General features: G+C 51.5%; 209 protein-coding genes and 2 tRNA genes (2 of these 211 cut by a window edge). 135 read left to right on the top strand and 76 right to left on the bottom strand.

Annotated features, from left to right (window positions below; all coding sequences use genetic code 11):
- The 3 genes from ACAW87_RS07760 to ACAW87_RS07750 all read left to right on the top strand — a co-directional run.
- Positions 1–4,639: the 3' portion of a cellulose binding domain-containing protein gene (locus ACAW87_RS07760; protein WP_370722786.1), read on the top strand. It extends 3,542 nt beyond the left edge of the window; 4,639 of the gene's 8,181 nt are visible here — the last part of the coding sequence; the start codon falls outside the window, past its left edge; its stop codon occupies positions 4,637–4,639.
- Between the two features lie 358 nt (positions 4,640–4,997).
- The gene (locus ACAW87_RS07755; RefSeq protein ID WP_370722785.1) at positions 4,998–6,131 is read left to right on the top strand and encodes a metallophosphoesterase family protein; all 1,134 of its coding nucleotides are present in this window, start codon (positions 4,998–5,000) and stop codon (positions 6,129–6,131) included.
- 244 nt (positions 6,132–6,375) lie between these two features.
- Positions 6,376–7,335, top strand: coding sequence for an NAD(P)-dependent oxidoreductase (locus tag ACAW87_RS07750; protein WP_370722784.1), 960 nt, complete (start codon positions 6,376–6,378; stop codon positions 7,333–7,335).
- A 382-nt stretch (positions 7,336–7,717) separates the two neighbouring features.
- On the opposite strand, the gene ACAW87_RS07745 is transcribed toward ACAW87_RS07750, so the two are convergent.
- Entirely contained in the window at positions 7,718–8,587 is an 870-nt protein-coding gene (locus ACAW87_RS07745; RefSeq protein WP_370722783.1) for a 3-keto-disaccharide hydrolase, read from the bottom strand.
- Between the two features lie 119 nt (positions 8,588–8,706).
- Here ACAW87_RS07745 and ACAW87_RS07740 point away from each other — a divergent pair, with 119 nt between their 5' ends.
- Together ACAW87_RS07740 and ACAW87_RS07735 are read left to right on the top strand one after the other, a co-directional pair.
- Entirely contained in the window at positions 8,707–9,543 is an 837-nt protein-coding gene (locus tag ACAW87_RS07740; RefSeq protein ID WP_370722782.1) for an AraC family transcriptional regulator, read from the top strand.
- Positions 9,544–9,656: 113 nt separating this feature from the next.
- Positions 9,657–10,802 carry a redoxin domain-containing protein gene (locus ACAW87_RS07735; protein WP_370722781.1) on the top strand — a complete coding sequence of 382 codons (1,146 nt, stop codon included), beginning with the start codon at positions 9,657–9,659 and terminating at the stop codon, positions 10,800–10,802.
- A gap of 84 nt (positions 10,803–10,886) precedes the next feature.
- On the opposite strand, the gene ACAW87_RS07730 is transcribed toward ACAW87_RS07735, so the two are convergent.
- The 6 genes from ACAW87_RS07730 to ACAW87_RS07705 form a co-directional block, all read right to left on the bottom strand.
- Complete coding sequence (locus tag ACAW87_RS07730; protein WP_370722780.1) at positions 10,887–13,442, bottom strand: carboxylesterase family protein; 2,556 nt, start codon at positions 13,440–13,442, stop codon at positions 10,887–10,889.
- 138 nt (positions 13,443–13,580) lie between these two features.
- Positions 13,581–14,939: a vanadium-dependent haloperoxidase gene (locus ACAW87_RS07725; RefSeq protein ID WP_370722779.1), complete on the bottom strand. Its 1,359-nt coding sequence runs from the start codon at positions 14,937–14,939 to the stop codon at positions 13,581–13,583.
- Complete coding sequence (locus ACAW87_RS07720; RefSeq protein WP_370722778.1) at positions 14,936–18,316, bottom strand: VCBS repeat-containing protein; 3,381 nt, start codon at positions 18,314–18,316, stop codon at positions 14,936–14,938. The genes ACAW87_RS07725 and ACAW87_RS07720 overlap by 4 nt, the downstream gene beginning before the upstream one ends.
- Positions 18,316–19,647 (bottom strand): c-type cytochrome, encoded by a 1,332-nt coding sequence (locus ACAW87_RS07715; protein ID WP_370722777.1) that lies wholly within the window; start codon positions 19,645–19,647, stop codon positions 18,316–18,318. The genes ACAW87_RS07720 and ACAW87_RS07715 overlap by 1 nt, the downstream gene beginning before the upstream one ends.
- A 94-nt stretch (positions 19,648–19,741) precedes the next feature.
- Entirely contained in the window at positions 19,742–21,445 is a 1,704-nt protein-coding gene (locus ACAW87_RS07710; RefSeq protein WP_370722776.1) for a SusD/RagB family nutrient-binding outer membrane lipoprotein, read from the bottom strand.
- Between the two features lie 144 nt (positions 21,446–21,589).
- The gene (locus ACAW87_RS07705; protein ID WP_370722775.1) at positions 21,590–24,883 is read right to left on the bottom strand and encodes a SusC/RagA family TonB-linked outer membrane protein; all 3,294 of its coding nucleotides are present in this window, start codon (positions 24,881–24,883) and stop codon (positions 21,590–21,592) included.
- A gap of 192 nt (positions 24,884–25,075) precedes the next feature.
- Between ACAW87_RS07705 and ACAW87_RS07700 the strand changes: the two genes are divergently transcribed.
- The 3 genes from ACAW87_RS07700 to ACAW87_RS07690 are packed head-to-tail and all read left to right on the top strand — an operon-like array spanning position 25,076 to position 27,817.
- On the top strand, positions 25,076–26,299 hold the full coding sequence (locus ACAW87_RS07700; RefSeq protein ID WP_370722774.1) for an ROK family transcriptional regulator: 1,224 nt from the start codon (positions 25,076–25,078) through the stop codon (positions 26,297–26,299).
- Positions 26,300–26,341: 42 nt separating this feature from the next.
- Positions 26,342–26,854: a thioredoxin domain-containing protein gene (locus ACAW87_RS07695; RefSeq protein ID WP_370722773.1), complete on the top strand. Its 513-nt coding sequence runs from the start codon at positions 26,342–26,344 to the stop codon at positions 26,852–26,854.
- Positions 26,855–26,887: 33 nt separating this feature from the next.
- A complete protein-coding gene (locus ACAW87_RS07690) occupies positions 26,888–27,817 on the top strand; it encodes a M20/M25/M40 family metallo-hydrolase (RefSeq protein WP_370722772.1) in 930 nt (309 codons plus the stop codon).
- A 218-nt stretch (positions 27,818–28,035) separates the two neighbouring features.
- On the opposite strand, the gene ACAW87_RS07685 is transcribed toward ACAW87_RS07690, so the two are convergent.
- A complete protein-coding gene (locus ACAW87_RS07685; RefSeq protein ID WP_370722771.1) occupies positions 28,036–28,722 on the bottom strand; it encodes a hypothetical protein in 687 nt (228 codons plus the stop codon).
- A gap of 225 nt (positions 28,723–28,947) precedes the next feature.
- Positions 28,948–29,145: a hypothetical protein gene (locus tag ACAW87_RS07680; protein ID WP_370722770.1), complete on the bottom strand. Its 198-nt coding sequence runs from the start codon at positions 29,143–29,145 to the stop codon at positions 28,948–28,950.
- A 671-nt stretch (positions 29,146–29,816) separates the two neighbouring features.
- On the opposite strand from ACAW87_RS07680, the gene ACAW87_RS07675 reads away from it, so the two are divergent.
- Complete coding sequence (locus ACAW87_RS07675) at positions 29,817–30,752, top strand: hypothetical protein (RefSeq protein WP_370722769.1); 936 nt, start codon at positions 29,817–29,819, stop codon at positions 30,750–30,752.
- A 21-nt stretch (positions 30,753–30,773) separates the two neighbouring features.
- Complete coding sequence (locus tag ACAW87_RS07670) at positions 30,774–31,115, top strand: helix-turn-helix domain-containing protein (protein ID WP_370722768.1); 342 nt, start codon at positions 30,774–30,776, stop codon at positions 31,113–31,115.
- 136 nt (positions 31,116–31,251) lie between these two features.
- On the opposite strand, the gene ACAW87_RS07665 is transcribed toward ACAW87_RS07670, so the two are convergent.
- Positions 31,252–31,770, bottom strand: a complete 519-nt coding sequence (locus tag ACAW87_RS07665; RefSeq protein ID WP_370722767.1) for a DinB family protein — start codon at positions 31,768–31,770, stop codon at positions 31,252–31,254.
- A 499-nt stretch (positions 31,771–32,269) separates the two neighbouring features.
- On the opposite strand from ACAW87_RS07665, the gene ACAW87_RS07660 reads away from it, so the two are divergent.
- Positions 32,270–33,079 (top strand): oxidoreductase, encoded by an 810-nt coding sequence (locus tag ACAW87_RS07660; RefSeq protein WP_370722766.1) that lies wholly within the window; start codon positions 32,270–32,272, stop codon positions 33,077–33,079.
- 40 nt (positions 33,080–33,119) lie between these two features.
- Complete coding sequence (locus ACAW87_RS07655) at positions 33,120–33,944, top strand: helix-turn-helix domain-containing protein (protein WP_370722765.1); 825 nt, start codon at positions 33,120–33,122, stop codon at positions 33,942–33,944.
- Between the two features lie 147 nt (positions 33,945–34,091).
- Here ACAW87_RS07655 and ACAW87_RS07650 read toward each other — a convergent pair whose 3' ends face one another.
- The 3 genes from ACAW87_RS07650 to ACAW87_RS07640 form a co-directional block, all read right to left on the bottom strand.
- On the bottom strand, positions 34,092–34,808 hold the full coding sequence (locus ACAW87_RS07650; protein ID WP_370722764.1) for a helix-turn-helix domain-containing protein: 717 nt from the start codon (positions 34,806–34,808) through the stop codon (positions 34,092–34,094).
- Positions 34,809–34,915: 107 nt separating this feature from the next.
- Positions 34,916–35,878 carry an SDR family oxidoreductase gene (locus ACAW87_RS07645; protein WP_370722763.1) on the bottom strand — a complete coding sequence of 321 codons (963 nt, stop codon included), beginning with the start codon at positions 35,876–35,878 and terminating at the stop codon, positions 34,916–34,918.
- Positions 35,879–36,397: 519 nt separating this feature from the next.
- Entirely contained in the window at positions 36,398–36,790 is a 393-nt protein-coding gene (locus tag ACAW87_RS07640) for a winged helix-turn-helix transcriptional regulator (protein ID WP_370722762.1), read from the bottom strand.
- 66 nt (positions 36,791–36,856) lie between these two features.
- Between ACAW87_RS07640 and ACAW87_RS07635 the strand changes: the two genes are divergently transcribed.
- Positions 36,857–37,510, top strand: a complete 654-nt coding sequence (locus tag ACAW87_RS07635) for a nitroreductase family protein (protein WP_370722761.1) — start codon at positions 36,857–36,859, stop codon at positions 37,508–37,510.
- A gap of 248 nt (positions 37,511–37,758) precedes the next feature.
- On the opposite strand, the gene ACAW87_RS07630 is transcribed toward ACAW87_RS07635, so the two are convergent.
- The 5 genes from ACAW87_RS07630 to ACAW87_RS07610 form a co-directional block, all read right to left on the bottom strand.
- The gene (locus ACAW87_RS07630; protein ID WP_370722760.1) at positions 37,759–38,748 is read right to left on the bottom strand and encodes a hypothetical protein; all 990 of its coding nucleotides are present in this window, start codon (positions 38,746–38,748) and stop codon (positions 37,759–37,761) included.
- A gap of 251 nt (positions 38,749–38,999) precedes the next feature.
- The gene (locus ACAW87_RS07625) at positions 39,000–39,917 is read right to left on the bottom strand and encodes a helix-turn-helix domain-containing protein (protein ID WP_370722759.1); all 918 of its coding nucleotides are present in this window, start codon (positions 39,915–39,917) and stop codon (positions 39,000–39,002) included.
- A gap of 10 nt (positions 39,918–39,927) precedes the next feature.
- On the bottom strand, positions 39,928–40,272 hold the full coding sequence (locus tag ACAW87_RS07620; RefSeq protein ID WP_370722758.1) for a hypothetical protein: 345 nt from the start codon (positions 40,270–40,272) through the stop codon (positions 39,928–39,930).
- An 88-nt stretch (positions 40,273–40,360) separates the two neighbouring features.
- Complete coding sequence (locus ACAW87_RS07615; RefSeq protein ID WP_370722757.1) at positions 40,361–41,134, bottom strand: SDR family oxidoreductase; 774 nt, start codon at positions 41,132–41,134, stop codon at positions 40,361–40,363.
- Between the two features lie 1,022 nt (positions 41,135–42,156).
- Entirely contained in the window at positions 42,157–42,405 is a 249-nt protein-coding gene (locus ACAW87_RS07610) for a helix-turn-helix transcriptional regulator (RefSeq protein ID WP_370722828.1), read from the bottom strand.
- Between the two features lie 439 nt (positions 42,406–42,844).
- On the opposite strand from ACAW87_RS07610, the gene ACAW87_RS07605 reads away from it, so the two are divergent.
- The 10 genes from ACAW87_RS07605 (at position 42,845) to ACAW87_RS07560 (ending at position 58,917) form a co-directional block, all read left to right on the top strand.
- Positions 42,845–43,615, top strand: coding sequence for a GntR family transcriptional regulator (locus ACAW87_RS07605; RefSeq protein ID WP_370722756.1), 771 nt, complete (start codon positions 42,845–42,847; stop codon positions 43,613–43,615).
- 173 nt (positions 43,616–43,788) lie between these two features.
- Positions 43,789–45,216: a sugar porter family MFS transporter gene (locus ACAW87_RS07600; protein WP_370722755.1), complete on the top strand. Its 1,428-nt coding sequence runs from the start codon at positions 43,789–43,791 to the stop codon at positions 45,214–45,216.
- Between the two features lie 72 nt (positions 45,217–45,288).
- On the top strand, positions 45,289–48,429 hold the full coding sequence (locus tag ACAW87_RS07595) for a SusC/RagA family TonB-linked outer membrane protein (RefSeq protein ID WP_370722753.1): 3,141 nt from the start codon (positions 45,289–45,291) through the stop codon (positions 48,427–48,429).
- Positions 48,430–48,449: 20 nt separating this feature from the next.
- On the top strand, positions 48,450–50,087 hold the full coding sequence (locus tag ACAW87_RS07590; RefSeq protein WP_370722751.1) for a RagB/SusD family nutrient uptake outer membrane protein: 1,638 nt from the start codon (positions 48,450–48,452) through the stop codon (positions 50,085–50,087).
- Positions 50,088–50,099: 12 nt separating this feature from the next.
- Positions 50,100–51,218, top strand: coding sequence for a SusE domain-containing protein (locus ACAW87_RS07585; RefSeq protein WP_370722749.1), 1,119 nt, complete (start codon positions 50,100–50,102; stop codon positions 51,216–51,218).
- Between the two features lie 91 nt (positions 51,219–51,309).
- Entirely contained in the window at positions 51,310–52,521 is a 1,212-nt protein-coding gene (locus tag ACAW87_RS07580) for a glycoside hydrolase family 76 protein (protein WP_370722747.1), read from the top strand.
- A gap of 34 nt (positions 52,522–52,555) precedes the next feature.
- Positions 52,556–54,916, top strand: coding sequence for a GH92 family glycosyl hydrolase (locus ACAW87_RS07575; protein WP_370722745.1), 2,361 nt, complete (start codon positions 52,556–52,558; stop codon positions 54,914–54,916).
- 45 nt (positions 54,917–54,961) lie between these two features.
- On the top strand, positions 54,962–56,176 hold the full coding sequence (locus ACAW87_RS07570) for a glycoside hydrolase family 76 protein (protein ID WP_370722743.1): 1,215 nt from the start codon (positions 54,962–54,964) through the stop codon (positions 56,174–56,176).
- A 6-nt stretch (positions 56,177–56,182) separates the two neighbouring features.
- Positions 56,183–57,133, top strand: coding sequence for an ROK family protein (locus tag ACAW87_RS07565; RefSeq protein WP_370722741.1), 951 nt, complete (start codon positions 56,183–56,185; stop codon positions 57,131–57,133).
- A complete protein-coding gene (locus ACAW87_RS07560) occupies positions 57,130–58,917 on the top strand; it encodes a class I mannose-6-phosphate isomerase (RefSeq protein ID WP_502918389.1) in 1,788 nt (595 codons plus the stop codon). Before ACAW87_RS07565 ends, ACAW87_RS07560 begins: the two co-directional genes overlap by 4 nt.
- A 197-nt stretch (positions 58,918–59,114) precedes the next feature.
- On the opposite strand, the gene ACAW87_RS07555 is transcribed toward ACAW87_RS07560, so the two are convergent.
- The 7 genes from ACAW87_RS07555 to ACAW87_RS07525 form a co-directional block, all read right to left on the bottom strand.
- Positions 59,115–59,822, bottom strand: coding sequence for a hypothetical protein (locus tag ACAW87_RS07555; protein WP_370722738.1), 708 nt, complete (start codon positions 59,820–59,822; stop codon positions 59,115–59,117).
- 306 nt (positions 59,823–60,128) lie between these two features.
- A complete protein-coding gene (locus ACAW87_RS07550) occupies positions 60,129–61,004 on the bottom strand; it encodes a PfkB family carbohydrate kinase (RefSeq protein WP_370722736.1) in 876 nt (291 codons plus the stop codon).
- 258 nt (positions 61,005–61,262) lie between these two features.
- Entirely contained in the window at positions 61,263–62,075 is an 813-nt protein-coding gene (locus ACAW87_RS07545; protein ID WP_370722735.1) for a hypothetical protein, read from the bottom strand.
- Between the two features lie 79 nt (positions 62,076–62,154).
- Positions 62,155–65,235, bottom strand: coding sequence for an efflux RND transporter permease subunit (locus ACAW87_RS07540; RefSeq protein ID WP_370722733.1), 3,081 nt, complete (start codon positions 65,233–65,235; stop codon positions 62,155–62,157).
- A gap of 3 nt (positions 65,236–65,238) precedes the next feature.
- Positions 65,239–66,285 (bottom strand): efflux RND transporter periplasmic adaptor subunit, encoded by a 1,047-nt coding sequence (locus ACAW87_RS07535; protein WP_370722731.1) that lies wholly within the window; start codon positions 66,283–66,285, stop codon positions 65,239–65,241.
- 4 nt (positions 66,286–66,289) lie between these two features.
- Entirely contained in the window at positions 66,290–67,630 is a 1,341-nt protein-coding gene (locus ACAW87_RS07530) for a TolC family protein (RefSeq protein WP_370722729.1), read from the bottom strand.
- A gap of 48 nt (positions 67,631–67,678) precedes the next feature.
- Positions 67,679–68,287, bottom strand: a complete 609-nt coding sequence (locus ACAW87_RS07525; RefSeq protein WP_370722727.1) for a TetR/AcrR family transcriptional regulator — start codon at positions 68,285–68,287, stop codon at positions 67,679–67,681.
- A 352-nt stretch (positions 68,288–68,639) separates the two neighbouring features.
- On the opposite strand from ACAW87_RS07525, the gene ACAW87_RS07520 reads away from it, so the two are divergent.
- From ACAW87_RS07520 to ACAW87_RS07500, 5 genes are all read left to right on the top strand, one after another.
- The gene (locus ACAW87_RS07520; RefSeq protein ID WP_370722725.1) at positions 68,640–68,876 is read left to right on the top strand and encodes a hypothetical protein; all 237 of its coding nucleotides are present in this window, start codon (positions 68,640–68,642) and stop codon (positions 68,874–68,876) included.
- Positions 68,795–69,064: an ROK family protein gene (locus ACAW87_RS07515; RefSeq protein ID WP_370722723.1), complete on the top strand. Its 270-nt coding sequence runs from the start codon at positions 68,795–68,797 to the stop codon at positions 69,062–69,064. The genes ACAW87_RS07520 and ACAW87_RS07515 overlap by 82 nt, the downstream gene beginning before the upstream one ends.
- 206 nt (positions 69,065–69,270) lie before the next feature.
- Entirely contained in the window at positions 69,271–70,467 is a 1,197-nt protein-coding gene (locus tag ACAW87_RS07510; RefSeq protein ID WP_370722721.1) for a Gfo/Idh/MocA family protein, read from the top strand.
- A 7-nt stretch (positions 70,468–70,474) separates the two neighbouring features.
- Positions 70,475–70,669, top strand: coding sequence for a hypothetical protein (locus ACAW87_RS07505; RefSeq protein ID WP_370722719.1), 195 nt, complete (start codon positions 70,475–70,477; stop codon positions 70,667–70,669).
- A 22-nt stretch (positions 70,670–70,691) separates the two neighbouring features.
- Complete coding sequence (locus ACAW87_RS07500; RefSeq protein ID WP_370722717.1) at positions 70,692–71,498, top strand: sugar phosphate isomerase/epimerase family protein; 807 nt, start codon at positions 70,692–70,694, stop codon at positions 71,496–71,498.
- A 5-nt stretch (positions 71,499–71,503) separates the two neighbouring features.
- Here the strand turns inward: ACAW87_RS07500 and ACAW87_RS07495 are convergent, their stop codons facing one another.
- The gene (locus ACAW87_RS07495; RefSeq protein ID WP_370722715.1) at positions 71,504–71,839 is read right to left on the bottom strand and encodes a helix-turn-helix transcriptional regulator; all 336 of its coding nucleotides are present in this window, start codon (positions 71,837–71,839) and stop codon (positions 71,504–71,506) included.
- Positions 71,840–72,031: 192 nt separating this feature from the next.
- Here ACAW87_RS07495 and ACAW87_RS07490 point away from each other — a divergent pair, with 192 nt between their 5' ends.
- From ACAW87_RS07490 to ACAW87_RS07460, 7 genes are all read left to right on the top strand, one after another.
- On the top strand, positions 72,032–72,214 hold the full coding sequence (locus ACAW87_RS07490) for a hypothetical protein (RefSeq protein ID WP_370722714.1): 183 nt from the start codon (positions 72,032–72,034) through the stop codon (positions 72,212–72,214).
- Between the two features lie 233 nt (positions 72,215–72,447).
- Positions 72,448–73,296 carry a phytanoyl-CoA dioxygenase family protein gene (locus ACAW87_RS07485; RefSeq protein WP_370722712.1) on the top strand — a complete coding sequence of 283 codons (849 nt, stop codon included), beginning with the start codon at positions 72,448–72,450 and terminating at the stop codon, positions 73,294–73,296.
- 135 nt (positions 73,297–73,431) lie between these two features.
- Positions 73,432–73,599, top strand: a complete 168-nt coding sequence (locus tag ACAW87_RS07480) for an RNA polymerase sigma factor (RefSeq protein WP_370722710.1) — start codon at positions 73,432–73,434, stop codon at positions 73,597–73,599.
- 209 nt (positions 73,600–73,808) lie between these two features.
- Positions 73,809–75,188 (top strand): 3-keto-disaccharide hydrolase, encoded by a 1,380-nt coding sequence (locus tag ACAW87_RS07475; protein ID WP_370722708.1) that lies wholly within the window; start codon positions 73,809–73,811, stop codon positions 75,186–75,188.
- Between the two features lie 25 nt (positions 75,189–75,213).
- The gene (locus tag ACAW87_RS07470) at positions 75,214–76,527 is read left to right on the top strand and encodes a Gfo/Idh/MocA family protein (protein WP_370722706.1); all 1,314 of its coding nucleotides are present in this window, start codon (positions 75,214–75,216) and stop codon (positions 76,525–76,527) included.
- A gap of 51 nt (positions 76,528–76,578) precedes the next feature.
- Positions 76,579–77,547, top strand: coding sequence for a sialate O-acetylesterase (locus tag ACAW87_RS07465; RefSeq protein ID WP_370722704.1), 969 nt, complete (start codon positions 76,579–76,581; stop codon positions 77,545–77,547).
- A 186-nt stretch (positions 77,548–77,733) separates the two neighbouring features.
- A complete protein-coding gene (locus ACAW87_RS07460; RefSeq protein ID WP_370722702.1) occupies positions 77,734–78,708 on the top strand; it encodes a formylglycine-generating enzyme family protein in 975 nt (324 codons plus the stop codon).
- Positions 78,709–78,722: 14 nt separating this feature from the next.
- Here the strand turns inward: ACAW87_RS07460 and ACAW87_RS07455 are convergent, their stop codons facing one another.
- The 5 genes from ACAW87_RS07455 to ACAW87_RS07435 form a co-directional block, all read right to left on the bottom strand.
- The gene (locus ACAW87_RS07455) at positions 78,723–80,306 is read right to left on the bottom strand and encodes a glycoside hydrolase (protein WP_370722701.1); all 1,584 of its coding nucleotides are present in this window, start codon (positions 80,304–80,306) and stop codon (positions 78,723–78,725) included.
- Between the two features lie 45 nt (positions 80,307–80,351).
- Positions 80,352–82,547 carry a PepSY domain-containing protein gene (locus tag ACAW87_RS07450; protein ID WP_370722699.1) on the bottom strand — a complete coding sequence of 732 codons (2,196 nt, stop codon included), beginning with the start codon at positions 82,545–82,547 and terminating at the stop codon, positions 80,352–80,354.
- Between the two features lie 14 nt (positions 82,548–82,561).
- Positions 82,562–83,056, bottom strand: coding sequence for a DUF2271 domain-containing protein (locus tag ACAW87_RS07445; RefSeq protein WP_370722697.1), 495 nt, complete (start codon positions 83,054–83,056; stop codon positions 82,562–82,564).
- Positions 83,057–83,061: 5 nt separating this feature from the next.
- Complete coding sequence (locus ACAW87_RS07440; RefSeq protein ID WP_370722695.1) at positions 83,062–84,603, bottom strand: ankyrin repeat domain-containing protein; 1,542 nt, start codon at positions 84,601–84,603, stop codon at positions 83,062–83,064.
- A gap of 190 nt (positions 84,604–84,793) precedes the next feature.
- Positions 84,794–85,315, bottom strand: a complete 522-nt coding sequence (locus tag ACAW87_RS07435; RefSeq protein ID WP_370722694.1) for a DinB family protein — start codon at positions 85,313–85,315, stop codon at positions 84,794–84,796.
- 73 nt (positions 85,316–85,388) lie between these two features.
- On the opposite strand from ACAW87_RS07435, the gene ACAW87_RS07430 reads away from it, so the two are divergent.
- Both ACAW87_RS07430 and ACAW87_RS07425 read left to right on the top strand, forming a co-directional pair.
- Positions 85,389–86,078 (top strand): TetR/AcrR family transcriptional regulator, encoded by a 690-nt coding sequence (locus ACAW87_RS07430; RefSeq protein WP_370722692.1) that lies wholly within the window; start codon positions 85,389–85,391, stop codon positions 86,076–86,078.
- 180 nt (positions 86,079–86,258) lie between these two features.
- On the top strand, positions 86,259–87,587 hold the full coding sequence (locus ACAW87_RS07425; RefSeq protein WP_370722690.1) for an ABC1 kinase family protein: 1,329 nt from the start codon (positions 86,259–86,261) through the stop codon (positions 87,585–87,587).
- Between the two features lie 65 nt (positions 87,588–87,652).
- Here ACAW87_RS07425 and ACAW87_RS07420 read toward each other — a convergent pair whose 3' ends face one another.
- Positions 87,653–89,182: a choice-of-anchor Q domain-containing protein gene (locus ACAW87_RS07420; protein WP_370722688.1), complete on the bottom strand. Its 1,530-nt coding sequence runs from the start codon at positions 89,180–89,182 to the stop codon at positions 87,653–87,655.
- A gap of 222 nt (positions 89,183–89,404) precedes the next feature.
- On the opposite strand from ACAW87_RS07420, the gene ACAW87_RS07415 reads away from it, so the two are divergent.
- The 6 genes from ACAW87_RS07415 to ACAW87_RS07390 all read left to right on the top strand — a co-directional run bounded on the left by ACAW87_RS07415 (position 89,405) and on the right by ACAW87_RS07390 (position 93,754).
- Positions 89,405–90,040, top strand: a complete 636-nt coding sequence (locus tag ACAW87_RS07415; RefSeq protein ID WP_370722686.1) for a 3-keto-disaccharide hydrolase — start codon at positions 89,405–89,407, stop codon at positions 90,038–90,040.
- Positions 90,041–90,043: 3 nt separating this feature from the next.
- Positions 90,044–90,490: a nucleotidyltransferase substrate binding protein gene (locus ACAW87_RS07410; protein ID WP_370722685.1), complete on the top strand. Its 447-nt coding sequence runs from the start codon at positions 90,044–90,046 to the stop codon at positions 90,488–90,490.
- Positions 90,487–90,795: a nucleotidyltransferase domain-containing protein gene (locus ACAW87_RS07405; RefSeq protein WP_370722683.1), complete on the top strand. Its 309-nt coding sequence runs from the start codon at positions 90,487–90,489 to the stop codon at positions 90,793–90,795. The genes ACAW87_RS07410 and ACAW87_RS07405 overlap by 4 nt, the downstream gene beginning before the upstream one ends.
- A 40-nt stretch (positions 90,796–90,835) precedes the next feature.
- Positions 90,836–91,348, top strand: coding sequence for a deoxycytidylate deaminase (locus ACAW87_RS07400; RefSeq protein ID WP_370722682.1), 513 nt, complete (start codon positions 90,836–90,838; stop codon positions 91,346–91,348).
- The gene (locus tag ACAW87_RS07395; protein ID WP_370722680.1) at positions 91,345–91,947 is read left to right on the top strand and encodes an acyl carrier protein phosphodiesterase; all 603 of its coding nucleotides are present in this window, start codon (positions 91,345–91,347) and stop codon (positions 91,945–91,947) included. The genes ACAW87_RS07400 and ACAW87_RS07395 overlap by 4 nt, the downstream gene beginning before the upstream one ends.
- Before the next feature lie 175 nt (positions 91,948–92,122).
- Positions 92,123–93,754: a glycoside hydrolase family 28 protein gene (locus ACAW87_RS07390; protein WP_370722679.1), complete on the top strand. Its 1,632-nt coding sequence runs from the start codon at positions 92,123–92,125 to the stop codon at positions 93,752–93,754.
- A gap of 29 nt (positions 93,755–93,783) precedes the next feature.
- On the opposite strand, the gene ACAW87_RS07385 is transcribed toward ACAW87_RS07390, so the two are convergent.
- Complete coding sequence (locus ACAW87_RS07385; RefSeq protein ID WP_370722677.1) at positions 93,784–94,809, bottom strand: LacI family DNA-binding transcriptional regulator; 1,026 nt, start codon at positions 94,807–94,809, stop codon at positions 93,784–93,786.
- A 337-nt stretch (positions 94,810–95,146) separates the two neighbouring features.
- On the opposite strand from ACAW87_RS07385, the gene ACAW87_RS07380 reads away from it, so the two are divergent.
- From ACAW87_RS07380 to ACAW87_RS07330, 11 genes are all read left to right on the top strand, one after another.
- Complete coding sequence (locus tag ACAW87_RS07380) at positions 95,147–96,676, top strand: tagaturonate reductase (RefSeq protein WP_370722675.1); 1,530 nt, start codon at positions 95,147–95,149, stop codon at positions 96,674–96,676.
- Positions 96,673–98,328, top strand: coding sequence for a UxaA family hydrolase (locus ACAW87_RS07375; RefSeq protein ID WP_370722673.1), 1,656 nt, complete (start codon positions 96,673–96,675; stop codon positions 98,326–98,328). Before ACAW87_RS07380 ends, ACAW87_RS07375 begins: the two co-directional genes overlap by 4 nt.
- A gap of 160 nt (positions 98,329–98,488) precedes the next feature.
- Positions 98,489–99,937: a glucuronate isomerase gene (gene uxaC / locus ACAW87_RS07370; protein WP_370722672.1), complete on the top strand. Its 1,449-nt coding sequence runs from the start codon at positions 98,489–98,491 to the stop codon at positions 99,935–99,937.
- 225 nt (positions 99,938–100,162) lie between these two features.
- A complete protein-coding gene (locus ACAW87_RS07365) occupies positions 100,163–101,479 on the top strand; it encodes an MFS transporter (RefSeq protein ID WP_370722670.1) in 1,317 nt (438 codons plus the stop codon).
- 409 nt (positions 101,480–101,888) lie between these two features.
- The gene (locus tag ACAW87_RS07360; protein ID WP_370722668.1) at positions 101,889–105,089 is read left to right on the top strand and encodes a SusC/RagA family TonB-linked outer membrane protein; all 3,201 of its coding nucleotides are present in this window, start codon (positions 101,889–101,891) and stop codon (positions 105,087–105,089) included.
- A gap of 25 nt (positions 105,090–105,114) precedes the next feature.
- Positions 105,115–106,881 (top strand): RagB/SusD family nutrient uptake outer membrane protein, encoded by a 1,767-nt coding sequence (locus ACAW87_RS07355; RefSeq protein WP_370722666.1) that lies wholly within the window; start codon positions 105,115–105,117, stop codon positions 106,879–106,881.
- 60 nt (positions 106,882–106,941) lie between these two features.
- The gene (gene pelA, locus ACAW87_RS07350; RefSeq protein ID WP_370722664.1) at positions 106,942–108,033 is read left to right on the top strand and encodes a pectate lyase; all 1,092 of its coding nucleotides are present in this window, start codon (positions 106,942–106,944) and stop codon (positions 108,031–108,033) included.
- Positions 108,034–108,043: 10 nt separating this feature from the next.
- Entirely contained in the window at positions 108,044–109,075 is a 1,032-nt protein-coding gene (locus tag ACAW87_RS07345) for a pectinesterase family protein (protein WP_370722662.1), read from the top strand.
- A 20-nt stretch (positions 109,076–109,095) separates the two neighbouring features.
- Positions 109,096–109,857 carry a rhamnogalacturonan acetylesterase gene (locus ACAW87_RS07340; protein WP_370722660.1) on the top strand — a complete coding sequence of 254 codons (762 nt, stop codon included), beginning with the start codon at positions 109,096–109,098 and terminating at the stop codon, positions 109,855–109,857.
- Positions 109,858–109,894: 37 nt separating this feature from the next.
- Positions 109,895–110,914, top strand: coding sequence for an alpha/beta hydrolase fold domain-containing protein (locus tag ACAW87_RS07335; RefSeq protein WP_370722658.1), 1,020 nt, complete (start codon positions 109,895–109,897; stop codon positions 110,912–110,914).
- A gap of 50 nt (positions 110,915–110,964) precedes the next feature.
- Positions 110,965–112,914 (top strand): glycoside hydrolase family 88 protein, encoded by a 1,950-nt coding sequence (locus ACAW87_RS07330; RefSeq protein ID WP_370722656.1) that lies wholly within the window; start codon positions 110,965–110,967, stop codon positions 112,912–112,914.
- An 85-nt stretch (positions 112,915–112,999) separates the two neighbouring features.
- On the opposite strand, the gene ACAW87_RS07325 is transcribed toward ACAW87_RS07330, so the two are convergent.
- The 3 genes from ACAW87_RS07325 to ACAW87_RS07315 are packed head-to-tail and all read right to left on the bottom strand — an operon-like array spanning position 113,000 to position 114,654.
- Positions 113,000–113,743 (bottom strand): DUF6503 family protein, encoded by a 744-nt coding sequence (locus tag ACAW87_RS07325; RefSeq protein WP_370722654.1) that lies wholly within the window; start codon positions 113,741–113,743, stop codon positions 113,000–113,002.
- 45 nt (positions 113,744–113,788) lie between these two features.
- On the bottom strand, positions 113,789–114,235 hold the full coding sequence (locus tag ACAW87_RS07320; protein WP_370722652.1) for an RES family NAD+ phosphorylase: 447 nt from the start codon (positions 114,233–114,235) through the stop codon (positions 113,789–113,791).
- A 5-nt stretch (positions 114,236–114,240) separates the two neighbouring features.
- Positions 114,241–114,654 (bottom strand): Xre family toxin-antitoxin system antitoxin, encoded by a 414-nt coding sequence (locus tag ACAW87_RS07315; protein ID WP_370722650.1) that lies wholly within the window; start codon positions 114,652–114,654, stop codon positions 114,241–114,243.
- Positions 114,655–114,792: 138 nt separating this feature from the next.
- Between ACAW87_RS07315 and holA the strand changes: the two genes are divergently transcribed.
- Complete coding sequence (gene holA / locus ACAW87_RS07310) at positions 114,793–115,812, top strand: DNA polymerase III subunit delta (protein ID WP_370722648.1); 1,020 nt, start codon at positions 114,793–114,795, stop codon at positions 115,810–115,812.
- A gap of 62 nt (positions 115,813–115,874) precedes the next feature.
- On the opposite strand, the gene ACAW87_RS07305 is transcribed toward holA, so the two are convergent.
- The 11 genes from ACAW87_RS07305 to ACAW87_RS07255 form a co-directional block, all read right to left on the bottom strand.
- On the bottom strand, positions 115,875–116,531 hold the full coding sequence (locus ACAW87_RS07305) for a carbonic anhydrase (protein WP_370722646.1): 657 nt from the start codon (positions 116,529–116,531) through the stop codon (positions 115,875–115,877).
- Positions 116,497–118,104 carry a SulP family inorganic anion transporter gene (locus ACAW87_RS07300; RefSeq protein WP_370722644.1) on the bottom strand — a complete coding sequence of 536 codons (1,608 nt, stop codon included), beginning with the start codon at positions 118,102–118,104 and terminating at the stop codon, positions 116,497–116,499. The genes ACAW87_RS07305 and ACAW87_RS07300 overlap by 35 nt, the downstream gene beginning before the upstream one ends.
- A gap of 151 nt (positions 118,105–118,255) precedes the next feature.
- Positions 118,256–119,389, bottom strand: a complete 1,134-nt coding sequence (locus ACAW87_RS07295; RefSeq protein WP_370722643.1) for a glycoside hydrolase family 76 protein — start codon at positions 119,387–119,389, stop codon at positions 118,256–118,258.
- Positions 119,390–119,526: 137 nt separating this feature from the next.
- A complete protein-coding gene (locus tag ACAW87_RS07290; protein ID WP_370722641.1) occupies positions 119,527–120,660 on the bottom strand; it encodes a SusE domain-containing protein in 1,134 nt (377 codons plus the stop codon).
- A 52-nt stretch (positions 120,661–120,712) separates the two neighbouring features.
- Complete coding sequence (locus ACAW87_RS07285) at positions 120,713–122,332, bottom strand: RagB/SusD family nutrient uptake outer membrane protein (RefSeq protein WP_370722639.1); 1,620 nt, start codon at positions 122,330–122,332, stop codon at positions 120,713–120,715.
- Positions 122,333–122,475: 143 nt separating this feature from the next.
- Complete coding sequence (locus ACAW87_RS07280; RefSeq protein ID WP_370722637.1) at positions 122,476–125,925, bottom strand: SusC/RagA family TonB-linked outer membrane protein; 3,450 nt, start codon at positions 125,923–125,925, stop codon at positions 122,476–122,478.
- Positions 125,922–126,920: a FecR domain-containing protein gene (locus tag ACAW87_RS07275; RefSeq protein ID WP_370722635.1), complete on the bottom strand. Its 999-nt coding sequence runs from the start codon at positions 126,918–126,920 to the stop codon at positions 125,922–125,924. The genes ACAW87_RS07280 and ACAW87_RS07275 overlap by 4 nt, the downstream gene beginning before the upstream one ends.
- A gap of 67 nt (positions 126,921–126,987) precedes the next feature.
- Positions 126,988–127,659: an RNA polymerase sigma-70 factor gene (locus tag ACAW87_RS07270; protein WP_370722634.1), complete on the bottom strand. Its 672-nt coding sequence runs from the start codon at positions 127,657–127,659 to the stop codon at positions 126,988–126,990.
- 620 nt (positions 127,660–128,279) lie between these two features.
- Positions 128,280–128,654 (bottom strand): DUF4160 domain-containing protein, encoded by a 375-nt coding sequence (locus ACAW87_RS07265; protein ID WP_370722632.1) that lies wholly within the window; start codon positions 128,652–128,654, stop codon positions 128,280–128,282.
- A gap of 346 nt (positions 128,655–129,000) precedes the next feature.
- Positions 129,001–129,471 carry a helix-turn-helix domain-containing protein gene (locus ACAW87_RS07260; protein WP_370722630.1) on the bottom strand — a complete coding sequence of 157 codons (471 nt, stop codon included), beginning with the start codon at positions 129,469–129,471 and terminating at the stop codon, positions 129,001–129,003.
- Entirely contained in the window at positions 129,468–130,283 is an 816-nt protein-coding gene (locus ACAW87_RS07255; RefSeq protein WP_370722629.1) for a hypothetical protein, read from the bottom strand. The genes ACAW87_RS07260 and ACAW87_RS07255 overlap by 4 nt, the downstream gene beginning before the upstream one ends.
- 211 nt (positions 130,284–130,494) lie before the next feature.
- Between ACAW87_RS07255 and ACAW87_RS07250 the strand changes: the two genes are divergently transcribed.
- From ACAW87_RS07250 to ACAW87_RS07205, 10 genes are all read left to right on the top strand, one after another.
- A complete protein-coding gene (locus tag ACAW87_RS07250; RefSeq protein ID WP_370722627.1) occupies positions 130,495–130,752 on the top strand; it encodes a hypothetical protein in 258 nt (85 codons plus the stop codon).
- 231 nt (positions 130,753–130,983) lie between these two features.
- Positions 130,984–131,304: a hypothetical protein gene (locus tag ACAW87_RS07245; RefSeq protein WP_370722625.1), complete on the top strand. Its 321-nt coding sequence runs from the start codon at positions 130,984–130,986 to the stop codon at positions 131,302–131,304.
- Positions 131,301–131,558, top strand: coding sequence for a hypothetical protein (locus tag ACAW87_RS07240; RefSeq protein ID WP_370722623.1), 258 nt, complete (start codon positions 131,301–131,303; stop codon positions 131,556–131,558). The genes ACAW87_RS07245 and ACAW87_RS07240 overlap by 4 nt, the downstream gene beginning before the upstream one ends.
- 50 nt (positions 131,559–131,608) lie before the next feature.
- Positions 131,609–131,694, top strand: a tRNA-Ala gene (locus ACAW87_RS07235).
- A gap of 414 nt (positions 131,695–132,108) precedes the next feature.
- A complete protein-coding gene (locus tag ACAW87_RS07230) occupies positions 132,109–132,906 on the top strand; it encodes a hypothetical protein (RefSeq protein ID WP_370722622.1) in 798 nt (265 codons plus the stop codon).
- A 30-nt stretch (positions 132,907–132,936) separates the two neighbouring features.
- Positions 132,937–133,383, top strand: coding sequence for a hypothetical protein (locus ACAW87_RS07225; RefSeq protein WP_370722620.1), 447 nt, complete (start codon positions 132,937–132,939; stop codon positions 133,381–133,383).
- 55 nt (positions 133,384–133,438) lie between these two features.
- Positions 133,439–133,609 carry a hypothetical protein gene (locus tag ACAW87_RS07220; protein WP_370722618.1) on the top strand — a complete coding sequence of 57 codons (171 nt, stop codon included), beginning with the start codon at positions 133,439–133,441 and terminating at the stop codon, positions 133,607–133,609.
- A complete protein-coding gene (locus ACAW87_RS07215) occupies positions 133,606–133,974 on the top strand; it encodes a hypothetical protein (protein WP_370722616.1) in 369 nt (122 codons plus the stop codon). The genes ACAW87_RS07220 and ACAW87_RS07215 overlap by 4 nt, the downstream gene beginning before the upstream one ends.
- A gap of 80 nt (positions 133,975–134,054) precedes the next feature.
- Positions 134,055–134,549, top strand: a complete 495-nt coding sequence (locus ACAW87_RS07210) for a hypothetical protein (RefSeq protein ID WP_370722615.1) — start codon at positions 134,055–134,057, stop codon at positions 134,547–134,549.
- Positions 134,550–134,581: 32 nt separating this feature from the next.
- On the top strand, positions 134,582–135,025 hold the full coding sequence (locus tag ACAW87_RS07205; protein WP_370722613.1) for a single-stranded DNA-binding protein: 444 nt from the start codon (positions 134,582–134,584) through the stop codon (positions 135,023–135,025).
- A gap of 492 nt (positions 135,026–135,517) precedes the next feature.
- Here the strand turns inward: ACAW87_RS07205 and ACAW87_RS07200 are convergent, their stop codons facing one another.
- Entirely contained in the window at positions 135,518–136,669 is a 1,152-nt protein-coding gene (locus ACAW87_RS07200) for a DUF3800 domain-containing protein (protein WP_370722612.1), read from the bottom strand.
- A gap of 111 nt (positions 136,670–136,780) precedes the next feature.
- Positions 136,781–137,560, bottom strand: coding sequence for an antA/AntB antirepressor family protein (locus ACAW87_RS07195; protein WP_370722610.1), 780 nt, complete (start codon positions 137,558–137,560; stop codon positions 136,781–136,783).
- A 199-nt stretch (positions 137,561–137,759) separates the two neighbouring features.
- Between ACAW87_RS07195 and ACAW87_RS07190 the strand changes: the two genes are divergently transcribed.
- Together ACAW87_RS07190 and ACAW87_RS07185 are read left to right on the top strand one after the other, a co-directional pair.
- A complete protein-coding gene (locus ACAW87_RS07190; RefSeq protein ID WP_370722608.1) occupies positions 137,760–138,695 on the top strand; it encodes an amidoligase family protein in 936 nt (311 codons plus the stop codon).
- A complete protein-coding gene (locus ACAW87_RS07185; protein ID WP_370722606.1) occupies positions 138,692–138,928 on the top strand; it encodes a hypothetical protein in 237 nt (78 codons plus the stop codon). Before ACAW87_RS07190 ends, ACAW87_RS07185 begins: the two co-directional genes overlap by 4 nt.
- Positions 138,929–138,935: 7 nt before the next feature.
- Here ACAW87_RS07185 and ACAW87_RS07180 read toward each other — a convergent pair whose 3' ends face one another.
- Positions 138,936–140,006: an AlbA family DNA-binding domain-containing protein gene (locus tag ACAW87_RS07180; RefSeq protein ID WP_370722604.1), complete on the bottom strand. Its 1,071-nt coding sequence runs from the start codon at positions 140,004–140,006 to the stop codon at positions 138,936–138,938.
- Positions 140,007–140,076: 70 nt separating this feature from the next.
- Here ACAW87_RS07180 and ACAW87_RS07175 point away from each other — a divergent pair, with 70 nt between their 5' ends.
- The 17 genes from ACAW87_RS07175 to ACAW87_RS07095 all read left to right on the top strand — a co-directional run bounded on the left by ACAW87_RS07175 (position 140,077) and on the right by ACAW87_RS07095 (position 152,522).
- Positions 140,077–141,213, top strand: coding sequence for a DUF2806 domain-containing protein (locus ACAW87_RS07175; RefSeq protein WP_370722602.1), 1,137 nt, complete (start codon positions 140,077–140,079; stop codon positions 141,211–141,213).
- Positions 141,214–141,574: 361 nt separating this feature from the next.
- On the top strand, positions 141,575–142,048 hold the full coding sequence (locus ACAW87_RS07170; RefSeq protein WP_370722600.1) for a hypothetical protein: 474 nt from the start codon (positions 141,575–141,577) through the stop codon (positions 142,046–142,048).
- Positions 142,049–142,133: 85 nt separating this feature from the next.
- Positions 142,134–142,400, top strand: a complete 267-nt coding sequence (locus ACAW87_RS07165) for a hypothetical protein (RefSeq protein ID WP_370722599.1) — start codon at positions 142,134–142,136, stop codon at positions 142,398–142,400.
- Positions 142,372–143,712: a hypothetical protein gene (locus ACAW87_RS07160; protein WP_370722597.1), complete on the top strand. Its 1,341-nt coding sequence runs from the start codon at positions 142,372–142,374 to the stop codon at positions 143,710–143,712. Before ACAW87_RS07165 ends, ACAW87_RS07160 begins: the two co-directional genes overlap by 29 nt.
- A gap of 4 nt (positions 143,713–143,716) precedes the next feature.
- Entirely contained in the window at positions 143,717–144,679 is a 963-nt protein-coding gene (locus ACAW87_RS07155; protein WP_370722595.1) for a DUF6712 family protein, read from the top strand.
- Positions 144,676–145,509 carry a hypothetical protein gene (locus ACAW87_RS07150; protein WP_370722593.1) on the top strand — a complete coding sequence of 278 codons (834 nt, stop codon included), beginning with the start codon at positions 144,676–144,678 and terminating at the stop codon, positions 145,507–145,509. Before ACAW87_RS07155 ends, ACAW87_RS07150 begins: the two co-directional genes overlap by 4 nt.
- Entirely contained in the window at positions 145,437–146,066 is a 630-nt protein-coding gene (locus tag ACAW87_RS07145) for a hypothetical protein (RefSeq protein WP_370722591.1), read from the top strand. The genes ACAW87_RS07150 and ACAW87_RS07145 overlap by 73 nt, the downstream gene beginning before the upstream one ends.
- Before the next feature lie 94 nt (positions 146,067–146,160).
- Complete coding sequence (locus ACAW87_RS07140) at positions 146,161–146,424, top strand: hypothetical protein (protein ID WP_370722590.1); 264 nt, start codon at positions 146,161–146,163, stop codon at positions 146,422–146,424.
- Positions 146,425–146,434: 10 nt separating this feature from the next.
- On the top strand, positions 146,435–146,605 hold the full coding sequence (locus ACAW87_RS07135) for a hypothetical protein (protein ID WP_370722588.1): 171 nt from the start codon (positions 146,435–146,437) through the stop codon (positions 146,603–146,605).
- Positions 146,605–147,462 (top strand): hypothetical protein, encoded by an 858-nt coding sequence (locus ACAW87_RS07130; protein WP_370722586.1) that lies wholly within the window; start codon positions 146,605–146,607, stop codon positions 147,460–147,462. Before ACAW87_RS07135 ends, ACAW87_RS07130 begins: the two co-directional genes overlap by 1 nt.
- A complete protein-coding gene (locus tag ACAW87_RS07125; protein ID WP_370722584.1) occupies positions 147,459–147,929 on the top strand; it encodes a hypothetical protein in 471 nt (156 codons plus the stop codon). The genes ACAW87_RS07130 and ACAW87_RS07125 overlap by 4 nt, the downstream gene beginning before the upstream one ends.
- Positions 147,926–148,102, top strand: a complete 177-nt coding sequence (locus ACAW87_RS07120) for a hypothetical protein (RefSeq protein ID WP_370722582.1) — start codon at positions 147,926–147,928, stop codon at positions 148,100–148,102. The genes ACAW87_RS07125 and ACAW87_RS07120 overlap by 4 nt, the downstream gene beginning before the upstream one ends.
- 5 nt (positions 148,103–148,107) lie before the next feature.
- Positions 148,108–148,380, top strand: a complete 273-nt coding sequence (locus ACAW87_RS07115) for a hypothetical protein (protein ID WP_370722580.1) — start codon at positions 148,108–148,110, stop codon at positions 148,378–148,380.
- Positions 148,367–148,573, top strand: coding sequence for a hypothetical protein (locus ACAW87_RS07110; protein ID WP_370722578.1), 207 nt, complete (start codon positions 148,367–148,369; stop codon positions 148,571–148,573). Before ACAW87_RS07115 ends, ACAW87_RS07110 begins: the two co-directional genes overlap by 14 nt.
- 12 nt (positions 148,574–148,585) lie before the next feature.
- Complete coding sequence (locus ACAW87_RS07105) at positions 148,586–149,044, top strand: hypothetical protein (protein ID WP_370722576.1); 459 nt, start codon at positions 148,586–148,588, stop codon at positions 149,042–149,044.
- A gap of 53 nt (positions 149,045–149,097) precedes the next feature.
- Complete coding sequence (locus tag ACAW87_RS07100; protein ID WP_370722574.1) at positions 149,098–151,125, top strand: DUF5977 domain-containing protein; 2,028 nt, start codon at positions 149,098–149,100, stop codon at positions 151,123–151,125.
- On the top strand, positions 151,122–152,522 hold the full coding sequence (locus ACAW87_RS07095; RefSeq protein WP_370722572.1) for a hypothetical protein: 1,401 nt from the start codon (positions 151,122–151,124) through the stop codon (positions 152,520–152,522). Before ACAW87_RS07100 ends, ACAW87_RS07095 begins: the two co-directional genes overlap by 4 nt.
- On the opposite strand, the gene ACAW87_RS07090 is transcribed toward ACAW87_RS07095, so the two are convergent.
- Entirely contained in the window at positions 152,485–152,826 is a 342-nt protein-coding gene (locus ACAW87_RS07090) for a hypothetical protein (protein ID WP_370722570.1), read from the bottom strand. The genes ACAW87_RS07095 and ACAW87_RS07090 overlap by 38 nt on opposite strands.
- Positions 152,786–153,058, bottom strand: coding sequence for a hypothetical protein (locus ACAW87_RS07085; protein WP_370722569.1), 273 nt, complete (start codon positions 153,056–153,058; stop codon positions 152,786–152,788). The genes ACAW87_RS07090 and ACAW87_RS07085 overlap by 41 nt, the downstream gene beginning before the upstream one ends.
- A 166-nt stretch (positions 153,059–153,224) precedes the next feature.
- Here ACAW87_RS07085 and ACAW87_RS07080 point away from each other — a divergent pair, with 166 nt between their 5' ends.
- Complete coding sequence (locus ACAW87_RS07080; protein WP_370722567.1) at positions 153,225–154,031, top strand: DNA adenine methylase; 807 nt, start codon at positions 153,225–153,227, stop codon at positions 154,029–154,031.
- A 362-nt stretch (positions 154,032–154,393) separates the two neighbouring features.
- Here the strand turns inward: ACAW87_RS07080 and ACAW87_RS07075 are convergent, their stop codons facing one another.
- Complete coding sequence (locus ACAW87_RS07075) at positions 154,394–154,807, bottom strand: hypothetical protein (protein ID WP_370722565.1); 414 nt, start codon at positions 154,805–154,807, stop codon at positions 154,394–154,396.
- A gap of 91 nt (positions 154,808–154,898) precedes the next feature.
- Entirely contained in the window at positions 154,899–155,084 is a 186-nt protein-coding gene (locus ACAW87_RS07070; RefSeq protein WP_370722563.1) for a type II toxin-antitoxin system HicA family toxin, read from the bottom strand.
- 170 nt (positions 155,085–155,254) lie between these two features.
- Here ACAW87_RS07070 and ACAW87_RS07065 point away from each other — a divergent pair, with 170 nt between their 5' ends.
- The 19 genes from ACAW87_RS07065 to ACAW87_RS06975 all read left to right on the top strand — a co-directional run bounded on the left by ACAW87_RS07065 (position 155,255) and on the right by ACAW87_RS06975 (position 172,857).
- Positions 155,255–155,800: a hypothetical protein gene (locus tag ACAW87_RS07065; RefSeq protein WP_370722561.1), complete on the top strand. Its 546-nt coding sequence runs from the start codon at positions 155,255–155,257 to the stop codon at positions 155,798–155,800.
- A 1-nt stretch (position 155,801) separates the two neighbouring features.
- On the top strand, positions 155,802–160,886 hold the full coding sequence (locus ACAW87_RS07060; RefSeq protein ID WP_370722560.1) for a phage tail tape measure protein: 5,085 nt from the start codon (positions 155,802–155,804) through the stop codon (positions 160,884–160,886).
- An 80-nt stretch (positions 160,887–160,966) separates the two neighbouring features.
- Positions 160,967–161,449, top strand: a complete 483-nt coding sequence (locus ACAW87_RS07055; RefSeq protein WP_370722559.1) for a hypothetical protein — start codon at positions 160,967–160,969, stop codon at positions 161,447–161,449.
- Positions 161,450–161,624: 175 nt separating this feature from the next.
- Entirely contained in the window at positions 161,625–162,182 is a 558-nt protein-coding gene (locus ACAW87_RS07050; RefSeq protein ID WP_370722558.1) for a hypothetical protein, read from the top strand.
- Entirely contained in the window at positions 162,182–163,177 is a 996-nt protein-coding gene (locus tag ACAW87_RS07045) for a hypothetical protein (RefSeq protein ID WP_370722557.1), read from the top strand. The genes ACAW87_RS07050 and ACAW87_RS07045 overlap by 1 nt, the downstream gene beginning before the upstream one ends.
- A 4-nt stretch (positions 163,178–163,181) precedes the next feature.
- Complete coding sequence (locus ACAW87_RS07040) at positions 163,182–163,511, top strand: hypothetical protein (protein ID WP_370722556.1); 330 nt, start codon at positions 163,182–163,184, stop codon at positions 163,509–163,511.
- 2 nt (positions 163,512–163,513) lie between these two features.
- Entirely contained in the window at positions 163,514–164,086 is a 573-nt protein-coding gene (locus ACAW87_RS07035; protein ID WP_370722554.1) for a hypothetical protein, read from the top strand.
- Positions 164,083–165,345 (top strand): phage head spike fiber domain-containing protein, encoded by a 1,263-nt coding sequence (locus tag ACAW87_RS07030; protein WP_370722552.1) that lies wholly within the window; start codon positions 164,083–164,085, stop codon positions 165,343–165,345. Before ACAW87_RS07035 ends, ACAW87_RS07030 begins: the two co-directional genes overlap by 4 nt.
- Before the next feature lie 5 nt (positions 165,346–165,350).
- Positions 165,351–165,794 carry a hypothetical protein gene (locus tag ACAW87_RS07025; RefSeq protein ID WP_370722550.1) on the top strand — a complete coding sequence of 148 codons (444 nt, stop codon included), beginning with the start codon at positions 165,351–165,353 and terminating at the stop codon, positions 165,792–165,794.
- A 5-nt stretch (positions 165,795–165,799) separates the two neighbouring features.
- Entirely contained in the window at positions 165,800–166,258 is a 459-nt protein-coding gene (locus ACAW87_RS07020; protein ID WP_370722548.1) for a DUF1353 domain-containing protein, read from the top strand.
- Between the two features lie 141 nt (positions 166,259–166,399).
- On the top strand, positions 166,400–167,263 hold the full coding sequence (locus ACAW87_RS07015) for a S49 family peptidase (RefSeq protein WP_370722547.1): 864 nt from the start codon (positions 166,400–166,402) through the stop codon (positions 167,261–167,263).
- 39 nt (positions 167,264–167,302) lie between these two features.
- Positions 167,303–167,794, top strand: a complete 492-nt coding sequence (locus ACAW87_RS07010) for a hypothetical protein (RefSeq protein WP_370722545.1) — start codon at positions 167,303–167,305, stop codon at positions 167,792–167,794.
- A gap of 45 nt (positions 167,795–167,839) precedes the next feature.
- Positions 167,840–168,820: a hypothetical protein gene (locus ACAW87_RS07005; protein ID WP_370722543.1), complete on the top strand. Its 981-nt coding sequence runs from the start codon at positions 167,840–167,842 to the stop codon at positions 168,818–168,820.
- 84 nt (positions 168,821–168,904) lie between these two features.
- Positions 168,905–169,624 carry a hypothetical protein gene (locus ACAW87_RS07000; protein WP_370722541.1) on the top strand — a complete coding sequence of 240 codons (720 nt, stop codon included), beginning with the start codon at positions 168,905–168,907 and terminating at the stop codon, positions 169,622–169,624.
- Between the two features lie 74 nt (positions 169,625–169,698).
- Positions 169,699–169,884, top strand: a complete 186-nt coding sequence (locus ACAW87_RS06995; protein ID WP_370722539.1) for a hypothetical protein — start codon at positions 169,699–169,701, stop codon at positions 169,882–169,884.
- Positions 169,884–170,324, top strand: coding sequence for a hypothetical protein (locus tag ACAW87_RS06990; RefSeq protein WP_370722537.1), 441 nt, complete (start codon positions 169,884–169,886; stop codon positions 170,322–170,324). Before ACAW87_RS06995 ends, ACAW87_RS06990 begins: the two co-directional genes overlap by 1 nt.
- Before the next feature lie 80 nt (positions 170,325–170,404).
- On the top strand, positions 170,405–170,782 hold the full coding sequence (locus tag ACAW87_RS06985) for a hypothetical protein (protein ID WP_370722536.1): 378 nt from the start codon (positions 170,405–170,407) through the stop codon (positions 170,780–170,782).
- A 61-nt stretch (positions 170,783–170,843) separates the two neighbouring features.
- Positions 170,844–171,377, top strand: coding sequence for a hypothetical protein (locus ACAW87_RS06980; RefSeq protein WP_370722534.1), 534 nt, complete (start codon positions 170,844–170,846; stop codon positions 171,375–171,377).
- Complete coding sequence (locus ACAW87_RS06975; RefSeq protein ID WP_370722532.1) at positions 171,361–172,857, top strand: hypothetical protein; 1,497 nt, start codon at positions 171,361–171,363, stop codon at positions 172,855–172,857. Before ACAW87_RS06980 ends, ACAW87_RS06975 begins: the two co-directional genes overlap by 17 nt.
- Positions 172,858–173,126: 269 nt before the next feature.
- On the opposite strand, the gene ACAW87_RS06970 is transcribed toward ACAW87_RS06975, so the two are convergent.
- The gene (locus ACAW87_RS06970; RefSeq protein ID WP_370722530.1) at positions 173,127–174,392 is read right to left on the bottom strand and encodes a site-specific integrase; all 1,266 of its coding nucleotides are present in this window, start codon (positions 174,390–174,392) and stop codon (positions 173,127–173,129) included.
- Between the two features lie 253 nt (positions 174,393–174,645).
- Positions 174,646–174,730, bottom strand: a tRNA-Ser gene (locus ACAW87_RS06965).
- 137 nt (positions 174,731–174,867) lie between these two features.
- Between ACAW87_RS06965 and purL the strand changes: the two genes are divergently transcribed.
- The 4 genes from purL (at position 174,868) to ACAW87_RS06945 (ending at position 179,565) form a co-directional block, all read left to right on the top strand.
- Positions 174,868–177,216: a phosphoribosylformylglycinamidine synthase subunit PurL gene (gene purL / locus ACAW87_RS06960; RefSeq protein ID WP_370722529.1), complete on the top strand. Its 2,349-nt coding sequence runs from the start codon at positions 174,868–174,870 to the stop codon at positions 177,214–177,216.
- A 99-nt stretch (positions 177,217–177,315) separates the two neighbouring features.
- Positions 177,316–178,083, top strand: a complete 768-nt coding sequence (truA, locus tag ACAW87_RS06955) for a tRNA pseudouridine(38-40) synthase TruA (protein WP_370722527.1) — start codon at positions 177,316–177,318, stop codon at positions 178,081–178,083.
- Positions 178,084–178,276: 193 nt separating this feature from the next.
- On the top strand, positions 178,277–179,164 hold the full coding sequence (locus ACAW87_RS06950; RefSeq protein WP_370722525.1) for a glycerophosphodiester phosphodiesterase family protein: 888 nt from the start codon (positions 178,277–178,279) through the stop codon (positions 179,162–179,164).
- Positions 179,165–179,175: 11 nt separating this feature from the next.
- The gene (locus tag ACAW87_RS06945; protein ID WP_370722523.1) at positions 179,176–179,565 is read left to right on the top strand and encodes a ribosomal maturation YjgA family protein; all 390 of its coding nucleotides are present in this window, start codon (positions 179,176–179,178) and stop codon (positions 179,563–179,565) included.
- Between the two features lie 122 nt (positions 179,566–179,687).
- On the opposite strand, the gene ACAW87_RS06940 is transcribed toward ACAW87_RS06945, so the two are convergent.
- Complete coding sequence (locus ACAW87_RS06940) at positions 179,688–181,277, bottom strand: GNAT family N-acetyltransferase (RefSeq protein WP_370722522.1); 1,590 nt, start codon at positions 181,275–181,277, stop codon at positions 179,688–179,690.
- A gap of 241 nt (positions 181,278–181,518) precedes the next feature.
- Here ACAW87_RS06940 and ACAW87_RS06935 point away from each other — a divergent pair, with 241 nt between their 5' ends.
- From ACAW87_RS06935 to ACAW87_RS06895, 9 genes are all read left to right on the top strand, one after another.
- Positions 181,519–181,959, top strand: coding sequence for an OsmC family peroxiredoxin (locus ACAW87_RS06935; protein ID WP_370722520.1), 441 nt, complete (start codon positions 181,519–181,521; stop codon positions 181,957–181,959).
- Between the two features lie 182 nt (positions 181,960–182,141).
- Positions 182,142–183,008: a sterol desaturase family protein gene (locus ACAW87_RS06930; protein WP_370722518.1), complete on the top strand. Its 867-nt coding sequence runs from the start codon at positions 182,142–182,144 to the stop codon at positions 183,006–183,008.
- A 131-nt stretch (positions 183,009–183,139) separates the two neighbouring features.
- Entirely contained in the window at positions 183,140–183,415 is a 276-nt protein-coding gene (gene rpsO / locus ACAW87_RS06925) for a 30S ribosomal protein S15 (RefSeq protein ID WP_370722516.1), read from the top strand.
- A gap of 315 nt (positions 183,416–183,730) precedes the next feature.
- On the top strand, positions 183,731–185,866 hold the full coding sequence (gene pnp / locus ACAW87_RS06920; RefSeq protein WP_370722514.1) for a polyribonucleotide nucleotidyltransferase: 2,136 nt from the start codon (positions 183,731–183,733) through the stop codon (positions 185,864–185,866).
- Between the two features lie 72 nt (positions 185,867–185,938).
- Positions 185,939–186,802 (top strand): sigma-70 family RNA polymerase sigma factor, encoded by an 864-nt coding sequence (locus ACAW87_RS06915; protein ID WP_009282104.1) that lies wholly within the window; start codon positions 185,939–185,941, stop codon positions 186,800–186,802.
- 131 nt (positions 186,803–186,933) lie between these two features.
- Positions 186,934–187,224, top strand: coding sequence for a nucleotidyltransferase family protein (locus ACAW87_RS06910; RefSeq protein ID WP_370722511.1), 291 nt, complete (start codon positions 186,934–186,936; stop codon positions 187,222–187,224).
- Positions 187,217–187,552, top strand: coding sequence for a HepT-like ribonuclease domain-containing protein (locus ACAW87_RS06905; protein WP_370722510.1), 336 nt, complete (start codon positions 187,217–187,219; stop codon positions 187,550–187,552). Before ACAW87_RS06910 ends, ACAW87_RS06905 begins: the two co-directional genes overlap by 8 nt.
- A gap of 138 nt (positions 187,553–187,690) precedes the next feature.
- Positions 187,691–188,050 (top strand): VOC family protein, encoded by a 360-nt coding sequence (locus ACAW87_RS06900; RefSeq protein ID WP_370722509.1) that lies wholly within the window; start codon positions 187,691–187,693, stop codon positions 188,048–188,050.
- Positions 188,051–188,055: 5 nt separating this feature from the next.
- Positions 188,056–188,496, top strand: coding sequence for a DUF4488 domain-containing protein (locus ACAW87_RS06895; RefSeq protein WP_370722507.1), 441 nt, complete (start codon positions 188,056–188,058; stop codon positions 188,494–188,496).
- Between the two features lie 97 nt (positions 188,497–188,593).
- Here ACAW87_RS06895 and ACAW87_RS06890 read toward each other — a convergent pair whose 3' ends face one another.
- The gene (locus ACAW87_RS06890; protein WP_370722506.1) at positions 188,594–188,989 is read right to left on the bottom strand and encodes a hypothetical protein; all 396 of its coding nucleotides are present in this window, start codon (positions 188,987–188,989) and stop codon (positions 188,594–188,596) included.
- A 135-nt stretch (positions 188,990–189,124) separates the two neighbouring features.
- Here ACAW87_RS06890 and ACAW87_RS06885 point away from each other — a divergent pair, with 135 nt between their 5' ends.
- Both ACAW87_RS06885 and ACAW87_RS06880 read left to right on the top strand, forming a co-directional pair.
- The gene (locus tag ACAW87_RS06885) at positions 189,125–189,496 is read left to right on the top strand and encodes a DUF1304 domain-containing protein (protein WP_370722504.1); all 372 of its coding nucleotides are present in this window, start codon (positions 189,125–189,127) and stop codon (positions 189,494–189,496) included.
- Positions 189,497–189,625: 129 nt separating this feature from the next.
- Positions 189,626–190,102, top strand: coding sequence for a helix-hairpin-helix domain-containing protein (locus ACAW87_RS06880; RefSeq protein WP_370722502.1), 477 nt, complete (start codon positions 189,626–189,628; stop codon positions 190,100–190,102).
- A 31-nt stretch (positions 190,103–190,133) separates the two neighbouring features.
- Here ACAW87_RS06880 and uvrA read toward each other — a convergent pair whose 3' ends face one another.
- The 3 genes from uvrA to ACAW87_RS06865 all read right to left on the bottom strand — a co-directional run bounded on the left by uvrA (position 190,134) and on the right by ACAW87_RS06865 (position 195,491).
- Positions 190,134–192,674, bottom strand: coding sequence for an excinuclease ABC subunit UvrA (gene uvrA, locus ACAW87_RS06875; protein WP_370722501.1), 2,541 nt, complete (start codon positions 192,672–192,674; stop codon positions 190,134–190,136).
- A 112-nt stretch (positions 192,675–192,786) separates the two neighbouring features.
- Positions 192,787–194,016 (bottom strand): DUF1501 domain-containing protein, encoded by a 1,230-nt coding sequence (locus ACAW87_RS06870; RefSeq protein ID WP_370722499.1) that lies wholly within the window; start codon positions 194,014–194,016, stop codon positions 192,787–192,789.
- 17 nt (positions 194,017–194,033) lie between these two features.
- Complete coding sequence (locus ACAW87_RS06865; protein ID WP_370722496.1) at positions 194,034–195,491, bottom strand: DUF1800 domain-containing protein; 1,458 nt, start codon at positions 195,489–195,491, stop codon at positions 194,034–194,036.
- 185 nt (positions 195,492–195,676) lie between these two features.
- Here ACAW87_RS06865 and ACAW87_RS06860 point away from each other — a divergent pair, with 185 nt between their 5' ends.
- The 5 genes from ACAW87_RS06860 to aac(6') all read left to right on the top strand — a co-directional run bounded on the left by ACAW87_RS06860 (position 195,677) and on the right by aac(6') (position 198,190).
- Positions 195,677–196,264 carry an RNA polymerase sigma factor gene (locus ACAW87_RS06860; protein WP_370722494.1) on the top strand — a complete coding sequence of 196 codons (588 nt, stop codon included), beginning with the start codon at positions 195,677–195,679 and terminating at the stop codon, positions 196,262–196,264.
- A gap of 69 nt (positions 196,265–196,333) precedes the next feature.
- Entirely contained in the window at positions 196,334–196,645 is a 312-nt protein-coding gene (locus ACAW87_RS06855) for a hypothetical protein (RefSeq protein WP_370722492.1), read from the top strand.
- Positions 196,629–197,132 (top strand): Spy/CpxP family protein refolding chaperone, encoded by a 504-nt coding sequence (locus tag ACAW87_RS06850; protein ID WP_370722491.1) that lies wholly within the window; start codon positions 196,629–196,631, stop codon positions 197,130–197,132. The genes ACAW87_RS06855 and ACAW87_RS06850 overlap by 17 nt, the downstream gene beginning before the upstream one ends.
- Positions 197,133–197,235: 103 nt before the next feature.
- Entirely contained in the window at positions 197,236–197,655 is a 420-nt protein-coding gene (locus ACAW87_RS06845) for a DUF4890 domain-containing protein (RefSeq protein WP_370722489.1), read from the top strand.
- Positions 197,656–197,755: 100 nt separating this feature from the next.
- Positions 197,756–198,190: an aminoglycoside 6'-N-acetyltransferase gene (gene aac(6') / locus ACAW87_RS06840; protein WP_370722487.1), complete on the top strand. Its 435-nt coding sequence runs from the start codon at positions 197,756–197,758 to the stop codon at positions 198,188–198,190.
- A 93-nt stretch (positions 198,191–198,283) separates the two neighbouring features.
- On the opposite strand, the gene ACAW87_RS06835 is transcribed toward aac(6'), so the two are convergent.
- The 5 genes from ACAW87_RS06835 to proS form a co-directional block, all read right to left on the bottom strand.
- The gene (locus ACAW87_RS06835) at positions 198,284–201,250 is read right to left on the bottom strand and encodes a S9 family peptidase (RefSeq protein WP_370722485.1); all 2,967 of its coding nucleotides are present in this window, start codon (positions 201,248–201,250) and stop codon (positions 198,284–198,286) included.
- 199 nt (positions 201,251–201,449) lie between these two features.
- Entirely contained in the window at positions 201,450–202,262 is an 813-nt protein-coding gene (locus ACAW87_RS06830; protein ID WP_370722483.1) for an SDR family oxidoreductase, read from the bottom strand.
- A gap of 25 nt (positions 202,263–202,287) precedes the next feature.
- Positions 202,288–204,159, bottom strand: a complete 1,872-nt coding sequence (locus ACAW87_RS06825; RefSeq protein WP_370722481.1) for a TlpA family protein disulfide reductase — start codon at positions 204,157–204,159, stop codon at positions 202,288–202,290.
- A gap of 33 nt (positions 204,160–204,192) precedes the next feature.
- Positions 204,193–204,816 (bottom strand): thioredoxin family protein, encoded by a 624-nt coding sequence (locus tag ACAW87_RS06820; protein ID WP_370722480.1) that lies wholly within the window; start codon positions 204,814–204,816, stop codon positions 204,193–204,195.
- A gap of 101 nt (positions 204,817–204,917) precedes the next feature.
- Positions 204,918–206,390: a proline--tRNA ligase gene (proS, locus tag ACAW87_RS06815; RefSeq protein ID WP_370722479.1), complete on the bottom strand. Its 1,473-nt coding sequence runs from the start codon at positions 206,388–206,390 to the stop codon at positions 204,918–204,920.
- 268 nt (positions 206,391–206,658) lie between these two features.
- Between proS and ACAW87_RS06810 the strand changes: the two genes are divergently transcribed.
- From ACAW87_RS06810 to ACAW87_RS06795, 4 genes are all read left to right on the top strand, one after another.
- Positions 206,659–207,963: a hypothetical protein gene (locus ACAW87_RS06810; RefSeq protein ID WP_370722478.1), complete on the top strand. Its 1,305-nt coding sequence runs from the start codon at positions 206,659–206,661 to the stop codon at positions 207,961–207,963.
- A 195-nt stretch (positions 207,964–208,158) separates the two neighbouring features.
- Entirely contained in the window at positions 208,159–209,745 is a 1,587-nt protein-coding gene (locus ACAW87_RS06805) for a hypothetical protein (RefSeq protein WP_370722476.1), read from the top strand.
- 118 nt (positions 209,746–209,863) lie between these two features.
- On the top strand, positions 209,864–210,682 hold the full coding sequence (locus ACAW87_RS06800) for an aldo/keto reductase (RefSeq protein ID WP_370722474.1): 819 nt from the start codon (positions 209,864–209,866) through the stop codon (positions 210,680–210,682).
- 67 nt (positions 210,683–210,749) lie between these two features.
- A complete protein-coding gene (locus ACAW87_RS06795) occupies positions 210,750–211,154 on the top strand; it encodes a glyoxalase (protein ID WP_370722472.1) in 405 nt (134 codons plus the stop codon).
- Positions 211,155–211,162: 8 nt separating this feature from the next.
- Here ACAW87_RS06795 and ACAW87_RS06790 read toward each other — a convergent pair whose 3' ends face one another.
- The 3 genes from ACAW87_RS06790 to argH form a co-directional block, all read right to left on the bottom strand.
- Positions 211,163–212,773, bottom strand: a complete 1,611-nt coding sequence (locus ACAW87_RS06790) for a hypothetical protein (protein ID WP_370722470.1) — start codon at positions 212,771–212,773, stop codon at positions 211,163–211,165.
- Between the two features lie 13 nt (positions 212,774–212,786).
- Entirely contained in the window at positions 212,787–213,659 is an 873-nt protein-coding gene (locus ACAW87_RS06785; RefSeq protein ID WP_370722468.1) for a carbon-nitrogen hydrolase, read from the bottom strand.
- A gap of 122 nt (positions 213,660–213,781) precedes the next feature.
- Positions 213,782–215,119 (bottom strand): argininosuccinate lyase, encoded by a 1,338-nt coding sequence (argH, locus tag ACAW87_RS06780; protein WP_370722466.1) that lies wholly within the window; start codon positions 215,117–215,119, stop codon positions 213,782–213,784.
- A gap of 176 nt (positions 215,120–215,295) precedes the next feature.
- Here argH and ACAW87_RS06775 point away from each other — a divergent pair, with 176 nt between their 5' ends.
- Positions 215,296–216,288 (top strand): type I phosphomannose isomerase catalytic subunit, encoded by a 993-nt coding sequence (locus ACAW87_RS06775; protein ID WP_370722465.1) that lies wholly within the window; start codon positions 215,296–215,298, stop codon positions 216,286–216,288.
- Positions 216,289–216,441: 153 nt separating this feature from the next.
- Positions 216,442–217,239 (top strand): energy transducer TonB, encoded by a 798-nt coding sequence (locus ACAW87_RS06770; protein WP_370722463.1) that lies wholly within the window; start codon positions 216,442–216,444, stop codon positions 217,237–217,239.
- A 147-nt stretch (positions 217,240–217,386) separates the two neighbouring features.
- Here the strand turns inward: ACAW87_RS06770 and ACAW87_RS06765 are convergent, their stop codons facing one another.
- A complete protein-coding gene (locus ACAW87_RS06765; protein WP_370722461.1) occupies positions 217,387–218,205 on the bottom strand; it encodes a TIGR02757 family protein in 819 nt (272 codons plus the stop codon).
- An 85-nt stretch (positions 218,206–218,290) separates the two neighbouring features.
- Between ACAW87_RS06765 and ACAW87_RS06760 the strand changes: the two genes are divergently transcribed.
- Positions 218,291–219,316, top strand: coding sequence for a patatin-like phospholipase family protein (locus ACAW87_RS06760; protein WP_370722459.1), 1,026 nt, complete (start codon positions 218,291–218,293; stop codon positions 219,314–219,316).
- Positions 219,317–219,329: 13 nt separating this feature from the next.
- Here the strand turns inward: ACAW87_RS06760 and ACAW87_RS06755 are convergent, their stop codons facing one another.
- Together ACAW87_RS06755 and ACAW87_RS06750 are read right to left on the bottom strand one after the other, a co-directional pair.
- The gene (locus ACAW87_RS06755; RefSeq protein ID WP_370722458.1) at positions 219,330–219,542 is read right to left on the bottom strand and encodes a hypothetical protein; all 213 of its coding nucleotides are present in this window, start codon (positions 219,540–219,542) and stop codon (positions 219,330–219,332) included.
- A gap of 50 nt (positions 219,543–219,592) precedes the next feature.
- Entirely contained in the window at positions 219,593–220,759 is a 1,167-nt protein-coding gene (locus ACAW87_RS06750; protein WP_370722456.1) for a LysM peptidoglycan-binding domain-containing protein, read from the bottom strand.
- 93 nt (positions 220,760–220,852) lie between these two features.
- On the opposite strand from ACAW87_RS06750, the gene kdsB reads away from it, so the two are divergent.
- The 3 genes from kdsB to porX all read left to right on the top strand — a co-directional run bounded on the left by kdsB (position 220,853) and on the right by porX (position 224,289).
- Entirely contained in the window at positions 220,853–221,614 is a 762-nt protein-coding gene (gene kdsB, locus ACAW87_RS06745) for a 3-deoxy-manno-octulosonate cytidylyltransferase (RefSeq protein ID WP_370722455.1), read from the top strand.
- 75 nt (positions 221,615–221,689) lie between these two features.
- On the top strand, positions 221,690–222,553 hold the full coding sequence (locus tag ACAW87_RS06740; protein WP_370722453.1) for a glutamate--tRNA ligase family protein: 864 nt from the start codon (positions 221,690–221,692) through the stop codon (positions 222,551–222,553).
- 158 nt (positions 222,554–222,711) lie between these two features.
- On the top strand, positions 222,712–224,289 hold the full coding sequence (porX, locus tag ACAW87_RS06735) for a T9SS response regulator signal transducer PorX (protein WP_370722451.1): 1,578 nt from the start codon (positions 222,712–222,714) through the stop codon (positions 224,287–224,289).
- 128 nt (positions 224,290–224,417) lie between these two features.
- On the opposite strand, the gene ACAW87_RS06730 is transcribed toward porX, so the two are convergent.
- The 4 genes from ACAW87_RS06730 to ACAW87_RS06715 all read right to left on the bottom strand — a co-directional run bounded on the left by ACAW87_RS06730 (position 224,418) and on the right by ACAW87_RS06715 (position 229,601).
- Positions 224,418–224,816, bottom strand: a complete 399-nt coding sequence (locus ACAW87_RS06730) for a DUF2267 domain-containing protein (RefSeq protein ID WP_370722449.1) — start codon at positions 224,814–224,816, stop codon at positions 224,418–224,420.
- A gap of 128 nt (positions 224,817–224,944) precedes the next feature.
- Positions 224,945–226,024, bottom strand: coding sequence for a class II fructose-bisphosphate aldolase (gene fbaA, locus ACAW87_RS06725; protein ID WP_370722447.1), 1,080 nt, complete (start codon positions 226,022–226,024; stop codon positions 224,945–224,947).
- A gap of 148 nt (positions 226,025–226,172) precedes the next feature.
- Entirely contained in the window at positions 226,173–226,868 is a 696-nt protein-coding gene (locus ACAW87_RS06720; protein ID WP_370722827.1) for a SanA/YdcF family protein, read from the bottom strand.
- 90 nt (positions 226,869–226,958) lie between these two features.
- On the bottom strand, positions 226,959–229,601 hold the full coding sequence (locus ACAW87_RS06715) for a DNA gyrase/topoisomerase IV subunit A (RefSeq protein ID WP_370722445.1): 2,643 nt from the start codon (positions 229,599–229,601) through the stop codon (positions 226,959–226,961).
- A gap of 304 nt (positions 229,602–229,905) precedes the next feature.
- On the opposite strand from ACAW87_RS06715, the gene ACAW87_RS06710 reads away from it, so the two are divergent.
- Positions 229,906–230,686: the start of an ABC transporter ATP-binding protein gene (locus tag ACAW87_RS06710; protein WP_370722443.1), read on the top strand. The gene runs 1,073 nt beyond the window's last position; only the first 781 of its 1,854 coding nucleotides appear in the window; its start codon is at positions 229,906–229,908; its stop codon lies off the right edge, out of view.

Below are 230,686 nucleotides of genomic sequence, written 5' to 3'. Positions count from 1 at the left end.
GAGTGGTGCGATTCCGGATGGCGTATTGCGTGACGGCTTTGCCATCGTTAATGCCAGTGGCGTCTACTCGGTCACAGTTAATAACAGCAATACAGGCTGTAGAAGCACAACAACGACCACCGTATACAGCAATACGGCTGTTATTACGGTCAGCAATCCGGCCACGGCCACTGGTATTCTGAATACCGCCTTCAACCAAACCTTTACCGCTTCGGGCGGCGTAGCGCCCCGCAGTTTCAGCCTGGCCAGCGGCAGCTTACCCAATGGGTTGACCTTGTCAGCTGCAGGAATCTTGTCAGGGACTCCTACTCAGAGCGGCAGTTTCCCTATCACCGTACAGGCCAATGATGCCAACGGCTGTTCAGGCGTCAGTGCTATCTATACTCTGGTGATCAACAGTGCCACGCCTACCCTGGCTGGGTTTGCTGCTAGCCCTAACTCGGTATGTGCGGGCAGTTCCGTCAGCTTTACTGCCACGGTGGGCAATCTCACGGGCAGCTACTCGTATACGCTTACCAACGGCAGCAACCCGCTGACTGGAACGGCCAGTTCCCCCATTTTTAGTCAACTCCTGACGGCCAGTGGAACGGGCCTACAAACCTTTACCCTGACTGTCAGCAGCAGTGGCCAGCTATCGAGGGCCACCACCTCGGTGACTGTCTCCCAACCGGCTGCCGCCAGCATCACCTACCCAGGTACGTTGTATTGCACCCTCAGCGGTGAGGCCACTTCGCCCACACTGACGGGTACCTCGGGCGGTACTTACAGCAGCAGCCCGGCCGGCCTGAACCTCAACAGCACCACCGGGCAATTCATTGCCAACACCAGCCAGCCGGGGAGCTATACCGTTACTTACGCTCTGCCCGCTCAGGGAAGCTGTCCGGCAGTGGTGGCCACGGCCATGCTGACTATTGCCAGTCCGCCTACGTTGGGCAGCATTGAGCTAACCCAGCCCACTTGCGCTGTGCCTACGGGCACCATTAGCGTGAGTGCCGTTGGGCAGGGCACCATCGACTATTCCAAAGATGGCATCACCTGGCAACTCAGCGGCGTGTTTAGTGGCTTACTGCCAGGAAGTTACACCATTCAGGCGCGGGCGCAAAGTGCCGCCGCCTGCATCAGAACGGTTAGCAACTTTACGATTGATCCGGTGCCTACCCGTACGGCCAGCATCAGCTACGCGGCTGGTCCTTACTGCCAGAACGCATCGACAACTTACGCCCCCACCCGGACTGGATTATCGGGCGGTAGTTTCAGCAGCAGCCCGGTGGGACTGAGCATCAATAGCGGAGGGACGGTATTCCCCGTTTTTAGCCAGCCAGGAAGCTACACTGTCAGTTACACGCTGCCCGCTCAGGAAAGCTGTCCGGCCGTGGTGGCCACCGCTTCCTTAACCATCATCGCGGCCCCCACTTTTGTCTTTGGTGGCGGCTTTCCCGGTACGATTCAGCCTACCTGCGTTAACCCAACGGGGACAATCAGCCTGAGTGCTACCGGCAGCGGTGCGGTCGAATACTCGCGGGATAATGGCGCCAACTGGCAGGCATCGGGCACCTTTGCCAACCTGCCGCCCAATCAACTATATACGATTCTGGCCCGGTCGGCGGTCAATCCGGCCTGTACCCGCAGCCTAAGCCTGTCGATCAATGCCATTCCCTCCCCGCCAGTGGCCAGCATCCTGACCCCGGGCGGCACCACGCTAAGCTGCACAACGCCAAGCCTGAGCCTGACGGCTACGGGTGGGGGCACCTATCGCTGGAATGACAACACCAGTTCGGCCACCAAGGTGGTGAACACCCCGGGTGTCTACTCAGTGACGGTTACCTCATCCGGTGGCTGTACAGCAACGGCCAATGTGACAATAGACGCTAACCAGACGGTTCCTCAAGTGAGCATCAGCGCCTCCAGCACCCTACTGACTTGTACCAATCCGTCGGCCACGTTGACGGCCGCAGGTACGGGTTCATTCCGTTGGAGTACGGGCTCGACCGAGAGCCAGATTAGTGTAAGTGCATCAGGTACGTACACCGTGGTTCTGACTTCGCCTAATGGGTGTACTGCTTCGGCCAGCATAACAATCGGCGCTGATCAGACCGTCCCTCAGGTCAGTATCAGCGCGTCGAGTACTGTCTTGACCTGTGCCAGTCCGTCGGCTATTCTAATTGCTTCTAGCACGGGTAGCGTTCGCTGGAGCACTGGCTTGACGAATAGCCAGATCAGCGTTTCTACGGCAGGATTGTACTCAGTAACACTGACTTCACCTAACGGCTGTACGGCGAGTACTAGTGTAACGATAAATGCCGATCAGACGGCCCCTCAGCTCAGCATCAGTGCGTCAAGTACAGTCATCACCTGCGTCAATCCGTCGGCCACCCTAACCGCTAATGGTACAGGCAGTTTCCGTTGGAATACGGGCTCGACGAATAACCAGATTAACGTTAGTGCGTCAGGTACGTACTCGGTGACCCTGACTTCACCGGTCGGTTGCACAGCATCAGCTAGTGTAACGGTAACCGCCGATCAAACGGTGCCCCAGCTGAGTATCAGCGCGTCGAGCACCGTCTTGACATGCGCTAATCCAACAGCCACGTTGACGGTTACTGGAACCGGTTCCGTTCGTTGGAGCACCGGCTCAACAGATACCCAAATCAGCGTCAGCGCATCAGGGAACTATTCGGTGGTTTTAACAGCGCCTAACGGCTGTACAGCATCGGCTAGCGTAATGATCAATGCAAATCAGATAACCCCTCAAGTGAGTATCATGGCCTCAACTACAATCTTAACTTGCGCCAGTCCGTCGGCTACGCTAACTGCTACTGGTACTGGTAGCGTTCGCTGGAGTACTGGCTCAACAGATAACCAGATTTTTGTAAATGCGCCGAGTACGTACTCGGTGACTTTGACATCACCTAATGGCTGCACGGCGAGTGCCAGTGTGACAATTAACGCGAATCAGACGGCCCCTCAGCTCAGCATTAATGTGTCAAGTACCGTGCTGACCTGTGCCAGTCCGTCGGCTACGTTGACGGCTACTGGAACAGGCAGCGTTCGCTGGAGTACAGGCTCGACCCAGACTCAGATCACGGTTTCTACAGCGGGTCTGTACTCGGTGGTACTAACGGCGGCCAATGGCTGTACCGCAATAGCTTCTGTCAATGTTGAGGGTAATACCAGCCTGAGCGCTCCGACTCTACTTAGCCAAAGTGGCCAATCCAACGTTACCGTAGAACTCAACAGCACGCCCGTTACTCTGCTGGCTAGTGGCTGTGCCGGTACGATCAACTGGACAGGCTCCAATAATACAGCGGGTACGGGTACGCCTATTCTGGTCCCTACCACCCAATCAGGTACGTTCATCTATCAGGCAGTTTGCCAGCAAGGTAGTTGCATCAGTTCGCCAGTCAGCGTAACAGTAAACGTGGCCGGTCGCCAGGTCAGTGGCCTGATGGTGCTACACCGTGATGTGGACAATTATGCCGATAATAACGCCGTGCAACCAGTGCTTCAACTGCTCAATACCAGCACGGGCTCACTTCCTATGTCTGGTATCACCCTGCGCTACTACCTGACCGTGGAGGGTGCCGCTGCCCTGAGCAACCTCTCGATCAATTACGCTCAGTTGGGCAACCAGAACGTGCGGCTGCGCTACGTGCCCCAGAACCCAGCCCAACAGGAAGCTTCAGGCTATGTGGAGTACAGCTTCACGCCCGAGGCGGGGAATCTGGCCGCCGGGGCCAACTCAGGCAATATCCAGAGCTACTTTGCCAAGAGTGATTATACCGGTCTCAATGAGCTGGATGACTACTCGTATGCCCTCGTGCGCGATCAGCTATTGGGTAACCCGCGCATCACAGCTTACTACAACGGGACGCTGATCTGGGGGGTAGAACCAGGCCGCTCCGCCCAGATACGGGTAGTGCGGGCCCTGACCGAGAGCAAGAACGGTCCCTCGGCTACCCAGATCAACACCTATCTGAACGTGCGTAACGAGGGGAATGTGGCCATCAATTACAGCGATCTGCGGGCCCGCTACTACTTTACCTCCGACGGTAATGAGCGCCTTCAGGTAGAAGTCGATGAGGGGAACGTCCGGGCTGAGCTGGTGAAGCTGCCCCAGGCCGTGGCGGGAGCAAACTATTACCTGGAGATCACCTACCTGCAAAGTGGGCAGCTGGCCCCGGGGGCCAGCACGGGCCGGGTTCGTTACCGCATCAGTAAGCCCGACGGGGGGCGCTTTGACCAGCGCAATGACTACTCCTACCAGGAGCAGCCCGCCGAGTCGAGCTCCAATGGCCGGGTAACTGTCTATGTGGCTGGCGAGCGGGTGTGGGGCAATGAGCCAAGTGGCTCGGCCCGTATGGCCTCAGTGGAGCCCACCCCTGAGCTGGAGGTCACCCTGCTGGGTAACCCCGTGCAGGGTGATCTGGTGCGGGTGCAGATCAGGGGAGCCAGCAAGGGGCCGTTACAGCTGCAACTGGTCAGTGCTCAGGGCCGGGTCATTACCAGCAAACAAGTGGCCCGGCCCCAGTCCATGGAGCAGCAGGAGTTGTCAGTCGTGGGTCAGGGACCAGGTGTGCTCCTCTTACAGATAAGCACCCCCACCCAGAGCCGGACCATCAAGGTGCTTAAAACTGAGTAGCACCCAGACCTACACCTGAGTCTACTAGGACCAAATGCCTTTTCGTGCCAGGACAGCAATTTGTCAGAAAAGCGGATGTCGAAGTTATGCGAGCCAGCATCGTGCTAGTACTATCATCGGGCTAACATTAGCCCGATGATAGTACTAGCACGATGCTGGCCAACGTCTCGACGGGTGAGGTCGCTCAGCTAATGAAAGGGAGTGAAAGGCCAGGTGCCTACGAAAGAGATTGTTCTGGTCTATTTAAAAGTCTTTGACCTGTTCTCAACCTCTGAGCGGTCCAGAAAATGGGGGTGGCTCAATAGGCTATCACTTCAAAAGTAACATCGGCTTAATAGTGCAGGTAGTACATTTGCGGATGAGCCCATTGACGATTCAAAAGCATACGACACCGGTAATCAAACTAGATCAGCCGGACGACAGCCATAAATTTCAGTCACTCCCCAAGCCTACAGGTAGCTATCCTTATCGGTTGTCCGCAGATGCTATTCTGCCGCTCAACGAGGACAAATTGGTCTTCCACATGGTTGGTGATACCGGCGGGAAAGCTAACCCTGATTTTCAGAAGCAGGTCGCCACCGAGATGGGTAGACAATTCACGGATGGCTTAGAGGAAAGAGACCGTCCGCAATTTCTTTACCACCTGGGTGACGTGGTATATCACTTCGGCGAGGCAACCCATTACTATCAGCAATTCTTTTCCCCCTACAGTGCTTATCCTGCTCCGGTATTTGCCATTGCCGGGAACCATGATAGTGATGTAAATCCAGGCAGCGAGGTGCCATATCGCAGCCTCGACGCTTTCAGTGCCGTTTTTTGTGATACTGTTTCCAGGAAGATCGGCTTTTGCGACGATACAGACAGGAAAAGTATGACACAGCCCAATATATATTGGACGCTGGAAACGCCCCTGGCAACCATCATTGGCTTGTATAGCAACGTACCCAAATATGGGGTTATTGGTAAAGATCAGCGTGATTGGTTTGTTAACGAACTGAAAGTAGCCGCCAGCCAGCAAGAAAAGGCGATTATTGTTTGTCTACATCATGCGCCTTATTCTGCTGATGTAAACCATGGTTCCAGTCTACCGATGATCAGCTTACTGGAAGACGCCTTCCGTGAGAGCGGCGTGCGGCCGGATATTGTCTTCAGCGGACACGTGCACAATTACCAGCGCTTTCATAAAAATTATTCTGACGGAGCAATTTTGCCATTCGTTGTTGCCGGGGCGGGTGGATTTGATGAACTGCATGCGATTGTACAAACACACCAAAAGGCTTATACAACCGAGCATGCGCTGGTTGAAAACGTCACACTGATGAATTACTGCGACACTCAGCATGGTTTTCTTAAGATTAGTCTGGAGCGCACCCCTGAAGGTATAAGCCTGTCTGGAGAGTACTACACGATTCAGCATCAACTAGAACTGAAAGAACATGCCTCACTTGCCGACCGATTTACCTACCATCTTAAAAGGAATTCATACTTATAGTCTCTTTCGCTCGTCTGCGCATTTTTTTCTAACAATTCAGGTGCAACGCTACAAAGTGTACCGGGTCAAACTGAGTTATTCGTTGATGCTGGATAAGAAGCTTATCGATGGTCAGATACGCCTAAATAAGAATTAATCAAGCTATAATAACCACAGATCAACCAGATTAACATCATTTACCCTGGTATCTGGTAAACATTTGTTCTTCCGGGGCAGTACCTATAGCGAATCATAAACTAGTTTCATGAAAGCCATTGCCTTTAGCGTACGCTCCTTCGAAGAACCTCTGCTTCGCAACACTGACCACCAACTGACCTTGGTCGAAGACCAGCTTAGCATTGATACCGTTGATAAAGCCAGGGGGTATGAGGCTGTATTGATTTTTGGCACGGATGATGCCTCCGCTGACGTACTTACGCGGCTACATCAACTCGGTGTTCGCTACCTGTTAACCCGTTCGGCCGGCACCGATCACATCGATCAATCAAAAGCTGATCAACTCGGTATTGATGTTAAAAGTATTCCAGCGTATTCGCCCGGTGCCATTGCTGAGTACGCCGTCACCTTAATGCTGGCGCTAGGTCGTCACCTGAAAGAGGCTACTGATAATGCACGCCAGTTCAACTTTAAACTCACCCGGCAACTAGTGGGCTTTGAACTGCGGGGAAAAACGGTGGGTATTGCCGGTTACGGTAATATTGGTCAGGCTCTGGCGGCCATTTTGGCGGGCTTTGGCTGCCAACTACTGGCCTACGACGCTAAGCCCGAGGCGGCCGAGGCTGAGTCAGCGTTGCCCGTTGAGTTTGTTTCCCTGGAAACCCTGCTTACCCGTTGCGATATCATTTCCTTACACCTGCCATTGACCGATGAGACCGAGGGGTTATTTGGTCAAAAAACGTTAAACCAAATGAAACGGGGCAGCATGCTGATCAACACGGGGCGCGGAGCTACCCTTAACACAAAGGATGTTCTGGAAGCGCTACGCAGTGGTCAGCTGGGATATTTGGGCATTGACGTTTATGAACATGAACATAATTTATTTTTTGAAGATCGGTCGGCCGAAGCTGACCCTGACCCATTGCTTGACGAATTATTGGAGTTGCCCAATGTTCTGGTAACCGGTCACCAGGCCTTTCTTACCCAGGAGGCTTTAGAAGCTATCGTCAGCCAATCGATGGAGATCTTAAGTGATTGGGAGCAATAGAAACGTCGGTTCCTGCTTGGTCTCGCCCAGGCACGCCGCCAAGTTTTTTTTGCAGAACAGGGTCACAACAAGCCTAAAAAACACGCAAATCCTGTTCATAGATTCGCTAGATCACCCATGGGTTCGATGGTAACGTAAAAGCGTTTTCAGACTGGCTCAGATCACCAAAGATGGCACTAGTCGTTCCTGAAACTGGGTTTCCAATTACCATTCTGGAAAACCTGAACGAGCTTGTTGCCCATCACACGGAGGAAGAAAAAAGGCAAGCCCTGAGTATAGGTAGTCAATACGCCACGGAGAATGCCCACCTTTCATCTACTCTTAACCCAGCCCAACGAGATTCATTCGTTCCAAATCAACGTGTAATTGAGCACATCACATTTCAGAATAAAGCAACGTACTCTTTGGGCAGGGCCGCCAGAGGCTTAATGCGGATGTCCCGGTAAAATACTTCGGCGGCTTCACTCTGTAGCTGAATCTGACCCCTAGTCATAGGTACGTCCGGCCCGTTGGGTTGTGTGTAGCGAGAATCTTTAAGCACCATCACCACATGGCCATTGACGATATGCAGGCTTTTCCCCTCGAAGCAAATCAGGTCCAGCCTCGTCCATTCCCCTGCCGGGCTTTCATAGTTGGCCGACCGCATGCAAAATCCATCACTACCGCTTTTGAAGGTACCATACGGTTGTTTTTCGTCGGCCACCCGGTTCATTACCCCCTCTGACTGGAAAGAACGGATGTCGATCGCCGAGTTTGCCTGACACCAGAAGTCGCCCATATGCCCTTCCATGATCTGAAACTCTTGCGAGAGCATCCATGAACGCCAGTATTCGGCACCCGCTTTCCCAATAGAATGATAGAGAATGCCCGAGTCGCGCAGTTTTGTTATTCGTGGTTCATATTTTCGAGTGCCCCACTTGACTTGTAGCGTCAGGTGATAATTGCTGTACGACTGACGGGTAAACAGACAACCGTATTTTTCTCCGCTGATCCGCAACACAGGCCCTCCCGGTTCGTTCAACACGGAAAAAACATGGGTATCGTCTTTGTTATAACCGATTGGTTCAATAGGCTTACCTGATGCATCGGTTGGTATTTTTCCATTATAATCAGGCTTGTGCTCATAGCTCAGGTAGTTTTCCCATTGGGTCAGGTTTTTGTCGAGCAATACAACCCACTCATCGGGTTTTTGCAGGGACATGAACAGAGGAGAGACGAATAAACTAACGATCAGAATGGCGGCGCGTTTCATTTTTATCTTTTTCTAGCAGGGAAACTAAGTAAGCAGACACAATAGTACGGCAGACCAATACTGAATAAATTGTACAAATTCATCCTTTATTGGTAGGTTTATACTTCCTGAACTGGCTTATGAAACGCTACACTTTACATACCCCTTTTAACATTTATCACTTCGAGGCTACCACCTGGATGCATGCCGTCCATAAGCATACTTATTTTGAGATTATTTTTATACTGAGGGGAAATGGACTTCATCATATCAATGGTAACACATTCGACTATAGCCAGGGGGATGTGTTTCTGTTGGGGCCGGAAGATTACCATAATTTTACTATTCAGGAAGTAACCGAGTTTTGCTTCATCCGCTTCAATGAATCGGTTCATAAGCAGCCCGAAAGAGATAGTCCGTCTCCCTGGGAGCCGATCATTAAAACGCTGTTGACGACCTCTTCCCAAAGTCGGGGGACTATTGTTGCTGATCAGCAGGAAAAGCAGAAACTACATTACCTACTGAAGGTGCTTGAAGAAGAATATGAACGGGAACAATCTCCCTATTTCGTCATTATTCGGGATAGTCTCTTACGCAGTATGCTCATGATTCTGGCCCGTAATCTGTTTGGCCAGACACCGGCTCATATGCTGACAACTGACTCAGTAGAGGGCATTCTTCTGTACGTCCGGCGGCATATCTACGAGCCTGATAAACTGGGCATCGACCACCTGGCCAACGTATTCCATTATGCACCAGCCTATATCAGTCTGTTTTTCAAAAAGCAGACCGGCGAATCCCTGAAGCAGTACATCATCAAGCACAAAATCAAACTCATTGAGGCTCGTTTGCTTTATAGTTCGATGACGCTGGCTCAGATTGCCGATGAATTTGGCTACACGGATGAGAGTCACTTGTGCAAGCAATTCCGCAAATACACAGGTTGTACGCCAGGCGCGTTCCGCCGACGGTCTTGATCAACAGGCCAGTGTGCCCTTATGATAAAGAACAATCAGACAACTGTGAAGCATCGCTGCTTTAGGCTACATTTAGCTGCTTGACTGTATTCCCAGAGCCTCTACCCGTTGACATGATGCGCTTTAACCCTTTCAACAATTCGAAGCGGCTCCGCAAGCTGCTTTATAGCACATTGGCTTTGCTGTGTTTATGGGCTTCCACCACCTTTGCTCAGATAAAACCTACGCAATCCTTTACGTTAACCGGCCAGGTAGCCCAGCCCGTTAAGGGAAAAATCCGTGTTCTTTCTCTGGACAGTACACTAGCCTATTCCGCCCCAATCGTAGACCGTCGATTTGTAGTAAAGGGCAGGCTGACTGAGCCCGGCTTATACCTGGTTCAGCTTGATACCAACGCCCGGCTGTATCCTGTTTTCCTGGAAGGTTCATCCATCCAACTAACCATTCAGAGCAACGGCATGTACAAGGTCATGGGATCTTCTATGCACGATAAATGGAAAGCCTACACGGACCTACTCGACTCGACTAGAAATCAGGTAATCGACCTCTCTCAGGCGCGTAGCCTGGCTATTCAAAAAGGCGACACCGTGCTTTCTAGCCAATTATGGGCACAGAACATCTCCGTGAGTCGCTCCTATTTTATGCGCAGGTCAGCAATGATCGCCCAGAAACCCTACACCTTTTTTAACCTGTTTTTATTAAAGGATGCTGGCCAGGAGGATGCCTACTCGGTCAATATGCTGAATGAATACAGGGCTAATCTGGGCCACTATCCAACCTTTCAACAGTTCGATCAGGTACTCAAGATACGAGCGGCTAACCGACAAAAGGTGGTTGTCGGTCAGGAAGCCTATAATTTCATCCTGCCCGACAGTACAGGTGTCAGCCATAGTTTAGCCGCCAGACGAGCAACTAAAAAACTAATACTGGTTGACTTTTGGGCGAGTTGGTGTGCTCCTTGTATTAAAGAATTTCCCGGCCTAAAGGCCCTTCATGAAAAATATGCCAACCAGGGGCTGGAAATTGTTGGTATTTCAACCGATAAAGAAGCCAAGCAATGGCTGGGTGCTTTGTCAAGACTACGGCCGGCCGGTCTTCAACTCACATTGACGGACAAAAACCCCGTCAGTGATAATTATGCTGTTTATTCCATACCTCAGACCTTTCTGATCGACCAGCAGGGAATCATCAGAGGCATCAATTTGACAGGCGATGACCTGGATAAGAAGGTAGCTGAATTATTGGCAGAAACTCGCTAAGTGCGGCGGGTCGGGGAGCACCCTGGATGTTAAGTATAGCCTGGTAAAGACAGGCTATACTTAATATTGGTGATCTAGCGAAAACTACCGTCCGCCATTAGCTTCCGTAGAGGCAGTTGTCGAGAGGGACCAGTTGTTGTCGTAGAAACCGGCGGCGCGCAGGCCTTTTGCTCCCTCCCTCAACATGTTAATGTCAAATATCATGTAATCAGGGAAACCGCTTCCACCAGCAAAGTACTGGTTTGCATTAGCCGCCTGCATGCCAGCAATACCCGTACCAGCTATTACCGCCACCGAGGCCGTGGGGCTATCCTGACGGGGCCATACAAAGTACGTACCCAGGTCCTGTCCGGAATAGCGCTCAGTACCGAGTACCAGCTCTCCCCGTTTTACCTGAATCGGGCAGTTGTTCAACAACAACGCCCAGGCCCGGTTGGTGGTTTGATTGCCGTACAGGACTACACTCCGGTTGGCATACTGCGCCGGATCAAACGCTTTATCAGCCACCATATCAACAGCCCCGTTGCCGCGGTAATACCACGTTTCGGCATCATAGCGGGCTTTGTTGTAAGCCCATTCGTTTTCCTGGGCCGTGCCGGTTGTGCCGTAAACAAAAACCATTCGGTTGTTAAAAGCCTCTTTGAAGGTACCGTTTCGGCGTGGATTTTTCTGGGCTGATGTCGGCGCTTCCGCCATGACCCAACGATCACCCTGACGGCGTAGCAGCATCGTATCACTAGCACTGCGAGTGGTATGAGAAATAGCCGATTGTCCGTCGAGAGTAATGGTTATGGACTTTCCGCCGCCGAACTCGTTGAGCGCCACCTTCAGCAGGGCCACGTTGGCGGTGGTACCGCTGATTGCTTTAGTGGTACGGGCCAGTTGTATACGGCTATACTCCAGGGGCTTTTGTTGCTGCTCTATCGACGCCCAGCGGTAACCCGCAGATACGCCAGGATTGGCCGTTGTGAAGTCGATGGTGTTGACGGTCGAATCCATCGGTATCTGGTGCCATTTGAAGAAGTCGAACAGGGGCTTCCAGTCAACGCTGTGATCGCCGAACCAATGGCTACCGCCGGGGTATTCGTAGTAGCTCATATCGGGTTGCGAGTTGCCCAGGAGTTTGCGCATCTGCCGGGCATAGGTGACAGGAACGGTTCGGTCAGCGTCGCCGTGAAAGACGTATACGCCCAGCGGCTTATAATTACTTACCAGTTGCAGCACATCGCTCTGATTGGCGGCACGGAGCAGGGTTTGTTCCAGGGGGTTACTGCTGCCGGCGGGAATGACGCCGTCGGCCGAGCCATATTCTTTCAAGGTGGGATAACCGGCACAGGGAGCAATAGCGGCCCACTTATCCGGATAGGTGGCGCCCAGAAACCAGGTGCCGTGTCCGCCCATCGAGTGGCCGGTCAGGTAGATGTGGCGCGGGTCGGGTTTGAACTGGTTTTTGGCAATGCTCAACACCTCAAGGGCGTCAATTCGGCCCCAGTCTTCCCAATTGAACCCACGTGGCCGACGGTTGGTGGCTGCCACCAACGTACCCCAGTCTTTGGGTTTATAGGCCCGTGCTTGTCCACTTGCTTCTACGCCCGCCCCATGCACCGACAGGAACAGGGCCGCCGGTTCCCCGCTATCGGTCACCGCTGTCTGCGACTGTGGCGTTACGGCGTAATACTGTAGACTACCGTCGATCTGGCTGGTGAATGTTTGGCTATACGATGCGCCCGGGGCAGTTACTTCTACCGGCATTGTTCCTTCATCGATCACCTTGCCTTTTTGGATGAGGCTTAACTGACATGTCTGGGGTTCTTTGGTCTTCACCCCGCTCCCGTTAAAGGCAAAGGCTACCTTCCGGCTCGATAGGGCAGGAATGGCGGGTAACGTCGTAGTTTGTTCCTGGCCCGCCACCCGGCTCTTCAGTTGTAGGTTTGTCAGCGGCTCGTTAGTAGTGTTGATAACGACAAGTGCCCCTTTCAATTCTGTGTTTGATTCGCCCAATCGAATACTTGGCATGGTAGGATCATCTGTTTTTAGCAGGGCCGTACTGGTCGGGAAATCCAGTGTGGCTACAACCGAAGTACCGCGGACATAAAACTCGTTGATTCCTTTTTTAAGGCGTACCGGGATATGCATATAGCCCATGCTGTAGGCGTCGCCCATGTGCGGTTCGGCATTGACGTAGACATGGCTGTTTCCCCGAATGTTGAGGATGGCCACCTGCTGACGCGGCGATGAGTAGGTCAGGTACGTGTATCCGCCTGCACCGCCCAATCCCCCGCGCAGGCTACCCGCCGTTACGCCCGGCCCGGCCGGAGCGCCACCGCTTCGGGGAGCATTGAAACGGGGCCTGAGCCGGTTCAAACTGTCAGCCGATACGCTCATCCACCTGATCTCCCGACCCTGCTCATCTTTACCAAAAAGGGCGTCGGCGGTAGGTTGGGTTACCGTTTTCGTGTACAGCTGATAGGCGAGCGGATCGGTATAAATGGCTTCTCGGCCGTAGCGGCTACCTGTCAGGGCTACCAATCCGTTGGTAAACCGGTGGGTCGTAGCTACGTTAGCGGGTGGCGTTGGCTGGGCCTTTAGTATTGGGCTGCCTAACAAGGTGAGTAATGCAATAATAAGGGTGTTTTTCATAACTGGTAGGTTTGATTGGCCGCAAATCGTTTGAGGCCATAAGATACATATGGTTTTTAAATTTTTTTAATAACTTAATTTTTCTCCTTCCAACGGTGTGGCATGACCTATTTGGCTTGCCCTGGCACCGGCTATTCGTTACCGTTTTGCTGGCAGCGCGATGAGTTGTAGCTTTTTCAATACCTGACGACCTACCTGTAGCCCTTGCTGTTGCCCGCTGATAATGGCCTGGCGATAATGGATACCCCCGTAGAGGCGACTGATACCCGCTTCATCAGCCGCCTGATGAAACGAGGTGAACCGCCTGGAAGGCAATCCGAATGCCACTTCCGTACTGTCGGTAAATGCCACTGATGAGCCAAATAACTCGGTAAGCACTACCGCCGAAGCCGTAGAGATAACACTATGGCCACTAGGGTATTCGGGGAAAGGAGGTGTTTGCAGCATTGGTTTCCAGCCTTCATCAATATGAGCGTTGATGTAGGTTTCGGGCCTAATGATGTTGTACCGGTATTTATCGTCCCAGCAGCTGATAAAGCCGTCGAACAGGGCAACCGCCGTCAACAGATAAGCCGCGCTGGTTTTGTGCAGATTAGCCCCTGCCTGTCGAGCCACCTGTCCGGTAATGGCCAGCCAGTGCCCACCCGGTGAGAGCTTCTTACTGGCAAAATTCATGTGCCCCTGGGTATTGAGGAAAAAGGGATTGCAGTCCCAGTAGTTGGCAATCAGTTGTTGTTCTGACGTGAGCTTCTGACTTATATCCCGTACGTCAATGGCCATCTCGTGGAAAGCGCTATTGGCCGTGGTGGCAAAAGTGGGCGGAGGTGTCACTTTGAACTGTGCCGCCGAATCGAGCGCAAGAGGTCTGATTCGGCGCCAGTAGGGCTCAACGGCAGCCATATACCCCGGAGGTGTGGGGAGCCAGGCACCCGCTTTATTTTGCGGTGTGTAGCGTCGAAGCGCCCGCGTTTGCCGGTATTGGTCGCCCATAGCCCATGCCATGATATGAGCGGCCATTTGCTGCCCAACTTGCTGTGAGGCAGCGATAGTCTGGACCGAATAACCCTGCTGGGCCGCCTGTTGCCACAGTTGCGCTGCCAAGGAGTCGAGTCGCTTTTCCGAGAATACCAGCCCCCGACCCACAGCCAGCAGGGCCGCCGTAGCCGACAAAGCGGGCTGAAAGCCACTCGCCGTGAGCGAAGGGGGCGCGGTCAGCCCCGGCAGTTGTCCCGCCGCCGATGGGTATTGGCCCGGTTGGGTGGCAACCAGCGTTTCGTAGGCGGCGGCATGGGCATACACGTAGATGCGCGAGGCCACCGGCGGCGAAAAGATATCCGCTACGATCACATCCGTCAGCAGGTCGTGGGCCCGGTGGAAAAGCTGCCGCTCAAAAGCGTCGTTGCTCATACCCGGCCGGTGCACCGAACTTACCTGAGCTGAACTGGCCAGGGTTAGAAGGCCGAAGCAAAACCAAAGAATCACGGTTCGTCTGCTCATCGTTCAAAGCCGACCAGCGGGCCGTTGTTGGTGGCAAAAAAGAACCGTTTGCGGTTTGTCCCGGAACGTACCTGTACACCCGTGCGAATGTCGCCGCCCGCCCACAGGCCAGTCTGACGGGGAGGTAACACCTGAAACGTACCACGTCCATCCCCCCGCAGCACCGCGCCGAAACTGGCGTCGCAGGGGCCATGCTGCACCCGGTATGCGTGAAAATTACCCGCTATGATCAGGTCTGTTTTTCCATCACCATCCCAGTCGTCGGCGAGTAGGCTACTGAGGCGGGATAACTGAGCTTCTATAGGAAACGACTGGAACGTGAACGTGCCTTTACCCGCGTTCAGAAACACACCGGAGGCCAGCTCACGTACCTCAACAGTCGTTGCTTTGGCCAGGGCCTGCTCCCCAAACAGGGTTTCGACCGTGGCATCGGCGTACTGATGGTAACGGGTAAACCGTTTCCGGAGCGGCACCACCTGATCGAGCATTTCGTCGCGGGAAGGGGCCGGATAGGCTTTTCCCTGCACATAATACACCCATACGGGATCGAGTACACCGTCGGCGTCAATGTCACCCGCCACCACGCTCATGGGTTGAGTCGAACTGGCCCGGAATGAGTTGTTCAACCCAGCATTACCGGCCACAATGTCCAGGTCGCCGTCTTTGTCAAGATCTGTCAGCAAGAGCGAAGCCCACAAGCCGGTAAGCGGAACTGTCCCTGCATATTGGGTACGTTCAGTCAGTTTCCCCTGCTGATTCCTGAAAATGCGAACCGGCATCCAGTCGCCTGCCAGCACCAGATCCGGTTGTTTATCGCCGTCCATATCGCCCCAGGCAGCCGCCTGCACCATACCCGCCTGCCGACAGGATGGGGCTAACTCGTCGGTTACGTCGGTGAAGCGAACAGGCCCGCCCGTAGGTGTATCGTTGCGAAGCAGGTAACTGTTGGAGGGCATGGGGAAGGCCCCCGCTTTGCCCCGCCCGCCAACGAACAGATCCAGATCGCCATCGCCGTCGAAATCAGTGGTGGCGAGGGCCATTTTGCTGTCACGCATCGTGGGCAGAGCACTGGTAACCGCAGAGCCGAAGGTGCCCTGCCCGTCGTTGAGGTAGAGCCGGTCCTGAAACTCGGGAGAACCTGCTTCGTATTCGTTGCCGCCACTGACGACATAGAGGTCAAGGTCGCCATCGCGGTCAGCATCGAAGAAAAGGGCATTTACATCTTCGCAGTTTCTATCGGACAGTCCCACAGGCTGCAGACTGCGGCTAAACGTACCATTAGCCTGTTGTAGCCATAGTTCACCGGGCTGTTCTACCGCTCCGCCTAGGTACAGGTCATCACGGCCATCGCCATTAACATCACCCGCCGCCAGTGCCGGCCCCAATCTTGAGAGCTGATACGGAATCAGTACTTCCACTTTAAAGTCGACAAACTCATTTTCGCGGTGACGATAGGGCAGAATGGCGGGCATAGGCAATGGTCTGAACCAGGGGGTAATGGCGGCTGCAACAGAGGTTGGTGTGCCCGGCGTATCTGGTTGACGAATGGTCAACGTTTGTCCGATGGTAGGATTGAGTTGCCGGGTCTGCCTTCCATCGGGCCAGTATACGGTGAGGCGCTTAACGGTCATTGCTTCACCCAGTCCAAAGTGCAGCGTGGTCTCCACCGAAGCCTGATAGCCCCGCACAGGAGACACGGTTTGTAACTGATGGCCTGTTGTTGTTTCCAGCACCACCCGCGCGCCAATTGCCTGAGTATTGCCCCCGGCACCCGCCAACCGCACCCGGATAAATGCGCCGGGATTTGGGCGTTGCGCTGCGTTGTTGCGATAGAGTGAAGCGGGCTCATTCTGGTGACAAACCACTAAATCAAGGTCTCCGTCGCCGTCAAAATCGGCGTAGGCCGATGCCCCCGAAACGGCGGGCTGATCTATTCCCCAAGCGGTTGACTGGTCGCTGAAGGTCAAGTCGTGGTTGTTGCGAAAAACGTAGCTCGACAGCCGGTTTGAGGGCATTTTTTTGACCAGATCGAGCGTCTGAAAGTTCAGATTTCCCTTCGCGGCTTCGGTCAGTTTGGCGTCGGCAACGGTGTACTTCATGAAATCCAGGTCTGTGAAATCGCGCAAATACCCGTTCGACACAAAAAGGTCTTTCCAGCCATCGTTATCAAAGTCGGCAAGCAGAGCCGACCAGCTCCAGTCGGTAGCTGCTACGCCCGCCAGTTGTCCCACTTCACTGAACCGAAGCTGTCCGCGGGGGTCAGTTCCCTGATTCAATTGCAGCATATTGCGCATCTGCTGACGAACGTACCCACTGTCAATCAGCAATTTGTAGGCGTCGTATTCGTCGGGTCCTTTAAGCATTTTCTGCCGGTGGTTATCCGCGGGCAGCATGTCGAGGGTCACGATGTCGGGCAGGGTATCGTTGTTATAATCAGCCAGGTCGCATCCCATCGAAAATTTCGAGGTGTGGCCCATGCTTGCCCGGATAGTCTCCTTAAAACCGGTGTGGTTCCCTGCCGCGTCGTGCTGATTCAGGTAGAGGCAATCCTGCTCGGTGTAATCGCTGGTAGTGTAGAGGTCGGGCCAGCCATCTCCGTTTAAATCCGCAACGCCCACGCCCAGTCCGAAATTGATTGGATTGTTCAGAATGCCTTCGGTTAGGGTGACATCGGTAAAGCGTCCCCCATCGTTGCGGAGCAGCCGGTTGCCATGACGCATATCGGGCGTGGCTCGGAGCTTGCGGGTATTGAGTAGTGGATTGAAGGTGTGATTGGAATGATTGAGCACAAACACGTCAAGGTCGCCGTCGCGGTCGAAATCGAAGAAAGCAGCCTGCGTGGTTTGCGTGCCCGGCAGATCAAGACCGTAGCGCTTTGCCTGTTCACTGAAACGGGGTACCCCACCGGTTACTCCCTCGTTGATAAACAGCTCATTGACCAGTTTGTGGGCCGGAAACTTACCGGAGTGGCACACATACACGTCGAGTAAACCGTCGGCGTTGATGTCGACTACACTGACACCCGTACCCCAGCTGCCATTGCCTGCAACACCCGCCGTCGCTGTCACATCCTGAAACTGCCAGTTACTCTCCGTACCTGTTCGGTTTAGGTAAAGCTTATGGGCGACGGTATTCCCTGAAAAAAACAGGTCGGCGCGGCCGTCGTTATCAAAATCTCCAACTCCAACCCCATTGCCGTTGTATAGATATTCGTACTTGAAGATGTGCAGCGAATCGGTCTCGTCGATCTGGTTGGTGAAGTGTACTCCCGTTTCCTGTGCCGACAACCGGGTAAACAGCGGACGTACGGGCGGGCGCATAGCCCACCAGCCGGTGGCTGTCAACAACAAGACCGTAATGAGCGCAAAACGTCGCATCAGTCGAAAGTTCGGTTTTCGTCGCCGGGTTCGTAGTTGGTGTAAATCAGAATGAGCGTCATCATTTCCTGGTCGCTCCGCATCTGCCCGTCGGACGTGATGAGCCGGGCCGGTTTATTGGGGTTCATGGGGTTGGCGTCAGTGTTGTCGTACGTACCTATCACGTTCACCACCGAACCCGTCGGCAACACTACCGGCTTCTGATAGCGATACAATTCCTGCCAGCGGAAATCCCAGTCGGGGATGTGGACCAGCCGCAGTGTATCGGCGTTGGGCAGGGTGGCATAGGCCGTAAACTCCTTGCCAATCTGGTGCATATGAGGCCAGGCGTAGAGCAGTGTGATTGGTTTATTCTGGTAGGCTACTTCTAAACTACAGGTCTTGGTTTCGCCGCCAAATAGAAACAAGGGCGGGTTTATGTTCTTCTCGGCGATTCCTCCCGATCCTAGACTAATCACGCTGACCTTCCGTTTGATAGGTGTCTTCTTGAAGAAAAAATTAACGCCGCTGATGACCTCCTGCTCAGTGGCTGATGGCCCAAAGTGGACGGTTAGCAGTACTACACCCCGTTTGGGCATCACCCAGCCCATATCGGCCGGATAGGTTTCGGGCGATGCTCCGGGAATCCAGCCGCCGTAGTAAGTCATCGTTTTTTTGTAGGGCAGCCACTCCTGGTAATGCCAGGCGTCGATAGCCCCCAGATCGACCTGCTCGATGGTGTTGGTGAGCGAAATAGTCGTATCCGGAACAGGGTGAATGGCGAAATTGGCGTGGTGAATTGCCTTTTTGTTGGTCGATGTAAATTCAAGGGCGGCCACGTTAGCTTCTTCAGCCAGTTCAAACGGAATCTTGAAAACCATAAACCGCTCTACGCCGTCGCCTCCCTGCCGAAAGGGGTTGGATGGTTTGAGCGTTAGGTCAGGTTTACGCTCGTAGGCAGTACCCGCCGCCGCACGGGCTTGCAGTTGTTCTTCGGCTTCTTTGCGCACTTTCCCCTTTGGTAATCCTGCGTCGATCCAGCCAGTAATTGCCTTTATCTGATCGGGTGTCAGGCTGCGTTTGTTAGCGAAGGAGACGTAATGGTCGTCGGCTCGCCAGGGGGGCATATACCCTGTACTGACTACTTTTTTGATGAATGTTGCCCGCTTAGCTATGTCCTCATAGGTGATTAGCGAGAACGGAGCCGCCTCGCCGGGGCGATGGCAAACCGCACATTTGGCGTGCATCAGGGGCTGAATGTCCTGGTAAAACGTGGGCGTTTGCGCCAGGGCATTACCTGAACACAGGCACCACAAACCAACCAGCGTACCCAGTAAACGTGTTTTCATCATACAGCTAAAAAAACCAACCCGCCGACGTCGGCGGGTTGGACATGCTTTACGAAAATACAAACTAATTTCGACTCAGCCGAGCCAATCCGTTGCGTTACTGGGCATCCCAATAAACGCGGCCGGTGGCATCCTGTGGGTCACGGCCAAAGCCGGTCTGCTGCGCCATTTCGGCGTAAGCCGCCTGCCGGTTGGCGTAGTTCGGCTCGGTTGGAGCGGGAATGCCGAGTGGTGCCCTCCGCGCTATGGTCATCACCGATCCGTTTGATACAATTGGAGGCAACATTAGCGTAGACGTGGCATTGGGGAATCCCGTTCGTTTCCAGGTAGCCCAGCCTTCGCTCGGTTGCTTAAGGAACAGAATATATTCCTGACTGGCAATCAGATCCAGAGCTTTGGCTGCGTTGAAAGCAACTTTGGGCTGGGCAAGATAGGCGGTTTTTTCCGCCGCTGTCATAGCCGTGTAATTGGTCAACTGTGATCCCGTTGCCACCATGTCGTACCAGTCAAGAGCGGCCGACACCCCGGCGTCATACCACGTTTTGGTTGTTTCGGTGGTAACGCCAGTTGCAGCCAGTTCAGCCCGCATGAAGCAGAAATCAGCATAAGTAATTACAGGCAGGTAATTACGTCCCGTTCCTACTGTGCCGTCGGCCGCAAAGGCGGGCTGAAACAGCCGTGGCTGAATCCGCGACAGGGTATCAACAGAGGTACGGGTATTATTCAGAGTCAGGAAGCGAAGGGTATAGAACCGCTGCACGTTCTGCGCCTGCTGCGCCTGATCGGGGCTGGTGAAGCTCCCCACATACCGGCGTGGAGATACTTTGCTACCGGCTGGTAACTGCCCGGCGGCCACGAGTAAATCGATGTTGGCCTGCGAATAGCTGTTCGGCGTAAAGAAAGCATCGAGACGCGGGTCCTGGGTTTCCCACATGAAATCGACCAGCGGTTTCGAGGCGCGTAGCCCGTCGGGGTTCCAGTTTCCGCCCGAGGTGAAGGCGGCTGCCGTGACAAACACCCATCCATCGGCATTGCTGCTCATCAGATCGGCCGCGGGGGAAGCCAGCACTTCAGTGGCAATGGCTCTTAGCTTGGCTGGTTCGCGTTTGGCCAGTCGCATAGCTATTTTAAGCCGTAGTGCGTTGGCTGCTTTTACCCACTGCTGTGCGTTACCGGCATAATACTGGTCGTTGGCTCCCAGCGCAACTTGCGCGGCAGGTTGCGCTGTCTTCAGCGTAGTAACGGCTTCTTTCAGCTCGGTATCGAGCTGAGCAAATAAAACCGACTGCGTATCGTATTTAGGCAACAGGGTGCCACCATAGCGAGCCTGAAATGCTTCTGAATAAGGCAGACTTCCGTAGATATCGCTGACGTAAAACGTGTAGTATGCCTTTAATATTCGGGCAAACCGAATCATATGCACATACCGGGCTTGCTCCTCGGCGGGCAAAGCTTCTACCAGTTTTTCCACATCAGTGAGCGCATTGCCTACACCCGTGTATAGGGAACTGTAACGCTGACCGAAGTTGCTGTAATCCTGGGTGAAGTTCTGGCTGTTTCCCGTTAAGCCAGTTGAATACTGCATCCAGGGCATAATGCGCTGATAGAAGTCGTAAAACGCTTCGAAGTCACGATTGTGTACGTTCAGTGTAGCGTTCAGGAACTGGTTGGCAGGTGGCACACTGGTCAATCCTTCCGGATTGATGTTGGTTTCTACAAAAGCCTGCTTCTCACAACCCGCGAACACGAGTGTTACCGCGACCAGCGCACCGGAAATGTATTTTTTATAGGGTGTTAACATGAGCGTTAAGAGGAATATTTGTTTGGTGCGGTCCGTCGCTGTTGGTTACTGATTGCTCTTGCACTGGCAGCGGGACCATAAACAGGAGCCGCGCCAGCCAATAGCAGTCTGTTCCAGTGGGCACGGACCGCGTTAAACGAACAATTAAAGGCCAACATTTACGGATACGCCGATATTGCGACTGAAGGGCAACCCGCCGTATTCTGCAAATTCGCCCGCCCGGTTGCTCAGCAGCCCCTGCGGGTTGATGCCGTCTTTCGCCGTGCGGTAGAGGTAACCCAGATTACGACCCACTACACTTACCCGTAGCGATTGCACCTTCACTTTGTTGAGTACCGTTGCAGGTACGTCGTAGCTGACCGATGCTTCACGCACGGCTACCCATGAGTTTTCAAACACTGAATATTCACGGATACCAGACCCCCATTTCGACAGGTTATCGTAGTAGGCAAAGGCCGGAATGGGTTTGAGGTATCCTTTGTCGACGGCTTCCTGATACGTCATGCCACTCAGATCGATCGTCTTTCCATCCACCGTAGCCGTAACACCCGTGTTCAGAACGCCTTCCGGAATGATTCCGTCATTGCGGACATTCCCCTGCGCATCAGTGAATCGAATACCTCCCGACTCGGCATCGCGACCGGCCAGGCTGTTGGTGAAGCTACCGTAGGCCGAACCGTAGGCGTGAGTCGAAGAGGCCATTACCCCCCCAATTTTTGAATCGACCTGGAAGGTTGCTGAGAAGTTGCCGTACCGCAGGCTGTTAATGTTGCTCAGCAGAAAGCTTTCCAGCATCGTGCCCAGGTCTTTACTGCCCTGACCAACGGCCCCGCTGCGCAGGTACGTCATGTAGCCACCGGTGGCATTACTGTTTGGGCCGATCAGCTTCTGTCCCTGTGCATCGCGGGCAAACGCGTAGGTCGACGTAATGGTCCCGTAATCGCCGCCTACTTTAGCTACTGAGCGCACGTCGTTACCAAACGCAAGGCTCAGCTCGTAGGTATCAATGCCGTCGGCCAGCTCCAGAATCTTGTTGCGGTTACGACTGAAGTTGAACGAAGTGTTCCACTGAAATTTGCCGGATTTGATGGGTGTACCCGTCAGTAACAGCTCAACACCGCGGTTCTGAATCCGGCCGGCGTTGACCAGCCGTTGCGTTAAACCTGATTCAAGCGCTACGGGTAAGTTGAAGATCTCGTTGCGGGTCAGCTTGTTGTAGTAAGCCACGTCGACACCCAGCCGGTTGTTGAAGAACCGCAGATCGGCACCCACTTCCCATTCCCGCGCCAGGCGGTTACGCAGGTTGTAGTTGGGCAGCGTGTTATCGCGGAAACCATAGCGCTGGATCTGACCGTTGAGCCCAGTGTATATTTCACCTGCCGAATAGAAACCGGTCTGGTTGGTAACCCACGCATCGGTATCACCACCGGTGAAGCCGTAGCTGGCCCGAAGTTTACCGAATGACAGGGCGTTTGGCCGACTTTGCAGCGACTGGGTGAAATCCCAGGCTAAACCTACCGACGGATAGTAATACGAATGTTGGCCCGTACCGTCAGCATAAGTCAAGGCAGACGAGTAGTCAATCCGATTGGTGAAGTTCAGGAACAAGACGTCCTTGTAGCTCAGATCACCATAGGCATAGATCGCATCGGTCCGTTTTGAGGCTGTCAGTCGGTTTGACGCCAGGGGCGTGTTCACCGAGTTGGGAATTGTAAACTGACCCGGAATGCGCAAACCACCGTTGGTTTGCAGGCCATATTCGCGACCTCCAATAACACGGTTTGTTTCGCCGCCCAGCGTAAAGTTCAAATGGATCAATGGGCTTAGGTCCCGGCTGGCAGTTAGTAAACCCTGCACACGTGACTGGTTATTCACCTGCGAAAAGGTCGAGAACGAACCACCGGCAAACCCTACGTTATCGCCCAGGTTACTGCTTTCGGTGAGGTATTGCTCGTTTTGCACGTTGGCGCGTACCAAACCCGTCAACCAGGGCGTAATGTTGGCCGTAATGTCGACGTTACCGCGTAAAATCCGTTCGTTACGCGTTGTCTTGAACTGAAACGTTTCCCACATGAATGGGCTGATATTGTACGGGTCGTCGGCGCCCCGTTTCCGTCCCCCTAATGGCGACTGGTAGTTGTTTACCCAATAGTCGATATCAAAGGTGCGGGGGCGACCGAAGACGAAGCGGAAAACCGGGTTGAACGTACCTCCCTGCCGAATCGGGTTCAGGTTGTCGTTGAGCGTGTAGTCGGTCGATACATCGAGGTTGAAGACTTTTCCGACTTTCTGAGTGGCGCGGATGTTGAAGTTGTTTCGCTTCATTTCGGCCCCGCCAGGCATAATTGTGTTGTTGAAGAGGTTCGAGTAAGACACCCGGAAAGAACCCCGGTCGCTACCACCTTCAACGGCTACGTTATGGTTGATGAATTTGCCCGTCTGGAAGAAAGACAGCGGATCATTAGCCACCCATGGAATCATACGTCCGTCGAGGTCGCGAACCATACGTCCGTCGAGCTTGGGGCCAAACGAGTATACCCAGTTGTTATTGGTTGCCTCCACCGTCTCTACCCCATCGGCGGCTTTAGGGAAAACAGGCGAGAGGCCGGCCCCATACTGGTTTTGCACATCCACAAAGCGAAAAGCATTTTCAAATGAGGACGTATGATTGTAAGAAACGCCCAATCCTTTCTGCTGACGGCCTTTTTTGGTTGTAATTACTACCACCCCATTAAGCGCTTCCGAGCCGTAGAGTGCACTGGCCGACGATCCTTTCAGTACGGTCATCGTCTCTACGTTGTCAGCGTTCAGGTTTTTCATAATGTTACCAAAGTCCTGAGCAGCCCCCCACGAGTCGGCACCCGTTGTTGTTGGCCGAATAAGCACGCCATCTACCACGAAAAGCGGCTGTGTGTTGGGACTAAGCGAGGCGTTACCCCGGATACGAATGCGCGAAGATGACATAGGCCCTCCCGATCCCTGATCGATCTGAACCCCGGCTACTTTACCCTGTAAGGCGTTCACCAGGTTGGCCGAGTTGGCCCGCTCCAGGTCAACCCCTTTTACTTCCTGCGTAGCATAAGAGAGCTTACGAGTTTCCTGCTTGATCCCGAATCCCGTCACAACCAGTTCATCGAGAGCTTTAGGGTCTTCTTTTAAGGTGATAGAAAGCGTGGTAGCATTCCCTATGGCAACCTCCTGCCGAATGTAGCCTACGCCTGATACCACGAGGGTGGCATTCCGGTTCGTGATGTTGAGCCTGAAGGCTCCTGTTGCGTCGGTGCTGGTACCGGTATTTGTTCCTTTTACAAGCAAAGAGATGCCGGGAATACCCGAGCCCTGTTCGTCGTTGACAGTGCCGGAAATGCTTGTTCTTGTTTGGGCGCTCACGACCAAACTAACGAACAGACATACGAACAATGGTAACAATCGCTTCATAGAGTGAGTGATTTGTTTTGATTGATGTAATAGAAAAATAACTAATCGTTCACAAGCATACTAACTTTTTTATGTAACTCACATTTTTTAGTTAAATTTTTTTAAAAACTACTCAAAAATTACTTAATTAAGTAGGTTGCTTAGCGAACTAGCTTGATAACTTTGTATGCCCACAATTAGAATGCATTGATAATGACCACCACCGACGAGGGAATTGTACCAAGACGCTCTGTTATTGACGTCAAGAAAAATCAGAAACAAAGAGCCGTTCTTTCTTACCTCTATCAGGAAGGTGTTTGCACATTGGCTCATCTGGCTGAAGTTACCAACGCCAGCATTCCTTCAATTACTGGACTGGTAGACCAACTTGTAGCCATTGGCTGGATCAAATCGACTGGAATGGGGACCGGTAACAGTGGCCGGCGGCCTGTGCTATTTGGGCTGCGTCCTGACCGTCACTACGTAATCGTTGTTGATTCCAGCACGCATGAGACGAACTTGGTACTGGTCAATCCTCTGCGGGAGATCGTATTTCAGCGCACGGTAGATCATCGGCTTGAAGACCGCGCGCAGTTTGTGACATTCCTCGTTCAATTTATTGGAGATACGTTAGCCGAATCTGCGGTTAATTCGTCGGATATCTGTGCGTTAGGACTCGCCATACCGGGGCTGATTGACAACCGCCATGGATATAACCTAACGTACACCAACCTAAATCCACCCGATCAATCTCTGGCTACCTACCTGGCTCAAGAATTAGATTTACCTGTTTTTATTATCAACGACACTAAGGCCACTGCACTCGGCGAACATCGGTTTGGCGGAGGTAAGGATAAACAGCATGCTTTATCAATCAATATAGACTGGGGCGTGGGCTTGGGACTCATCCTCAACGGCGAAGTATTTCAGGGTGCCTCGGGCTTTGCGGGCGAACTGGGTCATATTCAAATTGACCCAGAGGGTGAGCTGTGCTATTGCGGAAAGACGGGCTGTCTGGATACCTTGACTTCGGCCTCCTCCCTGGTGCGCCGGGTGCAACGATTGGTGTCTCAGGGTTGCACGTCGCAGTTGTCAGTGTATCAGCCCGACGTCAAGCAAATCACCATCGACCACGTTATTGAGGCCGCTCATCAGGGCGATGCTTTCGCCATTGATATGTTGCATGAAACGGGATATCAATTGGGAAGAGGCCTCTCTGTGGCTATCAACCTATTCAACCCGGAAATTATCATTGTTGATGGGGTACTGGCTCAGGCGGCAGTTTTCATTACCAATCCCATCGAGCAGGCTATCAATAAATACTGCCTGAGCGGCTTTCGTAACGATTTGACGGTGGAAATTACCCAACTCAACGGAGCAGCCAAGTGGATGGGTACGCATGCCTACGTCATGGAGAAGCTATTTGCCGCCTTTTAGTCAGATAATGTACCGGCCTATTTAACTGTTAACGACCACGCTATGCGCTATGCTTTACTTTTTGTATTGTTGCTGAGTGCTTGGTTGCCAGCTACATCGGCAAAACCGCCGGGAGCATTGCTGCGGGTACTTGTCTTTCTGGAGACTGAATGTCCAATCAGTCAAAAAGTAACCCGTCGAGTACAAGATCTGGCCAATGCATACGCCGGGCAGGTAACATTTGAAACGGTCTATCCTACCCAAACCGTTACCGAAAAGGAGGTACAGGCTTTCCAGCGTACCTATGCTCTGCGGCTTACCCCCCGGCTTGATCCTAATCATCACCTGGTAAATCGCTACCATGCCACCACTACACCTGAAGTAATTCTGCTGTCTGCCAACGACCAGATATTGTACCAAGGTGCGATCGACAATCAGTTTTATAAGCTAGGCAAGTACCGACCTGCCCCTACTGAGTTTTTCCTAAAAGACGCCATTGTAGCCAGCCTGCAGGGTCGACCAGTGGCAACAAAACTGGTAACACCCATTGGTTGTCTGATTAACCGGGCTGATTAGTACGTTTGAAACCGCCCATCAACTATATTCTCCATGTACCGTCTCTTCCCTTTCCTAATACTGTTCTCCAGCGCGCTCTGCGGGCAAACGCCTTCCACCAAACGTATCACCCAGCATATCAATTACCTGGCCTCAGACAAGATGAAAGGCCGGGGTACTGGTAGTCCCGAAAATCGCAAAGCGGCCAGATACATTGTCAAACAATTTAAAAAGGCGGGCCTCGAACCGATGGGTACGGTTGGATTCTATCAGGAATTTACGGCTAAAGTCAAACGGGTCATCGTGCCCGATAGCCTTCGCCCAGCGGCTAACGTGATCGGTTTTCTGGATAATCAAGCACCGCATACTATCATTATAGGCGCACATTATGACCATTTAGGTGATGGCCGACAGGGCAGTTCGCTGGCCGAAAAGTCAGAGGGGAAAATTCATAATGGAGCCGACGATAATGCCTCAGGCGTAGCGGGTTTGCTTGAACTGGCCCGTTACTACGCCGGAAATAAAACGAAAGAGCCGTATAATTTTCTATTCATCGCTTTCGCTGCTGAGGAATTAGGTTTGCAGGGCTCTCGCCACTTTACAGCCCAGCCTACGCTACCACTGGCAGATATAAACTTCATGGTATGCATGGATATGATTGGCCGCTATGATCCCAAGCGAGGAGTGGGTATCGGTGGCTACGGTACCAGCGATAGCTGGCCAGCAATATTTAATGGCGTAAGTGGGGACGTGAAATTTTTCACTGACCGGGCCGGAAATGGCGGATCGGATAACGCATCGTTTTACGCTAAACGCATTCCTGTCCTCTTCTTTCATACTGGTGGCCATGCTGACTACCATAAACCGAGTGATGACTCCGATAAGATTGATGCTCAAGCTGAAGCCCATATCCTTCAAATTGTGATTAAGCTCATTGATAACGCTGCGCAAAAACCGAAGCTGAGCTTTACACCCGTCAATTAGTCTTGTCCTTCGGGCAATGAGTGTATTATGGCCGACGATATTTGTTGCCTACCGTTTTGTCTTTACCCTCTTTAGTGAGCCCGTTTTCATAGAATGACTAGGATGGTAGATGTCTCGACTCACCTTTCAAAGCAAGACATTAATTGTCCTTCTTGACATATAATACATTGATATTCAGTGGTATATCTTCTCGGGAAACCCCAAAAACGGAGATCAGCTTAATATTTGGAATAGTGGTCAACATAAATTTTATGGACTTTACCCTCCTGAAAATGAACTTGTATCTGATCCATCTGGTCTTGGCCGGTTGAGTACCCAAAGTACCATTGTGGAGATAGACTCATGGCCTCATCATACCTGGTGGATAGGTTTTTGGTCAGTAATAAGATGTTTTCGAACTTGTTAGCATAACGGTCTATACTGCGCACTTTGATTAGTTTATCATACAAGCCTGAAACGGCGTCACCCACGCGCACAGATAAGGTAGCTTTTTGCTTTTCAGGCCATTGGGTTAGCTGTTGGCCACTGTTTAGATAGATACTTTTGACCCTTTGGCTCTCAAGGGTAATCTGTACACCGGAGTCACTGCCTAACTTTTGATTAAGAACAATATACTGGTAGAGGGGTATTCGCTCTTTCAACAAAGACAGATCGGCAAATACGTTGCCAACTATGTTTAGATAGGTAACATCCTTAGTTGTATGAAGGGTCTGAATCTTAACATAAGCAGTGGCTGCATTTTCACCAATGGTGATATCCAGATAAGCTCCCGTTTTGACGCTATCTCTTACGATCCGGTATGGCTCAGGCTCAGGTCCCACCGTTGTAGGTTCAACAGATACCTTGGGTTGGCAACTCCAAATGAGCGATAAGGCCAGCAACGATCCAATATATTTAAAAGTCATAAAGTCTCTTTACTGAAATGACCTAAACAATGGCGATATGGTTGGAACTGCGCTGTTATAATAACTAAAGCTATTATGACCAGTGTCCGAGTATTAGAGAATATTTCAATGTTTATACTGTTTGTGGCTTGGTGGCTACGTAGCAGTCTACCAATTTGAGGCGAGCTGATGCCACGTATGTGGCATTTTTGTGGCTATGGCTTTAGTATAATCAACTTAATCTAGTCAGGCGCAGATACGCACTCGAGTGAGTAGAATGTCCGAACGATTAAACTGCCGCTGCATTTCTGCAAATACCCAATCAATAGCTTCATCAGGATCTGTTGCTGCTACTGAAAGATCTTCATTTGATCGAATCTGCTGTTTGTGCTCATCGATCACATCAAAAACGACGCGGATCAGTTGTTTTCTTTGTCTGGTCATGGTTAGTGTATATATTTTAGGGTAGTAAACAGCCGCACACAATCCTTAGGGGCAACCGCTAATCCGCCGGAGCAGAGGCGCACTTACCAGCTTCGAGAAAATTGATTAAAGCGTTAGTTGTAGCGTAAAATTAAACACTTTTTGTTATAGTTGTATTATATTGTAGCAAAACAAACATATATAAGAGTAGTCGTAACTTTAGTTATGAGCAGTCCTGATTCAGGACTGATGGTGATATAAGCTGTAAAATAGCTTGCTTTATATAGAATGACTAGTCAAACTAAGCATGACTGATCAGGTATTAGTACATGACACTGAAGTACGCGTATGCTACTGATTAAGTTGGATAGATATTAAAACAAGCTGTCTCTTTAAATGCCCGTTTCTAGAAGCAGCTATATACCCACTGTTGTCTCAAGTAAGAGCGAATTGTGAGACAGTTATTTTTTAATCACTGTCCAACGCCATCAGTAGCATACGCTATTGCTTTACCCCATATGCTGAGTATGACCATCGATTCTCCGGAAACGATGGTTAGATTGTAAGGCTCAAACTACAACGTGACCGACCTGCTCAAACGTGGGCTGGCCTGACCCGATGAGAAAGCCTGAAAAGTCTATGTATCCCTTTTCTCCATATATTTACACTGTCCACCGCACCACACGTTCATTATGCGATTGCTTGCTATGCTTCTTGCCGGTAGCCTCGCCTGTCTGGTAGGCTGCCAAAAAGCAACCGACACCGCCCTGGCAACGCCTGCACTATACCCCAGGGCGATTCATTTTCTGATCGGCCCGCAGGGACGCTATAATGCCAACTTAACCCATACGCTCGACTACAACAGCAAAAACAAGCTCGTCCGCATCGTCGAAACCGATGCCACCAGCTTCAGCCGCAACCGGGTTACCAAAATCGTCAAGTTCATCTACGACGCGGCTGATCGCCTCACCTCGATTCGCACTTATGGCCAGCCTTATTTCAACCGGGACTATATGGACTACGATACGCTGGCACCCTACGTGATCACCCGATTTACCTACAGCGGTAACCGGGTGTCGATGTTTCGTTCCGACACCGCCCATTTTTCGGGCAAGACTGATTCGCAGTATACGTTAGGCTCACTGGATAAATTTAAATGTGATGTCGACTTTGGCCCATCAAACACCATTCAGGGTTTGATCATCAACCAGTTTAATGGCGGCGAAGCCAAAGAAACTTACAGCCTGACCACCGCCGGACAGCTCAAAAGCGTCCAGATGGTGACGCCCACCCAGGTCATTGATGTAGAGGTCGGGGCCTCTTACGCCGAGGCGATCCCGCCGTTTGTCAACGTTCCCGAACTTCGCCTGTATAGTCTGCTTCAGGGTGAATCAGTCTATGAGTATTTCTATTTCGACATGATCGCGCAGACTACCCGTTGTCTAAATACGGTTGGCTTCACCTATAGCAAAAACACGGCTAAAGCCTCAACGTACGTCACCTACGACTACGGGCTGAACCCTCAGAATTTCCCCACTGAGATCACCAGTAAGGCCACTAACAGCAATGGCTATTTTCTAGGGAAAAGGGGCGACGCCCATTACACCATTTCTTACGTTACCCGTTGAAGCCCCAGTCCGGATTGGGAAATGAGGGAAGTATGCACGTACCTTACTGCTTTCACTACCAATTCAACAATCTTCTGTATGATGGGTGATACAACCACCGAACCCGCCAGCAAGGGGTCTAGGGAACTTCTGCAAGTCTATCCCACTAATGAGGGTCTGGCCGTCTACGTCAGTGAGCCGGATAAGATACTGACGGTGGAGAAAGTGGCCGACCTGGTGGGTATCCCTTCTGGACGAGTCCACAGCCTCTGCGAAAAACGGCAGATACCCCATTGTCAGCCCTTCGGTAGTCAGAAATATTTTCTACTTTCTGAAATCCTCAACTGGCTCAAAGAATCTTCGGTACCGGTAGCTATGTACTAAAAATAGCTGATTCCGGAAGAATAGGTATCTCAGGATGGATAGTCGTCGCCAGCACGATACAGAAAAGCCTTTGCCACTCAGTAGTGCGACAAAGGCTTTTCTAAAATGGCTTACCCATTGAAGCCTTACCCGAGGTCTATACCTGGGGGCGATCCCAAAAAGCAGGCGGTTCTACGCCTAGGGTGCGTAAGTAAACATAAGCCTGACCTCGGTGATGAATCTCATTATCAATTAGGTAGAGAACAAACCAGTAGATAGGGCCTTCATAGAGGCCGAAAGCCTTGTCGACTTCTTGAAAACGAGCGGGTGGAATTTGCGGCCAATAGGCATTAATTGTCTCGGTCACCCTATCCCACTGGGCCAGTACCTGCTCTTTCGTCGTTGCTTTGGTGAAGGCTTCTGACTCCTCGCCAAAGGAAGGCCATTCGCCCGAAACAACGCCCTGCATGCTTTGGTCAGCCATCTGCAGGACTTCATCAATCAGCGCTGAGCAAGGGCGCATGCCGCCGAGGGTGTACGAAAAGAAGTGCTCCTCGGGGTAGGTTTCAATTAACCGGCGGGTGAGTCCCCGATGTCCCTGCCAATGGGCAAGAAGTTGCTGGGGTGAGAGGACGATCTGCTCCATCGTTTGGCTGAGCGGCGCTGTGTTTTCCATGGTCTGCTATTAGTTGACGTTGTCAATTGATTGACAACCCAAAGAAAAGGCAGGGCAGTGACAGCCCTATGTCAGTAGGGAATCCGTTAACTGTCTCCTTTTTTGAATTCGAATAAGCGAAATTCATCGCCTTACATTTAAAGAAGCTAAACGACCCGTTTATCGATCGGCAATTCCCATTCGTCTCGCAAAAGAGGTCTTCAAGAGATTGGAATGAAACCGTATGCTTAGCAGTAGGCTGACTGTTTCCGTACTCTACTTTCCAAAGTTCAAAAACAAATGTCAAGAGAAGGCAAAACCATCCTAGCAGCTAAAGGTCCAACACTAAGGGCTTCTAGAAGAGTGCTTATGAATGGGGGCAGCTCCCTAATTAAAAGAGGGTCCCTCCTAAGTCAGCCTAACAGACGTACACTGGACTGCTCAGCAAACTAATTTGGACTTTTCAGAAAAGCCGTCCGGAGGGACGTAATCTAATTTTGCCATATAAAAATTAACAACTATGGCAAAGACAGTTTTAGTGACAGGCGCTTCGGCAGGAATTGGGAAAGCAACGGCTATTCTACTAGCCCAGAATGGGTACAAGGTTTACGGGGCTGCGCGCAGAACCGAGAAAATGGACGATCTCAGCCGTTACGGCATCAAGCCAATTGCATTGGACGTAACTAATGAGGAAAGCATTGTCAATTGTGTGCAACAAATCATCAACGAAACAGGAACAATTGATATCCTGGTTAACAATGCCGGTTTCGGTTCGAGTGGTGCGGTAGAAGATTTATCCATCGATGATGCCCGGTATCAGTTAGACGTTAATTTGTTTGGCGCCATGCGGTTGACTCAATTAGTACTACCAAAAATGCGGGCAAATAAATGGGGTAAAATTGTGAATATTTCGTCCATAGGTGGCAAAGTTGCCTTTCCGCTGGCCGGTTGGTATCATGCCAGTAAGTTTGCGCTGGAGGCATTAAGTGACAGCCTGCGAATGGAAGTTAAACAGTTCGGCATTGACGTCATTGTCATTGAACCGGGTGGAATAAAATCAGAGTGGGCCGACATTTCCAATGAAAAAATGACAGCGGTCTCAGGCCATACTGCTTATAAAGACATGGTGGCCTCTACGCAGAAAGCGACCACGAACCTGGCCCTCCCGGAACCAATCGTTATTGCGAAATTGATCAAAGAAGGCATTGAAGCCAAACGCCCTAAAATGCGCTATGTCGGCGGCTATGGCGCTAAACCGATCCTTTTCCTACGAAAAATTTTGTCGGATACGTTGTTCCAAAAGGTAGTTTTAAGTCAAACAAAAGGATGATCCCCCATCGGGTATGCCAAAGCAACCTCAGCAACATATCGTGTTGTATGCCTGTACAAAAGATGAATTCGGCCATGATCCTTTTGTGTCCGAGCATTGGCTGGTACTGATTGTTTCAGGAAGCTCAGAGCTGTTTTCGCAGCAGGGTATTGTTTCACATCCGGCAGGAACACTAGGTTTGATCAAAAAAAATCAGCTGGTTAAAGCGATGAAGAAGGTGGACGATACCCACACGTTTTCTTCCATCAGTATTTGTTTAGATCAAAAAACGCTACAGCAATTCAGCACCGACTATGACGTGGTAGCAGACCGTACCTACATCGGTGAATCGACTGTGATCATGGACGTCGATCCGTTTATGAAGGGCTACTTCGATTCGCTGATGCCGTATTTCGCGCAGCCTGAAAAACTGACCCCGGCTCTCGCGCAGATAAAAACAATGGAGGCCATTGCGTTATTGTTGCGCAACACTTCGCTGAAAAACTTTTTGTTCGATTTCAGCGAACCGCATAAACTGGATCTGGAAGCATACATGAATCGACATTTTTCGTATAACGTACCCCTTGCCCAATTTGCGAAACTGACAGGCCGGAGTCTTTCGGCCTTTAAACGGGACTTTGCCGTCATCTTTCGATCAACACCTGAACGATGGTTACAAAAACGAAAACTGGAAATGGCCTACTTCCTGATTGCACAAAAAAAGAGAAAACCATCCGACGTGTATTTAGAAACCGGCTTTGAAAATCTTTCTCACTTTTCCATAGCGTTCAAAAAAGAGTATGGTGTAAACCCTTCCGTGCTGTTACGCCACACCAGCGCTACGACCCCGTCAGCCAACAGCTCATCCACCCCTAAGCCTGCTTAGGGGTGGATGGAAAATTTACCGAAACTCGTTGACATTATGCCACACGCACCACGTTTGTTGACAGCCATATTAACTAGACATCGCTGTCGGTAAATCGCCTTGTCAACGAACGGGTTATTGTAGTGCGCACAAGACCCGTCCGGTGCTTTAGGCCCCGCTTGTAGCCACTTCCGATGGCGTCTTCCCGAAGGTTTTCTTGAATACAAATGAGAAATGGGACAAGTCTTCAAAGCCCACTTCCAGATAGACAGTGCTTGGCTTCTGGTGTTGCCGGCTGAGTTGAAAATACGCTTCGTCCAATCGTCTCTTCATCAGCCAACTTCCAGGCGGCATGCCAAAGGTTTTTTTAAAATCCCGTTTGAATGATGAAACGCTTCGTCCGGTCAGGAACGCAAAGCGGTCCAGACTAACGTTGAACCGAAAATTTTGCTGCATGTATTCTTCCAGATCAATTTTGTGGGGACTACTAAAATTGAAAAAGATAGCCGCTAACTCAGGTTGTGCCCTCAACAATAACAGCAGTAACTCTTCCCGCTTAAGATCGGCAAAGGTCTCATCCAGTTCTGAATCGCTGGAATAGTAGGGTTCCAGCGATTGACTATACTGCCTGATGAACGGATTCTCGTTGACAAACAGGAATGAATCACCGTAGATCGAGGGGCCTACCGGGTAAACATGCCGCTCGGTAAAGCGTCTTAAGAAGGGCTCATCCAAGGTGATGATGATCTTGACAAACTGGTCATCTTCCTTGAACTTGGTGTAGCGAATCAGATGATTCTTCCGGGCAATGAAGCAATCACCTGACTGCATATCATAGCGCTTTCGTCCGTCATACGCCTTCATCGATCCCTTCAACAGAACCATAAAGTAATGGTCTGAAATAAACTGTTCGGGTGAAATGTCCGGCCCTATATGACAGGAATGAATTTGGTTGGTCGTCAATTTTTGAAGGCTGAAGGTCGCGCACAAATTTACGCCGTGATCGCACTGTCCAGGCTGGCTAAAATAGCCTCTTCTTTGCTACGTGGGTGCCAATCTAACAGGTCTTTTGCTTTTCGATGCGACATGTTAATGTAATAGGTCGGAGCAATAGGTGTCAGATCGGCTATCATTCCAGCTTTTTGAGGGCGTTCTTCCTTGATAAGCTGGGCTACGTCATAAAAGCTAACCACGCCATCTGAAGTCGCCAAAAAGCGTTGGCCTTTGGCTTCGGGTAGTACCATCGCTTTTATATGAATGTCGGCTACATCACGCACATCAACCACTCCAAAGGTGAATTGGGGGCTATCGGTAACTGTTCCTTCAATAAGCGCTTTGATAACTCCCTCATACGAGGCCGGATATATCCCACCAATAATGGGCCCAAAAATACCTGCCGGATTGATGACCGTTAGCTCCAAACCCTCGCCTTGATGCCTAATAAAATCCCAGGCCGCTTTTTCAGCGATCGTTTTAGATTTGATATAGGGCTGAACTGGGGCATTTTCATCAGTCCAGTCGTCCTCTGTAAATGTATGCTCGTTGGGGTCGATACTGTAGCCAATCGCAGCAAATGAAGAGGTCATCACCACACGTTTTACGCCCGCTTTCCGGGCAGCTCTCAAGACCCTCAACGAACCCTCACGAGCCGGTATGATGAGTTCGTTTTCGTCTGCAGGCTGTACTAATGGAAAGGGGGAGGCTACGTGCAATACATAGGTGCATCCCTGGGCCGCTTCTTCCCAGCCCCCATCGGCGGTCAGGTCAGCTTCCACATAAGACAATTTTTGCAGATCGATAAGTCCAGATTCGTTCAGAGCATGAACGATAGCTTCTTTTTTAGCCAACGAACGCACTGTCGTTTTGACGGTGTAGCCTTGTTGGAGCAACATCGAAATGGTGTGAATCCCCACAAAACCAGTGCCCCCTGTTACTAATACGGTTTGATTAGTCATTCTTTCCTGTTTTGAATACAGAGGCAAAATTGATAAGTAAACCAGTGGGTGAGGTTTGTTGTAAAGGTCAAGTTTTGTTTGTTGTGGAGGTCAATTATCCGAACGGACTAACGTAAAAGGTGATTGGATTCGGTCTGTTGGCTCTTATCCGGAACCTAAGTTATCCGATATAGTAGACTACTAACGTCTCTATTAGAAACCATAGCGATCTGCTTAGCTCTACGCTATATCCGTTAGGCAGATTTATCGAAGCGGCTTAGATAGACTTTTCAAGCCACCATTAAACAGAATAGGCGTGTTTATCTATTCGTTCTTTTCAATGACTAGTTAACCTATAATGCGTTCATACGGACTGTACTCAAAGCGATTGAGCGAATCACGAATGTGGTCTTGCATGATTGCAGTTTAACACATATAAACCGTCAACCTTTTCCAGTACAAGACAATCTTCAGATCGACGGTCTGTTCGTCCGAGCAATCGACCGACGATCTTTTATCATCATCAGTCAAGCCAAGCTTCTATGGCACTATAGATACCTCATCGTCTGAAAGTTCCAAAGGCTCTTGCAGAATGATCTCCCGGTGCCGTTCTCCCCAATCAGCGAGTACGCTAATGATCGCTTGAGTCGAATAGCCATAGTCAGTCAACTCATAGATCACCGTGATCGGCTTGTCACTCTTGACCGACCTTTTTACCAATCGGTTCATTTCCATCTCCTTCAATTCCCTGCTGAGGACCTTCCCAGATATCCCGCACACATCCCGCAGGAGGTCCGAATAGCGCTTAGGACCATAGAGCAGACCGGCAATGATACGGATCTTCCATTTACCGCCCAAGACATACATCGCATCATGAATACTCATGATCGCTTTCTTACAATCGTGCGTTGGAGTTGGGGTTATTTTTAACATAGTTACCTTTTTGTCACTATTACTTTTTGCCAGTTAGTGACAAAAGTAAACTGACATTACCGAATTTTGCCCAAACAACTGACAGAAAAAATGAATGTTATAGAAAATCTGGAATGGCGTTATGCCACCAAAAAATTCAGCGAGCAAAAAGTTTCGGCAGACGATCTTGCCAAAATTCTTCAAGCCACCAATCTTTCGGCTTCGTCTACTGGTCTTCAGCCATATCGCATCATTGTCATAGAAAATGATGCACTTCGAAAAGAACTGGCCGAGGGTTCGTTCAATGCTCAGATCTCGGAGTCGTCGCATCTATTGGTATTTGCGGCTTTTGATAAAGTAACAGCCGATCACATTAGGGCCTACATTGCTCATATCGCGAGTGAACGAGGCATTCCTGTAGAGGCATTAACTGATTTCAAGGCGGCATTGATAGGGGGACTTCTGTCGAGATCTGATGAGGAAAATTCGGCATGGGCGGCTAGACAAGCCTATATCGCTTTAGGAACAGCCTTGATCGCTGCCGCTGAATTGAAAATAGATTCAACGCCTATGGAAGGCTTTGATGCAACCAAATTTGACGCCTTGTTAGGATTACCAGAGAAAGGTCTAAGGTCGGTCGTTGCGCTTGCGATTGGCTACCGTGATCAGGATAATGACCACTTCGCTACGTTGAAAAAAGTTAGACTCCCACTTGCTGACCTTGCTACTTTCTTTAATTAAAGAGCGGTCATACCTGCTTTTGCCAGTCAGGTACAAAAGATCATAACTCGTTGTTGAAGGTGACAGATAAGCTCACGTCCAACAACGAGTTATTTAGTTTTTAGCGGGTTAGTAATCCTTGATAAGACATTTCCTTTGTCTCACTTATGAGCCTTATTTTGAGAATGCTTTTTCACAGAGGATAAGCGAACGGAATTTAAAAGAGCCTAAAGTTTACTGCCCTTGCTGACGCTGTACCACTGCCCAGCCTACTCAGCGGTCGCTATTTTCTTGGCCAGGTTAGAAGGTAAATAACAGTTGAAACCTGTCTGTTGTTGCAGATCCGCTAACAAACGGATCGTTTCTACACTACTCAGGCCCAGGGCTTCCCGGCATTGATCGACTTTAACCTTTGCTTGAGCAGTCAAGGAGCTACTCAGGTAGCCGAAGTGCGTCTCTTGACCGTTAGTCTTCACGGCCATGTACCAGTCATCAATCATCGCAAATTCGTAGGGTGACAGTTGCCCGGATTTCAAAGCCTTCATAAGCTTGGGTCTTACATGGGGGTACACCGTGTCTTTTAAGGCGTAGGCTTGGCTGATGGAGTTGTGATGACTCAGCATGACGGCAGCCCAATAACCATTATGGATCAGGCGCTCACCGGGGTAGCCGTACTGATTAATAATCGGCAGGAGTTGAGCCATCTGCTGCTCACTGTGGGGAGCAAATCGTTTTTCGGCGTACCGCTCTTGGGTAGCCCCTATGCGAAACAGCGCCAACAGGGCCTTTCGCTGATCCTTTTTAAACAGTTTCTCAACCCGAGCCCGAACGTCCTGATTTCCCCCGTTTTGGTAGAGCGCTCTGAGCGAGTCATATTGTTGTTCAACTACTCGCCACTGCGGGTCGCGTTGTAGCGTAGTGATCAAGGCATTTTTCTTGATGTCGCTCAGGGTCCAACCCGTAGCGATTGCTTTCTTAAGATAGGTAAACGCCTGCTGTTTTTGGTCCACTTGTAGGGCCAACTGCGTAGCCACTTTGTAGTCCCTTGAAAAGACGAACTCGTAGCCATCAAACACCTGCTTATATAATGCGAATGCCTCTTGATAGTGCTTACGAGCAATAAGCTGTTGCGCCCTGGCAATAGTTTGATGATAGGCTATATAATCGGTTTGATCAGCTTGGCCAGGCAAACTTGCTGGGAGCAATGCACCGAAGCGAAGGGCATCAAGAAGAAGATAAAGAGTAAGGAGTTGGTTCATGCCAGCGGTTTTATTATTTAGATGCGGCTAGGGGGCGGGCGGTTGTGAGCCGTTAAGGAGTTTTAAGAAACGAGTGACTGTTGAAGGCATGAGTATTCTCTTACTCGATTCTTCTCAGTCCAACGGCAGTATAAAAGCAGGTAGATAACTCGTTTGTCTCGTTAGGAGAGTATAACGACATGCTACCGTTATACCCGCTGGTATAACGAGTGATTTATGAAAATGAACTACCCTGGCTTAGCGGGCTCTATTTAATTAAACGACCGTCTGAATTCCAATGGGGACATAGCCGTCTTCGATTTAAAGAGTTTACTAAACGATTGGGAGTGCTCAAAGCCCAACGCATAGGCAATTTCGCCCACAGACAGTTCGGTCGTAGATAGTTTTTCTTTCGCCAGACCGATCAATTTTTCATGAATGAGTTGCTGCGTGGTTTGGCCGGTGAGTTGTTTCAGCAGACTGCTTAAGTATTTGGTGGATAGGTTCAGTGCGTCGGCGATGTCGTGCACAGTGGGCAAGCCTTGGGACAACAACGCCTCATTTGTCAAGTAGCTGGTCAGTACAGCTTCCAGCCGGTCGAGTAGCTGGCTGTTGGTGATCTTGCGGGTGATGAACTGACGTTCATAGAAGCGCTGGGCATAGGTGAACAAGACCTCCAATTGGGCAATCATCACGTCCTGACTAAACTTATCGATGGTGGTGTGATACTCCTGCCGGATGGTATCCAGGATACCGTTGATCAGCGTTTCTTCTTTGTCGGAAAGAAACAGGGCCTCATTGGCCGAATACCCAAAGTAGTCATACTGCTTGATTTTCCTGGCCAGCGATGTGTTCCATAAAAAGTCGGGATGAATAAACAGCATCCAACCCTCCAGTTGGTGAGGTACACCGTTAGCATCGCCACGCAACAGTTGCCCTGGTGCTATAAAGGCCATGAGCCCTTCATCGAAATCATATTTCTGCTGACCATACATTAACTTGTCGCACCCCCGTTTCAGAGACACCACATAAAAGTCCGAAAGAACGGAAGTAATCGAAAAAGTAGCAGGGTTGGTGGCCAGGCCTTTCAGCTCAACAATACCAATGAGTGGGTGCTGGGGTTTGGGCAAATTCAGCAACCGGTGTATGTCCGCAATTGATCTGATTCGTAGTGGTTTGTTACTGTCCATGACCATACGTTTAAGGCTTGAATGGATACGTTAACCAAATCAGGAGTAGCGGCAAGGCCAGAAACGGAATTTCCAGTAGTGCCGTACTGATGATGCCTGTTCTTAATGACAAGGCCATGATCAATACGATGGTGATGGCATTGAGCAGGTTTCCGATGAAAAATGTCTGGGGAAACAAAATCAGTAACCCAATGAGGATTGAAAACACCCCAAAGAACGGTTTTACCGTCTGGGTAATGCCCAGGCCTGCCATCATTTTTGCCTGTTCCGCATTACCTGGCTGGAAGGCATCCCAACCGTGTTTGAGGCTCAGAAACGATGACAGTAAAACGAGTAAGATACTAATGAGTTTCATAGCTTCCTGTGTTTAAGTCTTACTCAATCCTTTTGATTGTCAAAACTTTACCCATTTAGGGGAATAGTGTTTAGCGGCCGTGTTATCGCTATCCGTATATAAATGAGGCACCCATCTTGCCTGCCTGCGAAAGCATAAATCCGGGCGCTACCCGGCTCATCACGCGCATTAATTTGGCCAGACCCGGGTAAATTTCGTCCTGATTCCGTTGCATGCCTTCAATAGCTGCATCGACAATTTTTCCTGGAGCCATCAATGCGTTGGTACTAAAGCCGTCTTCCTGTTGAAATTTATCGTTGAGGGGTGTCGACGAGCCTGGAGCCACCAACTCGAATACCTTGATATCAGTGTGTTTGAGCTGCACCCGCAGGGCCTGGGTGTAAGCACGCAACCCTGACTTACTGGCACTATAAATTGGTGAGATGGGGAAGGCCATCAGGGCAATGCCCGAGGTCACGTTAAGAATGGCCGCGTTGGTTTTTGTCTTGAGATGAGGCAGGAACTGTTGCACCATCCGAATGGGGCCCATCAGGTTGATCTCTAATTCGCGGGTAAGGTCGGTCAACTCGTGGTGATGGTGTAGACTGATTTTCCGCATTTCGCCCGCGTTATTGATGAGGATGTTTAGGTCGGGAAAATCGCGGATCACTTTTTCAGACAGCCTGATGATATCCTCGGCTACACTCACGTCGCTTTGCAGAATATGCACCCCGGGAAGGGATCGTTTAACCGCCTCGAGTCTTTGTGCATTTCGGCCGGTGATAATGACGGTGTTACCCATCCTCATTAATTTCGATGCGAACTCAACGCCGAAGCCTCCGGTTCCGCCAGTGACTAAAATAGTATTATTGGTTAACTGCATGGTTTCCGTTTTTTGTTGATGCAAAGGTCAGCCGGCTTGCAAAAACGGATGTAGCCAAAAGTCGCCAAGTTGTAGTTAAAAGGACTCTGGTTTCCACGCAATCCAAGTCAGCCTAGCCTTGCCAGGCGGTAGCTATCGCAATCTCCTTGCTAACTAATTAGATAAATGAACGATTGACGACAGACAGACCAGTCAGCCGTCTGATAAACTGCCTAGTTTACAGACCCATCTGTTCGTGCCGGTACTACTGTTCTTAGGACTAAGCGATTAGCTTAGCTAGCCATCTGCTAAGCCAACGTCTTGCGGTCAGTCAATGAATATCGCTACATAGGGTAATTGACTTTCGACGCTAGCTGCTAGGTTACCTCTACAGCGGTGGAACATGCACCTTGTTTGGGATGATAAACGACCCAAAATTGCACTATACCAGGATGGGTATTGCCCTGATTTTACTTGACATATTTACATTCATTTTACACTGAAACCATTGACTCCATCAATTGCACTTTAGCCTTCTGACCATGTTTCGATACCCACCATTTCTTAACCAACTAACCCTGCATTCGATGCGCCTGGTTAGGGATATACAGTTCGGGGATAGTACAATTGGCGTGCATTTGCCGCCTAATACAAAAGTCATGATCCGCTGTCGCAATCAGCTGGCAATCAGAATGCGAGTAGCTAAACAGCAAATATGCGTATTATTAACGCAGTCAGGGACTGTAAATGAGACAGGGTCCGCCGTTGCAATTGGTTGTTGAAATAGCAATTTGAGACGGTTTCTCTCGCACAAAAGTGGGGATATTCAGTAGCAACAAGTTGCCCTAATAAAACAGGTATTTGATGACTTATGAAAGTGCGATGTTGTCGCGAGTAGATCTACTAGATAGTTGTTCAAATTTATTGCGTCTTGTGTTCCGATGGTCCAGCCAAGCTGAGTCTGTAGAACATGCACGTTTGGCTAGTCCAACTCCTCAATCGCCCATTTTTCAACCGAGCTGTTTGTAGTAGTCCACTTTAAATTAGGTCTTTAACTTCATTGGCGGATACCCGAAGTGCTCCTGAAATACTTTGGTGAAGTGGGATGGTGAATTGTAACCGATTTGGTAGGCCACCTGCGTCACATTTAACTCTTCTGTTTGCAATAGGTCGGCCGCCCGCTCCAGCCGAACCCGCTGAATGAAGCGGTTCGGACCAAGGCTCGTCAGTACGAATAATTTTCGATTTAACTGCGTTCGGCTCATGTTAGCCTGCGTCGCCAGCCAGTCCACGTCCACCGTATCGTTGCCCAGTTGAGACAGAATCTGGTGTACCGATAAGCAAGTAGTCTTGCACCGGATTTAACAGTACCTCTCGACGAGAGGTGTTATATGCCAATGCGTTCAACAATCTGGCGCAGGTGCGCTAAACGGTACAGGCCTGGCTGGTGGAGTATAATACCGAACGGCCCAACCAAGCGTGAAGTTCATGTCTCCGACGGTCGTCCGCTGCCGTCGAATATCGACATTTAGTATAAATTCTGGTCAAAACGGGCTCACCAAAGGTAACTATGTGTTGCTTGATTTCTGGGGCAAAATCTGTAAATCTATAGCCAGACGAGACAGTTGATACCTCTTGCAGTCACATTTGCCGCAACGGAGAGAACCTGACTTAAATTTTTCAGCGAAAAACTATGAATAAATTTTGCAGTCAACTGAAAATCTATAACATTTGCAAAACAATATGTATAGACATTTGGACAAAATCATGCAGCTATCCAATATTGATCACAGTAGCCCTGTCCCACTTCACCTTCAGGTAGAAACAATTATGAGGGAATTGATTGATAGAGAGGAGTATCAGCAAGGCAAGCTTTTTCCAAATGAGGTCGATCTGGCAAAACGGTTTGGAATAGCACGGAATACGGTTAGACAAGCCATCAGCAAATTAGTCAACGAACAGTTGCTGATCCGCAAAAAAGGGGTAGGGACGAAAGTGGCGAAAAACCGGATTACCACTAAACTCAACAACTGGTCAAGCTTTACGCTTGAGATGCATGACAAAGGCGTTGACTTTCAGAACTACGAAATCAATGCAGGCTGGACACTAGCCGATCAGGATGTAGCAGAAGTGTTTGGGATTGATGTCGATTCAAAAGTAGTGAAACTGGAGCGTCTTAGAGGATTGGATGCAGGGCCTATTGTCTACTTCGTTTCGTATTTCCATCCCCGCGTTGGCTTAACAGGGTCTGAAGATTTTTCTAAACCACTATACGAAATGCTGGAGAAGGACTATCATACCGTTGTAGTCCTGTCTAAAGAAGAAATAAGCGCTACTCTGGCTGATGATCACCTGGCGGCCATATTACACACTAATCCCGGCGAACCAATCCTGATGCGAAAGCGAATTGTTTGCGATCCGGGTGAGCGGGTCGTTGAGTTCAACGTAGGTTATTATCGCGCCGATCGTTTTACGTATGCCATTGATATCGCTCGAAAATAAGCTGGTTATCAACCCTTAACGCACTTTGACTGTATGTTTACCCGAATTCCTCTTAGAACAGGCCCTTTTTTTCACTTTTGTTATGTCTATACATATAGACATAACAAAAGTGAAATGTTTAAATCAACAGTACAGTCTTTCAGTCTCCCTCAACCCCTATCGCAATAAATAAGATGGTTGTTTCAACGGATCAAGGTTTAAAAAAGACCAATAACACGTACCTGTATCTGGTTTGTCTGGTAGCAGCACTGGGCGGTTTTCTGTTCGGTTTCGATACCGCCGTGATATCAGGTACAGTGAGTCTGGTCAAAGCCGATTTTACACTCGACGCCGTTCAGGAGGGCTGGTTTGTTAGTTGTGCCCTACTGGGGTGCATAGTGGGGGTCAGTGTCTCGGGCAAATTGAGTGACGCCTATGGCCGCAAACTAGTCCAGATTCTCTCGGCAGTGTTGTTTTTGGCTTCGGCCATTGGTTGCATGCTCTCTTCTACGTTCACGACACTGATCGCTTTTCGGTTGATAGGAGGGCTAGGCATTGGGGTGGCGTCGATGGTTTCACCGCTCTACATTTCCGAATTCGCCCCTTCACGCTACAGGGGCATGATGGTATCGCTCTATCAGTTAGCCCTGACCATCGGCATCGTTATAGCGTATTTTTCCAATGCCTACCTGGCCAGCCACACCACTGAGTATGCCGGAAACGAAAGCCTCGGCACAATCTTATCGACCCAAGTGTGGCGGGGTATGCTAGGTCTGGGCGCGGTACCGGCCGTCATCTTTCTACTAGCTCTGCTGATGGTACCCGAGTCGCCAAGATGGCTGCTTTTACGGGGACAAGAGCAAAAAGCAAAGGCCATATTGACCCGTATTGATGGCTCTGTTTCGGCACAACAAGAAATCGATGCCTTTAATGCATCTGGAGATGAGGGGCACGGTAACCTGAGCGAACTCTTTACGCCGACTTACCGACGTGCGTTATGGATCGGCTTGCTCCTCCCGTTTCTATCGCAGGTGTGCGGCATCAACGCCGTCATTTATTATGGCCCCAGAATACTTGAGCAAGCGGGTTTTACGCTCAATAATGCATTAGGAGGTCAGGTGACCATTGGGCTGGTCAACGTAGCTTTTACGTTCGTCGCCATTTTTACCATCGACAAATGGGGGCGTAAACCTCTGCTGTATGCAGGTGTAGGCGGGGCCGTGCTATCACTGCTGATTATTGGGTTGCTGTTCCAACTGGATATCACGTCGGGTCTCTGGATTCTGCTCTTTATTCTTGCCTTCATTGCCTGCTTCGCTTTTTCGTTTGGTCCCGTTTGCTGGGTCGTCGTTGGCGAAATCTTCCCTAACAACATCCGGGGGAAAGCCATGGCGTTAGCCACCCTCTCTCTCTGGATCGGCAACTTTCTGGTTGGGCAGTTAACGCCTCTCCTGCTCGAGGACCTGGGTTCTGCCTGGACATTCTGGTTGTTCGCGCTGTGCTGTTCGCCCGCCCTCTGGCTCACTTGGAAACTCATACCGGAAACCAAAGGACGCTCTTTGGAAGAGATTGAGACGTACTGGAAAGAAACCCACAATGCCTCTAAAAGCCTGTCATCTTGAGTGCTAGCTATCAGTGCCTTATGACGTCACTTGTCAAAACACAATGCATTTACCTAAATCAATTCTAGCCGCATGAACCGTTTAATACACCCTGTCGTGAATCGAATGATCACCACATCGGGCAGGCAGCGATCGCTCCTTGCCTTGTTATTTCTTCTGCTGATCAGCAGCTATGGATCAGCCTTTCCTGTTGCTGGTAAGCCCTTGTTTTTGGGGCTACTCAATATTGACATTACTGGTCAGGTACTCGACGACCAGAATAAACCCTTGCCGGGTGCTACGGTAAGCGTGGTTGGTACTACTCAGGGAACCACGACCGACGCCGATGGGAAATACCGACTCTCCCTTCCCGACGAATACGTTGGGCGTAGTCTCGCATTCTCCTACATCGGATTTACGAAGAAGACGGTCGTCATCGGGCAGGAGCGTACCGTTAATGTGACACTGGCAACCGACGAAAGCCAATCGCTCGATGAAGTGGTCGTGGTTGGATATGGGCAGCAAAATAAATTGTCGGTTACCGGCGCGGTTGATCAGATAAAAGCCCAGAGTATCGAGAGCAAACCCGTGACCAATGTGCTTCAGGCATTGCAGGGAGAGTCGCCTAACCTGATTATTCAACAGACAAACTTCAACCCTGGCAGTGGGGTAAACATCAACATCCGCGGTCTGGGTACGTTAGGCGACAATACGCCACTCATAGTCATTGACGGTATCATTGGCGGGGATATCAACCTGCTGAACCCCAACGACATTGCGAATGTGTCGGTCTTGAAGGATGCTGGGTCGGCCGCGATTTATGGATCACGCTCTGCCAACGGAGTACTGCTGATCACGACAAAAAGTGGGAAGCTAAACCAGAAAGCCACGGTCACCTACAACGGTAGCTACGGTATGCAGACGCCTTACGTTGGCCTGAAAAAGGTTAACGCCTGGGATAACGCGTATTACAAAAACCTGTCGCTGATCAACTCGGGATTACCACCAATCTATACGCCTGATGATATTCAGGCGCTGAGAGCACAGGGCAATGGCGACTGGGAGCGCCAGTCCATTTTGCAAAGTGCGCCCCAGCAACTACACAACATTTCGATCGCAGGGGGTGGGGCCACAAGCAGCTACCTGATCTCGGCAGGACTACAGGATCAGCGCAGCAATTTTGTTGGCCCATCCTACGGCTACAAAAAATACAACCTGCGCCTGAACCAGCTATCTGTCATTGGCAAGCTACGGGTCAATACGATTCTGAACTACGTTAAATCGCAGAACAAGTCGCACAGTAATGCCGACTGGGTCATTTTTGCCGATGCCGACCGGGTGCCGTTGAACTACAGCTTTCAGGATGCGGAGGGCCGCTACCTGACCAACCCAGTTGCTTCGCAGTATAACGTAAAAAGCGTGCTGGAAAATGGAGGCTATTATCTATCTGACAACGACCAGTTTTTTGCCAATCTGAACACCGAGCTTAGTGTTACGAAAGACCTGAAGCTTACCGGTATATTCGGAGGAACACTAAACGCAAACAATGCTTTTTTCCGTCGGCTACAGGTTAACAATTACCCGACTGGTGTCTACGGAAATGACCGGACGGTGTATGATAACAGTTTTAAAAACTCGTTACTCAATGTCCAGGCGTTCGCCGATTATACCAAGCGAATAGGCAACCATAGCCTCAAGGTGTTAGTGGGAGCGTCTGACGAATATTACCGGTCGAACGGGTTCCAATTGCAGAAAACCCTGACTGATCCGGCCCTGGGCACGCCAACCACCGGGACAATTCTTGATCCGGTCAATTCCTACAACAGCAACACCAACACGAACGAAACGCGCATCAGTTCGGTGTTTGGCCGGGTTAACTACTCGTTCAAAGACCGCTACTTCGTGGAGGGTAATTTCCGGGAGGACGGGTCCTCTAAGTTCGCTTCGGGAAGACGTTGGGGATTCTTCCCGTCGCTGGCAGGCTCCTGGATCCTTTCCGAAGAGTCATTTATGAAGTCACAGAACGCGGTGAGCAGTCTCAAGTTGCGGGCCTCGTATGGTCTGGTGGGTAACCAGAACGTAAACGCTTATCAGTACCAAACCAACTACTTCAACTACGCTAACTCGTATGGCTTCAATAACTCGGTCGTAGGCGGGGCTGGCTTCAGTCTTGGCAACCCCGACCTGACCTGGGAGAAATCGGCGATGCTGAATATCGGTACCGACGCCAGTTTCCTACAAAACAAGCTGACGCTTTCCCTTGATTTCTTCAATAAGGTGACCAGCGATATTTTGTATAGCCGTCAGGATATTCCGCTGCTATTTGGTGCAGGCTTTCCGGACTTCAACGTCGCTAAAGTCAGAAACAAAGGCTGGGAGGTCAGTGCGACCTATAACCTCAACAGCAAAGATGTTAAACAAAGCTTTAGCCTAAATCTGGCCGATAATCAGAACACCCTGCTGGCGCTGACCTTCGGTTCTGATCAGCAGATCGCCAATGTTGATGCCTTTGGCTTTATCCGGAAAGTGGGGCAGCCCATCACCCAATACTGGGGCTACCAGACAAACGGCTATTTCCAAAACCAGGCTGACGTCGATAATTCACCCAAACCAGACGGCGTTGGTGTTGGCCCTGGCGACCTGAAGTATACCGACTTTAACAACGATGGTAGAATTGATGACAGCGACAAGATCGCGCTGGGTAATCCGTTTCCCCGCTACACCTTCGGCTTTACGTATCGACTCGCTGTTAAAGGGTTTGACCTGAATCTGTTTATCCAGGGCGTTGGCAAACGCGATGTTATGCTGCGGGGCGAGGAAGTGGAGCCGTTTCACTACAATTACGGGGCTACTATGTATGAGCACCAGACGGATTTCTGGACGCCCACTAATCCTGATGCGCGCTACCCCCGTCTGGCCGCTATTGGTTCTCCGTCGAATACCAACAACTGGCGTTACGGCTCGGATGTATATCGGTTCAATGCCGCGTATGCCCGGCTGAGAAACGTACAGATCGGCTACACGTTCGCCAATAAGCTGACCCAGAAAATTGGCGTTCAACGCCTGCGGGTATCCCTGATTGGTCAAAACCTGCTGACGCTCTCTGAGCTCAAATTTATTGACCCCGAAACGTCTGAGTTCAATAACAACCTCAATCTGGGGGCAGCCTCGAACAGCGCGCGTAACTATCCACTACCTGTATTTTACGGGTTCGGTCTCGATCTCAGCTTCTAACCCTTAACCTATTGCCAATCATGAATTACCTTAAAAAAATAAGTAGTCTGTGCCTGGTGCTTCTCACCGTTGTCGGGTGCGGACCTTTAGACATAGCGCCCGTCAATCGCTTTACCGAACTCAATTTCTGGACCACGAGCGAGAACGTGAACAATGCCCTGAATAATATTTACAGTGGCATGTATACCAGCACGTTATACTTTTATAACGAAGCTTTATCCGACAATGCCTATACCGCGCAGGGGTCGGCTGCGGGTAACCCGGAAGCTATAGCGAGCGGCAGTTTTACATCGACATTGCCTAAATTTCAAAACGACTGGGCCTTTTATTACCAGGGCATAAAATCGTGCAACATCTTTCTGGCCAACGTCGATCAGAACACCACGCTTCCGGCTGGTGAACTATCAAGGATGAAAGGTGAGGTACGTTTCGTGCGGGCCTGGCACCATTTTAACCTGATGAAATGGTATGGAGACGTACCCCTGCTCGACCGTGATCTATCGCCCGACGAAGCCAAAGTGATTCCCCGTTCACCCAGAGCGACGGTCTTGAAATTCGTAACCGACGAACTGACGGCGGCCGCTGACCTGCTGCCCTCTAAAGATTCGTATGCCCCCGCCGATAATGGCCGAATCACCAAAGGCGCAGCCATTGCCCTGAACGCCAGAGTACTGCTTTACGAAGGCAATCGAATGGCCGAAGTCGTGACCCTGTGCGAAAAGCTGATCAACGATCAGGCCACCAATGGTCAGTACGGATTAGCGGCAAACTACAGCGATCTGTTCAGCAGCCCCACGGTCAACAAAACCAGCAACGAGTCGATACTGGCGCTGCAATACGTACCTGGCTTACGTACCTGGTCCGAGTTTTTTGATTTCGCTCCCCGGTCGGCTGGTGCCCGGACAAACAGCATGGCGCCTACGCAGGAGTTGGTGAATGATTACGTGATGCTCAATGGTAAAGGCATTACCGAAGCGGGTTCGGGCTACACAGAAAATAACCCGTACGTCAACCGGGATCCCCGGCTCACGGCCACTGTCGTTTATGACCAATACGTCTGGCGTAATGCGGATGGTACTACTCAGATCATCTACATCAAACCCGGCACAGACCCTGTACGACCCGCTCTGAATGAGTATACCCTGAACGGGCAGGGTTCACCCACGGGCTACTACTGGCGCAAATACTACGACCCCAACAGCCTGGCCAATTTTGCCTCGGGCCTGAATCTGCACCTGATCCGGTATGCTGAGGTCTTGCTAATGTACGCGGAAGCCAAGCAGAGCCTGGGTCAACTGAATGCCAGTGTGTGGGATAGAACAATTCGGCCACTCCGGCAACGGGCGGGCTTCACCGACCCTGAGGCTCTCAACTTTCCGACAACTGGCGATCTGACGCAGATTGTCCGCCGGGAGCGCCGGGCTGAGTTGGCGATGGAAGGGATACGAATCGACGATATCCGACGGTGGAAGACCGCGGAAACGGTGCTAAATGGGTACGCCCACGGTGCCAAATTCGGTGATCCAACCGTAGATAATGGCTATATCCGCGCGCAGCGACGCCAGTTTGATCCGACCAAAAACTACCTCTGGCCATTGCCAGCTTCAGAGTTAAACCTGAACAAGGTCTTGACGCAAAACCCTGGTTATCAACCTTAAACAGCACATCCAATGAAACATGTATTAACCACTGGTGGTATGGCGTTGCTGGCCATATTATCCATAGTATCCTGCAAGCAGACGGTTCGGGAATTGAACCCGGCAGTAACGCCGGTTAGTACGCTAACGGCCCCCGAAAATAATGTCAGCATCAAGCTGGAACCGTCTACCCCGGCCAGTGTGCAGTTTAAATGGGAACCCACCCAAACAACAGAAGGGGTACTGTACGAGGTAGCTTTCGATAAGGCCGACGGCGATTTCAGCAAGCCGTTTTACAAGACCGTATCCGACGGGTTGGGTGTGCAGCCGCAACTGACCCTAAGCCATAATGACCTGAAGAAAATCGCGTCGCTGGGCGGAATTGCGGCCTCCGCTACGGGAAGTGTCAAATGGACGGTCTTGGCGTCGGTTGCGTTCAATCGTCAAACAGGTACGTCTACCCGCGTATTGACCATGACCCGACCCGCCGGTTTTGTTGACCTCCCCGATAGCTTGTACCTGACAGGTACGGCCACCGAAGGGGGGGGAGAAGTGGCCAAAGCGGTCAGGCTCAAGAAAGTGGAAGACGGCGTTTTCGAGGTGTATACGTCTCTGAAAGCAGGCACCTATTATCTGACGAACAGACTGTCGGGCGATGGCAAGCGCTATTATGTGGCCAATGACACCATCCGGGAGGGTAATTCATCGGCCACGCTGACCGGTGCGGCTAAAACGTATCGCTTACGGTATGATTTTAATATAGCCTCTACCCAGGCGACGGAAATACAGTCAGTTGGCCTGTTCATGTCAGCCTACAATAAGGAAATCGGTACGCTGGCGTATGCCGGCAATGGCACCTGGTCGGCCGCCAGCATTCCCGTCGAGTTTTATCAGTTCTCGTGGGGTAGGGATGAGCGCTACAAATTTGCCATTCACACCGCGACGGGTACAGAGTACATGGGTAGTTCGAACGTAAACAACAACAGCCCGGCCGGGGCTCCTGCGTCCTATTTCTACCTCCAGTCGGTTTCCAATGCTCAATGGGACAATACCTACAAGTTCGACCCGACTGCCGATTTGCAGAAGGTTAAAGTAGACCTTTTCCTGCGGGCCAATGCGCCTTACAGTCATCAGGTGACTGTGCTGAAGTAAGCGCTGGCTATGTCAGCAAGCAGGTGATTCGTTTCCAACAATCTTGTGCCAGTTGCAGTGATGTGGCTGGCACAGGATTAATACTCTCGTTATGAACCGTTCTCATTTCATTTGTCTGGTACTCGTCGTACTCGTTAGCCTCATTTCGTCCTGCGATGACAAGCAGCCGTCACCCATTGGCGGGCCTGATACAACCAAGCCCAACGTACCCAGCCCAACCGTGTCGCGGTATTTGACGGCGGCCCGGAAAACGCATGACTACGTGCTGGCTAATTTGCTCACGCCCTACAAGAGCTACCGGGTCAATGCCACCACCGACCCAAATTCGGCTTTTGAGTGGTACAACGTAAGCCAGATCTACGCCGATGCTGCCATGGTGAAGCGGGGCGATACGACTTACGCAGCTTATATGAACGATAGTTTCAACTGGATGAGTCACTTCTGGGACGATACCAGTCCCATCGGCGGCTACTTTGCTTTCGTACGTATCGATGGCACCGGAAAAGGCTCCGACCCCCTGAAATACATCGATGACAATTCCCTGTCAGGCGTTATATACCTCGACGCCTATGAGGTCAGCACCGGGGCCCAGAAAACGGCGTACCTTGACAAAGCAAAGGCGTGTGCCAACTGGCTGATCAAAAGTGGAGCCTGGGATAACACCTTCGATGGTGGTTTCTGGTGGAACACGGCCAAAACCGTAAAGCCAACCCAATCCAACGGGCTGGCTATGCAGTTGTTCACGCGCTTATACATGATCACCGGCGAGTCGGTTTACCGCGACTGGGCAACGGCTGTCGACAAGTGGTTGTCGAGTAAGTTATACGAAAGCAGCACCGGCCTGTTCGTCTGGCAGATCGATCAGTCGGGCAAGCGGTTTACCGAAAAATTCACCTACGACAACGCCATTATGGTCGAAGCCTTTCTGATGTATGCAGAAGCTATGAAAGATCCCTCGTATCTGGTGAAGGCGCAGGCGCTTGGCAATGCCATGAACCGGACGTTGTGGGATAAAACGCATAACCTCTACATATTCAATACAAGCGACCGCCGAATTAGCCCCGCCTGGTGCGGTTGGGGGTCGCAGGCCATGATCAAGCTGTATGAATCGGATAAGAACGCGTCATGGCTTGGGTACGCTCAGGGTAACATCGACGCCATCAATACGGTCCTGAGAGATGCCAATTCAGGGGGCTATTACCAATTTGCCGGTTTGGACGGTGCCGGTCGATACACAAACATTGAAGGCGTCGATGTGGCCTGGATGCAACGCCTGCAAGCAATGCTGTCAACTTATAGATAACCCGTTAAATAGCCTCTATTCAATCGATTTTGGAATGAAATACCTGAAAAGCATTACCCTTTTGCCTTCACTAATCCTCATTGCTCTGCTGACATCCTGCGCGGTAAAGAGGCCAAACGTGCTCCGATATGTTGATCCCAACATCGGGACGGCGCATAGTCGGTGGTTCTTCTACACGCCCGCAGCCGTGCCCCACGGAATGGCCAAACTGGCTCCGTCGACCAACGGTCATTACGGTAATAATCAGGGGTGGGAAGCGGTAGGCTACGATACCCGGCATAATTCCATTGAAGGGTTTGTGCACTTTCATGAATGGCAGGTTGGTGGCGTAAGCGTCATGCCGACTACTGGTGAGTTGAAGGTAAAACCCGGCCTTCTTGAAAACCCCGAGAGCGGTTATCGGTCCAGATTCGATCGCAAGAACCAGGTGGCCGAACCGGGCTACTATAAAGTCTTGCTGGACGATTACCAGGTTACCGCTGAGCTTACCGCAACCAGCCATGTCGGTTTCCACCGGTATACATTCCCCAAAAACGACCAGTCAAGGGTTCTCCTAGACATCGGCAATGTACAAGGTGAAAGCGGGGAGGTGCGGACCGCAGCCATCCGGATGATAGACGATACCCACTTCGAGGGCTCTGTTATTACGTACCCAAAATACGTAAAAACCTACGATGAGAAAGGGCAGGTGTCAATGTACATCTGGGGGGAAGTCAGCAAAAAACCACGGTCGGTCGGGGCCTTTTCAGACAGTGGTATTCGACCCAACACCAACGAGGCCACCGGAAAGGGAGCCGGTCTTTTCCTGGAATACTCCACCAGCGCCAACGAGGCCATTGAACTGAAAGTGGGGTTATCGTATACATCAATTGCCAACGCGAAGGTGAATTTTGAAGCCGAAGCGTCGGGGCTATCCTTTGAAAAAGCCCGGAAACAGGCGCAGGATACATGGCAAACCGAGTTGGGTAAATTGGCCGTGGAGGGCAATGAAACCAGCAAGGTGAAATTCTATACAGGCTTGTTCCATGCCCTGTTGGGCCGTGGCATCGCCAATGACGTGAACGGCTCTTATCCCCGGCACGATGGAGGCATTGGCCAGTTACCGCGTGATAAAAATGGAAAGTTCAGCCACAACTTCTATAATACCGATGCGATCTGGGGCGGCTACTGGAACCTGACGCAGTTATGGGCGCTGTCATATCCGGAGCGGTACAGTGACTTTGTGCATACCCAACTGGCGGTCTATAAGGAGCGCGGCTGGTTTGGGGATGGCATTGCCAACAGCAACTTCGTTTCGGGTGTAGGCACCAATTTCGTCGGTCTGGCCATTGCCGGAGCCTATCAGTCGGGCATACGGGACTACGACACCATCTTGGCTTATCAGGCCATACGGGCCAACGAACTCAACGGACGCAACCGCCCTGTAGGTTCGGGTAAACTGGACGTGGAGGCTTTTGTAAAACGTGGGTACGTTCCTTACCTCGACGCGGATAAAACCGATTCGACCGGTTCGCACTTTTCAGCGTCTCACACGCTGGAATACAGTTTCAGCGCGTTTGCGGCCGCCCAACTGGCCAAAGCGATGGGGAAACAGACCGACTATCAGCAATTCAGGAAGGCCTCCGACGGCTGGAAACTCCTCTATGAACCGGGGCAGAAACTGGTTCGGCCCAAAAAAGCGGATGGGACGTTCATTACCAAGTTCGATCCGTATGAGCCCTGGCGTGGTTTTCAGGAAGGCAATGCCGTACAATACACCTTCTTTGTGCCGCAGAACCCCAAGGCGCTGATTGAGGCCATTGGCGAAACTACGTTCAACAACAGGCTCGACAGCATCTTCACGACGGCGCAGAAAAATGGCTTTGGTGGCGGTAAAGAAATCGATGCCTTTGCCGGCATCAAGTCAATCTATAACCACGGCAATCAGCCCAACCTGCACATCAGCTGGCTGTTCAACTTCTCGAAAAAGCCGTGGCTCACCCAGAAATGGACGCGCGCCATCTGCGAGGAGTTCTACGGTACGGAACCTATCCACGGCTACGGCTATGGGCAAGACGAAGATCAGGGACAGTTAGGTTCGTGGTACGTGATGGCTGCCCTCGGCTTATTCGACGTAAAAGGTTTCACCGATTTGAGGCCGGTTATCGAGCTGGGAAGTCCCGTCTTCGATGAGGCAACCATCCGGTTAGGCGATGGCAAACAGCTACGAATCGAAGCTAAATACAACTCCGCTCAGAACGTGTATGTTCAGTCGGCTACGTTCAACGGAAAAGCTTTGTCAAACTGCTGGCTCTACCGCGATGAACTGATGAAAGGCGGAAAACTCACCTTCGTAATGGGTAGCCAGCCTAACATGAACTGGGGAGTTAAAACGCCCCCGCCTTCGGCCCAGTAAGGGCAGTTTTATAGTCGACTATACTCAACAAAACAGGGATGAAGTATGATTTTGAGTCAAAAATGGGCCATGTACGTTGTCGGGCTATCGGTAATCAGCGGCTTATTCACGTGCCAGACGGCGGTGGGGCAGTCGCCTAAACCGTCGGCTGTTTACCTGAGCCGGGCGCGTGAAAGCTATCAGAACGTATGGAATCGATACCGGGTGCCTGCCTATGGGTTATTCTCCGAGAACTACCCGTCGAATCATTCCGATTCACTAACCTACATGCAGGGTGGTGGCGTTAAGGAAAAGGCGGTTAGTTTTCTCTGGCCCTTTTCCGGCCTGTTTTCGGCGACCAACGTGTTGCTGAAAACACCATCGGAACGTAAAACGCAATTGCTTTATCTGGACAGCCTGGTAGTGGGTATGGAGAAATATCGCGACGTTAGTCGCTCGCCTGTCGGTTATCAGGCGTATCCGGTTCAGTTTGAAAAAGCAGACCGGTATTACGATGACAACGGGCTGGTGGGCATAGACTATATGGAGGCCTACCTGAACACCCGGAATCCAGTGTATTTGAAGCGGGCAAAGGACGTTTTTGCTTTTATTCTAAGTGGATGGGACGACGAACTGGGCGGTGGCGTAACCTGGCTGGAGGGGCATCGCGATCAAAAACCGGCCTGCTCCAACGGAATGGCTACCTTAACGGCGCTAAAGCTGTATCAGGGTACCAAAGACCGGTATTACCTGCAATGGGGTCAGAAATTTTACAACTGGATGCACACCAACCTGCTCGACTCAACCGGTGTGTACGCCAATGACCGCAAAGCCACGGGTGTGGTGAACCGGGTTTTCTACACGTATAACTCCGGCTCTATGCTCGAAGCGGCTGTACTGCTGTACGAGTTTACTGGCGATAAGCAGTACCTCAAACAGGCCGAACAGCTGGCCAGGGATACGTTCGTTCACTTCGACAAGCGCCCGCATCCGGCCCCAATGGCCATTCAGATCGACCTGCCCTGGTTTGTTACCGTGCTGTTCAGAGGCTACGACGCGCTTTACCGGGTCAATGGCGATTACCAGTACGTGGCTAAGATTAAAGAAAGTCTCGATTATGCCTGGCAGCATTCTCGTGATCAATATGGCTTGGTCACCCACAGCTGGATGCCCGAACCCAAGGAACTGGCGAAACCGAAATGGTTGCTGGATCAGGCTTGCATTGCCGAACTATACGCACGGATAAGCCTGCTGGAAAAAGAACGCGAAACGAAACGATAAACCCACATGGAAGAAAAAGCGGTCATCGCCATCGATCTGGGAGGCACCCGAATTAAGCTGGGATTAGTCAGAGCCGGTACCGTTTTGTTGACGAATCAGATGGATTCGCAGTCAGGTCAGGGTTTACAGGCCCGACTGCCCCAGCTTGAAACCGCCATCAGCACGATGCTGGCCCAAGCTAGCCTGACTACGGCAGACCTGATTGGCATCGGTATCGCTATTCCGGGGATTGTTGACCCGATCAACAAACGGGTTCTGACTATCAACGGGAAGTACAGCGATGCGCCCGAACTTGATTTGCCTGCCTGGGCGGGCGACACCTGGGGCTTACCGTTGTATCTGGAAAACGACACTCGTGCGGCACTGCTTGGTGAATGGCAGCATGGCAGCGGGAAGGGCTACGATAACGTCATCCTGATGACCCTCGGCACCGGTATTGGAACATCGGCGGTCATCGAGGGTCGATTGTTGCGCGGCAGGCATTTTCAGGCGGGCATCCTGGGTGGTCACGTCATCATCAATACCAATGGTAACCAATGTAACTGCGGTACCGTGGGTTGCGCCGAGGCCGAAGCGTCGACCTGGAGTCTGAATCAGCGGGCGACTTTGCACGCAACGTACCCACAAAGTTTACTTGGCCAGTACGATACCGTTGATTACGAAGCTGTTTTCCGCTGTGCCGGGCAGGGCGATGCTTTGGCCATCACCCTGCGAAACGAAAGCATAGCCACCTGGGCCGCCTGTGCCTATAATCTGGTGCAAGCCTATGATCCGGAAATCCTGATTTTGGGTGGCGGGGTGATGGCTAGCCGCGACGTTATTATTCCCCCAATTCAACAGCGTCTGAATCAAAACGCCTGGGCAACATGGGGCCATGTGGCTGTTGTGCCCGGCTCATTATCCGACTCCGCAGCACTGCTGGGCGTCGCTACTTTAGCATACAACCTTGATATATGAACGTTTTAACACCATCAATCTTCGACAAATTTCCCAGTATTTCTGTGGAAGGGGAAACTTGCACTACGGGATGGGAACCGGTAGTCTCAGTCTTGCGAGATAGAATTCGGCCCGACGATCGAGCCAAAACTATCGTGGCCGTGGATACGTACCTGGGCGTGTTCACCGACGAGGTTATCGCTGGCCTGCGCTCCCTGTCGGATCAGCTAACGATCGTTGAAACAAGTCAGGCTCTGCGTAGTCAGCCCGAAATTGACGCCCTCGTCAGCGACTTTGTGACGGATGACCCGGTGTTTGGGTACGTTTGCCCGTTTGAACTACCGACCTTTTTCGACGAGTCCAAACTGGTTGTGTGTCGGCAAAACATACAGGCGGTTTCGGAAGGTATCGTGCTGATTATCGGTATTGGGGCCTCGCTTTTCGTCGACCAACCCGATCTGTTGCTGTATGCGGATATGCCCCGATGGGAGATTCAGCTTCGGTTTAGAAAGAATCGGGTGAGTAATCTGGGTGTTCTTAACGCCAACGCTAGTGTTGCCTACCAGTACAAACGGGCTTTCTACGTGGACTGGAAGGTGCTGGATCGTCACAAAAAACAATACATGGCGCAGTGGGATTACCTGGTCGACACAACCCTCGAAGGAACGCCCAAACTGATCAGCGGAGCAGCCCTGCGCAAAGCCATGGCGCTCACCGTACAGCGGCCTTTTCGGGTTGTTCCGTTCTTTGATCCGGGCCCGTGGGGTGGTCAATGGCTGAAAGAAGTGTGCGATCTGGACCGGTCGGCCGTTAATTACGCCTGGGGCTTCGATTGCGTACCTGAAGAGAATAGCCTCTTGTATAATTTTGACGGCGAAACGGTTGAAATCCCCTCGATCGATGTAGTCTTTAGCCATCCAATCGAATTGCTGGGCGAGGCCGTTTTTACTGCGTTTGGCGCTGAGTTTCCCATCCGGTTCGACTTTTTAGACACCATCGAGGGGGGCAATCTAAGTTTACAGGTGCATCCTCTGCACGAGTACATGCGCGAGAAGTTCGGCATGGGGTATACCCAGAACGAGAGCTATTATTTTCTGGAAGCCAAGGAGGATGCCTGCGTGTATCTGGGATTGAAAGAGGGCATTAATTCCGCCAACATGATTGGTGACCTGGAAAAGGCGCAGCACGGAGGGGTCGATTTCGACGCTGAGAAGTACGTCGAGAAATGGCCCATTAAGAAGCACGATCACGCCCTGATTCCTGCCGGTACGGTTCACTGCTCGGGAGCCAACAGCGTTGTGCTCGAAATCAGCGCGACGCCCTTCAATTTCACCTTTAAGCTCTGGGACTGGGGCCGAACCGGCTTAGACGGACAGCCCCGCCCTATTTCTCTGGAACATGGTAAGGAAAATATTCAATGGGACCGCACAACCCAATGGACGAAGGCCAACCTCCTCAATCAAATCGAGGAAATTGAGCGTGGCGATGGCTGGCGGGAAGAGCGTACCGGTCTGGATGAGGATTCGTTTATTGAAACCCGTCGGCATTGGTTTTCGACGACGGTCACACACCATACGCAGAACGTCGTGAATGTGATCAATCTGATTGAAGGCGACGAAGCCATAGTCGAAAGTCCGACAGGTGCGTTCGAGCCTTTTGTGGTTCACTACGCCGAGACATTCATCGTACCGGCCTCGGTCGGTGCCTACACGATCAGGCCGTGTGGCTTGAGTGAGGGTCAGGAAGTAGGTACGTTGAAAGCCTATATACGAACGGAAAAGCTGAATGACTTTCGTTTGAAATAAGGGGAACTGATCAATACTGAGAACGTAGTATCTACAGCTCTATATTGATTACTGCCTGACTGTTTCTTCGGCTGAAAGTGCAAAGATATGTCATTCAACTAACTTATTGTCAATTAGTTAAGTGACATATCTTTGCTGGCAAGATATCCGAAAATTCGCTTTGGACTAGCTCAATACGCTAAGAAAGGGTTGATCTATTAAAGTGCTGTTACCTTAATTCGATTGTAGTAGATCGATTGGTTGCCCTCAAAACCCGAGTCAGTGCCAATGATGAGCCAAAGTTCGCCTCTGTCATTCGCCCTTACCTTGAAGGGGTTCTCGTCATTAGAACGCTGAATCAGCGTATACTCTTCAATGTCTTTACCATTCGCCAGGTTGCCGATGGCCACCATGTCTTTACCACCTTCTAGCTGGTTGCCCTTGTCTATGTTCAACCTGTAGTAATCGCCGTCTTTGATCTTTTCAGGCTTGATGGGTGATGCCCCTGCTTTCAGCATGACACTGGTTGCAGGACCACCGCCTATTCCAAATCCACTTTCAGGGTAAAGCGACGCTAGTTCTATTTCGAACAACAGGGTATATTCTTTATTGGGAGACAAATTGGTAAGCTTCCGGCTTACATACATGAACAAATCATCACTACGGTTTTCCCCATATACCCGCAGTGATTTTTGGGCAGCATTTAGGGGCATCGGCAGACTTGCCTGCTCAAATTTGAAATTAATTAAGCTGTCCTGGGGCGTTGAATAATCGGTATAACCTCCTTCCCAGCCATTGGTACCAACCGAGAATGAATCGTTGAGTAAGACGCCCTTTGCTGGCGTCGGTAAATTGTTAGACTCACTTTGACAAGACCAACTGATGATCGCCGTCAGAATTGTCACATACATCAGGATGCGTTTCATAACAGACAGATTTTAGAAAAAACAATGAACGCTATGTTTTGAGCGCCACTCATAAGAGTCCATGAATTTTATAAAGGTTGGACTATTATAAGAATAAACATATGTTATATGTTTTATGTTCTAAATGCGTCCCTTGACCTCCTAAAACCGTTGCTGATTCGTAACAGTAGTTGAGGCCATTGGTAAAGCGTCGGTCATTAGTGCATTCGCTGCTATGCCAAGTGTTTGTTCAAACACCTTCAGCCGAGTGGGTTAGGCTACTGGTTTACTCACAAGATGGATGTACAGCGCTTAGCTGCTTGTCTACTACCAATCTACTCGACTTGCAAGGTCAGTATTGAGTGTAGACAGACGAGGAATAGGGCCGGCAAAACCCACTTTTAAGCCAGCCAGCAGAGCACCGTACTCACCTGCCTCTTGTACTGAGCTGCCCTTCACCCGTTTTAATAAATACCCTGCCATGTACGTATCTCCACACCCTGTTGTATCAACTAGGGTAGGTGGTTTGAAGGAGGGGATTTTGTATAAAGTGCCCCCTGTATAAATAAGCGACCCTCGATCACCAAGCGTTATGATCACCTCTTTCACCCCTAAATCGGCTAAGTAAGTTGCTCCACCTAAAATATCCTTTTGACCGGTGACCAGTTGCATCTCAAACTCGTTTGCCTTTAGTGTGTGAACCTTAGGCAATACCCTCTTTTTATCAGCCCAATCCTGGTAGATTACTTTCTTACGCCAAACTCGCCTTAGGTAGCCCTGGATATCTAACGATACCAGCCCTTTCTGAGCCAGCTCCTCAAGAAGCTGACTTGGTATGTCATCGGACAGCAAAGGCCCCAGATGAAATATTTTGGCCGTTACTGGCGGTAGTTGGGAGGAACTGAAGGGGATTGCTTTCCGTAGCACATGTTGCTGCCGGTTATTCAGATCTTCATCATAGGCGTTCTGAAAATAAACCGTATGCGGACTCGGTATGGCATAAACATCAATGCCGTCTGAGCGCAACTCATCAACAATGTAGTTTTCTTTCGACGAAAGCGCTGTAATTAATTGATAGGTGAGGTCAGCCTGAGAAAGCGCTTTTGAAAAGTAAAATGAAGTGCCGCCCGGCATGTAGGCCACCGTACGGGGAGTAGTTACTTTATCCAGCGAAAGGTGGCCAATTGTACAAATATCGATCATGGGATGTTTTATAGGCAAAGGTGGGTTTCCTATACAAGTGACGATTGGCCACGTCAAAACAATGCGTTCGACTAAGCCATAGCGAATCGCATCATCTCTTGGTAATGGATACTTATGCCTGATTTGAACGGTAAAATTAACGATTAATCAGACGCGTAAACCAGACTTAACTCTCACCGGGACTCAGCCAAAACGGGTAAATGACCCCCCGAACCACTTGCATCGGTGCCCCCGATACCTCGACGTTTTTGAGATTGACTACCCCGACGTACGGTGGTTCATAGGTAGTTGATCCGATGAGTTGGTGCGGGGTAGGAGGGGTTTCCCCCGAAGAGCCTGCCAGAAAATGGCTGCGGTAAACAGGGCGTAGCACAGGCTCACCACTACAAGCCACCGGCTGCTCCTGAGCACGTAAAAGCCCAGTAGGGGCAACACCTGCAAGGCATGCATTCCCAAAAAGTGGGCGATACGCAGGTCGCCGTAGCGTCGGCTCCAGTTCACGATGGGCAGACCGGGACTACCATCCGGCCCGCCAATGGTGTGCGTCAGCCGACTACCCATGGCGAAGCCCTGCATTGAAAAGAGCACGAACAACCCGATGCCCCAGTAGATGCCCCAGACGTAAGCGCGGGGCAGGGCCGAAAGGTCGGCCCGGAATAGCAGGAAGCCGATGTAGCCCGTCCAGAGCGATGCACCCGTGGCGGCTATGGCCATCAGGCTATATAGTCCTGCATACAATGGGGTGCTCAGGTTGAAGTGCGACAACTGCCCCCGCCCCGCCTGTAACACGATGTAGACAATCTCGAAACCCAGCAGTCCGATCATTCCCCACGAATAGGCCACGACGGCTTCTGACCGGCCCAGATACTGCCCAAACCAGCCCATAGTCCACACGAGCAGCGTTGTCGATAAGCAGAATTTCATCGGCTTATACCAGGCATTCACGCCCATTACCTGCGTATGGGTAAACAGGGTCAGCGCCAGGCACAGCCCCGCACCCAGCAGGCAGACCCACCCGAACGTATACAGCAGTGGGTTTACCTGATGAAGTTGTTGTAAGAACGGTTTCATAAGCCTTAGACAAAGATTCGCTAGTGTTGTGTCATGCCGACGTACCCATCGGCTTCTTTTTGCGATGGCCAGTCAGCCATTACACCGCTAACATCTCCCGCTCCTGTGGCACAGGGCTCGGTTCGATGGTAGGCGGGATGAGTTTATACATCACCGGGGTGACAATGCGCGATAAGACGGTGGAACTGATCAGGCCGCCGATCAGGACGAGTGCAAGGGGCGAAATCTGCGGGTTGGGATTCAAAGCCAATGGAATCAGACCACCAATTGCAGTGAGCGACGTTAAAACGACGGGTAGAAACCGGATTTCACCTGCCCGCTCAATCGCCTCGATTAACGGAACGCCCTCTTGGCGAAGCTGATTGGTGAAATCGACCAGAAGGATCGAATTTTTGACTTCGATACCCGCCAGCGCGATAAACCCAATGATGCCGATAAACGAAAGCGGGTTTCCGGTCAGGAAGAGCATCGTAACGCCTCCCACTACGCCCAGCGGAATCACCGATAACACGATCAGCGTGCCTTTAAAGGTCTTGAATTGTAGAATTAACACGCCCACAAATAGAAATACCGTCAGCATAATCACCGTGATAAAGCTGCCACCGAAGGCATCGCCCTCACTTTCGGCCTCGCCCGAGAGCCTGTAGCTGTAACCGGCGGGTAGCTTCAGCGCGTTGAGCTTTGGTACCACGTCTTTCAAGACCGTATTGGCCAGAACGCCTGTTCGGGTGTAAGCCGTGACCTTGGCGAAACGGTTCTTATTGTAATGATTTATTGTCGTCGGCGATGTCTCGAACCCGATCAGCGCCACCTGATTCAGCGGAATAGGCGTGCCCTGCGCGTTGTTGACGAACAGGTTGTTGAAAACAGCCATGGTCGGGAATTTGTCGCGGGCTACGGCCACCACCACGTTGTAGTCTGTATCGTCTTCGTCGGAAAACGATCCGACGGTGAGGCCCGAAACAGCCATGCGTACCGTTTTGTCGATGTCGGCCGTCAGAACGCCCAGCGTGCGGGCTTTCTCCCGATTGATCTGCACCCGCAGGTCGGTTTTGCGCGTGTTCAGTTCGTTGTTGACGTAAACGGTACCGGGGCTATTGCGGATCACCTGTTCCACCACGAACGACCATCGGCGCAGCGTATCGAGGTTAGGGCCAAACAACCGAACCGATAGCGGGGCTTCGATGGGCGGGCCTTGCTCGAAGTCTTTTACCTCTACTTTGGCGAAGGGGAACGTACCCAGCCGACGGCGTAAGTCGGCAATCAACTCGCGCTTCACGGTTGGTTTGGTGTCAGCGGGAAGTTGCACAAAAAATTGGGCGAAATCTGCTTTCTCCTCCTGTTGCACCACGTTGTAGTAGATCTGCGGGTTTCCTTTGCCCACATTGGTGGTGAAATACTGAATACGGCTGTCGTCACCGAGACTGTCTTCCAGCATGCGGGCAATGCGATTACCCTGCAGCAGGTTTGTTTGTTGGGGCATCCGGACATTGACCAGAAATATCGGCTTTTCAGAGGCAGGAAACAGCTTGAAGCCAATCACCGGAAACAAACCCAACGCGGTCACGAATAATCCTAATGATACGAATAGCGTCGTTTTGGGCCAGCGTAATGCTTTATCCACCAGTCGGGAATAGGTGGCCCGGATGCCGCGCTGCAAGGCTTGTAAGAGCCAGTTGCCTTCTGGATTAGCGTGTGGTTTGAGCAGAAAACTAGCCGCGAACGGGACTATCGTCAACGACACAAACAACGAGCCTACAACCGTCGCGATTACAGCTAGCGGTAAGCCCCGGATAAACTCGCCGGGACCGCCGGGTAGAAACACCAGGGGTAAAAACGCGATTACGAGTGTGGCCGTTGTACCAAGTACGGCTAGTGTGATTTGCTTCGTGCCGCGCAGCACGGCTTCGCGCCGTGGGTAGCCATCACGCATCCAGCGTTCGATGTTCTCGACAACCACGATACTATCATCGACCAGCAAACCGAGCGCCACCACCAGCCCAACGATACTCAACTGGTTGAGCGAGATGCCAAACGCGTTAAGACCCACAATACCCAGTCCCAACGATAGGGGAATGGAGATCATGACAATGGTGGCGGCCCGCCCGCCCAGCGGCAGCAGCGTGAACAGGACCAGAAAAATGGCAATACCAAAGTCGATTCCCAGCCCGCGCAATCGCCCCGCCACGTTATCGGCCTGATCGAAGTAATTAATGAGCTTGATATTGGCGGGTAATTGTTGGGTGAACGCGGCCACGACCGGGGCATACTTTCGTTGGGTGCTGGCAATATTAACGCCCTCTTTCTGTGCCGCCGTAACCAGCACACCCCGCCGTCCGTTCACCCGGGTGATATGGGTTTCGGTCAGGTTTTTCAGACCCACGGTAGCTATGTCGCGCAGGTACACAATTCGGCCGTTGCCGTTGTAAACTACTGTATTGGCAATATCGGTAACGTCTCGAAATCGCCCGCTTGTTTTTACATTGAAGCTTAGTCCACCCGCGTTGACGCTGCCGCCGGGTACGTTGGCGTTCTCGCTTTGCAGGCTCCCGACCACCGTCGAGAGCGGAATACGGAGTTGAGCGAGTTTGTCCGTCTGCACGTCTACCCGAACCACCTGCGCCGGCGCTCCCGACACCTCGACGTTCTTAAGGTCGGTAATTTTTTCGAGGGCTTCCTCCAACTCTTCGGCCTGGTGTTTCAGTTGGGCCATCGATGCCGTTTCCGATACTAACGCAACCTGCAGAATATTCACGTCGGAGGGGTCAACCTTGCGGATGTCGATGTCGTAGATATCGGCGGGAAGGGTAGTACGCAGGGCGTTTACCTCGCGCACCACCTCCTGATACTTCGTATCTACATTACCCCCGTAGCTGAACTCCGGGTTAATCACGGCTACCCCGTCCTGAATGGTAGTCACAATTTTCTGGATGTTGGCCAGTTCGTTGAGCTTGTTTTCGATGGGTTTTACCACCAGCTGTTCGAGGTCGGTGGGAGTGGTGCCGGGGTAGATCACCACAATCGGAAACTGCGGTGGGTTAATCTGCGGGTCTTCGGCGCGGGGCATGGTTAGTAGGGTCACTACGCCCACTACAGCCACCATCAGCGCGACCACCAGTGTAAACTGGTAGTTTTTGACAGAAAATTGGGTCAGGTTCATGGCTCAGCGAATGATACGGATGGTGGATTGTTCGTTGAGAAACGCGCTGTTGCTCACCACAAAGGCGGGTACGTTCTCCAGTCCTTCCTTCACGACCACCTGCTCATGACCGAATTGCTCGATCTGAATCGGAACGCGACGCACGCGCGTTGTGCCCATAGGAACGTATACAAAGGCCCGATCGCCATCGGCTTCGATCAGGGCTTCGTAGGGTATCACGGTTTGTTGGTGGCTACGTCCGGTCTGGATGGTGGCCTTACCGAACATCCCCACCGACGGTGTCAGGCCAGTTAGGTTTACCCGGACTTCAACCTCAAACGTACCACTGCCCGCATCGGCAGCCACCGGTTTCCGAATCACGGTACCCGCAAAGGTGCGTTCCGGAAACGCGTCGATACGAACGGTGGCGCGGTTACCGAGGGCCACACTTGCCCAATCGCGGTCGTTTAGGCCGAGCTTCAGTGTCCAGTTGCGGTTGGCAGTGGTTTCATTGATAGCCAGCACGGGTGTTCCAACGGCTATGACTTCGCCCTCGTTGGCTAGCTTTTTGGTCACCACACCGTTAGCTGTGGCGTAGATGTAAGCATATTGCTGATTGAAGGCGACCACACTGACCGATCGTTGGGCGATATCGAGCGCCGTTTTGGCATTCTGCACCTGTTCGAGTGTTGCCACACTATCGCGGTAGAGGTTGGCGGCACGTTGGTAATCCCGACGGGCTTTGTCGAGGCCAATTTCAGCCTGCTCACGCTGGGCGCCAATCTCGGTGATCTTCAACGAGGCCAGTCGTTGCCCTTTTCGAAACGTCTGACCTTCATCAACATAAACCCGGTCAATTACGCCGCCTATTTTGAACCCGTAGCGAGCCTCATTTTCGGTCGACAGCAGCCCTGTGGCTTCTACCGAGGGCTGTATCTGCGCCGACTGCACCGACATCACCCTGACTGGAATGGTTTCGGGGGCGTCGGTAAATGCGGTGCGGGTTTGTTCATGGCGGCAACCGGCTCCCAGTACGGTTATTGCCAACAGAAATAAGTAGTTGGTTTTCATGATATTAGTTAAGGTTTATGGCTGCTGTGGCGCGTTCCAGTTCAGCATGTTTAGTCCAGGCGTCGAAGCGGCTGATGTTTACTTGCAGTTGGTCGGCGATGAGCTGATTTTGGGCATCCAGTAGTTCTATATAGAGTAGCTGTCCTTCCCGGTAGAGGAGTTGCAGGTCACGGTAATTTCTCTGGGAAGCCCCCACCTGTGATTGAGCCGCTTCATGCTGGGTCAGGGCCGAGAACAGTGCGTTGGTAGCCGTTGTTATCTGAAGCCGAAGCTGCCCGGTCACGTAGCGCGTGTTGGCATCAAGGGCTTCTCCGTCCAGGTTGGCCTGTGTCACTTTGAGTGCGTTACGACCCGCCGAGAATAGCGAAAGATCGAATGATAGACCCGCAAGGTAGTAGGCCGATTGGCGGTTGACCCGAAAATCGAATGCCTGCGCTCCGAGGTCGACAAACAGGTTGACTTTAGGCTTTCGGTAGGTAGCCGCCAGGCCCACGAGCGAGGTATTGATGGCCCGCGCCTGCCGCAGTTTTGCCAGTTCTTCGCGGCCAGACAGGGTTGTGTCGGCCGAGGTTGGCGGTGTAGGTACGTTCGTAATCGCATCAGATTCGATGGCTGTGTAGGCGGGGCGGTTCAGCAGGAAATTCAGGAACGCCTGCGCCGAGTGCTGTGTCTGCCGGGCCACGGCTACCTGCGCCCCAATCCGGGTAACTTCGTTGTTGCTCCGAACCACACTCGTACGGTTCACTTTCTGGTTGTTGAACAGGGCGGTGTTGACCCGCTGATTTTCCTGCACCAGCGTGAGGGCGTTTTCGTAGATCCGGATGGCCTCAGTAGCTTGTAGATAACGGTAGTAAGCCACCTTTACCTCTTTTGCTAGTTCGCGCTTAAATAGGTTAATATCAATGCGTTGCAGATCGACCTGTTGCCGTTTGATCTGCTCATTGTAGCGAATTTCGGCGTTCACGAGCGGGTAGGTAGTGCGGGTGTGTATGTCGTAGAAATTATTGGGGTTGAGCAGTATACGCCTGTTTTGTAATTGAGGGAAGGCTTCGCTACCGGTGAGCCGGTTCAGGGTACTATAGGCTGGATTAAGCAGGTCGCCCAGTGGGAAGTCGATGGTGCGCCCGCCACCGGCAAGGGTATAGGTGCCGGTCAGGTTCATGGTGGGCCTGTAGAGCCGTTTGGCTTCATCAAGGGCTGCCAGATTTCGTTGCAGCAACACCTGTTGTTGCCGGATGCTTTCGTTGCTGGTAAAAGCGAGCTGCACATACGCATCCAGATGGGGCTGAGCCATCCCGTTCAGCGCCAGTAAAACCAGTAATAGGGAGGGTAATAAATGTCTCATTGATCTTTGATTTAATTTTGAACAATGTTCATTATAACGGCAAAAAATTTAGAATCTTTCCAGCATTCGCAAAAATTCGTCATATCCCTGCGTAGCGGGCTTTTCCAGGCTAACTACATCGGTACGACACGAGATCGTCAGGCTACACATGCCATGCACGATACTCCAGATCAGAAACGAGAGGGCTTCCGGCTCATGTCCCTCGAAGTGCCCGGTATCCTGGCAATCCTTGATCATGGTACGCACAAACCCAAAGGTTGCTTTGCCCTCGTCCCAAACATCGCCTTCACCTTCCTTGACAACGTCCATCGGGGCCTGGATATTAAACATCAGGTCATACATATCTGGTTGTTCCTGAGCAAATTGTATATATACTTTGCCTGCCGCTTTCAGTCGCTCCATCGGATCGGCTACGTTCAGGAGTACCATAAATCGGCCCCTTAATTCCAGGAATCCCTTGGTATGAAGGGCATGAAGGATGGCGTTTTTGTCTTTGAAGTAGACATACACAGTACCCACACTGTACTCTACGGCGTCAGCGATGTTGCGAATCGTTACGTTGGCTACGCCTTTCTCGGCAAAGAGCTTCATGGCTCCTTCCAGAATCAGGCTTCTTAGTTCCTCTTTTTCCCTCGCTTTCCGTTCGCTAACTCCCATATCCGTTGATTATTGAACCAAAGGTAATAGACTATTGAACATTGTTCAAAATATTTCCACGGTTTTTTTATCAGGCATTTCAATCTGCATACAGAAGCCACTTTTCTTCCAAAGTAGTTTTCTGATGTTGGTCAGCAGCGCTCCTGTCTACTTTAAAAGGTCAACGAAAAGTAAGGTCCCTGAAATAGGGAAAAAAGAGGTGCCAGACTGTTTAACCATAACGACACGTTGGCTGTATCGCATATGGAAGCGGTTGGCCAGCAACTAGTATACACTATCGGATCAAACTGACTGCGTGAAAAAACGGTTACTACCTCTGCTGCTACTACTGGCCTGTTACTCAGCCCTTCAGGTGCAACCTGTTAAGCGTCTGTACATCGCCAACGACGACCATACCGACTATATGTGGACGGTCGATGAAGCTCAACTGGCAGGCATTGGTATTGGCGTTCCGGGCTTTGTATTTGCCAACGGCACTGTCGATTCCAACTACGGTTTCCTCGAATTATGGAGGATTATCCGCTGGCACGCTACATCAGTCAGCAGCATGAACTCCCCTGTTTTCTCGATAATGATGCGCGGGTGGTAGCGCTGGGCGAGGCAATCTATGGGCAGGGGAGGGGCTTTAACCGCGTGCTGGTGCTAACCCTGGGAACTGGTCTTGGCGTGGATTTTACCATTAATGGACGGCTCGACGGCGCGCTGCCCTATGCGCATATGTCCGGGCACATAACCATAACCAGCAACGATACGGTATGCAATTGCGAAAAAACCTGATCGTGCTGGGTGGAGGGATTGCCACTATTTTACTGCCCATAATTTTTCTGAAAGAGAGCCTGTCCTGATCGAATCGCTGGGGGTTGCGTTGGCTATCTTTGGTGCGCTCACACTATCGTACGAGAAAGAAAACGAGACAGTCACCACTGATATCTCGTTACCGGAAAATACCCTTGATCACCAATTAATCTAAACCCAATTAACTTATGCAACACATTGCCATGCTCGGCGGCGGCTTCATCGGCCGCTTCTACGCCGAATCGCTCCACGGTCAGCGCAGCCGCGACCGCGTCATTGCCATTTACGCCCGCCGCGAAGAAACCGCGCAGAAATTTGCCGCCGATTATGGTTGTACCTTCTGGTCGACCGACATGGAGGCCGTCATTGCCCACCCCGACGTTACGATGGTGTGTGTGGCCCTGCCCAACAACCTGCACGCCACGGCCGTTGAACTGTGCGCCAAACACAAAAAGAACGTCGTCTGCACCAAACCCCTGGGCCGCACCGCCGAGGAAGCCCTTCGGATGATGCAACTCGTGGAAGAGGCGGGCATTTTTGGCGGCTACCTGGAAGACCTGTGCTACTCGCCCAAATTCCTGAAAGCGCTGGAAACTGTAAAAAGCGGTTCGCTGGGCCGAATTCTGTGGGCAAAATCCCGCGAGGCGCACCCTGGCCCGCACTCCAACTGGTTCTGGGACAAAGAGCAGGCAGGTGGCGGCTGTATGCTCGATCTGGGTTGCCACTGTGTAGAAATAGCCAGAAGCTTTATCGGAAAAGATGTTCGGCCGGTCGAAGTAATGTGCTGGGCCGCTACGCAGGTAAAACCTATCGACGCCGAAGATCATGCCATTGCGCTGGTGAAATATGAAAACGGAGCCATCGGTCAGTTCGAGGTGAGCTGGGTGTTTCGTGGGGGTATGGACCTGCGCGACGAGGTAATGGGCACCGAAGGCACCATCTGGATCAATAACTTTCTGCGCACTGGCTTTGAGATGTACACGTCGGGCAAAGGCGCTGATTACGTAGCTGAAAAAGCCGAAACCAACTCAGGCTGGCTCTTTCCGGTGGGCGATGAGGTCAACGACCTGGGCTACAACCATATGTTCACCGACATGTTCACTGCCTGCGAAACGGGCCGCGAACCCGCCGAAACGTTCTATGATGGGTACGTGGTCAACGCCATTCTCGATGCGGCCTATAAATCGGCCGAAACAAAGCAGTGGGAACCGGTACAGTTGCCCGTTTGGCGCGGTCAGGAAGGTCTTACCCAGGAGAAGACGCTGACTGACTACGACGCTGACCACTACCTGATCAAAGAAGAAATCACCCACGATGGTCGTCATAAGGTGATTCTGAAAGAAAAGGTGAGCGGTAAAATCGTGGAAAAAGATTTGGACAGGTAAGTGCGTTATGAACCATAATTACCGGGGGCGGGTCAGCGGACTATATGAAGGAGCCGACCTGAACGACAGCTATTACTACGACCGCAGGCCCACAGATACGTATGTGCCCCGTTTCCGGAATGTGATCGCTGACGCCCGATGCGATTTTGTGCGGGGCAACGCTATGGGACGCGACCCCAAATCGTCGCTATCAGGCAGCTAAGAGCAGATACGATATAACACGCATGACCATCAAATTCTACGCCCCCGAATGGGGTAATACCCTGCCTTTTCCTACCTTTTGCCGGAACGTGAAAACGGCTGGCTACGATGGCGTTGAGATGGCCCTGCCGTTCGATGCTACCGAAAAGCAGACTGTTCTGGGTACGTTAGCCCAGTACGAGCTTGAACTGATCGGGCAATACTGGCAATCGGTCGAGACTGACCTGGACGCCCACTGCCGCAATTACGAAACGTACCTCCGCCATCTGATCGAGGCACGGCCTGTGCTGGTGAATTGCCAGACAGGGAAGGACTTTTTCAGTCCTGAACAAAACCGGCAACTCTTCGACCTGGCTGCTCGTATTTCAGCCGAAACCGGGGTTAAAATCATTCATGAAACGCACCGGGGAAAAGCGCTGTTTGCCGCCCCTGTCTGTCAGCGCTTCTTAACCGACCTGCCCGATCTCCGCATCACACTCGATATATCGCACTGGTGTAACGTGCATGAATCACTGCTCGAGGATCAGCCTGAAGCAGTAAGTCTGGCCATTGCGCATACCGACCATATTCACAGTAGAGTAGGGCACCCCGAGGGTCCGCAGGTAAACGATCCGCGTGCGCCCGAATGGCAATCGACGCTCGAAGCACACCTTAACTGGTGGGATCGGGTAGTTGAGCATCATCGTAAAGCGGGTACACAACTGACCATCACCACCGAGTTTGGTCCGGCTCCCTACATGCCCGCGCTGCCCTACTCGCAGGAGCCGGTGGCTGGTCAGTGGGACATAAACGTGTTTATGATGCAGCTCCTGAAGGCGCGTTATGCCTGAGATTATCAGCGCTGAATACCTTCTTCTTTGCGGTATTCATTCGGCGAAATACCCATTTGCTTTTTGAAAAGCCGGGAAAAATAGAACGGATCGTCGATGCCGATTTGCGAGGCAACTTCATTGATGCGCAGGTTGCTAAAGTGAAGCAGTTGGCAGGCTTTCTGAATGCGCAGGTGATTAAAGTACTCGATCGGCGCGTAGCCGGTGTCCTGTTTGAATTTTCGGCAGAAAAACGAGGTCGACAAGTGAGCGGCCTGGGCAAGATTAGATTGGCTGTAGCCGTTCAGAAAGGTGGCGAATATCCGGTCGAAGAGGGCAATCCGTTCATCTGAAAAGACCACTTTTTGCTTTACCGAAGTTTACGGCCACAGCCTACTATGCCATGCTGAAACATGCCGAGGGCGACTGGCTGTCTATTTCTACGGTCCGCCCGATGCCAACGTGGATCTGCGGGTGCGGAATATGGCGTGGTGGCGGTCGCCGGCCATTCCTATGCCGACTGGCTACAGGCTATGGAAAACAAACACCAGATCATGACATACCGACAGGATTTACCGGGCTTCGGTGAACCGATGGAGGGCATGTGGGATGGCTTTCAACGCATCAATACCGAAACAAAAAAGGGCGGCATCATCGGGGTTTTCCGGCATAAGGCTATTGAGACCAAACGACAGGTAACCTGCAACAACTCGACCCCACAACGCGCTATCAGGTGAAAACGATGAGCGGTAAAGTAGTGACGGCACTAACCGGTAAATCACTGAAAAACAAAGGTTTTTCAGTGATTTTGACTAGCTTGTACGCAGGTCAGTTATACGAAATCAGTGCTCTCTAGGTACGTTCCCAAAGTCATTGTCCTGTCTCTCGACCCTTCTGTCCTGGCTCTTACCTCTTATTTCTCGCTTCTCAAATCTCACTTCTCTTTTCTAACGTTTTCCCCTCAATCAAGATGACCAACGCAGCATTAACCCCCGAGCAAATTCAGCAGTATAACGAAGATGGCTATTTGATTATCAGAGGCTTTCTTAATGAAAAAGAAACTGAAAAGTTGTACACGGTTGCTATTGAAGACAGCGCCGTCAGCCAGAACGCCATCAATGTAAACGACAGTACCGGCAAACGGAGCAAGTTATCGCTCTGGTACAAACCCGGCAACGATGTATTTGGCCTGCTCACGCGCAGTCGGCAACTGGTTGATTCGGTGGATAAGCTGATTGATAAAAATACCGATGGTAGTCAGGCAGCGGTTTGCCATTTTCACTCGAAACTGATGCAGAAAGAGCCGCGCGTAGGTGGTGCGTGGGAATGGCATCAGGATTACGGTTACTGGTACAAAAACGAATTTCTGCTACCCGATCAGATGATGTCGGTGATGGTGGCTATTACCGATGCCAATCACGAAAACGGTTGTCTGCAAGTCATCAAAGGGTCGCATAAAATGGGCCGCGTTGAACATGGTTTCGCCGGTGAGCAGGTGGGCGCATCGCAACGCTACGTTGATCTGGCGTTGAAAACGATGGAACTGGTCTTTGTCGAATTGAAGGCGGGCGATGTGCTCTTCTTTCACAGCAACATTCTCCATCGGTCAGAGGCCAACTTATCGGATAAACCACGCTGGTCGATCATTTCCTGCTACAACCGGGAGTCGAATATTGGCTACAGCGAATCGTCATCCTCGTCATCGAGTGTAACGCCCATCGATGTAGTGCCCAATGATGCGCTGCTTACCTGGGAGGCATCGAGTCTGGCCGATGGAGCTGATTTCCTGCTCAAAGAGGCCGATGTAGCCCTTAAATAGGTCAACCCATGAAAACCACCTCACTCAGGCTGAGCACATTCCACTTTGGGACATGTTCCGTGCTGGTGACCAGGATGCTTTCTCACGAATGCATTCGTTGTTTTCGGCCGATCTGTACCCTTTGACCTGAACAAGTTGCCAAAGCGACAGAAAGAGATTCTGTGTCTGGTGTACATGAACGAGCTAACGCACCCACAGGCTGCCGAGGTGATGGCTGTTTCTCTGAAGAGTGTGTATAATATCATCAGCCTGGCTTTACTGACCATGCGCAGGTACGTTGGCCAATCAGTTTGTGTGGTGTAAGGCAGTAATAGTGATGCAGAAATCTGGTAAAACGGGAAAAATCGGTTGCCGCTCGGTTGACAGGTATGGGTTCTGCCTGGCTATAATGGGTAAGGCTTTGGGCGTTGGATGTTAGCTAGTAGATAGCAAGGTTGGCAGAAGCGTTGCCCATACATGCGTAAATAGGCAAGAGCATCTGCTTATTCTGGTGTACAACTCGTATAATCCAAATGAAAAAACTGACTGTATTTCTTTTGCTACTGATAAGTGCAAATTATTTGGCTGTCGGGCAAGCCGCGCTGTCTACCAAAAAATGGACAAGCCTGTTTGATGGTAAATCGTTGAAGGGCTGGAAGCAGGTAGCCGGCACCGCTACCTACGCCGTTGAAGATGGCGTTATTGTAGGCCGTACCGTTGAAAAATCGCCGAATACGTTTCTGATTTCAGAGCAGCAATACGGTGATTTCGTGCTGGAACTTGATGTGAAAATCGAAGACCTGGGCTCGAACTCCGGTATTCAGTTTCGGAGTCAGTATGACCCCGCCGGGCGCGACGGGAAAGGTAAGGTGTTTGGTTATCAGTACGAACTCGATCCTTCGCCCCGGAAATGGACAGGCGGTATTTACGACGAAGGCCGTCGCGATTGGCTGTATCCGCTGGGGCTGAATCCGTCGGCGCAGAACAGCTATAAACACAACGAGTTTAACCAGGTGAAAATCGAGTGCGTAGGCAACCAGATACGTACCTGGGTGAACGGAACACCGGCCGCTTACCTGGTCGATAATGTTGACAGTAAGGGCGTTATCGCCTTGCAGGTACACGCCATCAGCAGCCCCGATAAAGTAGGCAAGAAGATTTACTGGAAAAATATCCGCATCAAAGGCGCCACCAAACTGACCGACGATTTTCCGAAGGATGGGTACGTAGTCAATACCACGCCGAATGAACTGACCGATTTCGAGCAGAGAAATGGCTGGAAGCTACTCTTCGACGGAAGGAGTTCAACGGGTTGGAAATCAGCGAATAAGGCGAGTTTTCCTGATAAGGGATGGGTCATTCAGGATGGCACCATTGGCATCAATGTAGTGGAGCCCAAAGAAGGATCAAGAGGAGGCGACATTGTGACAACTGATCAATACGGGGCGTTTGATCTGAGCTTTGAGTTCAAATTGACCCCCGGTGGGAACAGTGGTGTGAAGTATTTCGTCGGGCCTGCGCAAGGCGATAAAGGACCAATCGTTGGGTTGGAATACCAGGTCCTCGACGATAAGCTACACCCCGACGCCAAGCAGGGCCGCGATGGAAACCGGACTCAGTCATCTTTGTATGACCTGATTACTGCCGACAAAAACCCTCGCTTTGTGAAGCCACCCGGCCAATGGAATACCGGCCGGGTGGTAGTCTATCCTAACAATCACATCGAGCATTTTCTGAACGGTGTGAAAGTGCTGGAATATGATCGTGGCTCAGCCGCTTTCAGGGAGTTAGTGGCCAAAAGCAAATACAAAGACTTCCCCAATTTCGGCGAAGCCCCCACCGGCCGAATCCTGCTCCAGGATCATGGCGACGTCGTGAATTTCAGAAGTATCAAAATTCATAAGTTAAACTAAAAAGTGTCCTCTATCTTCAGTCCTCATGGATCGTCGCGATTTTATCAAAAAGTCAGCTGTGGCTACGGCCGGCACCACGATATTAAACTTCCCCATTTACGGGAAGAATGCGCCTAGTAACAAGGTCATTGTAGCGGTCATGGGCGTTAATAGCCGGGGAGCGTATCATGCCAAATCTTTTTCCAAACTGCCAAATGTGGAGGTGGCGTACCTCTGCGACGTAGAAGATAGAGCCATAAAAAACGGCCTTGATGCGGTGAAAGATGCTAGTCGTCAGCCAACCGTCATCAAAGACATTCGTCAACTGGTAACGAAGACTGATTTCGATGCCCTGCTCATTGCTGCCCCCGACCACTGGCACGCACCGGCGGCGCTGATGGGCGTGGCTAATGGCAAGCATGTGTACGTAGAAAAACCTTGCGGCCACAATCCGTATGAGAGCGAAATGCTGATCGAAGCGCGCAACAAGTACGGCAAGCTGATTCAGGTAGGTAGTCAGCGCCGGTCGTTTCCCACGCTAATCGAAGCGGTGAAGGAAGTGCGCGGAGGCATCATTGGTAACCCGTATTTTGCCAAGGCCTGGTACACTAACTCGCGTAAGCCGATTGGCGTGGGCAAGAAAATAGCCGTCCCCTCAACGCTCGATTTTGAGCTGTGGCAGGGACCGGCACCACGAGTGGCATATCAGGATAATGTGGTCCCCTATAACTGGCACTGGTTCTGGAACTGGGGCACGGGTGAGGCCTGCAACAATGGCAACCACGAAATTGACTGCTGCCGCTGGTTTATGGGGCTCGATTTTCCGACCAAAGTGACTTCGTCGGGCGGGCGCTATGCGTACAAAGACGATTGGCAGACGCCGGATACGCAGGTGGCCAGTTTCGAGTTCGCCAACGGGAAAGCCATCACGTGGGAGGGCCGCAGCTGCAATTCATTCCCGGTCGACGGTAGTGGTCGCGGGTTCATCATCTACGGCGACAAAGGCACGCTGGTGAATAAAGGCGGTGGCGATTACCAGATTTTCGATGACAAGAATAAGCTGGTCAAGGAGATCAAGCCGGGTACCAAGCTTGATCCAACCAACACAGTAAGCGCCACGGGTGATCTGGAGCTGACCCACTTTACCAACTTCCTGGATACCATTCGGGAGAAGACAAAGCTGACAGCACCTATCGAGGAGGGGCATAAAAGTGTGCTGCTTTGTCACCTGGCCAATATCTCGCAACGCACCGGAACTACCCTTCACTGCGACCCGACCAACGGCCATATCAAAGACAATAAAGTTGCCATGCAATTCTGGAAGCGTGAGTACGCTAAAGGCTGGGCAATGGCGGTGTAAGTAGCGAGTACCAGTAATTTAACACTGAGAACACCGAGTTTTCAATGTACCATGTGGATGTTAGTTCTTCAGGATGACGAAGCCAATCAGCTTTTGTTAGTTTCGGGGCATGGCCGACATTGGGACATGGTCAACGAATCGGGCCAATACTCCCTAAAACAATTATTGATCATGCGTAATCTGCTGTTTGCTGCTCTTTTCCTGACTATTAGCCCATTTGTCATGCTGGCGCAAACGGTGCCTATGGGTGTATCACCTGCCAACTTCCACCTGTATGTGTTGGCTGGTCAGTCGAATATGGCAGGTCGCGGAAAGGTCGATACGCTTGACAAAACGACGCATCCGCGTGTGTGGATGCTAAACAAAGCCAATCAGTGGGTGCCCGCTACTGAACCGATGCACTTCGATAAGCCAGCGGTAGTGGGTGTTGGTCCGGGTTTGGCGTTTGGTAAACTGATGGCCGAACAGAACCCCAATTCCTTCATTGGTCTGATTCCAACGGCGGTAGGAGGATCGGCTATCGATGCCTGGACGCCGGGAGGGTACCATGAGCAAACAAAGAATTACCCCTACGATGAAGCCATTAAACGGGTGCAGCTGGCACAACGCGCAGGGACGTTGCACGGCATTTTGTGGCATCAGGGCGAAAGTGACAGTAAGCCTGAACTGGCGGCTGGGTACGAAGCAAAGCTCACGGAATTAATCGGACGCTTTCGGCAGGTATTCGGCAGTCCCGATGCACCGGTTGTTGTGGGTACGTTGGGTGATTTTTACCTGTTGAAGAATCCGGCGGCTACCCAAATCAACGCCATTTTATCGAACCTGCCCAAACACGTGTCGCGGGTAGGCTGTGCCGACGCGTCGGGCCTGACCGATGGGGGCGATGCCACACATTTCAACGCCGAATCGGCCCGCGAATTAGGACGCCGGTATGCTAACGCCATGGAGGCACTCGAAACAAAAAAGCATGAATCCACCAAAGATAAAAGCAATCGATCTCCCCGGCGTCGCGGCCAATGATGTCGAACACCTTGCCGATTGGTACCGTGGGGTGTTCGGCTATGAAAAAACGATCGGTAACAACCCGGCAGGTATGAAATAGTTGTTGGCCTGTACCGAATAACCAGATAAAACAGAGGGGTAGGTTGGGCGACTGATTCGTACATTGCGGCCAGGAAAAGCCGTGTTTAAGAACGGATTTACTGTATGCTCAACCCTACTACACATCGCTTACTACCACTATGGCCGTGTTTGAGCAGTTTGTTGTTGCTCTGCCTGGCCTGTGAGCCCGGTTCGCCCAAACAATTTGCGTATGCTCCAACAATCACGGTGTACGAGACAGAGCCTGATGATAAAGTAATGTCTGCCGCGCAACCACCCGGCAACGTACCTGACCAGATGGTGTACGTACCCGGAGGATTCACTCTGATCGGTTCAGAAGAGGGCTTAGCGCAGGAAAAGCCAACGTTCTGGGTGCAGGTAAAACCTTTCCTGATGGATCAGCATGAGGTAACCGTTGGTCAGTTCCGCTCGTTTGTAACGGCAACCGGCTACCAGACCGAAGCCGAAAAGTTTGGTGATGCCGGTGTGTTCAACGACGATACGAAGGAGTGGGAGTTAATCAAAGGGACCAATTGGCAGTTTCCCTATGGTCCGGCCGCAGGTATCGCCGCCGACAGTATGCCCGTAACCCAGGTGTCGTGGCACGATGCACAGGCCTACGCCAAATGGGCAGGAAAACGACTTCCGCGCGAGATTGAATGGGAGCACGCTGCCCGCAATGGAACAAACACGCAAGATTTATATCCGTTTGGTAATGAGCTGTTTGTGAATGGCAAAAGCATGGCCAATACCTGGAATGGCACCTTCCCGAACGTTGATAAAGTGACCGATGGATTTCACCGGGCGGCTCCCGTAGGTACGTTCGGAAAGTCGCCCCTGGGTTTATCGGATATGGCAGGCAACGTTTGGGAATGGTGCGAAGACCCCAAAATGGCTTACAGTGACCTGATCCAGCAACAGACTGTGCCCATCACCGACAAAACGGAACGGGTTCAACGGGGTGGATCATACCTCTGCGAACCGGGCTGGTGCCACGGCTATCGGGTATCGGGTCGGTCGGGCAGCACGGCCGAAACCTCGCTGATGCATACCGGCTTTCGATGCGTTAAAGACATTTGACCTCCTTGAAACCGTCAAAGGGGCAAAACCAGGGTAGTGATAGATTTTGCCGCCAGGGTGATCTGGTCGAAAGCCACGGTCCGTTTGTGAAGATCGGCCGATTCGGTCGTTTCGTACAGATCAATTCGTTTTGTTTTCGGTCCAATGCCCTCGATACGAATTGGTTGGGAGTCACCAGCATTGACCACTACCATGACAAGCTGCTTTTTGTTGGCACTCCGGTATGCCGAAATCAAGGGGGTGGGGGTAGCAGTTTGGGAAGCCATTGGCTGCACGGCTATGCGCTGCATACCAGGACGTACAAACCGGGCGTAGTTGCCTAATGCCCAAAGCGTTTTGGAACTGAGTACGTCTCCATTTTGCGCATTTTGTTTGTTCTCGCCCATTTTCCCGTCGGTTTCCACATAAATCAATCCGTCTTTGTAATCGCTGGCACTCAGGGCCAGCCACCACTGCCAGGAGGCGGCATTGGCCACCGTAAGGTCGGCGTGAATGACTTTGGCCACATATAGTGCTGTTGTCATACCCAGATCACGTCGGTTGCCATTGATCTCACCGTCGTTATCACCCAGCACGCAGTATTCCGACTGCCAGAACCCCACGCCGGTTTTGGCGAGTTTATCAGCCAGCGTTTGTCGAACGGTCTGTAGCGTTTGTGCGGGCGACGTAGTGAAATAACTGTGGCCACAAACCAGCTTTTCTACGTTGGGCAGGTTGCCGATGAAGGCGGGGCTGGCTGGCGAGAAAAAGGCGTCGATCACGTCATCCTGACCGGTTTTACTCCGGTTGGTGCCCCCCTGCGAAAGATAATTCAACTGTGCAGCCTCGCCCAGGGTTAGCCGGGTAGCCAGCTTTCGGGTGGTCAGTTCTCGGCTCAACGCGCGGGTCAGCTCAGCCATGTCAACGTTAGTTGCGGGTGTGCCTTCCTGCGTAGCCATCTTCTGCCCTTTTTTTATTCCCCAATCCCATTGTGGCTCGTTGAACGGGCTGAGGTAGTGCATGGGCCAGCCTTTACGGTCGAAATACTGTGCTACGTCGGCCAGAAAACGGGCGTAATCGTTCAGGTGTTTCGGGTTAAAATTGTAGTCACCCAACGTACCTGAGGCATAGGCTTTTCCATTGGCAGTAAACTGTACCGGGGGCGAATTGGTAAACCCTAACAGATAAGGCACCTTGCGCCGGTGCGCCGCTTCGACAAACCACTGTTGTCCGGCCTGTTTGGTCCAGTCATAAGAGCCGTCGGGTAGTAGAAAAGATTCTGACCGTCGCCAGGGGCTTCGGATACTGCTCGAATCACCCTGCTCAGTGCTACCCGCCCCAATATTGAACCGCCAAACCGACAGGCCGATCCCTTTCGGGTTTCCCGCCTTGTCCACTTCAGTACTGAACAGCCAGTCGGCAATCTGTTCGCGCTTGGCAAGTGGGTAGTTCTGTCCAATAAACTGCGCTGACCAGCAATCGGATGCACCGAAACTGTGCATGGTTTGAAACGTCTGATCGGGCTTAACGGTGATGGTGAGTGGTTGAGTCCGACAGCCGGTGATAGCGGTAACGGAGAGCAACAGCGCTGTCAGAAAACGAGACGGGGAGGAGAACATGGCGTTGAGCGGGTAAGGCGTGTTATCTGTCTGACGCCAAAGCTATCAATAACAATCCATACGTATCTGATTATGGGCTTGATAGTGGCTGACAGTTTGGCCATTTTTTGCCTGACAAATCAGATCGAGCTGATCAATCACGTCTTTTTGCATAGCCAACGAACCGCAAATCATCACAATGCCCCCCTCCGTCAGCGTCTGGGCCATAAAGTCGGCATCGCGGGCTAGTAATTCGCTGACATACTGTTTATTGCCTTCCCGTGAGTAGGCTACGTGCAGGTTGGATAGCTTTTTGTTCGCCTGGCTTTCTTCCAGAAAGTCGCGGTAGATCGCGAGTGATGTGGCTTGCCGAAAACCGCAGTACAAATGGCAAGGTATCTGTTGTTTATTTTGACTGATCATGCCCAGAAAAGGCGCGATACCGGTGCCATTAGCAATCATGACAACAACGGGTGCCTTTTTCGGGAAGTGAAAATGATCGTTTCTGACAATCCGGGCCCGAATGGTTTCGCCGGGTGTTAACTGGTGCAAAAAGCCTGACCCTAACCCACCAGCGTGTAGCCGAACACTAAGCTGAATCTCTTTTTCCAGAACGCCAATGGAATAGAGTCGTTCGCGGTGGTCATTGGCCGGATAGATAGCCAGTAAATCGCCGGATGTGATACCGAGCCGACGCGGCGATTGCAACCGCATCAGGAAGGTGCCTTCCGGCTGTTCGGTACCCGTGTTGTGGGTCACGGTCAATTTGCTGAAGCGGACTGTCGGCGTTTTTTCCAGGTCTGAAAGCGCAAACAGGGGTTGATCAGCCTGTTGTGTCCAGGCTGTAGCCCATAAGCTAAACTCGTCTGGCGACCGATCATTGATGGTGTGAATATCGATCAGCGGGGTAGCCCAGGACTGTTTAGCCAATAACTGATTGATTTCGAAAGCGAACTGGCAGAAATCGGGATAGGCCCGCGAACCAAAGCCCAGCACAGAATAACGAACCGGCTGCTGTTGGGGAAATTTGGTGATCAGATCGGTGAAGCGCGTTGCGTTAGTTGGGGCCTCGCCAAGCCCGTAGGTAGCGGTCAACACCAGCAGGTGCTCGGCTTTTGGAAATACAGCGTACTTGTTACACTCGGTCAGAAATGATTTTTGGCCTCTCTTGAGAAGTTGCTGATGAATGAGTTGGGCAAACCGAAACGTGGTTCCATTCTCGGAGCCAACCAGAATGATAAATTGGCTCTCGTCGGCGGTGTATTTGTTGGTGATGCGGTTAGCCCGACGTTTCCAGGTGATGGCAAATCCGGAGTAAATGAAAAACAGGATGTTACCCGCCGCCACGGCCAAAACAATTGCCCACCAGGCGCTAGCCCGCCCGGTGTGTAAATCGAGGCTTAACTCGGTCAGTAAGACAGCAACCGGGTACTTGTTTTCGCTCAGAATATCGCCCGTAATCTGGTTGACCGTGAGTTCGCGGTCTTTGAGCTTAAGCGTGAAATAGTCTTCCGGGTCTTCCGAAAAAGGAAATTCAATGCTTTGTACCTCCGAAAGCCGAATGCTTTTGAACACAGCAAAATCGGCCAGTTGACGCTGAGGCTGTGCGCGTATAGCATCGAGATCAACGCTTGCGGCGGCTATCTTCGTTTCAACCAGGCCGAAGCGGGCCAACGACAGGTACGTTCCCGACAGCGCGATGATGATGATCGGGAGGAACGACAGCCGGCCCAGCACAACATGGTAGTATTGGGCGAAGTTGTCGCGAACGATCTTGCCAAAGAAGCGCTTCAGACCCCGTTGACGCTGAATGATCAGCACAATGCCGGAGAGGGTGCTGAGCAGGAGCAGAAACGCGGTTAATCCGATGAAAAACCGACCCGTTTCGTGCAGAAAAAGTGACCGGTGCAGGGCCGTAACCCACTGAAAAAACTCGCTTTGTTTGCCGGGAATTCCTAATTGCTTACCTGTTTGCGGGTCGACGTAAATGGTCAGGTTTTCGCCGTCGGCATCGCTGCCTTTTAGCTGCAAAAACTGGTTGGCGTCGAGGCTTAGTTCGCTGATCTCCGCGTAGTTCTTTTTTAAAACCGGAAGGGTTTCAGCCACGGTAAGCTCGTTGACCGCGCCGACACGGTAGGGTTGCGTTTTCTGGATAATGGGCTCGACAGCCAGTATGATACCGGTAATCGAGGCCAGGGCCAGAAAAAGAAAAGAAGATACAGCCAGGGCTAAGTGACTGTATCTCCAGACAGAAATGGTCATACAATGGGCCGCGCTTAGTTGGGGCTGAAGCGTACGTAACGGATGTAGCCAGTCCCCTCGTTTTTGGCGGATAGCGCCTCTGTGGTCAGCGGAATTTCCAGATCTTTAACGTGATAGGCTTTGTCTTCGACCGCACTTTCAAAGCGGAGTTTATAATTGGCGTTGATCTTAGCGTTGTCAATTTCCAGCACGGTCACACTTCGATCTCCCCCCGCTACCGAAGCACCCGTAATGGCGCTGATGTCGGTCCGTTTTTTGGCAAACGCCTTATGCCATTCCTTCACATCAGGATACCACTTTTTGTCGGAACCGAGTACATACAGCGTTTTATCGTAAGCGCCTTTTCCGTTGATCAGCGACACCACAATGTAAGCACCCTCACCCATGTAGTTGGTCATCTGAATCATGCATTTATACTTGGCCGTAGCGGGCTTTTGGGCCATTGTCGCCGTTGGATTGACCAGGGCAAGCGCCAGAGCCAACAGGCCTATTTTGGGAAAAAAAGACATACCGTTTATTTCAGGAAGTTAACAGACACGTTGTTTTTAGCCAGTGATTCATTTTCACTCGCCAGATCGAAGGCGGTTTCTTTGAAGTTGGTGGCAATCTCTTTCTTCGCCCCAATCGAGAGCAGGTATTTCATCACGGCATCGTCTTTCGAGATCATGGCCGCTTTGTGTAAGGCTGTAAGACCTTCTTTATTGCGGGCATTCACATCGAGTTGCATTACTTCAAGTCGCTTCAACAGAGAAAGATCATTTTTGGCAACCGCCAGATGATACAGGGTATTTCCGTTCTGTTGTGGGGCCTTAACATCAAGTCCTTTATCCTGAAGCAACTTCAGTTTGGCACCAAACTCGTCGGCCTGCGGTGCGTTCTCCGGTCGGGCAGCGTTGCCACCTTCCGGGCGAGGTCCATTGGCCATCGACGGCATCGCTTGTCCCCGGTACGATTGCACCAGATAATAAGCCAGGTTGTCCCCGTTTTTGTCTACTGTCTTAACGTCAGCTCCTTTATTAATCAGGTACGTTACTGCTTCGGGTGAATTGCCCCGTACGGCCATCGCCAATGCCGTTAGGCCCTTGCGGTTAGCTTGGTTTACGTTTTTCACGGTCGGCAGCAACATCTCCAGCACGGCTAAATCCCGGTTAGACGCGGCGGCATTCATAAACACTGTGTTGCCCTCTTCGTCAACCTGATTAACATCGACTCCTTTATCCAGAAAGTGGCGGATCAACTCATTTTGCCGGGGTCGGCGTACGATCGCGTGCAGCACGTTCTCGCCTGTTTTGCCAGTAACGGTAGGTTTAATGTTCAGGCTTTCCAGGTATTGAAACACCTCGATCGTATTCGATCCGCGTCGTCCACCCTGACTGGCCATAAGCATGGCGTTGTCGCTGACCGGAACACCGCGTTGCTGAAGCGCTTTCAGAATGGCGATGTTACCGCCTCGGGCCGCGTAACTAAAGGCGTTGTTGCCGGCGGCATCCAGACTCTTCAGGTCAAGTCCCTTTGAGATGAAATAATCGGTCAACACCAGGTCTTTATCATTGGCAACGGCCACCAGCAAGGCGTTGGCGCCATCGTGGTTCAGGTCTTTTTTAAGGTTAGCGCCGTGCCGAATGCACAAGTCATAGACCTGTGTATTAGCCTGTCCGCCCGCCGCCGCGAAGTTCAGCGGGGTCATGCCGTGGCTGTCTTCAACATTGACTTTGGCTCCTTTGGCAAACAGCGATTCCATGATGGCCACATTTCCCCGGCTAGCTGCCCAGTGCAGGTACGTCCGGCTATCGTGCGTTATCTTGTTGGGATCGTTGCCGGGTTGCGACAACAGGTATTCGATCGTTTCGTTGGGGGCCTGAGCATTGATGGCCATCACGGTAGGATCGAAACTGCTCTGGTTGAATTGAGACGGGCTGTTTCCTTTCTCCACTTCGGCCTTTACCTGGCTCACGTCAGGTTTGCTTTGCCAGAACGACTGTTCGAGCAGCGTATTTTTTTGAGCCTGGGCAGAAAGCGAAAGGCCCAACAGCATGGCAACGACTACTTTTTTCATGCAGATATGATGAGTTGAAGCGCTGAACGGGGAGTTCATACGCTACGGTAGATCTAATTGACGGGCAAGTTAATAAGATCTAGTCTAAATAAAGACTTAAGTAGTCGCTTGACTGGCTAATACTGAGAATTAATCAACGAAAACTTTGTTTAGTTATGTGATACGGGGTTGGGGCGGTCCCGCGTCCGGGTTACGCCAGAGCCCGATTTATATCTACCAGCATTCGCGCCGTTACCAGCAGTTGACCCACATGGCGCATTGAGTGCTCAGCGGCATGAAAAAGTAGGCCCCCCACGGTGGAGGGAAGTCCCGCCCGACCCACCGGTCGGTAATCGGGCAGCGTATCCGGATCTACTTGAGTCAGGTACATTACCGTTCGCTCTGTCTGGGTACGTAGCTGAGTGAGTAGGTCCGTAACCGTAGACAGGGTATCGGTTGGCGTGCCTTCTTGTCTCAGAAAAGCGAACTGATTGTCGGAAAGTGGGAGCTGTTGGGCGTAGGTCAGCATCCGATCCTGAACGCCAGCCATGTGTTGCAAATGAAAACCAACCGAGGCCAGACCGGCAGGGCGTTCCCAAAGCAAGGCATCGGGAAAATCAGGCAGGGAAGTTTCGGCATCGAGGCAGGCCTGAAGCAGGGCGTGGGCGGTTGGCTGGAGAAGCGCAGGTACGTTTGCCAAGGGACCTCTCAGCCAGAGTTCAGGTTGGTTCATGATTCACAGTTAATGTTTAACGTTTGCAGATAAAGCTTAAACTTTTACCACAAACAAGCCGTTTCCTAAGTATATGGAAACGCTAGAAAAAATCCGTAAGTCGTACACTGAGTACGTTCTTGAAAACGGCAAACAACCCACCTCCGTCTTCCAGTTCGCCAAGAAGCTAAAACTGGCTGAGGCTGAATTCTACGACTACTACGCCTCTTTCGATGCCATTGAGGCCGATGTGTGGCTTACCTTTTTCAACGATGCCAAACGAGCCGTTGAAGCCGATAGCACTTATCAGGCTTACTCGGTTCGGGAAAAGGTATTGGCCTTCTATTATACCTGGATTGAAATGCTGAAAGCGCAACGCAGTTTTGCCGTGTATAGCTACGGCAGGCTACGCGCTCCCGGCGACGAAGGGTCAACCATGCCGTCGATCGGTAAAGCGGCTATGTCGGGCCGTCGTCAGTTGAGAAACCCACAGGTTTTGCTGCCATTCAAAGAAGCGTTCTACGACTTTTCGCGCGATCTGCTGGCCGAAGGCCGCGAAAGCCGCGAAGTGGAACCTCGTCCGTTTTTGACCGACCGTTACCCGAACGCCCTTTGGACACAAACGTTATTTATCCTCGATTTCTGGGTACGTGACGTGAGTAAATCGTTCGAGAAAACCGATACAGCGATCGAGAAATCGGTCAACACCGCGTTTGATCTTATCGGCCGTTCGCCGCTCGATACACTCTTCGACTTTGCCAAGTTCGCATACCAGAATAGATAGTACGCGGATTTTGATGGTACGCAGATTAAACGGATTTAAAATGATTTACGCGGATTATTAGATTCAAGTGGATTTGCTCTGCGTTGCCATTGATCCTTTTAAATCAAAAAATTCGTGTAAATCCTTTTTAATCCGTGCAATCCGCGTGCTATCCATTTCATCACCAGCCCTTTTGGCCCTATGAAAACCCAAAATTCAGTTCCAACCAGTAAAGTTGCCCGTGCTAGCCAGTTTGTTAAAGCCGGCGTCAAGGTAGGTGGGAACTACATTAAGCATTATACAAAGCGGCTTGTCGATCCGTCGATGACGAAGGAGGAATTGCACAGCGATAATGCCGCTGACATCTACGATGCCCTGAGCGAACTGAAAGGGTCGGCCCTGAAAATGGCGCAGATGCTTAGTATGGACCGGGGTATTTTGCCGACTGCCTACAGCGATAAGTTCGCCATGTCGCAATACTCGGCACCGCCATTATCGGGTCCGTTGGTGGTGAAAACGTTCAGAACGCTGTTCGGTAAATCGCCGAACGAGCTGTATGACAAGTTCGACATCAACTCGGTCAATGCGGCTAGTATCGGGCAAGTACATTCGGCCTGGAAAGGAGGCAAGAAGCTAGCGGTGAAAGTACAATACCCTGGTGTTGCCGATAGTGTAGTTTCTGATTTGCGCATTGCCAAGCCATTGGCCGTACGCCTGCTCAATCTCGACGAACGCCAGATTGACCGGTTTATGGGCGAAGTAGAAAGCAAGCTGCTCGAAGAAACCGACTACGATCTGGAGTTACGCCGGTCGGTCGAGATTTCGGAAGCCTGCTCGCATATCGAAGGACTGGTTTTCCCGAAATACTACCCCGAACTGTCGAGCAAGCGCGTACTGACGATGGATTGGCTCGACGGCCTACACCTGAAAGAGTTTCTGGCTACGAACCCCACGCAGGAGGCTCGCAATCGGATTGGTCAGCTGCTTTGGGATTTCTACGACCATCAGATTCATAACCTGAAGCAGGTACACGCCGACCCACACCCCGGCAATTTTCTGATGCGCCCCGACGGCACAATGGGCGTGATCGACTTCGGTTGTGTAAAGGTCATTCCCGATTACTATTACGATAACTACTTCCAGCTCATCAACCCCGACACGCTGAAAGACGAAGCTCTAACGCAGCAAATCTTCGAGAATCTGGAGTTCCTGGTGCCTCAGGACTCAAAAAGCGACCGGAAGTTCTTCTCGGAGCTTTTCATGCAAATGATCGATATGCTGGGCGAGCCTTTTGCCGTTGATACGTTTGATTTCGGTAACGATGAGTACTTCAACAAGGTGTACGACTTCGCCGACAAGCTATCGAAGATGGAAGAGTTACGCTCCTCTAAAGTGGTACGCGGCTCGCAGGATGGCTTATACGTGAACCGCACTTATTACGGGTTGTACGCCATGCTGAATGAACTGAAAGCAGTAGTGGTCACCAATAAGCCTGAGTGGCTGAAACCGAAAGAAGTGGCTGCACTGTAGCGAGTTACATAGCTTACGAAAAGACGCCGCTGGTTTAAAAATCAGCGGCGTTTTGTGTTGTATTTCTATCTAATACGGTAAGCAGAGAAAGGCGGGCACGCTGTGGGGCCGGGGCCACAATCAAACTCGTAGGCACCCATATCGACCCGCCCGTTCTGAATACGTACCCGACCTGCCAGATCAAATGCTGGCAAATTTACTGTATTCGGATCGCCAGCGTTGATGGCCGGACTACTTGCCTGCAAGCTAAAGTTACCGTTGGCTGCATCGGCAAAACGGGGGTCAGTGTCGATGTTGCCTATGCCTCGGCCCCATAGCTCAGTAAGGTCTTGCACATCGGAGAAATCAACGAAGAAATAATTTTGAATCTCCGCGCCCACCGACAGGCGAATACTCTGATTTTTAAATGTTGGCGAATCTGGAGCCGTATTATTCCATACAATACAGTTTTTCAGTGTTGTTTGGTTGGTATTTAAACTGTGCGCAAAGGTTATGCTCTCGTCAAGCATTAAGTTGTAGAAAGCGCCGCCGACTGTGGCCGAATTTTCGGTAAAGTCACAATTTTGAAAGAATTGGCTGGTTCTCTGATCAACAGATAAGCTATAAACGGCACCGCCTTTAGCTGCCGAGTTACGGGCGAAAAGACAGTTTGTGTAGGTGGCCACTGCTCCCGAACCCTCTATTGCGCCCCCGCCTCTGATCGCCAGATTAGCGGTAAACGAGCACCTGTCGATCTGTGTGGTTACAACTCCAATATCGATCGCCCCACCTGTATTTGAGACAGTATTGCCGGAGAAGCTGGACTGACTAATCTGTACTGAATTCAACGGTGATTGTTCCAGATATCGGCTGGAAATAGCGCCGCCCTGAATACCTGCATTAGAATCAAAGGTTGAGCGGTTGATACGAGCATCGATGCTACCACCTACTGTGTAAAAATTTATAGCTCCACCAAATCCAGCCTGATTGCCTGAAAATGTACATTCCTGAATAGTGATGTTACAGGTCGCTCCGGCGTTAGATCGTATAATCAAAGCGCCGCCGCCGTTTAGGCTTGGGGAAATTTTATTATCGATAAAGCGGCACATTGATACCAGGACTGATGTCGATGTGCCGGTGAAACTTATTCGAAGTCCAGATCCTTCATCACCATCACTACCATCTCTGATAGTGAGGTTATCTATCGAGTTCGCCTGGGTACTATTGATGAGCTGTACAACGTTTCTACTATTATCTGATCGGTCATTCGGTATGCCGATATCGCCGGATAAGATAGTTTTGACTGAATCATTAATCCGTTCGTTAAGAGCTGATTCTGTTCCCTGAAACCCACCATAAACAGAAACGCCGGAGGCAATGCTGAAAGAGGCTGATCGATCAGTTGTTGTCGTCGGATAATACGTCCCGGCTGCTATCCAAAATTGGGTTTCAGATGAAGCGGTTGCGACTTTGCCGGCCAGCAACGTACCTGGCAGAGCATTTGTCCACGATGTGCCTGACGTATTACCTGCTCCATGCTGCGTGACATAAACGATGGGTTGGCCACAGGCAGAGAACGCGATGAAAAAGAAAAGGACCCGTAGAAGGTTTGGCATGACTGAATCTATAGAATAAATAGGCTCAATCGTAAGTAACAATAATCATACCGTGTGTTGCTTTACGTAGCGTCTGTGACTGCTGGAGAAATAGCTTGTGATTCATATAAGTCAGTCAATCGTATATTTACCACCTGTCGCCGGTCTGGCGAATGTCAGGAGTACGCTTTAACATGTAGATTAGCCTTACCGACACTAACTTTTAATCATAAAATCCCCGTTATGAAAACTTTTGTTAGCCTTATAGTTGCCCTGTTATTTCTGGTAATCAGTGATTCGTTTGCCCAACAGGCAACCAAGGATTGGGTAAGCCTATTTGATGGAAAAACCCTTACAGGCTGGAAAGCCGCAGAAAACCCAGGTACGTTTAGTGTGGAAGATGGCGCTATAATGGTGTTTGGTCCCCGGGCACATTTGTTCTACGACGGGCCGGTTGGTAATCATTCGTTCAAAAATTTTGAATGGAAAGCGAAGGTAAAAACAATGCCCGGAGCCAATTCAGGCATGTTTATCCATACCGCTTATCAGGAAACCGGCTGGCCTGGTAAAGGCTACGAGATTCAGGTCAATCAGACGCATGGCGACTGGCGTAAAACGGGTAGCGTGTATGGAAAGCAGGACGTAAAAGAAACGTTTGTGAAAGATGATGAATGGTATACCGAACATATCATTGTGAAAGGCAACCAGGTGACCGTCTTGATCAACGATAAGGTAATAAACTCCTACACCGAGCCAGACAGCATCAGCCAGGGAACTGGTACACAGAAGTTGAGCAGCGGCACCATTGCCCTGCAAGGCCACGACCCCAAAAGCAAAGTTTATTTTAAGGATGTGATGGTACGTTTGTTGCCTGACTAAGCTATGATGGACGAACAATTAGATAGACGTTGGGAACAACGATTCGTTAATTATCGGAAAGCACTTGCTAAACTTCGGGAGGTGTCTGGCGTTGAAGGGGTTGAGCACTTTTCTGAACTAGAGCGTGAAGGAATCATTCAACGCTTTGAATATACGTATGAGCTTGCCTGGAAAACGCTTCAAGATTATTTACGCTACAAAGGATACATCGATATTGCCGGACCAAACCCTGTGTTGACTCAGGCGATTCAAGATGGGTATATAGCGGACGCTGATGGGTGGAGGCAGATGAAAAAAGCCCGTGAGCTTTCTTCCCACACCTACGATAGTGCTATAGCCAACGAAGTGGTGGAGGCTATATTACAGTTTTATTTTAACTTATTGGACGCGCTTGAAAAGCGGTTATTGGCCGACTATTCAGGGGGGCAGTTGAACCTGTTTGAATCATGAATTACGGATTAGCAGAGTCTGATGTACAGCAATTTTCTGAGGTATTCAGGAAGTACAACGAGGTGAAGCAGGTAACACTCTTTGGTTCAAGGGCCATGAATACCCAACGCCCCGGCTCAGATATTGACCTGGCGCTCTCAACCAGTAATCTGCCATTTGCCCGATTACTCGATATAGCTAGTCAACTCGATGAATTAGAGATGTTTTACTCGTTTGATGTTGTTGATATGAACCGCCTCACAAACAAGGCGTTGATCGATCATATTGAACGGGTAGGCGTGGTAATTTATGAGGCTGCGGAATGATAGTAACCACACTTTCGATGTGCTTTAGTACCTTGTACACATGACACCCCGCCCTAAATTCGACGATATTTTTATGGAATTGGCCGTGAACCTGGCCAAACGTTCACATTGCATCAAAGCGCAGGTTGGTGCCGTATTGACTAAGGATACGCGCATCATTTCGATTGGCTACAACGGTCCGCCCGCCGGTACGCACAACTGCGATGATGAATTTCCCGAAGTCGGCTGTCCGCGCGACTCAAAGGGGTCGTGCTCGCTGGCGCTTCATGCCGAGCAAAACGCCATTTTATACGCCGCCAAAAACGGATCGGCCATTGAAGGGGCAACCATTTACGTGACTTTATCGCCCTGCATTGCCTGTGCCCGAATCATTTACAGCATGAAAATTAGTCGCGTGCTCTACCTGCATTCCTATGCCGAATACAAAGGCATCGGATCTGACGAAGGGGTCGATTTCCTGACCAAATTTGGTGTGGAGGTCGAGCGATACGTACCTACGTCGGGCTTTTTATTGCAGGATCAGCCGCCTTTAGCCAGCGCGCGAACGGCATGAACCTACTTGCACATGCCTGGCTATCAGACAAAAATGACGATTACCTGATTGGTAATTTTATCGGTGACTTTATCAAGGGAGACCCCATGCACCCACGGCATGGGTTATTTCCAGCCGAGATCGATGGTATCCGTATTCACCGGGCCATCGATTCTTTTACTGATTCGCACGAGGAAGTACAGGCCGTGCGAACACTCTTATATCCGCGTTGCCACAAATACGCGGGTGTGGCTGTCGACGTGTTTTTCGACCATTTTCTGGCCACCCAATTCAAAGAAGTAACCGGCGACGTATTGGACGAGTTTGTCAGGTACGTGTATGCCACGCTGCACACGCGCAAAGACCGGTTACCGCTCCGCGCCGCCCGCATGGCGCACTACATGATGGAGCAGGACTGGCTACGGCATTACCAAACCACCGCCGGTATCGACCGCGCACTATCGGGTCTGGCGCGACGTACCCAGTTTCCATCCGGATTAGATACCGTTGTTGACGATTTGGTACTTCACTACGACGCCATCAATCTCCATTTTCTGCGATTCTGGCCATTGCTGAAAGCCCACATTGTCGCTGTCAGAGAATCACTATTACCGGAATAAGCGGGCAACGTACCTGATAAGCATGAGGCGCGGCATCGTTACCGGGAACGATTGCGTAAAAAAAAGGCAATGCTGTCTTGAATAAGTGCTGATATAAGGGTCACTTTAGCCTGCTTAACAGACGAAGCGACCTGTCTCAGTCCAACTCTGAAGCGCTAATTCTCCCAACAACAGCATGAAAAAACGCGTAGGATTTGCCCTGTTCATCATGGCCACCGCTTTTCGGATAGCCCCCGAAACCCGGCCTGAACTGCCCAACATAGCGGCCCCCAAATTCCGGAAAGATACCGTGTCTATTAGCCGGTTTGGCGCTGTGGCCGACGGGCTGACCATGAACACATTAGCGATCACCAAAGCCATTGATCAATGCAACAAAGCAGGAGGGGGCGTTGTGCTGATTCCCCGTGGCTTATGGCTGACGGGACCAATTACGTTGAAAAACAACGTTAACCTGCACCTGGCAAAAGGCGCATTGGTTCAATTCACCAATCAGCGTGAAGCTTACCCGCTGGTATCGACAACCTGGGAGGGGGAAGCTGCCGTTCGGAATCAGGCCCCGATTTCGGGCGTTGATCTGGAGAATATCGCCATTACGGGCGAAGGCATACTCGATGGGGCTGGTGATGCCTGGCGCATGGTAAAGAAAAGTAAACTAACCGCCGATCAATGGAAAAAGCTGGTGGCCTCGGGCGGCGTACTCAACGAGAAACAGGACATCTGGTATCCTACTGCGCAATCGTTGAAAGGAGCATCCATGACGGTCAAAGGTGGTCAGGACAAGGCGTATTACGAAGCGATTAAAGACTTTTTGCGGCCTAATATGTTCAGCCTCACGCGCTGTAAACGCATCTTATTGGAAGGGATAACGTTTCAGAATTCACCCGCCTGGTGCCTGCATCCGCTGCTGTGTCAGGATATTACGCTGCGAAATGTGACGGTCAAGAATCCGTGGTACGCGCAAAACGGCGACGGGCTCGATCTCGAATCATGCAAAAACGGACTGGTCGAAAACTGCCTGTTCGACGTGGGTGATGATGGTATTTGTATCAAATCGGGGCGCGACGAGCAAGGCAGGAAACGGGGCGTACCTACCGAAAATATTATTGTTCGAAACTGTAAGGTGTATCATGCCCACGGCGGTTTTGTGATAGGAAGCGAAATGTCGGGTGGGGTGAAGAATCTGTTTGTATCGAATTGCACGTTTATGGGTACCGACGTCGGCTTGCGTTTCAAAACGGCGCGTGGTCGGGGTGGTGTAGCCGAGAATATCTTCATCGACGGCATCGACATGACGGATATTGCCGGTGAAGCCATTCTGTTCGACATGTATTATGCCGCCAAAGATCCGGTGCCACAGCATGGCGAATCGAACGAGCTACCGGCCATTCCGGCACAGCCATTATCGGAAGGAACACCACAATTCCAGAAATTCGAGATTCGGAACGTAACCTGTAAAGGAGCCGAAACGGCGATCATGATCCGGGGCCTGCCCGAAATGTCGGTCAAGGATATTTTGATCGAAAACGCGGTGTTACAAAGCCGGAAAGGCTTGGTCTGTATTGAAGCCGAGCGCATTCACCTGAAAAATGTGGCGTTGATGACCCCCGCCAAAACGGTAATTCAGATTCAGAACAGCCGAAGCCTGACCTTCGACAACATCCGATACAATGACGGTGTCGACCTGCTCATGTATGTGTCAGGTGATCGCTCGAAAGACATCAAGTTGTTGAATACCAGTAAGTCGGGCGCTAAAAAAATAGTAGAGGCAAGCGCCGGTGCATCAGGGAATGTGCTGACGATGAACTAGCTACACCGGGTACAACCCGGTGCAACCAGTTACTTCACATCAACAGGAAGACGTTGTGAAGACTCGCGCACGATCATGCGGGTTGGAATCCGGATTACGCCCGGGTGCGGAATCTTCTGTTTGCCCTCGATCATGTTGAACAACTGTTCGGCAGCAATCTGACCAATTTCGAGCGCGGGCTGTTCAACCGTACTCATCGACGGCGATAACAGGTTAGCCACGGTGATGTTGGTGAATCCAATCAGCGAAACCGTGTCAGGAATGGCAATCTTGCGTTTCCGAAGCGCATCCAGACAGCCCAGCGCCAACCGGTCGCTCGCGGCGAAAAAAGCGTCGGGCGATTGCTGAAGCAGGTCATCGATAATTGGTCCGACTTCATCCTGCCCAAAACCAGCGTACCTGACAAGCGATTCATCGAAAGGAATCCCGTATTTCTCAAGGGCCGCCCGGTAACCCGCCAGTCGTTCCTGCGTAATCGAGATATAGGCCGGGATAGTTAGGTGAGCAATACGCCGTCGACCCGTTTGAATCAGGTGTTCGGTAGCGGCAAAAGCCCCGCCAAAATTGTCGGCGGTCACACTGGGAGAGTCTAATTCTTTCGAGACACGGTCGAAAAGCACAATCGGCAGTTTCTTCTCCTGCAACTCGCGCAGATGGGTGACGTCTGACGTGCTGCTCGATAGCGAGATTAGCAACCCATCGGCTTTGCGGGCAACGGCCTGCTGCACCGTCACAATCTCCCGTTCAAACGACTCATGACTTTGAAAAATGATGACGTGGTAGCCCCGGCTATAGGCTACGGCTTCAATGCCGTTGATCGTTTGCGAGAAAAAATTATTCGCAATCTGCGGTACAATGACGCCAATGACCCGACTACGGTTTTCTTTCAGACTGAGTGCAATGGGGTTGGGACGGTAATTGAGCCGTTCGGCATATTCGATAACCAGCCGTTTAGTTTCCGGATTGATTTCGTAGCTGTCGCGCAGCGCCCGCGACACCGTAGACGTTGAGAGGTTCAGCGCACGGGCAATGTCTTTTATGGTAATGGTGTCCAAGAGCGTATATTGGTAAAGTACAAAAACGTACCTGTTGACGAAGTTCAATTCAAATAAGGCTATGTGCGAAACCAACTACTCAAAATAACCAGCTAACCCGCATGAAACGAATCCGGTAACGTTCCCGATAACGTTTGCATGAATAAATTTCTCAATTAATTTCTATCTAAACTATTAACTGTCTAATCTTATTGACTTGCCTGATCCGCCCGCACGGCTAATCTGTCTTTCGAGTTCTTCAAAAAAGTCAATTTGTGTAGTTAACGTCATAGGCTCCCAGCATGGCTTGTTAATCAGACTGTGCATGCCCCCATCGGGTTAACGTTATCAAAGTAGCATGAAAAGTCTATCCAAACAATCGCTGCTGACGCTTCAGCCACGGTCAGACATCAGTCTACCAACTCAGGTGGTTGCTGAATTGCCGGAGCGGGTACTCCAGTTCGGAACGGGAGTACTACTCCGTGGACTACCCGACTACCTGATCGATAAGGCCAACCGGCAGGGCATTTTCAACGGTCGAATTGTGGTCGTTAAGTCTACCGATGGGGGAGATATGGCTGCGTTTACCCGGCAAGATAACCTGTATACGCTCTGTATCCGGGGCGTCGAGAATCAACAGTTGGTGGAGCAGAATGTGGTTTGTTCGGCGATTAGCCGGGTTTTGTCGGCCCGGCATCAATGGCATGAAGTTCTGCGGGTGGCCACCAGTTCGGATCTTCAGGTGGTTATTTCCAATACTACAGAGGTCGGTATTCAACTGGTGCAGGACGATATTCGGCAATCGCCTCCCGTATCTTATCCGGGTAAGCTACTGGCCGTTCTATTTGCTCGTTATCAGGCGTTTAAAGGCGATCTATCAAAAGGGCTGGTCATTGTTCCAACTGAGTTGATTCCTGAAAATGGTACTAAACTCAACGACATTCTGCTGGAGCTTGCGCACCTGAACGGACTTGACGGCGCATTTATCGACTGGCTCGAAACGGCGAATACCTGTTGCAATTCGCTGGTAGACCGCATTGTGCCCGGTCGGCCTGACCCCGCTACGCAACACGCCCTGACCGAAATGCTGGGTTACGAAGACGACCTGCTGACCATCTCCGAATCGTATCGGCTCTGGGCCATTCAGGGGGGCGATCAGGTACGGGAGGTGCTGTCTTTTGCGAAAGCCGACGAGGGCATTATCATCCGACCCAATATTGATCAGTTTCGCGAGTTGAAACTTCGATTATTAAACGGAACGCATACCCTCAGTTGCGGCCTCGCCTTTCTGAGCGGCTTCGACACGGTGCGCGAAGCCATGGAAGATGAAGTGATGTCGGCCTACGTGCAAAGCGTGATGCTGGCTGATCTGATTCCGGGCATTCCTTATCCGGTGGAAGAAAAGACGGCGCAACGATTTGGTTTTCAGGTGCTCGATCGTTTTCGGAACCCGTTTATCGAGCATCGTTGGTTGGCAATTACCATGCAGTATTCGTCGAAAATGCAGATGCGCAACGTACCTACGCTGTTGCATTATTACCGAAAACTAGGCGTAACGCCCCGTTACATTGCCGTTGGTTTTGCTGCTTATCTGTTGTTCATGCGCGCCACTCACCAGCAAGACGAAACCTGGCACGGTGAGCGAAATGGGGAAACATATCCCATCTACGACGATCAGGCTGGGTATTTCGCCGACTTATGGGTCCGTTTAGCGCCCGATGAACTAGCCACCACCGTGCTTCAGAATGCAACTCTGTGGGGGCATGATCTATCGCTTTTACCGGGCTTTTCGGCGGCGGTGGTCACTCAACTTACACAGCTTGTTGCCAATGGTGTCCGATCCACTTTAGCCAGCTATTTCACAACGGCCGATACCGTAACTGTATGAAAAGGAACGTACTAAAAATCCATCCCGATGATTCGGTGCTGGTAGCCCTGGCCGATCTTGAGCCCGGCGATCAGGTGGCTAATGGGGAAAAGTACCTGCCCGTTACTGAAGCCATTCCGGCTAAACATAAACTGACGATCAATGCGTTGGCGACCGGCGACCCCATTACGATGTACGGGGTGCTGGTTGGCAAAGCAAAGCAACCGATTCAGGCAGGGGGGCGGCTGACGACTTTTAACGTGCAGCACGCCACTGATAGTTATGACCTGAGTGCAGAAACCGCCACCTGGATGCCTCCCGCAACTGACCGTTGGAAGGAGCAAACGTTCATGGGCTATCACCGATCCGACGGGCGGGTGGGAACAGCCAATTACTGGCTGGTAATTCCGTTGGTCTTCTGCGAAAACCGGAATATTCAAGTACTAAAAGAGGCGCTTGTGACTGATCTGGGCTACGGGCAGCAACGTACCTGGCAGCAGCAAACGCACGAACTGATGGCTCTTGTTCAGGCAGGGCGCACGGTGGAAGAGGTGCTTCAGGCCGATTTGACGACGATGGAACAGGCGTCGGGTACCAAACAACGCCTGTTTCCGAATGTGGACGGGGTTAAATTCCTGTCGCACGAGGGCGGCTGTGGCGGCACTCGTCAGGATGCGCAGGCACTTTGCGGCTTACTGGCGGGCTATATCACCCACCCGAATGTGGCCGGAGCAACGGTCTTGAGCCTCGGCTGTCAGAATGCGCAGGTGGCTATGTTACAGGAGGAAATTCAGAAGCGAAACCCGCATTTCGATAAGCCGTTGTTTATGCTTGAGCAACAAACGATCGGTACCGAAGAGGCGCTGCTCAGGCAAGCTTTGCGACAAACGTTTGCCGGTTTAATGCAGGCCAACGCGTTTACCCGCCAACCGGCACCGCTCAGCAAACTCATCATCGGTCTTGAATGTGGTGGCTCTGATGGGTTCTCCGGTATATCGGCCAACCCCGCTGTGGGCCACGCTTCAGATCTGGTGGTGGCGCTGGGCGGAACCGTTATTCTGTCAGAATTTCCGGAGCTCTGCGGCGTGGAACAGGAGCTTTGTGATCGTTGCGTGGACATCCCAACGGCCACCCGGTTCCGTGAGCTGATGAGTACCTACGCGCTACGGGCCAAAGAAGCCGGATCTGGTTTTGATATGAATCCGTCGCCAGGCAACATTCGCGATGGGCTGATTACTGATGCGATGAAATCGGCGGGTGCGGCCAAGAAGGGCGGTACAGCTCCAATCGTCGACGTGCTGGATTACCCCGAACTGGTAACGAAACCCGGCCTGAATCTGCTCTGTACGCCTGGAAACGATGTTGAATCGACTACGGCAGAGGTGGCTTCCGGGGCTACGGTGGTCTTGTTTACGACGGGTTTGGGTACGCCAACCGGCAACCCGATTGCGCCCGTCATCAAGATTTCGAGCAATACCGCACTTGCCCGCCGTATGCCCGATATCATCGACATAAACACCGGAACAGTCATTGATGGCGAAGAAACCATCGAGCAGGCCGGCGAACGGATGCTGGCGCAGATTATCAGCGTGGCGAGCGGCGAAACCGAAGTCGCCGCCGTGCGCCACGGACAAGACGATTTTATTCCCTGGAAACGGGGGGTGTCACTGTAAAAAAATGTCATTTGCTTCGCTGTCATACGCTACGCTGTCATTAGATAGTCATTTTTTGTTTGTGCGATAAATAACAATCTAATGACAGTGTAGCGTAATGACCATCAATGACGCGAAGCAAATGACAACATAGTGTAATGACAAAAAATGACTATTTCAGATGAAGAAGCTTTTTTTAAACCAGAACGACTTTTTGTTGCAGACCGATTCGGCTCAGCAACTGTACCATACCTACGCCAAATCGATGCCGATCATCGATTACCACTGCCACCTGCCGCCCGACCAAATTGCCGATGACAAGCAGTTTGGCAACCTCACACAAGCCTGGCTCTACGGTGATCATTACAAGTGGCGAGCCATGCGTACGAATGGCATCAACGAGCGCTTTTGTACCGGCGAAGCATCTGATTTCGACAAGTTTCAGAAATGGGCCGAAACCGTACCATATACCCTTCGCAACCCCTTGTATCACTGGACGCACCTTGAATTGCAACGGTATTTCGGGATCAACGATGTACTAAACGGTAAAAACGCCCGGGCTATTTATGATGCCTGTTCCGAGCAGTTGCGGTCGCCCACGCATTCGGTGCGGGGGTTGTTGCAGCAGATGAACGTCGAGACCGTTTGCACCACCGACGATCCGGCCGACTCGCTGGAACATCACCGGCGAATCGCGGACGAGCAAGACGGGGGCTCTGCGTTTAAGATCAACGTGTTACCCACCTTCCGGCCTGATAAAGCGATGGCTGTTGACAATGCCGCAGAATTTAACCGGTACGTTGCCCGGCTGGAAGCCGCCGACAACACGTCGATCACCACCTTTGATGATTTTCTGGGTACGTTGATCCGCCGGCACGATTATTTTGCCGAAATGGGCTGTAAACTGTCAGACCATGGTCTTGAACAGATTTACGCGGCAGACTACACGGAAACAGAGGTGAAAAACAGCTTCGGCAAAATACGCGCCGGGCATGAACTAACACCGCAGGAAGTGCTTCAATTTAAATCGGCCATGCTGGTTTACCTGGCCGAGATGGACTGGGAAAAGGGCTGGACGCAGCAGTTTCACCTGGGTGCCCTCCGTAACAACAACAGCCGAATGCTCCGGCAACTTGGCCCCGACACCGGTTGGGACAGTATCGGTGATTTTTCGCAGGCACGTGCCCTGTCCCGCTTCCTCGACCGGCTCGATACGAGCGACAAGCTGGCTAAAACCATTATCTACAACCTGAACCCGGCCGACAACGAGATTATGGCGACCATGATTGGCAATTTCAACGACGGGTCGGTGGCCGGTAAAGTACAGTTTGGCTCTGGCTGGTGGTTCCTCGACCAGAAAGACGGCATGGAAAAGCAGATGAACGCCCTATCGAATATGGGGCTGTTGAGCCGTTTTGTTGGTATGCTGACCGATTCGCGTTCGTTCCTATCCTATCCCCGCCACGAATATTTCCGGCGAATTCTGTGCAACCTACTTGGTAATGACATCGAAAACGGGGAACTGCCCGACGATATGGCCTGGATTGGCGAGGTAGTACAGAATATCTGCTACAGAAACGCCAAAACCTTTTTCGGATTCACCAGCAAGCCAGTTGCGGCTACCGTGTAACATTACCAGATGGCGGCTGCTGGACGTTACCAGGCGGCGCTTTTTGTCATCCTTACGTGCTTTTTATCATCCCGACGACAGGAGGGATCTTCGCTAATAGCTAACAATGCCTATTGCTAGAGGAGATCCCTCCTCAGGTCGGGATGACATAAAAGACGGCCCGGTAACATCCAGCGTCCGGCATCTCCAATCCGATATCCAACATCCCAAATCTTCCTTCTTCCAATGACAAAACCTTTAGGCAATTACCGCTGGACTATTGTAGCCCTGCTGTTTTTTGCTACAACCATAAATTACCTCGACCGGCAGGTGGTTGGCCTGTTGAAACCGGCGCTTGAAAAAGAATTTAACTGGTCAGAGCTGGATTTTAGCCGTATCGTGCAGGTTTTCTCGGCGGCTTACGCCGTGGGCCTCCTCATCTTCGGGCGGGTTATCGATCGGATCGGGACTAAAATGGGCTACACAATCTCCATCGTTTTCTGGAGTTTGGCTGCTATGCTACATGGATTGGCCACCAGTACAACAGGCTTCATTATGGCCCGCATAGGACTCGGTTTGGGCGAAGCGGGTAACTTTCCGGCGGCTATCAAAACGGTGGCCGAGTGGTTCCCCAAGCGGGAGCGGGCGCTGGCAACGGGTATTTTTAACTCGGGGGCTAATATTGGTGCCGTCATAGCGCCCATTGCCGTTCCCTGGATTTTAGGCCTTTATGGCTGGGAAATGGCCTTCATCGCCACCGGTGCCGTTGGTTTTGTCTGGCTGATTTTCTGGCACTTTACGTATGAAATTCCGGCTAAACAGGCGAAACTGTCTAAAGCCGAGTTCGATTACATCCACAGCGATAACGAAACAACGCCCGACGAAGTAGCTGATCAGGGTAAGCCAGTCTCGTGGGCTAAGCTCCTGAGCGTTCGGCAGACCTGGGCGTTTGTGTTTGGCAAGATGCTGACCGACCCCATCTGGTGGTTTTTCCTGTTCTGGCTGCAGGATTATTTCGCCACCACCTTCAACCTCGACGTCAAGAAACCCAACCTGTATTTAGCCGTTCTCTACACCTTGGTCAGCATCGGTAGTATTGGCGGTGGCTATCTGTCATCGTGGCTCATCGGCCGTGGCTGGACCGTTTGGCGGGCCCGGAAAACGGCGATGCTCATTTTTGCCGTACTGGTCATGCCTGTGATTGCTGTTCGTTACGGGCCGGGTATATGGGGTGCCGTTGCCCTGATTGGACTGGCGGGTGCCGCGCATCAGGCCTGGAGCGCCAACATTTTCACCACGGCTTCCGATATGTTTCCCAAGCGGACCATCAGTTCCATTGTAGGTATCGGCAGCATGGCCGGTTCGGTGGGCGGCATTATTTTCCCCGAAATAGTGGGTCGTATTTTAGACACCTACAAAAAAGCGGGTGATGCACAGGGAGGTTACAGCATCATCTTTTTCATGTGCGGATCGGCCTACATTATTGCCTGGGTAGTGATGCATTTACTCACCCCAACCATGAAACCCGTTAACCTCGATGCTACGGAAACATCGCCGATGTAGGTAACGTACCCGAGCAATTTATCTGTGTAACCCCCAATCCCCTTCAGAACGGTCCGCCGTTTCTGATTGGGGATTTTTTTATAGGTTTACTTTATTGGAATAATTATATTTCACCGCAGTCCTTAGCACAATTTTATCCGTTGGTTTCTCCAATGCTATCCTACTGAATTTCTAGATTTATTACTACAGTTCCGTTGAAAATTTCTTTTTGGTAACGTTCCCGGCAACGATTGCGTAAAAAAAGTCAATTGTATACTTGTTCTCTACTATTCATTGGGCAACTTTTAACTAGTTGATTGCTTCCACCTAAATAAGGATCAACTCAAATAAGTACAACTCATTTCGTTGTCTGCCCATCACGTGCATTTTTTCGTTTATCGCTCTTAAATGCGGTTAAGCTTCTTAGTTTATGAATAGAACCATACGCTTACTGGTATTGCTGCTCGGTCTTCTGCCGGCCGCTTACGCCCAACAGACTCGTCAGATTACGGGTCAGATAAAAGACGAAGCCACGGGCACTACGCTACCGGGTGTTTCGGTGGTGTTGAAGGGAACAAGTTCCGGAGCAACATCCGACGCCGACGGAAAATACGCCATCCGTATCCCCGACAAAAGTGGCGTCAAGCTGACGTTTAGCTTCATTGGCTACGTACCTCAGGAAGTAGCTGTAGGCAGTCAGTCGACACTCAATATTTCGCTGGCTACCGATGAGAAAACCCTGAATGAGGTGGTAGTAATTGGCTACGAAGCCGTGAACCGGCGCGATGTTACGGGCTCGGTTTCATCTGTCAATAGCCGCCAAATTCGGGACGTACCCATCACCAACGCGGCCGAAGCCATCACGGGGCGGTTGGCTGGCGTACAGGTAACCACCGCTGAAGGTGGCCCAGGTGCCGATATCCGCATTCGGGTACGGGGTGGCAACTCCATTACACAGGATAATTCACCAATTTACGTAGTCGACGGCATTCAACTTGACAATGCCCTCAACGTAATTAGCCCGCAGGATATCGCCAGCGTCGATGTGCTGAAAGATGCGTCGGCCACGGCCATCTACGGGGCTCGGGGTGCCAACGGCGTTGTAATCATCACCACCAAGTCGGGCAGAACAAACAGCCGCACCACGGTTACCTACAACGGCTCGTTTGGCTTTCGGGAAAACCTGAAACAACTGAGCGTATTAAAACCCTACGATTACGTATTGTATCAGTACGAACGTACCCGGGGAAGTGCAACCGATAGTTCGGGTTTTGCCCGTCAGTTTGGCTCAACGTTCGATACGCTGAGCAATTACCGCAATGCCCAATTCATTGACTGGCAGGATAAAATTTTTGGCCGTCGGGCCGGGTACCAGAATCATAACGTATCGGTTAATGGCGGTAATCAGCAAACAAGCTATAATCTTAGCCTGACCAACAACAAAGAAGATGGCATTCAGCTTGGGTCTTCGTTTACCCGTAACCTGGTCAATTTCAAGCTCGATCACAGTGTCAGTTCAAAGGTGAAAGTAGGTGTTATTGTGCGTTACATCGATCAGCGGATCGACGGAGCCGGTACCACCACGAGCGGTAGCGCCAGCACAAACCGTCTCCGGCAGAGTATTCAGTACCAGCCGCTCGATTTGCCAACCCGCGTGGCGTCGGATATTGATTTCGACGAAGAATACTACATCGCTACCCGGTTGACCAATCCGGTTATTCTGACCGAGGCCGAATACCAGCAGCGGTTCACCAATGGAACGAATATCAGCGGTTACGCCAGTTTTGAGATAATCAAAGGGTTGACCTTCCGCACAACGGCGGGCTTTAACAACAACGTTGACCGAACCGATCAGTTCTACAGCAAAATCACGGGTACGGCCCGCAACTACGCAGGGTTGCCCGTAGGCGTGATTCGGAACAATAACGTGATCACCCTCAACAACTCAAACGTACTCACCTACCGGAAACATGACATTGGTGGCAAGCACGATCTGGACCTGCTGTTGGGTCAGGAAACGTTTGAGACCAAAGGCCGGGCTGTAGGACTCGAGACGCGCTATTTCCCATCAGACATCACACCCGGAAAGGCATTAGCCAACATGAACCTGGGTTCACCACCAACCGGCGCGGTGCAGCCTCAGCCAACCAGCAGCGAAAACCAGAGCCGGTTGCTGTCGTTCTTCGGTCGGATGAACTACGCGTTCGATAAGCGTTATCTGGCTACGCTTACCTTCCGGGCCGACGGCTCAACCAAGTTTGCGCCCGAAAGCCGGTGGGCCTACTTCCCGTCGGGGTCGCTGGCCTGGCGTTTCTCGCAGGAGGCGTTTATGAAGTCGCAGAAGCTGATCGATGATGCCAAAATACGGGTGAGTTACGGAGCCGCCGGTAATAACCGGATTACCGATTACCTCTACGCCCAGTTATACAATACCAGTGCGCAATATGCCATTGGTGAAAACGTACTGCCTGCTTTCTCGCCGGTTTCGTTGGCACAGCCTAACCTGACCTGGGAAACAACCTATTCGCGTAACATTGGGTTAGACCTGAGTCTGTTGAACGGTCGGGTGCAGTTTACGGCCGATTATTACCAGAATACAACCAGAAACCTGCTCGTGAACCTGCCGATTCCATCTACGTCGGGCTATACGAACCAGATCAAAAACGTGGGTGCTACCTCGAACCGGGGGCTCGAATTTCAGTTGAGCGGTACGGTATTGCGTTCAGGTGACTTCAACTGGACAGCCAACGCCAACATCTCGTTCAACCGGAACCGGGTAGACGATCTGGGGCCTGTTTTGCAGCAGACAACAAGCTCGGGCTGGCAGGGTAGCGATGGTGCCGATGATTATATTTTGCGCGTTGGCCAGCCGGTTGGTTTGATGTACGGGTTTGTGACGGATGGTTTTTATAAAGTAGACGATTTCGATTACAATGCCACAACACGAACCTACACGCTGAAAGAAGGGGTTCCGACCAACGCCACCATTTTCGGTACACCACAGCCCGGTACCATCAAGCTGAAAGACTTAAATGGCGACGGTCAGGTACGTCTCGAAAACGACCGGACCATTATCGGCAATGCCAACCCTACGCATATTGGTGGGATGAACAACCAGTTCAGCTACAAAAACTTCGACGCCAGCGTCTTTGTCAACTGGGTGTATGGTAACGACGTGTACAACGCCAACAAAACAGAATTTACAGCTGGGTTCTTCCAGAACATCAATATGCTCGATGTGATGAACAATCGCTGGCGGACTGTTGACGATCAGGGTGTGGTGGTGCGCGATCCGGCAGCATTAGCTGCCCTGAATGCCAATGCGCAAATCTGGCAACCCATTACCAACAACCGGCCCTATCTGCATTCATGGGTCATTGAAGACGGGTCATTCCTGCGGATCAACAACGTAACGTTAGGTTATTCCCTGCCGAAAGACATTGTTCGCCGCGCCAAAGTACAGAACGCTCGTTTCTACGCTACGGTCAACAACCTGGCTACACTGACTGGCTATTCGGGATTCGATCCTGAAGTGAATGCCCGCCGGTTTAATCCGCTGACGCCCGGTGTCGACTTTGCCGCCTACCCACGCGCCCGGACTTTCGTATTTGGCGTTAACCTTACTTTTTAACTGCTGCTTATTAGACTGATTTGCTATGAAAATCAATCGTTTATATAAAATACTGGTAGGGACTGCCCTCTTTTGCACGTCGTTGACGGCCTGTAAAAGTTACCTCGACCTCAACCCAATTTCTGAATTCGATAACGGAGCTGTTTTCTCGAACGTCAGTAACGCTACGCTGGCTGTATTGGGCGCTTATGATCTGTTGTCGGGCGATAACACCTACGGTATCCGCCTTAGCCTGTACTATCCCTACGACTCCGATGAGATGATGGTGAGTGGTGCGGTCGACAACGGTCGTCGGGGTATTGGGCGCTATAATGCCCTGGCAGGTAACACTGAAATTGCCAGCCCCTGGAACAACTTGTATCAGGGCATTGAGCGTGCCAATCTATGCATCGATCAGATTCCGAAGATGGATATGTACATCAACGGAACGGCCGCTGAACAGAAAGAACTGCGCCGCTTGCACGGAGAAGTGCTCACCCTACGCGCTCAGTATTACCTGGAACTGATCAGGAACTGGGGCGACGTACCTGCCCCAATGGTCCCGGCTTTCCAGCAAGCCGATTTGTTTGTGCAGAAGGAAGACCGCGATAAGGTGTACGAACGGCTGATCGCTGATTTGAAAGTAGCCTCAGACCTGTTGCCGTGGCGTACGGAAGCCGGCGCACGTAATGAACGCATCACGAAAGGAGCCGCCAAAGCACTCCGCGCCCGGATGGCACTCTACCGCGGAGGCTACTCGCTCCGTCGCGAGACCAAAACCATGGAACGCCGCGCCGACTTCGCCACCTATTACCAGATTGCCCGCGACGAAACCAATGAGTTGATACAGCGCCGCGATCAGCACACGCTGAACGCCAGTTACGTTACGCTATTCAAAACGTTCGTAAGCGGCCTCACGCCCGACCCGGCTGGTGAAATTATGTTTGAAGTGGGAGCCGCTGGTGGAAGCGCACAGTCGGACAGTAAGCTCGGTTATTACAACGGTCCGCGCCTCGATGCGGCGTCGCGATACGGACAAGGTGGGGGTGGTATTAACCCGCTGCCAACCTATTTCTACGCATTCGATTCAACGGATGTGCGGCGTGATGTGACTATCACCTTCTATCAGGTACTGGCCTCTAACCTGAAAAGTCCGCAACGGCTGACTACGATCACCGACGGTAAATTCCGCCGCGACTGGCGTAACCCGTTGCTGCCTGGTACGGCACAGACGTTGGGGTTCAACTGGCCGATCATTCGCTTCTCTGATGTATTGTTGATGTTTGCTGAAGCCGAAAACGAACTGAAAGGCGGGCCAACGGCCGAGGCGATTGCTGCTTTTGAAGAAGTCAGAAAGCGCGGCTATGCGGGCAATGCCACATTGATGGGTACCACGCCAACCACCAAAGCGGCATTCTTTAACGCCATTGCAAACGAGCGGTTACTGGAATTTGGCGGCGAGGGCATCCGTAAATACGACCTGATCCGCTGGAATCTGTTGGCCACGAAAATTCTGGAAACAAGGGCAGATCTGACCGCTATGCAGGCGGGAACGGGCAAGTACTCCTTCGTGCCCCGCTACCTGTTCTGGAAAAATAACGGCGAAGAAATTCAGTTCCTGAACTCGATGTACAAGCCAACTACGGCAACAGCGGTGACCGGCTGGACCCGGCTCGACTGGCGGCAGAACATTACCGCCACCTACATTACCTCGGTTGCACAGTTCTTTACCCCGAACAAAAGCGAACTGCTACCCATTAATCAGGCCGCGCTGGATGCTAACCCGAACCTGAAACAGGATTACGGCTATTAGATTTGAATGGGCTGGCCCGATTTATCTGGTCAGCCCTTACTACCAAACTCACGTTCTTAGATGCAAAGTAAACGCGTATTTATCTGGTTGACGCCCATCATTCCGCTGGTTCAGGCGGTGATGGGCGTTGGCTTTTTGGGCTGCAAATCGGCCGTTTTGCCTTTTCAGGTTGAACAAACCGCCGTAGCGAAACTAGACTCAGTAGCCGAACGGATGTTGCTCTATCAGCGTGACAACGGCGGCTGGCCACAACCGGGGGGTAATGCTATCAACTACAACCTGGTGCTTACCGATGCGGTGAAAAAGGCACTACAGTCGGGTAAAAGCAAACTCGATGCGACTATCGATGATAAAGCCACCACCCGCGAAATCAATTACCTGGTAGACGCCTTCAGTAAAACGCAGAACGACGTCTATAAAAAAGCAGCGGAACGCGGCGTAACGTACCTGCTTATGGCACAAAATGCGAAAGGGGGCTGGGGACAGTTCTACCCCGATTCGAGCAGCTACCGCAAACACATCACATACAATGACAACGCCATGATCGACGTGATGTGGGTGATGAAGCGCATGGCGGAGGGAACAGATTCGTTTGCCTTGCTCGATAAATCTCTTGCACCCAAAGCGCAGATTGCTGTAGTAAAAGGCATTGAGTGCATTCTGAATACACAGTTTACACAGCAGGGGAAACTAACCGCCTGGTGTGCGCAGCACGACCGGAATACGTTGTTACCTGCCAATGCCCGAGCCTTTGAACTGGCCTCACTGAGTGGTAGCGAAACGGTAGGCATCCTCGAATTTCTGATGAAGATAGACAGCCCATCCGCGCGGGTAAAGCAGGCAATTCGGTCAGCCGTAACCTGGCTCGATTCGGTAAAACTGGTGGGTACGACCACGAAAACAATCGCGGATGCAACGCAGCCTTCAGGAAAAGACGTAATTGTCGTTCAGTCGCCCGATGCGGTGATTTGGTCGCGTTTCTACGAGCTGGAGACAAACAAACCATTCTTTTGCGGACGGGATGGGGTTAAAAAGTACAGCCTCGACCAGATTGAGAACGAGCGGCGGGTAGGCTATGGCTGGTACGGAAACTGGCCCGCTAAACTCATTACAAACCAGTACCCCGCCTGGCAGGCCCGGTGGGATAAATAACGAAAATTGAATGAACGTACCCAAAGATAACGTACCCGGTAAAGTGGCTTGTTTGTTTCGCTATTGGTTGCTCCTGTTTCTGTTGCCAGGTACGTTGCTGGCGCAGAAACAACGAATCGTGGTGGCGCAGGACGGGAGCGGTGATTTCACCACGGTGCAGTCGGCGCTGAAAACGGTGCCTGTCAATAACAGCCATCGAGTTCTGATTCTGATCAAAAAAGGCATTTACAAGGAAAAACTTCGCCTCGACTCCACGCAACATATGGTGACGCTTGTCGGGGAAGACAAGGCAAACACGGTACTGACCTACGACGATTATTCGGGTAAAGACATGCCCGACGGCACCAAACTGCGCACGTCAACATCCGGCTCGTTCTACATCTTTGGTAATGATTTCCGGGCCGAGAACCTGACGTTTGAAAACACCGCCGGGCGCGTTGGTCAGGCGGTAGCCGCGTTTGTTACGGGTGATCGTGCCGTGTTTATCAACTGCCGTTTTTTGGGTAATCAGGATACGCTGTATACCGGTATGCCCGGTCAATATGGTCGGCAGTATTATCACGATTGCCACATCGAAGGCACCGTCGATTTTATCTTCGGCTCGGCCACCGCTGTGTTTGACCACTGCACTATTTTCAGCAAGAAAACAGGTACGTATATCACCGCCGCCTCCACGCCCGAGGGCAAGCCGTTTGGGTACGTCTTCCTGAACTGTAACCTGACAAGTGAGTCGCCCAAAGGCAGTACATACCTGGGGCGACCCTGGCGCGATTTTGCCAAAACGGCCTTTATTAACTGCACCTTAGGTGAGCATATCCGGGCCGAAGGCTGGCACAACTGGGATAAACCCAATGCCGAAAAAACAACCTTATATGCCGAGTATAAATCGACCGGGCCGGGCGCTAATGCTGGTCAGCGGGTTGGTTGGTCAAGGCAACTAACCGTCGATGAAGCCCGCTCCTATACGCCCGGCGTTATTCTGGCTGGTACCGATAACTGGAAACCAGATCGTAAGAAGACGAGAGTAAGGTTCCCTCTTTAGAGATTCTACCTCCATCAATCATGAACAAACGGTTTACTTATTCGCTTTTCGCTACGTTCAGCCTGTTCGCCCTGACTTCATTTACGTGGCTCCCCGACCCGATAACGGTGTACCTCATTGGTGATTCAACTATCTCAATCAAGCAGGAGAAAACGTACCCTGAAACAGGCTGGGGAATGCCTTTCGTTTACTTTTTCGACAAAAGCGTCAAGGTGGATAATCGGGCCATGAACGGCCGGAGTACCAGGTCATTTATTGAAGAAAACCGCTGGCAACCGGTTGCGGATCAACTCCATGAGGGCGATTACGTCTTTATTCAGTTTGGCCATAACGACGAGGTTAAGACCAAGAAAACCTACACGACCGAAGCCGATTATCGCACTAATCTCATTCGGTTCATTACTGAAAGTCGGGCCAAAAAAGCGATTCCGGTGCTTTTGACGCCCGTGGCCCGCCGACAGTTCAACGAAGTAGGAGCGGTTCAGGAAACACACGCGGTATATTCGGAGCTGGTTCGGGCGGTGGCCAGTGAGTACAAAACCCCGCTTATCGACTTAGACAGGAAGAGTCAGGCGCTGTTGCAGTCGTTTGGGGTCGAAAACTCGAAGCTGCTGTACCTGCAACTGGAACCCGGCGAGCACCCGAATTACCCCGAAGGGAAGGTTGATAACACTCATTTCAACGAATTGGGTGCCAGAAAGATAGCGCAACTGGTATTGGCCAGTATTCGTGAACTAAAGCTTGAACTGGCCGATCGAATAGTGAAGAAAGAGGTGAAGTGAGTTCGTGTTGCTTCCACCCTAAAAAATGCATAAACCAATGCTAAACGGAAACTGTCTCTTTTACCTGGTAAGCCTCTGTTGCTTTACAACGCTCGCTACAGCTCAGCCTGTTAGCGGCCTGACCAATCGGCGCGATACATCGTTTACTACCTGGGGCGCTTACCAGAAATTAAAGAAAACGTTTCCAGAAGCACGCATCGTAGAACCGGTTACGCCTGACGGCGTGACGGCCAGTATGAACCTGGTTTACTGTTCTCAAAATGGCCGCGATCTGCATCTGGATGCCTTTTACCCGACAAAATTCCAGCGTCGTGCCCTACGGCCGGCCGTGCTGGTCATTCACGGCGGTGGCTGGCGGTCGGGCGATCGGTCGCAGCACATACCGCTGGCGCAACGGCTGGCGGCGGCTGGGTACGTTGCCGTTACTGTCGAGTACCGGTTATCCACCGAGGCGCTTTATCCGGCGGCGGTGCATGATCTGAAATCGGCGGTTCGCTGGCTGCGTGCCAACGCTAAGACGTACGCGATCGACACTGCCCGTATCGCTGCGGTTGGCTTTTCGGCAGGTGGGCAGTTGGCGGCACTGATGGGCGCAACCGGGAACCCCGCCGCTCGGGGGAAAGCGGCACCTGCGCTCGAAGGTGAGGGGTGTCATCAGGAGGCTTCAACCGCCATACAGGCTGTTGTAGACCTGGATGGACTACTAGCTTTCGACCATCCCGAATCGGGGGAGGGCGATGACAGCAAATCCACCTCGGCGGCGACCTATTGGTTTGGCGGACCCAAAACCGAGAAACTAGCTCAATGGCACGAAGCCTCGGCGTTGACCTACGTCCATCTGCAAACTGCGCCAATCCTGTTCATCAACAGCTCCGTCGACCGAATGCATGCCGGTCGCGATGATCTGCGAAAGCAACTCAGCAAACGGGGTATTTATTCAGAAGAACATACTTTTCCAGAAGCACCGCATATTTTCTGTCTCCTTCACCCGTGGTTCGAACCGACCCTGAACTATACTATTACGTTTCTGGACAAGGTGTTCAGGGTCAAACGCTAGTCAATTCAATACACTAACCCGGCTTTACCCCGCCATTTCTTTTCTGTAAAATGACACGTACCCATCGTCTATTAGTCGGTTTTCTCTTCCTCAGCCAGGTAGCGCTGGCACAGTCAGGCAGTACTAACATGCCGTGGTCGCAACGAATGCTGGCGACCATCATGGCCAATAACCGCGATTCGCTCGCTTACGTGAAAGAAGGGAAAGATGCCCGTTGGGAATACGAAATGGGCGTGATTCTACAGGCAACCGAGCAGGTATGGTACCGCACCGCCGACGATCGCTATTTCCAGTATATCCAGAAAAACATGGATCGGTACGTCTCGGCCAATGGCGATATACGTACCTACAAAAAAGCAAACTACAACATCGATTACATTACCCCCGGCCGGTCATTACTGACATTGGCCCGGCAAACGTTACCGGGTAAAGAGAAATATAAAAAAGCGGCCGACCTGCTCCGGCAGCAATTGGCCGAACACCCGCGCACGAAAGAGGGCGGTTTCTGGCACAAGAAGATTTACCCAAGCCAGATGTGGCTCGATGGCCTGTACATGGCCGAACCGTTCTACGCTGAGTACACCCACTTATACGGCAAAGCCAACGGCACTGAAGAAGCCGACTTCAACGATATCGTGAATCAGTTTGTGTGGATGGAAGCCCACGCCCGCGACCCGAAAACCGGTTTGCTATACCACGGCTGGGACGAAAGCCGGGAGCAGAAATGGGCCAATAAAACAACAGGCCAATCGCCCAACTTCTGGAGTCGCGCCATGGGCTGGTACGCCATGGCTCTGGTCGACGTGCTGGATTACATTCCTCAGTCGCACCCACGCCGGAATGAGCTGATCGCCATTCTGAACCGCACCATGTCCGCCATTGTCAAGTTTCAGGACCCCGCTTCGGGCTGCTGGTATCAGGTAACCAACCGCCTCGGCGACAAGGCGGAGGGCCGCCCCGGAAATTACCTCGAAGCCTCAGGTTCAGGCATGTTTGTGTACGCCATTGCCAAGGGCATTCGCATGGGTTACCTGCCCGCCTCGATGATGACGGCAGCCAAAAAAGGCTACAACGGCATGCTAAAGAATTTTATCTCAACTGACGAGAAAGGGCAGATTCACCTCGAAAAAACGGTGCTTGTCAGTGGTCTGGGTGGTAATCCATACCGCGATGGTAGCTACGAGTACTACCTCAGCGAAAAGCTTCGTCAGGATGATCTGAAAGGCGTTGGTCCGTTTATTATGGCGAGCGTGGAGATGGAAATCGCGGCAGAAAGTGGCGTTGGTAAAGGGAAAACCGTAGCCGTCGACAACTATTTCAATCACGAGTTCAGAAAGGCCGAAACGGGTGGTCAAGAGCCGTTCCATTACCTCTGGGATGATCGGATGCATTCGGGCTTTTATTGGTGGGGAACTGCATTCCGTCATTTCGGCGCTAAAACCACCACTATTGCCGGGCCGCCAACCGCCGCCAGCCTGAAAGGCGTTGACGTGTACATTATTGTTGACCCCGACACTCCGAAAGAGACCGCCAAACCAAACTACGTTAGCCCAGCCGATAGCAAAGCCATTGCCGATTGGGTAAAAGCAGGCGGTACGCTGGTGCTGATGGCTAACGATACGTCGAACTGCGAACACAAGTATTTTGGACAGTTGGCTGCTCAGTTCGGCATTCAGTTCTTGCCGTCGAATGTAAATATGGTGCAGGGTACCAAGTGGGAGCAGGGGCTGGTAACCATTCCGGCAGGTACGTCGGTATTTCCCGAAACGCGATCAGTCTACATTAAAGAACTTGCCCCAATTGCCGTTTCCGGTCCGGCTAAAGCCCTGGTTACGCAATCAGGAAATATCATTATGGCTACAGCCAAAGTAGGAAAAGGTACCGTTTTCGCCGTAGGTGATCCCTGGCTTTACAACGAGTACGTAGACGGCCGCCGCATCCCCGCCCAATACGAAAACTTCAAAGCCGCGAAGGAGCTGGCTAGCTGGCTGTTGAAGTAACGCGGACTTTAGTCGGGGACGCCTAGTCCGCATGTTTGATTGAGTAATAAACATGCGGACTAGGCGTCCCCGACCAAAGTCCGCGTTACAACGCCACCACCCTAATGTTCTTCTGTTCAATACGCGACAGCTCAGGCATTTGTCGGGCCTCGTATTTCCGGTCGTAATTGCCGACAAACGTGGTATCGCCTTCATCGCTTTTGTAGTTGATGTAATCCTGAAAGCGGATGCCGCCCACTGTTTGTGGGTTAATGGCTTTGCGGAAACGCGGCCCTCCTTCGCTGTAGGCCAGATAATCCATCGTGTGGGTTTTCTGGTTAAACCAGTACACAAACGTATCGCCGTGGTCTTTGCCACCTCCCTCGGCTTTGAAACGTACCTGCACTTTGTCGTATACCTGGCCCTCCAGCGTGCGCTCGCCCAGGTACGTTGCCTGCACAGCCGGGTCGCGGAGCTTGAAGGGGAGGAGAACAAAGTAGGCCACGGAGTTCACCGCCCGGCTGTATTTGCCCTGCTGAGCTGTGTCGAGCGTTTGGGGAACATTGTTCAGCGAGCGGGAAATCGAATCGTTGGTCAGCACTTCCTTCACCAACGTACCTGACGAATCGGTGTAGGAACGAACGTACCTGAACTGGCCGCCCTGATGATCGAGGCTCAGATGATAAGTCCGAAAATCGAACTCGATGTGTTTATTCTGCCACGTATCGTCGCCATGTGCTTCGATGGCTGCATCAATAATCGACTCAGCATTTTTGGGGGACGTACACGCCTGAATGGCTAAAAAAGTCAGCGCCGCGAAGAGCAGGCGATATGTTATGGGAAGTTGCATAAGTGGTAGGGGAGGATGGTTAGTGTTTGATACAGATCACTTGCCTTACTTAAGTCGGCTATCAAAACGGAATGGTTCAACAGAGGTGATCTCGATAAAGGCGAAGTCGGGGTGCTGTGGATTCAGCAGGTAGTTGTATTCGGCGGGGACAATGGCCGAGGGTACCCGTAAAATGGCTGATTTACGCGCTACCAGCCAGGCATCGCCCTGTTGTTGGCAGTAGGCATACTGCTCGTAATCGTCCCAGTTGGGGGGCAACGTACCCAGTTCGATGGTCTGAATCGGGAGCATGTCAGGTACGTTGATGCAGATCGTTCTGAAATCGGCCTGAAGACCACGGCCTGTTCGGTGTACCACGTTTTCCAGGCAGGCCAGTGCCCGCGATGAGGCGGTATAGATCACAAACCGGTCGGCCGAGTTCCAGCGGGCGGCCCGGCCCGAAGCAACCAGACTATTGGCCCATCTGGCCAGCGTAATGCGGTAGACTTCCATCCGGGTCAGGCCAGCGCCCCAAATTCAATACGCGTCAGTTCATCGTCGATCAGGTCAATACCGCCTGAGGTTTGCATCAGGTCGAACGGGCGTTGATTAGCCAGGCCGTAGGCGGGGGCATCGAGCCAGCTTCTGAACTCGGCGATGCTGCCAAAAATAATTTCGCCATGCTGAAAGAGCGCCAGCATTTTCAGGGCCAGTTCGCCCGTGGTGGGGCTCAGTTTGCGTTTGGTTTCTTTGTAGCGCAACATCGTTTTCAGCGACGTATCGAATAACGGGGCTATCTCTTCCCGCTTATAGCCCGACAGCTCAGCCAGATCGAAAAACAGCACAGCATCCACCCCCCGGCGCGACGACAAAACGATCGAAATTTTATCTCGAATGAGCGGTTCGTATCGCCCGAAAACTGATTTACGCATGGCCTTACTAATCATTGTGTTATCCCCTCAACGTGAAAGTAGGGAAGTTTGTCCCAAAAAAAAAGACAAAAGTAAAGAACAGGTAGCTCGTATCTTTGCCATCAACTTCCGATTCGTCACCGTAATTGATTTCTGCTTTTGTCATCTGCCGTCGATACCCTCCTGAAAGACATTCGTAACAAGCGAATTGCCCCCGTTTACCTCATTCATGGCGACGAACCGTTTTATCTTGATCGCATTGCCGATGAGCTTGAAAAAGTGGTAGTGCCGGTAGCCGAACGCGGTTTCAATCAGTTTGTGTTGTTCGGAAAGGATGCCGATGTGGGCACGGTGCTCAACAATGCCCGCCGATACCCGTTCATGGCTGATCGGCAACTCGTGCTGGTGAAAGAGGCGCAGCAACTAAATGGCATAAAAGATAAGTCGGGACAGCAGTTGCTCGAAAGCTACGCGATGGAACCTTTGGGCAGTACCGTACTGGCCATTTTCCACCAGGAACCCCTCGATGAGCGCAAAGCCTGGGTGAAATCGTTTGCCCGAAAAGGGGTGTTGCTGGGCGTCAAGAAACTATACGAAAACAAACTGGTCGACTGGGTAGGGGAATATTGCCGGGGCCGGGGCGTGAAAATTAGTCCCAAAGCCTGCCAAATGCTGGTTGAGTCTATTGGCAACGACCTGAAGCGTATGGCTGGTGAAGTTGACAAAATCTTACTGAACCTGCGGGTCGACGAAGAGATTTCGGCCACGACTGTTGAACGGCTGGTGGGTATCAGCAAAGAATACAACGTATTTGAATTGCAGAAAGCGCTGGCGCAGCGCGATGTGGTGAAAGCCAATCGGATCGTCGATTATTTTGGGCGTAATGCCAAAGACAATCCGGCCGTGGTAGTATTGGCTCAACTGTATCAGTATTTCAGTCGGGTGCTACTCGTGCAGGCGAGTAAAGATCAAAGTGAGCGCGGGTTGGCTTCGGTCCTGGGCGTGAATCCGTTCTTCGTGAAAGATTACCTGACCGCCGCCCGCGCCTATCCACTAGTGAAAGTCGCCGATATTATTCACGCTATCCGTCGGGCCGATGCCCAATCGAAAGGTATCGATACGCCTACGCTCTCAGAAGGAGATATTCTGCGCGAACTGATATTCGCGATTCTGCATTAAGATGCCCAAACCCACACGCGTGGATTTGGGCATCTTAATGCAGAATCAGATTAGGACTCAAACTACCCGATCTTATCGGCGGTGGGCCTGGGGAAATTGTAGCGGAAGATCGGATTTAGCTCGTAAGAATGGTCAATGTTTATGAGTTCGGTAATAAGTCCCGTATCCAGACCAAACACCCAACCATGAACGATAGGCCGCTGTTCGTTACGCCAGGCCAATTGAACAACCGCCGTACGAACAATATTCATGGTTTGGGATATAACGTTCAGTTCAACCAACCGGTTTGTGCGCTCTGTTTCGTCTTCAATAGCCGCAAGTTCATCGGCATTGAGCGCATACACATCGCGAATGTTTTGTAACCACTTGTTAATCAAGCCTAAGTCGTCTTGAGTCATGGCTGCCTTTACTCCTCCGCAACCGTAGTGGCCACAAACAATGATGTGTTCAACCTTTAAGACTTCTACCGCATACTGTAATACACTTTGTAGGTTCATGTCGGTATGAACCACCATGTTGGCAATGTTACGGTGTACGAAAATCTCGCCTGGTTTGGCCCCCGTGATGCTCTCGGCGGGTACACGGCTATCGGCACAACCAATCCAAAGGAATTTGGGGGTCTGCCCTTGTGCCAGAGTTGTGAAGTAAGAATCGTCTGAATCGATTTGGTCTTTAACCCAGGCTTTATTGGCCAGTAATAGCTTTTCGTATGCTTGCATTTCTGTTGCGTTTTTTAATGAAAATTTCGTTGAGTTCGTATTCAATTCCCTGCGTATTGGCGGTCTCAGTAAAATCGGTTAACATGGCTACGATGTCGTGATCGATGAATACCGCGTGCTTCCCGTCGACATACACGGAGTCACCCCGTTTCAGGCTCAGGAGTGTTTCTTTAAGTTGTGGCTTGCTCAGAAAATAAACATCTTTCTGAAATTTGATCAAGACGTTATGCCGGTCGCGAACAACCCGAAACGACGCCTGTGAATTGGTATAAAGCACATAAAACAAGCCCACAACCGTGCCGACGGCAATGCCAATCAACAGATCGGTAAATACGATGCATATCACTGTAACAACGAAAGGAATAAATTGGGTAGGCCCTTCCTCATATAAAAAGGTAAATAATGATGGATTGGCCAGTTTGTAGCCCACCAGGATGAGTATGGCCGCCAGACACGACAGCGGAATATAGTTGAGTAACGAACCCGTGAGCGCCACCGCAGTCAGTAGTAGAACGCCGTGAAAAATGGTTGCCATTCGCGTTTTACCACCTCCAAAAATATTGGCCGATGTGCGCACAACCAGTGAGGCAACGGGAATTCCGCCCAGCAAACCGACCGTAATGTTGCCAACCCCCTGGGCTATCAATTCCTGATTCGACGATGATGTGCGGCGCAGTGGATCGAGATGATCGGCGGCTTCGAGGTTCAGCACGGTTTCAAGACTGGCCACCAGGGCCACGGTAACCGCAATGCGATAGGTGAGCGGGTTGGCGAGGGCCGTAAAATCAGGAAAATTGACCATGGTTCCCACACTTTGCCCTGCCTTTATCACAGGTATTCTGACCATATGTTCGTTGTTATCGCCCAAGTACCACTCGGGATAATAAAGCCGAAACAACTGATTGAGGCCAACCCCCAGCAGAACCACCAGGAGCGCAGCGGGTAGATTCTTGAAGAATTTGGCTCCCTTACCCGCTTTCCGTTCCCACAGGAAAAGGACTAACAACGAGAGTATACTAATTGCCACTGCCCCCGGACTAGCGGTAACCACGGCCCGGTAAATTTCAGAAAGGGTGTTTTCTCCGTCGGCAAGCTGACTAAATTCAAATTCGCCTTCATAGTCTATGTCACGACCAAGCGCATGGGGTATCTGCTTGAGGATGATAACGATACCGATGCCGCCCAGCATGCCTTTGATCACACTTTCGGGGAAAAGGCTGCTGAACCGGCCTACTTTCAACAAGCCAAGCCCCAACTGAATTATACCTGCCAACACAACCGCCACCAAAAAAGCATCGAACGTCCCCAGACTGGTAACCGAATCGGCAACAACCACGGCTAAACCCGCTGCTGGGCCACTAACGCTTAATTCAGAACCCGACAGCAGACCAACCAGCGTGCCGCCAACGATACCGGCTACCAAACCAGAGAATAAAGGCGCTCCCGAAGCCAGGGCAATGCCCAAACATAAGGGTAGGGCAACAATAAAAACAGAGATGCCTGCCGGCAGATCGAAGGGTAGGTTTGACAGACGGTATTGCTTAAGTGCCGTCAGTGGATTCGCCAGTGGCATACAGATTTTCTATGAATGGTCGGAGGATAGGGTTTTAATGGCAACAAAGTAAAGGGAGTCACCACGTTATTAAAACAAGATTAAAAATAAATATTTAGCGATGGCTACTAATAGCGCGGTAAGGTGTTTTCTGACTCACCTTATCTGGCGCTTAGTTCAGCCGCGTTATGGCTTCCAGCATCGTGGCACCGCTGAGTTGGGTAGTGAGGTCCGTTCTACCGTCGGTGGGGCGGTTACCCCAAAAAACACCATAGACAACCTGTGGCTTTTGAGTACCCGTCCGCCATAGCGTTTCAGCGTTGAACTTTAAGTAGTTAACGTATCGCGTGCGTGTATCGGCGGGTACAGAAGGTTCGGTAGCCAGCAGGGTGAGGTACCGGACAAGCACCGCTTTAAATAGCCCGCCGTCGCCGTTCCCTTCGGCACGCATGAGGCCACCGTTGGTTAGTTCTGGATCGGCGATGGTGAAGTTGGCGGTTTTGGTGGCGTCGCTCAGGTACGTCTGGTTTTGGGTGGCGCGGAACATTTCCAGTCCGGCACCAATCATAAGGCCTTGGTTGTACGTGAATTTCCAATTCACGTCAATTTTGCCATCATTCTGCCGATTAATGCCATCATAGGTGTATCCGGTGGCGGGGTCAACGAGAGTTTTTTGCTGCCAGTCGTAGATTTTTTTGGCCCACTCCAGGTCTTCGGGGCGTTTCAAGCGTTGGTAGAGTCGGGCAGCCAGAATGATAGCGGGTGCATTGGCCGGTGTGTTTTTATAATACCGTTGCCCTTTCCGCCAGGCAATGCCGCCGCCCATGGTGTCGTTCCAGCCGAGCTTGATATCATTCCAGAGGAGTTGCGATACATCGAGCCACTTTTTATCGCCGGTGGCGTCGTAGGCCCGTAGGGTTGCCAGTGCATTCCAGAGCATATCGTCGTAATACTCGTTCAGGAAGCCGCCGTTGTTTTTGATGGGTACGCCACCGTACCAGTCATTCATGTAGGTGAGGTAGCGGCTGTCTTTGGTGCGCACATAGGCATCGACCAGCACATCAAGCGCGTGGGCTTGCGGCCAGTAGTTGAACTGTGTACTACCGCTGTTATTTTCGTTGAAATAGCGACCCTGCTCGTTGAAAAACTGTCGGGTCAGAGCCTGTGTGCTACTATCGGCAATGACGGTCCAGTTGAAGACGTAGGGTTTTGTTGCAGGCCCGGCACCCTGACCAATGCTGTTGTCTTTGCAGGCAATGAAAAGAGTCAGCGTGAGTAAGGCAAGTAATTTATTGAATGATGACATCGACGTTGAGGGGTTTTGAGACGTGAATGTTTGCTTGATTTTTGATTGGTATTTAATTGATTGCTTCGCGCTGTAGTGTATTGCTGACGCATGGCCCTTCGACTAGGCGTCAGCAATACACTACAACTCGAAGCAATCTACTTAATCGTGACCCGATGCGTATAAGGGCCGGTCGGCGACAGCGACACCATAATATCGGCGTTTTTGTTATCAACGGCGCCGTTGAACTTATACGTGTAGTCCCACTGGCTTTCACCGATGGGTAGCAGGAAAAAGTAGCTGGCCGGGGTATTGGCGTCAGCGCGGGAGTTGTCGGCGTTGCTGCTGCCCAGCCATTCGTAGGCGTCTTTGCCGTCGGCCCCAACCGTGGTGAGACGGAACTTGTAGCGTTCGTCACGACCCCACGAAAACTGAACGAACTCCACTTTATAGTTCGGAATCATCCAGACGCCTCCACCGACGTATGGCAGTGTAGTACGAACGGCATTGTCGCCAGCGACCCACAGACCGACTGATTTGATCTCGGTCACTCGGGCAGCGGCGTTGTTGAAATCAAGTACGATACGGTACGTTTTGGTGGGCCCGGTTACCGTGGTCGTTCCATTCTCGCCAATGTTTGTTCCGTCGACGTTGAATGATTTTGCCGTGCCGGTAGTACGGTCTACAAACGAATACGTACCTGACTTGAGTGACGTGTACACCTCAAACACGCCAGAGCTAGTGCTTTTCAGCTTGATGGCTTTTGTCAGGTCAGTGCCCGCTTCGGTGGCATCGCCGGTCAGGTATACTTCTGCCGGAACTTCGGCGAAACCAGCTGGACGTTCAACGTTCAGCACCCGGCTCTGGGTAGCCTGCTTTACATTGATACCCCGTGATGCCTGTACCGTCCATTTCAGTTTGCCTTGTCCCAACGAACCGATACCGGCCAGCGCGGCCACCCGGTTCAGGGTAGCGTGGGTCACGGTCGCTTTGTTCATGACGCCGTTCTGGTCGGAGGCCAGTTTGTAGATCGGCTTCGAGAAATCGCCGTTTTCATTATCGAACGCCAGTTCATACAATACCAGTGTACCGTCTTCGGCCCGCGCCTGATCCCATTCGAAGACTACCGTGGCGGGGGTGGCGGGGAGCAGTTTGATGGATTGATTATCGTTCGGTGAAAAGAACGAGGTAACGTCGCTGATGTTCGTGTTGATGTCACGGCCAGCGTCTTTGCACTGCATCAGTATGCCCGCGAGGCACAGGCATAGAATGGAAAGAAAGGTCTGTTTCATGGAAAGTGTGGGTCCAATAGCGGTCGTTCGACCGTCCTTGACCTGTTTAGATTTACCAGTTCGGATTTTGTGTTAAGCTTTGATTGAGGTCACGCTCGATTTGCGGAATGGGCCAGAGGTACTGTTTGCTCGCATCGAAGGTGCGGCGGTCGACCCGAACGTACCCATTGTCGATGGTCGGGTCACCGAATCGGGTACCATGCGCAAAACCGTTCAGGACCGTTTCGGCAATGCGCCACCGACGAATATCGAACACGCGTAGCCCTTCCAATGCCAGTTCAATGCGCCGCTCACGCCGAACAATATCGCGCAGACTAGCCTGGTTGCTGCCCGTTGGGAATGCCAGCGCGTTCGCATCGGTGAAGCCCGCCCGACGACGTATCGCGCCAATGGTTTTGTCCCAGATAGCGGCGGTCATCTGCCCCTGCTCAGTTTTGGCTTCGGCATACATCAGCAGCACGTCGGCGTAGCGGATCAGCATCAGATCGAGCCCCGACTGGAAGCTGGCGTTGGCCGTTGGGTCGTAGTATTTGCGGACGTAATAGCCGGTTGTCGACGCGTTTTGCCTGCCAAATTCATTCCGGGCATCAACGTTCGCGGGCGTTGAACCGGGCCTGATGTAGATGGTCGTGGTTGACCCGTCGGGCCGGCGCCAGAGATAGCCGTCGTACACGATCGTCGCGGTCAGGCGCGGGTCGCGGTTGGCGTAGGGCGTGGTTTCTGAATAGCCGGACCCCGTCTCGGTAATGGCTCTGCCATTGAGGGTCAGGTACTCATTGACTAATTCCTGCGTGGGGGCAATGTTGTTGACCCGCTCGCCAATCGTGATGGGCACAAAGTCGCGGAAATTGCCGTGGGTACGTAGTTCCGGCACATAACCCAGGCTCAGGATGCTTTCCTGACTATTCTCGGCGGCCGGTAAGAACAACCCTTCGTAGCTGGGATACAGCCCGTATGTTCCGTTGGTGTTGTTGTCGATCAACTGCTCGCACACGGTTGCCACCTCAGCCCAGCGGCTCTCGTACAGCAGCGCCCGCGCTTTCAACGCCAGCGCTGCACCTTTGGTGATGCGTCCCTTATCAGCGGCGGCAAATTGCACGTTAGTCGGGAGGTTGGTCGCTACCGCATCCAGTTCCGACAGCACAAAGGCCAGTACGTCGGCTCTAGGTGTGCGGGGAATTGAGCGCGCTTCGGCAATGCCAATATCCTGCGTGAACAGCGGAACATCACCGTACCAGGTCAGCAGCTGGAAATAGTGAAACGCCCGGATAAACCGTGTTTCGGCCAGAATACGCGCCTTCAGTGTCGCATCGATGGCTGGAATCCGGTCAATGTTGGCCAGCAGGATATGCGTGGTTTTGATGCCGCCGTAGTGAAAATCCCACTCCCCTTTGATGCGCCCCAGGGCCGGATCATAAGCTCCCCGAGCTATTGAGTTAGCTCCCTGAAAATCGCCCAGTTGGTTGTAGGCGTTGTCGGACAGGGCGTCGTTGGCGAAAAAATAATCGGGCGAGTACAGGCCCGCGTAGGCCGTGTTGAGCACGCTGAGTGCCCGGTCGGCAGAGGTCCAGTACGTAGCCTCGGTGAACCGGTCGGTGGGGGCTAGGTCAAGGGATTTACACCCGCCCATCCACAACGCTGCCGCCAGCAAGGCGATATAGGTATGTTTCATAAGTTTAAGGTCATTAAGTGGTCATTACGCTGCGCTGTCATTAGGTGGTCATTAGGTGGTCATTCGTGTCACTCGCCACAGGAAAGCGACAACGAATGACCCCTAATGACTACTTAATGACAGCGCAGCGAATGACAATTAATCTAAAACGTTACGTCCAGCCCAATGCCGTTGAACTGTGGGTTGGGGTACACCCGCCCTGAGTTCACGTTGCCGCGTGTGGACACTAAACTGTTGTTGAATTCGGTTGCTTCGGGGTCGATACCGACCTGCATGGGTGTGAGCGTCAGCATGTTCTGGCCGGTGTAATACACGCGTAGCTTGCTGACGCCCAATTTGTTGGTCAGGCGGCCCGGCAGGGTGTAGCCCACCTGCAGGTTTTTCAGGCGCACGTACGAGGCATCCTGCAGGAACCGGTCAGAGCCAACGCCCCAGTTGTTGCGCGACGCCCCGCCGAGGGTCAGCCGTGGGTAGGCGGCATTGGGGTTCGTGGGCGTCCAGTAATCGCTTTGGTGCTTGAAAATGGCGTCCTGGAAGGGGCCGTGGAAGGGCTCAACGGCTTCACCACGCAGGAACAGCGCTCGCTTACCAACACCCTGCACGAAGAGGTTCAGGTCAAATCCTTTCCAGCTTGCCGTGTACGTTGCCCCAAAGGTGTAGCGCGGGAAAGGGTTGCCCAATATTACCCGGTCGGCCTCGTCGATGATGTTATCGCCGTTCTGATCAACGTACCTGACATCGCCGGGGCGAAGATCGCCGGGGGCTACAAACGTGGGACGCGGACCGGCCGAAAGCTGTTCCAGATTCTGGAAATAGCCGTTGCTCTGATAGCCGTAATATGACCGCACCGGTAACCCTTCCCGCAAAATCACGGCCAGTTCGCCAAGGTAGTTGATGTTGGTTTTTCCATCGATTGACACGACTTTGTTGTAGCTGTCGGCCACGTTTAGTGAAAGCGTGTGACGTACCTGACCGGTGTTGTGGCGCACCGTCGCCGACGCTTCCCAGCCCTGATTACGTACCTGAGCCGCATTGTAATCGCCGATCGACCCTCCGAAAATGCCGGGCACCGACGGAGCAATCAGGATGTCTTTGGTCAGCTTATTGAAGTAGTCGAGCGAGAACGTCACTTTGTTGCGCCACACCGACGCGTCGAGGCCGAGGTTAAACGTCTGCGCCCGTTCCCAGGTGATGTCGGGGTTCGCCAGCGTCAGGCCGGTGCCCGCAGCGCTAGTGTTGTTGAACCCGTAGGCATTGGCAAAGTTGAAATAAGTGCTTTGATACTGAAAATCACCCACGTTCTGGTTGCCCAGTACACCGTACGACGTGCGCAGTTTCCAGTCGCCAAATGTATTTCGGAAATCAGACGCAAAGGCTTCTTCAGTGATGCGCCAGGCCAGCGCCGCCGACGGGAAAAAGCCCCAACGGTTGGCTTTGGCAAAGCGCGACGAACCATCGTAGCGGAAATTTACCTCGGCAATGTACTTATCGGCAAACGTGTAGTTGACCCGCCCGAACACGCTGGAAATGGCGTTTTGACTCGTCCGCTGGTTCGAGGTGTACGACGCCGTTTGAATGATCGTCCGCGAAATATCAGTGCCCAAATCATTGTCTACATCACGCTTGAAAATGCCGTTTCCCTGCGAGGTGAAGCCTTCGTTGGAGAAACCCACCAGCGCCGTAACGTTGCTTTTGCCGAACGTTTTGGTGTAATCGGCCAGCGCCTGAATATTGGTGTAAAGCGACTTGTAGTTTTCGTCTTTCACCGTCGCCACATTGTCGGTACCACCCGTGTAGGGGAGGTAGTTGATCGACCGGCGGAACTCGTACTGGTGGTTAGCGTTTAGCTCACCGCCGAAAATACCCCTTAGCCGGAACCCGCTGAACACTTCCCATTCGGCCGTGAGGTTGCCAAACACGTTGTCGTTATCGTACCGACGGTAGCCGCCCTGCTCCAGCCTGGCCAGCGGGTTGCTTTCCGACAAAATTGGCGAGAGCACGTACCTACCCAGCGAGTCGGTGATGGGGTAGGTGCGGGGCATCCGTGCCGCGTCCAGAATCAGGCCGTCAGTGGCGTAGGCGTGTTCCTTGATCTCGTTGCGCGAATAGGCCAGAATGCCCGTAAACTTGACCTTATCGATCTGATGGGTCAGGTTCATGCGGTAATTGTAGCGTTTCAGGCCAAAATCAGGACCTTTCAGCAGGTTGGACTGGTTCAGATAACCCACCGAAATGTGGTAAGTAGTCTGCGCATTACCACCCGACACGCTCAGGTTGTGGTTCTGCTGCGGCGCCTGTTGCTTTAGAATTTCGGTCAGGAACCAGGGGTACGATCCCTGCTGCTGAAACTGTGCAATCTGCCCCGGCGTAAACTGTGGCGGCAAGCCCGAATTGACCAGCGCTTCATTCTTGAATAGGGCGTATTCCCACGCCTCGTTCGATTCGCGCAGCAGTGTGGGCGTTTGTGCCCCGAACGTGCCATTATACGTCACGGTCGTTTTGCCCGATTTGGCTCCTTTTTTGGTGGTCACCAGGATAACGCCGTTGGCCGACCGTGAGCCGTAAATAGCGGCCGAACCGGCATCCTTCAGCACCGAAATCGACTCGATATCCGACGGGTTCAGCACGTCGAGCGAGCCGGGAATACCATCCACGATTACCAGCGGACTGTTGTTGCCCAGCGTACTGACACCCCGGATGTTGATGTTCAAACCGGCACCCGGCTCGCCCGATCCCTGCTGCACCACCAGGTTGGGCGACACACCCTGCAATGCCTGCGACACAGTGGTAACGGGCCGACCTTCCAGCGCCTGCTGCCCCACCTGGTCAACGGCCCCCGTCACGCTCGACCGGCGTTGGGTTCCGTAGGCCACCACCACCACCTCGCCCAGCGACTGGGTATCGGGATTCAGTTTGAGGTCGAAGGAACTGCGATTGCCTACTTCCTGCTGCTGAGTAACGTACCCGATAAAGCTGAACACCAGCACCGACTGCGGCCCGGCCACACTCAGCGTAAAGCGCCCATCGGCGTTGGTCGTGGTGCCATTCGACGTACCCCGTTCAATGACGCTGACGCCCACCAATGGCCCGCCGTTCTCATCCGTAATGGTGCCGCTAACCGGCTGAACGGCTCTTTCGGCTGAAAAGGTCAGGCTATTCAACTCGCGATCAGGTGCGTTGGGCGATGCCGGTGTACGTAGCGACAGCAACGACCCGTCGATAAGGCGGGAGGGTAGCACACCTACAGGACGGCTGTTGTCGACCACGATGGAATAGTACCGGTCGGCCATCCGTTGCGAGCGCAGGTTTACCGGATTCAGCAGTTGCTGAAGCGTCGCGTCGAGGCTGGTTGCCGACGGTAGCTCGGCGCTGACCTGAATATTGCGAACCAGTTTGCTTTCATACGAAAAATACACCTTGTACTTCCGTTCCAGGTCGGTCAGTACGTCGCGGAGGGGACGTTGACGGGCCGACGAAGGCCTCACCAGTCGATTTTTGACCGAGGCGGTTTCCTGGCTATGGACGGGTAGTTGCTGCAACAGAGCAATACCAAGCAGGCCGTAGCTAAGCTGTTTATGGAGTTGTCTTTTCATTGGGGTTTCAGAATTACCTGATTGGGCCGGCGGTCAACGGCCAGGTTATAGGAGATCGAGAGTGTGCGGAGAACAACGGTCAGGTCGTTGTTGGGCAACGTACCTGTCAGCTCGCGGCGGGCCAGGTCGCGATTGGGAACCACGACCTTGATGCCGTAATAGTCTTCGATGCGCTGCGCCACCTGACTCAGCGGCGTATCGGCAAAAACGAGCTGATTCTGGCGGTACGGTGCCACCTGATCGGGCCGAACCGTCGGCTTCCGCCGGAACGCCGTATCGCCTTTCATCAGCAGCACCTGATCGCCGGGCTTCATCGTCAGCGGACGCTTGTCAGCCGCATCAGGTTTCACCAGTTCCACCTTCCCTTCGCTGAGCATGACCTCGGTCTGGCTGGCGCGGGCATCGACGTTGAATTTGGTACCCAGCACATGAATGTCCAGGTTGCTGGTATGCACCGTGAACCGGTGATCATTCACCGTATGCCGGACGTTGAAATAGCCTTCGCCCGTCATCCAGACTTCACGGTCGTCGTTGCCAAACCCGAAGCGCGGCACCCGCAGCACCGAATGAGCATTCAAAATCACGTCGGACCCATCGGCCAGGGTAAAGGTGCGGGTCTGTCCGTAGGGCGAGGTCAGCGATTCGTAACCCCACCAGTCGTAGGTAACGTACCCAAGGCCCAACAGCACCAGTACAGAGGCGGCAATGCTCAGCAGCCAGCGTGGGCTTTGCCGTGTGGGAAGAGGACGTACGATGGTGTCTGTGGCGCGACGCGGGTAAGGATCACCCTTCATAAACGACTGGTAGTCAGAAAGCGAAGTAGTCAGGTCGGGTACGTACTGACTGTTCTCGGCTTCGTAACGGGCCAGGCACTGGTAATACAATTCCAGGTTTTCGGGTGTCCGCAGCCAAACCTCCACCGACTTCTTTTGAAGGGGTGTGGCCCGACCGGCAAACAGGTCATTGAGGGTACGTTCAATAGATGGTCCGTCCATAAATTCGATGGTGAGCGGGGAGTAGTATCAGGAAGTTAAGAGGTAGACAAGCTGGGGATGCATTACCCTATATAAGGCCGGTAGCAACCAGCAAGGCCACGACAAATTCATTCTTGAGCATTTTTCGCAACGCCGCCAATGCCCGACTGATGTTGGCTTCGACAGCTTTCACAGAGATGCCCATCTCGTCGGCAATGTCCCGGTAGGGCTTCTGCTCAAAGCGCGAGAGCAGGAACGTGCGGCGGCACTGCGGCGGCAACTCAGCAATGGTCTCGTTGATCTTCTGGTATAGTTCGTCGAACTGAACCACTTCGGCGGGCGTGTGCAGGTCAGTGGCGACAACGGCAGCGTCAGCATCGCCAAGTGAATCAGTCCCGGCGGCAGACCGGTCCAGTTCCCAGCGTAGGTAATTCAGCGACTTATTGCGAACCGCCACAAACAGGTAGGCCCGGTACGACGTGGTGATGGACTCATACAGCTTGTTGGTCCAGAGCGTGCAGAAGACCTCGCCCACAATATCTTCGGCCACTTCACGCGAGTAGACGTACCTGAGCGCATGATTGCACAGCATCGTATAATACCGCCTAAACAGCCAGGAGCAGCCCTGTTCGGGATCGGTTTTCATCAGTTGACCAACCAGTACTTCATCGTCGAGCATAAGTGGATGCGCTATCGTATCGACCTGCTGCACGCCGTTTGGTGCGAGTGGTGCCGGGCTACTGGGTATCAAATGGGGCATAAATGGGCTCAACCAGGTCTTGAACTACGTATAACGATTTGAAGACAAGATTGCACCGTCGTACCCTATATGCCCATTCAGAAAAAGTTAAAATCTATCGTATGTATCTGCTTTTGTAGCCACCTATATGGTTAAGAACTTCCAAGCGATAAGGTTCTGTAGCTTGGCTCATTGGCTGTTAGAAGGGGATCGATTACTTATAGGGAACGCATAAAAAAGCCCGCTATATGACGGGCTTGCATTTAGAAGAGTTGCGGAGTGGGCAGAAAGGTTACGCTATGTTCTAACGCCGTAATGTTCGGGTATAAACTGTCTAGCCAGATAGATTTAATGTCAGAAACTGTATTCATCAGTTCTGGCCCAACTTATATAAGATCTCTATAAATGGCCACGATGTAATTTCCAGGTAGGAAAGATCATATCCCAATCCTCTCCCCATACTAGGTTTCCTCTGTCAATATAGAATGTTCTGAACTGATCCGGGTCTTTATAAGGATCAACGTAGGGATGTGAATGTGTGGCTAGATAGGGCCCGAAATCAACGAGTTGCTGACTGGCATCATTAAACCCGATTTGTACTTTATACCCCTCAACCCATCGGGCATCAACCACCTGAAGGCTTATAGTTTTTTGGTGATTTTTTCGTTTTTCACCTTTGTCTTTAACACGTGTATTTTCACCCATTTATCTACAATGCCCTGAGCATAGTTTTCGATAAAACGATTGATTTCCTTCTGGTTACTAGCGGGTAGCAGCTTTACTCCCCGAATCTTTCTGACTTTTAGCGTTAACACTTCATCCTCAAAATGAAGTTCAACCTTCGATTCATATTCGGCATATTGCACATGAACATGAATTGGCATATGGTCGTCGGTATAGATAAACAGAACGTACCCTAAATACTCATAAATTTTTGGCATCAGCAATTCGTCGGTGCAAATAGTCCCTGCTTTAGACGCATAACTGTTGTAAAAGTCAGTGCCTTCTGAAATCACGATTCAAAACGAATTCATTGACAAGTAGCTAGCCTTGATACTTGGTAGTATTTCAATAGTTATTAGGATTGTGTTAAGGTGACTAAGGTTACTAGGAGCTGGATTATATAACCAATGTTGATTTCGCGTATAGTCCGTTTTTAGTGAGGTTTGTGTAAACGCAAAAAGCCCGCTTTTCAGCGGGCTTTGATACTTGCAGAGAGAGAGGATTTAACACCCCCCGCTTATCTGTAGAGCTAACTAATTCATTTACTGACCGTTCCACTTAGGTAGAAGACTAAGCGAAATTCCGACGTAACCTCATCTGTAACCGCAACGCGTGCAAAAAAAAGGGATATCCCTTTTTTTAAGCCACTTCTTCCAGTACCTCGACCCGCGTGAATTGCGGGTTGGTGAATGGAAACATGCGACGGATAGAAGACCGGTCTTGAGTTACGTCGTTAGGCTTTCCCAGTAATGTAGCCTCAAGCATTCGCTGTAGGCTGGCGATCTGCTGATCTTTAGCCGACAACTGATTAGCGAAGACCTCACGGAGTTGGGCCACTTCTAAGCTCACTCTAGCTAAGATATCTTCACCAAACGATGGGGTGCGGGAGTTATCGATTAGCATATCACCTGTACCTGAAAGAATCCAATCAGTGCTAATCTGAGGGTATTCCTTTTTTATTGCGTCTAAGACCTTGTTACCAGGCTTGTGTTCATCTTTCACAATTCCATTGATAACTGTAGACGATACTCCAATTCGTTGGGAAAAACCCAGATTGGATAAGTTAAAATGGTCTACTACCATTTTAACTCGGCTTCCTATAGTATTCATCGTGCAATTGGGGTTGGTTCGATTGTATAAGTAGGTTGACGACTGACTAGAACAGTGATTTTGTACTTGCCGTCGTAGGCTATGTATTCGTTTGAAAATTTCCCTTCGTGAATTTTCTTACCAGCAAAGAATTTCTTCACATCAAAGAAGGTGTCTTGACTTCTTCTGAAGCGAGTCACTGTCCAAGACTTATCAATTAGTTTGTCATACTTTGCTTTAAGTGCTGTGATCTGCGCAGACTGTGAATGTGTAAGGCTTTTAGAAATATGTTTCGAGTAATCTGCCTTACTTAAGACATTGATAGTGATGACTTTAGAAAAGTTGCAAGATTTGTTAACTAATTCTACCACAACATCCACTATACCTCCATCACCATAAGGCACTTTAAGCCATGGGCGAAAGACTAGTAATGCGCGTCTTCCCATTAATGTAAAGCTGGGTCGTAGTGTCTTATCCATAGTGGGCTCCTCACTTTGCTTCTTTCCATCTTTAGTGTACTGTAGTTGAACTCCAGATACTAAATAGCCTTTACTAGCTTCTATTTCAAATTCAACTGTATTCTGCTGACTGAAAGGAAGATACAAGGTATCTTTCGTGCTGATCGCAGTTGGTTTTGTCTTCAAAATAGGACTTTTGTATTCTTCAGGCAGGCTTGGATATTCATCAGTTATATGATTTGTTCTGATAAGAACCTCAGGTAGAATCTTGTCAATGTCTTTCTCAAGCCCTACGCAGTCAGAACTGGCTCCATCAGAATCACAAGAGAGGATGCCATTTGTCAATAAAAGTACAATTGTAAATATTTTTTTCATGTTTAATCATCTGATTTTTAGCAGTTTACAAAAATCAATTCCATATTAATAGAAATATATATTCAGTAATTAGAAATATGTGTTTAATATTGCTTCCGTTATCACAGACAAATATAGATAGGCTATACAATATTGTTAGCGATTTAACACAATTCTGTGTCAACGGCACTCTATGAGCTTGAGAACGAACCCGATTGCACGTCTGCTTGAAATGCTACCTGCGAAGGTGGCCGACGAGAAGCGGGCGGCGATCCTGAACGAGCTGCAGCCACTCGGTTTCGAGTCGCACTGGCGGCAAACGTGCCTGCGGGAGCACACCATCACCGGCAAGATTTTCGCCCATCCGGCCTGGGTAATTTGTAAGCACCTGGAGGTGCCCATGGAGTTTCTGTGGAATACCGAGGTGGCGGCAACCGTATCGCGTGAGCTGGTTGAAAAGCACACGGCTCGACAACTCGAAAGCATATGACAACCTGGATATCCCTGTATGGGTGGTTCTGGCCAGCAATAGCAACCCTGATCGCGGTGCTCTGTCTGACGATGGGCGGATATGTCATGTACCTGTGTCAACGCGATATCAATCGCGCTGCGCGGGCTCTCGATGAGCTTGATTCCTAATTAGTCCACTATAAAACCTACTCCTAAATGAACATGCCTATTGACACTACTTTTACACGGTTGATCAGGAATGCATAAGCCGATGCAAAGCACCGCTGCTACCGATCTACAAGTGCCCTCTCTTCAATGGGTTGGTGGGCATCAAGTTCAGGATCTCTTAAGCCTGACCAATTATGCTTCCTTATCCATCCAGGATCGCTGGAACCTGATCGATCGCATTGATCAGAAGCAGGACCAATATCAGCAGTGGCTGGCCAAAATGCCCGCTCACGGCACTGAAACCGAGCAAGTCAAAGAAACGCTCGTGCAACTCAAGGCCAAACGCCTCGATATCTATCTCAGCATCAAGCCCGCGTTTGCGGGTAAAATTCACCGTGCCAATCAAAATCCTCTTTGCGCATGAAACGCACATTTCATCCCGATCTCCGCGAGACGCTGAGAAGCTATGAGCAAAACATGACCCGGTCGGTAACGGCCGCTCGGGTAGTTAGGTGGCGAAAACGGGCCGACAAATTCCGACGCTGGCCTCGGGTACTGTATATGCTGGCCGGTGGCGCTGCCACGCAGCTGCTGATCGATCTGGTTGTTGAAGTGGCCGAGAGCGATTACCTAGAGGAAGTAATGGACTGGGAAAACCGGGAATGGGGGGAGCGATAACCCGTCCTGTAGGCTGGTATGGTACGCGCCTACGTTTGTGATTGAGATTTTGTGGGGTAGCTCAGGTGGTTAGAGCGGTGATGTCGTGCTGGCTCAGCAGGCACACAGGTCGCTGGTTCGAATCCGGCCCCTTCAGCGATACTGGACAGTCCAGCATCAGGGTTTAGGAATAACAGGTTTAGGAGTAGTCAGGACAGGTCGCCTGGCGGGTAAGGGTTTTTATGCCCTGCTGGTTTCAGGCGACCTTGTTTTTACGGCCTGAGCCACCTTGCCCAGCGGGGTAAAAGCCGCAACGTATATATATAGCCGTTCGGCACTCGAACGCCTCCAGCGGTACCACTGGCGGCATTTGGAACGGCTCCCTCAAAAAAATGGCCTTATGGGCTTGCGGGGAGAGGTACGCCCTATTGTTTCAATTTTTCCACCTGCGCTTTCTATAGATGTCTATAGAATTCTATCGAATACTCCGGTAAACCGATAGAGCGATAGAGCGATAGAGTCTCGTATACTACTCTATTTACTATAGAAAGCGAAAAATGAAAATTTCGTCATGCAACGCGAAAAGCCCCGAACTTCTGCCCTAAAACCGTCTGATAATCAATCTCTTTTCAAGTTTCGGCTTGAGTTTCACCCATCCACCGAGGAGTATACCCGGAAAGGAGGGAAGCCCTGGATCTGGTACAGCTACGATAAACCCGACGAGCGTGACCTGTTTCCTCCGGCGCTGGCTGGCCGAATGCGCGACCAGTGGCAAATGGTGTTGCAACGTACCTTCCGCTACCCTGACCTCTACGACCTGCTGAAAGATTGCTACCCGGTACAGAAGGTCGACGCGGCCGGTGAAGAGGCCTGCGATGCGATGACTACGGTCTGGATGCCACTGGCCAAAGTTCATCACGCTGATGCCTTAAGCCTCAAATATGATAAAGTGATCGGCGATATTCTGACGCTGGTAGGCTGGAACAACTTTCAGTTTAACCACTCCAACAAACTCAGAATGCAACCTGGCTTTAGTCCCCGCCTGATTACCAACCGCGACTTCTACGGCATCCAGGCATTCGAACAAAACGCGCAGATAGCCTACTGGTTCGCAACCCGGAAACTGCGCCTGGTAACGGTTTACGACAACCGCTGCTACCACGCTGATAACAAGATCGGCACCATCGGCCCCGATCAATACCCAGAACCCAAAGGCGTTCTGGCCCCACCTCCCCGCCTGAAAGCGCAAACACCCGGAGCCACCGCCAAACCCGATGATGGCCGCAGCAGAGAAAGCGTATCCGTCGGCTCCCTGCTTAAGCACGTGGCAACACCAGCAACCACGCCACCTGCCGTAGCGCCCGTCTGACTCCGTATTCACCTTAACTAACATCTCCCGATGACCTACACTTTCGAGACCTGGGTGAGCTACCCAGCCCGCGCCGTGAATGCCGAAGATGGCCTGCGCATCGAGTTCAGTGTGCCTGTACACAGCGACCTGCAGGCAGCGATGAAAAACCCCGAAAAGCGTGAGATTCTGTGCAAATACCGGGTGCGTAAAGGCTTTTTATGGGGTCAGTTGGGCCGAAACGCGAGAGTGAAAGTAGAAGCCACGATCGTCGATGGAGCCCGAGGTGGCCAGCATTTGCACTGCTCGGCAGTCGATATTCTGGAAGGGAAAGCCAGAACGGCCAAAGCAGACCCGGCCGCTCGGCGAATGGAGAAGAAACTGGCCAAAGCTGCAGGCGTTTCAATGGCCGACCTGCGGCCCGGTAAGCCCGAGAAAACCAAGGCTGCAGCACCAGCGAGTAATGCGCCATTGACCCCACAACTCAGCATCTTTTAGTACGCATACCCCGACCTGTCGGACGTCTATTGTTTCACTTTAACTATTGTTTCACATGATTACTTCTTCTGCTTCTGTAGCCGTATCCGATCGATACCGGGCTATCAAACTCTACCAGGCTACGGCCCGTATGCGCCTGGCTGCCCGGCGCGAAAAACGAACGGCTGATGCTGACAGCCTAACCAACCTAATGGCCTTCCTGCGGCCACAAATCGGGCGAGCATGAATACGTTGGCCTTACGGATCACACCTGGTGAGTTTCGGGAATTGGTGATGTTCATCCGCTTCAATACCCATGGACACACCTCGGTACCACTGCATCGACGCCCACTGGGATTGGCGGTGCTGCACATGTACCTGACCGGCCTTACACCAGCCCGATTATATACCTGGCAAGTGCGCGATCGCCGAAAACAGTATGCGTTAAAAATGCCAGTGACCGTTGCCCTGGCCCTGCATAAGGAGATGCAAAACGCGATGCTAACCGGAGCCCAACAACTGCTGCTGGGTACGTTAGACCAGGCCATGGTGAATTATCAGAATCCGTATGGCCAGCCACAGGTGATTGCTGATTTGCTAAACGCCTACTAAATGAAAATGCCCCGAACAGGAAGCGACCTGAGCGGGGCATTAACAACACTATTGTTTCACCACAAACCTACAAAATGTCTATGAACGAGCCAAAACTCAATCCTATCGATGCTCCGATCGCATCGGTAACGTCGCAACCAACTGACAAACAGACTGAAAAAAGGATTACCAGTGAGATACTGGAACGTCTGGCAGTCCTATTGGTTGCTGATTCCCCAATGCGATCAGCAGTTCAGCAGCACGCTGACAAATTACGTGGCAAGATCCTGGCTGCTCTCAAAGATCAACTGACCCGGGATGCCTTTCTCGACAGCCGTAAGATTCTGGTTGAACTGGCAAAGCTGCTTACCCGATGCCAGAACCGGGATCAGCTGGCCAAGGCACTCAACTATATCAAGTCGCTGAACACAGGCGACGTGATGATCACGGCCAACGATCCCCGCGAAGAAGCCATGCGCAACCGGCTCCGGGATTATTTACTGGACCACTCGGAATGGGTTGGATTCATCCTGGAGGATGAGCTAGACGAGATTATCAACATCGTGCGGTTCGTGGGTTTTGACCCTATTCACTAATTCATTTTTTTCATTTCATACTCAAAGCAACCATGCTACAGGGATTGTTAATTGGCCGACTCGGCCGTGATGCAGAAGTAAAAGAAGGCAAAGACAGCAACCAGTTTGTCAGCTTTGCGGTGGCCGTTGACAAGTCATATAAAGACGGATCTGGCCAGAAGATTGAACGTACCGAATGGGTCGACTGCGTTGCCGATCGCACTGGCGTTACGCCATATTTGGTGAAGGGTCAGCAGGTCGTTATTCAGGGTGATATCAAGGCCGAAAACTACGTTTCCAACAAGGATCAGAAGGTTTACGCAAAGCTGAAAGTGCGGGCTTACAGTATTCAACTGGTAGGTAACAGACCAGAAAGCAACGTTACTGGCCAGCCAGCCGCAGCTCCAGCGGTACCGCCAATAACGGCACCCGTTGCGTCATCTGCTTCAACGCTGGGTGGCTTTGCTCCCGAACAATCTGACGACCTGCCATTCTAAACCATTCTTTATCTCTTTCCTGATCCGTTGGAAAAGGTCAAATAAAAAAAGCGTCATAGAGATTCTCTATGACGCTTCACAATTGGAGGAAGAGAGGCTACGAGCCCAAATGTTTGACTATTTTGTTGGTAGTAGGTTTGGCTTTGTGATGCTCTCCTCTTAGTGTCTAAATGCCATAGCCACCACAAATGCCCCCATTGTTACTTTACCGATAATCTCCGTGTTCTTCTTCATGTTTCTGTTGTTTAGTTTATTAAAAAAATAAATCACTGTGTCAAAGAATACCAATCCTAAGAGATGGTTCCAGATGAACGCGCAAGACAACCCATTAAACATGGCACGAGAAAAATCGCTACCAACTACTCTATCCAAACCATAAATCTTTAATGCTTTTAGCTCCCTGTTTTAGAGCAACATAACCACAATGGTTCTACAAGTAGAAAGGTTCCACGTAGCCGTGTAAATTCAGTAAGAGTGTAATCACGATCAAACTCACTGTGCTTTGGATGTTAAATTGAATACTTCCGCATTATCGGCATTATCATTTTGGGTGTTGATCTTACTTACATCGAGATCCAAAATATCTAAAAGGAAGTTTGCAAGCTCATCTTTATGATTGTTGCCATCCGGTGTATTAATCTTTCTGTTAACCGATCCCGTTACCAGATCAGTCATTTGTATAAAAAAGTTGTTCTCTGAAGATACAGCTTCAAAGCTATCTAAATAAAGCCCTGCAATGTTCTGCCCCGTAAGCCGCTCACGTATATTTTCAAGTTTTAAGTTATCACTACCTTCTGATTCGTTGTCAAGATAAACCTGAAGTTTTCGTGGCAAAGGAGCTCTACCAGATTCATGCTCATGATGTACCCCTCTGGCTAAAAGGTGATAAGTTAGATCAGTTAATACTGAATTTATATCGCTAAATCCGCTTTTATCAATTACAATGACTTTGTAACCTAGTGTTGGAAATAAAGAAAAGAATTTTAGGCAAAATTCTTTGTAAACTTCGATCCTCTTTTTGTCGTTAAAACTTGAAAAATGGAATTCATAGTTAACTGATCTTTCTTCTTTCCATTTTCCTAACTCGGCAATTGATGCTAAATTATATGCTCCAATGTCAAGTAGCCAAATTGAGCCTACAGAGAGGTATCTCTGAGTTTTACCCGCTTCATCAATGTAGACGTAGTAGGGTTTTAGTTTGCTTGGCTTATCTGCTACAGATGCTTGCTTTATGTCCTCTTTGAGTACCCCTCTGAATTTACGCACGTCCTCATTAGCCAAGTATAAATCATACTCGTTCTGTATTTTAGCTCTCATTCTAGCTAGAGAAGTGATCTTAGTTAAAGACCGAAGTCCTTCTCTGTCAATGTGACCTCCATTGAAAAGTTTGGGTTCAAAGATTCTCCAGTATTCCCATGCTAAGTCAATATCGGAATTTCTTGCTTCATTAAAAAGGTTGAGAATATATGCAACCTTCTCTTTCGATGAGTGAATCTGACCGCTAGCTATTTGATTTAAAAGCTTCTCTCTTTCACTTTTTCTTTGTTTGGATTTTTCTGTCGATATTTCCTCGAAAATGCTTTTGTCAGTAACAGGTGTATTTTCTGAGTGTTCAGGAGTACTTGTTTTTTCTTGAATTTCCATTAGTTTGGCGTGGGTGAATGTATCAATAAATTAAATACTTTGACTTGAAATCGCTTCAGAGCAATACAGACAGAGATACTTAAAAGCTAATTACTTTAGGATCTCATTTTCTTAGAATTTATCCAAAAGAGTTTGCTTTTGCTTGCGGTTTTTAATTTGATCTATCATAGCTTTTTCTCTATCAGTCGTAAAGTCTAAAGCCATGCCTCTATCTTCATAAATTTGTATACCCATTGTTTGAGCTAATTCATTTGCTGTTCTGCCAATATTCAAAGCGTACTCACGAGTTTTGCCTAGAGCTAGAAAGAGATCGATAGTGGCTATGCGGATAAGTTCATATTTGTCTATGATATACAAAGCTTGCCTTTGATTTTGATACTTTTTGCCAAGAGCTTCGACCATTTCCTTGAGTTCAGCCTTGCCGAATCCAAAAAGTAAAGCCCTGTAAGACCACCAGTTATCAGACTTGTTAGCTAGCACAAAAAGATCATGATGTTCTGTTTCAAGATAAGCTTGCACAGAAAAGAATCCCATTACTTTCGTTATATCAATAAGGGCGAGGATCTGTTCTCTCGTTAGTAATACGCCTTCAGTGAGCTTTCTCTCTAACTCAATCAAGTGTTCTCGTAAAGCTTTGCCTTGTGGTGATCGCTGAATCACGGCAATATTCTTTGCCATCTCTAGTTTCACAGACCAATTGAGTCGTGATACTACATTGCCATCAGGCATTTTGACATCCTCACTATATTGGAAGTAGTCACCTTCCCCAAAGCCGTAAGCAATCATCTGGGGAAACCATATCTCCAAGGGAGTATCAATAGATAGTTCTCTGTGAAAATCGCTTGCAACAATATAAGGAGTGCCTTTCTTTGAGTGGTGTATTTGTATCACGTGTCAGCTGTGTTATTTAGACAACAAGATATAAAAAGTATACAGATATATATAATGGACATAGTTATTGCACTGTTCCAGTGACCTGCTCCACTTTGCCTGGAACTTACGCAAACACTACCGCAGGAACTTGCACGTCGGCCAGGGTAGTGCGTTGTTTGTCCTACCCTAACGAAGGGGCTAACACGCAGATTATTAGATGGAAACGCAGGCTATTTTATCAAACACCACCCTTAGTAAAACAGAAAAGATTCGGCAGCTACTGGCCCTCGGATTAACCCGCAGACAGGTGGCTGACCTGACCGGAGGCAACTACGGATTTGTTCAAAACGTGTTTGCCCGCTACTGGCCCAGCCAGGTACGGAGCCGCCAGCAACAGGCCATCGCCGATGCCTTTTCCTTTATTCCTTTCAACCGGCGCTTCGGTATTGAAATTGAAGCCTACAATGTGAACAAGAACACGCTGGCCACCGCACTCCGGGCCGCTGGCATAGAGGTTGAAGTAGAAGGCTACAACCATAACACCCGACCGCACTGGAAAATAGTAACCGACGCCAGCCTGAACGGCACCAACAGCTTCGAACTGGTAAGTCCAATTTTAGAGGGACAGGCGGGGTTAACGGAGCTCCAGACCGTATGCCGGGTTATGAAGCAGGTAAGGGCACACATTAACCGGAGCTGCGGCCTACACGTACATTTCGACGCGGCTAACATCGGGCTACCACAAACCAAGAACCTGCTCGTTAATTATGCCCGCTACGAAAGCATTATCGACAGCTTCATGCCAGCCTCGCGCAGAGGAACCACCAACGGCTACTGCCAGAGCCTAACGGCCCTGACCAGCCGGATTGACGCGGCCACCACCATGAACGCCCTGACCGGCACAGTGATGCCAAGCCGCTATTTTAAGGTAAACCTGCAAAGCTACCTGCGCTACAAAACCATTGAATTTCGCCAACACAGCGGCACCGTTGAATTCGATAAGATTAACAACTGGGTGCTATTTTTACACAACTTAGTTGAATACAGCCGCACGAGCCGGGTTGAAACCGCCACCATGGAAAGCCTGCAAACGATTCAACAGCCTGATATTTACACCTTTTACCATAACCGCCAGAGCGAATTAGCCGCATGACATATAAAACACCAGAAGGGGACGTTCTAACGGGAACGTCCCCCACCGACATAGTAACTGCCCTGCGCGACGGTGGCCGCTTCACAGCCCAGCAAACGCTGGCCGAGTATATGGAGACCTTCGCCGAGCGCTTCGAGGTCTGGAATGGCCCAACGCCGCTCCGGATCGACACACCCGATAACTTCGTGGCCGACCTAATCACAGAAGGGTATCTAATCAAAGTAGTCGCTTAAAACCAAATTACTGCGTAATACGAAAGCCTGCTGGCCTTACCAGCGGGCTTTTTAGTTGTTCTATTGATTGACCTTCAGAATCTACTAATTCATATTGAGTATCTACAACCCGGTGATTTCCATTTGCATCGCTTTTTATAGTTACATAAACCTTATATTCTTTAAAAACATAGTTAGAGTTTAGGCCGCAAATGTGAATTGAGACTACACACTCACATAAGGCAAGGTCATCATCATTAGGGTCATATTCGAAATTTAGTAGCAGTCGCTCAGATAACCTCATTATCAATCCATACGGCAAAATATTAATAGCATTCTCTCGTATAACAGGGTTAATTACTCGGTCATCGTTAGGAATCATCTGCTCATATACAAATTGACCTTTACTTGATTTTAAGAAAAGAAAGACTTGATGTTCATTAATCTCTTTTACTAAGTTAGATACATTTACAGTGAGGTTAATTTGCACAATTGATTGCCGTGCATTCTGGTATGGTCCTACCATCCTAGCAGTCATTAGTGCCGAAAATTCGGCGGAGAAGTCTAATACTGGCTTTTTAACCTGCTTAAACAAGGCATCGATTACATAGTGAGGAGCAGCCTTCGATTGGCCATCGAGCCTAATGAAATAACGGTCATCAAATTGATGGGGCTTGACTTCGCTTTCAGGTACGTCGAATAGGTAGACGTACTTGCCTTCCTCAATCTCAACGGAGCGAAATAAAGCTGGAGACGCAAAGGGGATAATTTTAGTTGACAGCTTACTAACGAATTCATCTTTTGCGTATCTCTTTTCAACGGGCGAAAGTGGGCCTGAGCATACCTTGTAGCCACCACTTCGTTTAGTCTCTATAGGAGCACCCCAGATAAGTAGACCACCACTTGAATTGAGGAAAGCACAGATTGCTCGCATCACTCCACTTTCCTTGTGCTTGATGTCGCCTTCTCGCTGATAGAACGACTTGAATTCCAATGTCAAAGATTCTTCCCTGTCGACGGCGAAATAGTCAACGAGGTCTTTAGCCTCAAGTTGATCAATAGTTTTGCCAAGATGTGTTTGGGCGTAGGATGTAGTCATTATTTAGGAGTTAATCGATCCGAAGATAACAGACAGCGTTGCCGGCCTTGTTGTATAAACCAGTAATTATGTGAAAGTAGTGACAACTGATAACATCACTGCCCTATTTTTTCAATATCTTGCGGTTGCACTAATCCTAGATATCAATAGAATGGAAAACTTGCCTATGCCTGTAAATAATGAAGATTTGAGCCATTTGGGGGACATCGCGGCAAAAGCATTCGGTTCAAAAGGTTTCATCGACGTCTGCAAGAACATATTGGGTGAACAGATGACACTGTTACTGTTCATGAAAAAAGCCAAGAGAGAGGCTGAAAAGGCTCGACTTATGAATGCTGTCGAGTTAGAGAAGTATCTATACACAAAAGCTGTAGATGGCTTTATCCAAACAGATGAGGGCAAACATATAATGAATGCAGTTGGAGGTTCTATCATCCAGCAGCAGTTATATAAAATTGGGAATCTTGAGGCCGTGATCGAAACTGCCGCCGAACAGTTATCTCAAGAAGATACGCCTGTAAGTGAAGCGCCGGTAGATTCTGATTGGATGGCTCGATTCTTTGCTAACGCGGGAGAAGTGTCTCACGAAGAGATGCAAAAGTTGTGGGGAAGAGTATTAGCAGGCGAGATAGTAAAACCCGGAAAGTTTTCTTTGAGAACGCTTGAAGTATTAAAAAATCTCTCAAGAAAAGAAGCCGAACTAATTAATAAAGTAGCTAATTATTCTTTAGATATTCCGGGTAGATCTGTATTGTTTGGTCAACTATCAGATTTCAATCGGTCAAACAAGTGGATTACGTATAGTGAACTTCTTTACCTAAGTGAGATAGGTATAATAGTATTACGAGATGTAAGCTGCCAGTTGGAATTATTAAAAAATGAAGAAGAGGGTATTGATGCTGGTATCTACTTTGCCTCAAGCAATCATATTATATGTTATGGTTTAGAATTTTTAACTGGTGATACAATTCCCTATGAAAACAAGGCCATTCTGCCTGTTGTTGCTTTCTCCACTGTAGGGCATCAGTTGTTAAGCCTGATTGAAAAGAAGATAGAAATTGCATTTCTAATCGATGTTCAAAGCTTTCTGATGAAAATCATTAACCCGTCATCTTCTAAATGCTACATATCTGGCCCATTTAGTAATCTAGAAGAAGCCAGGGTTGAAAAGCTTTCATTTACTCCAATAAACTATTTATCTCGATAGATATATAATTATTAAAAGAAGTAAAAAGCATCGTATTCAATTGATATGAGTCCTTTCCAGACGTGATATGTCGAATCATTTTTGTGGATGATTCGACATATCACGTCCGTTCTTAATTTTCTTCAGGGTACGTACGCCAAATTTGGCACAACCAGTAATCTCTTTCGAGAGGTCGTTGTCAGCGTGTTAACGGCTGTGGCCGTAGCGGTACTGGTTAAAATGCTGACGCCCGATCCGACATCGCCCATGGCGGAGGTGCGGGATCTGATCAACCCTATTCTGAAAGCCCAGCACCGGGCCGACTCCGTCATTAGCCTGCAAAAAGAATGGGTGCTGCAGGAACGCATCGACTCCCTTATCTATGTTCTTCATGATCGCTACCAACAAGACTCGTTGCGGGCTGTGGCTGGCCTGTCTCCTCTTTCTGCCATGCAGCGAATCAATAGCGCAGTCTCCGACTCCCGGCTGGAAAAACGACGGGGTATCGAATAGGCTACCCGTACGCTGGACCGCCGATAGCCTGGCCACCGTACGGGCGTTTGTGGCGTCGGCACCGGCGTTGCTCGACAGCCTGGCTGCCTTGCACTTTGCCCGCATCCGGATTCGCTCGCTGGAGAAGCAACTGCTGCGCACCAAAGCCGAGCGCAACGGCATGGCAGGTACGTTCACTGAAGCCCATAAGGATGCCACTGTTACCTCCTTTCAACTCCTAGACGCGATCGCCGATCGAGACCGGTACCGGAAAAAATACCGGGCCGCAAACCTGGAGCGGTGGGGGTTTCGCATCGGTCTGGGAACGTACCTGGGCTATCAGATTAAGCTGCTGCGGCCGTAGTTATTCGTCGTAGCCCTGTCCTTTTTGGTGGTGTGTTGGTGAGGGAGTTTTGGGTATGAGTAAGCTGAGAATTAACAGGCGGGCCATGTTCGCCGAGATTCACCAGGATATCCGGGAGGGTGGTCAGGTGCATGAATTTGCGATTACCTACGTCAAAAAAGATGGTACCCTGGGCGAGAAGCAGCGGTGCTCCAAGAGCATCAGCCGATTGCCGCAGCAGCGGGGCTACCGGGGTAATGTAAGCACCAACCATGTGCTGCTGTTGACCAACCGCGAAACTGACAAACCCTTCGAAGTGCTCATCGATCTGCTGCTGACCTACAATGGTCGACGCATTAACCACCAATATTAAGAGGGCTATGGAGATGGATTGGATAAGCCCGAACGTGGGCGTTGTGGCCGCAAAACGGACCAGGCAGGGTGTTATGCCAGGCGCAGCCATACTGCAGCTGACCGACGCCCAGGGTCGCGACCATGCCTATGGTACGGCTTCGTATTTCGGCGGGGCTGGCCAGGAGCACGTATTGTGGGGTAACGCCGACAATCAGCCCAACACCATGGGGGTACTGGTTCAGAAGAATAACCAGATCCGGCCGCTCCTGGAATCGAACCGGGACATGATCTATGGCACCGGTATTACCTTCAATAAGCGTGTTTATGCCGATGGAGGCGTACAACTAACTCCCTTTGTTGATGCCAGGCTCGACGACTGGGCGTTCAACACGCGCCTGGCACACTACGCGGTGGCTTCGATCAACGAGCGGCTGACCAACGGCAACCACTTTACGCGGTTTGAATTCACCGTCGACGGAACGCCGATGCTCGACATTATGGATTGTTATGCTACGCGCATCAGTCAGAAGAGCACCCGGACTAACCCGGCCTATTTCTTCAATCCCTACTTCGGCGATTTTACCTATTATCGGCCGAAAGAGAGCGAGCCATTGGCCGGTTTCAACCGGGCCAATCCGAAAGCCAATGTGGTGAGTGTGCTGCACTCGCGGGAACATCTGTCGGGTAATCCGCACTACGCCTTCCCCAGCTGGTGGGGCGCAGCGGAATGGATCGAGCTGGCCAACCTGATTCCGATCTTCCACAAATCGGGCATTCAGAATGGCTACAACATCAAGTACCTGATCAAGATCCCGAAAGATTACTTCGATACCGAGGGCGGGAAGGCGGTACCGGTCGACAAGATTCGCCAGAAATGGAGTGAGTTCTCTGACAACCTGAGCAACTGGCTGGCTGGTACCAAGAACGTCAACAAGTCGCTTATTCTGAAATACCTGCGGGCAGAGGATGGTAAGCCGCTCGACAGCATCGAGGTGGTACCGCTGAAGAACGAGATGAGCGACGATGCCTACGCTAAAGTGTGGGAAATGGCCAACGTATCGATTGCCAATGCGGCCGGTATTCTGCCCACACTGGCGGGGGTGAACCCAGGCAAAGGCAACGACTCAGGCAGCCAGATTCGGGTGATGGCCGACTTTCAGCAGCACTTTAGAACGCCGGTTCACCATTTGATCGTGCTGGAGCCTGTTCAACTGGCGCTTCGCCTGATGGGCGACCAGTACCGTGACGTGGTGCCCAGCTTCAACGGGGTGCAGATCACTACGCTCGACACCAACCCAACCGGCGCTCAGGCGGTGGTTAATCACAACTAGCACTATGCTGACACAGGATATTTTGAAGGCGCAGTTGGGAGGCCTGCAGGCGAGTATGAAGCCCGAAACGATGCTGCCGTTCATGCAGCATGCCGAACGCTGGTTTGCCGATGAAATTGGGGCAGATCTCTGGACGTACCTGAAGGCACTACCGGCCGATGATCTGGAGCAGGCCGAACTGCTGAGGCTCACTCATAGCTGTTTAGCCTGGCAGTGCTACAGCCTGGCGTTCCCGCACCAGAAGTTTCGGGTGGGTGATCTGGGTATGATGAAGGCATCGCCGCAAAACTCGATCGCGGTAACGAAGTGGGAATACGCCGACAGTCGGGACGCAAACCTGTCGATGCTCGACCTGAGCCTGGAGTATTTCTGGCGGGAGCTGGAGCTACGTCGACCAACGGCCTGGACCGCATCGTCGGCGTACCAGGAACGCCAGCGTCACCTGATTCGGTCGGCATCAGAGTTTGGTACGTTGCTTCCGGTCGCGGGCCGCAACTACCGATTCTTCCAGAAACTGTTGCCCCATCTGGCCGACGTGGAGAACGACATCATCCGGGTAACGCTGACCACTCAGGTGTATAAAGACTTGATGACCAAGTGGCAGACTGCGTCGCCCACCTTCAGCTTTGAGGAGGAGATGTTGCTGACCCATTGCCGAAAGGCACTGGTGTACCTGGCTACTTACGAGGCTTGGCCGTATCTGCCCCTTTCACTCAATGAAACGGGGATATCGGAGCGGCGCGACAAATCCGGGATGCTGGAGGAAGTAGCGGCCGATGGCAACCTGCGCCAGGGAATGCGTCAGCAGCTGCACAACGACGGGCAAAAGCGCCTGAGCCAGGTACGTGCGTTTCTGGATGAAACGGCCAGCCCTACGCTCTTCAGTACGTATTACCAACAGAACAAAATTGCTGGAGCGCAGGCACCGGCTGACGATTTTACCGATAAACCGCACGTGATATTATGAGTTCGCGCCAAAACAGATTGCGAGAAGATAACCAGCTGAATGGGCAGCAGGTGAATATTAAATCGTTTAAGCCCGCACCGGTGGGCGACGACCCATCGGCCGATTATGATGCGGCGCTGGAGGAGATCAACGCCAAGAAGCGGGAACTAGCCCAGGCCAACCAGGAAACGGAGAAGCAGATGACTGACCTGGTGGCAGCTGAAAAGCTGGCGTATGCCAAAAAGCAGGAAGCCCGTAAACGCGAGAAAGCCGACTACCGGACGCTGGCTAAGCACTACCGGGATCTGGCAGCTGACCAGGCCGACCGCGCTCAGGCCGACGAGTTACTGCGCTGGGCTATCGAATGCGACGAACTGGCCAGGCAGATCATCATCGAAGGCGAAACCGAACCAGCGGCCAACATTGAGAAAGCGGCCGAGCGCCTGCCCTGGTGGGAACGCGAACGAGAACTGATGGCCATTGGTATTGTGCTGTTTACAAGCCTGCTGATCTGGGCTATGAGTGAGTATTTCCAGATGTTCCGGGAGATGATCATCGAGCAGAATCAGGCTTTACCACCTGAGCAGCAGATGGTGCCATACGATCGCACCAGCATGCAAAAGTTCATTTACGAGAAATGGGTACAGGCTACCGACCTGCCGGTGGCCCTGCTGATGATGTTCCTGGTAATGCCGCCAGTAGCGTTTTACGTCCTACCATTTGCCAGATCGAAGCCTGACTTTTGGACCGATTTCAAATCGCTAACACCAGCCTACCGATGTACTATCGCTACCTGCTTTGTTTTGGGCTTCTTGTTGCTGGCTGTGCTGGCGCACTTGGTCAAGTCGTAAAAAAGAAACCGGCCGTAGTGCCACCCTTCACGCTTGATGAGGTGGTGTTGCGGCAGGCGATCTTCGATACGGCCGCCACGTATGTGGGCCGCACCGAACGAACCGACCGCAACGATGCACCCTGGATTGCCGAGATTAACCGCTACAACCACCTGCCAACGCAGGCCATGTACTGCGCATCGGGCTATTACTACGTGCATGCCAAGAACGGGGTGAAGCTGCCAGTGAAGTCGGTTGGGTACGTTCGGGTGTACTTCGCCGATGCCACCAAGGTGATTTACCGTAAAAACCAGCGGGGTAACCATCGGGTGGGCAAGCCCATTCAGCGGATGGATGCAGTATCGCTCTACGTCAGCCACATTGAAGGCATTGCCCAGCAACGCTATGACCCGGATGAGGACGATACCGTACTACTGATTGGCTTCAACACCACCGGGGGCAAGGGTACCAAAGGGGGATGCTACATTAACCGCAGGCGTACCAGTGAGATAAAGGTGATCGCTAATTGGCTGACTCCTTACCTGGCCCAATTCAAAAAGCCACCTAGTGGCACCTGACGCTGAGAAAGAAGCCGTCCTTCGGGGCGGTTTTTTTTGTGCCCTATTTCGAGACTGTAAATGTCGAGAGACCAGCTAACCAAACTGTTTTGCCATGAATATTCAAGACGAATTGACCATTCCAGAGCGCCTGACCGCGCCAACGCCGAAGCTGTTTAAAACGGTTCGGGCAATCGGAGTGGTGGTAGCGGCGCTGGCTGCAGCGCTGATGGGGGTAGAGAGCCAGGGTGTTGAACTACCGGCCGGGGTGGCCTTCTTTGCCGGCAAAGCCTATGTGCTGGCCGGTGCCATTGCGGCGCTGGTGAGCCAGCTGACGGTTGATGTGAAAGCCTACCAAAAGGCCAATGCCCTGAAGTAAGATGGGGGTAGTGAAGATTTTACTGAGCATTCCCTTCGTGATACTGGCCTGGCTGGTTGAAGTGGTAGCCTGCCTGTTGTTCTGGGTGCCCGTCCGGGTGATCTGGGGTAAAAACACGCTGCACTCCCTGCGCAGTGAACGAGGCCTGGCCGATTGGTTAATGACTGAACTCAAGGACTAATGCATATTAATCTGGATGGGGTTCGGTATAACCTGCCCGAACGGTGGGCCGATGTAGACCCGGAGCGGTTGCCCAGGCTGATTGAACTGGTGTTTTTAACGCCAGAGTCAGGATCAATGCATCACGCGCTCATTCAGTTAGCGCTCAACATTCGGCCGAAGGTGTGGCGCAAACTGCACCAGAAGCACTTCTCTCCGAAGCTGAGCCCGGTGGTGCGGCATAAAAACGCGGCGGTGCTGCACGAGTTGGTGCTGCACCTGTCGTGGCTCTTTGCCGAGCCCATGGATCAGCAGCCATTTGAATCGATCCAGGTTGGTAAACAAGTCTGGCTATTGCCCGAGCCAGGCCTTGTGTCGATGACCTACGGCGAGATGACGGATTTGTACGTGCATCTGAACGGGTTCATTCAGCAGGAGCCAGCGGGCGACGAACGGCTCGATTACCTGGTGGCCACTGCCTGTCGGCCGAGACGAAGGGCAAATTATCAGAGCGATCCGGACTGGAACGGTGATCATCGGGAGCCCTACAATGAGTTCATTGTGCGCGATCGCATAGAGCTAGTGGCCAAACTGGATTTCAACCTGAAAATGGCGGTGTTACTCTTCGTGGCCAGCACCTTTAAAACGGTGATGAGCCGCACGGCACTCTTCGACGAAAGCGCCGAAACCGGAGATCGATCGGGCGAGGACTACATTGGGCAAAGCTGGATTAAAAACCAGCACCTACTGGCTGAGAAAGGGATTTTTGGGACGATGAAACAGACCCAGGGAGCCAATGCCCACGAGGTGCTGCTGTTTCTGGATGAACACCGGGCCGACCTGTTGGCCCGACAACAAGCCGCTGAGGCCAGCCAATGACCGCAACCGACGATATTTACTGGCCTTACTTTAAGGCGTTGGCCGAGAGCCAGGATGAGGTGACGAGCGTACGCCTGAGCGATGGTGACCGGATGGAACGGCTCATGAATGCATCGGTATCCGAGAAAATATACCCGGCCGTGTTTTCGATGCGGCCGAAGTATAAAATCTCGGATAACGGGGCTGAGCAGTTCAGCGCTGTTTTCGCCGTAACGTTCTACGTGTTCTGCCAGAGCGATGCCCATGATGAAGCCAGCCAGGATGCCGCTTTTGACCAGGCCGAAACGATAGCCCTGGCCATGCTGCAGCAAATGAAGCAGGATCACCTGACTACCGATGGAGTGGACTTCGATTACAACTCGGCTAACCTGGAGCCGGTGACAATGATGACGCTCGACTCGACTCAGGGGTACGAGGTAAAACTCAGACTGGCACTGGTGGCCACATCGATCTTCGAACGCTCATGAGCAAAAACGCTACCGTAGAAGACTACGAAGCTATTCTGGAGGCCATCATTCAGAATCATCCGTCGGTGATCCGGAAATTAGATGTGCATGGCTGGCAACTCGCCAGAATCCTGTTAGATTTGGGCTACTCGCCGAGCGCATTCGGACTGAGTGCACGAACCGAACCAGACTAGATTTTATGTTTTCGACAAGAGAGTTAGTAGATGATGCTAAGGAGATTCAAGAGCTTTGTAAGGGCGTTTCTTTAACCGATGCGCTAAAAATAGCTGTTGAACACCACCGAAATAAGGTTTTGGCGGGTGCTTTTATGGTATCTCAATCATCAGAAGCACCACCCGTTGCATTGGAAGCAATTGCGATAGCCTTGGGTTTTAAAATGCAGCTAGGTACATCTATATCGGAAGCATTAACGACTATTGCAGAATCAATAGATAACCATGCTACTACGTAAAATTCTCTTCTGGGTTGCCTGGATTCCACTCTTGCCGATCGTATGGATCAAAATAGGAGGCTTGGTCCGGAACTTCGATATGGTGTCGATGAAGGTTGGGTTGGTTCGGCAGGCTGTCTGGGAGAAGGTCGTTTTGCGTAAAGTAGAGAAGCGTGAAAGTTTACAGCAGTACAAGAATCCAACACGGTTTTAAGAAATTACGTACATGACCCTTTCAGATTGGCTTGCATTAGGCGGTATTTCTATTGCTATTGCAACCCCTCTTGTTTCAAAGTGGGTTGATTTACATTTAACGACCAAAGAAGCATACAGGGAATTTGTTGAGAAGATAATCGATACTCTAGCCCTGTTATATATAATTGGGCTGCTAGTGTACTATTACTTTAGTTATGAGACTGTTACAAAAGGGTTTGTGTATAATGTAGGCTTTACCTTCACAGCACTCGCCATCGTTATCAGTTTCCAGATGAGGAAGTCGATTAGCAAAAGGATGTTTTACATTACTGAGTCGCTTTCTAAAGGACAGATGGAATTGATGAAGATGCAGATTGCTACTGCAGAGATGCATTTGACCACAGTTGAAAAGACAACTGAGCTAGCAACTTCAACTAGGCAGGCATTTGAAAAAGTGAATGAAGAGAAAAAGGCTAATGATAAATCTTAGCGTCCTTTAGCTTAATTAATCGTACTCGCATCTTTACCAAAAACGAAATTGGTATGATCGACGTACTTTCCCAGAATCTGGTATTTCAGCCGCTGGCGTTTTCGCGTAACCGACTGGAGGTGATTATTGACCCGGCCGACACGTCGCTGACCGACCGCAGCACCCTGCGCTATGCCCTGACGCTGCTGGTGCCCGACTACCCACAATCGACCACGTTTGAAGAGCTCACGACGCTAACCGGCCGGGAACGCCCACCAGTGACCAGCGCTGGCGCCATTCGCTATGATGGCGCACAATTCCGCATCGACGAGCTACTCGACGGGTTTCTGGAGGTGCAAAAACCCTTTACGCGCCAGGCTGTGCTGGGCATTGTTCCCAGCCTGACCATGCCCTACTGCCTGCGTGAGCGGGTAACAGGTGGTGATCCCGAAGTGAACACTGACTTGACCAGACCTAAAACCTGGGTGTTTGCCGGTGGACTGAACCGCGACGATTTTGCGGGGTGGGGCAGCAACTTCTTTGATACGTACCTAGCCACAAAACGCCAGTTTCTGACCTGGCAACCAGCCAGCAAAGTGATATCGGACGATGTGCTGGCCGAAGAGTATCTGTACTTTCTGGTCAATTTTACGCCCACACCCACCCAGATCAGGCTGAAGGCTGAACTGACGATGCCCGATGGCAGTCTGGAAACGCGCCAGCTGCTGACGCTGGATAATCCTGCGCTGAATTCGGTGTTGAGTATTCCGGCCGGGGTAGCACAGTTGGGGCTGGGCGATGAGGGCATTACGAGTTACCGAATCTGGCTGACCAATCAGGACGATGAGCGCCTGAGCGAGGTACGTACCTACCGGATCGATGCGGAGTACAGACCCGATCAGCGATGGCTCTTGTTTGCCAATAGCCTGGGCGGGTTTGACACGCTGCGGCTGCTGGGGCAGGGATCGGAAACGATGACTGCCAAACGGGCCATTACCGAGCAGGATGAGTTCGGGTCGACTGCCATTGATTTTTCATCGATGCGGGTGGTGGCCGTTGACGCTGAAGACACGCTAACCGTGAGCACCGGCTATTTTGAAGAACGAGGTGCGTATTGGGTGCAGTATCTGCGAGAACTGATGTTGACCCGGGCGGTGTATCTGGTTACCCAGAAAGGCCACGTACCGATGCTGTTGACGACTAACGATCTGATGCACCACGAGGATGATAGCAGCGTTATTTCGCGCACACTGACCTTTAAACGAGCCAATCTGGAGAGTAATTACAGCAATCTGCCGGTGGCCGACTCGGGACCGGTGCGGCCGACAGCCTGGCGGGGAGTAGGAGCGTTGATTCTGCTGGGCCCAGACGGGAAACGCACTGGTAGGGGCCGACCGCTGAAGCTGCAGAAGTATTACGTCGACGACGGTAGTCTGTATAAGCCAGTGACAGAAAAGCCTAACCTGCCGGGTGATCCTGACTACATGAGTGAGATCACGATTCCGGGCATCGTGCCTGGTAGCACGCCCTACCCAAGTTTGGCTATTAGCCGGTTAGGTACGTCCCTGCGCACAAACTGCCCCAGTGGACAAACCGGGCAGGTGGCCACCATTGTCATTGCTGCCGGTGCGTTTGGCGGTGAGAACCCGGGTGATGGAGATACCAGGGCCGAAGCGGAGTACTCGCGACTGAATACGCAGGCATACGCTAATAGCAACGGCGGTTGTACCCTAAATCCTTATGATTACCCGGCCGTGGTAGCCGCTGGAAGCTGGCGCTTTAAAACCAATGCACCAGGCCGCATTGTCCTGCGCAATGACCCGGCTGGACTGGGCAATGCCTGGTTCACAACAAATGGGGCAAACCTGTTCCCCATTACGGCCAATGACCGCGACGTGGTGATCACGAGCACACCGGGTAACTGGCAGATTGGTATTACCACAACAGGTGCAGGAGGAGCGTCGACGGTGAAAACGTACCGCAATGGGGTGCTGATTGACACCCGGCTAGTTGCCTGGAACGCGGGGCCGTACCGATTACTGGATAACGTATCGGCAGTAGTGGCGGTGGGCGATCGGATATTTATCGAAGAGATTTTATGAGCGTAGATATTCGCATCGATGGGCGGTCAGTGGATCTGGCTGCCGGGGCAACCCTGGGGTTGAAGCTGACCAACCCACATTTTGATTTTGAGCGTATCAGCAGCAATACGGCCACCATGCCGGGCTTTCCGCTGACGCGCACCAACCAGCAGATCTTCGGCTTCTGGGAACAGCCGCAGGCAGGGGCCATTTTAGCCCGCAGGAGGCTCGAACAGTACTACAATGGGCAGTTGATCAAGGAAGCGCAGTTTCTGCTCACAGAGGCCGGGCCGAGTGGGTACGTCGGGCAGATGGTGGAGCCGCTCGGTGAGTTCTTCGGCGACTGGCAGAATAAGCCTCTAACTGAACTGGATTTTGGAACCACTCCGACGCCGGCGTCGGTACCGGTGACCGGCATCATGCTCGACGATCAGCGGGCGCTGGTATTTCCCACCATCATTAATCCCGAGTTTTACGGTACCGAAGGGGCAACCATTGGGTATGGTGGCCGAATGAACCCGTATGCCAGTGGCGCTTACCAGGCCAACGGGCCGCTGGTGCCGATGGTGATGCTGAAGTGGTTGCTTAAGAAGTTGGCCGTGGCCACCAACACCACCATCGATGGCGACTTTATGGACCACCCGGCGTACTCGCAGCTGCTGCTGTATAACACTAGGGCGCTCGATGGGGGCCCATTGATTACGATCAACCGGCACTTACCGGTGATGACACCCGTAGAGTTGATTCTGGAGCTCAGAAAGCTGTTTTGCCTGCAACTGGATTTTGACCTGGTGAATGGACGACTCACGATGAGCTTCTTCCAGGACGCCATTGCTGCAGGAGCAGTACTGGACTGGAGCAGTAAGCTGGCGGGCCGGATGGTGAAGACGCCGGAGCCTAACAAACGCCTGAAGCTGGGCTATGATCTGGATGGGGGCGATGCATTGATGAAGGACAAACCAAGCCTGCTGGCCGACTACGAAACGGCCGGTACCGGTACGTTCGCCACGATCAAAAGCCGGTTTTCGACCTTACTGACGGATTTGCCAACGTACCTAGCCACTACGTCGCAGCCTGGTATTACCGAGCAGTTTGGCCAGTTGAGCAACAGCTTTGCACCGAGGCTCCTGTTCTGGCATATGGTTGATGATTTGCCCAAGGCGCACAGTGCGCTTATGGGTTTCGGACTATACTGGAATGCTGGTGCTGGCCTGCACAACAATCACTGGTGGCCACTGGAGGCCATGCGTCAGGCGCAATTCTGGGCCAAGGCTGAGTTGAATTTAACCGAAACGGATCTGGCAGGATTAGCCTGGGACAAAAAGGTGCACATTAACGGCATGAACTACTTGGTGGTGAACGTGGAGGTTGTGTTACCGATTAGGAAGGCAACGACGGTTCTGTTGGTGGCAGTGTAGGGAAAAGGAGTGTTGGTTTGAGCGTAGTCTGATAATACCAGTGACCCATACGTTTTAATACAGCAGGCTTAAGGTCGGATGGTGATCCCCAGAATTCAACTACTTCTAGAAGCACAGGCATTTGCTCCAGCATTACTGCATAAGTGGGCGAATGCTCATCTAGGTACGTTTCAATTGCAGCCTCGTTTGGAAACGACAACGCCCGCGCACAAAAGGCCGGGCGTTGTGTATGCACGATATATTGTTGGCCAGGCATGGCCAGGTCATTTTGGGCGAGGAGGAATTTGGGCAATGTCTTTTTCATGCAGCTCAGCGAAGCGCAGGAAATGAACCTTCTCGTCTTCAGCAATGGGGGTTTGAATTACCCACAGATAAAGCAAGCCAGGCACAGTACCAGGCGCGAAATAGTAGGGCACCATCAGGTGCTCACGGATGTACGCAGGTACATGCCGACTAATCCAGCGACTGCCTTTTGCCTGAATTTGGGCAAAATGTTTTTGGCCGACAGTCAAGCCGTTCTCGAATTGTTGATCCATGGTATTGCCGTTTTTAAACTGCTGGTTCTGCAGGAGAAGGACCTATATACGCTGTGAATTTACGGGTATAGTCAAAAAAATGACGGTTTTACGTCAAATTAATGTCCTGTGGGGGCGAATGTTGGACAGGTAGGTTTGAGGAAATCTTTCTGATTTACTCAACGATATGACAACGAAAGTTATTCCGCTATTGAAAACGCCGATTACCTACTATGGTGGTAAGCAGCAAATGTTAAAACACATTATCCCCAAAATTCCGCCACATATCACCTATGTTGAGCCCTTCTTTGGCGGGGGCTCGGTATTCTGGGGGAAACCACCTTCTGCGGCCGAAGTGGTCAACGATATCAGCAATCGGTTAATCACCTTTTACAAAGTGCTGAAGTATGACCTGGACGAGTTGCAGAGTCTGATCGACGAAACCTTCCACAGTCGGGAGCAACACCGTGAAACCGATGCCGAGTATGAATCGGGTAAAGAGGAAATAAGCGACGTGCTCCGGATGGCCTGGGCCGTTTGGGTGCAGAGCAACATGAGCTTCAGCAGCGTGATTGGTGGCGGTTTCGGCTACGACAAGTACGGCAAATGCGCGTTGAAGATCTTCAACAAAAAGAAGCTGCTTTGCGATGCTTACCAGGAGCGGCTGAAGTTCGTAACGGTAGAGAGTTACGACGTGCTGAAGGTGATGAAGGCCTACGACACGCCTACCACGTTCTTCTATCTGGACCCGCCTTACGTATCCAGTGATCAGGGAATGTACAAGGGCTATACTGAGGAAGACTTTGTGAAATTGCTCGAGGCCTGCGCAAACCTGAAGGGGAATTTTTTGCTTAGCAGCTACCCGGAGCCGATATTGATGGAGTATCGCCAGAAATACGGGTGGTCGACGGAAGATATCGAGAAAACGCTGGCGGTGGACGGTCGACGAAAAGAAGCCAAAACAAAGGTGGAGTGCCTGACCTGGAATTACTAAAGACCGTGGTTTCAATCCTCCTTAGAAAATCAGGTTAATTAACATTAAAAAGCCACACAGAAATCCCTGTGTGGCTTTTTAAGTTTCAACATAGCCAGTTTCAATCCTTTTAGGGGAAACTGAACTGTACGGCTACCGTGCTATTTGCCGATACTTTAACCGTTTTTATGCTGCTTTGGGAAGGCTAGCAGTACCTTGCTTATGGTAATTACCATTAAATTTCTAATACACTTTGTAGGAAATCAAGCAAGGAGCAGACTATGTCTGAAGTGAACTTAAGCAGGGATCACCCTTGTGCCATAGAATATAGGTTGTTTTGAGTACATATTGTCATCAAATGATGACAAGTTGAGACAAAAAAATTAGGCTACTGATACGTGCATGAGTCGTTCGCCGAGCTGACGCAAGGCAGTCTCAATCTTTTTGGCCTGCTTTTCGGAAGGCTTCTTATTACCGATAGCATATTGGCGCATCAACGATGAATTGATACCAGCAAATTCGGCAATGGTCGTAATCTTTATAGCCTTGAACACATCGAATAAGGCCGTGAGGTCGTATTCGTAGTTGTAGGTGATATCGGTTTCCTTGATGCCTTTCCACTCTGGCATATCCTTGCCTTCGTTTTCGAGAAAGTCAGCGACTAGGTCGCGCAGGTTCGTGGTCACCTCCTCGACGGAGGCTCCAACGGAAGTCAGTAAAAAGCCGGGCGCGTCAATGCTGCCCCAGAGTTCATCATCACCCTTTTCGAGTGTGATGGTTAATGTTTCGCGTACCATGGGCAAAAGTGGTGTTATGAGTTATTTGATGTGTATACTTAAACGTAATTCAATGAAAGCCGATTTGATAATCGCCCGAAGCGGGCGGGGGCTATTTCACCCCCGCCGTTTTCAGGATACTGCTTAAGAGGCCAGGTTTAAGATCGTCTTTGCCGTGTTCGGGAATACTAATGATATTTGAGAGGTCGTGGTGTTTAAATACCTTATGGCTTCCCCGCTGTCGGACAAAGTACCAGCCCTGTTTCTCAATCAGCTTGATTACTTCGGTAGCTTTCATGAAAATCACATTTAGTGGTATAACTCAAAGGTAACATAATCGTTACTTTTTATCCAAATATACAGGTAACTATTTTGTTACGTTTGTTTTTGCCCCAATCAACCGGTGGGGCTTTTTTTATGCCTTTATGAGTCCTTCTATGCCCTGATTAGCCAGGTGACCTTCGGGGTATGGCAGAAGTAGGAACGGAGCAATTTGTGGAGGCAGAGCGTATTGCTCGGATTCTAAACGCCTATCTCCAAAAGGCAGAAGATGCTTTTCAGCGACGGATCAGCTCTCAGGGATTGGTGCTGACGGGGGAAATGCTGAGCTCATTCCGGCAATACGCAGCTGAGCGGGCCGAGGGCTATGTGGAGGCAAAGCTGGGCATGGTTGGGTACGTTCGCATCAAGGATTTAAAGTCGCTGAATTACACCCGAACGCCACCTCTCCGGGCCATTATGGACTTCGTGGAAAAGGTTGGGGTGAGCAAGTTTGCCTACGTGCCAGGCTACCCACAGGGCGTACAGCCTGGTAGCGAAGCCAAAACCATCGAGCGCATTGCCTGGGGCATCAAAATGAATATGCAGCGTAACCCGAACGTAAAACGGGGCTACCGGGGCATCTATGCTGATCCGCTGCTAAGCGAGGTACTGCCCAACCTTTTCCGTGATCTGACCGACGATACCAACCGCACCGTGATGCTCGGTGTGAAACAACTCTTTAGCCAATTCTGATATGGCCATTAATTTAAACGAAGAAGCCACCCTTACCCTTAAGGCCAACACCCGCGATATCGCTAATGAGATCGCGGTGCTGGATACCCGAGCCCAGACGCTCAAGAACACCCTGAAGGAGATTGAAAAAACGGGGGCAGGCAAAGGCTCGGAAGAGTGGAAAAAGTACCGGGCAGAATTGACCCAGGTGAACGCGGAGCTGGCCAAAACGCGCAAGGAAACTGACCTGACCAAACTGACCTACGGACAACTGGGTAACCTTGTTCAGGCGCTCAATAAAGACCTGAAAGCGTTGGTGCCAGGTACACAGGCCTTCGTTGATGCCACCAAGCGGTTAAACGATGCCAAGACACGCCTGGCCGACGTAGGGAAGCAGGTCAACAATATCAACACGGAGAGTACTGCCCTGGGGCAACCAACACGCTGGCAACGTATAACGAGCGGGGTGGGTACGATGACAAATGCGTTCAGAGCATTCATGGCCCTTCAGGTCATAAGCTACATTGTCAGTGGTTTTACGGCGATTATCAGCAAGTTTATGCAGTTCGAGGATGCTGCGCAGGATTTGTCAGCCATCACCGGGCTCACTGGTAAAGACCTCGAATATCTGAAAGACCAGGCAAAAAAGACGGGGCCGCAGTTCGGTATGACAGCGGCCGAGATGCTGGATGCCTATAAGTTAATGGCATCTGCCAAGCCTGAATTATTGGCCCAGAAAGAACTACTGGCGGCAACGACGAATGAGGCGATTATTCTAGCAAAGGCAGGTAAGATTGACCTGACGAGCGCAGCCAAAGTAACGGCTGAGTCTCTCAATCAGTGGGGATTGAAAGCTGATCAGGCCAGGCGGTTTGTAAACGTGATGGCAGCAGGTGCCAAAGAAGGAGCCGCTGAGATCTCCGATATGAGCAGTGCGTTGAAGGCATCCGGCACAGTAGCTGCTTCGACTAATTTAAGCTTCGAGCAGACCAATGCCGTATTGCAATCGATGTCGGGTATCGCCTTGAAAGGAGAACAGGCAGGTACTATGCTGCGCAACGTGCTCGTCAAACTGCAATCGGGTGCGGCCGACACGAACCCCAAAATCGTTGGCCTGGATAAGGCACTGGCCAACCTGGGCAAGCAGAACCTGAGCACAGCAGAACTGGCCAAAAAGTTTGGTACAGAGAACCTGATTGCGGCCCAGCACATCATTACCCACCGGGAGGAAATTGGTAGTCTGACCACCAAAATGACCGGTACCAATACCGCTTACGATCAGGCCAAAACCAACATGAATACCTTGTCGGAAAGCTGGAAGAAAGGGACTGCCATCGTGACCGGGTTGGCCGTGACCATCGGGGAGAAGCTGGCACCTTACGTGAAGCAGGCGATCGAGTTCTTTGTCGAAATGGCCGAAAATATTGAAGTCAACTCCGGTGTATTCGATACGTTTTCCGGCATTCTGGGTGATGTCTGGGATGTGTTCAAGACGTTGGTCAGTCTGATTTTTCCAAGGTTCACTGCCGGAGCGACAACCATTCGAGGGGTGATGCAGGGGGTAGCGGTGGTGTTTCAGACTATTCTGGTACCAATCCGATTGTTTACGGCTTCACTGGTGGCGCTTCTGGAAGCTTTTCATGCCGTGGGCTCCGGAGCAAAGGGGTTAGTCTTGTTCCTGAAGGGAGACTTTATTGGCGCTGGTCAAGCGTTTGAGGAAACGCGTCAGCATGGTGTGAAAATCAAAGAGACGTTCAGTAAAGCGTTCACCGATATTGGTAATGGCTATAAACGGGCATTTGCTGATAAACCCAAAGAAGTACTTCCTGCGGCCGTAAAAGCTAACCAGGAAACAAGTGCGGCCGTTGAAGGGGCAATTACCAAAGAAAACGATAAAGGGCTCAAGGAACGGGAAAAACAAGCGGAGAAAGCCCGTAAGAAAGAGCAGGCCGACCACAAAAAGCAACTGGAAGATGTTGGCAAGGCTAACCAGAAGGCAATTGAGGATCTGCACAAGCTGGAGGCCGATGCGCACATTGCCAGCATTCAGGATGAGCAGAAGCGCGAACTGACCAAAATTCTGGCAAAACATGATCTGGCCGTTGAGGAGATCATGCGGGGTATTCAGGATGAGAAACTGAAGAATCAGCAGATTGCTTTCCTGGATGCACAACTGCAGGGCGAGGTAACCAAACTGAATGCAGACCATGCCGAGAAGCGCCGAAAGAAGTCGGAAGATGAGGAGAAAGCCCGACTGGAGACCCAGAAAAACATTCTGGAACAGGAGCGCCTGGCCGAAAACGCACTGCTCGACTGGAAGGAGATCAATGCGAAGGGCAACGCCGTAAAGCTGGCAGCGATTCACCAGGAGCGGCTCACGATCAACTACCGGGCAACGGTTGAAAAACTCAACGCCGAGGAAGCATCGGAGAAGGCTAAGGCCACCCGAGAAATTGCCGATAAAGAGCAACTGGACCGGGCTATTACGGCCATTGAAGCCAGGTATGACAACGAACAGTTGCTGGCTACGGCAAAGAATGCCCAGGAAAAAGCCAAGATTGAGGAGGAGTTACGAGCCAAGAAAAAGGCCATCTGGGGCGATGTAAGCAGTGCTTTCGGGGCGTTGCTGAAGGGCGACATGAGCGCCTTTCTGGACCACGCCGATAAGCTGGTCAAGGGTGAGAAGTCGGCGATGCAGAAGAAACTGCAGGCCAACCAGGAGACCTATGCAGCGATCGGGGCCATGGCCAGTCAGGCTGTGCAGTTTCTGGCTGACCTGGCGAAGGCCAAAGCTGACAAGGCGATTGCCCAGATCCAGCGGGAGCGCGATGCCAACGTGGCCGCACTGAACAGTAAAGTGGCCGAAGAGCAGGCCGCGATCGACAAGATTGAATCGGATAAGCAGCGGATCAAGTCGGAAAGTGACGCTAAAATTGAGATGCTCCGGACGACGTCGGAGCAGACGATATCGAACCTGGAGAATCAGTATCGGCAGCTGAGCTCATCGGAAGAAAAAGCCAAACTGAATGACCAGTTGCAGGGCTACCGGGATAATGCCGACGGGAAGACCGAAGCAGCCAGACAGGCCGCTGAAGACGCGATTGAGGCGGCTCAGCTGGAAGCGAAGGAAACCATTGATGCAGCCCAGAAAACGGAAGCTGCGGCCATTAAGTCGGCCAATAACGAGAAGGAGCAAAAGATCGATGCGGCCGAGGCAACTCGGGATGCTGAGATTGCCAGCATCAACAAACGGACTGACATTGACCAGGCAACGCGTAAAACGTTGCTGGCCGAAGCCAAAGCGGCATTTGACCTGGCTAAAAGGCAGGCAACGGAAGAGGCTGACCACAAGATTGTGGAAGCGAAAGCTGAGGCTAAAACGAAGACCGATCTGGCGAAAGCCACCCAGAAAACAAAGACTGAACTGGCCAATGATCAGCGGGATGCCGAACTGAAGGCCATTACTGCCATTAAGAATGGGGACGATAAAGCTGCCAAAGAGATACTGGCCAGGGCGAAGTCGGATGCCAAAGAGAAGATTGCGCTGGCCAAGGATGAAGCCACCAAAAAGATCGACGAAGCCGAGCGTGAAAAGCGCGAAAAGCTGAAGAAAGTGGAGGCTGAAAAAGCCACCCGGATTGCCAACCAGAAAGATTTGAACCGGGCCATTGAGCAGGAGCAGGCCAGGGCCAAAACGAAAGAGGCAGCCGAAAAACGTAAAGCCTGGGAAGCGCAGAAGAAGGCCGATACTACCAGTGCGTTGATAACCGGTGCTTTATCGGTGATCAAAGCACTGGCATCGGGTTTCTGGCCGGTTAACCTGGTGTTTGCGGCCATGGCAGCGGTGATGACCGGGGTGCAGGTAGCCAAGATCAGAAGCCAGCCTGCACCGCAGTTCCGGGATGGGGGTAGTTTCATTCCGGAGGGTGGCCGGCACGGCTCTACTTACGGATCTGGAGGTATGGCAATCGTGGACCGGCAGACTGGCCGGGAGCAGGGTGAAATGGAAGGTGGTGAGGCTATTATCAGCCGGGAGCAGACCAGGGCAAACCTGCCCATTATTCACAGGATGTTTGCCAACGCCAGAACGCCAGGGCGACGCTCGACGCCGGTGGATCGGGACGTGATGGGCAGGCCTGCGGGTTTCCGCGACGGAGGGGTGTTCTCTGGCCTGAGTGGCTCGATGTACGTCTATGGCGGGGTGATACCCAAACCGCGCAGACGATACGACGACGGGGGCATTATGGACGACGCCGGTGGCGATTCGAGTGGTGGGGTTTCTGATGGCAGTGACGGAATCGGAGCCGCCAACGACGACTACGAAGAATCGAAGAAGCAGTTTGGCCAACAGATCAAAGCGCTCGAGGAAATTAAAGCAGCGGTGGTGCAGGCTAATGCTGATAACCGGGCATCGCTGAATGCGCTGGCCTGGGGCCTGAGTAATCAGAATGCCCAGCTGCGCACTGACCTGATGGGGGCCATCGGCACGATGAGCAAGGATGTGCAGCAGACGATTACGACCACCAGTACCGGCCTGAGAACATCGCTGGCGCTATTGGTATTGCGTCAGCAAACCGACAACAAAGAGGTGGTGGCGGCGCTGCAGCTAGGCTTTGGACTGTTGCAGCGATCGCAGGATTCGGCCACTAAAAGTAGTGCTAACAGCATGGCTATGCTGGCCTTGAACATGAACGTGGGGATGATGCGCCTGAGCGATAACATGACTGCAGGGCTGACGCAGCTGAGGTTATCGACTGCTCTGGAGTTACGGCAATCGGCTAGTCGCGGTGAGGTGGCCATGAGCAATCTGGGGAGCCTGATGTATTGGGGCATGACCGACCTGGCCAGCCGAACTGAGCGAAGCCAGGCAATGGTGGCTGAGGTAACCAGGACCGGCCTGCGGCAGTCGGCCGATCGGATGGCGGGGGCTACCGACAACATGGCCAACGAGGTGCGAGGCCTGCGCTGGAGCATTAATGCGGTGGAGGGTGCGGTCTGGGCCAACCGCCAGGCTACCCAGAGTGTGGAAGGCGCGATCTGGGGTAGCAACCAGCAGGGCAGGCTCGATGCATTGATTGCCACGATGAGTGTTTTTGGGAAAAAATAGGCGGGCAGATTCCGGGCAAATAAGTATTTTCGGGGGTTCTAAACCTACCGTAACAATGAAACCACTTTTCTCTAAAAATTATGTTGAAGACGCTGACGTTGTCGGTTCCAAAGTATCTGCAGAAGTTTCTGGTTGGTGAGTATTCAGGCGAAGAGAACCGCATCCACGTTGAGAAGTGGAGCCAGCTGGGCAGCCTGATTGATTTAGTGTCGCGATCGTATCCATTTCCCCTGCCGATTCAACAGGTGCGGGGTACGAGCATCCAGATTACGTATTACTGCCGGGAGAAAAGTTATGATATCCCGCCTGACAAATACCCCGCGCTGGTGAGGAGCATGGACGAGTTGTTCAGGCGGGCGATGATCTGCGAAGTGCGGAAAGTACACGAAATGGCGGGTGGTGCCTATGGGCCCTACGTGCGCTCGTTTTTGGACCGCTATGACATCACGGCCGACGTGGATTGCGACTTTGAGACTATGCGAAAGATCTATCGGGACTATTTGGCCCGAAATGATCGAAAAAACACAAAAAACTTATGCGCAAAAAGTCCGGCTGTAGCCTAAAAAGTCCGGTTTTTACCTGAAATGTCCGCTCTGTGCGTAAAAAGTCCGGGCTGTTAGCCATCGAAAACCCCACTGATTTACTGTCAGTGGGGTTTTTTCATTTATTCGACTACTCAAAAGGGCGGGGATTGAGTCCTTTCGGTGGGCTATTGAGGTAGGTAGTTTTGATACCAAGATGGTACAGACAACGACGTTTAACGGCATTGGAGGAGGCGAGGTAAACCTGGGCTACATAGCCGAGTTCTGGCTGATCGATGTGCGCGACGTGCTCGATCTGGTAAGCCCGAATCCTGCCTGGGGTGTATATACGATTCCAGCAGGGGGAGTGGCACTGCCAGCGGGTTTAGTACTAACCCATTTCCGGTTTGGTGCCAAGGCCTGCACCGCCGATGTTGGCATCAGCCGTACGGAGGCTGGCATTGCCTACTCGGTGACTGTTACGGGTAACATGCCCAAACCCGACATGCGCCTGCTGGGCTGGCTACTGTTGAATACTCGACGCCGGTGGCTGGTGATCTACCGCGATCGCAACGGAGTGCTGTGGCTGGGTGGGAAACCGGACCAGGGCTGGCGGCTAAGCTGGAAACATGGCACGGCCGATCGGAACGCGCTGGAACTGGCCGTTACGGGCCTGAACACGAGCCCACCTTTCCAACTGGCGGAGCCGACACTGGAGGCGATGTTTCCGACGCCTGAATTTGATCTCTCATTTGACTTATCGTTTACCAGCTAATGGCTACTCCGAATACACCTGCCCAGACGAAGGCTCGTTTGCGCGAAAATCTTTTGCCACAGCCTGGCGATCTACCGCGCAAGAATTCAGCTGCGGTAGTGGTTGAAGGGCTGGAGGAGATGATCGACATGCTGTCGGTCAATACCTGGGCACCCATGTTCGGCCTGGTAGCTGACGGGCAGCGGCTGGTACTACGAGTTATTGACTGGACTGGTGGTATTGGACCAAAGCCAGACACAGGTATCTACCTGGGATCAACCGGCTACGTAACGCTTCTAAATGAGGCGATCGACATTTCGGGCACCAACGGCTGGACGCCTGTTTTGCGTGGTGTGCTGACAGCTGCCCCAGCGGGTACGTTCGTGGAAGGGTATGTTCTACAGGTAACTGACTGGGCAGGGGGCGAGGGAGTCAAACCTGCGACCGGCCAATACGTCGGCATGGGTGGATTGGTATCAACCACAGGGCAGGCGATCAATATTCGTGGTTCATCCTGGCACGCCGGTAATGGCGTTCCGGTTGCTCAGGCTGGGGGCGGGCCAGGTATATACGGCGATATTTACCTGGACTACGACACGGGCAACGTATACCGGGCACAGTCACCCTCTGGTAGCTCATGGACGCTGAAGGGCAATATTAAAGGGCCACAGGGTATACAGGGGCCAATTGGCCTATCGGCACCCAACATTGTGCTGACCAATGCCAACGTGTCGACAGCCTACGGTATCGATATGTCGCTCTGTGACAATCTGTTTGTTTACATCACACTTACGGGCAACACGACGCTGACGCTAACTAATGTGGCAGCAGGGCGATGCGTGTATCTGCGGGTAGTGCAGGGTGGAGCAGGCAACTTTACGCTCACCTTTCCGGCATCGGTTACGTTCCCTGGTTCGGCGGCAGTTGACTGGCACACTACGGCGGGTAAGGTGAATGTTTTTGCTTTGGTAGCGGCCAGCCCGACGATCGTTGACGCAACCTACTATAAGCAATAGGGTTATGCAAAAGATACTAACGATCACGCCAGGTCAGGTGGCAAACTACTCGTTTGTTGCGGTGGGTTGGGAAGATGGGGCGCTGGCCAGTTATGCCGTACTGGCTGCGCTTGTTACGCCTGGCAACGAACGGCTCACCCTACTTACTGAAGGCAGTGGTGTTCTGCGAACCATTCGGGATGATGGGAGTGCGGGCTTTCTTCTGACTTTCTCGCCTACCCAGACCGCCAGCATTGTACACGGTACCAGGCTGGTTATATCCCTCCGGAAAACGGGGCAGACTCCCTTCCAAATCGAAATGCCACTACGGCGTATGACAAACCTGATTGCCTAGCTATGAGCAATACCCACAGATTGATTAGTTGCGAAACCGGGCAGCCCGTTCTGGTAATGGAGGTAACGGACAAGGTAGTCGAGATCGATACTTCGACTGTTGAAGCAGCACTTGCTGCCATGGTAGAGGTGCAGGCAGACATAACAGCCAGGCAGGCAGCGGTGCTGACCAGTGAAGTAAATGCACTGGCCAGTGCTAACAACGCATCGGGTAGTGCGGATAACGCCCAAAATAGCGCCAACAACGCAGCAGCAGCGGCCCTGAACCGTACGATTAACGCCGGATCTGTAAGTACTGCCTACAACGTCGATCTGGCACCAGCTGACAACACTCTGTTGCTTGTGACCCTAACAGGTAACACAACGTTGACCATCAACAACGCAGTGGCGGGTAAGACCCTGACTATGCTGGTGACACAGGGTGGAGCGGGAAGCTTCACGTTGGCACTGCCAGCAGCCTGCCGTACTCCAGGCGGGACGGTAATTGACTGGAACACCACACCGGCTTCGGTAAACCTTTTTAATATGATTTGTGCCTCAGCGACCTACATCGCCACGACCTACGTAAAACTATGATACGAGCCATACAGGGGTTAGTAGGCCAGTTTACACCTTCGCTGAATCTGGATTTTTTAAAAGGTGTAATGCCCACTGGCTTAACGTTTACGCGCTTGGGTACGGCTACTCGGGTGAATGAGCTTGGAAACATCGAAGTCGTATCGGCCAACGTGCCGAGATTCGATTATAATCCCAGTACGCTCCAGTGTCAAGGGCTGTTGGTCGAGGAAAGCAGAACGAATCTGGTGCGTAACTCGTCGGCATCTGGTGCAGTAGCAGGTACACCAGGAACGCGACCTACTTTCTGGGGACTGGCACAGGGGTACGGGGGCACAAATGGGAACACTTACCCACTAACTGTAGCCAGTGAAATAGGTATTCCGTGTATCGATATGTCCGTAAGCGGTACAGCCATAGGAGCCAACTCCCTGCTATTTGACTTTGATACAGGCCGCTATCCTGTTTCATCCGGTCAACAACTCAGCTTTTCGGTGTGGTTGAAGTTGATTAGCGGGGCAACGGGCAATAATCTCTGTAACTTTCAATACACGTTCTTCGATAGTGGCGGCAACTCGCTAGGTGTAACCACATCAGCAAACAGTCCGCTTACCTCTACGCTGACAAGGGTTTCGTTTACCTCGATTGTAGCGCCAGTAGGGTCAGCTACTTGCCGGGTATGGCTACAATTACCCGGCGCTGTTCCTGGAAACGCCTACAACTTCACGCTGCGTATAGGTGCGCCACAAGCGGAAACAGGAGCCTTTCCTTCATCATGGATACCTACAAACAACGCAGCAGTAACCAGGGGTGCGGACAACTGTTACTATCCAATCGGTAGCTGGTTCAATGCCCAGCAAGGTACATTAGTAACAGAGACATTATGCCAGTATGCGGCAGGTACTCAGGTTATCGCCTCAATAGGAACCGGCACGACCAATTCAATGAACATTCGGCAGCGGGCAACGCCTGACGTATTTGGCCAGTTCCGCAGTCAGTTCTTAGGTAACAGCGGCGACACAAATATTATAGCCAATGCCCTTAATACGATCAACAGGTTTTCGCTAAGCTACTCATCAGGGAGTAGTATTACATTTAATAGTGGTAACCAGTTTCGCACTGGCTCGGCTACTTATCTGGCATCCTTCTCCTCTGTGTATACCCAGTTAGGTGTAGGGCGATACGCGGAGCCAAACGGCTGGTATAATGGCTACATACGATCTGTTCGATACTGGCCTAATCAACTTTATAATTCCTATAGTCAATCAATCACCCAATAATCATCATGGTAACTCTCGAATTGAACAGCGCTGAAAAGTGGCGCAAAGCATGGTCGTACTTCACGCCCGAACAGATTGCCGGTTTTGTGGAATCGGGTGATCTGAGCATGGATTTTGAAGCCACTACCAATCAAAGCGTTGTGTATCGAACGTATTCAGGCACAGCCAGTCTACGCGTGATCTATCGAGCATTTGGCGAGGTAGTGTCACCACCTGAAGCTGGTTGGCAAACCTTTAATTTGGCTCCGGCTACAGCTTATATGGTCACTGGCCTGATTCTGCAACAGGAGCCAGCGGTGTTGGCGGCGCTGATTGCCATGAACGGCGGCTCGATGCCTGATATTAAGGAACCGATTGTGCCGGTGATCATCGTGCCTGACCCGGTTGTGGAAGAGCCAGCTGAGGAAGAGCCTACCGAGCCAGAAGCAGCGGGCGAAGAAACCGAATAACTCTGATGCAGTTTATTAGCAGCAAACAGACAAACTATGATCTGATTGTGTATCTGAGCAGTGAAACGCCGAAACGGGATCAGTTTCTGGTGGGGGAAGAGGTAGCGGTTGAACTCTTTGACGGCCGGGTGGTGGTTATTCCGTTCGGCTTTATGACCGACGCGCACAGCACACCGGTCTGGCTACATTCGCTACTGCCTCACTTCGACAGCAGGACCAATTTGGCAGCGATTGTTCATGATTACCTGTACATTCATTTTGAGGTGTTTACGCGTGAGCGTAGGCTTACTGACTGGATGGAAGACCAGATTGATGGCGGCGATCGCAAATTTGCGGACGATGCCTATCTGGCCCTAATGGAGCAGATGGCTCCCGGCCACTGGCGCAACAAAGTCTATTACCGAGCTGTGCGAATGTTCGGTTGGGTGAACTGGAACAGATTTCGGGACGAAGCGATTAAGTAGATTCGATAAAGTACATTATACGGTGGGTACCAAAAGGCTCCGGGCAATGCTCGGGGTCTTTTTTTTGGCCTAAAAACGTCCTTTATGGCAAGTTGATGTGGTGAGTATTTCGTAGCGTCATTAAACCGCTACGGCGATCGCATGCAATCCATCAACTTCTCTGGCCTCTGGTATCTGAACGAATCGTTTGCTCAGCGTATGCAGGGCATCATTGTTCCCAGGCTCAATGCCGGGATGGACGCGATACCGGGCTACCTGATCAAGCAGCATCCTGCGCTTGCGATGAGCGATCGGGACTCGCCACGACCACGTGCAGGTACGTCTGAATACTACCAGTATTTCGCGAATGTGTACACCGAGAGTTCGGTGTGTGTGGTGCCTATGATTGGAGCCATGAGCCGGTATGGGGAGTGTAATTGGGGCACTGAGGACCTGGGCGGTATTCTGAAAGCAGCTGATAAACTGAATTCGGTACGAGCGCACTTGCTTAAGAGTGACGGACCAGGGGGCACCGTCGACGGTACCGGGCCACTGGCCGACATCATTGCAGGTCTGACCAAACCAGTGGTGGCTTGGACTCCCTATTCAGCATCGGCGCACTACTACGTGATCAGCCAGGCCGACGAGATCTGGATGGAGGACCAGACGGTAAGCGAAGTGGGTAGCATTGGGGTGCTAATGGTCTATGTGGATCAGAGTGCGGCCCTGGCCAAGGCCGGTTATGCGCCAGTCATTTTCCGGGCTGATGGGTCGACCGATAAAGCACTGGTGAATGGTATTGAGCCACTGAGCGATGGCACGAAGGCCGAAATCATAGCGAGCCTAAACGCAGCTCGTCGGGGGTTTGTGGGCGCTGTTCGCCGTGGTAGAGGGCAGCTGCTCAAGAGCGACTCGGTGTTTACGGGCAAAATGTACAGCCCTAAAGATGCGATATCGATGGGGATGGCCGATCGGACAGGTACGTTGGAGCAGGCCATTCGTCGCGCTGCTCAGCTAGGCCGATAATCGGGTCCCGATAATCAAGCAATTTTTTTCACGATTCATATGGTCAAGAACACAATTACGGGGAGCATGCTGGCAAAGCTATTCCCGTCGATGTCGAAGTATTTTCTGGAGAACGCCTCGCAGGAGCAGGTGAACCAGGCCGAGCAGGAAGCGGCTGTGATCCACCAGCAGTTGGAAGCAGCTGAAAAGCCTGGAGCCGCTGCTGATGTAACACCGGAAGCGGTGGTTGCTGCAGTTGGCTCGACGATAGCCGCACTACCGGCGCTGCCCGATCCGAAGGCGGGTGCCCTAGACATAGTGGCCCTGACGAAGCGGGCGACCGATGCGGAGGCCTCGGTGGCTTCGCTGCAAGGTAAGCTGACTGCAGCTGAAGCCGATCGGGACCGGTACAAGGTATGGTATGAGAAGCAGGCAGCGGCGGGTACGTCCACACCGGGTGCCGATGCGTCAACGCGGGAACAGGCTGCTCAGGAGAAGACGCTGAGTGCGGCTGATGCCCATGCACTGAGTTTGCTGAAGCGTAACGGCTAAGGCAAAGCGAATAGGTAGTTAATCACGATTTTTTTAACCAATACGATGGTAGGACCAGTAATTGATTTTACAAACTTCGGTACCGAGCTTTTAAAGACGGTCGAAGACATGGGTGGCAACATTGTCATCATCAACTCGGTGATGAATGGTGTGGCAGCCCTGCGCGATGATTTCGATACAGAGATCATCCGGGACAAAGGGCTGTTGCTCTCGGCCGAGATTCTGGATGCGTTTATGCCTGCAAGCGACACGTTCAGCGGACAGAAGGCGATGACACTGAAGACGCGCACGGCCAGCTTCAACGATGCGGATATCGATCTGAAGATTACGAACGACGATATCAGGAAGGCGTACCGCTCATACCTGGGCTGGGTGCTGGAGAACGGTCGGACAGAAGCGCAGGTACGCGAAAACCCGTTCGGGCTGTTCTTCGTGAACCGGATCATTACCCAACACTTCCAGTTTGCCCGCACGAATACGTCGTGGAAGGGTGTATTTAACCAGGCGGGATCTGGTGCCGGTGCGATCACGGACGGCTTCCTGGTGAAAATGACTGCGGGCCGGGCGGTTGGTGGTGATATCGCAGCCAATCATGTGTTTACGGCAGCGGCCTCGATCACAGATGTGAACGCGTATGACCAGGTAAATGGGGTGGCGCAACTGGTGGTGGACACGCGGCCTGATTTGCTGGCCATGCCGATGAACTTCTACGTGAGCCAGGTGAACTACGACCGGTACTGCCGAGCTCGCCGGGCGGCATTCCCGACGTTTGTTGGTCCGGGCGAGAAGCCACGTACGCTCGACGAGCGCAGTAACATCACGTTTGTGATCGATCAAGGTTTGGCAGGCAAAGACACCATGGCGGTGACGCCGAAGCAGAACCTGAAGTTCATTGCCAACGAGGCACCAGGGGTGTATTCGATCAATGTGGTTCGCCAGGCGAAGCACTGGGAAATCAGTATCAGGGTATCGCTTGGTTTTGACTACGCATCGCCTGAGCTGCTTTTCCTGAATAACAAGGTTTAATCCTGACGGTCAGCTTTCTTAACCAAAAAGAGCTGAACGTTACTGGAATTGAGTGAAGTGATTTTTTAAAGACAGCTAATTGATATGAAGTATTTCAAAGTTTTGATGGGCCTGGCGCTGGTGCTGCTGGCCGGATTGGTAGCAAGTGCTACCGATAATGTATTGCTGGGTGTGGCCACGATTCCGGCTACCACGTACCTGGTACAAGTCACGACGGGCTTCTCGTTGTTTTCGGCCGAAGGGTTAGCCTTTGGGGCATTGACATCCATCAAGCGGCCGGGGCAGGGGATTCCTAACCCTGGTGGTGCTCGCAGACTGTTTTTGGTCCCGATTGATGAGCTCACGGCAGAATGGCCTAAGCGGGCCGATATCACGGCGGGTGAGTTGACCGTTACACCGCCACTCCGGGCCTCGTCGGTAGGGCCACCGGCCGTAACAGCTGGTGCCTTTGTGGAAGTCGATGTGTCGGATGCTTCATTGAAGATTGACCAGGCCTTGAAAGGAGCAAGCGGCTACCAAAGCTGGGAACAGATGCTGGAGGTGAAGATTGCCGGTTTTACAGCCCTTCAGTGTGCGGCGATCGATAAGCTGCTTAACCAGGAGGTTGTGGCCGTTGTGCTGAGCAACGATGGAACGCGGATCGTGGTTGGTACCAGCCTCAATGGCCTGCAGTTTGAGATCACGCACACCTCTGGCGCTAAGGGGTCGGATCGTCGGGAGTGGACGCTGAAGGCAAAGCAGGACGGGTATATGTTCGGCTACCAGCCAATTGCCTCTACGGTGGTCATTGCCGGTATTGTTTAATCATTGATTGAGTTTCACCTGAAGAAGGCTCCTGTTCCGGGTGGAGCAGGAGCCTTTCTCTATTAATAGGCTATATGAAAAAGATAGAATTGATCTGCGCACCTGAGATGAAGTTCTCGCTGGCAGATGAAGTGGTAGCCGCGGCTGATCTGACGATTGAGCAGGCCGAGCAGATTGCCGAGCAGTACCCTGAGCAGTACGTTCGGGTGGTAGTTGAGTCTAAACCAGGTAAAGCGGCTGTGGAAGTCGACAAAAAGTAATGGAGCAATTAGTAAGATTACAGGGATCACTGGACATGGCGCAGATGAAGCATGACGCCATTGGGTCAGAAGCGACAAAGGCTGTGCTCGATGCTGCCCAAACGGCGTATGATGATGCGGTTGCCGCTGAAGAAGCTGCAGCTAACGATAAGAGTGGTGCTATCGTAGATGCATTTGTTAATCTAGGCAAGCAAGCTGCGGCTGGAATTGACAACGTGTTGACCCCCGAAGAGAAAGCAGCTAAAGTGATAGAGGATGCGAAGGCGAAAGCAATTGAAACAACTTTCACAAATCCTGCTACCCAACCGGTTGTTAATTCGATGCTTGCAAATGAATCTGAGCCTACCACTACTGGCCAGGGTGATGCCAATGTATCTGGAACACCTAACGCTGGTCAAGGGACTGGTGATGCTGCCGACTTAGAAAAAAAAAGCGAATAGCGCCTGTAACGGAATCTGTCGACGCTGCGAAAGAGCGACTCACGCTGGAGGCTGAAAGGCTGAATCGTGACGTCGCTCTTTTGAGTAATAGGCTGGGCGACTTTGCCGACGATGATATTGCCGGCCGCAAAGCGATTGTCGACCAGATCCTTGAATTGCGCGAACAGTGGAAGGATGCCAGGTACGAAATGGAGACTGGCCAGCCACGCCGGAAGCAACCTGACGAGAAGCATACCAAGACCACCAATGGGTTAACAGTGGCTGAAATAAAGGTGGAGTTGGGCCGGATCAGGACCAACATCAGCAAGCTGAAGGATAAACTGCAGGAACGGCCCGACCATAAGAAGGCAGGCGAGTGGCAGGCTGACTTGGACAGGTTGATTGGCCTGCGCGAAGCCTACGAAGCGGAAGTGGCCGATCTGAAGTTCGCGGGTTCAGTAAAAAATGAAGAGGGCTAAAAATTGGGGCTTTTACCCGGATGTATCGATGCATTCGGGGAAATAACTAGCGGAACGGTCGATGAGACAGCATAACAAATATTTACAGAAGGTGCAGGAGGAGTTGAGCGTATATCAACGCTACCTGCTGGATGACGGTGTTGAGCTCACACCGACGCAATTTGAAACGTTCGAGAAGATCGATACGGTACGGGCCTGGCTGCGCGAAGGCTACTCTGATCAGCAGGTGCTCTCAATGCTGAAGAATGGCCGATCTATCCAGGACCGCAGAGGTCGGGAGATTCTGGCGCTATCGTACGCGATTTTTGCCGAGTTGCGGAAAGCTCGAGAGAAAGATGGTGTCAAGTATCTGTATGCCGAAATGTTCAAGCAGGCCGCAAAAGAGGCGAAGGACGCCGGTGATTTGCTCAGCTTCGGTATTCTACTGGAGAAAGCAGCAAAGATCGATGGTGCATACGATAAGCAGGAAGCGGCTGATCAGGAGCAGAAGAAAAAGCCGCAGCGGATTGTCATCAAAGTGAAAACGATGAATGTGGTACCGGCTCCGGAGCCAACCCGTCATGTAATCGATACGACCCATGAACTCGGAGAGTAACGAAGATGACGAGTTGGAACTGCTCGTCAATGACAAGCAGGCCGAGTTTCTGTCGGCCGTGACCAGCAAGCACTACAAAATGGCCGGAATGGTGGGTGGCCGTGGATCTGGCAAGTCGATTACATTGTCGGATTTCCTGAAGGTGGCCAGTGAAGAGCTTCCCAAGGCAAAGTGCGGCTGGGGAGTAAAGACGATCAAAAAAGCGAAATCGAAATTAACGCCTGGCTTAAAGGCTGGTTGGCTTCGCTGGCGCTGTTACGAATACGACTTTACAACTAAGCAGGGTGATTACGTGCTCTGGAGAGAGCCACCTTCGCATTTCGACCGGCCGTATGAATCGCCTGACAACTGGGAGAACTGTATTTCGTTTGCGAACGGATTTGTAGTCGAGCTCGAATCGTTCAAACTGGCCAGCGAAGAAAACAGGGGCTCAAATTTTGACCTTTACGTGGTCGACGAAGGATTGAACTTCAAACGTGCCTGGCTGAAAATCGTATTGCCGACGCTCAGGGCCAACGTCGGAAAATTTTCGTCTTTCCTGCACCATACGTTTGCTGTGTTTTCGTCGCCTCCATGGACGCCGGATGGCCAGTGGATGTATGACATTGAGGAGTCGGCCAAAAAGAGCCCGGACAAGTATTACTTCATGGAAGTGAAGACGCGGGATAACCAGGCTTTTCTACCACCTGACTACATCGACGATTTACGGCAGACGTTAACCAAGATGGAATTTGAGGTGGAAGTGGATGGCAAGCGAATTTCCAAGCTGCCCAAAACCTTCTACCCGGCTTTCCGGAGAGAGTTGCACGTGATCATGGACGATGATCTGGAAGACGATATCCCGCTGATGTTAGCAGGCAAGCCGTTTTATAACATCAATGATTACCTGGTAGCCTCATGCGACTTCAACGCTCACTTCACCTCAGCGACCATGTGGCAGGAAGATCCCGAGTGGGGCAGGCTGGTGGAGAACGTGTTTATCAAGAGCGCTGGGGAGTATGAGTCTATGGCCGTTGCCCTAGGGCATGCTATAAACGAGCGCTTTACCAGGCATAAGAAAAAGCGCGTGATTTTGACGGGTGATAGAAACGGCCGCAATAAATCGGCGGGTTCTAATAAGACCATGTATGAGCAGGTCGAGAGCGTTCTGGAGGCTGCAGGCTGGGATGTAGTAGCAGCTGCACTCACGTTCAACCCACCCCATAAGGATAAGCACAATGACATCAACAAGGTACTGGCCGAGCGGGATGGGTGCGAGTGGCGGGTACGTATCGATGAAGAGAAGTGTAAAGCAACAGTGATAAGCATCGAGAACAGCCCGATCGAGACTGACTATAGTAAGGATAAGAGTAGTGAGAGCGCTGACGTCGAACAGGAGCGGGCAACCCACTTGAGTGATACAGTCGACTACTACATCTATCGTCGACTGAAGGTTGGCTTGACACGACCCAGTGACGACTTCGAAATAGATTTTGGTTGAGTGCTGGCCAGGCCAGAATAATAATTAAAAACGCCCACCGGCCTACCCATTTTCAAAAGTGGATTGGTCGATGGGCGTTTCAGCTATTCGGCATTTTTGAAAATGGAAATTTCCAAAATGACAAAGGGCGGGGTCAGAATACAGAAAACCGCGCGAAAAAAGAGATACGATGCCTTTAAATGCCTGTCTATCTGGCAATTCATCGATCAAAAGGGTGCAACTTTTTAGAAAGCATTTGTTTTGATCGCAAAGGCCAGATAAATAATGAGTTACGCTGCTGGAGCGAGTTCACTCCAACTGGTGAGCAGCTTTGCCAGGCGTTCACGTCGCGGCCGCACGTAGTGGCGCAGGCGTTTGGTACTGCGCAGGCCGAGCATGGTGGCCACGTCATCGGCACCGATGAGCATCTCGTTCAACGCCAGATCGGCGAAGGTTTTTCGGGCTATTTTGGTCGACAGGTTGTAAGGTAACTCGACGTGGACAGCGATAAATTTCAGCGAATCGTTGCGCCTCTGGTTGGATTTGGCGGGCAGATCAGCCAGGTCACCACCATACTGAAGCAGTATAGCTACGGCTGGCTCGAGCAGTTTCAAGAAAAACTCCTTGCCGGTCTTCTGGCGTTTGCCGGTGAGCCAGTAGACGTCGGATTGATCACGCTCGATGCGGAACAGTTTGTTGGTGTAATCGCAGTGGTGCATGCCGGTGAAGCAGTTAAAGACAAAGGCATCCCGTTCTGCTGAGAGTGTGTTGGCCGTAATCATATGCATCTTGCCTTCGGCGACCAGGGCATGAAAGTTGAAATCGATCAGGCGTTGCAGTTCGGTAATAGTCAGGTGAGTCGTGTCGGGTTCTTCATCGTTGGACTCGACTACGTATTCTGCGATTGGATTGCGTTTGATCAGTTGCCTGGCACAGCACCACTTCATTACCTGCTTGACAAACTTTAGATGCTTCTCGATGTGAGGGCCTCCAAATTCTTCGACTTCGGATAGATGGAGTTCCAGATCTTCCATGAATTCATCGTTCATGGAAGTTGCGGGCAGCTTATCGCGCTTGATCAGGACCAGGTACTCGTTGATGTTGGCCGCATAATTAGCCTGGATATCGAGTGTCGCCTGACTGATCTTATCCAGCTTGAAGCGTTTTGTCTGGTGTTCGGTGTGAAATAAGACCAGATCTGGAAACGTAAACAAGGTACGTCGGTGTACAATTCCTGCTCCGGGTTGGCCACTGGGGCGATGCTGCAGCTTGAAAAAGTCTTTGATAAGGGCTGCGTTGAGTTCATGACCATCCCGTTCCAGGTTTTCGGTCAGGGTATCGATCCGTTTGGTGAGTTTGGTGAGTTTGATGTTTTGCTCCTGAGCCCAGACGGACTTGCCTTTGAAACACTGATTTTCTTGATCCCATTGGGATTTCTTGCACTGAATGTGGGTTGAGCCTAATTCTTCACGTTGGGCGTTGTAAGTGAGACGCATCTGAAGATTACCTTCTTCTTCGTTTTGGGTGGATTTTCGGAACCAGAATAGGAGAGCCATTCGGTTAATGTTATACATGAGTGTACCATAAATTGTGGAAGATTGATTCCACAAATTGCAGTCCAGTCATATGTTATAATAATCCTATAAAATGCCAGACGTAACCGGAGCTGGTTGACGTAACCTCGGGTGCGACCGAGTTAAAACGGCTTTGTAAAGCCGCTGTGGCGGTTAGGAAAGGGCCAAACGAAAGAACCACGTAGGTTTCTACGTGGTTCGGTCAGTGAATGAATGAGTTGCTTTTCAGCACTTGCAGAGAGAGAGGGATTCGAACCCCCGGACCTGTTACAGTCAGCGGTTTTCAAGACCGCCGCAATCGACCACTCTGCCATCTCTCTGTGTGATTCGATGATGCAAAAGTAGGGTTATTTCTGACATTTGTCAAGCAGGGGCGCGAAAAAAATGGCCCCGAACGGGCAAAAAAGCCTATTTTTGCCCTGTCAAGTCTGGGTCATTTTGGCTTACCGGCTTGATAATGAACGGGTATAACCCACCCGATCAGCTCGTTATCATCTTCCATTTTTCTCCCTTTGTGGTACGCACTGTGAACGCTCCCGAACAACCGCAGACTAGTCTAGATCCCATTCCTACCGTCGAAACCGCCCGCAAACTGGGGGTGCTACCCGAAGAATTTGACCGGATTGTCGCCATCCTCGGCCGTCAGCCCAACTTTACCGAACTCAGCATCTTCTCGGTGATGTGGTCGGAACACTGTTCGTATAAGAACTCCATTATCTGGCTCAAAACGCTTCCCCGCGACTCAGACCGGATGCTGGCCAAAGCCGGTGACGAAAACGCGGGCCTGGTCGATATCGGCGACGGACTGGCCTGTTCGTTCAAGATCGAGTCGCATAACCACCCCTCAGCGCTGGAACCTTATCAGGGTGCCGCAACGGGCGTGGGCGGGATCAACCGCGATATTTTCACGATGGGTGCCCGGCCCATTGCCCAATTGAACTCACTCCGCTTCGGTGATCTGAGCCTGCCCAAAACGCGTCGGCTGCTGCGTGGCGTCGTGAAAGGTATCGGCGACTATGGTAATGCCTTTGGTATTCCCACGGTTGGCGGCGAAATCTATTTCGATGAGTGCTACAACACCAATCCGCTGGTGAACGCGTTCTCGGCGGGTATTGTGGAAGTGGGCAAAAGCGCCAAAGCAACGAGCTACGGCGTTGGTAATCCGGTGTTTATCGTTGGTTCGGCAACGGGAAAAGACGGTATCCACGGCGCCACGTTCGCCTCCGAAGACATCACCGCCGCTTCGACCGACAAGCTGCCTGCCGTGCAGGTGGGTGATCCGTTCATGGAGAAGCTACTGCTCGAAGCCACGCTCGAAATCATTGCCACCGGGTACGTGATCGGTATTCAGGACATGGGCGCGGCCGGTATCATCTGCTCGACCTCCGAAATGAGCGCGAAAGGTGAACACGGTATGATCATCGACCTCGACAAAGTACCGACGCGTCAGCAAAACATGGCGCCGTTCGAGATTCTGCTGTCAGAATCGCAGGAGCGGATGCTGGTGGTGGTCGAAAAAGGTAAAGAGAGCATCATCCAGGGTATTTTCGATAAGTGGGATCTGCACTGCGCCCAAATCGGTGAAGTGACCGCTGCCCCGGAAGATGGCATTGGCCGTCTGCATTTCTACCGTTACGGTAAACTAGTGGCCGACGTACCTGCCCACGACCTGGTGCTGGGTGGAGGTGCACCTCAATATCGCCGCGAATATACCGAGCCTGCCTACATCAAAGAGTTTGCCAAATTCCGCATCGCCAGCGTCGCCGATGTTACAACCGACGAACTGAGCGCGGTGGCTAAACATTTGTTGAGTCACCCAAATATCTGTTCACGGCAGTGGGTATCGCAGCAGTACGATTCAATGGTGGGCACGAGCAACCGTACGACCAACGCACCGTCAGATGCGGCCGTAGTACGGGTGAAAGGCGCGGGTATTCCCAAGTCGGAGAAATCGATCGTCATCACCGTCGATTGCAACAGCCGGTACGTGAACGCTAACCCATATGTAGGCGCGCAAATTGCCGTGGCTGAGGCCTGCCGGAACGTGGTGTGTACGGGTGGCGAGCCGCTGGCCGTGACCAACAACCTGAACTTTGGTAACCCCTACGTACCTGAAGTATACTGGCATTTTGTAGAAGCCGTAAAAGGCATGGGCGAAGCCTGCCGCCGCTTCGAAACGCCGGTGACAGGTGGTAACGTGAGCTTCTACAACCAGTCGTCGGATGACGGACCGGTGTTCCCGACGCCAACGATCGGGATGCTGGGCCTGATGGAAAAGCCCGACAACCGCATGACGCTCAACTTCCGTCAGGCAGGTGATACCATTTACCTGATCGGCTCGTCACAAAACGACATCGCCTCGTCGGAGTACCTGTACTCGTACCGTGGCGTAAAAGCATCGCCAGCCCCTGCGTTCGATATCGATCAGGAACTGACGCTGCAATCGGTCGTGAAGCAGTTGATCACGAAGAAAGTGATTTCATCGGCGCACGATATTTCGGATGGTGGCCTGTTCGTTGCCGTGGCTGAGTCGGCCATGGCCGGCGGTACCGGTTTCGCCATCACAACCGACAGCGACTACCGGAAAGATGCCTACCTGTTCGGCGAAAGCCAGAGCCGCGTCATCGTCTCGGTAACGGCTGACCAACAGGCTGCCTTCGAGCAGTTCATGGAGCACGCCCGTGTAGCCTACAGCAACATTGGTGACGTCACCGCCGCCGATTTCGTTGTCGATGGCCAAACCGTGATTGCCACCGCCGAAGCGTCGGATTTGTACAACAACGCCCTGGGCAAGATCATGGCGTAATTTGCCTTCGGCGTCAGATATGTAGCACCGAAGCTCCAGCTTCGGTAGTAGTAAACAGCTCAATTACTACCGAAGCTGGAGCTTCGGTGCTACTTTCTGATGCAGCGTTATTTTATTGAACTGAGTTATAAGGGCACTGATTTCCACGGCTGGCAGTTTCAGCCGAACGGAATTTCGGTGCAGCAGGTGCTGGAAGAAACGCTGACCAAACGGCTCAGTCAACCGATTTACATTGTTGGCAGCGGCCGCACCGACGCGGGCGTTCATGCCCGGCAGCAGTACGCGCATTTCGAGATAGAGGGTGAACTGCCTGAACATGATCTGCTGGTGCATTCGCTGAACAATATGCTGCCTGACGGTATTGCGATCTATCGAATCTTCCCTGTTGGGCCCACCGATCACGCCCGGTTTTCGGCCAAAGCGCGGTATTACCAATACCACATTCGTCGGCAGAAAAGCGCGTTCCTGCCGAACCAGAGCTACATCTTCCGGCCAACTCTCGATATTCCGCTGATGAACGAAGCGGCTGCACTGCTGTTGACGTATAGCAATTTTAAAAGCTTTAGTAAAGTCCGGACTAACGTAAACCACTACCACTGTAAGCTGATGCGGGCCGAGTGGGAGCAGACCGACGAGTCGCTGATTTTCCATATCAAAGCCGACCGGTTTCTCTACGGCATGGTACGCTGTATCGTCGGTACAATGCTTGATATTGGCCAGCACCGCATGACCCTCGACCAGTTCGAGGCGATCATCCGGGCCGAAGACCGCACGATGGCCAGCCGCGCCGCCCCCGCCAGTGGCTTATTCTTAACCGAAGTAACGTACCCAGACACCGTGCTGACGCGACGGTTTGATAATGGCTAGGTACGTTGCTTGGTCTCAAAATAGAAGGTTGCCACGATACAACTACATGTTAGACTGAATGATTTTTTGTCATCCCGACGTAAGGAGGGATCGTGGCGTTCCTTCTGAGCGCGCCTGACTCTTTCAACCGGAACGCCACGATCCCTCATTCTTCGGGATGACAAAAAATACACTCCATCACAAACACTTCCCCATGAATCGCTTCTCATCTTCACTAGTTTACACCCTCACACTTGCCAGCCTCTTCGCCGGTTGTTCGCCGAAAACGACACCAGCCAAGTCAGCTATCCGGGCAACCGAACGGTTCAGGTACGTGGCTGGCCAACATCCACTCATTTCCGTACACCGAGGTGGGGGTGATCTGCGGGGCTTTCCCGAAAACTGCATCGAATCGTTTGACTACGTGACCGGACAAATTGAACGCCCAGACGCACCAGCCGTCATCGAATGCGATATCGACTTGACCAAAGACAGCGTGCTGGTGATGATGCACGACGCTACCCTCGACCGCACTACGACCGGAACGGGTAAACTCATCGAACGTACCTACGCCGAGGTGCAGCAGGTGAAGCTGGAAGATAATCAGGGCAACCCAACCGCGTTCCGGGTGCCTACTTTGGAAGAAACGCTGAACTGGGGTCGGAAACGTGGGGCGATGTTTACGCTCGATGTAAAGCGGAATGTGTCCTTTGCGAAGGTGGTCGAACACGTACGGAAGACGAAGACGCAAAACAACGTCGCCATCATTACTTACAATGCCAAAGACGCCGCACTGGTGAACAAACTGGCCCCCGAACTGATGATCTCCGTGACAATTCGGAATGAGGCTGAATACAATCAACTGCACGAACTGAACATTCCCGATAACCGGATGTTTGCCTTTGTCGGCGTGAAAGCACCCGAGCCCAGCCTTTACACCTTCCTGCACGCCAAGGGCATCGCCACGATTCTAGGTACGTTAGGTAACCTCGATAAACAGGCCGCCGCTAAAGGGGATAATCTGTACAACGAATGGGTTACTGCCGGTGCCGATATGCTCTCTACAGACCGTCCACTGGAAGTAGCTCGTGCGTTGAAATAAATCGTGGGACGGTGAACCGGAACAGACTCATTTATAGTGGCCTGACTGCGGGTGTTTTGGTGTTAGGATTAGCATCAAGGCAATTCGGCATGTACCTGCCTTCGTTTATTAATGCCTACATAGGCGACACACTTTGGGCGTTAATGGTCTTCTTCGGGATTGCGCTCGTGTTCAATCGGCAGCCAACGCGGCGGGTTGCTCTACTGGCGTTGCTTTTCTCCTTCAGCATTGAATTCAGCCAACTTTACCATGCGCCGTGGATCGATTCGGTACGGTCAACCCGTTTAGGCGGTCTGGTGCTAGGCTTCGGCTTTCTGTGGACCGATCTGATCTGCTACAGCGTTGGTATTATGATTGGTGCGTGGGTTGATTATCGGCTGACTAGACAAGCAAAGTGTTGATTAGGTGAATGTCAACTTTGACTATATTATTGCTGACGCGCGTCCCTTCGACAGGCTCAAGGTTTTCACCCTGAGCCTGTCGAAGGGACGCGCGTCAGCAATAATATAGATCGCGAAGGAAATTACTGCGACACCACGATCACAGGCGCTACTTGCTCAGGGTCATTATCAGGAGAGGCTTTCTTCGGGCCACGACGTGATGGGCGTTTCATTGAGACTTCATACAAATCGGTGCGGCGATCTTTCAGATTTTGCACAGAACCGTATTCGTGCAGCTCTTTCAGCAACGACACATCGACGTCAGCGAAGAGGACCATCTCGGTGTTTGTCGTTGCTTCGGCTTTGATCGCGTTGTTGGGAAACTGGAAATCTGACGGCGTAAACACTGCCGATTGGGCGTAGTGAATATCGGTGTTGGGTACGTTCGGCAGGTTGCCCACACAGCCGGAAATGGCTACGTAACACTCGTTTTCAATGGCCCGCGCCTGGGCGCAGTTCCGCACCCGATAATAACCATTCTGTGTATCGGTCAGAAAGGGGACGAAGATGATTTGTGCACCCTGAGCGGCTAAGGCCCGGCCTAGTTCGGGAAATTCAACGTCGTAGCAGATCATCATCCCGATTTTACCGCAGTCGGTATCGTAGGTTTTAACCTCGTAGCCACCCACCATACCATAGAATTTTACCTCGTTGGGTGTGATGTGAATTTTTCGGTATTCTTCAAACGACCCATCGCGGCGGCAGAGGTAGGATACGTTGTAGAGTTTACCATCGTCCATCAGCGGCATGGAGCCGGCAATGATATTCACATTGTAGGAAATGGCGAACGAGCACATTTTCTCGCGCACCTCATCCGTGTATTTCGACAGTTCGCGAATGGCCTGTGGTTCGGGCATATCCTTAAACTGAGCCATCAGCGGCGTGTTAAAAAACTCGGGCAACACCAGAAAATCAGCCTTGTAATCAGACACCACATCGGTGAAAAACTCGACCTGATCGAAGAATGATTTGATGTCGGGGAAATGCCGCATCTGCCACTGCACCACACCCAGTCGGATAATAGAGTCGGTATGCGGCTTACGGTCTTTTTCGGCAACGTAATAAATGTTGTTCCACTCCAGCAACGTTGCGTATTCCTTCGATTCGGTGTCGCCGGGCAAATAACCGCGCAGGACTTTCTTGACGTGGAAATCGTTTGATAGCTGAAACGAAAGCGTAGGGTCGTAAATGTCTTTTTGCTTTACCCGGGTAATGAACTCGCGTGGCGACAGTTCATCCGAATATTTCCGGTAATTGGGAATCCGGCCACCGGCCAGAATGCCTTTAATGTTTAACTGTTCACACAGTTCCTTGCGCGCGTCGTAGAGGCGGCGGCCTAACCGCAGGTCGCGATAGTCGGGGTGCACAAAGACTTCAATGCCATAAAGCCAGTCGCCCTTATTGGTATGGGTATCGAAGGTGTATTCACCGGTGATTTCCTCGAAGGTATGGCTGTCGCCAAAGTCAGCGTATTTAACCCGGATAGCCAGCGCACAGGCCACTACTTTATCATCGACTTCCACGCAGAACTGCCCGTCAGGGAAAATATTGACCAGTTTATCAATCAGGTTTTTCTCCCAATAATCGCCACCGATGCCACTGTACGACTCGATCATAGCCTCTTTCAGATCGGCGTAGTCACTTTTTTTGAGATTCCTGCTTACAATGCGCATGGGTAATGGAGTAGGTGAAGTTTCTTCTTTTTAAACCAACAAGCGGCACGGTTGGCTTGGTTTCGGAGTACTAAAAATAGAATAGACTTCGTGTAGACCCAAAACATTGCAATTTGCCTAACGTACCTACGCTGTGATCTACGATCAAAAAAGTAAACGGGCAGTTCAAAACAATCCGGCCTATCTGATTAGTTGTAGAGGCATACGTTGAACACCAAACGTTAAACGTCAAACCAAAACTATGGCACAAGCAAAACGCAGAGCATCGGCCACCTGGTCGGGAAGCCTGCAAGAAGGGACTGGCACATTATCGGCCACCGGCGGCGTATTGAACAGCACGCCTTTTTCATTCAAAACTCGTTTTCAGAGTGAAGATGGTAGCGCGGGTACAAACCCCGAAGAGCTGTTAGCTGCTGCTCACGCCGGCTGTTTCACTATGGCTACTGGTGCCACAATGGGTCAGCAGGGTTTCACGCCCACCAACCTGGAAACGAAAGCCGTATTGACGATGGACATGGATACACTGACCATCACTGCCGTTGACCTGGTGCTGACCGGCAGCGTACCCGGCATCGATCAGGCTAAATTTGAAGAGATCGCCAATGATGCCAAGAAAAACTGCATCATCTCCCGCGCGCTTTCGCCCGATATCACACTGACGCTGACCGCTACGCTGGTGTAGTAATACGATCACGTCTCTTCGTTTTGGGCTGTAGGTTACTGTCGCGTGGCCCTTCGACAGCAACCCACAGCCCAAAACGAAAAGACTCGCGTACCTGAAAAAGTTTACCCGCTCAACGGCTTGTTGTGGCGGGTATTTTTTTGCCGAAACGTACCTAGATTTGCATCATTCATCGAAAAACTATGAACGATCTGGTTAATTACTCTATTCCGGCCTTTGTGGTATTAATCGCAGCGGAAGTGGGAATCACGGCCTGGCAACAACGCGACCATTACGAAACAAAAGACAGCGCCAGTAGCATTACGATGGGCATTGGCAGTGTGATCGTCGGTTTCGTGGGAAAGGCCTTTGCCCTGGCTGCTTATACACTGGTGTATCAATTTCGACTGTTCACCATCGATATGGCGGAGGTATGGCCGTGGGTGGTCTTATTCTTCGCCGAAGATTTCAGCTACTACTGGTTCCACCGAATTAGCCACGGAAGCCGCTGGTTCTGGGCGTCGCATGTGGTGCATCACTCCTCGCAGAAGTATAACCTCAGCACAGCCGTTCGCCAGACCTGGACAGGTACGTTGACAGGCTCATTCATTTTCTGGCTTTGGCTGCCCTTGCTGGGCTTTGCACCACTCGCCATCATGACTATGCAGTCAATTAGCCTGCTGTATCAATTCTGGATTCACACGGAATTGATCAAACGCTTGCCTGCACCCATTGAGTGGCTGTTCAATACCCCGTCGCACCACCGTGTTCACCACGGCTCTGACCTGGTGTATCTGGATAAAAACCACGCGGGCGTACTCATCATCTGGGATCGCCTGTTCGGCACCTTCCAGCCGGAAATGCACCGACCCACTTACGGCCTCACCAAAAATGTAGGCTCTTACAACCCAATCCGAATCGCGTTCCACGAGTGGGACGAAATAGCCAGGGATCTTCGTCATGCCGGTTCATTTCGCAACGCCCTCGGTTACCTTTTCGGTCCCCCCGGCTGGAGCCACGACGGATCTAGGAAAACGACTAAACAATTAAGAATTAAGAATTATGAATGAAGAATGGCGCCGCTACAGCCGAAGATGTTATGCAAGCAGCGCCATTCTTCATTCATAATTCTTAATTCCTAATTCATTTTTCCTACCTTTGCGGCTGTAAAATAAATTTGTAAACAAAAAGCTGTCTGACGATGTATTTACCATCTGAAAAAAAACAGGAAATTTTCGCTACGCAGGGTGCCCAAAAAACTCCGGGGGACACTGGGTCAGCAGAATCTCAGATTGCGTTGTTTACGTACCGGATTTCTCATTTGACTGAGCACCTTAAGGCGCACAAGCATGATTACAGCACCCGTCAGGGATTGCTGAAACTGGTAGGTAAGCGTCGCAGCATGTTGGATTATCTCCAACGTAAAGATATCAACCGCTATCGGGCCGTATTGGTCGCCCTTGGCATCCGTAAGTAAGCGGACAGGTTGTCAAAAAACAGGGAACTCGTCACCGAGTTCCCTGTTTTTCTTATGTACCCATTCATTGATTTGATCGTCTAAGTAGTAGTTGACAAATTTTCGCCGACTGGTGCCCCCGTCAACTACCCGTAGCACGTACTAAAGAAGTCCCAGAAGCAGGTTGCTTTGGCAGTGAGGCTGCTTAGTGAAGGTGATAGACCTTCCGCTTACTAAAACCGGGTTGTCTGGTAATTTCTTTTTTGTGGTGAAAGCGGTAGGAGTGAATCCAAGTGATGTTTTAAAGCTGTTGTAGCGAGAATCTAAATCTGTTGTATGTTTCAAGTCACCACGCAAACGGTTGCGCTTCCCGATGGTCGGGAAATTACCATTGAAACCGGCAAATTGGCCCGTCAGGCCGACGGAGCCGTTGTTGTCCGGTTGGGCGACACCATGTTGCTGGCTACTGTTGTAGCAAGTAAAGATGCCCGCGAAGGCATCGACTTCCTTCCCCTTTCGGTTGATTACCAGGAAAAATTCGCATCAGCGGGTCGTATTCCGGGTAGTTTCCAACGTCGCGAAGGCCGGTTGTCAGATTACGAAATTTTGATCTCCCGTTTGGTCGACCGCGCTCTGCGGCCCACCTTCCCCGAAGACTTCCACGGCGATACGCAGGTAATGATTACCCTGATCTCGGCCGACCCTGAAGTGCTGCCCGATCAATTGGCTGCTTTGGCTGCTTCGGCTGCCCTAGCCGTGTCGGATATTCCTTTTAACGGTCCGATTTCTGAAGTCCGCGTTGCTAAAATCGACGGACAATATAAAGTGAACCCGCTCGCTTCTGAATTGGAGCGCGCCACCCTAGACCTGATCGTAGCGGCCAACGCCAACGATATCAACATGGTGGAAGGTGAAATGAAAGAGTGCCAGGAAGCTGAAGTCGTAGAGGCGCTGAAAATTGCTCACGACGTCATCAAGGCGCAGTGTGCTGCTCAGAAAGAACTCGAAGCGAAAGTTGGCAAAACCGAGAAACGTACCTACAACCACGAAACGCACGACGAAGAACTTCGGAAAGCGGTTCACGCGGCTACCTATGATAAGGTTTACGAAGTAGCGCTGAAAGGTCAGGCGAGTAAGAAAGCGCGTTCTGAAGGGTTTAAAGCTGTTCGTGAAGAGTTCATCGCATCGTTACCTGAAGATTCGGGGGTGAACGTCTCACTCGTGAAAACATACTTCAGTGATGTGGTCTGGGAAGCTTCACGGAATCTGGTATTGAACGAACGCTATCGCCTCGATAGCCGTAAGCTCGATGAGATTCGGCCCATCCAGTGCGAAGTCGATTACCTGCCTCGTGCCCACGGTTCAGCCGTATTTACGCGCGGTGAAACGCAATCGATGACAACCGTTACGTTGGGTACCAAACTCGATGAGCAAATTGTTGATCAGGCGCTGACGCAGGGTTACAACAAATTCCTGTTGCACTATAACTTCCCCGGTTTCTCAACGGGTGAAGTAAAACCAAACCGGGGCGCCAGCCGTCGCGAAATTGGTCATGGTAACCTGGCTCACCGTGCGCTGAAAGGCATGCTGCCCGAAGGTGCCGACAACCCATACACGATCCGTATCGTGTCTGATATCCTGGAATCGAATGGTTCGTCGTCAATGGCAACGGTTTGCGCAGGTACGTTGGCTCTGATGGATGCCGGTATCAAAATCAAAGCACCCGTAGCTGGTATTGCTATGGGTCTGATCTCTGACGAAGCGACGGGCAAATACGCCGTTCTGTCTGACATCCTGGGCGATGAAGATCACCTCGGCGACATGGACTTTAAAGTAACGGGTACGGAGAAAGGCATCACGGCTGTTCAAATGGACATGAAGGTGAATGGCCTGTCGTACGAAATTCTGACCGAAGCCCTAAATCAGGCGCGTGCGGGTCGGTTGCATATCCTGGGTGAAATGAAGAAAGGGCTGGAGGCTGTGAAGCCCGACCTGAAGCCATTCGCACCACGGGCCTACGTAATCAAGATTGCGCAGGATCAGATTGGCTCGGTAATCGGGCCCGGCGGTAAAGTTGTTCAGGAAATTCAGCGCGAATCTGGGGCTACGGTCAACATCGAAGAGCGTGAAGGATCGGGCTTCGTTAGCATTTATGCTACGAATAAAGAGAGCATGGATAAGGCAGTGAGCCGCGTTAAAGGCATCACGGCAACGGCTGAAGTGGGCGAAATATATGACGGCAAAGTGAAGACTGTTCAACCATTTGGTGCCTTCGTGGAATTCCTGCCGGGTAAAGATGGTCTACTCCACATCTCAGAAGTGAAGTGGGAGCGTCTCGAAACAATGGATGGTGTGTTCCAGGTTGGTGAAGTTGTTCGCGTTAAGTTAGTTGAGATTGACAAGAAGACGGGAAAATACCGTTTATCTCGTAAGGCTCTATTACCGAGGCCAGAGAACAATACTAAAGCATAGGTTGTTGACCAATTAAGCAATATGCCCGCATACCGGTAGCAATGCCGGTATGACACCATCCTCAGCAGATACATGAGACAGCTAAAAATTTCTAAACAGATTACCAACCGCGAAAGTCAGTCACTGGATAAGTACCTCCAGGAGATTGGTAAGGTTGACCTGCTGACGCCCGACGAGGAAGTAACCCTTGCCCAGAAAATCCGGGAAGGAGACCAACTATCGTTGGAACGATTAACAAAGGCCAACCTCCGCTTCGTGGTATCGGTTGCCAAGCAATACCAAAACCAGGGTCTCTCCCTGGGCGATTTGATCAACGAGGGTAACCTGGGTTTGATCAAGGCCGCTCAGCGCTTTGACGAGACGCGTGGCTTTAAATTTATTTCGTACGCCGTTTGGTGGATTCGCCAGTCGATTTTGCAGGCCTTGGCCGAGCAGTCTCGTATTGTTCGTCTGCCCCTCAACCGGGTAGGCTCGCTCAATAAAATCTCGAAGACTTTCTCTGATTTGGAGCAGAAATTCGAGCGTGAACCCTCACCGGAAGAACTGGCCGCCGTACTGGAGATTTCTGCCGCCGAGGTGGTAGATACCCTCAAGATTTCGGGCCGTCACGTATCGATGGATGCGCCATTTGTACAGGGTGAAGAAAACAGCCTGCTCGACGTACTGGAAAACGACGGTGAAGATAAGCCTGACTCAGGCCTGATTAACGATTCGCTCCGCAAGGAAGTGCAACGCGCCCTCTCGACGCTGACTCAGCGCGAAGCCGACGTGATTACACTCTATTTCGGCCTGAACGGTGAGCATGCCATGACGCTGGAAGAGATTGGCGAGAAGTTCAACCTTACCCGCGAACGCGTTCGTCAGATCAAGGAGAAAGCCATTCGCCGCCTCCGTCATACCTCACGCTCAAAAGCGTTGAAGACGTACCTCGGTTAGGATTGGTAGTACGTAAACAGATTAAGAAAAGCTCGCTTCGGCGGGCTTTTTTTGTGGGTACGTTTACATTACCTATGTTTGACTAATACTGAGAGGAATGCCGAGATAAGTCTAAACCTTGCCGCGCTACGATGTCACAACTTGAAACGATACGAGAAACGCTGAAACAACTCAGACATGAGTTGGGCAGTAAATACCCTATCCAGTCAATGGGACTGTTTGGCTCGGTAGTGCGTGACGATTTTAGGCCTGAAAGCGACATCGATATTATCGTTGAATTTAACGCACCCATCGGTATAGGGTTTATAGAATTGGCTGATTTCCTGGAAAGCAGGCTTGGAAAACCCGTTGACTTGGTGTCAAAAAAAGGGATGAAGCCCACTTATTATAAAGCCATCGAAGCCGAGATTATCTATGTCTAAGCGTGATCCCAAACTGCTGGTAACTGATATGATCGACAGCGGTGAGAAGATTATTCGATACTGTAAGGGGTTGACTTATGAGCTGTTTCTTGATGATGATAAAACAATTGACGCCGTCATTAGAAATTTCGAGATAATTGGAGAAGCTGCAAATCGTCTGCCAGACGAGTTCAAAGATCAATACCCGGATGTCGACTGGCATAAAATACGTGGCTTCAGAAATCGAATTGTTCACGATTATATGGGTATTGATTATTCAATCGTTTGGGAAATCAAAACAGAGTTTCTTCCCGCGTTGCTTACGTTGCTTCAACCAATATCCAGATAACGCTAGTCAGAAGGGATTGGGACGTACCTGAACGACGTACAAACAGATTAAGGAAAGCTCGCTTCGGCGGGCTTTTTTTGTGAGTTGGTTGGAAGAAAGCAATTGTGGAGCAAGATTCGCGCATAGACTAAAACAGGAATGATTCAATTTACTCGACTTGACCATGTACTGGTTGCCATACCAGAGCAGAAAACGGAGGAAGCGCGGGCTTTTTATTCAGAAGTACTGGGGTTGACTGAGATTCCTGGGGAGCATCCTGGTGGCGCCATCTGGTTCGAAATCGCTGATATCCAATTGCATCTGCGCGAAGAGGCGGGCGGCATTTTTTCGTTACGGCACCCTGCGTTTGAAGTGCTCGACCTGAGTGGTGCCCGGCAGGAATTAGCGGCCAAAGGGGTAGAAATCACTTATTCGTCAGTTATTGAAGGACGCGACCGGTTCTTTATTCGCGATCCGTTCGGTAACCGCATAGAATTTATCGAATTCACCCAAAAGTAACCCCCATGACAATCCGTATTGGAGCCTTTGCGCTCATCTCGTTACTGATCTTCGGTTGTAAGCAGGCCTCACCTTCCTTGATTGGTACGTGGGAACTGGTCAGTGCAAGCAGTACAGAAAATGGCAAAACAACATCTACGTTTGACCCAAAGCGGAAAATGATCAAGATTATTAACGCCAGCCATTTCGCATTTCTCAACCACGATATGGGCACAGCTGCCGATTCAACAGCAGCCCCATTCAGTGCCGGTGGTGGAAAATATACGCTGACCAATGACCAGTACACTGAATACCTGGAATACTTCGGCGATAAACGGTGGGAGGGTAACAAGTTCGACTTCACCGTGACGTTCGTCGACGATACGCTGATTCAGCGGGGTGTCGAAAAAGTAGAAAAAGCAGGTATTGACCACATCATTATCGAAAAATACAAACGCGTAAACTAATCTCGCTACTTATTCAAAAAATTAAATTGGAGAAGCACTAGCCTGGAGGATCAATTTACGCGTTCGGGGTGCCGTGGATAGCCTGCTTATGATTAGCTCATTGTAAGGTTACCGAACGGGTTACCTCGACGGGCGCGATGGCCTCGATTTTGACGTCGCGCGTGATCATCTCAAGGCCATTCGAAATTTTCAGTACATACTGATTAGAGGGCAGACGGCTTAGATCAAGGTCTAGTCGAATCAACTCTTCATCAGCGTATAACGTGCGAGTGTAGCAGACCGATCCTCTGCGGTCCATTAACTGAATATAGACCTGACCACCCAATTGTTTGTCTACATTCACGCGCAGTTTGCCACTGCCGGTGATCATAATGCCGGCTTCGAAGTGGACGAGTTTAGTAGGCTGATTACGTCTGCCCTGCCGGATGGGACCGGCCACGGAGGCAATGCTGATGGCGATGATCAGCACGACAGAAACGAAAAAGGAGTGCATAGCAGTAAAACCGATTGAAAGTTAGGAGATAGCCTGCATACTGTTTTTAGCAGGTAGCCTAAGGATGGGAGATCGGTCTATAGAGTTGCTTGTCTTTAAATAAATGATTGAAAATTTGAGCTAACTATACACGCTATGCACCTACTAACAGCGCTTCTGATTGGCTTAGTAGCCGTTGAACATTTGTACATCTTGTGGTTTGAAATGTTTGCCTGGGAGACCCGGGGTAAAGCGATTTTCAAGGGAGCCATGCCCGCTGATTTGTTCAAACCAACCAAAAAAATGGCGGCTAATCAGGGATTGTACAACGGTTTTCTGGCTGCTGGCCTGCTTTGGACGTTCTTCATTACTGACCCTATCTGGAAAGCAAACGTGGCCATCTTCTTTCTGAGCTGTGTCATAATTGCCGGGATCTACGGCGCGCTAACCGCATCCCGAAAAATCTTTTTCGTACAGGCATTACCTGCCATCATCGCCCTGATAATGTTGCTGATTTGGGGGGCGTAACCGTATGCAATGGCAAAAGAGTAATGGCTCCTGATCCTTGTCAGACAGTCAATATACTCCACTAAATAAGTTGCCTGAACAGCCGACTTGTCATACTAGTAGTTTGAATACCTACTAAAACTGATGAATATGGCTACTCAATCACACACTGCCAGCAGCGACACGAACGAACCAGACAATTCACTGGTCATTGACGAAAACACAACATTGGATGTGTTTATCGGTCCCAATAATTCAATAACCGAGCTGGCCGATACCCACGATTCCATGGATGGCGTTCAGGCGGAGACGATCGATATCACCAACGAAAAAGACGGCACCCATGTCGAGATCATCTCGCTTGAAGAGCCCTCGGCTGATGATCCCCGAATGGACGTTGTCGACAATTTTATTACCGTAGAAGGCATCGGGCCTGAAGTAGCGGCGCTGTTAATCGCTGGCGGAGTGCGTACGTTTAAACAGCTAGCCAATACCCCCGTCGATCAAATCCGGGCCATTCTGGCAGCTGCTGGTCTTCAGTTTCGCATTCATGATGCTACCGAATGGCCTGAGCGTGCCCGAAATATGCACCCATTGCCGCCCTCACGCCGGGCTATCAACGAGTAAAAAACCGTTTTAAGCGTTAAAGCATGTCTCCTCATACTTTACCTAGAAACCGGTTCAGGTACGTTGCGGTACGGCTCTCGGGTGACTTCGCTACGTCGCCCGGCGAACCAGCGACAACGACTCGCCCGCCTTGTTCACCTGCACCGGGCCCAATATCGATAACCCAATCGCTGCCGGCTACCACGCGCATGTCGTGTTCGACGACGATGACAGTATTACCTGCTTCAACCAGCCCATCAAGCTGAGTAACCAGCCTTTCCACATCGGCCGGGTGTAAACCGGTGGTGGGTTCATCTAATATGTACAGTGTGTTTCCGTGGCCTACGCGTTGTAATTCAGTCGCCAGTTTAATCCGTTGTGCCTCTCCACCCGACAATTCAGTAGCGGGTTGACCAAGTCGAAGATAGCCAAGCCCTACCTCGCGTAACACATGAAGTGACCGGCGTATCGTCGGTTCGCCGTCGAAGAAGGCATAGGCTTCGTCGACAGTCAGGCTCAATACATCAGCGATGTTTTTATGCTGATAAGTGACCTCTAGCGTTTGGGCGTTGTAGCGAGCGCCGTGACAAACGGGACAAGGCGTGTAAACGCTGGGCAAAAACAGGAGTTCAACCATCACAAAACCTTCGCCCTGGCATTTCTCGCAACGTCCTTTGGCCACGTTGAACGAGAAGCGACCAGCATCGTAGTGACGGGATTTTGCCAGTTTCGTCATCGAAAAAAGCTTACGAACGTGATCGAAAAGGCCCGTGTAAGTTGCCAAATTGGAGCGGGGGGTACGGCCGATAGGTTTCTGGTCTACCTGCACCAGTCGCTTTATCCGGTCCATGCCGGACTGGATAGTGCCGCCAAGCGTGACAGGTGCCACATCCTCAAGTGAGTTGGCTTCGTCCTCGTCAGGCAACTGACTTCCCAATGCATCGGAAACCAGTTCAACCAATACCTGACTGATGAGACTGGATTTGCCCGAGCCAGATACGCCTGTTACACTGGTTAACACGCCCAGAGGGAAGGCTACGTCTACATCCTGAAGGTTATTTCGGGTCACGCCCGTCAACTTAAGCCAACCTGTATTAGGGCGAGGAGTAGGCCTTTGGAATGGCTGATCATTGAAAAGGTAAGGCCGTGTTTTCGACTCCTTAACCTGCTTGAGTCCCTGGGGTGGACCGCTGTACAGAATCCGGCCGCCTAGTTCTCCGGCTTCCGGCCCCACATCGATGATCCAGTCGGCCTGCCTGATGACGTCTAGTTCATGTTCTACAACAAACAACGAGTTGCCAGCGGCTTTCAGACGGTTCAGGGCACGCAACAGTGCTTCGGTATCTGCCGGGTGAAGCCCTGCCGAGGGTTCATCCAGCACGTAAACCACGCCGAACAGGTTAGAACGTACCTGGGTTGCAAGCCGAAGTCGCTGATGCTCTCCCGGCGATAGCGTGGGCGTACTTCGCTCCAGCGACAGATAGCCCAGACCCAGATCGAGCAACACATCGAGACGAGCTACCAGATCGGTGGCTATGCGCTGGATTACCGCCACTTTCTCTGGCACACCAGTGGCCATGTCAGCCATTTTTCCGGTTAGCGGCCCGGCATATGGTTGCATGATCGCGGTCAGCTTATCCAGCGAAAGGCGAGATATTTCCGTGATGTCATACCCTTCGAACGTTACAGACAGCGACTCCTGACGCAACCGTTTGCCGCCACATAGCGGGCACTCGGCGCTGAGCATATAGCGCGATACTCGTTTTTTCATTAACGCACTACTGGTTGTCGCAAATGTTTGCTGAACATACCGGCGCGCACCCGTGAACGTACCCATGTAACTGGGCGTCAGCCTGCGCTCGATGGCCCGTTTTACGTCGTCGCGTTCCCAGCCCGAATACACCGGAACTATCGGCTGTTCGTCGGTGAAGAGAATCCAATCGCGGTCTTTTTGGGGCAGGTCACGCCAGGGGGTATCAATGTCGTAGCCCAGTGTAATCAGAATCTCGCGCAGGTTTTGTCCGTGCCAGGCAGTTGGCCAAGCCGCAATAGCCCGCTCCCGAATCGATAGCGAATCGTCGGGTACCATGGTTTTTTCGGTGACTTCATACACGCGACCCAACCCATGGCATGTCGGGCAGGCTCCTTCGGGTGTATTGGCTGAGAAGGACTCGGCATACAGAATAGACTGACCGGCCGGGTAGTCGCCTGCCCGGGAGTAAAGCATCCGCAGCAAATTCGACAGGGTAGTCACGCTACCCACAGACGAGCGCGTGGTGGGTGCGCCCCGTTGTTGCTGAAGCGCCACCGCCGGGGGTAAACCATCGATCTCATCGACCTCGGGTACGGCCATTTGATTGAATAACCGGCGGGCATAAGGCGAGACCGATTCGAGATAACGCCGCTGGGCTTCGGCGTACAACGTGCCGAAGGCCAGTGACGACTTACCGGAGCCTGAAACGCCGGTGAAGACGACAAGTGAATCGCGTGGAATGGAAAGCGATACGTTTTTGAGGTTATTTTCCCGTGCCCCCGATACACGGACTAATCCGGTGGGTAGAGCTGGGGTTGGTTGGTCTGAGTCGGTCTGCATGCTAAAAAGCTACTACCCAATCAACCCGGAATGACCCCCGTCCGCTTCCAATTGCCACGGATTATCCGGCTAAGGTTAGCCAATGGCCAGACTTGGGGCCATTGACAGGTACTTACACGAATTTCAGCGTGTCGAACTTTCGACCCAGAATGGCCGTGTCGTCTGCTTTGAGCCAATCGCGGAGGAGGGTGGCGTAGATGGTACGGAAATCGACGGTGTACTTCAAATCGCCCTCGTCCAAGCTGGTTAAGTTGGGAGCTTCGTTGAAAACTTTACTGGCGCTAGCTGATTGCAATCCGCCGCCAACCAGAAAAACGTTATTAGCTGTGCCGTGGTCGGTACCGTTGCTGGCATTCTGTTTCACCCGACGGCCAAACTCTGAAAAGGTCATCAGCAACACGTCATTCTGCCGGTTTGTGGCTTTCATGTCGCCCATGAACGCCTTCACCGCATCGGCGTATTGCCGCAACAGCCGTTCCTGCTGGTTCGGCTGATTAATGTGGGTGTCGAAGCCAGAGATAGAAATGTAATACACACTCGTGCTCACCCCCGATTGAATCAGTTCCGATACGGTTTTTAGTCGGCTACCCAGTTCACTAGTCGGGTACGTTCCTTTAGTGGTGTTCACCGGGCTGGCCGTTTTGGCTGATTTGTCATACACGTAAGCCGCCGACGAGACTGTTTCGGCCAGTGTTTTGTAGAGGTACGATACGTTGTTGTGCTCATCGTCGTGGCTTGCTTTGGCGAGCCCTTCAATCACGCCGCCCCGCGTCTGGTTATATAGTTTTTGCGGATTCAGCATGGCCAGCCCGTTCACGTGGCTTCCTTTCAGAGCGAGGCTCAGGGTGTCGTCGACCTCAACAGCGCGGTGCGGCTGACAGGCGGCGGCACCGGTGCAGTTGGCGTCCAGGTAGCGCCCAAGCCAGCCGGTATTCGTGTACTTGTCAGAATCACTGGCTGTTTGCCAGATGTCCATCGATCGAAAATGCGATCGGTCGGGGTTGGGGTAGCCAACATTGTTGATCACCGTGACCAGGCCGTCATCATACAGCGATTTTAACGACTCCAGCGCCGGATTAAAGCCTACTTCGTCGTTGAGGGTCAGAACTTTATCGCTGGGAATAGCCAGTGTGGGACGTTCCCGATAGTATATATCATTCCGGTAGGGGACAACGGTATTCAGCCCATCGTTACCGCCCGATAATTGGACGATCACCAGCGTTTTGCCCGTTGCCGGGGCCATGCCTAACTGATTTAGCTCGTAGGCCTTCAGAAAGTGCGGAATCAGCATGGTGCCGGCCGTGGTGAGGGCCGACTTCTTTAAAAATTGTCTGCGTAGCATACGGAGTGTCGGTTAAACTAGCAAAGTTGATACTCGGGCAGGGCCATGATGGCTGCTGTTAACAGGCGTACCTGATCGGTGTGGGAGCTGTTCGGCTTCAGCCGTTTCAGTATGGTAGCCCGTTGTGTGTTGCCCAGGGGCTGTTGTAACAGATGATGGGCCAGTTCGTCGGGTAGTTTTTCGGGGCTAACATCGGTGAAGGCAGCCTCGAACGTTTGCCAGTTGGCAGTGGACTGTATGGTTCCCCGGTTTCGGCGCGAAAGAATTTCGGTGTTTACGTCACCGTCATCTTTCGGTTTAATGGCGATCTGCCCTGCCTGCAACAGCAAATCGGGTAGCTTCATGCGGAACAACAGACTCGAACTGTCGATCCAGTTACGCCCACCCGGCCAGCCCGCCACGTTTGGCGGATAGAGCAGCACCTGACCCAACGTGCGCTGAATTAGAATGATCGACTGTTTCTGGTCGAACGTAAGCCCCAGTGTATGTTGCATTCCTGCCAGTAACTCGACTGGTGACTTGATGCGGTTTCCTACCACACTAGCGTCGTAGAACCAGTCGGCAGTAAAGATGTTTTCCAGCAGATCGCTGATGTCGTAGCCCTTGTTGTAGAATCGGTCGGCGAGGATAGCGATGCGGGCTTTGGCGGTAGCGTCGGTGGCTTGCTCGTCAACCAGGAACCGGTAGATCTTGGCGGTGACGAAGCGGGCGGTCTGTTTGCGTTCCAGCAACAGCCGAATCACGTCTTCGCCCGCAAACGTACCCGACTGACCAAAAATCGTTTTGGTGTCTTTATCGTGCTGATTTTGCCGGAAGATAAACTCACCCTCGGCGTTATAACCCCAGCCCGTAAAGGCACGGGCGGCATCTTTTACGTCGGCTTCCGTGTAGTTGATTGCCTCGCCGTCGGTGCGGCCGAGGGTAAATAACTCCATCACCTCGCGGGCGAAATTCTCGTTCGGTGCATTTTTACGATTCTGCTGATTGTTCAGAAACTGAAGCATAGCGGGCTCTTTCGATACCGCCATCAGTAACTCACCGAACGTACCCAGTGCATGTTTTCGAATCGTGTTCAGATACTGCTGAATGGCCACCGGGTTCAGCACACGACAGGCAAAATGACCATGCCAGAACAGCGCCATTTTTTCGCGCAACACATCCTGATCAGTGCCCATACGTTCGACCCACAGGACGTTCAGATCACGAATGTGTTCGGCATTTTCTTTCAAACGTTGTTTTAACATGTCGCGGTCGATCATGCCGGTACGCGCCATGCCCCGCAGGTTCTTCCGGTCAACGAGTTGGGTTGACTCGACCACAGTGAGGGGCGCAAACGGAACAGGGCTGTGCAAGAGGTCTTGAACCACTTTTTTGATGGCACGGCGGCTGTCACGCTGCACAAGGGCAGGCGTAGCGCCAAAACCGGCCCTCCAATACAGGTGCTGAAGTTGCTGTTGCTTACTGATCGCGTGCATAGAATTGGGGGTGAAAAGATAGACTAGCTACTCATAAAATGCCATCGGCGGCATAAACTTGCGCAAGGCAGCGTTTTTTTATAGAAATAGCGGAAAAAAGGTATCACAATTTAGTTGCTGAGCAGCCGCAAGTTGCCGCCTATACTTTGCATTAATAACGTAGAAGCCCAATCAACACGCATTCATTGGACGTACCTGAACTCATTGCCGGATTAAAGCAGGGGAGCCCTGAGGCCTTTCGCCAGTTGGTGGCTACCTACCAGAATCGGGTGTATAACACGGTACTGACCATTGTGCGCGATGCTGTGGAGGCCGAAGATGTGGCGCAGGAAGTATTTATTCAGGTTTTTGAATCGATTCATTCGTTTGGTGGCGACGGAAAACTAACCGCCTGGATTTATCGGATTGCAACGACCAAGGCGCTGGAAAGCTACCGGAAACGGCACGCCCGCAAGCGATTTGCTTTTTTCACCTCGTTGTTTTCATCCGATGGGGAAAATGGGTTGTCGGAGAAACTTCACCCGGTCGATTTTGTGCATCCGGGGGTGAAGTTGGAGCAGCAGGAGCGATCTCAGGTGCTTTTTGCGGCCATTGCGCGGTTGTCTGACCAGCAAAAAATTGCCTTTACGTTGCACAACATCGAAGGGCTGAGCTATCAGGAGATTACCGATGTGATGCAGGTTTCGCTGTCGTCGGTTGAATCGCTTATTCACCGGGCGAAAGCTAATTTGCGAAAATGGTTACGAACCTATTATGAACAGGATAATGCCTAACAGACGGGATGACTGCCCCGAATCAGGAGTCAAATTAGTTCGCTATTTAACTAGTCGTTTGGCCGTCTTATGAAGAAGGATACACGCGTTGACATAGAAGTGGAGAAGACGCTTCGGGCACTCGAGGGCATGGAACGGGCGGAACCGAAGCCCTTTTTTCTGACTCGGGTAGAAGGTCGATTGAGGCAGCGCGAAACGCGCCCGGTAGTTGATAACTGGCTGATTCGTCCGGTTTGGGCAGTGGCCACGCTGGGGCTGGTTTTCGTGCTGAATCTGTCGGCAGTCGTGTATGTCAGCCGGGAGTTGGCGCAGCACGAGGAGCAGGAAACGGTTAGCTCGACGTCGGAATGGGGGTTTGATTCGAATGTATTGGACTGGTAAATGGATGGAAGGGAAACGAAAATTTTACTGGCTGTGGACGGCTATCGGGCTGTTGCTCTGCTTGAATCTGCTGACGGTGGGCTGGGTGGTCCGGCGTACCAATACGCTCCGCGAAAACCGGCAACTGGCCGAAGGCATGATGATGCGGCAGTTAGACTTTAGTCCCGAGCAGACAAAGCAGTATCGGAAGAGTCGTAATCAGATGCGCAGGCAAAGTAAACCCCACGAAGATAGCCTTCGGCTGTTACGCACCACCTTGCTGGATCAGGTAAAAGAGCCGGCTGTGTCAGACGAAGACCTGAATCAGCTACTGATGAAGCTGTCGCGGCAAAACCGGCAGATTACGCGACTTCGTTTCCGGCACTGGCAACGGGTACGTTCCATTTGCACGCCCGACCAGCAAGCCCGATTCGATCAGCTCATCGGGCGAATTGGGCAGGGATTGACCAACCCTGCCTTGCGGGCGCGCATGCGGGAAAGTAAGTAGGCCGTAATTTAATTGGATAGGGAGCGCAAGTTTTCAAACTAGAAAGGATCTAATACACTAACAGCGGGTTACCCGCTCATCACCAACTAACCAGTCAATACACATGAAAAGCAATGTAATGCTGACCCTGATTGTCGGCGCTTTCGTATCGGTTCAAGCGTACGCTCAGGATGCTCCTGCCCAACAAAATGACCGCGCCGACCGCCGCGAGCGCATGGCTGCCAGTACGCCAGAACAACGTGCCGACCGCCAGACCGCCCAGATGAAAAAACAACTGTCGCTGACCGCCGAACAGGAAACATCAGTCAAGGCCATTAACCTCAAATATGCAGAGATGGCGCAGAAAATGATGACGGCCGACCGGAACCGCGATGCCATGAAACAGGCCCGCGACGCTATGGAAGGCAAAGACGGTGAATTGAAGGCTGTATTGAGTAAAGAGCAATATCAGCAGTATGAGAAACAACGCGACGAGCAACGCAGCCGCATGAGAGAGGGCCGGGGGCCACGCAATAATCGGTAATTGCGAAGTTGATTACCAGCAAAAGCGCTGATGATAGCTGATCATAACCAGTCGGCTGTCATCGGCGCTTTTTTGTTGCCGTACCTTTGCCGCAATGCATATGAACGAAGTGACACGGTTTGATTTTCAGGACTGGTTTGATATGGCCCGGCAGCTTTGGCCAGATCATGATACCGACGACATGACGGATGCGTTGCGGCGAATCCTGCAATCATCGGTCGAGGCGGCTTTTATACTTCGCGATGGCGAAAAAAAAGCCGTAGGGTTTATTAATCTGTCGCTTCGGTACGATACCATACCTGGAGCAACCCAAAAGCCGGTCGCCTACATTGAAGGCGTATTCGTTCAGTCCGAGGGGCGCAAGAAAGGGTACGGTGCGCTGCTGATTCAACGTGCCGAAGAGTGGGCACGCTACCAGGGTTGTAACGAACTTACTGCCGACGTTGACACCGATAACGCAGCTAGTCAGGCTTTTCACCGACAGATGGGTTTTGAAGAGGTCGACCGTGTAGTTACGTTTATGAAGAGCGTCTGACTGCTCAATCGTTGATCAGGTACGTTATAAACAGCAAACGCTCGGCATGCCGGGCGTTTGCTGTTTATGCCATTATGGAATGCTATGGATAAACTAGTTTTTATCCGTTTCGTACTTCATTTCGCCCCGGTCTTTCTCTACAGCGGTTCGGCCATCTTTCATCCAGACCGGTACGGGTGCATCCTTCAGGTAGTGGTCGAAGAACTGATACATGCGAATGCTGAGGTCTTTGGCGTTGTGACGGGCCGTCAGGTTGTGGCCTTCACCGTTGTAAACCACCATCCAGACGGGTTTGCCTAACCGACGGAGACCGGTGAACAACTCAATTCCCTGCTGCCAGGGCACAGCGCCATCAGCATCATTGTGCATCAGCATCAGCGGCGTTTCTACCCGATTGGCGAAGAACAGCGGTGAGTTTTCGAGGTAGTTCATTGGTTTGTCCCACAAGGTGCCACCAATACGGCTTTGCGTTTTCTCGTACTGGAACTGACGAACAACGCCCGTTTCCCAGCGAATACCACCATAGGCCGAGGTCATGTTGGCTACCGCAGCACCCGCCATGGCGGCTCTGAACAGATTGGTTCGCGTAATGATGTACGCCGTTTGATACCCACCCCAGCTTTGGCCCTGAATACCCAGCCGATCACGGTCTATATAATCCCGATTCAGCAAACTGAGCACACCTGGTACAATACAGTCGTAAGCATTTGGTCCTGGCTGACCCGTGGTGTACACGATATCCGGCACGAAAACCATGTACCCATTCGATACACAAAACGGAATGTTGATGGTTGACCGGCTCGGCGACGGAGCGCGGTAGTCATTCAGTGTCTCCACGTTGCGCTCGTAGAAATAAGTGAGCATCGGGTATTTTTTCTGTGCAACACCTGTTTTCTGGTCATACCCTTCAGGCTTGTATAGCAGGCCTTCAAGCGGAACACCGTTGGTACCTACCCACTTTACCAATTCAACGCTGCCCCAGCGAATACTGTCTTGCTGTGGGTTGGTTTTGGTGAGTTGTGTCGGCGTGGCGAAGGTGGTATCGGTCAGGAAAATATTGATCGGCTCCTGGAAGTTACCCCGGTAAAAGGTCATGGTCGAGGCATCTTTCGCTTTGCCTAACCCAAAATAACGGTGCGCACTGTTGGCCAGTGGGCTGATAGAAACGGCACCTTTAGCGGGGGGCGTTGCTTTGAGAATGCCGGTGTTCTTGTTGCTTTCCCAGATGCCGGTGAGCCACAAATCCTGTTTGGTATCGATGGCTTTTTCATCGGGGTCCAGGTCGGCCCGGCGCAACCGGACTTTATTGGTGCGCCCCCAGGCGTTGGTAAGATTGGTTGGTTTCTCGCGGCCGGTAGGGTCAATCTGCCAGATGTCGTAGCGGTCGTATACCCACAGGTACCGGTCGTCTGCTGTCCAGCCCGCCGATCCGTACGCGCCGGGAAGGTCTGGCGTATCATGCTCTTCGTCGAAGAATTTACTACCCAGGCCACGGGTCAGGTCAATACGGCGGCCGTCGGCTATTGACCAGGCCCGCCACAGCGAATCGCGCTCGTCGAACCAGTAGGCATACCGACCCGTTGGCGATAGTCTCGGTTGCGACACCATCACGTCATTGGCAATCCGTTTTTTCTCGCCCGTTTGGGTATCGATCAAGTACATATCCGTATGGCCAGGGTCCCACGATGACTGCACCTGATAAGGTAAATCGCTCATGCCTAGCAAATAGCGGGCATTAACCTTAGGGTCGAACGATACGTTGGGAATTTCCCGGCTCGCCAGCAGGGTTACCCGACCAAAGGTATTCCCTGCGGGAGAGAGGTCGGCAACCGTCAGGAAACCACGTTCCTTTTCTTCTTTGAGCCGCTTTTGCTGCATGGGCTGTAACCGACCATCGGTCCAGCTCCAGACATCCATTTTAACTTTCTCATCGTCGGGCGTAAGCGTGTCTTTCGTTACTTTCAGCGCCGTAGGTGAGGTCGAAAAATAAAGCCGGGTGCCATCTTCCGAGAAACGGGGCTCCCGGTACTCGTTCATCGTCCATTTGCTGGGTAAGGCACTGCTCACGGTGTCGACAAGTACACGGTAAGGCGCATCAACGGTGGTCGTTTTGCTTCGTTTTCCTTTGGTAACTGGGGCCGGAGCCAGGTTTTTGTAACGAAGTGTAAATACCCGAACTTCAGAACCGGCACTGTCGGCAGAGGCCATCCAGGCCAGTTGATTTCCTGTTTTATCAACGGCCAGCCCTTTATACAGTCGGTTTTTAGCGCTGCTGTCAATTAGCATCGTTTGGCCGTTGGCGGTGTTGAACGTAAACACTCCCGGAATAAAGGGCTCACCGGCTTTGAGCGAATCACGCGCCGATTCCCGACTATACAAAATCGTTTGCCCGTTGTCTGACATGGCCACATTCGACACGAAAGTGACTGTCCGGCGTTTGCCGTCGGCCAGGTTCATCAAAACCAGATCATCTCCCTTGGGCCGTTTGGTCACACCTCGCCGGGCAGTCCCTGTGGTGGTCGATACTGGTTTGGTAGGAGCAAGGGTGTCTCTGCGTGAAGTCGTTCTGTTTTCGGCTGCCGGTTTGGGTGCGTTGGCTTCCTGGAGTACAGCCAGCCACGTACCTGACTCTTTACCGACCATAAACGACTTGATGTTGGGTAGTTTGGTGGTTTGACCCGTGGCCAGGTTGTAGACCAGCAAACTATCCTTCGGCATTTCGTCGGCTTTTTTCTTTTTCAGTTTGGCCTTCCGAACATCGGCAACGGGCGCTTTGAGGCGCATGACCAGAAAACGGTTGTCGGGCGAAAATTGGGCCATGTAGCCGCGTGGAAACGAGCGAACAGGCGCTTTGCGGGTGGCGTCGGTGAGTTCCAGACGACCATCTCCGGCTTGCGGATCAATCTGATACGAGATCCACCGACCGTCTTTACTTATTTTTTCGGTTCTGACACTTTCCCAGCGATCGTAATCATCAGCGGTGAGTGCTCTTTTGGAGGATTGGGCGAGTATACTGGACGAAATAAAGAAACAGACTAAGAATGTAGCTATCCGGCTCATAAATGATTGAACAATAGATGAAATGTGACTCAATATAGGAAAGATTGGGAATGCTTTATTTGGTAATTGGTAACATCGGCGAGAAGTATATTCCGACAAATGCCCAATGACCCCTATAATCAGTCTATTCAGCGCTATTATTCGATCGTGACGACTGCTGTCTATTCAGCCTTCATTATGAATTGAAGGAGTATGCTGTTCAACTCTGTTTAAGGGGCGAATCTTTCTCTTTAGCCAGGGTATTGTAGGTAAGCTTATCGACCAGACCGGGAAGCCATTTGTTGAGAAATACAGTCAGTTTGCCCTGACCTGTAAGAATCAGTTCACGCTTGCGTTGTTGCACGGCTTTCAGGATATGGTCGGCGCACTCTTCCGAGCTCATCATCGAGCCTTCTTCGCGCATGCTGTCGCCCGCGGCTTCTCCCTGACTGTTGAGGGCCGAGAACCGGATATTCGACGCTGTAAAACCGGGACAGGCTGTTAACACATGGACACCCGAGTAGCGCAGTTCGATACGTAAAGCTTCGAGAAAACCATTCATGGCAAACTTTGAGGCTGAGTAACCCGATCGTACCGGCAAACCTTTGTAACCGGCAATGGATGAGATACCAACAACCGATCCTTTGGTTTTCAGGATATGGGGAAGGGTATAGCGCGTGGCGTAGACCGTGCCCATAAAGTTGATATCCATCACCTTTCGAATTACCTCGGGGTCGGCGTCGAGAAACATAGAGCGCATGCTGATACCCGCGTTGTTGATCAGTATGTCGATGCGGCCGAATCGGGCGATGGTGTCATCGGCAAGGCGTTTCATATCGGCCTCAACGCTTACATCGGCAATCACAGGCAGGTTGACAATGCCCGCTGCTGTAAGTGCATCGGAGGTGACTTTAAGCGCATCGGCCTTACGGCCACAAAAAACAATAGCAGCGCCAGTTTTGCCAAAAGCAAAGGCCAACGCCTGCCCAATGCCCGACGAGGCACCGGTAATTACAACAACAGCTTGATTCATGGGTCAAAAATAGGCCGAAAACACGTCACTGTTTAAGTGCTTCGATCACCAGCGTGATTTCTTCGGCAGTAGCTTCTGCGTTGCCTGAGTAACCGAGGCTACGGTAACGTACCCGGCCTTTGGGATCGATAATCACTTTGGTGGGTATACCCTGCACACCATACGAGTCGGCGACTTTCTGATTCTGGTCAATCGGAACAACACCGGTATACGGTTGCCTTGCCATGAACGAATGTACTCGGCTGATGGGTCCCCCTTCGCGTGTATTCACAAAGAGAAACAACACATTGGGGTCATTTTTGAAGTAATCGCGGGCCTGTCGCATAGCCGGGAAAGAGGCGATGCAGGGGCCGCACCAGGTAGCCCAGAAATCGAGAACAACCACTTTCCCGCGTAACGAAGCCAGTGATACTTTGCTGCCATCGAGGGTAGACAGCGTAAACCCCGGAGCCGGATCGTTCACAAATGTTTCGGCCAGATCAGCACGGCGGTAGGCGCGGTAATTAATCTCCAGTCCTCGCACGTATGTTTCGGCTTGTGACTGCCCGCCAAGGCGCTTAGCCTGCCAGTCGCGGAGGCTGCTGCGCAGGCGGGGTGTTACCCGTCCTGCTTTTACCACGCTTTCAATGTATGGTAACACCGAATCGGCCCGGCTTGCCTGAATGGCGCATTGCCAGAGGCGTTCGCTGGTTCGTGGGTCACTCAGGTCTGGTTCTACACCTTCTAAGGCGAGGCGGTAGGTAGCGAGCGCTGGAGCCGTTTGCTTCTGGAGGGCAAGCGCATAAGCTAATGTGGCCTGATAGGCCCGGAGCTGGCTTGCCCGTTCAGTTTCACTGCCTTTGGGCTGGGTACGTTGCCGAAGAGCGGCGATGGCCCGGTTGGCCACCCAGGTGGCCTGTGGAATGCCACGTCCCTCGTCAGTCATCTGCTGCGCAAAACTGTGTAACAACTCGGGGTCGGAATCTTTCAGCGACTGCTGGCCCAAAAATGTGACAAGCTCACCAAACTGCCCTGCTTTGAAATAGGTTTCCGCCACTGAACTCACCAGTACCGACCGGTAGGCCGAGGTTGGAAAGGCCTGCGTAAACGAAGAAAAAGCCGTGAGTTTTTTGGCCGCATTTACTTCGGCCCGAACGGCGGCGGCGCGGGCTTTCTGGGCGGCATCACCGGTGGGGTCAACGGTTTTGATCCGGTCGCGGGCGGCCTGAGCCAATGTTGTTTCGCTAAGCTGCTCATATAGTCGGGCGGCATTGTTGAGGTCTTCGGGCGTCAGGCTGGTTTTCCGGCTTTTCAGGTACGTGTCGATATTGGTCAGCGCCGTTTTTTTAGCGTTAGGCTTCTGTTGCCGAATCTGAGCGGCAATCAGGTCGGCCCAGTACTGAGGACGGTTTGCCGGGAAGGTTTTTATTTCCTGCTCATATTGCTGCACGGTCCAGTTCCAGTCGGGTTTTACTTTCAGGCTGTAGGGAAACGCCGTACGAGTCAACACCGAGGCTTGTCCGCCAATGGCGTGGGGTTGTAGCGCACCCGTAGAATCGTGGAGTAAAATCGGGAAGAAGTGGCCGTTATTGTGGTCGATGAGGGTGGTGTTGGTTTTGCTTTGAAACGCCAGCAATAAGCCCGCTATGTTGTTTTTAGGAATCTTGAGCTCACCAATAATGTCGTTTCCCTGTCGGATAGCGGTGGCAGTGGTAGGCTGACTCAGCCGCATGGTTGCCGGACCGGCATACCGAACGTACCTGCCCTCGACAACGGCTTCTTTGGCCAGGGTAACGCCCGGCGTATAGGTGAACGAAACCACGCCGCCCGGCACCGGTCGCTCAGGTACGTACCTGAACTGCTGGGCAACGGTGGGCAGAGTTACAAAAGCAAGAAAGGCTGTCAGGAAGGATTTCATGTAATCAAAGTTAATTGGGCGAATGATACCTTACTACACCGACCAGGTCCGAATCATGGCAGCCAGTTCGGTTTGTGTGTGTTGTGTACGGTCTTTGGCGTACCAGCCATGGGCGCGTTCAATCACCTGATCGAAAGGGACGTTTTCGGCTTTCCAGATCGCCATCTCGGCTTGAAGGGCGGCCGGGCGTGGCCCCCACGTACCCAACTCCGCCAGATCAGACTGGCGGAGGCAGACCAGCTTCGGAATAGCGCGCGCTCCGTTTGTCAGGTACGCATCAATCACCGGAAGATTCTGATCACGAAGCAGTAGCAGTAACTCGATCTGTCCCGACATGTCGACCATGTGTTTCAGCACAGGTAGAATCTGCGCCACATCGCCGCACCACGACTCTGCCAGCACCAGCCAGATCCAGGGCTCCCGTATTTGTTGCAGTGCATCCGTCACCTCGGCCGTCAGCTCGGTGGTTTTCTCGAGCCTGGCCATGCGGGAGAAATTCAGTTTGGTAAACCCTAAAATCTGCTCTGTATTGAAATGAGGGTCTTCCGACGTAGTGAGGTTATCAGCAAAACGCTCGCGCGAAACAGCCATGTACTGCTGGTACGTCATGGCTTCGGCCAGTAGCTTCGGGGTAATTGCTGAATGTTGATTTTTCATAAGTCGTTGATAGGTAATGGTTTGTTAAGAAAATGGGCTGGCGTAAAACCAAGTTTCGCGCCAGCCCATCCGATATACACTCGTTTTAATGTATTGCTTCGTTAATAAGCCCGCGCAAAAACCACGCGCTTGGTCGATGGTTTGCCAGAGTATACGCATGTACCTGCTTCATCGGGTGTATTCAGCGGAATGCAGCGAATCGTGGCTTTGGTAGCTTCTTTAATGGCTTCTTCCGTTTCGGAAGTACCGTCCCAGTGGGCCATGATAAACCCGCCTTTTTCGATTTGCTCTTTAAACTGATCGAACGTATCGACGTGGAAAGTATTGGCTTCCCGGAACGCAAGCGCCCGCTGGTAAATCGTTTCCTGAATATTGACCAGCAACGCCTGAATGTGCTCGGTCAATCCCTCAAACGGAACGGTTTCTTTCGTTTTCAGATCGCGCCGGGCTACCTCGACGGTCCCGTTTTCCAGATCACGTGCCCCCATGGCCAGCCGTACCGGAATACCGCGCAGTTCGTACTCAGCAAATTTCCAGCCCGGCTTATTGGCGTCCGAGTTGTCGTACTTCACCGAAATGCCTGCTTTTTTCAGTTCAGCCATTAATGGTTTCACCTTGTCGGTAATGGCATCCAGTTGTTCTTCTGACCGGTAGATTGGTACAATTACGACCTGGATCGAAGCCAGTTTCGGCGGAATGATCAGCCCTGAATCATCAGAGTGCGCCATCACAAGGGCACCCATCATCCGCGTCGACAGACCCCACGACGTACCCCAAACGTATTCGAGCGTGTTTTGCTTGTTGAGGAACTGTACATCGAACGCTTTGGCGAAGTTCTGACCCAGAAAGTGCGACGTACCTGCCTGAAGGGCTTTCCCATCCTGCATCATGGCTTCGATACACAGCGTATCATCGGCCCCGGCGAATCGCTCGTTGGCCGACTTCGTGCCACGAATCACGGGCATGGCCATCCACTCTTCGGCAAACGTAGCATACACCTCCAGCATCTGCCGGGTTTCTTCACGGGCCTCTTGCTCGGTAGCGTGGGCGGTGTGCCCTTCCTGCCACAGGAATTCAGCGGTCCGCAGAAACAAGCGCGTCCGCATTTCCCAGCGAACCACGTTGGCCCACTGGTTAATCAGCAGAGGCAGGTCACGGTAACTTTGAATCCAGTTTTTGTAAGTGCTCCAGATAACGGTCTCTGAGGTGGGCCGTACAATCAGTTCTTCTTCGAGTTTAGCGTCTGGATCAACAATGATTCCTGAGCCATCTTCCGCATTTTTAAGGCGGTAATGCGTCACTACGGCGCACTCTTTGGCGAAGCCCGCCACGTGCGATGCTTCCTTGCTCAGGTACGATTTAGGGATAAACAGCGGGAAGTAAGCGTTCTGGTGACCGGTTTCTTTGAACATGTCGTCCAGAGCCCGTTGCATCTTCTCCCAGATCGAAAAACCATATGGTTTAATCACCATACAACCCCGAACGGCTGAATTCTCGGCCAGATCGGCCCGTTTAACCAGTTCGTTATACCATTCCGAGTAATCCTCGGCCCGCGTCGGTAATGCTTTAGCCATTTTTTGTTAGTCCAATGTTTAAGGTCTAACGTTCAACGTCGCGCTGCTGACTGGCAAAGCATTTTGAACGTTAGACCTTAGACATTGAACCTATTTTTTAAATAGATTAAACCTTGATTAGATCCCTGTGTCTAACTAGAGAAAGGGCTTGCAAAGATAGGTTTTAATCCTATTTTTGTAATCAATCAGCCACCATTCTGGTTATAATGGCAGCTTGACACTTTCTTTCTGCTTGAACCCTCACTAACAATATTAACTGCTTGGTTCTATGAAACTCAATAAAACGTGGCAGTACCTGGCAATGGCCGCTTTGCTGGGTACAGGAGCGTGTAGCTCCAGCCGCCAAACCGCCCAGAATGCCGGCGAGGTCGATGACCTGTACGGCAACTCGGGCGACGCAGCACTCTACGCCGGCGATGACCGGAAATCCACGCGGCAGGATGTTCGGCAAGCCTCACGGTTCGACCGTCGGCAGTCGCAGCAAACGGGCCGCAACCTCAATCCTGACTATGTAGATGGTCAGCAGGAAGGGGCTTACGAAGACGGTGAGTACTACACCGAATTAAGCGCCCGTCAGGTTCAGCGCGGTATCTCTCCCGATCCGGGTTGGGCGTCTACGAACGGTAGCTATAACGACGGCTTCGTTAATGGTTACAATCAGGGCCTTTACGGTGCCAACAGTTGGAACCGTTGGGGCGGCATGAACAGCGCCGGTTTTATGGGAGGTATGGGGGTGGGCTTCGGCATCGGCTCTATGTTTAGCCCGTTTGGGTTTGGCAACAGCTTTGCTTTCAGTCCATTTGGCTACAACTCCTTTGCCTTTGGCAGTCCCTTCGGATACAGTCCATTTGGTTATGGTGCCGGTTTCTACGATTCATTCTACAACCCTTACGCGTTTGGTGGTTTTAGTCCGTTCGGCTTCGGTAACGGATTTGGCTACAATCCGTACGGATTCGGTGGTGGTTTCTTCGGACGGCCAAGCATTATCAATAACAACTATATCGTAACCGGTGCTGATCCTTATCGAAACAACCGGACGTATGGTCCACGTGGTAGTAGTTCGTCGGCTCGTTATAGCGGGAACTTCAACAACACCGCCCCAAGCAACAATGGTGGTCGCCGGGCAGGAAACTACGGTTCGTCGTATAACAATTCGGCGAACGGTAACAGCACCTACTACAGCAACTCAAACTCGGGTCGCGGTTCGAGCCGGGGTTCTGGTTCATACAACAGCGGTTCTTACTCGTCAAACGGCGGACGGACCAGCAACTCGACTGGTTCAGCTACATACTACGAGCGTCCGGCCGCACGGCAGGGTTCGTACTCGCAACCGTATAGCAGCGGAAGTGGTAGCAGCCGGGGTAGCTACTCGCAGCCTAGTACTCAGGCTTCTCAACCTTCGTACTCACGGCAGAGCCAGTCTACGTACTCGCAGCCAAGCCAACCTTCGTACAATAGCAGCCGCAGCAGTTCACCTGCTCCAAGTTACAGTGCGCCGAGTGCACCCAGCGCGCCAAGAAGTAGCGGCGGTAGCTATTCAAGCGGAAGCGGTAGCTCACGTGGGCCACGGTAAATTTGCCTGATTTTTTAAGTGAAAAATCCCCGTCAGAAAGACTTCCGGCGGGGATTTCTTGTTATAAGATGAATGAATGCCTGAAAGTTGTTTTCCGGCGTTAAACCAATAGGAGGGTTATCGTTCTAAAGATCATCACGTCAGCGACGTGTGTTTACAGGTATTCCGTCCACTTATCTTTTCTCATACACGCACATGAAACGCTTATTAGCCGGTCTTTTGCTGGCTCTCCCCACATCATCGCTGCTGGCACAGGGAAGCGCCGCAGAATACGCCGACGATGCTTTCCGGTACAACGATTTCGTTCTACAGGGTTCGGCCCGTTTTCGGGGCGTTGGCGGTAACCAAACTTCACTTGGTGGTGATGCCAGTAACATTGCTGGTAACCCGGCCGGGCTTGGTTTTTACAACCGATCTGAGTTTACGCTGAGCCCATCGCTGAACCTGTCATCTAACCGGAGTGCTTTTCTGGGTAGTAACACCGACGCTAACAAGACGAACTTCAACATTGGTCAGGCCAGTCTGGTATTTGCCGGTCAGTCGTCGCCCAATAGCCGGTGGCGTCGCTCAGCATTTGGGGTTTCGTACTCGCAGTCGCTGAATTTCTCGAATAACATCGACGCGCAGGGCCGGAACAATAACCCGAACTCAACGTTTCTGAACGAATACCTTCCGGGTCTGAATAACGGTGGACCGCAAAGCGTAAGAGAAGCGGCTCTGGATGCCGATTTTAATGCTGATTTAAATACTGCCCGTACACCTGAAGCTGCCTTATATGGCCTTTTTCTTTTAAACGCTACGGCTTACGGGAATAACACCATCGAGTCGAATGGGTCTCCCTTCTTTAACGATGACCTTGACGCCGGAGTAGCCCGCAACCAACGGGTAACAGCCAACCGGATAGGAGCCAACTCGCAATGGACATTTGCCTACGGCGCCAATTTCGATGATAAGCTTTACATAGGTGCTTCTGCAAACATCTCCAGAATTCGCTACGATTCAGAAATTACCGTTCAGGAATCTCCCATAAACGGCGTATTCGATACGTATGGACGGACGAACAACCTGTTGGTCACCGGTACCGGGTTTGGCCTTAAAGTGGGGGCTATTTACCGGCCTGTGCAGAGTTTTCAACTTGGATTCGATATGGCTTCGCCAACGTTCTACAGCATGCGCGAAACCTTCCAACAGTCTTTCTCTGCTTTTGGCCGTGATCCCGGTTTGATCAGCGCTATGGGCACCAACAATGTCGACGTAGATGCTAATGACTTCGATTATTCAATGTCTTCGCCTTTCCGTGCCTCAGGTGGATTCACCTATTTTCTGGGCGAAGGTAAACTGGGTTTTATCACTGCCACGGCTGACTACGTCGGCTACGGCAGCATGCGCGTAGGAACCGATGCCTTTGGTACTTCACAGGGCAACACCGATTTCCGGAATGATGTGACGTCGGAAGTACAGAATACCTATCAGAATGTAGTGAACGTTCGGGCTGGTGCCGAAATCCGGGCCAGTTTGCTCCGTCTACGTGCCGGTGTAGCTTACCTGCCTTCTGCCTACCGAATCGACCTTGACCGCGTGAACCGCGAAGATCGGTCGCGCATCCTGTTTTCGGCCGGTATTGGCGCACGGACAGAGCGGTTCTCCGTCGATTTGTCGGGTTCATTCTATGGACAGACGATGGGCCTGTCGCCTTACATCCTGAGCGATGCGGATACGCCTACCGTAACCACTACGGCGCAGCGGGCCAACGCCATGCTGTCGGTTGGGTTGTTCTTCTAATACGTACCTGCCTTTTTTCGTGGCTTCACTGCCCAAAAGTGTTCCCAATCTGGTGAACTCTTCTGGGCAGTGAAGCCACACTTTTTATTGATACGTAATACTGTTTTCTTGCTGCACTATGAATTCACCAACAATCACGCTCAACAATGGCGTAGTCATGCCTTTGCTTGGGCTGGGCGTTTATGCCCCTGAGCATAACAACGAAGTTCAACAAGCTGTAGAGGCAGCGTTGGCCATGGGTTGCCGCCTGATCGACACGGCGGCGGCTTACGGAAACGAACGCGAGGTAGCGAAGGCTTTATCGGCGAGTGGCCTGTCTCGCGACGAGGTATTTATTACAACTAAGGTCTGGAATAATGATCAGGGCTACGAATCGACGCTCCGTGCGTTCGATAAAAGCCTGAATCAGCTGCAACTCGATGTGGTGGATCTGTACCTCATTCACTGGCCCACCAGCGAACACCGACTCGATACGTGGCGCGCATTGGAAAAACTGTATGCCGACGGACGGGTACGTGCCATTGGCGTATCCAATTATTACCCGCATCACCTCGATGAATTGTTCAGCGTAGCCACAGTAACGCCTGCCGTTAACCAGATCGAGTTTAGTCCGTACTGTTACCGACCTGATGTTATGGCTTACTGCGCCGCGAAGCAGATTCAGGTAGAAGGCTACGCACCACTGGTTCGCGGCGAAAAACAGAATGATCCCCGCCTGGTGGCTATTGCTGAGAAATATGGCAAATCGACCTATCAGGTACTGGTACGGTGGTCGCTCCAGCATGGCGTGATTACGATTCCCAAATCAGTGAACAAAGATCGAATTCAGGCCAACTTCGATGTGCTCGATTTCGAATTATCTGCCGATGACTTCGCCCTGATGAACACGTTTTACGACAACACCCGCATTGCCGACGATCCGACCGATCTGGCCTAGGTACGTTGCCGACAGTTTTTACTGGCTAGTACTGGAATAGGCAGGTGTCTTTTGGGGTTATCAACCCATGAGAGATGCTGCTTTACTGACCCTACGCCCGAAGATTGTTACCGAACCCACCACATCTAATCCGGCCGAGACGTTTCAGAATCAAACGCTGCGACCAATATTGAAGTTACAAAATGATCTGTTGATTGGCTTATTCCATCAGTATCTGACTAAACGAAAGCAACTTGGCCCCGACGCCCGATTCGCTAAAATGAGTCAGGCTGAGCAAGATGCATACATCGATCACACCATCCGGACCGATCAGAAGTTTAGGAATTTGCTGGTTGGTACCATTGTCGGTCAGTTCACGTCCGATGAATGGACGATGTTCCTGGCCGATGAAGCCGAACTGACCCGGCGGTTAGGAAATATGCTCACCCAGCGCATTCAGGATCAGCGCTTGACCTTGGTTGTTGGCGTTTAGCTTTCAATTTACAGTGTGGCTCTTCCCAAATAAATCTCGTCGCCTTTCAGGTTGATGGTCGTGTAAAACTGACTGCCGTTTGCGACGTACCGAACCATCATGCTGGTTTGGTCGCCTGGTTTAGCGTAGGGCATGGTGGCCGCAATCAGAATCTGATTGCCGTTAACGATGGCGCGGGCGAAAGGAAGTTTACGAGTTTTCAACTCGTTGGCATTATACTTATACCAAGTACGTCCCCCGTCAAACGAACATTCAGTCTGCTGGTTCAGGTACGTTTCTTTTCCGTTGAACAAATCGCCGTGATGTTTGAACAACCGCCAAAGGCCGTGAATGTAGTGCTCGTAACAGGCGTAAACCCGGTCGTTGCTAATGCCTTGTTGGGCCGGGTCGGTGGGGGTGGGCTGGTCTGGTGTCAACTCAACAACATCGTCCCAGAAAACGGCACCGGCAGCACCGGTGAACCAGTAAAACACAGCTAATCCCTCGGCCACGGCGGGCGGGGCCGGATTAGATGCTTTCTCGCTTTTGTAAAACGGTCCCTGCGTGTTGAATACCCAGTGGTAGGCGATACGCTTCTTGTTTGTCAGGCGAATATTGTACTCCTGTTCAGAGAGCACCCCCGCGAGCCAGTGCCGACCAGCATCGGCGTTATGAGTGACGGCATAGTCGAAGTCAGGGAAATAGAAGTACGTACCCGGCATATGGAAATCGACGTAATCGCTGTAACTCTTCCCCACAATCTCGTCGGGCATGCCGCGCTGGCGCGAGGTGGCTGTGTGTTTGGCGGGCATCGTGAACAGCCACTCAGCCGATGCGTTGTAGTCGTTGGCGCGTGAGTAGCCAAATCCATTATGTGCATTCGGGGCTATACCACCAATCTCCGTATGCCGTCCCGCTACATCGGGCGCAATATCGCGGGTAGCTTTGGCGAAATAGGTGTACAGATTGGCCTGTTCCTGCTGCTTTCCTGCACTGATACCATCGTTCTCAATATCAAAAAAAATCTTGCTGTAGCCGCTTGATCGAACACCGTTGGGGCAATCGCCAAACGCTTCGCAACTGCCCGCCAGCGCCTGAATGGCCGAATATATGGTCTCCCTTGAACCACGGGCATTGGGCGGCAGCCGAAAGCTGGTTTGGGGCGCAAGCTCACTATTACCAGCCCAGGCAAGATTGAAAGGGGCATTTCTAAAGTGATGTTGCCCCACGGCATCAGCCCGTTGCTCAAACGTCAGCCGACTTTTCCAGCCTCTGGGAAGTTTCGACAGGTCACTGGCAATCTCAGTGTCAAACACCATCCGGGTGCGGTCAATGGCCGAGAATCCTCGCCGGAACAGGATGCTCCAGTCCTTGAGATACAGGTTACGACCTGCCGCCGAAAAAACGATTGACTTGGTTTTGGGTAGCGTAAAATCGCCCACAACGTTAGCGTTCCAGTAACCTTTCCGGGTTGTGGGCGTAAACTGGCTGCGCGGGGTTGGGGTCAGATTGACCTGAGCTGGTACCGGTCCGCTTACTTCTGCTCCTTTGGTGTGAAGCATTTTCTCGGTACTCATCGTCAGCAGGCCGCCGGAAAGGCAGACAACCAAAATCAAGGCTAGTTTTATCATTTTAGGCATTGTATGGGTTTACCTACTCGTCGAGGTACCGCTTGGTAATGGGTTGGTACGAATCAATGCGGCGGTCCCGGAAATAGGGCCAGGTAGTCCGGTACTTTTCGCCCGCTTCAAGGTCTATTTCCTGTACGTGTACCACCTCTTCGTCGTGCGGAGCTAGATACAGCAGCGTACCAAACGGATTCGAAACAAAGGAACCACCCCAGAACTGCTGATCGGCCTCGCGGCCAACCCGGTTTACCGATACAACGTGTAACCCATTGGCAATCGCATGACTCCGCTGAATAGTTTGCCAGGCATTATACTGCTCGGTATTCTGGGCAGGGTCGGGTTCGTTGGTGTCCCAGCCAATGGCCGTTGGGTAAACCAGCAGATCAGCACCCATCAGCGCTGTTATGCGTGCCGCTTCCGGGTACCATTGATCCCAGCAGATCAGTACGCCCACCCGTGCAAATTTTGTATCGAACACTTTATAACCGAGGTCGCCGGGCGTGAAATAGAACTTCTCGTAGTAACCGGGGTCGTCGGGAATGTGCATTTTCCGATACTTGCCCAGGTACGTTCCGTCGGCATCGAGCACGGCGGTGGTGTTGTGGTATAAGCCCTGCGCCCGTTTCTCAAATAGTGAAGCCACGATCACCACGCCTAATTCGGCAGCCAACGCGCCCATCCGGTTCGTAGTTGGTCCTGGAATAGCCTCGGCCAGGCTGAAGTTGTGGTGATCCTCAATATCGCAGAAGTACAGCGACGTAAATAGCTCCTGAAGACAAACGATCTGCGCGCCCTTTTGAGCCGCTTCACGAATGCGCATCTCTGCCTTTTGAATGTTGGCTTCCACATCGGCAGAACAACTCATCTGCACCAGCCCAATATTGATCTTCTTCGTCATGTTACTTGTAGCGCCGAAGCTCCAGCTTCGGTAGTAGTTGACCGATTTTGACTACCGAAGCTGGAGCTTCGGCATTACGTTGAACGTTAAAAACGTCAAAAAACTCGGTCCTGTTCAGTGAGTTAAGCCAATAGCGATTGTTCGGCAGCCAGTGCTTTGTCGGCTCCGAATCCGCTCATCGCCTGTTGCATGGCCATCACGATCTCATCATTCATCAGGTTACCAATGCTGCCTTCGTGGGTGTGTTGCAGGTCGCGGGGAGGTTGGTATGTGTGCTCGGCTATTTCTTTACCGATTGTTTGGTATGCTTCCCGGAAAGGTATGCCACTCAATACCAGCTGGTTAACTCGTTCGACGCTGAAGAGCAGATCGTATTTGTTATCATCGAGTAGGTTGGGCTTTACCTGAATGTGTTCAAGCATATACTCGGTAATATCAAGGCAGTCGAGCAGATCGTCGAAAGCAGGCATCAAGACTTCTTTCAGCAACTGCATATCGCGATGATAGCCCGACGGCAGGTTGCTCATCACCAGCGTTACCTCCATCGGCAGGGCCTTCAGGCGGTTGCATTTGCCCCGCAGCAACTCAGCCACATCGGGGTTCTTCTTATGTGGCATGATGCTGCTACCCGTTGTCAGCGCATCGGGGAGGGTCAGAAACGCAAAATTCTGGCTGTTGTATAAACAGATATCCATGGCCAGTCGGGCCAGGGTGGTGGCTACGGTAGCCAGCGCGTTCAGGGCGATTTGCTCGGTTTTGCCCCGGCTCATCTGAGCGTATACCACGTTGACATGAAGCCCTTCAAAACCAAGGAGTTCGGTGGTGAGTGTGCGATTGAGCGGGAACGACGAGCCGTAACCGGCCCCGGAACCCAGTGGATTCCGATTGGCGAACCGGTACGCCGTTTGCAGGGTCAACATATCGTCGGCGAGGGCTTCGGCATAGGCGCCGAACCAGAGGCCAAACGACGACGGCATGGCAATTTGCAAATGGGTGTAGCCGGGCAACAAATCGTTCTTGTGTTGCTCTGACCGTTGAATCAATCGATCGAATACCCGTTGTGTTGCTTCGGCAACGGTCCACAACCGTGAACGGGTGTACAGTTTCAAATCAACCAATACCTGATCATTTCTTGAACGACCCGAATGGATTTTCTTGCCTACATCGCCCAGTGTTCGGGTCAGCATCAGTTCAACCTGCGAATGAACGTCTTCTACATCGTCCTCAATTACAAATTCGCCTGATTGTGTTTTTGGGTAAATGCGTTTCAGTTCAGTGGCTAACTGCTCATAATCAGCGGCGGAGAGTAAACCAATGGTCTCCAGCATCTGTGCGTGGGCAAGGTTACCCAACACGTCGAATGGGGCGAGATGCAGGTCCATTTCGCGATCGCGGCCAACGGTGAACCGGTCAATTTCTGCGGCGGTCGATACGCCTTCTTTTTGCCAGAGCTTAGTCAAAAGGGTAAGAGAGATAAGGAGTGAAATCGCATAAAACGCCCAAAATTAGGCATGATCGGGAGCTTTCGGGCCTTCTATTTGTCATTCTTTCACACGGTAAAGCGTTTAGGCTTTGCAACATCACCCGTAACTTGCCGGTTGATGAGTAAAGAACACTCAACACAAACACCTTTTCTATGCTGTACCCGCTGACGTTCACGCCTCTGTTCAAAGACAAAATCTGGGGCGGTCACAAAATCAAATCAATTCTCGGTAAAGAGTTTCCCACGGGCCCCGACGGGCCATTGCCCAACTGCGGCGAAACCTGGGAAATATCTGGTGTGCCGGGTAATGTTTCGGTAGTAAAAGAAGGAACACTGGTTGGAGAAAACCTACAGGCCATTCTGGAAAAATTTGGTCCTGAACTGGTCGGAAAGCACGTATACGAACGGTACGGTAATGAATTTCCTCTGCTGGTGAAGTTTATCGACGCCAATGATGACCTCAGCATTCAGGTGCATCCTAACGACGAACTGGCACGTACCCGGCATAATAGCTTTGGTAAAACCGAGATGTGGTACATTATGCAGGCCGACGCGGGGGCTAAACTCAACTCCGGTTTCAGCCGGGAAGTGACCAAGGAGGAATACGTGAAGGCCGTTGCCGACAACACGATCACCGACATCCTTAACATTGAAGAGGCTAAACCCGGCGATGTGTTTTTCCTGCCCGCCGGTCGGGTGCATTACATCGGTAAAGGGCTGTTACTGGCCGAAATTCAGCAGACCTCGGATGTTACCTACCGCATCTACGATTTTGACCGGAAAGATGATAAGGGCAATGCCCGTGAGCTGCACACCGAGCAGGCCGTTGACGCCATTGACTATACCTATCATGCTGACTATAAGACGCATTACCCCGACAAGCTAAACGAAGGCGTGAATGCCGTCACAAGCGACTACTTTGTCACGAACGTACTTCGTTTCGATGAAGAAGTGCTGCACGACTACACCCACCTCGACTCGTTTGTGATTCTGGTTTGCGTGGAAGGGTCGCTTACGATTCAGGCAACGGGTGGCTACTCCGTGGCGCTTAAAATGGGCGAATGCGCGCTGATACCGGCGTCAGTAACCTCGGTCACGCTAGTCCCCAACGGCAGCATGACGGTTCTGGAATCGTATGTACCGTGAAATGGGTTTGAGGTTTGTAGTTTGAGGTTTGTAGTTTGAGGTTTGTGGTTACTAAGCAGCGCAACCACAAACCTCAAACTACAAACCTCAAACGTTAATACGTATGCATTTCCCGGCCATTGGCATCTACAGAGAAATCTAAACTGTGTAGACATGGCTAATTTCGACGACATTCTTTTTGCTAATCGTAACCAGGCCTATGGGGCTTTCGCGTTACGTCAGGGGTACCGCCACACGTTGGCTCGTTCGCTGGCGCTGGGTACGTTACTGTTTGTGGGTGCTTTGCAATTGCCGGGACTTTACAGTTGGGTGAAGCCCGATGAGCAACTTTTCATGAAGGTGCTGACACTAGAGCGTATACCTGAGCAAAAACTTCCCGAAGAGAAAATCATAGTCGAGCCCAAACAGGAGATAGCGCCTAAGGTAGCCACCGTAAAAAATCTGGTCCCCGAAGTCATGGCCGAGGCCCCCGACGATATACCGGCTGTGGCCACGGTCGAAGAACTGGAAACAGCCACGTCCGGTCCGGCTACGCAGGAGGGCAGTAGTGACGTTGAGCTCATTCTGGCCCCCGAAGAAGTAGCTGGTCCAACAGCCGTTGAGAAAGCTATTGAGACACCGCCCGTCCGAGACGACACGCCTTTTTTAACTGTGGAGCAAATGCCGGAGTTTCCCGGTGGGCAAGCTGCTCTGCGTGATTTTCTGCAACGCACGCTGCGCTATCCGAAAGCCGCCAGTGATATAGGCATTTCCGGGCGGGTGGTAGTCGGATTTATCGTTAACGCCGATGGCAGTCTGGGCGAACTGCAGGTGCTGAAAGGGCTGGGTTTCGGCACCGACGAAGAGGCGTTGCGGGTACTGAAAGCCATGCCCAAGTGGAAACCCGGTCGCCAATCGGGCCGGTCTGTGCGGGTCCGGTTCACACTCCCCATCATGTTCGCGCTAGACTAAGTTCCCTCCCGACACGAAACATAGCCAACAGTGATGTGTAGAGCATTAAATCCGCTCGACTCCCTTTAGCCGTGTGCCACCTTAAAATCCGCGCGAATCTTTTTAATCTCCATAATCCGTGTACCATTAAAATCTGCCTACCCGTCCCTACATCTCGCCCTCTACACCCAGGCCAAAAAGGGCGAAGTCGTACCGGACGGGGTCAACAGGGTCGAACTTGCGTAGCACGTCGGTGAGCGCGGTGGCTGCTTTCCAGTCTGTTTTGGGACTCTCATCGTTCTTGAGCGCTAATAACCCCAGCCTACTGGCTACCCGCCCTACGTGTACATCGATGGGAATGACGAGCTGATCGGGGCGAATGCGTCGCCAGAGGCCAAAATCAACACCCGCGTTATCGCGGCGGACCATCCAGCGCAAAAACATGTTTAGCCGTTTACAACCCGAATTGCGGGCCGGGGTGGCAATGTGTTTCCGGGTACGTTCAGGGAAAAACAACTCGTGATCGCCTGATTGGCCACAGAAACGGTCATGAAAAACACGTAGATGAGGTTCTACCGTCAGACTGTCAGTAGCACCGTCGGCTGGCAAGAAGGCGTCTTCCAGCGACTCGTGTTTGAGGTAATACTGCTTTAGAAAGTGCAGGAAGTAGAGCGCATCGGTTGCGTTGAAGGTTCGGTGTTTGAACTGCAGAAATCGCCGCAGGTCTGAATCTTCGTGGTACCGCACAAAATCATAGGGAACGCCTTCCATGAGCGTAATCAGTTCATTGGCTTTTTTTAGAATGACGGGCCGTTGTCCCCAGGCTAGTACGGCCGCCCAGAACCCCATGATCTCGATGTCCTGTAGTTTGCTGAAGCGATGCGGAATGCTGATCGGGTCGCGGTCAATGAACGAAGGATGATTGTACTGACTGGCTTTCTGATCTAAAAACGCGTGGACAGACGCGAATGAATCGGGTACTGGCATAGGGAGAAGTAGTTACGTGCCGAAAAAGAAATAGTAGTGAATAATGTGTTGCCAATCGGGTAGTTTAGGATCTCACATTCACAACATGAAAAAGATACTATCCATTGATGGCGGCGGCATACGGGGCATTATTCCGGGACGAATTCTGGTTGACCTGGAAACAAAGTTGCAGCAACGCACCGAGAACCCCGCTGCCCGGCTAGCCGATTATTTTGACTTCTTTGCGGGTACAAGCACCGGGGGGATTCTGACATGTTTGTATTTATGCCCTGACAAAGATGATCCCAATAAATCACGCTTTTCGGCAAAGGAAGCAGTGGAGCTATACATCAAAAAGGGGGGTACAATCTTTGATACAACGGTTTGGCAACAATTTCTCGGGTTGGGTGGTGTATTCGATGAAAAGTACGACTCGGAACCACTCGAAAAACTGCTGAAGCGGTATTTCGGTAACACCCGATTAAGTGAACTGCGCAAGCCTTGCATCATTCCAGCTTACGATATCAAACGGCGCGCCGCCCATTTTTTTGCTCAACATGATTTTGCCCACAAAGGGCCGGGTTCCGATTTCCTGATTCGGGATATTGCTCGGGCAACTTCGGCGGCGCCAACCTATTTTGAAGTGGCTAACATCGAGTCACTGAGTAAGGTGTCGTACCCGTTGATCGATGGGGGCGTATTTGCCAATAACCCGGCGCTTTGTGCCTATTCGGAAGTTCGTAACGCCAAGAAAGACCCCAAAGCAGCCGATATGCTAATTGTCTCGATTGGCACAGGAAGTCAGAGTCGGCCCTACGAATACGCATCGGCGCGTAATTGGGGGCAGATTGGCTGGGTACGTCCGGTAATCGATATCATGATGACGGGAGTAGCCGAAACGACGGATTATCACCTCACGCGCATGTTTTCGGCTGTTAATCAATCAGATCAATACATACGGATTCAACCAGCCGATCTGGGCGACGCTTCACCCGATATAGACGACGCCCGCCCCGAGAATATTCGGGCCCTGTTGCAGGTAGGCACCGAAACGGCGCAAGAATGCCAGCAGGAAATTGATCGAATCGTGGATATGTTACTCGCTGATGGTCCGGACCCCGTCTTATTTTGAGCCGTCGATGTCCCTATTTGCTACGTCCGCCGCTGGCTAGCCAGGCGCCAGCCCGGGACACGCCCGACAGAATAGCCAGTACGGATGAAATCACAAACGTGAAGGTGGCGATAAAGGGGTAGGACAGTATGAACAGCACGTTGAACGTTTTAAAACCCGCCGAGGCTCTCATCTTCTCATCGCGCTCTTTATGCCGTCGGGCAACCCGTTCTTCTTTTGTTTCCATAACAAGTAAATCGCAAGCCTAAACAGGGGTCTTATGACCTACGACTGATTTCAATTTGAGTAACTAACTTCAGCCCGAAAACGCTGGCCATTGGGCGAAAGTTTCTCGAAAGCCCGACCCGATAGCCGAATCAGTACCTGGTTGTTGATACCCGTATCGGGCAACTTACCGATCACTTTCACGTACAGGCTCTGATTGGTAATGTCGTTACGTACCTGAACCAACGTACCTACCGGAGCTGACCGGTGCAAGGCCAAATACTTGGTAGAGGCGTCGTTGCCGTCAATCTGATCGGCAAAACCTACTTCCGATTTTACATTCCCTTTACGTACAGCAGCTGTTGGTGTGGGGTCATTATCCGACCTGGGCGCAGTGGCTTTGGGTTCGGCTTCTTTCTCTACCGGTTTTTTCTCAGCCGGTTTCGGGGTCGGCTTCGTCCCTGGCGTAGCTAAGGGCTCGGGCGTGACAATAGGTTTGGCCTCCAGTTTGACCGGTTCTGCATCGATTGATTTTGTGGGGGTAGCTTTTGCACGAGCCGTCGAAGACTCATCTCCCTTTTTAGCCTCGTATGCTTTTTCAGAAACGATCAATGATTGCCCCACCTGAATGCCGTCCGCTCCCAGGTTGTTCCAGCGGCGGATCTCGGCCATGGTGACGCTGTAACGAACGGCCAGGCTATACAACGTCTGTCCCGACTCTACGGTGTGAACTCCGGTAGAAGCGGCAGCTGTTGGTCGGGTTGGCTTCTCGGCTTTCTCAACTGGTTTGGTGGCTTTCGGCTTGTAGGTCGCTTCCATGTCCGGCTTAGGCTCGGCTTTTGCTACTACTTTGGCTGGTTTTTCAGCTGGTTGCTCGGCTTCGGCACTGGCTTTAAGCTTTTCTTTTTCTTCTCGTTTGGCGGCTTTCTCCGCTTCACGCTGGTCTTTGCGCGAGAGGGCTACAGTAGCCGCCGGAACGCGCAACAGTTGGTCGTAGCGCACCGCGTTCTCGATCAGGTCGGGATTGGCCGATTTGATGGCATCTACTGAAGTACCGTATCGTTTGGCTACGGCATAGAGTGTCTGGCCCTGATCGACCCGGTGCAGAATAAATAACTTGCCATCCTGACGCACAACGCCCACAGAATCAACGGGAAGCACGGGTGAAAGGGGGGTGGCAAAAGCGACCTGAGTCAGGAAGAGAAAAGCGGGTAAAGCGGTGGTTACTATACGATTCATGATATATACAGAGGCTGGCGCCTGTAAAATTGCCAAAAGCCTTTAACGTAAAACTAAATAGAAAAGCACTCATATTTGTAAGAAAACGCCTATATGGATATTCTTGGTATTATTCCGGCCCGGTATGCCTCTACCCGTTTTCCGGCCAAACCACTGGTCGATATCAATGGTAAAAGCATGATTCAGCGGGTTTTCGAGCAGGCTATTCAGGCCACCTCGCTGGCAAAAGTAGTGGTGGCCACCGACGATGCCCGTATTTACGACCATGTGCTGGCATTTGGCGGTGAGGTGGTTATGACGGGGACACACCATCAAAGCGGCACCGATCGTTGTCAGGAAGTGGTTGATCGTCTGGGCGGAACGTACCCATACGTGGTCAATATTCAGGGTGACGAACCGTTTATTCAGCCCCGGCAAATCGACTTGCTTACCTCCGTACTCGACGGCACCACCGAATTGGCCACGCTGGTGAAGGCCATCACCGACCCAGCCGTGCTGATGAATCCTAATTCGCCCAAAGTAGTGGTGAGCCAGAGCCATGGCGTGTTGTATGAAGCGCTCTATTTCAGCCGTCAGCCTATTCCGTACCAACGCAACCTGCCCGCCGCCAACGGCGAAGCCTGGTTGCAGGCGCACACCTACTGGAAGCACATTGGTCTGTACGCCTACCGCACCGACATTCTGGCTCAAATCACCAAACTGGCCTCTTCTTCACTGGAAAACGCCGAAGCACTGGAACAACTGCGCTGGCTCGAAAATGGCTACCGAATCCGCGTGGTAGAAACTGATCTGGAAAGCTACGGTATCGACTCACCGGAAGACCTTTTACAGGTATCAGTAAACAGTTATCAGTGATCAGTCAAGCTGTCGACTATAATTTATGCATGGAAAGAGTTGATAACTGTTTACTGATACCTGTTTACTGAAATCATGCTTTTCCGAATAGCGCCCACGCCTTCTGGTTATTTGCACCTCGGTAATGCTGTGAATTTCGTGCTGACCTGGCTGGCGGCTCGGCAGCGGGGGGCACAACTGCTGTTGCGAATAGATGATCTCGATGCTGGACGAAAACGCCCGGAATACGTGGATGATGTGTTCCGAACCCTCGATTTCCTTGGTCTTGATTATGATCTGGGACCAGCATCAGCCGATGCTTTTGAAGCCCAATGGTCGCAGCGGCATCGAACTGAACACTATCAGGCAACGCTGAATCAACTGCGCGAAGCAGGTACGTTGTATGCGAGCGACCTGTCGCGGCGGGAGTGGAAGGCGTACGAACCAACGTACCTAACTGAAGATAGAATAACCTCGCTTTCACTGGATGCACTGGAGGTGACGTGGCGTTTCAAAGCTGATGGCGACGGTTCTTCCGATTTTGTGGTTCGTCGTCGCGATGGGTTGCCGGCCTACCAAATCGCCTCGCTGACTGATGACCATTTGTTTGGCGTAACGCATCTGGTGCGGGGCATTGATCTGATTGATTCCACAGACCGGCAACGGCAACTGGCGCTGGCTTTAGGCTGGCGCAATTTCCTGAAAGCCCATGTATGGCATCATTCCTTGTTACTAGGCCCAGACGGACTTAAACTGTCGAAATCGGCGGGGGGCGGGGCTATTGCGAGGCAGTCGGTCAGGCCGCTCCGTGAACGCGGGAACGTACCTGATGTAGTTTTTGGCCATGTGGCGCGGTTATTGAATGCCCCTTCCGAAGCGAATCATACACTGGATGACCTGCTTGAATGGGGCGTTCCCGACCACTTTTTTACGCCCGTTCAGACTGTTAAACTATCATAAAAGCGAACCGCGTGAACAGACACGGTCGTTAGACGTTTAACTATCTATTAGTCTCTGGCAGTCGACAACCAGTTGTTTGTTGGGTTACGCACCAGCGTAATCAAGGTTACTCAGCCTGTTGCCTCATTTTTTAATGACCTTCCAGACTTTAAGTCTCTATGCAAAATTACACTATACTCTGGGCCGACGATGAGATCGATCTGCTGAAACCACACCTGCTTTTCCTTAAAAATAAAGGCTACGATGTAACACCTGTCAACTCCGGGGCCGACGCCCTCGATAAGGTAGAGAGTGAAAAGTATGACCTGGTGCTGCTCGACGAAATGATGCCCGGTATGACCGGCCTCGAAACGCTGGCGCAGATTAAGCAGATGCGGCCCAACCTGCCCGTGGTGATGGTGACCAAGAGTGAAGAGGAACACATCATGGAAGAGGCGATCGGCTCCAAGATTGCCGATTACCTCATTAAGCCCATCAACCCCAGTCAGTTATTGCTGTCGCTGAAGAAGAATCTCGACAACAAACGGTTGGTTACCGAACGCACTAACATTGGCTATCAGCAGGATTTCCGGAATCTGGCCATGCAGTTTGGCGACCGGATGGACCACAACGAATGGGCCGATGTATACAAGAAGCTCATCTACTGGGAGCTCGAACTCGACAGCGCGCAGGATAACAGCATGATCGAGGTGCTGAATATGCAGAAGAGCGAAGCCAACTCAAATTTCTGCAAGTTCATCATCGAGAATTACGAAGACTGGCTCAACGACCCAAAGGCCGATAAGCCGGTACTATCGAATCAGTTGATGCGGAAGAAGGTGTTCCCCTTGCTGAATACCACCGAAACCGGACCACCTACCGCGCCACTTTTCTTTATTCTGGTCGACAACCTCCGTTATGATCAGTGGAAGGTGATTGAGCCAATCATCAACGATTTCTTTACCGTTGAAGAAGAATCGTCGTACTACTCGATTCTGCCAACGACCACGAGCTTTGCCCGGAACTCGATTTTCTCGGGTCTGATGCCGAGCGAAATGGAGAAGCAGCACCCCGATATCTGGGTGAATGATGATAACGAAGAAGCGGGCCTGAATAACCACGAAGACGAATTCCTGAAGCGTCAGCTCGATAAAGCGCGGGTAAACATCAAGACATCGTACAACAAAATTCTGAACGTAGGGCAGGGGAAAGCGTTAGTTGATAACGTGAATAACCTGATGCAGAATCAGTTGAACGTGGTGGTCTACAACTTCGTGGATATGCTGAGCCACGCCCGTACCGACATGGCAATGATCAAAGAGCTGGCTCCCGACGAAGCCGGTTACCGCAGCCTGACCCGGTCGTGGTTCCTGCACTCACCGCTGTTTGAACTCATCAAAAAGATCGCCGATAAAGGCGGCCGCCTCGTAATCACCACCGACCACGGCATGATTCGGGTGCAGAAGCCAGCCAAGATTGTGGGTTACCGCGAAACCAACACCAACCTGCGCTATAAGCAGGGCAAAAACCTGGGCTTCGACGATGATCACCTATATGTGGCCCGCAAGCCGGAGCGTTTGTTCCTGCCCAAGCCAAACGTATCAACGGCCTACGTGTTCACGACGGAGTACTACTTCTTCGCCTACCCGAACAACTACAACTACTACGTCAACTATTACCGCGACACGTTCCAGCACGGCGGCGTCTCGCTCGAAGAGGTGATTATCCCCTTCGTGTACCTGACGCCGAAGAAGTAGAGGACGTACCTGAGCTTACCACAAAAAAATCCCGCTACAGGCTGTAGCGGGATTTTTTTGTGGTAAGCTAAAGCAAAAATCGATTGCCTTTCTGCTTTGCGTATGCGAAGCACCGCAACTTTATATTGTTACAAACTCACTACGCTTTCAAACAGCGGTGCGTAATCATCCGACAACGTACCTGCCACTTTGCGGAGTTCGCCCTCTGTTACCATTTGGCTCAGAAGCTGCACGAACTTATGCGTGTATTGCTTGCCCGTTTCTTCATCAACGCCGGCCCGATCGGCTACGCGTTCGTAGAACTCGGTCAGTTTGAACCGTTGTCCCTGATCGCGGTCTTCCGGGCCAATTTCGCGGATAATATCCAGGAGTTGGGCGGGCAGTTGCGCACCCAGGTTGTCGGCGGCGTTGCCCGCCAGGTGATCGGTCAGCGTATGTAAAAACGCCCGGCTAATAGTTAATACTTCGGTTTCGGTTGTAACGCCAAATTGCTCTTTAGCGGCATGCACAAATTCAGGATACTGCATAATGTTGGTCGACTTAGTAGATTATAAATCTATCAACCCGACATCCAATAAAGGGTTTGACCTTCTCCACAAAAAAATCCCATCAGCCAGTGTTTGCTGATGGGATTTCAGGTACGCTCCGGACTGACTTACGCCAGGCGGTTGATGCAGTTAAGATCTTCGAAAGCCGTTTTCAGGCGGGCAATCATCGACTCTTCACCTTTACGCAACCACACCCGTGGATCGTAGTATTTCTTATTTGGCGAATCGGGGCTTTCGGGGTTGCCAAGCTGCGATTGCAAATAGCCTTCTTTCGATTTGTAGTAGTTCAGCACACCTTCCCAGGTAGACCACTGTACATCGGTGTCGATATTCATCTTCACGGCACCGTACTCAATCGCCTCGCGGATTTCGGCGCGGGTTGAGCCCGAACCACCGTGGAATACGAAATTAACCGGCAGCGGACCTGTACCGAACTGCTCAACAATGAAGTCCTGCGAATTCTTCAGAATAACCGGCGACAGTTTTACATTGCCCGGCTTATATACACCGTGCACGTTACCAAAAGCGGCGGCAATAGTAAAGTTTGGCGAAATCTTGCTCAGATGCTCATACGCGTAGGCTACTTCTGAAGGCTGCGTGTATAGTTTCGAATCATCGACGTCTGAATTGTCAACGCCATCTTCTTCACCACCGGTTACGCCCAGTTCAATCTCGATCGTCATGCCCATTTTGGCCATCCGCTCGAAGTACTTGCACGAAATTTCGATGTTTTCTTCGATCGGTTCTTCCGATAAATCGAGCATGTGCGACGAAAACAGGGGTTTGCCCGTTTGGTCGAAATGTTTTTCAGAAGCCGTCAGCAGGCCATCGATCCAGGGAAGGAGTTTCTTGGCGCAGTGATCGGTATGGAGAATAACGGGAACACCGTATAGTTCGGCGATATTGTGAATATGCAGGGCACCCGATACCGAACCGGCAATGGCCGCGCGTTGACCTTCATTAGACAGTGCTTTGCCCGCATAGAAAATGCCGCCGCCATTCGAAAACTGAATGATCACCGGCGAGTTGACGGCCTTGGCCGTTTCCAGCACAGCGTTTACCGAATTGGTACCTACCACATTGACCGCCGGAAGGGCATAGTCATTTTCGTTAGCGTGACGGAAAATTTCAGAAACGCCATCACCGGTAATAACACCTGGTGAAAAACGGGTGGCTACTTCGCTCATAGAAGGGATTTTTTGAACTTTAATAAGAAAAAATTATGTCTAAGGGAGCAGTGACAAAGTGCATGCTTTTCAGCACTGCAAAGTACAATCTATACGGTGATAAATTGCCATTCAACTACAGCGCAAGCCACAACAGTCGGTGGGTTGATCATAATCGTCTGTTTCCCTTTTCCGGACTGGGGCGAAGCAGATGAACGTCCAGCATAGCCAGAGGCCGCGCCATGTATTCGCGGATTAGCGTCTTCAGCGAGTACCCGTCAGGTACGTCCTGTGCAGCAAAAGCAACGGCATTGATTTCTTCGTTGTTGCCAATGTAAAGCGCACGCGCATTATGAAAGTTTTGCGAAATAATGGTTATATGATGCTGCTTGAATACCTCTTTGCAACGCACGACCGAATCGAACGTGCGGTAACCAGCGTAATCGGGAATCATCACATCAGACGGTACACCCAGTTTGAGCAGAGCATTCTGCATGTCTTCTGGCTCATTGTAGTATTCAGAGTCGTTATTGCCGCTCAGAATCAGAAACTTCACTTTACCCTCTTTCCAAAGGCGGGCTGTGGCTTCCATACGGTAACGAAAAAAAAGGTTTTCGTTACCGTTTCGTACAGACTTACTCGTTCCAAGAACAAGGCCTACCTCATTGGCAGGCAGGTTATTGATGTCGAAATAAATCTGTGCTTTAGTGCTGTATACTACCCACCAGTTACAAAGCAGGATCACCAGAATACCACCAAATGCCGCTCCAATGCCCGCTTTGACCACACGCTTCATCGCCCTCATCGTAATTCGATTCGAGAGGCGACGGCGAGCTGCGACACGGTCAATATGGCGGGCGGTCATCATCTGGTTTAGGCGGGTTGAGTTTCAGGTTCAGGTAGCGATATAACACCTAAAGAAGGCAACAAGCCAACGCTACCTGAAACCTGATTCTTAAAACAATCCTAACTGAACGGCAACTTCAGAGTCATCTTCGAGAACAATTTTGTCGGAAGTAATCACCTTTGGGCTGTCAGGAAGGGCAGGGGCAGGTTTGGGGGCCAGTAACTTAACGTCTTTGACTTTAAAATAGGGCAACTTGGTTCCCAGTGCTTTCCAGCCCCGAACATCGGATACCTCGGCCGGTTCTAGCACTGTTTTCTCCAGTGGTGCCCGATCTTTCGCCTGATACTGAACCTCAATACGCGGTAACGCATCAGTTGTTGCAGTCAGCAGCTTGGATCCTTTCACTTCGCCGATCAGGCTAAACTTTTTGTCGATCGTGGTGGTCTCTACCTTAAACCGTTTGGCGTAGTACAGTTTCTGAGCTGCCTCGTAATACAGGGCCGAAACAACTGTTTCGGGGTCGAACTTCTGAAGCACAAGTACGTCGGAAGGCTCGTACCGATTCGTCAGATCGAAACTAGTTAGTTCATACTCTCCATTCCTGTAGACGACCAGAATAGTGTCTTTGGCATCGAAGTTACCCAACAACCGACCACGCTCATCACGATTCAACCGACCAAGGTGATCGTCGTACCAAATATCGGTGCCGCCCAGGGTGGATGAACCGGCTGTCTTCTGCACTATTTTCCGAACAGAATATTTGGTCAGAATATTGCCCTGTGCTGATCGGTTCTTGATACCGATGGTGGCGAAATCAAAGTCGAACTGTTTTAACTTGGCTGCACTCTGCGCCGTTAGGTTCACCGTGATAACCTCTGCTTCTCCGTTATCATTGGCCGTAAAATACGTGATCTTAGACTTCGGGTTCCCCATTGTAAGGTCATACTCACGGTCGCGGGTGACGGCGGTAACGGGAAAGCGTTTTGCCATAGAAATGCCTGATTTACCGTCGAGATAAATCAGGTTATAAACCTTACGCTCGTCGTTTTTCTTGAAAACCGAGACGTGAATGATGTCTTTACCAACAAACGTTTTTTCCTGAATTCTGGATACTAAACATTTCCCGTCGCGGCGGAAAATGATCACATCGTCTATGTCAGAGCAGTCGCTGACAAATTCATCTTTTTTCAGACCGTAGCCGATAAATCCACCTTCGCGGTCAACATACAATTTCTGGTTGGCGGCGGCTACTACATTGGCGGCAATGGTATTAAATGCCCGAATCTCGGTGCGGCGTTCGCGGCCTTTGCCGTATTTTTTCTGGAGGTCTTTGAAGTACGTAATGGCATACTGCGTCAGGTTAGCCAGGTTGTGTTCCACATCAGCTAATTCCTGCTCCAGCCGCCGCATAAGCTCATCAGCCTTAAAACCATCGTATTTAGAAATACGCTTGATTCTAATCTCGGTAAGCCGAATGAGGTCATCCTGCGTAATGTCGCGGTAGAACAGCTTCTTGTGTGGTTTCAGCCCCTTGTCAATCGTTTCCAGAACCGCTTCAAAGGTTTCGCATTCTTCAATTTTCCGGTAAATGCGATTCTCAATAAAGATTTTTTCGAGTGATGCGTACAACTGCTTTTCCATCAGCTCACCCCGCCGGATATCAAGCTCCTGTTTCAGCAGGGCAACCGTTTGCTGCGTGTTATATTTCAGAATTTCTGAAACACTCACAAAATGCGGTTTGTCGCCAATGATCACACAGGCGTTGGGGGAAATGCTTACCTCACAATCGGTGAACGCATAGAGCGCATCAATGGTCACATCGGGCGAAACGCCGGGTTGCAGGTGCACCACAATCTCTACATCTTTCGCCGTGTTATCAACTACCGCCGCAATATTTTTACCCGGCGACTTAATGCGGATCTTGCCCATCTCGGCAGCTTTCACAATCGAATCGCAAAGCGACGTTGTGGTGACGCCGTAGGGCACATCACGAATGGCGAGGGTCTTCTTATCGATCTCCTCAATGCGGGCACGTACCCGGACTTTTCCGCCCCGGTGTCCGTCGTTGTAGTTACTGACGTCGATATAACCACCTGTCTGGAAATCGGGGAAAAGCGCGAATGACTTTTCTTTCAGAATAGCAATCGAAGCGTCGATGATCTCATTAAAATTGTGGGGCAGTATTTTGGTCGAGAGACCAACGGCAATGCCTTCAACACCCATCGCCAGCAAAAGCGGAAACTTGACGGGCAGGGTGACCGGCTCTTTTTTCCGGCCGTCGTACGACAGTTGCCATTCGGTGGTGTCGTTGTTGAACACCACGTCGGCACCAAATTTCGAGAGACGTACCTCAATGTATCGGGCTGCGGCTGCCCCGTCGCCAGTGCGTACGTCGCCCCAGCTTCCCTGTGTGTCGAAGACGAGTTCTTTCTGCCCAATGTTAACCAGGGCTTCATTGATCGACGCGTCCCCGTGCGGGTGGTACTGCATCGTTTGTCCGATCACGTTGGCCACTTTATTGAAGCGACCGTCATCCATTTCTTTCAGGGCGTGCAGAATCCGGCGCTGAACGGGTTTTAGTCCGTCTTCAATAGCGGGAACGGCACGCTCCAGAATAACGTAGGAGGCGTAATCGAGAAAATACGTTTCGTAGAGGCCCGATACTACGGTCTGATCCTGGAGGACCGCTTCGGATTCATTCGTGTTTGTTGTTGTGTCGTCAGACGGTTCCTGATGTTCGTCGTTCACCATGTAGCAGCGAGATGTTGAAAATACTCAGACATACCTGGAGCAAGCAGGTCAGAGGGGTAGCGTATTCTGGACTTGTGTTTACTCCCTAAAGATACAAAAAAACGGCCAAAAATCCACGTAGAGGCCTGATTTGTGCTTTGTAGCTCGTTGACACCGACTCATATGAATGCCTGAGCCAGGTAGAAAATGAATTAGAGCATACCCGCTCAACTAGAAAATTAAATTTGTCAGAATAACTATAGAACAAGTAGTGATTTTGTTCAAATAGTACCAATTTCGTTGCACCGTAACGACCGATATTTTCATGAAAAATCCCTACGTGGCATTACTGCGCACCGCGTGGCAGTATGCTCGTAATCAGAAAGGACGCTATCTGGGCGTTTACTTCCTGTTTATCTGCGCCAACCTGGTTGGTGCGGCACATCCGCTTCTGTTCGGCTGGTTTGTCGACCGTATTCAACGGGATGCCGGTGCTGTTATTCCGGCAACGCTCCAATTTGGCGGTTTATTTCTAGGGCTAAAACTCCTTGAATGGGCTTTCCACGGTCCGGCGAGGGTGTGGGAACGGCAACTGGCGTTTGATGTTAGCCGTAACTTCATGCAGGAACTGTATCATCAAACGCTACACCTGCCCGTGGCCTGGCACAAGGCTAACCATAGCGGGGCCACCATTAACAGGATTAACAAAGCATACAGTGCGTTGAAGTCGTTTTTTCAAAACGGATTTACGTACCTGCACGTCGTGGCCAAATTCACGTTTTCGTTTGGTGCCATGCTCTACTTTGCCCCGTTATACGGTTGTGTCGGTCTGGTGCTGGGTGCATTCACGATCTGGATCATCCGCCGGTTCGATAAGCCGTTTGTGAAAGCGCTGGAAGAAACCAACGAACGCGAACACAGCATGGCTTCGTCGCTGTTCGATAGCCTCTCGAATATTGTCACCGTGATCACCCTACGGCTCGAAGGGCGTATGGAAGAGCAATTGCTGGGTAAAGTGGCGGCGATTCGTGTTCCCTTCCAACGCGAAATACGAATCAACGAGTGGAAATGGTTTGTGGCTACCATGATGATTGCAGTCGTGTATG

Origin of the sequence: Fibrella aquatica (assembly GCF_041321135.1) — a bacterium.
In the GTDB taxonomy this organism is placed as follows: Bacteria; Bacteroidota; Bacteroidia; order Cytophagales; family Spirosomataceae; genus Fibrella; species Fibrella aquatica.
This window is presented reverse-complemented; position numbering and strand designations above follow the sequence as displayed.

Excerpts from the sequence above, each read along its gene's own strand:
- ACAW87_RS07440 (WP_370722695.1), bottom strand. The coding sequence starts at position 84,603 with ATGAAAAAAGTAGTCGTTGCCATGCTGTTGGGCCTTTCGCTTTCTGCC.
- ACAW87_RS07405 (WP_370722683.1), top strand. The coding sequence starts at position 90,487 with ATGAATTACGGATTAGCAGAGTCTGATGTACAGCAATTTTCTGAGGTA.
- ACAW87_RS06795 (WP_370722472.1), top strand. The coding sequence starts at position 210,750 with ATGAGAGATGCTGCTTTACTGACCCTACGCCCGAAGATTGTTACCGAA.
- ACAW87_RS06775 (WP_370722465.1), top strand. The coding sequence starts at position 215,296 with ATGCTGTACCCGCTGACGTTCACGCCTCTGTTCAAAGACAAAATCTGG.
- ACAW87_RS07735 (WP_370722781.1), top strand. The coding sequence starts at position 9,657 with ATGATGCGCTTTAACCCTTTCAACAATTCGAAGCGGCTCCGCAAGCTG.
- ACAW87_RS07275 (WP_370722635.1), bottom strand. The coding sequence starts at position 126,920 with ATGGACGGACCATCTATTGAACGTACCCTCAATGACCTGTTTGCCGGT.
- ACAW87_RS07740 (WP_370722782.1), top strand. The coding sequence starts at position 8,707 with ATGAAACGCTACACTTTACATACCCCTTTTAACATTTATCACTTCGAG.
- pelA (WP_370722664.1), top strand. The coding sequence starts at position 106,942 with ATGCAAAGTAAACGCGTATTTATCTGGTTGACGCCCATCATTCCGCTG.
- ACAW87_RS07105 (WP_370722576.1), top strand. The coding sequence starts at position 148,586 with ATGACCCTTTCAGATTGGCTTGCATTAGGCGGTATTTCTATTGCTATT.
- ACAW87_RS07120 (WP_370722582.1), top strand. The coding sequence starts at position 147,926 with ATGAGCAAAAACGCTACCGTAGAAGACTACGAAGCTATTCTGGAGGCC.
- ACAW87_RS07085 (WP_370722569.1), bottom strand. The coding sequence starts at position 153,058 with ATGGATCAACAATTCGAGAACGGCTTGACTGTCGGCCAAAAACATTTT.
- ACAW87_RS06730 (WP_370722449.1), bottom strand. The coding sequence starts at position 224,816 with ATGCAGTATCCTGAATTTGTGCATGCCGCTAAAGAGCAATTTGGCGTT.
- ACAW87_RS06940 (WP_370722522.1), bottom strand. The coding sequence starts at position 181,277 with ATGCGCATTGTAAGCAGGAATCTCAAAAAAAGTGACTACGCCGATCTG.
- ACAW87_RS07025 (WP_370722550.1), top strand. The coding sequence starts at position 165,351 with ATGGTAACTCTCGAATTGAACAGCGCTGAAAAGTGGCGCAAAGCATGG.
- ACAW87_RS07675 (WP_370722769.1), top strand. The coding sequence starts at position 29,817 with ATGCGATTGCTTGCTATGCTTCTTGCCGGTAGCCTCGCCTGTCTGGTA.
- ACAW87_RS07500 (WP_370722717.1), top strand. The coding sequence starts at position 70,692 with ATGACCATCAAATTCTACGCCCCCGAATGGGGTAATACCCTGCCTTTT.
- ACAW87_RS07670 (WP_370722768.1), top strand. The coding sequence starts at position 30,774 with ATGAGGGAAGTATGCACGTACCTTACTGCTTTCACTACCAATTCAACA.
- ACAW87_RS07155 (WP_370722595.1), top strand. The coding sequence starts at position 143,717 with ATGCTGACACAGGATATTTTGAAGGCGCAGTTGGGAGGCCTGCAGGCG.
- ACAW87_RS07070 (WP_370722563.1), bottom strand. The coding sequence starts at position 155,084 with ATGAAAGCTACCGAAGTAATCAAGCTGATTGAGAAACAGGGCTGGTAC.
- ACAW87_RS07450 (WP_370722699.1), bottom strand. The coding sequence starts at position 82,547 with ATGACCATTTCTGTCTGGAGATACAGTCACTTAGCCCTGGCTGTATCT.
- ACAW87_RS07080 (WP_370722567.1), top strand. The coding sequence starts at position 153,225 with ATGACAACGAAAGTTATTCCGCTATTGAAAACGCCGATTACCTACTAT.
- ACAW87_RS07390 (WP_370722679.1), top strand. The coding sequence starts at position 92,123 with ATGAAAAAACGCGTAGGATTTGCCCTGTTCATCATGGCCACCGCTTTT.
- ACAW87_RS07695 (WP_370722773.1), top strand. The coding sequence starts at position 26,342 with ATGCGCTATGCTTTACTTTTTGTATTGTTGCTGAGTGCTTGGTTGCCA.
- ACAW87_RS07190 (WP_370722608.1), top strand. The coding sequence starts at position 137,760 with ATGGAAACGCAGGCTATTTTATCAAACACCACCCTTAGTAAAACAGAA.
- ACAW87_RS07540 (WP_370722733.1), bottom strand. The coding sequence starts at position 65,235 with ATGAACCTGACCCAATTTTCTGTCAAAAACTACCAGTTTACACTGGTG.
- ACAW87_RS07525 (WP_370722727.1), bottom strand. The coding sequence starts at position 68,287 with ATGGGAGTTAGCGAACGGAAAGCGAGGGAAAAAGAGGAACTAAGAAGC.
- ACAW87_RS07045 (WP_370722557.1), top strand. The coding sequence starts at position 162,182 with ATGGCTACTCCGAATACACCTGCCCAGACGAAGGCTCGTTTGCGCGAA.
- ACAW87_RS07720 (WP_370722778.1), bottom strand. The coding sequence starts at position 18,316 with ATGCGACGTTTTGCGCTCATTACGGTCTTGTTGTTGACAGCCACCGGC.
- ACAW87_RS06990 (WP_370722537.1), top strand. The coding sequence starts at position 169,884 with ATGGAGCAATTAGTAAGATTACAGGGATCACTGGACATGGCGCAGATG.
- ACAW87_RS07705 (WP_370722775.1), bottom strand. The coding sequence starts at position 24,883 with ATGAAGCGATTGTTACCATTGTTCGTATGTCTGTTCGTTAGTTTGGTC.
- ACAW87_RS07510 (WP_370722721.1), top strand. The coding sequence starts at position 69,271 with ATGCAACACATTGCCATGCTCGGCGGCGGCTTCATCGGCCGCTTCTAC.
- ACAW87_RS07040 (WP_370722556.1), top strand. The coding sequence starts at position 163,182 with ATGCAAAAGATACTAACGATCACGCCAGGTCAGGTGGCAAACTACTCG.
- ACAW87_RS06770 (WP_370722463.1), top strand. The coding sequence starts at position 216,442 with ATGGCTAATTTCGACGACATTCTTTTTGCTAATCGTAACCAGGCCTAT.
- ACAW87_RS07555 (WP_370722738.1), bottom strand. The coding sequence starts at position 59,822 with ATGAAACGCATCCTGATGTATGTGACAATTCTGACGGCGATCATCAGT.
- purL (WP_370722529.1), top strand. The coding sequence starts at position 174,868 with ATGAACGGGTATAACCCACCCGATCAGCTCGTTATCATCTTCCATTTT.
- ACAW87_RS06825 (WP_370722481.1), bottom strand. The coding sequence starts at position 204,159 with ATGAAATCCTTCCTGACAGCCTTTCTTGCTTTTGTAACTCTGCCCACC.
- ACAW87_RS07130 (WP_370722586.1), top strand. The coding sequence starts at position 146,605 with ATGCATATTAATCTGGATGGGGTTCGGTATAACCTGCCCGAACGGTGG.
- ACAW87_RS07630 (WP_370722760.1), bottom strand. The coding sequence starts at position 38,748 with ATGAACCAACTCCTTACTCTTTATCTTCTTCTTGATGCCCTTCGCTTC.
- ACAW87_RS07250 (WP_370722627.1), top strand. The coding sequence starts at position 130,495 with ATGCTACCTGCGAAGGTGGCCGACGAGAAGCGGGCGGCGATCCTGAAC.
- pnp (WP_370722514.1), top strand. The coding sequence starts at position 183,731 with ATGTTTCAAGTCACCACGCAAACGGTTGCGCTTCCCGATGGTCGGGAA.
- ACAW87_RS06870 (WP_370722499.1), bottom strand. The coding sequence starts at position 194,016 with ATGCTACGCAGACAATTTTTAAAGAAGTCGGCCCTCACCACGGCCGGC.
- rpsO (WP_370722516.1), top strand. The coding sequence starts at position 183,140 with ATGTATTTACCATCTGAAAAAAAACAGGAAATTTTCGCTACGCAGGGT.
- ACAW87_RS07660 (WP_370722766.1), top strand. The coding sequence starts at position 32,270 with ATGGCAAAGACAGTTTTAGTGACAGGCGCTTCGGCAGGAATTGGGAAA.
- ACAW87_RS06810 (WP_370722478.1), top strand. The coding sequence starts at position 206,659 with ATGAAACTCAATAAAACGTGGCAGTACCTGGCAATGGCCGCTTTGCTG.
- ACAW87_RS06995 (WP_370722539.1), top strand. The coding sequence starts at position 169,699 with ATGAAAAAGATAGAATTGATCTGCGCACCTGAGATGAAGTTCTCGCTG.
- ACAW87_RS07140 (WP_370722590.1), top strand. The coding sequence starts at position 146,161 with ATGAATATTCAAGACGAATTGACCATTCCAGAGCGCCTGACCGCGCCA.
- ACAW87_RS07420 (WP_370722688.1), bottom strand. The coding sequence starts at position 89,182 with ATGCCAAACCTTCTACGGGTCCTTTTCTTTTTCATCGCGTTCTCTGCC.
- ACAW87_RS07215 (WP_370722616.1), top strand. The coding sequence starts at position 133,606 with ATGAATACGTTGGCCTTACGGATCACACCTGGTGAGTTTCGGGAATTG.
- ACAW87_RS07005 (WP_370722543.1), top strand. The coding sequence starts at position 167,840 with ATGGTAGGACCAGTAATTGATTTTACAAACTTCGGTACCGAGCTTTTA.
- ACAW87_RS07280 (WP_370722637.1), bottom strand. The coding sequence starts at position 125,925 with ATGAAAAGACAACTCCATAAACAGCTTAGCTACGGCCTGCTTGGTATT.
- ACAW87_RS07745 (WP_370722783.1), bottom strand. The coding sequence starts at position 8,587 with ATGAAACGCGCCGCCATTCTGATCGTTAGTTTATTCGTCTCTCCTCTG.
- ACAW87_RS07625 (WP_370722759.1), bottom strand. The coding sequence starts at position 39,917 with ATGGACAGTAACAAACCACTACGAATCAGATCAATTGCGGACATACAC.
- ACAW87_RS07730 (WP_370722780.1), bottom strand. The coding sequence starts at position 13,442 with ATGAAAAACACCCTTATTATTGCATTACTCACCTTGTTAGGCAGCCCA.
- ACAW87_RS07285 (WP_370722639.1), bottom strand. The coding sequence starts at position 122,332 with ATGAAACATACCTATATCGCCTTGCTGGCGGCAGCGTTGTGGATGGGC.
- ACAW87_RS06915 (WP_009282104.1), top strand. The coding sequence starts at position 185,939 with ATGAGACAGCTAAAAATTTCTAAACAGATTACCAACCGCGAAAGTCAG.
- ACAW87_RS06835 (WP_370722485.1), bottom strand. The coding sequence starts at position 201,250 with ATGAGCCGGATAGCTACATTCTTAGTCTGTTTCTTTATTTCGTCCAGT.
- ACAW87_RS07505 (WP_370722719.1), top strand. The coding sequence starts at position 70,475 with ATGAACCATAATTACCGGGGGCGGGTCAGCGGACTATATGAAGGAGCC.
- ACAW87_RS07185 (WP_370722606.1), top strand. The coding sequence starts at position 138,692 with ATGACATATAAAACACCAGAAGGGGACGTTCTAACGGGAACGTCCCCC.
- ACAW87_RS07200 (WP_370722612.1), bottom strand. The coding sequence starts at position 136,669 with ATGGAAATTCAAGAAAAAACAAGTACTCCTGAACACTCAGAAAATACA.
- ACAW87_RS06830 (WP_370722483.1), bottom strand. The coding sequence starts at position 202,262 with ATGAATCAAGCTGTTGTTGTAATTACCGGTGCCTCGTCGGGCATTGGG.
- ACAW87_RS07475 (WP_370722708.1), top strand. The coding sequence starts at position 73,809 with ATGAAAAAACTGACTGTATTTCTTTTGCTACTGATAAGTGCAAATTAT.
- ACAW87_RS06750 (WP_370722456.1), bottom strand. The coding sequence starts at position 220,759 with ATGAATCGTATAGTAACCACCGCTTTACCCGCTTTTCTCTTCCTGACT.
- ACAW87_RS06855 (WP_370722492.1), top strand. The coding sequence starts at position 196,334 with ATGAAGAAGGATACACGCGTTGACATAGAAGTGGAGAAGACGCTTCGG.
- ACAW87_RS07550 (WP_370722736.1), bottom strand. The coding sequence starts at position 61,004 with ATGATCGATATTTGTACAATTGGCCACCTTTCGCTGGATAAAGTAACT.
- ACAW87_RS07220 (WP_370722618.1), top strand. The coding sequence starts at position 133,439 with ATGATTACTTCTTCTGCTTCTGTAGCCGTATCCGATCGATACCGGGCT.
- ACAW87_RS07445 (WP_370722697.1), bottom strand. The coding sequence starts at position 83,056 with ATGTCTTTTTTTCCCAAAATAGGCCTGTTGGCTCTGGCGCTTGCCCTG.
- ACAW87_RS07055 (WP_370722559.1), top strand. The coding sequence starts at position 160,967 with ATGTTGAAGACGCTGACGTTGTCGGTTCCAAAGTATCTGCAGAAGTTT.
- ACAW87_RS07355 (WP_370722666.1), top strand. The coding sequence starts at position 105,115 with ATGAAAATCAATCGTTTATATAAAATACTGGTAGGGACTGCCCTCTTT.
- ACAW87_RS07030 (WP_370722552.1), top strand. The coding sequence starts at position 164,083 with ATGATACGAGCCATACAGGGGTTAGTAGGCCAGTTTACACCTTCGCTG.
- ACAW87_RS07600 (WP_370722755.1), top strand. The coding sequence starts at position 43,789 with ATGGTTGTTTCAACGGATCAAGGTTTAAAAAAGACCAATAACACGTAC.
- ACAW87_RS07095 (WP_370722572.1), top strand. The coding sequence starts at position 151,122 with ATGAGCGTAGATATTCGCATCGATGGGCGGTCAGTGGATCTGGCTGCC.
- ACAW87_RS07410 (WP_370722685.1), top strand. The coding sequence starts at position 90,044 with ATGATGGACGAACAATTAGATAGACGTTGGGAACAACGATTCGTTAAT.
- ACAW87_RS07570 (WP_370722743.1), top strand. The coding sequence starts at position 54,962 with ATGATTTTGAGTCAAAAATGGGCCATGTACGTTGTCGGGCTATCGGTA.
- ACAW87_RS06980 (WP_370722534.1), top strand. The coding sequence starts at position 170,844 with ATGAGACAGCATAACAAATATTTACAGAAGGTGCAGGAGGAGTTGAGC.
- ACAW87_RS07170 (WP_370722600.1), top strand. The coding sequence starts at position 141,575 with ATGTTCTTCATGATCGCTACCAACAAGACTCGTTGCGGGCTGTGGCTG.
- ACAW87_RS07225 (WP_370722620.1), top strand. The coding sequence starts at position 132,937 with ATGACCTACACTTTCGAGACCTGGGTGAGCTACCCAGCCCGCGCCGTG.
- ACAW87_RS07180 (WP_370722604.1), bottom strand. The coding sequence starts at position 140,006 with ATGACTACATCCTACGCCCAAACACATCTTGGCAAAACTATTGATCAA.
- ACAW87_RS07710 (WP_370722776.1), bottom strand. The coding sequence starts at position 21,445 with ATGTTAACACCCTATAAAAAATACATTTCCGGTGCGCTGGTCGCGGTA.
- ACAW87_RS06790 (WP_370722470.1), bottom strand. The coding sequence starts at position 212,773 with ATGCCTAAAATGATAAAACTAGCCTTGATTTTGGTTGTCTGCCTTTCC.
- ACAW87_RS07485 (WP_370722712.1), top strand. The coding sequence starts at position 72,448 with ATGACCAACGCAGCATTAACCCCCGAGCAAATTCAGCAGTATAACGAA.
- ACAW87_RS07090 (WP_370722570.1), bottom strand. The coding sequence starts at position 152,826 with ATGAAAAAGACATTGCCCAAATTCCTCCTCGCCCAAAATGACCTGGCC.
- ACAW87_RS07615 (WP_370722757.1), bottom strand. The coding sequence starts at position 41,134 with ATGCAGTTAACCAATAATACTATTTTAGTCACTGGCGGAACCGGAGGC.
- ACAW87_RS07620 (WP_370722758.1), bottom strand. The coding sequence starts at position 40,272 with ATGAAACTCATTAGTATCTTACTCGTTTTACTGTCATCGTTTCTGAGC.
- uvrA (WP_370722501.1), bottom strand. The coding sequence starts at position 192,674 with ATGCAGACCGACTCAGACCAACCAACCCCAGCTCTACCCACCGGATTA.
- ACAW87_RS07395 (WP_370722680.1), top strand. The coding sequence starts at position 91,345 with ATGAACCTACTTGCACATGCCTGGCTATCAGACAAAAATGACGATTAC.
- ACAW87_RS07645 (WP_370722763.1), bottom strand. The coding sequence starts at position 35,878 with ATGACTAATCAAACCGTATTAGTAACAGGGGGCACTGGTTTTGTGGGG.
- ACAW87_RS06865 (WP_370722496.1), bottom strand. The coding sequence starts at position 195,491 with ATGCACGCGATCAGTAAGCAACAGCAACTTCAGCACCTGTATTGGAGG.
- ACAW87_RS07245 (WP_370722625.1), top strand. The coding sequence starts at position 130,984 with ATGCAAAGCACCGCTGCTACCGATCTACAAGTGCCCTCTCTTCAATGG.
- ACAW87_RS06930 (WP_370722518.1), top strand. The coding sequence starts at position 182,142 with ATGAACGATCTGGTTAATTACTCTATTCCGGCCTTTGTGGTATTAATC.
- ACAW87_RS06970 (WP_370722530.1), bottom strand. The coding sequence starts at position 174,392 with ATGGCTCTCCTATTCTGGTTCCGAAAATCCACCCAAAACGAAGAAGAA.
- ACAW87_RS06720 (WP_370722827.1), bottom strand. The coding sequence starts at position 226,868 with ATGACCGCCCGCCATATTGACCGTGTCGCAGCTCGCCGTCGCCTCTCG.
- ACAW87_RS07575 (WP_370722745.1), top strand. The coding sequence starts at position 52,556 with ATGAAATACCTGAAAAGCATTACCCTTTTGCCTTCACTAATCCTCATT.
- ACAW87_RS06900 (WP_370722509.1), top strand. The coding sequence starts at position 187,691 with ATGATTCAATTTACTCGACTTGACCATGTACTGGTTGCCATACCAGAG.
- ACAW87_RS07690 (WP_370722772.1), top strand. The coding sequence starts at position 26,888 with ATGTACCGTCTCTTCCCTTTCCTAATACTGTTCTCCAGCGCGCTCTGC.
- ACAW87_RS07415 (WP_370722686.1), top strand. The coding sequence starts at position 89,405 with ATGAAAACTTTTGTTAGCCTTATAGTTGCCCTGTTATTTCTGGTAATC.
- ACAW87_RS06890 (WP_370722506.1), bottom strand. The coding sequence starts at position 188,989 with ATGCACTCCTTTTTCGTTTCTGTCGTGCTGATCATCGCCATCAGCATT.
- ACAW87_RS07300 (WP_370722644.1), bottom strand. The coding sequence starts at position 118,104 with ATGCCACTGGCGAATCCACTGACGGCACTTAAGCAATACCGTCTGTCA.
- ACAW87_RS07400 (WP_370722682.1), top strand. The coding sequence starts at position 90,836 with ATGACACCCCGCCCTAAATTCGACGATATTTTTATGGAATTGGCCGTG.
- ACAW87_RS07305 (WP_370722646.1), bottom strand. The coding sequence starts at position 116,531 with ATGCAAGCATACGAAAAGCTATTACTGGCCAATAAAGCCTGGGTTAAA.
- ACAW87_RS07455 (WP_370722701.1), bottom strand. The coding sequence starts at position 80,306 with ATGTTCTCCTCCCCGTCTCGTTTTCTGACAGCGCTGTTGCTCTCCGTT.
- ACAW87_RS07380 (WP_370722675.1), top strand. The coding sequence starts at position 95,147 with ATGAAAAGTCTATCCAAACAATCGCTGCTGACGCTTCAGCCACGGTCA.
- ACAW87_RS06950 (WP_370722525.1), top strand. The coding sequence starts at position 178,277 with ATGAATCGCTTCTCATCTTCACTAGTTTACACCCTCACACTTGCCAGC.
- ACAW87_RS07115 (WP_370722580.1), top strand. The coding sequence starts at position 148,108 with ATGTTTTCGACAAGAGAGTTAGTAGATGATGCTAAGGAGATTCAAGAG.
- ACAW87_RS07360 (WP_370722668.1), top strand. The coding sequence starts at position 101,889 with ATGAATAGAACCATACGCTTACTGGTATTGCTGCTCGGTCTTCTGCCG.
- ACAW87_RS07075 (WP_370722565.1), bottom strand. The coding sequence starts at position 154,807 with ATGGTACGCGAAACATTAACCATCACACTCGAAAAGGGTGATGATGAA.
- proS (WP_370722479.1), bottom strand. The coding sequence starts at position 206,390 with ATGGCTAAAGCATTACCGACGCGGGCCGAGGATTACTCGGAATGGTAT.
- ACAW87_RS07165 (WP_370722599.1), top strand. The coding sequence starts at position 142,134 with ATGTTCGCCGAGATTCACCAGGATATCCGGGAGGGTGGTCAGGTGCAT.
- ACAW87_RS07715 (WP_370722777.1), bottom strand. The coding sequence starts at position 19,647 with ATGATGAAAACACGTTTACTGGGTACGCTGGTTGGTTTGTGGTGCCTG.
- ACAW87_RS07125 (WP_370722584.1), top strand. The coding sequence starts at position 147,459 with ATGACCGCAACCGACGATATTTACTGGCCTTACTTTAAGGCGTTGGCC.
- ACAW87_RS07560 (WP_502918389.1), top strand. The coding sequence starts at position 57,130 with ATGAACGTTTTAACACCATCAATCTTCGACAAATTTCCCAGTATTTCT.
- ACAW87_RS06905 (WP_370722510.1), top strand. The coding sequence starts at position 187,217 with ATGTCTAAGCGTGATCCCAAACTGCTGGTAACTGATATGATCGACAGC.
- ACAW87_RS07270 (WP_370722634.1), bottom strand. The coding sequence starts at position 127,659 with ATGCCCCATTTGATACCCAGTAGCCCGGCACCACTCGCACCAAACGGC.
- ACAW87_RS06805 (WP_370722476.1), top strand. The coding sequence starts at position 208,159 with ATGAAACGCTTATTAGCCGGTCTTTTGCTGGCTCTCCCCACATCATCG.
- ACAW87_RS06820 (WP_370722480.1), bottom strand. The coding sequence starts at position 204,816 with ATGAAAAATCAACATTCAGCAATTACCCCGAAGCTACTGGCCGAAGCC.
- ACAW87_RS07345 (WP_370722662.1), top strand. The coding sequence starts at position 108,044 with ATGAACGTACCCAAAGATAACGTACCCGGTAAAGTGGCTTGTTTGTTT.
- ACAW87_RS06880 (WP_370722502.1), top strand. The coding sequence starts at position 189,626 with ATGGCTACTCAATCACACACTGCCAGCAGCGACACGAACGAACCAGAC.
- ACAW87_RS07335 (WP_370722658.1), top strand. The coding sequence starts at position 109,895 with ATGCTAAACGGAAACTGTCTCTTTTACCTGGTAAGCCTCTGTTGCTTT.
- ACAW87_RS07640 (WP_370722762.1), bottom strand. The coding sequence starts at position 36,790 with ATGTTAAAAATAACCCCAACTCCAACGCACGATTGTAAGAAAGCGATC.
- ACAW87_RS07375 (WP_370722673.1), top strand. The coding sequence starts at position 96,673 with ATGAAAAGGAACGTACTAAAAATCCATCCCGATGATTCGGTGCTGGTA.
- ACAW87_RS07755 (WP_370722785.1), top strand. The coding sequence starts at position 4,998 with ATGAGCCCATTGACGATTCAAAAGCATACGACACCGGTAATCAAACTA.
- ACAW87_RS07290 (WP_370722641.1), bottom strand. The coding sequence starts at position 120,660 with ATGAAACAGACCTTTCTTTCCATTCTATGCCTGTGCCTCGCGGGCATA.
- ACAW87_RS07330 (WP_370722656.1), top strand. The coding sequence starts at position 110,965 with ATGACACGTACCCATCGTCTATTAGTCGGTTTTCTCTTCCTCAGCCAG.
- ACAW87_RS06755 (WP_370722458.1), bottom strand. The coding sequence starts at position 219,542 with ATGGAAACAAAAGAAGAACGGGTTGCCCGACGGCATAAAGAGCGCGAT.
- ACAW87_RS07750 (WP_370722784.1), top strand. The coding sequence starts at position 6,376 with ATGAAAGCCATTGCCTTTAGCGTACGCTCCTTCGAAGAACCTCTGCTT.
- ACAW87_RS07585 (WP_370722749.1), top strand. The coding sequence starts at position 50,100 with ATGAAACATGTATTAACCACTGGTGGTATGGCGTTGCTGGCCATATTA.
- ACAW87_RS07320 (WP_370722652.1), bottom strand. The coding sequence starts at position 114,235 with ATGGAAGTCTACCGCATTACGCTGGCCAGATGGGCCAATAGTCTGGTT.
- ACAW87_RS06760 (WP_370722459.1), top strand. The coding sequence starts at position 218,291 with ATGAAAAAGATACTATCCATTGATGGCGGCGGCATACGGGGCATTATT.
- truA (WP_370722527.1), top strand. The coding sequence starts at position 177,316 with ATGCAGCGTTATTTTATTGAACTGAGTTATAAGGGCACTGATTTCCAC.
- uxaC (WP_370722672.1), top strand. The coding sequence starts at position 98,489 with ATGAAGAAGCTTTTTTTAAACCAGAACGACTTTTTGTTGCAGACCGAT.
- ACAW87_RS06910 (WP_370722511.1), top strand. The coding sequence starts at position 186,934 with ATGTCACAACTTGAAACGATACGAGAAACGCTGAAACAACTCAGACAT.
- ACAW87_RS07725 (WP_370722779.1), bottom strand. The coding sequence starts at position 14,939 with ATGAGCAGACGAACCGTGATTCTTTGGTTTTGCTTCGGCCTTCTAACC.
- ACAW87_RS07590 (WP_370722751.1), top strand. The coding sequence starts at position 48,450 with ATGAATTACCTTAAAAAAATAAGTAGTCTGTGCCTGGTGCTTCTCACC.
- ACAW87_RS07565 (WP_370722741.1), top strand. The coding sequence starts at position 56,183 with ATGGAAGAAAAAGCGGTCATCGCCATCGATCTGGGAGGCACCCGAATT.
- ACAW87_RS07205 (WP_370722613.1), top strand. The coding sequence starts at position 134,582 with ATGCTACAGGGATTGTTAATTGGCCGACTCGGCCGTGATGCAGAAGTA.
- kdsB (WP_370722455.1), top strand. The coding sequence starts at position 220,853 with ATGGATATTCTTGGTATTATTCCGGCCCGGTATGCCTCTACCCGTTTT.
- ACAW87_RS07020 (WP_370722548.1), top strand. The coding sequence starts at position 165,800 with ATGCAGTTTATTAGCAGCAAACAGACAAACTATGATCTGATTGTGTAT.
- ACAW87_RS07255 (WP_370722629.1), bottom strand. The coding sequence starts at position 130,283 with ATGAAAAAAATATTTACAATTGTACTTTTATTGACAAATGGCATCCTC.
- ACAW87_RS07530 (WP_370722729.1), bottom strand. The coding sequence starts at position 67,630 with ATGAGACATTTATTACCCTCCCTATTACTGGTTTTACTGGCGCTGAAC.
- ACAW87_RS07545 (WP_370722735.1), bottom strand. The coding sequence starts at position 62,075 with ATGAAACCGTTCTTACAACAACTTCATCAGGTAAACCCACTGCTGTAT.
- ACAW87_RS07465 (WP_370722704.1), top strand. The coding sequence starts at position 76,579 with ATGTGGATGTTAGTTCTTCAGGATGACGAAGCCAATCAGCTTTTGTTA.
- ACAW87_RS07240 (WP_370722623.1), top strand. The coding sequence starts at position 131,301 with ATGAAACGCACATTTCATCCCGATCTCCGCGAGACGCTGAGAAGCTAT.
- ACAW87_RS07315 (WP_370722650.1), bottom strand. The coding sequence starts at position 114,654 with ATGCGTAAATCAGTTTTCGGGCGATACGAACCGCTCATTCGAGATAAA.
- porX (WP_370722451.1), top strand. The coding sequence starts at position 222,712 with ATGCAAAATTACACTATACTCTGGGCCGACGATGAGATCGATCTGCTG.
- ACAW87_RS07340 (WP_370722660.1), top strand. The coding sequence starts at position 109,096 with ATGAACAAACGGTTTACTTATTCGCTTTTCGCTACGTTCAGCCTGTTC.
- ACAW87_RS06785 (WP_370722468.1), bottom strand. The coding sequence starts at position 213,659 with ATGACGAAGAAGATCAATATTGGGCTGGTGCAGATGAGTTGTTCTGCC.
- ACAW87_RS07430 (WP_370722692.1), top strand. The coding sequence starts at position 85,389 with ATGGAAACGCTAGAAAAAATCCGTAAGTCGTACACTGAGTACGTTCTT.
- ACAW87_RS07470 (WP_370722706.1), top strand. The coding sequence starts at position 75,214 with ATGGATCGTCGCGATTTTATCAAAAAGTCAGCTGTGGCTACGGCCGGC.
- ACAW87_RS07150 (WP_370722593.1), top strand. The coding sequence starts at position 144,676 with ATGAGTTCGCGCCAAAACAGATTGCGAGAAGATAACCAGCTGAATGGG.
- ACAW87_RS06935 (WP_370722520.1), top strand. The coding sequence starts at position 181,519 with ATGGCACAAGCAAAACGCAGAGCATCGGCCACCTGGTCGGGAAGCCTG.
- ACAW87_RS06885 (WP_370722504.1), top strand. The coding sequence starts at position 189,125 with ATGCACCTACTAACAGCGCTTCTGATTGGCTTAGTAGCCGTTGAACAT.
- ACAW87_RS06715 (WP_370722445.1), bottom strand. The coding sequence starts at position 229,601 with ATGGTGAACGACGAACATCAGGAACCGTCTGACGACACAACAACAAAC.
- ACAW87_RS07665 (WP_370722767.1), bottom strand. The coding sequence starts at position 31,770 with ATGGAAAACACAGCGCCGCTCAGCCAAACGATGGAGCAGATCGTCCTC.
- ACAW87_RS07010 (WP_370722545.1), top strand. The coding sequence starts at position 167,303 with ATGGTCAAGAACACAATTACGGGGAGCATGCTGGCAAAGCTATTCCCG.
- ACAW87_RS07460 (WP_370722702.1), top strand. The coding sequence starts at position 77,734 with ATGCTCAACCCTACTACACATCGCTTACTACCACTATGGCCGTGTTTG.
- ACAW87_RS07230 (WP_370722622.1), top strand. The coding sequence starts at position 132,109 with ATGCAACGCGAAAAGCCCCGAACTTCTGCCCTAAAACCGTCTGATAAT.
- ACAW87_RS06800 (WP_370722474.1), top strand. The coding sequence starts at position 209,864 with ATGAATTCACCAACAATCACGCTCAACAATGGCGTAGTCATGCCTTTG.
- ACAW87_RS07365 (WP_370722670.1), top strand. The coding sequence starts at position 100,163 with ATGACAAAACCTTTAGGCAATTACCGCTGGACTATTGTAGCCCTGCTG.
- ACAW87_RS06845 (WP_370722489.1), top strand. The coding sequence starts at position 197,236 with ATGAAAAGCAATGTAATGCTGACCCTGATTGTCGGCGCTTTCGTATCG.
- ACAW87_RS07065 (WP_370722561.1), top strand. The coding sequence starts at position 155,255 with ATGGCAGAAGTAGGAACGGAGCAATTTGTGGAGGCAGAGCGTATTGCT.
- ACAW87_RS07060 (WP_370722560.1), top strand. The coding sequence starts at position 155,802 with ATGGCCATTAATTTAAACGAAGAAGCCACCCTTACCCTTAAGGCCAAC.
- ACAW87_RS07650 (WP_370722764.1), bottom strand. The coding sequence starts at position 34,808 with ATGGTTCTGTTGAAGGGATCGATGAAGGCGTATGACGGACGAAAGCGC.
- ACAW87_RS07535 (WP_370722731.1), bottom strand. The coding sequence starts at position 66,285 with ATGAAAACCAACTACTTATTTCTGTTGGCAATAACCGTACTGGGAGCC.
- ACAW87_RS07515 (WP_370722723.1), top strand. The coding sequence starts at position 68,795 with ATGGAGGATTATCCGCTGGCACGCTACATCAGTCAGCAGCATGAACTC.
- ACAW87_RS07015 (WP_370722547.1), top strand. The coding sequence starts at position 166,400 with ATGCAATCCATCAACTTCTCTGGCCTCTGGTATCTGAACGAATCGTTT.
- ACAW87_RS07700 (WP_370722774.1), top strand. The coding sequence starts at position 25,076 with ATGACCACCACCGACGAGGGAATTGTACCAAGACGCTCTGTTATTGAC.
- ACAW87_RS07490 (WP_370722714.1), top strand. The coding sequence starts at position 72,032 with ATGACATACCGACAGGATTTACCGGGCTTCGGTGAACCGATGGAGGGC.
- ACAW87_RS07000 (WP_370722541.1), top strand. The coding sequence starts at position 168,905 with ATGAAGTATTTCAAAGTTTTGATGGGCCTGGCGCTGGTGCTGCTGGCC.
- ACAW87_RS06740 (WP_370722453.1), top strand. The coding sequence starts at position 221,690 with ATGCTTTTCCGAATAGCGCCCACGCCTTCTGGTTATTTGCACCTCGGT.
- ACAW87_RS07260 (WP_370722630.1), bottom strand. The coding sequence starts at position 129,471 with ATGAATACTATAGGAAGCCGAGTTAAAATGGTAGTAGACCATTTTAAC.
- ACAW87_RS06850 (WP_370722491.1), top strand. The coding sequence starts at position 196,629 with ATGTATTGGACTGGTAAATGGATGGAAGGGAAACGAAAATTTTACTGG.
- ACAW87_RS07595 (WP_370722753.1), top strand. The coding sequence starts at position 45,289 with ATGAACCGTTTAATACACCCTGTCGTGAATCGAATGATCACCACATCG.
- ACAW87_RS06975 (WP_370722532.1), top strand. The coding sequence starts at position 171,361 with ATGAACTCGGAGAGTAACGAAGATGACGAGTTGGAACTGCTCGTCAAT.
- ACAW87_RS07145 (WP_370722591.1), top strand. The coding sequence starts at position 145,437 with ATGTACTATCGCTACCTGCTTTGTTTTGGGCTTCTTGTTGCTGGCTGT.
- ACAW87_RS07050 (WP_370722558.1), top strand. The coding sequence starts at position 161,625 with ATGGTACAGACAACGACGTTTAACGGCATTGGAGGAGGCGAGGTAAAC.
- ACAW87_RS07035 (WP_370722554.1), top strand. The coding sequence starts at position 163,514 with ATGAGCAATACCCACAGATTGATTAGTTGCGAAACCGGGCAGCCCGTT.
- ACAW87_RS07100 (WP_370722574.1), top strand. The coding sequence starts at position 149,098 with ATGATCGACGTACTTTCCCAGAATCTGGTATTTCAGCCGCTGGCGTTT.
- ACAW87_RS07680 (WP_370722770.1), bottom strand. The coding sequence starts at position 29,145 with ATGACCAGACAAAGAAAACAACTGATCCGCGTCGTTTTTGATGTGATC.
- ACAW87_RS06765 (WP_370722461.1), bottom strand. The coding sequence starts at position 218,205 with ATGCCAGTACCCGATTCATTCGCGTCTGTCCACGCGTTTTTAGATCAG.
- ACAW87_RS07110 (WP_370722578.1), top strand. The coding sequence starts at position 148,367 with ATGCTACTACGTAAAATTCTCTTCTGGGTTGCCTGGATTCCACTCTTG.
- ACAW87_RS07685 (WP_370722771.1), bottom strand. The coding sequence starts at position 28,722 with ATGACTTTTAAATATATTGGATCGTTGCTGGCCTTATCGCTCATTTGG.
- ACAW87_RS07160 (WP_370722597.1), top strand. The coding sequence starts at position 142,372 with ATGGTCGACGCATTAACCACCAATATTAAGAGGGCTATGGAGATGGAT.
- ACAW87_RS07580 (WP_370722747.1), top strand. The coding sequence starts at position 51,310 with ATGAACCGTTCTCATTTCATTTGTCTGGTACTCGTCGTACTCGTTAGC.
- fbaA (WP_370722447.1), bottom strand. The coding sequence starts at position 226,024 with ATGAGCGAAGTAGCCACCCGTTTTTCACCAGGTGTTATTACCGGTGAT.
- ACAW87_RS06895 (WP_370722507.1), top strand. The coding sequence starts at position 188,056 with ATGACAATCCGTATTGGAGCCTTTGCGCTCATCTCGTTACTGATCTTC.
- ACAW87_RS07325 (WP_370722654.1), bottom strand. The coding sequence starts at position 113,743 with ATGCAACTTCCCATAACATATCGCCTGCTCTTCGCGGCGCTGACTTTT.
- ACAW87_RS07425 (WP_370722690.1), top strand. The coding sequence starts at position 86,259 with ATGAAAACCCAAAATTCAGTTCCAACCAGTAAAGTTGCCCGTGCTAGC.
- ACAW87_RS07435 (WP_370722694.1), bottom strand. The coding sequence starts at position 85,315 with ATGAACCAACCTGAACTCTGGCTGAGAGGTCCCTTGGCAAACGTACCT.
- ACAW87_RS07210 (WP_370722615.1), top strand. The coding sequence starts at position 134,055 with ATGAACGAGCCAAAACTCAATCCTATCGATGCTCCGATCGCATCGGTA.
- ACAW87_RS07295 (WP_370722643.1), bottom strand. The coding sequence starts at position 119,389 with ATGTCATCATTCAATAAATTACTTGCCTTACTCACGCTGACTCTTTTC.